Source organism: Pseudomonas resinovorans NBRC 106553, from assembly GCF_000412695.1.
Lineage (GTDB): Bacteria > Pseudomonadota > Gammaproteobacteria > Pseudomonadales > Pseudomonadaceae > Metapseudomonas > Metapseudomonas resinovorans_A.
Genome location: NC_021499.1, coordinates 5,208,403 through 5,434,162, shown reverse-complemented (window position 1 = coordinate 5,434,162; position 225,760 = coordinate 5,208,403). Strand labels below are relative to the sequence as shown.

Annotated in this window: 201 protein-coding genes, 9 tRNA genes, 6 rRNA genes, 2 pseudogenes and 1 riboswitch (2 of these 219 running past the window's edge); of the genes and pseudogenes, 124 read left to right on the top strand and 94 right to left on the bottom strand. The window is 64.9% G+C overall.

Going from position 1 to position 225,760, the window contains the following annotated elements; genetic code table 11:
• Together greA and PCA10_RS24525 are read left to right on the top strand one after the other, a co-directional pair.
• Positions 1-36: the 3' portion of a transcription elongation factor GreA gene (greA, locus tag PCA10_RS24530; RefSeq protein WP_016494781.1), read on the top strand. It extends 441 nt beyond the left edge of the window; only the last 36 of its 477 coding nucleotides appear in the window; the start codon falls outside the window, past its left edge; the stop codon is at positions 34-36.
• Positions 14-460, top strand: a complete 447-nt coding sequence (locus PCA10_RS24525) for a DUF4149 domain-containing protein (RefSeq protein ID WP_081664001.1) — start codon at positions 14-16, stop codon at positions 458-460. The genes greA and PCA10_RS24525 overlap by 23 nt, the downstream gene beginning before the upstream one ends.
• A 203-nt stretch (positions 461-663) precedes the next feature.
• On the opposite strand, the gene PCA10_RS24520 is transcribed toward PCA10_RS24525, so the two are convergent.
• Positions 664-978, bottom strand: coding sequence for a YhbY family RNA-binding protein (locus tag PCA10_RS24520; RefSeq protein WP_016494779.1), 315 nt, complete (start codon positions 976-978; stop codon positions 664-666).
• A 76-nt stretch (positions 979-1,054) separates the two neighbouring features.
• Here PCA10_RS24520 and PCA10_RS31030 point away from each other — a divergent pair.
• The 18 genes and pseudogenes from PCA10_RS31030 (at position 1,055) to PCA10_RS24435 (ending at position 18,231) form a co-directional block, all read left to right on the top strand.
• Positions 1,055-1,383, top strand: a pseudogene (locus tag PCA10_RS31030) (RlmE family RNA methyltransferase).
• Positions 1,384-1,567: 184 nt separating this feature from the next.
• On the top strand, positions 1,568-3,481 hold the full coding sequence (gene ftsH / locus PCA10_RS24515) for an ATP-dependent zinc metalloprotease FtsH (protein ID WP_070104104.1): 1,914 nt from the start codon (positions 1,568-1,570) through the stop codon (positions 3,479-3,481).
• Positions 3,482-3,490: 9 nt separating this feature from the next.
• On the top strand, positions 3,491-4,342 hold the full coding sequence (gene folP / locus PCA10_RS24510; RefSeq protein WP_016494777.1) for a dihydropteroate synthase: 852 nt from the start codon (positions 3,491-3,493) through the stop codon (positions 4,340-4,342).
• An 18-nt stretch (positions 4,343-4,360) separates the two neighbouring features.
• Positions 4,361-5,701 carry a phosphoglucosamine mutase gene (gene glmM, locus PCA10_RS24505; protein WP_016494776.1) on the top strand — a complete coding sequence of 447 codons (1,341 nt, stop codon included), beginning with the start codon at positions 4,361-4,363 and terminating at the stop codon, positions 5,699-5,701.
• A gap of 65 nt (positions 5,702-5,766) precedes the next feature.
• Complete coding sequence (gene tpiA / locus PCA10_RS24500; RefSeq protein WP_041770435.1) at positions 5,767-6,522, top strand: triose-phosphate isomerase; 756 nt, start codon at positions 5,767-5,769, stop codon at positions 6,520-6,522.
• Between the two features lie 4 nt (positions 6,523-6,526).
• Entirely contained in the window at positions 6,527-6,910 is a 384-nt protein-coding gene (secG, locus tag PCA10_RS24495) for a preprotein translocase subunit SecG (protein WP_016494774.1), read from the top strand.
• Positions 6,911-6,920: 10 nt separating this feature from the next.
• A tRNA-Leu gene (locus PCA10_RS24490) sits at positions 6,921-7,006 on the top strand.
• Between the two features lie 97 nt (positions 7,007-7,103).
• Positions 7,104-7,180: transfer RNA gene (locus tag PCA10_RS24485), tRNA-Met, on the top strand.
• A 132-nt stretch (positions 7,181-7,312) separates the two neighbouring features.
• Entirely contained in the window at positions 7,313-7,771 is a 459-nt protein-coding gene (gene rimP / locus PCA10_RS24480; protein ID WP_016494773.1) for a ribosome maturation factor RimP, read from the top strand.
• Between the two features lie 47 nt (positions 7,772-7,818).
• Positions 7,819-9,300 (top strand): transcription termination factor NusA, encoded by a 1,482-nt coding sequence (gene nusA / locus PCA10_RS24475; RefSeq protein WP_016494772.1) that lies wholly within the window; start codon positions 7,819-7,821, stop codon positions 9,298-9,300.
• A 26-nt stretch (positions 9,301-9,326) separates the two neighbouring features.
• The gene (infB, locus tag PCA10_RS24470) at positions 9,327-11,873 is read left to right on the top strand and encodes a translation initiation factor IF-2 (RefSeq protein ID WP_016494771.1); all 2,547 of its coding nucleotides are present in this window, start codon (positions 9,327-9,329) and stop codon (positions 11,871-11,873) included.
• A gap of 93 nt (positions 11,874-11,966) precedes the next feature.
• The gene (gene rbfA, locus PCA10_RS24465) at positions 11,967-12,356 is read left to right on the top strand and encodes a 30S ribosome-binding factor RbfA (RefSeq protein ID WP_016494770.1); all 390 of its coding nucleotides are present in this window, start codon (positions 11,967-11,969) and stop codon (positions 12,354-12,356) included.
• 4 nt (positions 12,357-12,360) lie between these two features.
• Positions 12,361-13,278: a tRNA pseudouridine(55) synthase TruB gene (truB, locus tag PCA10_RS24460; RefSeq protein ID WP_016494769.1), complete on the top strand. Its 918-nt coding sequence runs from the start codon at positions 12,361-12,363 to the stop codon at positions 13,276-13,278.
• A gap of 95 nt (positions 13,279-13,373) precedes the next feature.
• Positions 13,374-13,643 (top strand): 30S ribosomal protein S15, encoded by a 270-nt coding sequence (gene rpsO, locus PCA10_RS24455; protein ID WP_016494768.1) that lies wholly within the window; start codon positions 13,374-13,376, stop codon positions 13,641-13,643.
• A gap of 151 nt (positions 13,644-13,794) precedes the next feature.
• Entirely contained in the window at positions 13,795-15,903 is a 2,109-nt protein-coding gene (gene pnp / locus PCA10_RS24450; protein ID WP_016494767.1) for a polyribonucleotide nucleotidyltransferase, read from the top strand.
• 88 nt (positions 15,904-15,991) lie between these two features.
• A complete protein-coding gene (locus PCA10_RS24445) occupies positions 15,992-17,410 on the top strand; it encodes a tetratricopeptide repeat protein (protein ID WP_016494766.1) in 1,419 nt (472 codons plus the stop codon).
• A 206-nt stretch (positions 17,411-17,616) separates the two neighbouring features.
• Positions 17,617-17,976 carry a BON domain-containing protein gene (locus tag PCA10_RS24440; protein ID WP_016494765.1) on the top strand — a complete coding sequence of 120 codons (360 nt, stop codon included), beginning with the start codon at positions 17,617-17,619 and terminating at the stop codon, positions 17,974-17,976.
• Between the two features lie 57 nt (positions 17,977-18,033).
• Positions 18,034-18,231 carry a CsbD family protein gene (locus tag PCA10_RS24435; protein WP_016494764.1) on the top strand — a complete coding sequence of 66 codons (198 nt, stop codon included), beginning with the start codon at positions 18,034-18,036 and terminating at the stop codon, positions 18,229-18,231.
• Between the two features lie 545 nt (positions 18,232-18,776).
• On the opposite strand, the gene PCA10_RS24430 is transcribed toward PCA10_RS24435, so the two are convergent.
• From PCA10_RS24430 to PCA10_RS24385, 10 genes are all read right to left on the bottom strand, one after another.
• The gene (locus tag PCA10_RS24430; protein ID WP_016494763.1) at positions 18,777-20,231 is read right to left on the bottom strand and encodes a rhomboid family intramembrane serine protease; all 1,455 of its coding nucleotides are present in this window, start codon (positions 20,229-20,231) and stop codon (positions 18,777-18,779) included.
• A gap of 10 nt (positions 20,232-20,241) precedes the next feature.
• Complete coding sequence (locus tag PCA10_RS24425; RefSeq protein ID WP_016494762.1) at positions 20,242-20,532, bottom strand: DUF2845 domain-containing protein; 291 nt, start codon at positions 20,530-20,532, stop codon at positions 20,242-20,244.
• Between the two features lie 62 nt (positions 20,533-20,594).
• Positions 20,595-20,900: a DUF2845 domain-containing protein gene (locus tag PCA10_RS24420; protein WP_016494761.1), complete on the bottom strand. Its 306-nt coding sequence runs from the start codon at positions 20,898-20,900 to the stop codon at positions 20,595-20,597.
• A gap of 57 nt (positions 20,901-20,957) precedes the next feature.
• Entirely contained in the window at positions 20,958-21,260 is a 303-nt protein-coding gene (locus PCA10_RS24415) for a DUF2845 domain-containing protein (RefSeq protein WP_016494760.1), read from the bottom strand.
• An 8-nt stretch (positions 21,261-21,268) separates the two neighbouring features.
• Entirely contained in the window at positions 21,269-24,172 is a 2,904-nt protein-coding gene (locus tag PCA10_RS24410) for a DUF748 domain-containing protein (RefSeq protein ID WP_016494759.1), read from the bottom strand.
• A gap of 91 nt (positions 24,173-24,263) precedes the next feature.
• Positions 24,264-25,283 carry a class I SAM-dependent rRNA methyltransferase gene (locus tag PCA10_RS24405; RefSeq protein ID WP_041770434.1) on the bottom strand — a complete coding sequence of 340 codons (1,020 nt, stop codon included), beginning with the start codon at positions 25,281-25,283 and terminating at the stop codon, positions 24,264-24,266.
• Between the two features lie 136 nt (positions 25,284-25,419).
• Positions 25,420-26,598 carry an acetyl-CoA C-acetyltransferase gene (locus PCA10_RS24400; RefSeq protein WP_016494757.1) on the bottom strand — a complete coding sequence of 393 codons (1,179 nt, stop codon included), beginning with the start codon at positions 26,596-26,598 and terminating at the stop codon, positions 25,420-25,422.
• A gap of 87 nt (positions 26,599-26,685) precedes the next feature.
• Positions 26,686-27,561, bottom strand: a complete 876-nt coding sequence (locus tag PCA10_RS24395; protein WP_016494756.1) for an oxygenase MpaB family protein — start codon at positions 27,559-27,561, stop codon at positions 26,686-26,688.
• 61 nt (positions 27,562-27,622) lie between these two features.
• Positions 27,623-29,560: an acetate--CoA ligase gene (gene acs, locus PCA10_RS24390; protein WP_016494755.1), complete on the bottom strand. Its 1,938-nt coding sequence runs from the start codon at positions 29,558-29,560 to the stop codon at positions 27,623-27,625.
• Positions 29,561-29,658: 98 nt separating this feature from the next.
• Positions 29,659-30,708 (bottom strand): DJ-1/PfpI family protein, encoded by a 1,050-nt coding sequence (locus PCA10_RS24385; RefSeq protein WP_016494754.1) that lies wholly within the window; start codon positions 30,706-30,708, stop codon positions 29,659-29,661.
• Positions 30,709-30,811: 103 nt separating this feature from the next.
• Here PCA10_RS24385 and PCA10_RS24380 point away from each other — a divergent pair, with 103 nt between their 5' ends.
• Complete coding sequence (locus PCA10_RS24380; RefSeq protein WP_016494753.1) at positions 30,812-31,786, top strand: GlxA family transcriptional regulator; 975 nt, start codon at positions 30,812-30,814, stop codon at positions 31,784-31,786.
• 66 nt (positions 31,787-31,852) lie between these two features.
• Here PCA10_RS24380 and pgi read toward each other — a convergent pair whose 3' ends face one another.
• From pgi to dksA, 11 genes are all read right to left on the bottom strand, one after another.
• Positions 31,853-33,517 (bottom strand): glucose-6-phosphate isomerase, encoded by a 1,665-nt coding sequence (gene pgi / locus PCA10_RS24375; protein ID WP_016494752.1) that lies wholly within the window; start codon positions 33,515-33,517, stop codon positions 31,853-31,855.
• A 70-nt stretch (positions 33,518-33,587) separates the two neighbouring features.
• On the bottom strand, positions 33,588-33,968 hold the full coding sequence (gene panD, locus PCA10_RS24370; RefSeq protein ID WP_016494751.1) for an aspartate 1-decarboxylase: 381 nt from the start codon (positions 33,966-33,968) through the stop codon (positions 33,588-33,590).
• A 79-nt stretch (positions 33,969-34,047) separates the two neighbouring features.
• Complete coding sequence (gene panC / locus PCA10_RS24365; protein ID WP_016494750.1) at positions 34,048-34,908, bottom strand: pantoate--beta-alanine ligase; 861 nt, start codon at positions 34,906-34,908, stop codon at positions 34,048-34,050.
• Positions 34,905-35,705 carry a 3-methyl-2-oxobutanoate hydroxymethyltransferase gene (gene panB / locus PCA10_RS24360; RefSeq protein WP_016494749.1) on the bottom strand — a complete coding sequence of 267 codons (801 nt, stop codon included), beginning with the start codon at positions 35,703-35,705 and terminating at the stop codon, positions 34,905-34,907. The genes panC and panB overlap by 4 nt, the downstream gene beginning before the upstream one ends.
• A 102-nt stretch (positions 35,706-35,807) precedes the next feature.
• A complete protein-coding gene (gene folK / locus PCA10_RS24355) occupies positions 35,808-36,308 on the bottom strand; it encodes a 2-amino-4-hydroxy-6-hydroxymethyldihydropteridine diphosphokinase (RefSeq protein WP_016494748.1) in 501 nt (166 codons plus the stop codon).
• A gap of 2 nt (positions 36,309-36,310) precedes the next feature.
• Positions 36,311-37,714, bottom strand: coding sequence for a polynucleotide adenylyltransferase PcnB (locus tag PCA10_RS24350; RefSeq protein WP_016494747.1), 1,404 nt, complete (start codon positions 37,712-37,714; stop codon positions 36,311-36,313).
• Between the two features lie 695 nt (positions 37,715-38,409).
• A complete protein-coding gene (locus tag PCA10_RS24345) occupies positions 38,410-39,837 on the bottom strand; it encodes a sigma-54-dependent transcriptional regulator (RefSeq protein ID WP_016494746.1) in 1,428 nt (475 codons plus the stop codon).
• Between the two features lie 22 nt (positions 39,838-39,859).
• Entirely contained in the window at positions 39,860-42,814 is a 2,955-nt protein-coding gene (locus PCA10_RS24340) for a sensor histidine kinase (protein ID WP_016494745.1), read from the bottom strand.
• Positions 42,798-42,974 carry a hypothetical protein gene (locus tag PCA10_RS30500; RefSeq protein WP_016494744.1) on the bottom strand — a complete coding sequence of 59 codons (177 nt, stop codon included), beginning with the start codon at positions 42,972-42,974 and terminating at the stop codon, positions 42,798-42,800. The genes PCA10_RS24340 and PCA10_RS30500 overlap by 17 nt, the downstream gene beginning before the upstream one ends.
• Before the next feature lie 71 nt (positions 42,975-43,045).
• Positions 43,046-43,933, bottom strand: a complete 888-nt coding sequence (gene gluQRS / locus PCA10_RS24330) for a tRNA glutamyl-Q(34) synthetase GluQRS (RefSeq protein WP_041770432.1) — start codon at positions 43,931-43,933, stop codon at positions 43,046-43,048.
• 48 nt (positions 43,934-43,981) lie between these two features.
• Positions 43,982-44,425 (bottom strand): RNA polymerase-binding protein DksA, encoded by a 444-nt coding sequence (dksA, locus tag PCA10_RS24325; RefSeq protein ID WP_016494742.1) that lies wholly within the window; start codon positions 44,423-44,425, stop codon positions 43,982-43,984.
• Positions 44,426-44,619: 194 nt separating this feature from the next.
• Here dksA and PCA10_RS24320 point away from each other — a divergent pair, with 194 nt between their 5' ends.
• Together PCA10_RS24320 and sfsA are read left to right on the top strand one after the other, a co-directional pair.
• The gene (locus tag PCA10_RS24320) at positions 44,620-45,795 is read left to right on the top strand and encodes a pyridoxal phosphate-dependent aminotransferase (protein ID WP_016494741.1); all 1,176 of its coding nucleotides are present in this window, start codon (positions 44,620-44,622) and stop codon (positions 45,793-45,795) included.
• The gene (gene sfsA / locus PCA10_RS24315; protein WP_016494740.1) at positions 45,792-46,499 is read left to right on the top strand and encodes a DNA/RNA nuclease SfsA; all 708 of its coding nucleotides are present in this window, start codon (positions 45,792-45,794) and stop codon (positions 46,497-46,499) included. Before PCA10_RS24320 ends, sfsA begins: the two co-directional genes overlap by 4 nt.
• Before the next feature lie 4 nt (positions 46,500-46,503).
• Here the strand turns inward: sfsA and PCA10_RS24310 are convergent, their stop codons facing one another.
• Positions 46,504-46,827, bottom strand: a complete 324-nt coding sequence (locus PCA10_RS24310) for a Rieske (2Fe-2S) protein (RefSeq protein WP_016494739.1) — start codon at positions 46,825-46,827, stop codon at positions 46,504-46,506.
• Between the two features lie 89 nt (positions 46,828-46,916).
• A complete protein-coding gene (locus PCA10_RS24305) occupies positions 46,917-49,130 on the bottom strand; it encodes a TonB-dependent hemoglobin/transferrin/lactoferrin family receptor (protein ID WP_016494738.1) in 2,214 nt (737 codons plus the stop codon).
• 317 nt (positions 49,131-49,447) lie between these two features.
• On the opposite strand from PCA10_RS24305, the gene PCA10_RS24300 reads away from it, so the two are divergent.
• From PCA10_RS24300 to PCA10_RS24275, 6 genes are all read left to right on the top strand, one after another.
• A complete protein-coding gene (locus tag PCA10_RS24300) occupies positions 49,448-50,059 on the top strand; it encodes an energy transducer TonB (protein ID WP_158491051.1) in 612 nt (203 codons plus the stop codon).
• Between the two features lie 17 nt (positions 50,060-50,076).
• Complete coding sequence (locus PCA10_RS24295; protein ID WP_016494736.1) at positions 50,077-51,141, top strand: hemin-degrading factor; 1,065 nt, start codon at positions 50,077-50,079, stop codon at positions 51,139-51,141.
• A 110-nt stretch (positions 51,142-51,251) separates the two neighbouring features.
• Positions 51,252-52,151, top strand: a complete 900-nt coding sequence (locus PCA10_RS24290) for a heme/hemin ABC transporter substrate-binding protein (protein WP_016494735.1) — start codon at positions 51,252-51,254, stop codon at positions 52,149-52,151.
• Positions 52,148-53,185, top strand: a complete 1,038-nt coding sequence (locus PCA10_RS24285) for a FecCD family ABC transporter permease (RefSeq protein WP_016494734.1) — start codon at positions 52,148-52,150, stop codon at positions 53,183-53,185. The genes PCA10_RS24290 and PCA10_RS24285 overlap by 4 nt, the downstream gene beginning before the upstream one ends.
• Positions 53,185-53,952: a heme ABC transporter ATP-binding protein gene (locus PCA10_RS24280; RefSeq protein ID WP_016494733.1), complete on the top strand. Its 768-nt coding sequence runs from the start codon at positions 53,185-53,187 to the stop codon at positions 53,950-53,952. The genes PCA10_RS24285 and PCA10_RS24280 overlap by 1 nt, the downstream gene beginning before the upstream one ends.
• A 17-nt stretch (positions 53,953-53,969) precedes the next feature.
• Positions 53,970-54,854: a ChaN family lipoprotein gene (locus tag PCA10_RS24275; protein ID WP_016494732.1), complete on the top strand. Its 885-nt coding sequence runs from the start codon at positions 53,970-53,972 to the stop codon at positions 54,852-54,854.
• Positions 54,855-55,132: 278 nt separating this feature from the next.
• Here PCA10_RS24275 and PCA10_RS24270 read toward each other — a convergent pair whose 3' ends face one another.
• From PCA10_RS24270 to PCA10_RS24260, 3 genes are all read right to left on the bottom strand, one after another.
• A complete protein-coding gene (locus tag PCA10_RS24270) occupies positions 55,133-55,933 on the bottom strand; it encodes a cyclic nucleotide-binding domain-containing protein (RefSeq protein ID WP_016494731.1) in 801 nt (266 codons plus the stop codon).
• 105 nt (positions 55,934-56,038) lie between these two features.
• A complete protein-coding gene (locus PCA10_RS24265) occupies positions 56,039-56,311 on the bottom strand; it encodes a TfoX/Sxy family protein (RefSeq protein WP_016494730.1) in 273 nt (90 codons plus the stop codon).
• A gap of 244 nt (positions 56,312-56,555) precedes the next feature.
• The gene (locus PCA10_RS24260) at positions 56,556-58,115 is read right to left on the bottom strand and encodes a bifunctional aminoglycoside phosphotransferase/ATP-binding protein (protein WP_016494729.1); all 1,560 of its coding nucleotides are present in this window, start codon (positions 58,113-58,115) and stop codon (positions 56,556-56,558) included.
• 115 nt (positions 58,116-58,230) lie between these two features.
• Between PCA10_RS24260 and mrcB the strand changes: the two genes are divergently transcribed.
• From mrcB to PCA10_RS24245, 3 genes are read left to right on the top strand one after another with little or no spacing between them, the layout of a single operon-like run.
• Positions 58,231-60,549: a penicillin-binding protein 1B gene (mrcB, locus tag PCA10_RS24255; protein ID WP_041770431.1), complete on the top strand. Its 2,319-nt coding sequence runs from the start codon at positions 58,231-58,233 to the stop codon at positions 60,547-60,549.
• Positions 60,550-60,565: 16 nt separating this feature from the next.
• A complete protein-coding gene (locus tag PCA10_RS24250; RefSeq protein WP_016494727.1) occupies positions 60,566-61,327 on the top strand; it encodes a tetratricopeptide repeat protein in 762 nt (253 codons plus the stop codon).
• A complete protein-coding gene (locus PCA10_RS24245; RefSeq protein WP_016494726.1) occupies positions 61,327-61,656 on the top strand; it encodes a YqcC family protein in 330 nt (109 codons plus the stop codon). Before PCA10_RS24250 ends, PCA10_RS24245 begins: the two co-directional genes overlap by 1 nt.
• Before the next feature lie 9 nt (positions 61,657-61,665).
• Here PCA10_RS24245 and PCA10_RS24240 read toward each other — a convergent pair whose 3' ends face one another.
• The gene (locus tag PCA10_RS24240) at positions 61,666-62,142 is read right to left on the bottom strand and encodes a DUF4124 domain-containing protein (protein WP_016494725.1); all 477 of its coding nucleotides are present in this window, start codon (positions 62,140-62,142) and stop codon (positions 61,666-61,668) included.
• Positions 62,143-62,550: 408 nt separating this feature from the next.
• On the opposite strand from PCA10_RS24240, the gene PCA10_RS24235 reads away from it, so the two are divergent.
• On the top strand, positions 62,551-64,275 hold the full coding sequence (locus PCA10_RS24235; protein ID WP_041770430.1) for an acetolactate synthase 3 large subunit: 1,725 nt from the start codon (positions 62,551-62,553) through the stop codon (positions 64,273-64,275).
• A gap of 1 nt (position 64,276) precedes the next feature.
• Positions 64,277-64,768, top strand: coding sequence for an acetolactate synthase small subunit (gene ilvN, locus PCA10_RS24230; RefSeq protein ID WP_016494723.1), 492 nt, complete (start codon positions 64,277-64,279; stop codon positions 64,766-64,768).
• A gap of 52 nt (positions 64,769-64,820) precedes the next feature.
• On the opposite strand, the gene ilvY is transcribed toward ilvN, so the two are convergent.
• The gene (ilvY, locus tag PCA10_RS24225; RefSeq protein WP_016494722.1) at positions 64,821-65,702 is read right to left on the bottom strand and encodes an HTH-type transcriptional activator IlvY; all 882 of its coding nucleotides are present in this window, start codon (positions 65,700-65,702) and stop codon (positions 64,821-64,823) included.
• A 125-nt stretch (positions 65,703-65,827) separates the two neighbouring features.
• Here ilvY and ilvC point away from each other — a divergent pair, with 125 nt between their 5' ends.
• The 17 genes from ilvC (at position 65,828) to PCA10_RS24140 (ending at position 84,444) form a co-directional block, all read left to right on the top strand.
• Positions 65,828-66,844: a ketol-acid reductoisomerase gene (ilvC, locus tag PCA10_RS24220; protein ID WP_016494721.1), complete on the top strand. Its 1,017-nt coding sequence runs from the start codon at positions 65,828-65,830 to the stop codon at positions 66,842-66,844.
• A 132-nt stretch (positions 66,845-66,976) separates the two neighbouring features.
• Positions 66,977-67,792, top strand: a complete 816-nt coding sequence (gene pssA, locus PCA10_RS24215; RefSeq protein ID WP_016494720.1) for a CDP-diacylglycerol--serine O-phosphatidyltransferase — start codon at positions 66,977-66,979, stop codon at positions 67,790-67,792.
• 60 nt (positions 67,793-67,852) lie between these two features.
• Entirely contained in the window at positions 67,853-68,857 is a 1,005-nt protein-coding gene (gene msrP / locus PCA10_RS24210) for a protein-methionine-sulfoxide reductase catalytic subunit MsrP (protein WP_016494719.1), read from the top strand.
• Entirely contained in the window at positions 68,857-69,489 is a 633-nt protein-coding gene (gene msrQ / locus PCA10_RS24205) for a protein-methionine-sulfoxide reductase heme-binding subunit MsrQ (protein WP_016494718.1), read from the top strand. The genes msrP and msrQ overlap by 1 nt, the downstream gene beginning before the upstream one ends.
• A gap of 507 nt (positions 69,490-69,996) precedes the next feature.
• Positions 69,997-71,533: ribosomal RNA gene (locus tag PCA10_RS24200) — 16S ribosomal RNA — on the top strand.
• A 65-nt stretch (positions 71,534-71,598) separates the two neighbouring features.
• A tRNA-Ile gene (locus PCA10_RS24195) sits at positions 71,599-71,675 on the top strand.
• A 32-nt stretch (positions 71,676-71,707) separates the two neighbouring features.
• Positions 71,708-71,783: transfer RNA gene (locus PCA10_RS24190), tRNA-Ala, on the top strand.
• Positions 71,784-72,010: 227 nt separating this feature from the next.
• Positions 72,011-74,901: ribosomal RNA gene (locus PCA10_RS24185) — 23S ribosomal RNA — on the top strand.
• 141 nt (positions 74,902-75,042) lie between these two features.
• A 5S ribosomal RNA gene (rrf, locus tag PCA10_RS24180) occupies positions 75,043-75,158 on the top strand.
• 402 nt (positions 75,159-75,560) lie between these two features.
• A 16S ribosomal RNA gene (locus PCA10_RS24175) occupies positions 75,561-77,097 on the top strand.
• A gap of 65 nt (positions 77,098-77,162) precedes the next feature.
• Positions 77,163-77,239, top strand: a tRNA-Ile gene (locus tag PCA10_RS24170).
• Between the two features lie 32 nt (positions 77,240-77,271).
• A tRNA-Ala gene (locus PCA10_RS24165) sits at positions 77,272-77,347 on the top strand.
• A gap of 227 nt (positions 77,348-77,574) precedes the next feature.
• Positions 77,575-80,465, top strand: a 23S ribosomal RNA gene (locus PCA10_RS24160).
• 141 nt (positions 80,466-80,606) lie between these two features.
• Positions 80,607-80,722: ribosomal RNA gene (gene rrf / locus PCA10_RS24155) — 5S ribosomal RNA — on the top strand.
• Together the 16S, 23S and 5S rRNA genes with 4 tRNA genes alongside form the textbook arrangement of a ribosomal RNA operon.
• Before the next feature lie 165 nt (positions 80,723-80,887).
• Positions 80,888-81,550: a paraquat-inducible protein A gene (locus tag PCA10_RS24150; protein ID WP_016494717.1), complete on the top strand. Its 663-nt coding sequence runs from the start codon at positions 80,888-80,890 to the stop codon at positions 81,548-81,550.
• Positions 81,537-82,160, top strand: a complete 624-nt coding sequence (locus PCA10_RS24145) for a paraquat-inducible protein A (protein ID WP_016494716.1) — start codon at positions 81,537-81,539, stop codon at positions 82,158-82,160. The genes PCA10_RS24150 and PCA10_RS24145 overlap by 14 nt, the downstream gene beginning before the upstream one ends.
• On the top strand, positions 82,153-84,444 hold the full coding sequence (locus tag PCA10_RS24140; protein ID WP_016494715.1) for a PqiB family protein: 2,292 nt from the start codon (positions 82,153-82,155) through the stop codon (positions 84,442-84,444). Before PCA10_RS24145 ends, PCA10_RS24140 begins: the two co-directional genes overlap by 8 nt.
• Positions 84,445-84,501: 57 nt before the next feature.
• Here the strand turns inward: PCA10_RS24140 and mksF are convergent, their stop codons facing one another.
• The 3 genes from mksF to mksB are packed head-to-tail and all read right to left on the bottom strand — an operon-like array spanning position 84,502 to position 89,302.
• Positions 84,502-87,336, bottom strand: a complete 2,835-nt coding sequence (mksF, locus tag PCA10_RS24135; RefSeq protein ID WP_016494714.1) for an Mks condensin complex protein MksF — start codon at positions 87,334-87,336, stop codon at positions 84,502-84,504.
• A complete protein-coding gene (mksE, locus tag PCA10_RS24130; RefSeq protein WP_016494713.1) occupies positions 87,333-88,046 on the bottom strand; it encodes an Mks condensin complex protein MksE in 714 nt (237 codons plus the stop codon). The genes mksF and mksE overlap by 4 nt, the downstream gene beginning before the upstream one ends.
• Positions 88,046-89,302 (bottom strand): Mks condensin complex protein MksB, encoded by a 1,257-nt coding sequence (gene mksB / locus PCA10_RS24125; protein ID WP_016494712.1) that lies wholly within the window; start codon positions 89,300-89,302, stop codon positions 88,046-88,048. The genes mksE and mksB overlap by 1 nt, the downstream gene beginning before the upstream one ends.
• Positions 89,303-89,538: 236 nt before the next feature.
• On the opposite strand from mksB, the gene PCA10_RS24120 reads away from it, so the two are divergent.
• From PCA10_RS24120 to PCA10_RS24095, 6 genes are all read left to right on the top strand, one after another.
• A complete protein-coding gene (locus tag PCA10_RS24120) occupies positions 89,539-90,147 on the top strand; it encodes a hypothetical protein (protein ID WP_016494711.1) in 609 nt (202 codons plus the stop codon).
• 194 nt (positions 90,148-90,341) lie between these two features.
• The gene (locus PCA10_RS24115) at positions 90,342-91,892 is read left to right on the top strand and encodes a 2-isopropylmalate synthase (protein ID WP_016494710.1); all 1,551 of its coding nucleotides are present in this window, start codon (positions 90,342-90,344) and stop codon (positions 91,890-91,892) included.
• Positions 91,889-92,689, top strand: a complete 801-nt coding sequence (locus PCA10_RS24110) for a hypothetical protein (RefSeq protein WP_041770429.1) — start codon at positions 91,889-91,891, stop codon at positions 92,687-92,689. Before PCA10_RS24115 ends, PCA10_RS24110 begins: the two co-directional genes overlap by 4 nt.
• A complete protein-coding gene (gene rimI / locus PCA10_RS24105; protein WP_016494708.1) occupies positions 92,686-93,138 on the top strand; it encodes a ribosomal protein S18-alanine N-acetyltransferase in 453 nt (150 codons plus the stop codon). The genes PCA10_RS24110 and rimI overlap by 4 nt, the downstream gene beginning before the upstream one ends.
• Before the next feature lie 70 nt (positions 93,139-93,208).
• Positions 93,209-93,853, top strand: a complete 645-nt coding sequence (gene can, locus PCA10_RS24100; protein ID WP_016494707.1) for a carbonate dehydratase — start codon at positions 93,209-93,211, stop codon at positions 93,851-93,853.
• Positions 93,854-93,856: 3 nt separating this feature from the next.
• Positions 93,857-94,768: a DMT family transporter gene (locus PCA10_RS24095; RefSeq protein ID WP_016494706.1), complete on the top strand. Its 912-nt coding sequence runs from the start codon at positions 93,857-93,859 to the stop codon at positions 94,766-94,768.
• 125 nt (positions 94,769-94,893) lie between these two features.
• Here PCA10_RS24095 and PCA10_RS24090 read toward each other — a convergent pair whose 3' ends face one another.
• Complete coding sequence (locus PCA10_RS24090) at positions 94,894-95,121, bottom strand: hypothetical protein (protein ID WP_016494705.1); 228 nt, start codon at positions 95,119-95,121, stop codon at positions 94,894-94,896.
• A gap of 504 nt (positions 95,122-95,625) precedes the next feature.
• Between PCA10_RS24090 and PCA10_RS24085 the strand changes: the two genes are divergently transcribed.
• The gene (locus PCA10_RS24085) at positions 95,626-95,901 is read left to right on the top strand and encodes a type II toxin-antitoxin system Phd/YefM family antitoxin (protein WP_016494704.1); all 276 of its coding nucleotides are present in this window, start codon (positions 95,626-95,628) and stop codon (positions 95,899-95,901) included.
• On the top strand, positions 95,894-96,184 hold the full coding sequence (locus PCA10_RS24080) for a type II toxin-antitoxin system RelE family toxin (protein WP_016494703.1): 291 nt from the start codon (positions 95,894-95,896) through the stop codon (positions 96,182-96,184). Before PCA10_RS24085 ends, PCA10_RS24080 begins: the two co-directional genes overlap by 8 nt.
• Positions 96,185-96,272: 88 nt before the next feature.
• Here PCA10_RS24080 and PCA10_RS24075 read toward each other — a convergent pair whose 3' ends face one another.
• Entirely contained in the window at positions 96,273-96,617 is a 345-nt protein-coding gene (locus PCA10_RS24075) for a hypothetical protein (protein WP_016494702.1), read from the bottom strand.
• A gap of 148 nt (positions 96,618-96,765) precedes the next feature.
• On the opposite strand from PCA10_RS24075, the gene PCA10_RS24070 reads away from it, so the two are divergent.
• Together PCA10_RS24070 and PCA10_RS24065 are read left to right on the top strand one after the other, a co-directional pair.
• Complete coding sequence (locus PCA10_RS24070; protein ID WP_016494701.1) at positions 96,766-97,635, top strand: restriction endonuclease; 870 nt, start codon at positions 96,766-96,768, stop codon at positions 97,633-97,635.
• Positions 97,636-97,970: 335 nt separating this feature from the next.
• Positions 97,971-98,141: pseudogene (locus PCA10_RS24065) on the top strand (type II toxin-antitoxin system RelE family toxin); the annotation flags it as partial.
• Between the two features lie 51 nt (positions 98,142-98,192).
• Here the strand turns inward: PCA10_RS24065 and PCA10_RS24060 are convergent.
• Complete coding sequence (locus tag PCA10_RS24060) at positions 98,193-98,423, bottom strand: hypothetical protein (RefSeq protein WP_016494699.1); 231 nt, start codon at positions 98,421-98,423, stop codon at positions 98,193-98,195.
• 114 nt (positions 98,424-98,537) lie between these two features.
• On the opposite strand from PCA10_RS24060, the gene PCA10_RS30495 reads away from it, so the two are divergent.
• The 4 genes from PCA10_RS30495 to PCA10_RS24045 all read left to right on the top strand — a co-directional run bounded on the left by PCA10_RS30495 (position 98,538) and on the right by PCA10_RS24045 (position 100,439).
• A complete protein-coding gene (locus PCA10_RS30495; RefSeq protein ID WP_144277003.1) occupies positions 98,538-98,810 on the top strand; it encodes a MerR family transcriptional regulator in 273 nt (90 codons plus the stop codon).
• A 330-nt stretch (positions 98,811-99,140) separates the two neighbouring features.
• The gene (locus PCA10_RS24055; RefSeq protein ID WP_016494697.1) at positions 99,141-99,716 is read left to right on the top strand and encodes a phage integrase; all 576 of its coding nucleotides are present in this window, start codon (positions 99,141-99,143) and stop codon (positions 99,714-99,716) included.
• 87 nt (positions 99,717-99,803) lie between these two features.
• On the top strand, positions 99,804-100,109 hold the full coding sequence (locus PCA10_RS24050) for a HigA family addiction module antitoxin (RefSeq protein WP_016494696.1): 306 nt from the start codon (positions 99,804-99,806) through the stop codon (positions 100,107-100,109).
• 39 nt (positions 100,110-100,148) lie between these two features.
• Positions 100,149-100,439: an excalibur calcium-binding domain-containing protein gene (locus PCA10_RS24045; RefSeq protein ID WP_016494695.1), complete on the top strand. Its 291-nt coding sequence runs from the start codon at positions 100,149-100,151 to the stop codon at positions 100,437-100,439.
• Positions 100,440-100,513: 74 nt separating this feature from the next.
• Here the strand turns inward: PCA10_RS24045 and PCA10_RS24040 are convergent.
• From PCA10_RS24040 to PCA10_RS23995, 10 genes are all read right to left on the bottom strand, one after another.
• Positions 100,514-100,590: transfer RNA gene (locus tag PCA10_RS24040), tRNA-Met, on the bottom strand.
• A 224-nt stretch (positions 100,591-100,814) separates the two neighbouring features.
• Entirely contained in the window at positions 100,815-101,915 is a 1,101-nt protein-coding gene (ychF, locus tag PCA10_RS24035; RefSeq protein ID WP_016494694.1) for a redox-regulated ATPase YchF, read from the bottom strand.
• Between the two features lie 21 nt (positions 101,916-101,936).
• Complete coding sequence (gene pth, locus PCA10_RS24030) at positions 101,937-102,521, bottom strand: aminoacyl-tRNA hydrolase (protein WP_016494693.1); 585 nt, start codon at positions 102,519-102,521, stop codon at positions 101,937-101,939.
• A 60-nt stretch (positions 102,522-102,581) separates the two neighbouring features.
• Positions 102,582-103,184: a 50S ribosomal protein L25/general stress protein Ctc gene (locus PCA10_RS24025; protein WP_016494692.1), complete on the bottom strand. Its 603-nt coding sequence runs from the start codon at positions 103,182-103,184 to the stop codon at positions 102,582-102,584.
• 107 nt (positions 103,185-103,291) lie between these two features.
• The gene (locus tag PCA10_RS24020; RefSeq protein WP_028629917.1) at positions 103,292-104,233 is read right to left on the bottom strand and encodes a ribose-phosphate pyrophosphokinase; all 942 of its coding nucleotides are present in this window, start codon (positions 104,231-104,233) and stop codon (positions 103,292-103,294) included.
• 84 nt (positions 104,234-104,317) lie between these two features.
• Positions 104,318-104,392 (bottom strand) — tRNA-Gln (locus PCA10_RS24015).
• 61 nt (positions 104,393-104,453) lie between these two features.
• A tRNA-Gln gene (locus tag PCA10_RS24010) sits at positions 104,454-104,528 on the bottom strand.
• Between the two features lie 32 nt (positions 104,529-104,560).
• Positions 104,561-105,412, bottom strand: coding sequence for a 4-(cytidine 5'-diphospho)-2-C-methyl-D-erythritol kinase (gene ispE / locus PCA10_RS24005; protein WP_016494690.1), 852 nt, complete (start codon positions 105,410-105,412; stop codon positions 104,561-104,563).
• 1 nt (position 105,413) lies between these two features.
• Positions 105,414-106,031 carry a lipoprotein insertase outer membrane protein LolB gene (gene lolB / locus PCA10_RS24000; protein ID WP_016494689.1) on the bottom strand — a complete coding sequence of 206 codons (618 nt, stop codon included), beginning with the start codon at positions 106,029-106,031 and terminating at the stop codon, positions 105,414-105,416.
• Between the two features lie 3 nt (positions 106,032-106,034).
• Positions 106,035-107,765 carry a tetratricopeptide repeat protein gene (locus PCA10_RS23995; RefSeq protein WP_041770428.1) on the bottom strand — a complete coding sequence of 577 codons (1,731 nt, stop codon included), beginning with the start codon at positions 107,763-107,765 and terminating at the stop codon, positions 106,035-106,037.
• 184 nt (positions 107,766-107,949) lie between these two features.
• Here PCA10_RS23995 and hemA point away from each other — a divergent pair, with 184 nt between their 5' ends.
• The 6 genes from hemA (at position 107,950) to PCA10_RS23965 (ending at position 113,291) form a co-directional block, all read left to right on the top strand.
• A complete protein-coding gene (hemA, locus tag PCA10_RS23990; RefSeq protein ID WP_016494687.1) occupies positions 107,950-109,224 on the top strand; it encodes a glutamyl-tRNA reductase in 1,275 nt (424 codons plus the stop codon).
• The gene (gene prfA, locus PCA10_RS23985) at positions 109,221-110,303 is read left to right on the top strand and encodes a peptide chain release factor 1 (protein WP_016494686.1); all 1,083 of its coding nucleotides are present in this window, start codon (positions 109,221-109,223) and stop codon (positions 110,301-110,303) included. Before hemA ends, prfA begins: the two co-directional genes overlap by 4 nt.
• 1 nt (position 110,304) lies before the next feature.
• Entirely contained in the window at positions 110,305-111,135 is an 831-nt protein-coding gene (gene prmC / locus PCA10_RS23980; protein WP_016494685.1) for a peptide chain release factor N(5)-glutamine methyltransferase, read from the top strand.
• Entirely contained in the window at positions 111,129-111,884 is a 756-nt protein-coding gene (locus tag PCA10_RS23975; RefSeq protein WP_016494684.1) for a molybdopterin-synthase adenylyltransferase MoeB, read from the top strand. The genes prmC and PCA10_RS23975 overlap by 7 nt, the downstream gene beginning before the upstream one ends.
• Positions 111,877-112,671 carry a glutamate racemase gene (gene murI / locus PCA10_RS23970; RefSeq protein ID WP_016494683.1) on the top strand — a complete coding sequence of 265 codons (795 nt, stop codon included), beginning with the start codon at positions 111,877-111,879 and terminating at the stop codon, positions 112,669-112,671. The genes PCA10_RS23975 and murI overlap by 8 nt, the downstream gene beginning before the upstream one ends.
• A gap of 104 nt (positions 112,672-112,775) precedes the next feature.
• Positions 112,776-113,291 (top strand): acyloxyacyl hydrolase, encoded by a 516-nt coding sequence (locus PCA10_RS23965; protein WP_041770427.1) that lies wholly within the window; start codon positions 112,776-112,778, stop codon positions 113,289-113,291.
• A gap of 78 nt (positions 113,292-113,369) precedes the next feature.
• Here the strand turns inward: PCA10_RS23965 and PCA10_RS23960 are convergent, their stop codons facing one another.
• From PCA10_RS23960 to PCA10_RS23940, 5 genes are all read right to left on the bottom strand, one after another.
• Positions 113,370-113,702, bottom strand: a complete 333-nt coding sequence (locus tag PCA10_RS23960; RefSeq protein ID WP_041770426.1) for a YkgJ family cysteine cluster protein — start codon at positions 113,700-113,702, stop codon at positions 113,370-113,372.
• A 69-nt stretch (positions 113,703-113,771) separates the two neighbouring features.
• Positions 113,772-115,202 (bottom strand): deoxyribodipyrimidine photo-lyase, encoded by a 1,431-nt coding sequence (phrB, locus tag PCA10_RS23955; RefSeq protein ID WP_016494680.1) that lies wholly within the window; start codon positions 115,200-115,202, stop codon positions 113,772-113,774.
• Between the two features lie 11 nt (positions 115,203-115,213).
• Positions 115,214-116,128: a MerR family transcriptional regulator gene (locus tag PCA10_RS23950; protein ID WP_016494679.1), complete on the bottom strand. Its 915-nt coding sequence runs from the start codon at positions 116,126-116,128 to the stop codon at positions 115,214-115,216.
• A 2-nt stretch (positions 116,129-116,130) separates the two neighbouring features.
• The gene (locus PCA10_RS23945) at positions 116,131-117,099 is read right to left on the bottom strand and encodes a YbgA family protein (protein WP_016494678.1); all 969 of its coding nucleotides are present in this window, start codon (positions 117,097-117,099) and stop codon (positions 116,131-116,133) included.
• Positions 117,100-117,305: 206 nt separating this feature from the next.
• A complete protein-coding gene (locus tag PCA10_RS23940) occupies positions 117,306-118,289 on the bottom strand; it encodes an NAD(P)/FAD-dependent oxidoreductase (protein ID WP_016494677.1) in 984 nt (327 codons plus the stop codon).
• 197 nt (positions 118,290-118,486) lie between these two features.
• Between PCA10_RS23940 and PCA10_RS23935 the strand changes: the two genes are divergently transcribed.
• The 3 genes from PCA10_RS23935 to PCA10_RS23925 all read left to right on the top strand — a co-directional run bounded on the left by PCA10_RS23935 (position 118,487) and on the right by PCA10_RS23925 (position 121,929).
• Positions 118,487-119,395, top strand: coding sequence for a TIGR01777 family oxidoreductase (locus tag PCA10_RS23935; protein WP_016494676.1), 909 nt, complete (start codon positions 118,487-118,489; stop codon positions 119,393-119,395).
• A complete protein-coding gene (hemH, locus tag PCA10_RS23930; protein ID WP_016494675.1) occupies positions 119,395-120,423 on the top strand; it encodes a ferrochelatase in 1,029 nt (342 codons plus the stop codon). Before PCA10_RS23935 ends, hemH begins: the two co-directional genes overlap by 1 nt.
• Positions 120,424-120,561: 138 nt before the next feature.
• A complete protein-coding gene (locus tag PCA10_RS23925; protein ID WP_016494674.1) occupies positions 120,562-121,929 on the top strand; it encodes a spinster family MFS transporter in 1,368 nt (455 codons plus the stop codon).
• A 176-nt stretch (positions 121,930-122,105) separates the two neighbouring features.
• Here the strand turns inward: PCA10_RS23925 and PCA10_RS23920 are convergent, their stop codons facing one another.
• Entirely contained in the window at positions 122,106-123,383 is a 1,278-nt protein-coding gene (locus tag PCA10_RS23920; protein ID WP_016494673.1) for a uracil-xanthine permease family protein, read from the bottom strand.
• A 3-nt stretch (positions 123,384-123,386) separates the two neighbouring features.
• Positions 123,387-124,025 (bottom strand): uracil phosphoribosyltransferase, encoded by a 639-nt coding sequence (gene upp, locus PCA10_RS23915; protein WP_016494672.1) that lies wholly within the window; start codon positions 124,023-124,025, stop codon positions 123,387-123,389.
• A gap of 280 nt (positions 124,026-124,305) precedes the next feature.
• Between upp and PCA10_RS23910 the strand changes: the two genes are divergently transcribed.
• Positions 124,306-124,863, top strand: coding sequence for a hypoxanthine-guanine phosphoribosyltransferase (locus PCA10_RS23910; protein ID WP_016494671.1), 558 nt, complete (start codon positions 124,306-124,308; stop codon positions 124,861-124,863).
• A gap of 2 nt (positions 124,864-124,865) precedes the next feature.
• The gene (locus PCA10_RS23905) at positions 124,866-125,339 is read left to right on the top strand and encodes a WbuC family cupin fold metalloprotein (RefSeq protein WP_016494670.1); all 474 of its coding nucleotides are present in this window, start codon (positions 124,866-124,868) and stop codon (positions 125,337-125,339) included.
• On the opposite strand, the gene dauA is transcribed toward PCA10_RS23905, so the two are convergent.
• Positions 125,306-127,060 carry a C4-dicarboxylic acid transporter DauA gene (gene dauA / locus PCA10_RS23900; RefSeq protein ID WP_016494669.1) on the bottom strand — a complete coding sequence of 585 codons (1,755 nt, stop codon included), beginning with the start codon at positions 127,058-127,060 and terminating at the stop codon, positions 125,306-125,308. The two genes, PCA10_RS23905 and dauA, sit on opposite strands and share 34 nt — an antisense overlap.
• Positions 127,061-127,176: 116 nt before the next feature.
• On the opposite strand from dauA, the gene PCA10_RS23895 reads away from it, so the two are divergent.
• A complete protein-coding gene (locus tag PCA10_RS23895) occupies positions 127,177-127,665 on the top strand; it encodes a hypothetical protein (RefSeq protein ID WP_016494668.1) in 489 nt (162 codons plus the stop codon).
• A gap of 64 nt (positions 127,666-127,729) precedes the next feature.
• A complete protein-coding gene (locus tag PCA10_RS23890; protein ID WP_016494667.1) occupies positions 127,730-128,017 on the top strand; it encodes a PA4642 family protein in 288 nt (95 codons plus the stop codon).
• A gap of 191 nt (positions 128,018-128,208) precedes the next feature.
• On the opposite strand, the gene mqo is transcribed toward PCA10_RS23890, so the two are convergent.
• Entirely contained in the window at positions 128,209-129,723 is a 1,515-nt protein-coding gene (gene mqo, locus PCA10_RS23885; protein WP_016494666.1) for a malate dehydrogenase (quinone), read from the bottom strand.
• 353 nt (positions 129,724-130,076) lie between these two features.
• A complete protein-coding gene (locus PCA10_RS23880) occupies positions 130,077-130,313 on the bottom strand; it encodes a hypothetical protein (protein ID WP_231866604.1) in 237 nt (78 codons plus the stop codon).
• A 173-nt stretch (positions 130,314-130,486) separates the two neighbouring features.
• On the opposite strand from PCA10_RS23880, the gene PCA10_RS23875 reads away from it, so the two are divergent.
• Both PCA10_RS23875 and PCA10_RS23870 read left to right on the top strand, forming a co-directional pair.
• Positions 130,487-131,068 carry a YajG family lipoprotein gene (locus tag PCA10_RS23875; RefSeq protein ID WP_016494664.1) on the top strand — a complete coding sequence of 194 codons (582 nt, stop codon included), beginning with the start codon at positions 130,487-130,489 and terminating at the stop codon, positions 131,066-131,068.
• Positions 131,069-131,259: 191 nt separating this feature from the next.
• Complete coding sequence (locus PCA10_RS23870) at positions 131,260-131,538, top strand: hypothetical protein (RefSeq protein ID WP_016494663.1); 279 nt, start codon at positions 131,260-131,262, stop codon at positions 131,536-131,538.
• Between the two features lie 61 nt (positions 131,539-131,599).
• On the opposite strand, the gene PCA10_RS23865 is transcribed toward PCA10_RS23870, so the two are convergent.
• On the bottom strand, positions 131,600-132,763 hold the full coding sequence (locus PCA10_RS23865) for a 1-acyl-sn-glycerol-3-phosphate acyltransferase (protein ID WP_016494662.1): 1,164 nt from the start codon (positions 132,761-132,763) through the stop codon (positions 131,600-131,602).
• 105 nt (positions 132,764-132,868) lie between these two features.
• Here PCA10_RS23865 and PCA10_RS23860 point away from each other — a divergent pair, with 105 nt between their 5' ends.
• From PCA10_RS23860 to PCA10_RS23850, 3 genes are read left to right on the top strand one after another with little or no spacing between them, the layout of a single operon-like run.
• Positions 132,869-133,051 carry a CPXCG motif-containing cysteine-rich protein gene (locus PCA10_RS23860; protein ID WP_016494661.1) on the top strand — a complete coding sequence of 61 codons (183 nt, stop codon included), beginning with the start codon at positions 132,869-132,871 and terminating at the stop codon, positions 133,049-133,051.
• Positions 133,051-133,311, top strand: a complete 261-nt coding sequence (locus tag PCA10_RS23855; protein ID WP_016494660.1) for a putative signal transducing protein — start codon at positions 133,051-133,053, stop codon at positions 133,309-133,311. Before PCA10_RS23860 ends, PCA10_RS23855 begins: the two co-directional genes overlap by 1 nt.
• A gap of 25 nt (positions 133,312-133,336) precedes the next feature.
• Positions 133,337-133,951: an SOS response-associated peptidase gene (locus PCA10_RS23850; RefSeq protein ID WP_016494659.1), complete on the top strand. Its 615-nt coding sequence runs from the start codon at positions 133,337-133,339 to the stop codon at positions 133,949-133,951.
• 154 nt (positions 133,952-134,105) lie between these two features.
• Here PCA10_RS23850 and PCA10_RS23845 read toward each other — a convergent pair whose 3' ends face one another.
• Entirely contained in the window at positions 134,106-136,247 is a 2,142-nt protein-coding gene (locus PCA10_RS23845; RefSeq protein ID WP_016494658.1) for a methyl-accepting chemotaxis protein, read from the bottom strand.
• A gap of 173 nt (positions 136,248-136,420) precedes the next feature.
• Here PCA10_RS23845 and PCA10_RS23840 point away from each other — a divergent pair, with 173 nt between their 5' ends.
• Together PCA10_RS23840 and PCA10_RS23835 are read left to right on the top strand one after the other, a co-directional pair.
• Positions 136,421-137,242 carry a M48 family metallopeptidase gene (locus PCA10_RS23840; RefSeq protein WP_016494657.1) on the top strand — a complete coding sequence of 274 codons (822 nt, stop codon included), beginning with the start codon at positions 136,421-136,423 and terminating at the stop codon, positions 137,240-137,242.
• A gap of 140 nt (positions 137,243-137,382) precedes the next feature.
• A complete protein-coding gene (locus PCA10_RS23835) occupies positions 137,383-138,366 on the top strand; it encodes an NAD-dependent epimerase/dehydratase family protein (protein ID WP_016494656.1) in 984 nt (327 codons plus the stop codon).
• Here the strand turns inward: PCA10_RS23835 and PCA10_RS23830 are convergent, their stop codons facing one another.
• The 5 genes from PCA10_RS23830 to PCA10_RS23810 all read right to left on the bottom strand — a co-directional run bounded on the left by PCA10_RS23830 (position 138,367) and on the right by PCA10_RS23810 (position 143,355).
• Positions 138,367-138,810, bottom strand: coding sequence for a ketosteroid isomerase-related protein (locus PCA10_RS23830; RefSeq protein ID WP_016494655.1), 444 nt, complete (start codon positions 138,808-138,810; stop codon positions 138,367-138,369).
• 130 nt (positions 138,811-138,940) lie between these two features.
• Positions 138,941-139,522 carry a TMEM165/GDT1 family protein gene (locus PCA10_RS23825; protein ID WP_144277069.1) on the bottom strand — a complete coding sequence of 194 codons (582 nt, stop codon included), beginning with the start codon at positions 139,520-139,522 and terminating at the stop codon, positions 138,941-138,943.
• A 30-nt stretch (positions 139,523-139,552) separates the two neighbouring features.
• A riboswitch (yybP-ykoY riboswitch) is annotated at positions 139,553-139,736 on the bottom strand.
• Between the two features lie 48 nt (positions 139,737-139,784).
• The gene (locus PCA10_RS23820; RefSeq protein WP_016494653.1) at positions 139,785-141,257 is read right to left on the bottom strand and encodes an amino acid permease; all 1,473 of its coding nucleotides are present in this window, start codon (positions 141,255-141,257) and stop codon (positions 139,785-139,787) included.
• Between the two features lie 88 nt (positions 141,258-141,345).
• On the bottom strand, positions 141,346-142,341 hold the full coding sequence (locus tag PCA10_RS23815) for a class I SAM-dependent methyltransferase (RefSeq protein WP_016494652.1): 996 nt from the start codon (positions 142,339-142,341) through the stop codon (positions 141,346-141,348).
• 51 nt (positions 142,342-142,392) lie between these two features.
• Complete coding sequence (locus tag PCA10_RS23810) at positions 142,393-143,355, bottom strand: 2-hydroxyacid dehydrogenase (RefSeq protein WP_016494651.1); 963 nt, start codon at positions 143,353-143,355, stop codon at positions 142,393-142,395.
• Between the two features lie 82 nt (positions 143,356-143,437).
• Here PCA10_RS23810 and PCA10_RS23805 point away from each other — a divergent pair, with 82 nt between their 5' ends.
• Positions 143,438-144,067, top strand: coding sequence for a LysE family transporter (locus PCA10_RS23805; RefSeq protein WP_016494650.1), 630 nt, complete (start codon positions 143,438-143,440; stop codon positions 144,065-144,067).
• Between the two features lie 522 nt (positions 144,068-144,589).
• Here the strand turns inward: PCA10_RS23805 and PCA10_RS23800 are convergent.
• The gene (locus PCA10_RS23800; protein WP_016494649.1) at positions 144,590-145,765 is read right to left on the bottom strand and encodes a thiolase family protein; all 1,176 of its coding nucleotides are present in this window, start codon (positions 145,763-145,765) and stop codon (positions 144,590-144,592) included.
• Between the two features lie 180 nt (positions 145,766-145,945).
• Between PCA10_RS23800 and PCA10_RS23795 the strand changes: the two genes are divergently transcribed.
• The 9 genes from PCA10_RS23795 to PCA10_RS23755 all read left to right on the top strand — a co-directional run bounded on the left by PCA10_RS23795 (position 145,946) and on the right by PCA10_RS23755 (position 162,123).
• Positions 145,946-147,628, top strand: a complete 1,683-nt coding sequence (locus PCA10_RS23795; RefSeq protein WP_016494648.1) for a fatty acid--CoA ligase — start codon at positions 145,946-145,948, stop codon at positions 147,626-147,628.
• A 240-nt stretch (positions 147,629-147,868) separates the two neighbouring features.
• Positions 147,869-149,824, top strand: a complete 1,956-nt coding sequence (locus tag PCA10_RS23790; protein ID WP_016494647.1) for a DUF1302 domain-containing protein — start codon at positions 147,869-147,871, stop codon at positions 149,822-149,824.
• 31 nt (positions 149,825-149,855) lie between these two features.
• A complete protein-coding gene (locus PCA10_RS23785; RefSeq protein ID WP_016494646.1) occupies positions 149,856-151,223 on the top strand; it encodes a DUF1329 domain-containing protein in 1,368 nt (455 codons plus the stop codon).
• A 149-nt stretch (positions 151,224-151,372) separates the two neighbouring features.
• Complete coding sequence (locus tag PCA10_RS23780) at positions 151,373-154,081, top strand: LuxR C-terminal-related transcriptional regulator (RefSeq protein ID WP_016494645.1); 2,709 nt, start codon at positions 151,373-151,375, stop codon at positions 154,079-154,081.
• 122 nt (positions 154,082-154,203) lie between these two features.
• Positions 154,204-154,845: an MBL fold metallo-hydrolase gene (locus PCA10_RS23775; protein WP_016494644.1), complete on the top strand. Its 642-nt coding sequence runs from the start codon at positions 154,204-154,206 to the stop codon at positions 154,843-154,845.
• An 80-nt stretch (positions 154,846-154,925) separates the two neighbouring features.
• Positions 154,926-155,624 carry a YiaD family glycine zipper/OmpA-like lipoprotein gene (locus tag PCA10_RS23770; RefSeq protein WP_016494643.1) on the top strand — a complete coding sequence of 233 codons (699 nt, stop codon included), beginning with the start codon at positions 154,926-154,928 and terminating at the stop codon, positions 155,622-155,624.
• A 195-nt stretch (positions 155,625-155,819) separates the two neighbouring features.
• The gene (locus PCA10_RS23765) at positions 155,820-159,545 is read left to right on the top strand and encodes a response regulator (protein ID WP_016494642.1); all 3,726 of its coding nucleotides are present in this window, start codon (positions 155,820-155,822) and stop codon (positions 159,543-159,545) included.
• The gene (locus PCA10_RS23760; RefSeq protein WP_041770425.1) at positions 159,526-161,691 is read left to right on the top strand and encodes a putative bifunctional diguanylate cyclase/phosphodiesterase; all 2,166 of its coding nucleotides are present in this window, start codon (positions 159,526-159,528) and stop codon (positions 161,689-161,691) included. Before PCA10_RS23765 ends, PCA10_RS23760 begins: the two co-directional genes overlap by 20 nt.
• A gap of 117 nt (positions 161,692-161,808) precedes the next feature.
• Positions 161,809-162,123, top strand: a complete 315-nt coding sequence (locus PCA10_RS23755; protein WP_016494640.1) for an EthD family reductase — start codon at positions 161,809-161,811, stop codon at positions 162,121-162,123.
• 52 nt (positions 162,124-162,175) lie between these two features.
• Here the strand turns inward: PCA10_RS23755 and PCA10_RS23750 are convergent, their stop codons facing one another.
• The 4 genes from PCA10_RS23750 to PCA10_RS23735 all read right to left on the bottom strand — a co-directional run bounded on the left by PCA10_RS23750 (position 162,176) and on the right by PCA10_RS23735 (position 167,282).
• A complete protein-coding gene (locus tag PCA10_RS23750) occupies positions 162,176-163,081 on the bottom strand; it encodes an acyltransferase (protein ID WP_016494639.1) in 906 nt (301 codons plus the stop codon).
• A 691-nt stretch (positions 163,082-163,772) separates the two neighbouring features.
• Positions 163,773-165,818: a phosphate acetyltransferase gene (gene pta / locus PCA10_RS23745; RefSeq protein ID WP_016494638.1), complete on the bottom strand. Its 2,046-nt coding sequence runs from the start codon at positions 165,816-165,818 to the stop codon at positions 163,773-163,775.
• A gap of 22 nt (positions 165,819-165,840) precedes the next feature.
• A complete protein-coding gene (locus PCA10_RS23740; protein ID WP_016494637.1) occupies positions 165,841-167,007 on the bottom strand; it encodes an acetate/propionate family kinase in 1,167 nt (388 codons plus the stop codon).
• Positions 167,007-167,282, bottom strand: coding sequence for a DUF3565 domain-containing protein (locus tag PCA10_RS23735; RefSeq protein WP_016494636.1), 276 nt, complete (start codon positions 167,280-167,282; stop codon positions 167,007-167,009). The genes PCA10_RS23740 and PCA10_RS23735 overlap by 1 nt, the downstream gene beginning before the upstream one ends.
• Positions 167,283-167,300: 18 nt before the next feature.
• On the opposite strand from PCA10_RS23735, the gene PCA10_RS23730 reads away from it, so the two are divergent.
• The 4 genes from PCA10_RS23730 (at position 167,301) to PCA10_RS23715 (ending at position 170,316) form a co-directional block, all read left to right on the top strand.
• On the top strand, positions 167,301-167,786 hold the full coding sequence (locus tag PCA10_RS23730; protein ID WP_016494635.1) for an FKBP-type peptidyl-prolyl cis-trans isomerase: 486 nt from the start codon (positions 167,301-167,303) through the stop codon (positions 167,784-167,786).
• 126 nt (positions 167,787-167,912) lie between these two features.
• Positions 167,913-168,395, top strand: coding sequence for a glutathione peroxidase (locus PCA10_RS23725; protein ID WP_016494634.1), 483 nt, complete (start codon positions 167,913-167,915; stop codon positions 168,393-168,395).
• A gap of 163 nt (positions 168,396-168,558) precedes the next feature.
• Positions 168,559-169,149 (top strand): TetR/AcrR family transcriptional regulator, encoded by a 591-nt coding sequence (locus tag PCA10_RS23720; protein ID WP_144277001.1) that lies wholly within the window; start codon positions 168,559-168,561, stop codon positions 169,147-169,149.
• A 57-nt stretch (positions 169,150-169,206) separates the two neighbouring features.
• On the top strand, positions 169,207-170,316 hold the full coding sequence (locus tag PCA10_RS23715; protein ID WP_016494632.1) for an NADH:flavin oxidoreductase: 1,110 nt from the start codon (positions 169,207-169,209) through the stop codon (positions 170,314-170,316).
• 563 nt (positions 170,317-170,879) lie between these two features.
• On the opposite strand, the gene PCA10_RS23710 is transcribed toward PCA10_RS23715, so the two are convergent.
• Positions 170,880-172,064 carry a glycosyltransferase family 4 protein gene (locus tag PCA10_RS23710; RefSeq protein WP_081664066.1) on the bottom strand — a complete coding sequence of 395 codons (1,185 nt, stop codon included), beginning with the start codon at positions 172,062-172,064 and terminating at the stop codon, positions 170,880-170,882.
• A 366-nt stretch (positions 172,065-172,430) separates the two neighbouring features.
• Between PCA10_RS23710 and PCA10_RS23705 the strand changes: the two genes are divergently transcribed.
• Together PCA10_RS23705 and PCA10_RS23700 are read left to right on the top strand one after the other, a co-directional pair.
• Complete coding sequence (locus PCA10_RS23705) at positions 172,431-172,793, top strand: hypothetical protein (protein WP_016494630.1); 363 nt, start codon at positions 172,431-172,433, stop codon at positions 172,791-172,793.
• 473 nt (positions 172,794-173,266) lie between these two features.
• On the top strand, positions 173,267-174,574 hold the full coding sequence (locus tag PCA10_RS23700; protein ID WP_041770424.1) for a Xaa-Pro dipeptidase: 1,308 nt from the start codon (positions 173,267-173,269) through the stop codon (positions 174,572-174,574).
• Between the two features lie 90 nt (positions 174,575-174,664).
• Here the strand turns inward: PCA10_RS23700 and cysZ are convergent, their stop codons facing one another.
• Positions 174,665-175,432 carry a sulfate transporter CysZ gene (cysZ, locus tag PCA10_RS23695; protein ID WP_016494628.1) on the bottom strand — a complete coding sequence of 256 codons (768 nt, stop codon included), beginning with the start codon at positions 175,430-175,432 and terminating at the stop codon, positions 174,665-174,667.
• Between the two features lie 285 nt (positions 175,433-175,717).
• Between cysZ and trxB the strand changes: the two genes are divergently transcribed.
• Entirely contained in the window at positions 175,718-176,665 is a 948-nt protein-coding gene (gene trxB, locus PCA10_RS23690) for a thioredoxin-disulfide reductase (RefSeq protein WP_016494627.1), read from the top strand.
• Positions 176,666-176,872: 207 nt separating this feature from the next.
• On the opposite strand, the gene PCA10_RS23685 is transcribed toward trxB, so the two are convergent.
• From PCA10_RS23685 to PCA10_RS23655, 7 genes are all read right to left on the bottom strand, one after another.
• On the bottom strand, positions 176,873-177,460 hold the full coding sequence (locus PCA10_RS23685; RefSeq protein ID WP_016494626.1) for a putative glycolipid-binding domain-containing protein: 588 nt from the start codon (positions 177,458-177,460) through the stop codon (positions 176,873-176,875).
• Between the two features lie 187 nt (positions 177,461-177,647).
• Entirely contained in the window at positions 177,648-177,989 is a 342-nt protein-coding gene (locus PCA10_RS23680; RefSeq protein WP_016494625.1) for a HopJ type III effector protein, read from the bottom strand.
• On the bottom strand, positions 177,986-178,279 hold the full coding sequence (locus PCA10_RS23675; RefSeq protein ID WP_016494624.1) for a DUF1244 domain-containing protein: 294 nt from the start codon (positions 178,277-178,279) through the stop codon (positions 177,986-177,988). Before PCA10_RS23675 ends, PCA10_RS23680 begins: the two co-directional genes overlap by 4 nt.
• Before the next feature lie 47 nt (positions 178,280-178,326).
• Positions 178,327-178,698: a dihydroneopterin triphosphate 2'-epimerase gene (gene folX, locus PCA10_RS23670; protein WP_041770423.1), complete on the bottom strand. Its 372-nt coding sequence runs from the start codon at positions 178,696-178,698 to the stop codon at positions 178,327-178,329.
• 3 nt (positions 178,699-178,701) lie between these two features.
• Positions 178,702-179,262, bottom strand: a complete 561-nt coding sequence (gene folE / locus PCA10_RS23665; RefSeq protein WP_016494622.1) for a GTP cyclohydrolase I FolE — start codon at positions 179,260-179,262, stop codon at positions 178,702-178,704.
• 22 nt (positions 179,263-179,284) lie between these two features.
• Positions 179,285-179,995, bottom strand: a complete 711-nt coding sequence (folM, locus tag PCA10_RS23660) for a dihydromonapterin reductase (protein ID WP_016494621.1) — start codon at positions 179,993-179,995, stop codon at positions 179,285-179,287.
• Positions 179,996-180,144: 149 nt separating this feature from the next.
• Positions 180,145-180,714 carry an antibiotic biosynthesis monooxygenase gene (locus tag PCA10_RS23655; protein ID WP_016494620.1) on the bottom strand — a complete coding sequence of 190 codons (570 nt, stop codon included), beginning with the start codon at positions 180,712-180,714 and terminating at the stop codon, positions 180,145-180,147.
• Between the two features lie 235 nt (positions 180,715-180,949).
• Between PCA10_RS23655 and PCA10_RS23650 the strand changes: the two genes are divergently transcribed.
• Complete coding sequence (locus PCA10_RS23650; protein WP_016494619.1) at positions 180,950-181,897, top strand: MerR family transcriptional regulator; 948 nt, start codon at positions 180,950-180,952, stop codon at positions 181,895-181,897.
• Positions 181,898-181,981: 84 nt separating this feature from the next.
• Here the strand turns inward: PCA10_RS23650 and PCA10_RS23645 are convergent, their stop codons facing one another.
• The gene (locus PCA10_RS23645) at positions 181,982-182,428 is read right to left on the bottom strand and encodes a PAS sensor domain-containing protein (RefSeq protein WP_016494618.1); all 447 of its coding nucleotides are present in this window, start codon (positions 182,426-182,428) and stop codon (positions 181,982-181,984) included.
• A 102-nt stretch (positions 182,429-182,530) separates the two neighbouring features.
• On the opposite strand from PCA10_RS23645, the gene PCA10_RS23640 reads away from it, so the two are divergent.
• Entirely contained in the window at positions 182,531-182,980 is a 450-nt protein-coding gene (locus PCA10_RS23640) for a flavodoxin (RefSeq protein ID WP_016494617.1), read from the top strand.
• Positions 182,980-183,438, top strand: a complete 459-nt coding sequence (locus tag PCA10_RS23635; RefSeq protein WP_016494616.1) for a cupin domain-containing protein — start codon at positions 182,980-182,982, stop codon at positions 183,436-183,438. Before PCA10_RS23640 ends, PCA10_RS23635 begins: the two co-directional genes overlap by 1 nt.
• Before the next feature lie 128 nt (positions 183,439-183,566).
• Here PCA10_RS23635 and PCA10_RS23630 read toward each other — a convergent pair whose 3' ends face one another.
• Positions 183,567-184,457, bottom strand: coding sequence for a LysR family transcriptional regulator (locus PCA10_RS23630; RefSeq protein ID WP_016494615.1), 891 nt, complete (start codon positions 184,455-184,457; stop codon positions 183,567-183,569).
• 96 nt (positions 184,458-184,553) lie between these two features.
• Between PCA10_RS23630 and PCA10_RS23625 the strand changes: the two genes are divergently transcribed.
• The 6 genes from PCA10_RS23625 to PCA10_RS23600 all read left to right on the top strand — a co-directional run bounded on the left by PCA10_RS23625 (position 184,554) and on the right by PCA10_RS23600 (position 188,754).
• On the top strand, positions 184,554-184,940 hold the full coding sequence (locus tag PCA10_RS23625; RefSeq protein ID WP_016494614.1) for a CidA/LrgA family protein: 387 nt from the start codon (positions 184,554-184,556) through the stop codon (positions 184,938-184,940).
• The gene (locus tag PCA10_RS23620) at positions 184,930-185,616 is read left to right on the top strand and encodes an LrgB family protein (protein WP_016494613.1); all 687 of its coding nucleotides are present in this window, start codon (positions 184,930-184,932) and stop codon (positions 185,614-185,616) included. The genes PCA10_RS23625 and PCA10_RS23620 overlap by 11 nt, the downstream gene beginning before the upstream one ends.
• Before the next feature lie 94 nt (positions 185,617-185,710).
• Positions 185,711-186,493, top strand: coding sequence for a class II aldolase/adducin family protein (locus PCA10_RS23615; protein WP_016494612.1), 783 nt, complete (start codon positions 185,711-185,713; stop codon positions 186,491-186,493).
• A gap of 50 nt (positions 186,494-186,543) precedes the next feature.
• On the top strand, positions 186,544-187,368 hold the full coding sequence (locus PCA10_RS23610) for an alpha/beta fold hydrolase (RefSeq protein ID WP_051148092.1): 825 nt from the start codon (positions 186,544-186,546) through the stop codon (positions 187,366-187,368).
• Between the two features lie 117 nt (positions 187,369-187,485).
• On the top strand, positions 187,486-187,737 hold the full coding sequence (locus PCA10_RS23605; protein ID WP_016494610.1) for a hypothetical protein: 252 nt from the start codon (positions 187,486-187,488) through the stop codon (positions 187,735-187,737).
• A gap of 105 nt (positions 187,738-187,842) precedes the next feature.
• A complete protein-coding gene (locus PCA10_RS23600) occupies positions 187,843-188,754 on the top strand; it encodes an SDR family oxidoreductase (protein WP_016494609.1) in 912 nt (303 codons plus the stop codon).
• Between the two features lie 98 nt (positions 188,755-188,852).
• Here the strand turns inward: PCA10_RS23600 and PCA10_RS23595 are convergent, their stop codons facing one another.
• Positions 188,853-190,055, bottom strand: coding sequence for an ISL3 family transposase (locus PCA10_RS23595; protein WP_016493671.1), 1,203 nt, complete (start codon positions 190,053-190,055; stop codon positions 188,853-188,855).
• Between the two features lie 197 nt (positions 190,056-190,252).
• On the opposite strand from PCA10_RS23595, the gene PCA10_RS23585 reads away from it, so the two are divergent.
• Entirely contained in the window at positions 190,253-191,026 is a 774-nt protein-coding gene (locus tag PCA10_RS23585; protein WP_016494608.1) for a crotonase/enoyl-CoA hydratase family protein, read from the top strand.
• A 143-nt stretch (positions 191,027-191,169) separates the two neighbouring features.
• Here PCA10_RS23585 and PCA10_RS23580 read toward each other — a convergent pair whose 3' ends face one another.
• The 3 genes from PCA10_RS23580 to PCA10_RS23570 form a co-directional block, all read right to left on the bottom strand.
• Entirely contained in the window at positions 191,170-191,514 is a 345-nt protein-coding gene (locus tag PCA10_RS23580; protein ID WP_016494607.1) for a cupin domain-containing protein, read from the bottom strand.
• Positions 191,515-191,590: 76 nt separating this feature from the next.
• Positions 191,591-192,997 carry an NAD(P)/FAD-dependent oxidoreductase gene (locus PCA10_RS23575; RefSeq protein WP_016494606.1) on the bottom strand — a complete coding sequence of 469 codons (1,407 nt, stop codon included), beginning with the start codon at positions 192,995-192,997 and terminating at the stop codon, positions 191,591-191,593.
• Between the two features lie 210 nt (positions 192,998-193,207).
• Positions 193,208-193,990 (bottom strand): AraC family transcriptional regulator, encoded by a 783-nt coding sequence (locus PCA10_RS23570; RefSeq protein WP_016494605.1) that lies wholly within the window; start codon positions 193,988-193,990, stop codon positions 193,208-193,210.
• 248 nt (positions 193,991-194,238) lie between these two features.
• On the opposite strand from PCA10_RS23570, the gene PCA10_RS23565 reads away from it, so the two are divergent.
• The 3 genes from PCA10_RS23565 to PCA10_RS23555 all read left to right on the top strand — a co-directional run bounded on the left by PCA10_RS23565 (position 194,239) and on the right by PCA10_RS23555 (position 200,630).
• Positions 194,239-196,035: a DUF1302 domain-containing protein gene (locus PCA10_RS23565; RefSeq protein ID WP_041770421.1), complete on the top strand. Its 1,797-nt coding sequence runs from the start codon at positions 194,239-194,241 to the stop codon at positions 196,033-196,035.
• Between the two features lie 20 nt (positions 196,036-196,055).
• A complete protein-coding gene (locus PCA10_RS23560) occupies positions 196,056-197,423 on the top strand; it encodes a DUF1329 domain-containing protein (RefSeq protein WP_041770420.1) in 1,368 nt (455 codons plus the stop codon).
• Positions 197,424-198,083: 660 nt separating this feature from the next.
• A complete protein-coding gene (locus PCA10_RS23555; protein ID WP_016494602.1) occupies positions 198,084-200,630 on the top strand; it encodes a LuxR C-terminal-related transcriptional regulator in 2,547 nt (848 codons plus the stop codon).
• A gap of 7 nt (positions 200,631-200,637) precedes the next feature.
• On the opposite strand, the gene PCA10_RS23550 is transcribed toward PCA10_RS23555, so the two are convergent.
• Positions 200,638-201,441, bottom strand: coding sequence for a SirB1 family protein (locus tag PCA10_RS23550; RefSeq protein WP_016494601.1), 804 nt, complete (start codon positions 201,439-201,441; stop codon positions 200,638-200,640).
• 164 nt (positions 201,442-201,605) lie between these two features.
• Here PCA10_RS23550 and PCA10_RS23545 point away from each other — a divergent pair, with 164 nt between their 5' ends.
• The 4 genes from PCA10_RS23545 to PCA10_RS23530 all read left to right on the top strand — a co-directional run bounded on the left by PCA10_RS23545 (position 201,606) and on the right by PCA10_RS23530 (position 205,947).
• Positions 201,606-202,625 (top strand): Leu/Phe/Val dehydrogenase, encoded by a 1,020-nt coding sequence (locus tag PCA10_RS23545; RefSeq protein WP_016494600.1) that lies wholly within the window; start codon positions 201,606-201,608, stop codon positions 202,623-202,625.
• A gap of 92 nt (positions 202,626-202,717) precedes the next feature.
• Positions 202,718-203,812 (top strand): pyruvate dehydrogenase (acetyl-transferring) E1 component subunit alpha, encoded by a 1,095-nt coding sequence (pdhA, locus tag PCA10_RS23540; protein WP_016494599.1) that lies wholly within the window; start codon positions 202,718-202,720, stop codon positions 203,810-203,812.
• Positions 203,805-204,806: an alpha-ketoacid dehydrogenase subunit beta gene (locus PCA10_RS23535; RefSeq protein WP_016494598.1), complete on the top strand. Its 1,002-nt coding sequence runs from the start codon at positions 203,805-203,807 to the stop codon at positions 204,804-204,806. Before pdhA ends, PCA10_RS23535 begins: the two co-directional genes overlap by 8 nt.
• A gap of 34 nt (positions 204,807-204,840) precedes the next feature.
• The gene (locus tag PCA10_RS23530) at positions 204,841-205,947 is read left to right on the top strand and encodes a dihydrolipoamide acetyltransferase family protein (protein ID WP_016494597.1); all 1,107 of its coding nucleotides are present in this window, start codon (positions 204,841-204,843) and stop codon (positions 205,945-205,947) included.
• Between the two features lie 327 nt (positions 205,948-206,274).
• Here the strand turns inward: PCA10_RS23530 and PCA10_RS23525 are convergent, their stop codons facing one another.
• The 3 genes from PCA10_RS23525 to PCA10_RS23515 are packed head-to-tail and all read right to left on the bottom strand — an operon-like array spanning position 206,275 to position 209,860.
• Complete coding sequence (locus PCA10_RS23525; RefSeq protein WP_016494596.1) at positions 206,275-207,375, bottom strand: polyamine ABC transporter substrate-binding protein; 1,101 nt, start codon at positions 207,373-207,375, stop codon at positions 206,275-206,277.
• A gap of 44 nt (positions 207,376-207,419) precedes the next feature.
• Entirely contained in the window at positions 207,420-207,785 is a 366-nt protein-coding gene (locus PCA10_RS23520) for a cupin domain-containing protein (protein ID WP_016494595.1), read from the bottom strand.
• A gap of 14 nt (positions 207,786-207,799) precedes the next feature.
• Positions 207,800-209,860: an oxidoreductase gene (locus PCA10_RS23515; protein ID WP_016494594.1), complete on the bottom strand. Its 2,061-nt coding sequence runs from the start codon at positions 209,858-209,860 to the stop codon at positions 207,800-207,802.
• A gap of 258 nt (positions 209,861-210,118) precedes the next feature.
• On the opposite strand from PCA10_RS23515, the gene PCA10_RS23510 reads away from it, so the two are divergent.
• The 3 genes from PCA10_RS23510 to PCA10_RS23500 all read left to right on the top strand — a co-directional run bounded on the left by PCA10_RS23510 (position 210,119) and on the right by PCA10_RS23500 (position 212,763).
• A complete protein-coding gene (locus PCA10_RS23510; protein ID WP_016494593.1) occupies positions 210,119-210,658 on the top strand; it encodes a helix-turn-helix domain-containing protein in 540 nt (179 codons plus the stop codon).
• A gap of 256 nt (positions 210,659-210,914) precedes the next feature.
• A complete protein-coding gene (locus PCA10_RS23505; protein ID WP_016494592.1) occupies positions 210,915-212,009 on the top strand; it encodes an extracellular solute-binding protein in 1,095 nt (364 codons plus the stop codon).
• Between the two features lie 109 nt (positions 212,010-212,118).
• Complete coding sequence (locus PCA10_RS23500) at positions 212,119-212,763, top strand: TetR family transcriptional regulator C-terminal domain-containing protein (RefSeq protein ID WP_016494591.1); 645 nt, start codon at positions 212,119-212,121, stop codon at positions 212,761-212,763.
• 279 nt (positions 212,764-213,042) lie between these two features.
• Here the strand turns inward: PCA10_RS23500 and PCA10_RS23495 are convergent, their stop codons facing one another.
• The 8 genes from PCA10_RS23495 to PCA10_RS23460 form a co-directional block, all read right to left on the bottom strand.
• The gene (locus tag PCA10_RS23495; RefSeq protein WP_016494590.1) at positions 213,043-213,948 is read right to left on the bottom strand and encodes a DMT family transporter; all 906 of its coding nucleotides are present in this window, start codon (positions 213,946-213,948) and stop codon (positions 213,043-213,045) included.
• A 126-nt stretch (positions 213,949-214,074) separates the two neighbouring features.
• Entirely contained in the window at positions 214,075-216,135 is a 2,061-nt protein-coding gene (locus PCA10_RS23490) for an acetate--CoA ligase family protein (RefSeq protein ID WP_016494589.1), read from the bottom strand.
• Positions 216,136-216,238: 103 nt separating this feature from the next.
• Positions 216,239-217,729 carry an aldehyde dehydrogenase gene (locus PCA10_RS23485; RefSeq protein WP_016494588.1) on the bottom strand — a complete coding sequence of 497 codons (1,491 nt, stop codon included), beginning with the start codon at positions 217,727-217,729 and terminating at the stop codon, positions 216,239-216,241.
• A gap of 19 nt (positions 217,730-217,748) precedes the next feature.
• The gene (locus PCA10_RS23480) at positions 217,749-219,155 is read right to left on the bottom strand and encodes an aminotransferase (RefSeq protein ID WP_016494587.1); all 1,407 of its coding nucleotides are present in this window, start codon (positions 219,153-219,155) and stop codon (positions 217,749-217,751) included.
• Positions 219,152-220,078: an ABC transporter permease gene (locus PCA10_RS23475; RefSeq protein ID WP_016494586.1), complete on the bottom strand. Its 927-nt coding sequence runs from the start codon at positions 220,076-220,078 to the stop codon at positions 219,152-219,154. The genes PCA10_RS23480 and PCA10_RS23475 overlap by 4 nt, the downstream gene beginning before the upstream one ends.
• On the bottom strand, positions 220,075-220,992 hold the full coding sequence (locus tag PCA10_RS23470; protein ID WP_016494585.1) for an ABC transporter permease subunit: 918 nt from the start codon (positions 220,990-220,992) through the stop codon (positions 220,075-220,077). The genes PCA10_RS23475 and PCA10_RS23470 overlap by 4 nt, the downstream gene beginning before the upstream one ends.
• Positions 220,989-222,119, bottom strand: a complete 1,131-nt coding sequence (locus tag PCA10_RS23465) for an ABC transporter ATP-binding protein (RefSeq protein WP_016494584.1) — start codon at positions 222,117-222,119, stop codon at positions 220,989-220,991. The genes PCA10_RS23470 and PCA10_RS23465 overlap by 4 nt, the downstream gene beginning before the upstream one ends.
• A gap of 101 nt (positions 222,120-222,220) precedes the next feature.
• The gene (locus PCA10_RS23460) at positions 222,221-223,390 is read right to left on the bottom strand and encodes an acyl-CoA dehydrogenase family protein (protein WP_016494583.1); all 1,170 of its coding nucleotides are present in this window, start codon (positions 223,388-223,390) and stop codon (positions 222,221-222,223) included.
• A gap of 444 nt (positions 223,391-223,834) precedes the next feature.
• Here PCA10_RS23460 and PCA10_RS23455 point away from each other — a divergent pair, with 444 nt between their 5' ends.
• Positions 223,835-225,007 carry an aromatic ring-hydroxylating oxygenase subunit alpha gene (locus PCA10_RS23455; RefSeq protein WP_016494582.1) on the top strand — a complete coding sequence of 391 codons (1,173 nt, stop codon included), beginning with the start codon at positions 223,835-223,837 and terminating at the stop codon, positions 225,005-225,007.
• 55 nt (positions 225,008-225,062) lie between these two features.
• Positions 225,063-225,760 carry the 5' portion of an OprD family porin gene (locus tag PCA10_RS23450; RefSeq protein WP_016494581.1) on the top strand. 634 nt of this gene lie beyond the right edge of the window, so only the first 698 of its 1,332 coding nucleotides appear in the window; its start codon is at positions 225,063-225,065; its stop codon lies off the right edge, out of view.

Genomic DNA, 225,760 nt, shown 5'->3' with positions numbered 1-225,760 from the left:
GTCGAGTACGAGATTGTCGAAGTCCGTCACGTCTAAGCGTTCGCCCTTGCGGGCCGGTGCCATTGCCTGGCAGCTGGCCCAGACCTTCTGGGTCGGCGGCCTCTGGCTGCTGCACTTCGTCGTGCTGCCGGCGCTGGATCGCATCGGTCTGGCGTCGATGCTGGTGGAGGAGGTGGCAGCCAGTCTGCGGCCGCTACTGGTGGCGTTCGCCGGCTTCTGTGCGCTACTGCAGGCCGTGCTGCTGATCCAGTACGCAGGGCTTGCGCAGCTCTGGCGAGATACGCGCGCGCAGCTGCTGACCGCGGTGCTGGCCCTTGTGGTGGTGTTCCTGCTGGTGCGTTTCCGGATGCCGGAGGCGCTCTACTGGCTGAACTTCAGCTACTTGCTGCTGGCGTTCTGTGGCCTGCTGCTGGTGATCCAGCCCTTGCCGGCTTCGAGCGTAGAGAGCCGGGCGCGCTGAGTGCGCGCCCTCTGAAGCTTGCTCACGATCTTGCGAGCTATGGAAAAACCAGGCGGAAATGGCTGAGGACGCGGAGTTTACGAGTTGTAAATGAGCAGTACTCACTTCGCTCGCCCTCCGGGCCGTGCTGAAGCACGTTAGTCGCAAGCGGCTTTCCGAAGCCATTTTCAACGCAGTTTTTCAGACGCGCAGCAGATCGTGACTCAGAGACCGCTGAAGCGGCTGATATTGGACAGGTTGCGGTTCGGCTTGGGGTTGCGGCGGTAGACCAGCGCCATCTTGCCGATGATCTGTACCAGTTCGCAGTTGCCGGCGGAGCAGAGTTCCTCGATCAGGGCGCGACGATCATCACGCTCGATGATGCGGAACTGCACTTTGATCAGTTCGTGGTCGTTGAGCGCACGCTCGAGCTCGGCCAGCACGCCTTCGGTCAGGCCATTCTCGGCTACCGTCAATACCGGTTTCAGGTGATGACCGATAGATTTGTATTGCTTCTTGTGCTCCGGTGAGAGCGCCATAATCAGACCCCTGCTAAAAAAGGCGGCTAGTTTACCCGAGTGACTCCGGGGCGGACAGCCGAACACGAGGTATCCCGTGGCTCGTTCCAAGACTAGCCAGCGTTGGCGGAAAGAACACTTCGATGATCCATGCGACAAATCGGCGCAAAAGGACGGCGAGGCACTCGGTAATTAGCGGCTGGACCTTGTGATTTTCGATATGGCCCCCAATATGAGTGGCGTGTGGGGCCGCCGACCAGCCGCGCGCTGCGTCCATGTGGTTGTTTTTTGATCGAAAAGATCCGGTCGAAGGGTTCTACGCCGACCGTGGCAGGTCCGGCGGGCGTTCGGCAAAGTGTGCCGCTTTCGTCGCGTGACCGCTCCAGGGAGCAATACCTGCTCGCACGCGGCTTCCGTGGGGAATAGACTGGGCAGGAGCCTGACTCGCCGGTCTCCTTCGCGCAGGAGGCCGCGAGGTCTCATAAAGGGTTACAGACGGCGCCTGCCAGGGGCAGGGGTTGTGTAGTAAGTTAGGCCGGTTAATCACCAGCAGTCATGCGGGGTGCGCTCCAGGAAGGGGCCCGTTCCAGAGGGTAGCTAATTGAACGATATGGCAAAGAATCTGATCCTGTGGCTAATCATCGCCGCTGTGCTAGTCACGGTGATGAACAATTTCTCCAGCCCGAGCGAACCGCAGACCCTTAACTACTCGGAGTTCATCGAGCAGGTTAAAGAAGGCAAGGTCGAGCGCGTGACCGTCGATGGCTTCGTCATCACCGGCAAGCGCAACGATGGCGAATCCTTCAAGACCATTCGTCCTGCGATCCAGGACGGCGGCCTGATCGGCGACCTGATCGACAACAACGTGATCATCGAAGGCAAGCAGCCCGAGCAGCAGAGCATCTGGACCCAGTTGCTGGTGGCGAGCTTCCCGATCCTGGTGATCATTGCCGTCTTCATGTTCTTCATGCGCCAGATGCAGGGCGGCGGCGGTGGCCGCGGCGGCCCGATGAGCTTCGGCAAGAGCAAGGCGCGCCTGCTCTCCGAGGATCAGGTGAAGACCACCCTGGCTGACGTCGCCGGTTGCGACGAGGCCAAGGAAGAAGTCGGCGAGCTGGTGGAATTCCTCCGCGACCCGGGCAAGTTCCAGCGTCTGGGCGGCCGGATCCCGCGCGGCGTGCTGATGGTCGGCCCGCCCGGTACCGGCAAGACCCTGCTGGCGAAGGCTATCGCCGGTGAGGCCAAGGTTCCGTTCTTCACCATTTCCGGTTCGGACTTCGTCGAAATGTTCGTCGGCGTGGGCGCATCCCGTGTCCGTGACATGTTCGAGCAGGCCAAGAAGCATGCTCCCTGCATCATCTTCATCGACGAGATCGACGCTGTCGGCCGCCATCGTGGTGCCGGCCTGGGCGGCGGTCACGACGAGCGTGAGCAGACCCTCAACCAGTTGCTGGTGGAAATGGACGGCTTCGAGATGAACGACGGCATCATCGTGATCGCCGCGACCAACCGTCCTGATGTGCTCGACCCCGCGCTGCTGCGTCCGGGCCGTTTCGACCGTCAGGTGGTGGTTGGCCTGCCGGACATCCGCGGTCGCGAGCAGATCCTCAAGGTCCATATGCGCAAAGTGCCGATGGGCGACGACGTCGATGCCGCCGTGATCGCCCGTGGTACCCCTGGTTTCTCCGGTGCCGACCTGGCCAACCTGGTCAACGAGGCGTCCCTCTTCGCCGCCCGCGTCAACAAGCGCCTGGTGGAGATGAAGGAATTCGAACTGGCCAAGGACAAGATCATGATGGGCGCCGAGCGCAAATCCATGGTCATGTCCGAGAAAGAGAAGCTCAACACCGCGTTTCACGAGGCGGGCCATGCCATCGTCGGTCGCCTGGTGCCCGAGCATGATCCGGTCTACAAGGTGTCGATCATTCCGCGCGGCCGCGCCCTTGGTGTGACCATGTTCCTACCCGAGGAGGATCGCTACAGCCTGTCCAAGCGCGCGCTGACCAGTCAGATCTGCTCGCTGTTCGGCGGCCGTATCGCCGAGGAAATGACCCTGGGCTTCGATGGTGTGACCACCGGTGCCTCCAACGACATCATGCGGGCCACCCAGATTGCCCGGAACATGGTGACCAAGTGGGGCCTGTCCGAGAAGCTCGGCCCGCTGATGTATGCCGAGGAAGAGGGCGAGGTGTTCCTGGGTCGCAGCGCCGGTTCCCAGCACGCCAACGTATCCGGCGAAACCGCCAAGATGATCGATCAGGAAGTCCGTCGCATCATTGACGAGTGCTACACCACCGCGAAGACCCTGCTGACGGAAAATCGCGACAAGCTCGACATGATGGCCGAGGCCCTGATGAAGTACGAAACCATCGACTCCGAGCAGATCGATGACATCATGGCTGGCCGCGTCGCTCGTGAGCCCAAGGACTGGGAGGGCGGTTCCGGTACCTCCGGTACGCCTACACCGCGTGAAGAGGCCAAGCGCCCGGAGACCCCGATCGGCGGACCCGCTGGCGAACACTAAGGCCTGTAGATGAAGTCAGTGCAGTACCAGACCCGGTTGCCTTGCGGCAGCCGGGTTCTTGATTTGGCCCAGCCACATGTGATGGGCATCCTCAATGTCACCCCCGATTCCTTCTCCGATGGCGGTCGCTTCAATGCGATCGACGCGGCGTTGCGCCATGCCGCGGAAATGGTCGCCGCAGGCGCGACCCTGATCGACGTCGGTGGCGAGTCGACTCGACCTGGCGCCCGTCCGGTTTCCCCGACTGAAGAGTTGGAGCGCGTCGCGCCGGTGGTCGAAGCCATCGCCCGTGAACTGGATGTGGTGATTTCCCTGGATACCTCCACCCCGGCGGTGATGCGTGAAGGCGCGCGCTTGGGGGCGGGGATGATCAACGATGTGCGCGCCCTGCGCCGCGACGGCGCGCTGGATGCGGCGGCCGATAGCGGGCTCGCGGTGTGCCTGATGCACATGCTCGGCGAGCCGGGCAACATGCAGCAGGATCCACGCTATGACGACCTGGTCGGCGAGGTCACGGGTTTTCTTTCCGAGCGTATGCAGGCCTGCCTCGCCGTGGGCATTCCGGCCGAGCGCATCGTCCTCGATCCGGGCTTCGGTTTTGCCAAGACCCTCGCGCACAACCTCAGCCTGTTCAAGCATCTGGAGATGCTTCACGAGCTGGGGCGTCCCCTGCTGGTGGGCGTCTCGCGAAAAAGCATGATTGGTCAGGCGCTGGGACGGGAAGTCCATCAGCGCCTGCCCGGTGGTCTCGCCCTGGCCGCTCTCGCGGTGGCCAAGGGGGCCAGCATCCTGCGCGTACACGATGTCGCGGAAACCGTTGACGCAGTGCGCATGATCGCCGCGGTACAAGCGGCGGAATAAGACAAGACGGAGCACCTCATGAGCAGAAAATACTTTGGCACCGACGGTATTCGCGGGCGCGTCGGGCAATTCCCGATTACTCCGGATTTCATGCTCAAGCTTGGCTGGGCCGCCGGTATGGCGTTCCGCAAACAGGGCAAGTGCCGCATCCTGATCGGCAAGGACACCCGGATTTCCGGCTACATGTTCGAATCCGCCCTCGAGGCCGGCCTGCTGGCCGCCGGCGCCGACGTGATGCTCCTGGGGCCGATGCCGACTCCGGCCATCGCCTACCTGACCCGTACCTTCCTGGCGGACGCCGGTATCGTCATCAGCGCGTCGCACAATCCGCACCACGACAACGGCATCAAGTTCTTCTCCGGCAAGGGCACCAAGCTCTCCGATGAAGTCGAGCTGATGATCGAGGAACTGCTGGACCAGCCCATGACCGTGGTGGAGTCCGAGCAACTGGGCAAGGTCACCCGCATCAACGATGCGGCGGGCCGCTATATAGAGTTCTGCAAGAGCACCACGCCGATCAGCACCGACTTCGCTGGTCTCAAGGTGGTGGTGGACTGTGCCCATGGTGCCACCTACAAGGTCGCGCCGAGTGTGTTCCGTGAGTTGGGCGCCCAAGTCAGCGTGCTGGCGGCTCAACCCAACGGCCTGAACATCAATGAGCACTGTGGCTCCACGCACATGGGCAGCCTGCAGGCGGCCGTGGTGGAGCAGAGTGCCGACATCGGCATCGCCTTCGATGGCGATGGCGACCGCGTACTGATGGTGGACCACACCGGTGCGGTCGTGGATGGCGACGAGCTGATCTACCTGATCGCCCGCGACCTGCACAGCCGCGACCGGCTCAATGGCGGTGTCGTCGGCACCCTGATGAGCAATCTCGGGCTGGAGCTGGCGTTCAAGGAGCTGGATATCCCCTTCATTCGCGCCAAGGTCGGCGATCGCTACGTGATGAGCCAGCTGCAGGCCAATGGCTGGATCCTCGGTGGCGAGAATTCCGGCCACATCGTCTGCAGTCACTTCACCACCACGGGCGATGCCATCGTTTCCGCCCTGCAGGTATTGCTCGCCCTGCAGCGCAGCGGCCAGTCCCTCGCGGAAGCGCGCCAGGGTATGCACAAGTGCCCGCAGGTGCTGATCAACGTGCGTTACGCCGGTGGCGATGTGGACCCGGTCAACCATCCAGCGGTGAAGGATGCCTGCAGCCGCGTCACCGAGCAGATGGCGGGGCGTGGCCGAGTCCTGCTGCGCAAGTCCGGCACCGAGCCGCTGGTGCGGGTGATGGTCGAAGGCAACGATGAAAAGCTGGTTCGAAGCTATGCCGAAGAGCTGGCGAAAGTCGTGACAGAGGTATGTGCTTGATTTGTCTTGCTAGTTGGATTTCTCTTGGGTAACATCTGCGCCCACTTTGATCGACGAGATAAAGCATGCGCCGACCTTTGGTAGCTGGTAACTGGAAAATGCACGGTACCCGCGCCAGCGTCGCAGAGCTGATCAAAGGCTTGCGCCAATTGGCCTTGCCTTCTGGTGTTGAAGTCGCGGTAATGCCGCCCTGTCTGTACATCAATCAGGTCATTCAAGGTCTGGATGGCAAGTCGATTGCCGTTGGTGCGCAGAACTGTGCGGTAGAGCCGGTGCAGGGAGCCCTCACCGGAGAAGTCGCGGCGAGTCAGTTGGCGGACGTAGGTTGCAAGCTGGTCCTGGTCGGTCATTCGGAGCGTCGCCTGATTCTGGGCGAAAGTGACGAAGTCGTGAGTCGCAAGTTCGCTGCTGCTCAATCCTGTGGTCTGGTTCCGGTGCTCTGCGTCGGTGAGACCCGGGAACAGCGCGAAGCCGGCAAAACGCTCGAGGTAGTCGAGCGTCAGCTGGGTAGCGTGATCGAAGAGCTTGGTGTGGGCGCACTTGTGCAGGCGGTAATTGCCTATGAGCCGGTTTGGGCGATAGGTACGGGGCTGACGGCCTCGCCGCAACAGGCGCAAGAGGTTCATGCGGCGATTCGTTCGCAGCTGGCGGCGGAAAACGCCGAAGTTGCTCGCGGCGTACGAATTCTGTACGGCGGCAGTGTGAAGGCGGCCAGTGCGGCCGATTTGTTCGGCATGCCGGATATCGATGGGGGGCTCATTGGTGGCGCCTCTCTGAATGCGGATGAGTTCGGTGCGATCTGTCGCGCCGCAGGAAGCTGACAAAATGCTGGAAACTGTCGTTATTGTTGTGCACTTGCTGGTGGCCCTGGGCGTTGTAGGCCTGGTTCTGATTCAGCAGGGCAAGGGTGCGGATACTGGCGCCTCGTTTGGTGGTGGTGCTTCGGCAACTGTTTTCGGAAGCCAAGGTTCTGCTACCTTTCTGAGTCGAGTTACTGGTATACTCGCCGCGGTTTTTTTCATTACCAGCCTGGGTTTAGCGTTCTTCGCTAAAGAAAAGGCTGAGGCGCTGAGCAACGTAGGTCTGCCGGATCCGGCAGCTCTCGAAGTTCAACCCGCCAAGCCGGCAGCTGACGATGTGCCGGTGCTCGAAGAGCAGAAGCCAGCTACCCAATCGGGTGATGTGCCTCAGGCTCCAGAGCAGAAGTAAGGCAAGTTTTGCCGAGGTGGTGGAATTGGTAGACACGCTACCTTGAGGTGGTAGTGGCCATAGGCTGTAGGGGTTCGAGTCCCCTCCTCGGTACCATACAAAGAGAGGCCCGCAGTGATGCGGGCCTCTTCTTTTGCGGGATGTTCGGTTGACCATGCAAGGTGCTGGCCGTATACTCTCGCACCAGCTTTGACGCGGGGTGGAGCAGTCTGGTAGCTCGTCGGGCTCATAACCCGAAGGTCGTTGGTTCAAATCCAGCCCCCGCAACCAGTAGTCGCGAAGCCCCTTTTTAGGGGCTTTTTGCTAGCTGGACAGTTGACCACCGATCGCTGATCAGGCGGTTTTTGAAGGGATGGGCGTTTCGCCCATTTTTTATTTGCACAGCATGCGAGAGGCAATCAGGTGTCGAGCAAGCTAGAACAGTTGCAGGCCTTGTTGGCCCCGGTAGTCGAAGCGCTCGGTTATCAGTGCTGGGGCATCGAGTTCCTGTCTCAAGGGCGGCATTCCCTGCTGCGGATCTATATCGATCACGAAAACGGCATCCTGGTCGAGGACTGCGAGAAGGTCAGTCGGCAGATCAGCGGTGTGCTGGACGTCGAAGACCCGATCGCCAACGAGTACACGCTCGAAGTGTCGTCGCCTGGCATGGATCGTCCGTTGTTCACCCTTGAGCAGTTCGCGGTCCATGCCGGCGAGCTGGTCAAGATCAAACTGCGTTCGCCCTTCGAAGGCCGACGCAATTTTCAGGGGCTTCTCCGCGGGGTGGAGGAGCAGGATGTCGTGGTGCTCATCGAAGACCGCGAGTTCCTCCTGCCGATCGAACTGATCGACAAGGCCAACATTATTCCCCGTTTTGACTGAGACGCGGATCCCGCGGATCCAATGGATTGCGAAAGGCGAGGCGTACGATGAGCAAAGAAGTACTGCTGGTTGTTGAGTCGGTATCCAATGAGAAGGGCGTACCGGCCAGCGTGATTTTCGAGGCGCTGGAGCTGGCCCTGGCCACTGCTACCAAGAAGCGTTATGAGGACGAAGTTGACCTGCGCGTGGCGATCAACCGCCAGAGCGGCAACTACGACACCTACCGTCGCTGGACTGTGGTCGAGGAGTCCGATTTCGAGGATCCGGCCATCCAGCTGACCCTGGACCAGGCCCAGGAGCGTGATGAGAAAGCCAAGATCGGCGACATCATCGAAGAAAAGATCGAGTCCATCGAGTTCGGCCGCATCGCTGCCCAGACCGCCAAGCAGGTCATCGTGCAGAAAGTGCGCGAGGCCGAGCGCGCGCAGGTAGTTGAAGCCTATCGCGAGAAGTTGGGCGACATCATTTCCGGCACCGTGAAAAAGGTCACCCGTGACAACGTGATCGTCGACCTGGGCAACAACGCCGAAGCGCTGTTGGCCCGCGAAGACATCATCGCTCGCGAGACTTTCCGCGTCGGCGCTCGTGTACGTGCCTTGCTGAAAGAAATCCGCACCGAGAACCGCGGTCCGCAACTGATCCTGTCGCGCACCGCGCCGCAGATGCTGATCGAGCTGTTCCGCATCGAAGTGCCGGAAATCGCCGAAGAGCTGATTGAAGTCATGGCTGCCTCCCGTGATCCGGGTTCCCGCGCCAAGATCGCCGTCCGCTCCAAGGACAAACGTATCGACCCGCAGGGCGCCTGCATCGGCATGCGCGGCTCCCGCGTCCAGGCCGTATCCGGCGAACTGGGCGGCGAGCGTGTCGACATCGTGCTGTGGGATGACAACCCCGCGCAGTTCGTGATCAACGCCATGGCTCCGGCCGAAGTGGTGGCGATCATCGTCGACGAAGATGCCCATGCCATGGACATCGCCGTTGGCGAGGACAATCTGGCTCAGGCCATCGGTCGTGGTGGTCAGAACGTTCGCCTGGCTAGCCAGCTCACTGGCTGGACCCTGAACGTGATGACCGAAGCGGACATCCAGGCCAAGCAGCAAGCCGAAACCGGCGACATCCTGCGTGCCTTCGTCGACGAGTTGGAAGTGGACGAAGAGCTGGCACAGGTACTGGTGGAAGAAGGCTTCACCAGCCTGGAAGAAATTGCCTACGTACCCATGGAAGAAATGCTCAGCATCGACGGCTTCGACGAGGACATCGTCAATGAGCTGCGTGCCCGTGCGAAGGACCGCCTGCTGACCAAGGCTATCGCAACCGAAGAGAAGCTGGCGGATGCCCAGCCTGCCGACGACCTGCTTTCCCTGGAAGGCATGGACAAGGGGCTGGCTGTTGAACTCGCCGTACGTGGCGTTATTAACCGCGAAGATCTGGCCGAGCAGTCGATCGACGACCTGCTCGACATCGACGGCATGGACGAAGAGCGTGCCGGCAAGCTGATCATGGCCGCCCGAGCCCATTGGTTCGAGTAAGTATCGCGGCCTGAGGAGAGAAGTGCATGACGCAAGTCACGGTGAAAGAACTGGCCCAAGTGGTCGATACACCGGTGGAGCGCCTGCTGCTGCAGATGCGCGAGGCGGGATTGCCGCACACCAGCGCCGAACAGGTTGTAACCGACAACGAGAAACAGGCCCTGCTGGCGCATCTCAAGGGCAGCCACGGCGAGCGCCTGGAAGAGCCGCGCAAGATTACCCTGCAGCGCAAGACCACTACCACGCTGAAAGTTGCTGGTAGCAAGTCCATCAGCGTCGAAGTACGTAAGAAGAAAACTTACGTCAAACGCAGCCCCGACGAGATCGAGGCCGAACGCCAGCGCGAGCTCGAGGAGCAGCGCGCAGCGGAAGAAGCCGCTCGCCTGAAGGCCGAGGCGGAAGCTCGCCAGCGCGCTGAAGAAGCCGCTCGCCGCGAAGCCGAAGCCCAGGGCAAGGCGACTGCCGAAGCTGGCAAGGTCGACGGCGTAGCGCCGGCGGTCGAAGCTGTTACCGCTCCGGTTGCTGCCGCAGTTGCTGCGCCTGCCGTCGCCGCTCCGGCTGCTGCCGGTGCCGTGGACGATCGCAAGAAGGAAGAAGTGCGCCGCCCCGAGCGCGCTCGTGACGAAGATGATCGTCGCGACCGCAAGCACGTGCAGCACCGTCCTTCGGTCAAGGAAAAGGAAAAGGTTCCGGCTCCCCGTGTTGCTCCGCGCACCACCGAGGAAGAGAGCGATTCCTTTGGTCGTCGCGGTGGCCGCGGCGGCAAGTCCAAGCTGAAGAAGCGTAACCAGCACGGGTTCCAGAGCCCGACAGGACCCATTGTGCGAGAAATCAGCATTGGCGAAACCATCACCGTGGCCGAACTGGCTGCCCAGATGGCCGTCAAGGGTGCCGAAGTCGTCAAGTTCATGTTCAAGATGGGCACTCCGGCGACCATCAACCAGGTGCTCGATCAGGAAACTGCTCAGCTGCTGGCCGAAGAGTTTGGCCACAAGGTCAAGCTGGTCAACGAGAACGCCCTGGAAGATCAGCTGGCCGAGTCCCTGAAGTTCGAAGGCGAAGCCATGACCCGCGCGCCGGTAGTGACCGTGATGGGTCACGTCGACCACGGCAAGACCTCGCTGCTCGACTACATCCGCCGTACCAAGGTGGCCAGCGGTGAAGCGGGTGGTATCACCCAGCACATCGGCGCCTACCACGTGGAAACCGAGCGCGGCATGGTGACCTTCCTGGACACCCCCGGTCACGCGGCGTTCACCGCCATGCGTGCTCGCGGTGCCAAGGCCACCGACATCGTCATCCTGGTGGTGGCGGCCGACGACGGCGTGATGCCGCAGACCGAAGAAGCCGTACAGCACGCGAAAGCGGCTGGCGTGCCGATCGTGGTCGCGGTGAACAAGATCGACAAGCCCGAAGCCGATCTGGATCGCATCAAGAACGACCTCGCTGGTCGTGACGTGATCCCGGAAGAGTGGGGCGGCGACACCCAGTTCGTACCTGTGTCGGCGAAAGTCGGTACCGGCGTCGACGAGCTGCTGGAAGCCGTGCTGCTGCAGGCCGAAGTACTGGAACTCACTGCAACCCCGTCGGCCCCTGGCCGTGGCGTGGTAGTCGAGTCCCGCCTGGACAAGGGCCGTGGCCCGGTAGCCACCGTGCTGGTCCAGGACGGTACCCTGCGTCAGGGCGACATGGTCCTGTGCGGCGTCAACTATGGCCGCGTCCGCGCCATGCTCGACGAGAACGGCAAGCCGGTGAAAGAAGCCGGTCCGTCCATCCCGGTCGAGATCCTCGGCCTGGACGGCACGCCGGATGCCGGTGACGACCTGACCGTGGTCTCCGACGAGAAGAAAGCCCGCGAAGTCGCCCTGTTCCGTCAAGGCAAGTTCCGCGAAGTCAAACTGGCCCGTCAGCAGTCCGCGAAGCTGGAGAACATCTTCGAGAACATGGGTCAGGACGAGAAGAAAACCCTCAACATCGTGCTCAAGTCCGATGTGCGTGGTTCTCTCGAGGCCCTGCAGGGCGCGCTGTCGGATCTCGGCAACGACGAAGTGCAGGTGCGTGTGGTCGGTGGCGGTGTCGGTGGTATCACCGAGAGCGATGCCAACCTGGCGCTGGCGTCCAACGCCGTGCTGTTCGGCTTCAACGTGCGTGCCGATGCCGGCGCCCGCAAGATCGTCGAGCAGGAAGGTCTGGACCTGCGTTACTACAACATCATCTACGACATCATCGAAGACGTTAAGAAAGCACTGTCCGGCATGCTGGGCAGCGAAGTCCGGGAGAACATCCTGGGTATCGCCGAGGTGCGTGACGTGTTCCGCTCGCCGAAGTTCGGCGCGGTCGCCGGTTGCATGGTGCTCGAGGGCATGGTCCACCGTAACCGTCCGATCCGCGTACTGCGCGACGACGTGGTGATCTTCGAAGGCGAACTGGAATCCCTGCGCCGCTTCAAGGACGACGTGTCCGAGGTGCGTGCCGGCATGGAGTGCGGTATCGGCGTGAAGAGCTACAACGACGTCAAGGTCGGCGACAAGATCGAAGTCTTCGAGAAGGTCCAGGTGGCGCGCACCCTGTAAGTGTCGCGCTTGCCACAAGCCGGGAGCCAGGAGCTGGAAGCTATCGCTATCCATCCCTGGCTTTTGGCTTTTAGCGTTCATGAGTGAATCGAAATGGCTAAAGAATACAGCCGTACCCAACGCATCGGCGACCAGATGCAGCGCGAACTGGCGCTGCTGATCCAGCGTGAGATCAAGGACCCGCGTCTGGGTCTGGTGACCATCACCGGATGTGACGTGGCCCGTGACCTGTCCCACGCCAAGGTGTTCATCACCGTGATGGGGCAGGACGACAACGCCGAAGTCATCAAGCAGAACACCGACATCCTCAACGATGCCGCCGGTTTCCTGCGCATGCAGCTGGGCCGCGCGATGAAGCTGCGTACCGTTCCCCAGCTGCACTTCAACTACGACGCCAGTATCCGTCGCGGCGTCGAGCTGTCGGCGCTGATCGAGCGTGCCGTTGCGGAAGACCGCAAGCACCAGGGCAACGACGAGGAGTGATGGCGTGGCCCAGGTAAAACGTATCCGCCGCAATGTCAGCGGCCTGCTGATCCTCGACAAGCCGCGTGGTATGAGCTCCAACGCCGCGCTGCAGAAAGTGCGCTGGCTCCTCAATGCCGAGAAGGCCGGCCACACCGGCAGCCTCGATCCCCTGGCCACCGGCGTGCTGCCGCTGTGCTTCGGCGAAGCCACCAAGTTCTCCCAGTACCTGCTGGATGCCGACAAAGGCTACGAGACCCTGGCTCAGCTGGGTGTCACCACCACCACCGGTGATGCCGAGGGCGAGGTTCTGGAGCGTCGCGAGGCGACCGTCGGTCGCGAGGACATCGAGGCACTGCTGCCGCGTTTCCGCGGTGAAATCAAGCAGATACCCCCGATGTACTCGGCTCTGAAGAAGGACGGCCAACCCCTCTACAAGCTGGCGCGTGCCGGCGAAGTAGTGGAGCGCGAGGCGCGTTCTGTTACTATTGCGCGCCTGGATTTGCTGGCCTGTGAGAACAGCCAGGCAAGATTGGCCGTCGCTTGCAGCAAAGGCACCTACATTCGCACCCTGGTCGAGGATCTCGGCCAGGCCCTGGGATGCGGCGCCCACGTGGCGGAGTTGCGACGGACCCAGGCAGGCCCCTTCGTGCTGGCCCAGGCGATCAGCCTGGAGACACTGGAGAAGGCCCACGCCGAAGGCGGCAACGAGGCACTGGACCAGTTCCTCCTGCCGGTGGACAGCGGGCTGGAACACTGGCCGCTGATCCAGCTGACCGAGCACAGCGCCTACTACTGGCTTCACGGCCAGCCGGTGCGGGCTCCAGAGGCGCCGAAGTTCGGCATGATGCGGGTACAGGATCATACCGGTCGCTTCATCGGTATCGGTGAAGTGAGCGATGACGGGCGCATAGCGCCGCGTCGACTGATTCGGTCGGAATGACCGATCCGAGGGTGGCTGTTAATAGGCACGGTCACTCCCCCCTTTAGAACACGGAACTTGAGGTTCCGGCCTATTACTCTCAGAGGAAGCCCATCATGGCACTGAGCGTTACTGAAAAAGCCCAGATCGTTAACGAGTACAAGCAAGCTGAAGGCGATACCGGTTCTCCGGAAGTGCAGGTTGCCCTGCTGACCGCCAACATCAACAAGCTGCAGGATCACTTCAAGGCCAACGGCAAAGACCACCACTCCCGTCGTGGTCTGATCCGCATGGTTAACCAGCGCCGCAAGCTGCTGGACTACCTGAAGGGTAAGGACACCTCTCGTTACAGCGCCCTGATCGGTCGTCTGGGTCTGCGTCGCTAAGCGACACAGATGAGCTGGAAGCTGGAAACCGGAAGCTGGACTTAGTGCCAGCTTTCGGCTTTCCAGCTTCTGGTTTTTTAAGGGGCTGATTCGGGTCCGACTCCCGCCAATCCCACGATTTCCCCAAGGCAACATAGAGAAGGAAAACACCGTGAATCCGGTAATCAAGAAGTTCCAGTTCGGTCAGTCGACCGTAACCCTCGAGACTGGCCGTATCGCCCGTCAAGCTTCCGGTGCCGTTCTGGTCACCATGGACGAAGACGTCACCGTGCTGGTGACCGTGGTTGGCGCCAAGCAGGCCGATCCGGGCAAGGGTTTCTTCCCGCTGTCCGTCCACTACCAGGAAAAAACCTACGCCGCCGGCCGTATCCCGGGTGGTTTCTTCAAGCGTGAAGGCCGTCCTTCCGAGAAGGAAACCCTGACCTCGCGCCTGATCGACCGTCCGATCCGCCCGCTGTTCCCGGAAGGCTTCCTGAACGAAGTGCAGGTCATCTGCACCGTGGTTTCCACCAACAAGAAGACCGATCCGGACATCGCTGCCATGATCGGTACTTCCGCGGCCCTGGCCATCTCCGGCATCCCGTTCGCCGGCCCGATCGGTGCAGCTCGCGTGGCCTACCACGAAGACGCCGGCTACCTGCTGAACCCGACCTACGAGCAACTGAAAGCCTCCGCCCTGGACATGGTCGTCGCCGGTACCCAGGACGCCGTGCTGATGGTTGAGTCCGAGGCTCAGGAACTGACCGAAGACCAGATGCTGGGTGGCGTGCTGTTCGCCCACCAGGAATTCCAGGCCGTGATCAACGCGGTCAAGGAATTCGCTGCCGAAGCCGGCAAGCCGACCTGGAACTGGACCGCTCCGGCCGAAAACACCGCTCTGCTCGGCGCCATCAAGGCCGAGTTTGGCGAGGCCATTTCCCAGGCCTACACCATCACCATCAAGCAGGACCGCTACAACCGCCTCGGCGAGCTGCGTGACCAGGTCGTCGCCCGCTTCGCTGGCGAAGAAGAAGGTCAGTTCCCGGCTGGTGAAGTCAAGGACGCCTTCGGTCTGCTGGAATACCGCACCGTTCGCGAAAACATCGTCAACGGCAAACCGCGTATCGACGGCCGCGACACCCGCACCGTACGTCCGCTGAAAGTCGAAGTCGGCGTGCTCGACAAGACCCACGGTTCCGCGCTGTTCACCCGTGGTGAAACCCAGGCCCTGGTAGTCGCCACCCTCGGCACCGCCCGTGACGCCCAGCTGCTGGACACCCTGGAAGGCGAGCGCAAGGATGCCTTCATGCTGCACTACAACTTCCCGCCCTACTCGGTGGGTGAGTGCGGTCGTATGGGCAGCGCCGGTCGCCGCGAAATCGGCCACGGTCGCCTGGCCCGTCGTGGCGTTTCCGCCATGCTGCCGAAGGGCGACGAGTTCCCCTACACCATCCGCGTAGTGTCCGAGATCACCGAATCCAACGGTTCCAGCTCCATGGCTTCCGTTTGCGGCGCCTCCCTGGCCCTGATGGACGCCGGTGTGCCGATGAAGGCTCCGGTTGCCGGTATCGCCATGGGTCTGGTGAAGGAAGGTGACAAGTTCGCCGTCCTGACCGACATCCTCGGTGACGAAGACCACCTGGGCGACATGGACTTCAAGGTAGCCGGTACCGCCAAAGGCGTGACCGCGCTGCAGATGGACATCAAGATCAACGGCATCACCGAAGAGATCATGGAGATCGCTCTGGAGCAGGCTCTGGAAGCTCGCCTGAACATCCTCGGCCAGATGAACCAGGTGATCGCCCAGTCCCGCAGCGAGCTGTCGGCCAACGCTCCGACCATGATCGCGATGAAGATCGACACCGACAAGATTCGCGACGTCATCGGCAAGGGCGGCGCCACCATCCGTTCGATCTGCGAAGAAACCAAGGCTTCCATCGACATCGAAGACGATGGCAGCGTGAAGATCTTCGGCGAGACCAAGGAAGCTGCCGAGGCCGCGCGTCAGCGTGTACTGGGTATCACCGCTGAAGCCGAAGTGGGCAAGGTGTACGTGGGCAAGGTCGAGCGCATCGTCGACTTCGGCGCCTTCGTCAACATCCTGCCGGGCAAGGACGGTCTGGTGCACATCTCGCAGATCAGCGACAAGCGCATCGACAAGGTCACCGACGTACTGAAGGAAGGCCAGGAAGTCAAAGTCCTGGTTCTGGACGTCGACAACCGCGGTCGCATCAAGCTGTCGATGAAGGACGTGGAAGCCGCCGAGGCTTCGGGCGTCTGATAATCGCCGGTCGATGAAGAGAGGGCCCCTTGCGGGCCCTCTTTTTTTGCCTGGAAAATGGCCAACCGCCATCGTCACTGGAACAGTCATGGACAAGACGCTCTGCCAGTATCATCCCGCCCAACCCGCTACCTGGCACTGCCTGCCCTGCCAGCGCCACTATGGCGATTGCTGCATCCCCCTCAACGCCGACGCCCCTGACGACAGCCCTGCCTGCCCGCTGTGCCGGAGCTCGCTGACCTTCCTCGGCGCCGCCAACACCGCCCAGCCATTCTGGGAGCGCCTGCCGCTGTTCTTCGCCTACGGCCTGCAGGCCAGCCCCCTGGCCTTCAGCGCGTTGCTGGCCCTGGCCGGGCTGTTCATGCCGCGCGTGCTGGTGCTCTGGATCCTCCTGCTGGGCCTGGCCACCAAGTACTTCCACTCCGTTATCGAGGCCAACAGCGAGGGCCAGCGCGAGGCGCCGAGCCTGCTGAGCGCCTTCGGCGGCGAAGGCGTCTCGCTGTTCTTCAAGCAGATGATCGTGTTCCTCATCGCCCTGGGGGCGCTCTGGCTGGCGGCGGACTTCAACAGCGAGACGATCTTCTGGGTGGTGAACATAGTCGTGGTCCTGGTGCTCCCCGCGAGCATCATCCGCCTGGCGCTGAGCAAGGAACTGGGCGCGGCGCTCAGCCCCGACCAGGTCGGCGAGGTGATCAAGGCCATGGGCTGGCGCTACCTGATCCTCTGCGCCTTCCTGTTCATCCTCTGGCAGTCTCCCGGCTACGTGACCTGGATGCTCTCCAGTGGCCTGCCCAAGGTGGTGCTGATGCCCATCGCCACCTTCCTGTTCGGTTATTTCGGCGTGGTCATGTGCAGCATGATGGGCTACGCCGTGTTCCAGTATCAGGGCGCCCTGGGCTTCGCCATCGCCGAGGACGATGCCCAGCAAGGGCTGCCGGAGCACGAGTGGCACCGCCGCAAGGCCCTGGCCGAAGCCGAGATACGCCTCAAGGAAGGGCAGAGCGACGGCGCGCTGGAGGCCCTTGTGGGGGCATTGCAGCGCACCCCCGACGACCTGCGCCTGAACGAGCGTTACCACCAGCTGCTGTTCGGCCTCGGCGCCCGTGAACGTTGCCTGCATCACCTGGATCACTACCTGCCCTTGGCGGCCCGGCAGAACCCGGCCCTGGCCGCTACCGCGCTGCTCAATGCGCGCCAGCTGCGGGCCGATTACTTGCCGGCCGATGCCCTGGTCTGCGAGCAGGTCGCCGGGGCCCTGCTGGATCGACACAAGGTGCGCGAGGCCCTCAGCCTGCTGCGCAACCTGCACCAGCGTTTCCCCGACTACCCGCACATCCCCCGCGCCTACCTGCTGGCGGCCCGAGGTTTCGCCGAGGGGCTGGGCCAACTGGAGCCGGCGCAGAAGCTGCTCGGCTATATCCGCGCGCGCTATCCCGCGTCGCCGTTGCTGGACCAGGTCGGCGCCCTGGAAGTCACGCTCGCCAAGCTGGCCAACGACAGCCGTTGACCCGCTTTCGTCGTGCAGTCTGCAAGGCCGCTTTGCGGCCAACTTGCAGTCTGCACGTAAAAGGCGTCCGAGCGATTTCTGTAACTGTCTGATTGGGATGGTTTTTTTGTTTATCCGGAAGCTGGCACAGGCCTTGCGACATTCCTGGCGACCCTGCAGCTAGGAACCTGCTGCAGATGTTCTGGAGAAGAGAGGAGACCTACCTCATGAAACAGACTTTCACCAAGTGGACCTTTGCCGCTGTTACTGCCGCCGCCCTGAGCCTGCCGTTCGCCACCGGCGTCTACGCAGACAGCAGTTCCCAGACCATGCTGGCAGCCAGCGAAACCATGGATAAAGCCGAAGAGGCAGTCTCCGATACCTGGATCACCAGCAAGGTCAAATCGACCTTCCTGGCCGACAAGAACCTCAGTGGCATGGACATCAAGGTAGAAACCAACAAGGGCGTGGTGGCGCTGTCGGGCATGGTGAAAACCGATGCCGAGCGCGACCTGGCTGTCGAAACCGCCAAGAACATCAAGGGTGTCACCGCGGTTTCCGCCGATGGCCTGAAATCCGCCGAGTAATCCCGGGGCCGGACCATTCCCTTGGGCGTGGTCCGGCTGCCGTGAGAGGAGGTACGTATGAACAGCGACATCATCAAAGGCAAGTGGAAGCAGCTCACGGGCCGTATCCAGGAGAAGTGGGGCGACCTGACCGATGACGATCTCGATGTGGCCGAGGGTCATAGCGAATATCTGGTCGGCAAGCTGCAGGAGCGTTACGGCTGGAGCAAGGAGCGGGCGGAGAAGGAAGTCCGCGACTTCAGCGGCGGGCTGTGAGTCCGCTACACACACACAAAGCCCCGCAATCGCGGGGCTTTTTTCATGGTTCTTCATGGAGCTCGGTGTGTATGGCGTTCTGCGCTCAGCTCATTGTCGAGAGGGTCGTTGGCTTCTGTTTCGCCCACCCGGGCGAGTCACTTCTTTCAAACGCCAAAGAAGTAACCAAGAACGCTTGCCCCTGCATCCGGGTTTGGCTTCGCCAAACTTCCCTCCCTACATCGTCGTTCCGGAGGCCCGCCGCGAAGGGCCATCCATGGCCCTGCGCGGCTCTCGCGGCATCCATGCCGCTCGTCCTCCTCCACAACGACTCCGGTCGGCCTCCTGAAGGGGCGGAGTCCTTGCCTCACCTCTTCAGCAACCTTGCAGGCCATGAGCGGGCATCAGGACTGTCTGTCGCCTACCGGCGCGAGTCACCCCTCTACCTGTGGGAGAGGGGCGGGGGAGAGGGAAGCATCCGTTGGCAGGGAGCCAGGTAGGCACTTACGCAAAACTACCAATCCGCCGGAAGCCCGCTCCTCGGTAATCCGACGAGCTTTTTCTGCTCAGCGCGCCAGATGCTGCTGGTAGAGAGCCAACTGGCGGGTCTGCTCGGCCTCGGGGAAGGCCCGGCGCAGGAACTGCCCGAGTTCGCCCACGCCGCGCAGGTCCTGGCGCTGGCCCAATTGCTTGGCCAGCTGCAGGGTCAGGCCCGGCAGCTGTGGCGGCACAGGATTGGCCTGGCAGAGGCGGCGCCAGGGCGCCAGGGCACGACCGCTGTCGCCGGCCTTGAGCAGGCGCTGCAGCAGGTGCAGGAGCACGGCGGGATGCTGCAGCAGGCGTTGCTGCGGATCGGCGACATCCTCCGCGATCTTCTGCAGCAGCGGCAGGGCGGCGGCCTGTTCCGGCAGGCCGAACAGCTGCTTCAGCACGACGGTCAGCAGGGGCTTGTCCTGGCGGCTCTTGGCCAGCGGATAGAGGCGCTCCAGCAAGGGCAGCCGGCCGGGGTAGCGCTGCAGCAGGTCGAGCCCGCGCGGTGCGGCCTGGTCGAGGGCGAAGCGGCTGATCAACTGGTCCAGCGCCGCCAGCTCGCGCTTGAACGGCGCATCCGGGTCTTCCTTGTTCAGGTAGGCCTCGTCCACCTTGAGCACCCTGGCCTGGCGCAATAGCCAGGTTGCGAGGAAGCCGAAGCCCAGGCCGCCGAGGTGGGCGTAGTAATTGACGTGGTCATCGGCCAGGAGCACGCCATACAGCTCCTTGCCGAACCAGGCCGGGAAGATCCACAGGGCGGGGGCCTTGAAGTAGCCGATCAGGGGGCCGAGCCAGTAGAAGAAGCGGATCTTGCGCAAGCCGTAGACGGCTATGGTCATGCCCATCAGCCCCGAGACGGCGCCGGAGGCACCGATGCCGGCCACCCACACCGGGTCCAGGGCCCACCAGAGCAGGTGCGATGCCAGGCCACTGGCGAGGTAGAGGCCGAGGTAGATCCAGCGTCCCAGCGCCGCCTCCAGGGCGAAGCCGCAGATGAACAGGAAGATCATGTTGCCCAGTAGATGGTCGAAGCTGCCGTGCAGGAACATGGCGCCGAACAATCCCTGGACGCTGAACTTGTTGGGGATGAAGCCGAAGCGCTGGGCACTGATGCTGTCCCGCGCCTCCTCGGCCGGTTGCCGCGCCCGCTGCCAGGCGGGGTCGGCCTGGTAGGCGGGGGCGTGGTGCAGCCAGTCTTCGAATTCCAGGTCGCGCAGGATGAGGGCGGCCAGGTGCTGGCGGCGCAGGCCGTCGATGCTGCGGCGCTGGTCGGCGTCGTACTGCTCGCGCGCCACCAGGTGGTCGATGTACAGGGCGCGCTCACGGTTGAGCAGGCCGCCGTCGAGATAGAGCTGTTGCGCCTCGTCCGTGCGCTCCTGGTCCGAGCCCTGGTAGAGGACGTAGATCAGGACGTTGAGCAGGATCAGCAGCAGGGTGATGACCGGCGGGCGCCGCCAGTCCAGGGGCTGGTCGGCGGGCAGGATGATCATGGCGCGGGGCTCAGTTGCGCTGGCTGTCGATTTCGCTGAGGCGGCCGCCGACGAACCTCAGGTAGTGGTACATGCCGTTGTTGGGGCCGTACACCCACTCTTCCACCTGCATTTCCTGGCGCCCGCTGGTGGTTTCCGAGTAGCCGATGAAATTGCGCGATGCGGGTTCGCCGCACTTGCGCTGCACCTCGACGGTGCGGTCCCCCACGCTCACCAGCTTGCTCTCGCAGCGGAAGGTGTTGGCGTTGGCCGTGGAGGCCAGAAGCAGAGTGGCTGCGAAGAGGCAGGGGAGGGTTTTCATCGGGGCGGGCATCCTGTCCGGGGGGAATGAGCGGCAGAGCGTAGCATCTCGCCCCGGCGCCGTCAGTTGCCCCGCTTGCTGTCGATATTGCGCAGGCGATTGCCCTCGAAACGGAGGAACTGGTACATGCCGTTGCGCGGGCCGTAGACCCACTCCTCGACCCGCACTTCATTGCGCCGATAGTACTCGTCCACTACTTCCTTGAAGCCCAGGTCGGTGCGGCTGATCGGCTCGCCGCACTTGTCGAGCACTTCGTTGGTGGTGTCGTCGAGGCTGATCAGGTTGCTGTTGCAGCGCAGCGTAGAGGAGGCCTGGGCGTTGCCCAGGGCCAGGAGCAAGGGCAGGCAGAGGAGGGCGCGAAGGTTCACGGGAGGGTCCGCAGTTCGGGGCAAGTGACTACAGCCTACACCTGGCGCCCCGGAGCGTCAGCGGCTGCGCCGGGATTCGATGCGGACCAGGCGGTTGCCTTCGAAGGTGAGGATCCTGAGCATCCCGTTGGTGGGCCCGTAGACCCATTCCTCCACGTCGAACTCGCGCCGGTCGTAGGAGCCCAGGGTGTAGCCGACGCGGTCGCGGTGCACCGGCTCGCCACACCGGTCCAGGACTTCGAAGGCACGGTCGCCGAGGCTGATCAGCCGGCTGCCGCAGCGCATGGTCCTGCCACCCGCCTCGACCCCGGCCGGGATGGCCAGGGCGAGTGCCAGCAGGGCGGGCAGCAGCGCGCGCATGGGGTCTCCTATTCGCTGTCCAGATGCAGCGGGGTGATCACTTCACCGGCCTGGTTCGGCTCCACCAGGCTGACGTCGAGCAGGAAGATGCGGTCGTCGGCGAGGCCGCCACGGTCCACCAGGTAGTCCTTGATGCTGGCGGCGCGGGCCTGCCCCAATTGGCGCAGCAGCAGGTCGCTCTGGGCCCAGGAGGTGAGGACCGCTTCGCGCAGTTTCGTGGTGCGTTGCTCGCCATCCAGCTCCTTCCACTCGGCCGGGGGCTGCTGCTTCAGGCGGGTGCGGTAGATACCTTCCAGCATAGGTGGTTTCTCGTCGTCCGGGACTTCGAGCTGGCTGGCTTCGGCCGGCACCTTGTCGCCCCGACGCTGGGCGATCTTGTAGTAGGTACTCTGATACTCGCGCTCCAGGCGCTGCTCGGCCAACAGCGGGCCGTCGGCGGCCTTGGCGCTGGCGCCCTCCACTTCCAGGCGCAGGGCGGGGCGCTTCTTCAGTGCCTCGGCCAGGGTGTCCAGGGCCTTCTGTGCCTCGGGGTCCAGCTCGCTGCTGCCGGCGGGGAAGGGCACCTGGCCCAGGTCCTCGCTGCTGCCGCCGACCAGGCCGGCAACGAAGTTGAAGGGGGCCTGCACCGCGCGCAGCACCAGATTGCGCAGGGTTTGCCAGACGATGGGCGCGACGCTGAATTGCGGGTCGTTGAGGTTGCCGGCCACCGGCAGCTTGATGTCGATCTTGCCTTCGGTGTCCTTCAGCAAGGCCACCGCGAGGCGCACCGGCAGGTCGACGGCGTCGGGGCTGTCCACCTGCTCGCCCAGCTGCAGCTGTTCCAGCACCAGATGGTTCTCGGCCTTCAGCTGGCCCTTCTCGATCTGGTAGTGCAGGTCCAGGTTGAGTCGGCCCTTGCGGATGCGGTAGCCGGCGAACTTGCCGGAGTAGGGCGTCAGGGTGGTCAGCTCGACGCGCTTGAAGCTGGTGGCGATATCGAGGCTGTCCAGCGGGTCGAACGGGTTGAGGCTGCCCTTGATGGTCACCGGTGCGTAGCGATCCACCTTGCCGTTGATGGCCACGGTGGCCGGCTTCGGATTGCGACTGTCGAGGGTGCCGATCTCGCCGTTGAGCTGCTGGATGGCGGTGGCGAAGTTCGGCGTCAGGCTGAAGTCGGCGAAGTTGGCCGAGCCGTCCTTGATCAGGATACCGCCGATACGGATGCCCAGTGGCTTGCCGGCCGGAGCGGGCTTGGCGTTGGCGCTGCTGGCGCCGGCCTCGGCGGGCTGCTTGATCACCAGGTCGCTGGCGTTGGTGGTCAGGTCCTCGTTGATGATGAAGCGCACATAGGGCTGGTTCAGGCTCACCTTGTCGATGTTCAGGCTGTTGCCGTGCTGGTAGTTGAGGCCCTCCACCAGCAGCTGTTGCCATTTGACGAAGTCGCGTTCCTTGATGGTGTCCAGGGTGTGCAGCTGGTTGACCAGGGCACGGCCGGTAACGGCCAGGGCCAACGGCTCGGTGCTCTTGAGGTCGACGTTGAGGTCGCTATCCAGCAGGCCGCTGCGCAGTTCGAGGCGCACGAAGGGGCTGAGGTAGGCCTGGGCCACGCGCAGGTCGATGTCGCGGGTCTGCACTTGCAGCTTGGCCGTGGTGGGCTTGAGTTGGACCTGGCCGACCGCCTGGACCTTGCCCTGCTTGCCCAGGCCCGTGTCGAGGCTGAGGTTGAAGGGCGATTCACCGCGACTGTCGAAATCCTTCAGATCCAGGTTCAGCGGGCCCAGCTCCAGTTGCACCGGCTCCTTGGGGACCCGGTCGGCCAGGTGCACCTTGTAGCCGCGCAGTTGTGTTTCCCGCAGCTTCACCAGCCACGGCTTGGCGGGCTCGGCCGGCTCCTTGGCGGGCGCCTGCTCGGCTTTCGCCGCCGGCTTGGCTTCGCTGGCGAAGAGTTTCTGCCAGTCCAGCTGGCCGTCGGCCTCACGGGCGGCCCAGGTTTCCAGGTTCTGGCTGTGGATCTTGCCCACCAGCACTTCCTGCTTGACCAGGTCCAGGGAGGTGTCGCTGATCTCAAGCAGTTCCAGGTTGACCAGCGGGCGCTTGTCCGGGGCCTTGATGGCGAAGGGCGACACCTTGATCCAGATCTTGTCCAGGTTGAGCTGGGTGCCTTTGTCCAGGCTCAGCTTGTAGTCCGTGGACAGGCTCATCACGCCCTTCTCCAGGACCAGCGGCACGGCATCGCGCACATAGGGCCAGAAGCTCTTCATCCGGGCTTCGGTGAGTTTCAGCTGGCCGCTCGAGGTGAAGGGGATCAGGGTGATCTGGCCTTGCCAGTCGATACGCCCGCCGTAGGGGCCGGTGGCCACCAGGTTCATGTTGGTGTCGTCGTCGGGCAGGGTGCTGAGGTTCTTCAGTTCCAGGTTGAGCGAGTCGTAGACGAACTCGATGGGCTCGCTCGGGCGCAGGTCCTGGAAGTGCAGGCCGCCTTCGCTCAGCTTGATGCGGTCGATGCGCAGGGGGAAGGGCTCGCCGGCCGGCTCTTCCGGCTTGGGCTCGCTGGGCGGCAGCTTGAACAGCTGGGTCAGGTTGAGCGTGCCGTCCTTGGCGAACAGGACCTGGGTGGTCGACTTGTCCAGTTCGACGTCGGCCAGGTGCAGGGCGCCGCTCCAGAGGCTGTCCAGTTGCAGGTTGGCATAGAGCCGCTCGAAGCCCACCTGTTCGGCCTTGTCGTCGCCGATGTGCAGGCCCCAGAGGGTCAGCTCCAGGCTGAACGGGTTGAGCTGGATACGCTCCAGCCGCGCCGGAACCGTGGCGAACTGGGCCAGTTGCTGGTTGACCACCCGCAGGGCGATGCCGGGGATGATCAGGAAACCGAGCAGGCTGTAGAGGGCTACGACGATCAGCAGGGCGCAGGCGGCCCGTTTCAATCCTTTGTACATGAGGCGTCAACTATCCCGGTGAAGAGTGCCTTGGATTATGGCACGGCCTCCAGGTTCCGCCTGATGCATGGCTCCCGTTGCGATGCGGCTTTCAGAGCTGCAGGACGAGGGTTTTCAGCGGTGGGCGTCCATCGCTGGACGGGAAGTCGCCGGCAGGGGGCAATTGCAGGCAATCGCGTACCGGTCGGCCCAGTTTGCTGGCGCAGCGCAGCACCTGCTCGCGCCAGTCCTCGATGTCCACCTTGGCCAGGTTGTTGTTGCACACCAGCACGCCGCCGTCGGCGGTGGCCAGCAGGGCGGGCTTGAGCAGGCTCTGGTAGTCGCGCAGCAGGTCCACGGTGCCGAAGGCGCTCTTGGCCCAGGCCGGCGGGTCGAGGAACACCAGGTCGAACTGGCGTTGTTGCAGCCGCGGGTAGCTGGGCAGCTTCTGGCCGTGGCGGCGGGCGATGGGCAGCCCGGCGAGTTGGCGGATGGCCGGGAAGTAGTCGGACTGGATGAACTGCATGGGCGCCAGTTGCGGGTTCAGCGCGCCATTCTCGCGGCCGACCGCCAGGTTGCCTTCGGCGAAGTCCAGGTTCCACACCTCGCTGGCGCCGCCGGCGGCCGCGCAGAGGCCGATGCCGCAGGTGTAGGCGAAGAGGTTGAGCACCGACTTGCCGGCGCTGTTGTCCTTCACCCAGCCACGGGCGTTGCGCAGGTCGAGGAACAGCAGCGGGTCCTGGCCGGGATGGCGGCCGCGCACCCGGTAGTTCAGCCCCCATTCGTGGCCTGTGAGGTCTTCCAGGGCGGCCGCATCGGCCTGGTAGACCGGGTCGCTGCGGTCGATCCGCGAGTTGCCCTGGGAGCGGTCGTTGTAGACCAGCAGCAGTTTCTCGCCGAGGAACGCCTCCACTGCGCTGGCCAGGGCCAGCAGCGAATCCCGCTCCAGGACCTGGTGGAAGCTCTGCACCATCAGCTGCGGACCATAGCGGTCGACCGTCAGGCCGGGGGCGCCTTCCTGGCTGCCATGGAACAGCCGGTAGCAGTCGGTGCCCTGGGTGTGGAGTTCGGCCAACAGCGGCTTGCGGGCGTCGAGTGCGGCGCGCAGCGCCTGGAGGAGATCGGAGGACATGCGCGGCGTCTCGTAAAAAGGGGCGCGCAGTTTAACAAAGGGGCCCGGCCGTAGGTTGGTGCAGAGCGCAGCGAAGCCCAACGCTTCCTGGTCGGGCCCCTTGTTGGGTTTCGCTTCGCTCTACCCAACCTACCAACTAGCGCTCGATGGCCAGGGCCACGCCCTGGCCGCCGCCGATGCAGAGGGTCGCCAGGCCCTTCCTGGCGTCGCGCTTGATCATCTCGTGCAGCAGGGTCACCAGTACCCGGCAGCCGGAGGCGCCGATGGGGTGGCCGAGGGCGATGGCACCGCCGTTGACGTTGACCTTGGCCGCGTCCCAGCCCAGCTCCTGGCCCACGGAAAGGGCCTGGGCGGCGAAGGCTTCGTTGGCTTCGATCAGGTCCAGCTCGTCGAGGCTCCAGCCGGCCTTGTCGAGGCAGCGGCGGGTGGCGCCGACCGGGCCGATTCCCATGATCGCCGGGTCGACACCGGCGTTGGCGTAGCCAGCGATGCGTGCCAGCACCGGCAGGCCGAGGGCCTGGGCTTTCTCGGCGCTCATCAGCAGCACGGCGGCGGCACCGTCGTTAAGGCTGGAGGCGTTGCCGGCGGTGACGCTGCCGTCCTTCTTGAAGGCCGGCTTCAGCTTGGCCAGGGATTCGGCGCTGGTGCCGGCGCGGGGCTGCTCGTCGGTGGCGAAGGCAACCGGATCGCCCTTTTTCTGCGGGATCAGGATAGGTGTGATTTCAGCGCTGAAACGACCACCCTCGATGGCTGCCACGGCCTTCTGCTGGGAGGCGGCGGCGAAGGCATCCTGGGCTTCGCGGCTGATGCCGTACTTGTCCACCAGGTTCTCGGCGGTGATGCCCATGTGGTAGTCGTTGAAGGCGTCCCACAGGCCGTCCTGGATCATGCTGTCCACCAGCTTGGCGTGGCCCATGCGTAGGCCGGTGCGGGCGGCGGGCATGACGTAGGGGGCCAGGCTCATGTTTTCCTGGCCGCCGGCGATGATCACCTCGGCGTCGCCGCAGCGAATCGCCTGGGCCGCCAGGTGCAGGGCCTTGAGGCCGGAGCCGCAGACCTTGTTCAGGGTCATGGCCGGCACCGCGTGGGGCAGGCCGGCGAGGATGGCGGCCTGGCGGGCCGGGTTCTGGCCGCTGCCTGCGGTGAGCACCTGGCCGAGGATCACCTCGTCCACGTCGGCGCCGTCGAGGCCGGTCTGCGCCAGCAGCTGGCGGATCACCGCGGCGCCCAGTTCCGGAGCGGGAATGCCCGCCAGGCTGCCCTGGAAGCTGCCGATGGCGGTACGGGTGGCGGCGACGATTACGACTTCTTGCATGAATCTGTCCTCACGGCTGCGGATCGGGTCAGGCAATGACCAAACTGGTCCGCATGGTCCCACAGGGACGTTGGCCGGACCACCCTCTTATCGGGTGGGTAGGCCCATGCGCCGGCGCGCCCGGTGGACGGCGCCGTTGCGCATGGCCCAGCGCAGCAGCGGCGCCATGCGCCAGACCAGGTCGCGCACCACGCGGCGTTGCCAGGGGCGCTGGTGCAGGCCGAGCATGGCGCTGGCCCAATCGGGCAGCAGGTCGATGCCGGCCTGCATCATCAGCACGCCGAAGGGCTTGGCCAGGGCGCTGGGGGCGGGGGCGCCGAGCAGCAGGCGCACCACCTCCAGGCTGCGTTCGTCGCAGAGCAGCTGCGGCCGCATGGCCTCCAGGTAGTCGGCGATTTCCTGGCGGGACTTCGGCACGTTGCGGGCGCCCAGGCGCTCGGCCACCAGGGCGATCTCCGCGTAGTAGCGATCCTGGTCGTCAGCGGAGAGCTGCGGGTTGAGGTAACGCAGGTGGGCCTTGAGGAAGCAGCTGACCTCGGCCACGTGCACCCAGGTCAGCAGGTCCGGGTCGCTGGCGGCGTAGGGGCGGCCGTCGGGGGCGGTGCCGGTGACCTGCAGGTGGATCTCGCGCACCTTGTCGATCAGCCAGTCGGCGTCCTTGCGGGTGCCGAAGGTGGTGCCGGAAATGAACTGGCCGGTGCGACGCAGGCGGCCGAGCATGTCCTCGCGGAAATTGGAGTGGTCCCAGACGCCGGACAGCGCCAGGGGATGGAGCATCTGCAGGAGCAGGGCGCCAATGCCGCCGATCATCATCGAGGTGAAGTCGCCGTGGACCTTCCAGGTCACCGAGTCGGGGCCGAAGAGTCCGGGGTCGCCCTTGGGGTTTTCGAAATCGAGCTGACCGAGGGCGAGACCGGTGAGGCCGATGATCTGGCTTTCGATGCGCTGGCGGATGAATTCCATGGAGAGGTGCTTCCAAGCGAAAGGCGCAAGCCCCCGGTGGGGGCTGGCGCCTTGGCGGGCCTTACTGGTTGAGGCGTTTGTCGATCAGGTTCTGCACCACCGACGGGTCGGCCAGGGTGGAGGTATCACCGAGGTTGTCCAGCTCGTTGCAGGCGATCTTGCGCAGGATGCGCCGCATGATCTTGCCCGAACGGGTCTTGGGCAGGCCCGGCGCCCACTGGATCAGCTCGGGCTTGGCGAAGCTGCCGATTTCCTTGCTGACCAGGGCCAGCAGTTCCTTCTTCAGCTCGTCGCTGGGTTCCAGGCCCTTCATCGGCGTGACGAAGGCGTAGATGCCCTGGCCCTTGAGGTCGTGGGGGTAGCCGACCACTGCCGCCTCGGCCACGGCGTCGTGGAGCACCAGGGCGCTTTCCACCTCCGCGGTGCCGATGCGGTGGCCGGAGACGTTGATCACGTCGTCGACGCGGCCGGTGATCCAGTAGTAACCGTCCTCGTCGCGGCGGGCGCCGTCGCCGGTGAAGTAGTAGCCGGGGTAGGCGGCGAAGTAGGTGTCGACCATGCGCTTGTGGTCGCCGTAGATGCTACGGATCTGGCTCGGCCAACTGGCCTTGATCGCCAGCACACCCGAACCCGCGCCGTCGATTTCCTTGCCCTTGTCATCCAGCAGCACCGGCTGCACGCCGAAGAAGGGGCGGGTGGCTGAACCGGGCTTGAGGGAGGTGGCGCCGGGCAGCGGGGTGATGAGGATGCTGCCGGTCTCGGTCTGCCACCAGGTGTCGACGATGGGGCAGCGGCGGTCGCCCACCACGTTGTAGTACCACTCCCAGGCTTCCGGGTTGATCGGCTCGCCCACGCTGCCGAGCAGGCGCAGGCTGGAGCGCGAGGTTTTCTTCACCGGGTCCTCGCCTTCGCGCATCAGGGCGCGGATGGCGGTGGGCGCGGTGTAGAAGATGTTCACCTGGTGCTTGTCGATCACCTGCCAGAAGCGCGAGGCGTCCGGGTAGTTGGGCACGCCCTCGAACATCAGGGTGGTGGCGGCGTTGGCCAGGGGGCCGTAGACGATGTAGCTGTGGCCGGTGACCCAGCCCACGTCCGCGGTGCACCAGTAGACCTCGCCTTCGTGGTAGTCGAACACGTACTTGTGGGTCATCGCCGCGCCCAGCAGGTAGCCGCCGGTGGTGTGCAGCACGCCCTTGGGTTTGCCGGTGGAGCCGGAGGTGTAGAGGATGAACAGCGGGTCCTCGGCGTCCATCCACTCCGGCGGGCAGTCGTCGCTCGCGCCCTGCAGGGCCTGGTGGTACCAGAGGTCGCGCCCCTCGACCCATTCGACTTCACCTTGGGTGCGCTCGACCACCACGACTGTGGAGACGTTCGGGCAATCCTTCAGGGCCTTGTCGACGTTCTTCTTCAGCGGTACGTACTTGCCGCCGCGCACGCCCTCGTCGGCGGTGATCACGGTGCGGCAGTCCGCATCGAGGATGCGGTCACGCAGGGCGTCGGGGGAGAAACCGCCGAAGACCACCGAATGCACCGCGCCGATGCGGGAACAGGCCAGCATGGCGTAGGCCGCCTCCGGCACCATGGGCATGTAGATGCACACGCGGTCGCCTTTCTTCACGCCGCGCGCCTTGAGCACGTTGGCCAGGCGGCAGACGTGCTGGTGCAGCTTGCCGTAGGTGACCTGGGCGGATTCGGCGGGGTTGTCGCCTTCCCAGATGATCGCCACCTGCTCCCTGCGTTGTTCCAGATGCCGATCGATGCAGTTGTAGCTGACGTTCAGCTTGCCGCCTTTGAACCACTCGGCCTCGCCCTTCTTCAGGTCGCTGCGGTGGACCTGGTCCCAGGGCTTGAACCAGGTGAGGAAGCTGGTGGCCTGCTCGCCCCAGAACAGCTCCGGCTGCTCGATGGACTGCTGGTAGAGGCGCAGGTAGGCATCGTTGTCGATCAGCGCGTGCTTGCGCACGGCGTCCGACACGGGGTGAAGACTGATCTCGTACATGGCGGGTCCTTGTTGTTGTGCGGCCGAGATAACCACAAGGGTGCCCCCAAGCCGCCGTCTCGTACAAGGGTTGACCATGTAGTTTCGTAGCCGATCCCTCAGTTGCGGGGATATTCCAGCTGCGTGGCGACGAAGGCGGCGGTGCCGGCGCCATAGCGCGTGGCGATGCCGTCCAGAGCCTCGTCCAGCGCGTGGCCGGCCGCCGCCTCTGCGCCGGGCAGGGGCGCGAGGCTTGCAGGCGCGGCGTCGGGCAGCAGGGTCAGGCCATGCAGGCTGCGCACGGGGCCGCTCCCGGTGGCCAGCACGCTGGTGCGCCAGCTGCGTGCCCAGGCGTCGGCGCGCAGGGCCAGGGTGGCTTCGTCCAGGTCCGGTTGCAGTGGCAGGGCCAGGCTTTCGTGGCGCCAGAAGGCAAGGTAGTTGCCGGCTGCGGTGAGGTAGCCGTCAGCACCGAAGGCGAAGGCCTGGCTGTCGTGCCGTGGCGACCAGTCCCCGAGGCCGATCTCGCGCGCCAGGCTGGCGGCCTTGGCCGGTCCGGCGATGGCTTCCACCAGGGCCAGGGACACCGGCAGCGCGGCGCTTACCCCGGAGCTGGTCACCAGCTTGCCATCCGCCACATAGCGGCGGTCGACCTGCCAGCGGGTGTCGGGAAAGTCCGCTTCGCGCCTGGCCTGCGAGTACCAGTGCCCGGTGGCCCGGCGACCGTGGAGCAGGCCGGCGTGTCCCAGCACCAATACACCATCGCAGATGCCCACCAGGGTGGCGCCCTTGGCGGCCTGGCGGGCGACGAAGGCGGTGAGGAGCGGATCGTCGCTATGGTGCACGGCGGGGACTATCAGGTAGTCGGCGCCCTGTGGATAACGTCGCTCGAATTCGGCAGTGGTGGCCTGGGCGCGGACCTTCAGTGCCGGCATCAGCTGCACCGGGCCATCGCCGGTGGACAGGGCGAGCACCTCGGCCACGTTGGCGCGGCTGAGCAGGCCGAAGGGCACCAGGAAGTCCACCAGTTCGGTCATGCGGTTCTCGCCCACCACGGCCACCAGCGGTTGTTCGCGGCCGAAGCGCGGCTGGTAGGGCTGGATGGGGTCGGCATCCTCCCCGAAGGCGAGCAGGGGGGCCAGCAGCGTGAGGACCAGCAGGAAGGCGCGCATGGGCATTCTCCAGGGGCAGTGGAAGCCAGTCTGGCGTGCGAGCGAATGTCACGAATGACAGCTATCAGTGAATAACTGCCAATCCACTTCACGGGTGTTCCCCATGGCGCAACCCCATCGCGTGCTGCTGCTGGTGTTTCCCGATTTCCAACTGCTGGATGCCAGCGGTCCGGCGGAGGTGTTCGCCGCCGTGACCGAACACCTGCCAAGGGCAGCGGGGGCGGCCTATGTGCTGCAGGGCATCTCCGCCGAGGGCGGGCTGGTGCGTTCCAGCACCGGGCTCGAGTTGATGAGCGAGGCCCTGCCGGAACCGGCCGACCTGGCCGGCAGCACCTTGCTGGTAGCCGGTGGCTACGGCGTGCAGCGGGCGATGGGGCAGGGTCGACTGGCGCGCTGGCTCAAGGAGGCGGTGCCCCGGGTGGCGCGCTGCGGCTCGGTGTGCACGGGGGCCTTTTTGCTGGCGCAGGCGGGCTTGCTGGATGGCCGTCCCGTGGTCACCCACTGGAAGTACGCCCCGTTGCTGCAGCGGCTGTTCCCCAAGCTGCTGGTGCAGGAAGACGCGTTGTTCGTGCGCGACGGGCGCTTCTACAGCTCGGCCGGTGTTACCGCCGGCATGGACCTGTGCCTGAGCCTGGTGGAGGAGGACCATGGGAGGCCGGTGTCGTTGCAGGTGGCCAAGGGGCTGGTGATGTACCTGCGCCGGCCAGGTGGCCAGCGGCAATTCAGCGCCGAGTTGCTGGCCCAGCAGGCACCTGCCGGTGGCGTATTGGAGCAACTGGTCCACTGGTTGCGCGGCCGCCTGCACGAAACCCTGGATATCGAGACGCTGGCGCTCCAGGCGGCGATGTCACCGCGCAGCCTGCATCGGCATTGCCAGGCGGAACTGGGGGTAACACCGGCCCGGTTGCTGATGCAGTTACGTCTGGAGGAAGCGTGTCGGCTGCTGGAGGCGGGCGCGACATCGCTCAAGCGCACGGCGCAGAAGACCGGGTTCGGCAGCGAGTACAACCTGCGCCGGGCCTTCGTCCAGGCCCTGGGGGTGACGCCGAGTGAATATCGGCAGCGGTTCTGCCGCTAGGTGGAACGAATCGCGAATGAATTCGCTCCTACGGGTGCAGGAGCGAAATCACTCGCCGGGGCTGGCTCAGCCGCGATGGCGCGCGCGGAAGAAGTCGATCAGGCCCTGGGTCGAGCCGTCCTCGGCCAGGGCTTCGTCCTGGCCGGTGAGGCGCGAGTAGACGCCCTTGCCCAACTCCTTGCCTAGTTCCACTCCCCACTGGTCGAAGGCGTTGATGCCCCAGAGCACGCTTTGCACGTAGACCTTGTGTTCGTACATGGCGATCAGCGCACCCAGGCGGCGTGGGCTGATGCGTTCCATCACCAGGGTGTTGCTCGGGCGGTTGCCGGGGACCACCTTGTGCGGCGCCAGGCGCTGCACCTCGTCTTCCGGCAGGCCCTTGGCGCGCAGCTCGGCCTCGGCTTCCTCGTGGGACTTGCCGAGCATCAGCGCCTGGCTCTGGGACAGGCAGTTGGCGAACAGCCACTGATGGTGGTCGGCGACCGGGTTGTAGCTGGAAACCGGGACGATGAAGTCCGCCGGGATCAGCTGGGTGCCCTGGTGCAGCAACTGGTGGTAGGCATGCTGGCCGTTGCAGCCTACGCCGCCCCAGATCACCGGACCGGTGCCGGCGCTGACGGGGCTGCCGTCCTGGCGCACGCTCTTGCCGTTGGATTCCATGTCCAGCTGCTGCAGGTGGTCGGTGAAGTTACGCAGGTAGTAATCGTACGGCAGGATCGCGTGGCTATGGGCGCCCCAGAAGTCGCCGTACCAGACGCCCAGCAGGCCGAGGATCACCGGGATGTTGCGCTCGAAGGGCGTGGTCTGGAAGTGCTGGTCCATGCTGTAGGCGCCGGACAGCAGCTCCTTGAAGTTGGAGATGCCGATGGACATGGCGATCGGCAGGCCGATGGCGGACCACAGCGAGTAGCGCCCGCCGACCCAGTCCCACATCGGGAAGATGTTCTCTTCGCGGATGCCGAAGGCGATCGCCGCTTCCTTGTTGCTGGAAACGGCGATGAAGTGCCGGTAGAGCTCCTCTTCGCTGCCACCCTGGGCCAGGTACCAGGCGCGGGCGGCCTGGGCGTTCTTCAGGGTTTCCAGGGTGCCGAAGGACTTGCTGGAGACGATGAACAGGGTGGTCTCGGCGTTCAGGCGGCACGCCAGTTCGCGGAATTCGCTGCCGTCGATGTTCGCCAGGTAGTGGCAACGCACGCCTTTCTGGGCGAAGGGCAGCAGGGCTTCGGAGACCAGCTGCGGGCCGAGGAAGGAGCCACCGATGCCGATGTTCACCACGTCGGTGATGGGCTTCTCGGTGTAGCCGCGCCACAGGCCGTTGTGCACGTAGCCCACCAGCTCGGTCATCTGGTGCAGCACGCGGTGCACCTCGGGCATCACATCGACGCCGTCCACCCGCACCTTGTCGCCGATGGGCCGACGCAGGGCCGTGTGCAGCGCCGGGCGGCGCTCGGAGGCGTTGATCACATCGCCACGGAACATGGCCTTGATGGCGTCGCCGAGCTGGGCTTCCTCGGCCAGCTTGACCAGCAGCTCCAGGGTGTCGGTGCGCACCAGGTTCTTCGAGAAATCCAGCAGCAGGCCACAGGCGCTGTGGCTGAATTGCCTGAAGCGCTCGGGGTCGTCGCTGAACGCCTGGCGCAGGTTGAAGCCGGCCAGGTCCTGGCGATGCTGGTGGAGCGCGTTCCAGCTGGGCAGTTGGGTGACATCGAGCGGCGTCAGGTGGTGATCCATGGCGTACCTGTGTGCGACTTATGAAAAAGCCCGGAAATATCCGGGCTTCGGGTCATCCTGCGTTCCGGTGTCAGGCTACCTGGACCGGAATCGCGTTGCTGGTATGGCTGAGTTCATTGCCCGGAGCCATGTACAGCATACGCGGTTTGAAATTGGCCAGTTCCGCCTCGCTGTAGTGGGCGTAGGCGCAGATGATCACGCGATCACCGACCTTGGCCTTGTGCGCCGCGGCGCCGTTCACCGAGATCATCCGCGAGCCGTTCTCGGCGCGGATGGCGTAGGTGGTGAAACGCTCGCCGTTGTCGACGTTGTAGATCTGGATCTGTTCGTACTCGCGGATCCCGGACAGGTCGAGCCAGTCACCATCGATGGCGCAGGAACCTTCGTAGTCGAGCACGGCGTGGGTCACTTCTGCGCGGTGCAGTTTGGCCTTGAGCATGATGGCGTGCATGGCGTTTCCTCGTCAGGATGCGGGCGGCGGCAGAGTTTGCCCGAACCCCCTGGGGGGTTCAAGGCTGCGGCGGCATTGGTCAGGCTTGCGCTTGCAGATTGAAGGCAAGGTTGTCGATCAGGCGGGTGTTACCCATGAAGGCGGCGCCCAGGATTACCAGGTGCTGGTCCTGCTCCGTGGCGGGGCGCAGGCTCAGTGCTTCGCGGACTTCCAGGTAGTCGGGACGGAAACCGGCGTTGGCCAGCTCGGCCAGGCCTTCCTCCACCAGCGCGGCGAAGTCGCGGCGGCCGGCGCGGATGGCCGAGGCCATCTGTTGCAGGGTGCGATACAGGGCCGGGGCGGCGGCGCGCTGGGCGTCGTCCAGGTAACCATTGCGCGAGGACAGCGCCAGGCCGTCGCTGGCGCGGGACGTGGGCTCGCCGATGATCTGGATCGGCATGTTCATGTCGCGTACCAGCTTGCGGATCACCGCCAGTTGCTGGAAGTCCTTCTCGCCGAAAATCGCGAGGTCGGGCTGGACCATGTTGAACAGTTTGCTGACCACGGTGGCGACGCCTTCGAAGTGCCCCGGGCGGCTGCCGCCACAGAGGCCATCGGAGACTTGCGGGACATTCACGATGGTCTGGCCGCCCATGCCGTCGGGGTACATCTCTTCCACGTCCGGATGGAACAGCAAGTGGCAGCCGGCGGCGACCAGCTTCTCCTGGTCGGCCACCAGGGTGCGCGGGTACTTGGCCAGGTCTTCGCTGGGCCCGAACTGCAGCGGATTGACGAAGATACTGGCGACCACGAAATCGGCGCGCTGGCTGGCCTTCTCCACCAGGGCGACGTGCCCGGCGTGAAGGTTACCCATGGTGGGCACGAAGCCGATGCGCTTGCCTTCGCTGCGCGCACGGGCGACGGCGGCGCGCAACTCGCGGACGGTCTTGACGGTGATCATGCGGAGAATCCGTGTTCGGCGGCGGGGAAGGACAGGTCCTTGACGGCCTGGACGTAGGCCGACAGGGCGCCCTGGATGTTGCTCTGGCCTTCCATGAAGTTCTTCACGAACTTGGGGGCGCGGCCGGTGAGGGACAGGCCGAGCATGTCGTGCAGGACCAGTACCTGGCCATCGGTGGCGCTGCCGGCGCCGATGCCGATTACCGGGATCTTCACCGACTGGGTGATTTCGGCGGCCAGTTCGCTGGGCACGCACTCCAGCAGCAGCATGGCCGCGCCCGCTTGCTCCAGGGCCATGGCGTCGGCGCGCAGTTGGCGTGCCTGGGCTTCCTGGCGACCCTGGACCTTGTAGCCGCCGAGGATGTTCACGGCTTGCGGGGTCAGGCCCAGGTGGGCGCAGACCGGAACGCCGCGTTCGGCCAGCAGGCGGATCGGGTCGGCCAGCCAGGCGGCGCCTTCCAGCTTCACCATGTGGGCGCCGGCCTGCATCAGCAGGGCGCTGTTGGCGAAGGTCTGCTCGAGGCTGGCGTAGGCCATGAAGGGCAGGTCGGTGATGATCAGCGCACCCTGGTTGCCGCGTTTGACCGCGGCGGTGTGGTAGGCCATGTCGGCCACGCTGACCGGCAGGGTGCTGTCATGGCCTTGCAGAACCATGCCAAGGGAATCGCCCACCAGCAGCACATCGACGCCCGCCTGGCAGGCAGCCTGGGCGAAGGTGGCATCGTAGGCTGTCAGCATGGCGATCTTCTCGCCTTTCAGCTTGAGCTCTTGCAGGGTGGTCAGGGTCACATCAGGCATGAAAACGTCCTCATCGGCGCCGGATTGCACCGGCGCGGGGCAACGGGACGCTTATAGTCCCGATGGGGGGGCATGGTGTCAATTGCAGGTGTTACCGAGCTGTTACGGCGTTACCGACAGGTCGGAAAGGCGTTCGAGGCCTTCGAAGGGGCAGGCGTCCAGCAGGCTCTGCAGCGGGCGGCCGTCGGGCAGTTGCAGCTCGCCGGCGATCTCCGCCAGGGGATAGAGCACGAACGCGCGGGCATGCATGTGGTAATGCGGAACCTGCAGCCGGGGCTCGTCGATGCGGCGCTGGCCGAACAGCAGGATGTCCAGGTCCAGGGTGCGCGGCCCCCAGCGTTCGTCCTTGCGGACGCGACCTTGCGCCAGCTCGATGGCCTGCAGGGCATCCAGCAGTTCCAGAGGGGCGAGCTCGGTTTCCAGGGCTGCCACGGCATTGACGTAACGGGGCTGGTCCGGCGGGCCCAGGGGGTCGCTGGCGTAGAGCGAGGACACGGCGGCGAGTCGCGTGCCGGGCAGTTCACCCAGCGCCGCGAGGGCGCCGCGCAATTGGCTGACGGGCTCGGCAAGGTTGCTGCCGAGGCCGATGTAGACGCGTTCCATGATCACTCGCCCGAGGTGTCGGGGGCGCCATCGGTGCGCGGACCACGGCGGCGGCGACTGCCACCGCGACGGCGGCGCTGGCCAGCGGGCTGGTCGTCCTTGTTGCTCAGCTCGCGGATCATGTTGCGACGCTGGCTGTCACTGGCGTCCTGGTAATCGGTCCACCACTCGCCCAGGCCGTCGGTTTCCTCGCCGGCGCTTTCGCGCAGCAGCAGGAAGTCGTAGCCGGCGCGGAAGCGCGGGTTTTCCAGCAGCAGGTCGGCACGCTTGCCGCTACGCCGTGGCAGGCGTTCCTGCATGTCCCAGATCTCGCGGATCGGAATGCTGAAACGCTTGGGAATGGCGGTGCGCTGGACTTGTTCCATGATCAGCACATGGGCCGCTTCCTGCATGGCCGGGATCGGCGCCATGCCGCGCTCCTGCAGCTGCGCTGCGCGGGCGGGCAGTGCCGGCCAGAGCAGGGCGGCGAAGAGGAAGGCCGGGGTGACCGGTTTACCTTGGCGGATGCGCTCGTCGGTGTTGATCAGGGCCTGGCGGATCAGTTGGCCGGTGTACTGGGGATTGCGCTTGAGGGCAGCGGCGCTGGCCGGGAACAGCGGTGCGTAGAGGTCGTACTCGACCAGCAGCTCGAAGGTGCGCTCGGCCTTGCCGCCGAGGAACAGCTTGAGCACTTCGTCGAACAGGCGCGCCGAGGGGATCTCGCGCAGCATCGGGGCCAGTTCGCGGATCGGCGCGGCGCTGTGCTTCTCGATCTCGAAGCCGAGCTTGGCGGCGAAGCGCGCGGCCCGCAGCATGCGCACCGGATCCTCCTGGTAACGCTGCTCGGGAATGCCGATCAGCCGCACCAGGCGGTTACGGATGTCGTGTACGCCGTGGGCGTAATCGAGGATGCGCTCGCTGCTGGGATCGTAGTACAGCGCATTGATGGTGAAGTCGCGGCGCTGGGCGTCGTCTTCCAGGCTGCCATAGACGTTGTCGCGCAGGATGCGGCCGCTTTCGTTGCGCGAGGACTGGTTGCTGTTCTCCTCTTCGTCACCCTGGGGGTGGTTGGCGCGGAAGGTGGCGACCTCGATGATCTCGCGGCCGAACTGCACATGGGCCAGCTTGAAGCGGCGACCGATCACCCGGGCGTTGCGGAACTCGGCACGCACCTGCTCGGGGGTGGCATTGGTGGCCACGTCGAAATCCTTGGGGCGCAGGTCCAGCAGCAGGTCACGGACGCAACCACCGACCAGGTAGGCCTGGTAACCGGCGCGTTGCAGGCGCTCGACCACCACCACGGCGTTGCGGCTGATCTCGCCACGACGCAGCGAATGCTGATTGTTGCCCAGTACTTCGGGTGTGCTGCGCGGATGTTGCGCGCGGCGAAGGGGAGAACGGAAAGACTGGAACAGCTTCTTCAGCATGGGATGCACTGTTTTGCGGAATGGTCGGCCAGAAAGGGATATGGACGCACGATGGCCGCGGATTCTAGCACTGGGAGGGGGGATGTTGAAGAAAACGTCTGAAAGGAGGCAAAGCTGAGGGAGGTAAAGCTACTGGGGGAGCCGAAGCTCCCCCCCAAAATTGGTGCGTGCTTTGTTTTTATTGTGTTGGGCTTGATGTTTTTGTTGTTAGACCCGCTCCAGCAGGCTTTCGCCTCTGGACATGCCCTCCAATCGAGGGTTAATAGCAAACGGATTGCTTTGGACGCTGATGGTGCCTTGATCATTCCGTGACCCAACCAGTTCTGGCGCTGCTTGGAAGCAGTTTTTGTTGTTCTCTGCCTGGCTGTGGGGCTGGCCCCAAGGGCAACTCCTCTCCAAAAGAATCAGTTAGCTGCGCCTCCGCTGTCTTGTTTTTATTGTGCTGGAGTCGATACGTCTTGTTTTTATTGTGGGGTTAAGCGTTTGTTATTGTTGTTGTACCAAAGATAAAGCAGATGCCGTGCCAACTTTTGCGATTCCTTGTAAATCAAGGGTTTGCGGTGGTGCGGGGTTGGGCGGGGGGCAAAAAAAAGCCGGGTTTTCGTTACCTTTGAACCCGGCTTTGTTACGCGATGTTAGGTGGGGTAACAGCCCGGGAACCGAATTCGTTCCCGGAATGTCACCGGCGCGAGCACTCAGGACCCGGCTGCGGCCCCCGATTTGCGGCGCGGAATACCCAGGCGCTGACGGCGTTCCCACAGGCACTTGCGGCTGATACCCAGCTTGCGGGCCAGTTCGGTCTCCGTCATGTGGTCCTGGTGCTCCAGCACGAAGTGCTGGAAGTAGTCTTCCAGGGAGAGGTCCTCGGTCGGCTCGTGGGCGCTGTTGTTGGTCTGGGACGGCGCCATGGAGTCGTTGAAGTCGTCGTCTTCCAGGTCATCCAGTTCGATGTCGATGCCCAGCAGGTCGGCCGAGATGTCCGGGCTCTCGCACAGGATCACCGCGCGCTCGATGGCGTTCTCCAATTCGCGCACGTTACCCGGCCAGTTGTAGTGGCGGATGGCCTGTTCGGCGTCGCTGGCGAAGCGCAGGTTGTCGCGCCCCATTTGCGCGCACTGGCGCGCCAGGAAGGAGCGGGCGATTTCCAGCACGTCGCTGCCGCGCTCGCGCAGGGCGGGGAGCTTCAGGGAAATGACGTGCAGGCGGTAATAGAGGTCCTCGCGGAACTGGCCGGTCTTGGCCAGGGTCTTGAGGTCGCGGTGGGTGGCGGCGATCAGGCGCACATCCACCTTCTGCGATTGCACCGAACCCACGCGGCGGATCTCGCCTTCCTGGAGTACCCGCAGCAGGCGTGCCTGGGCTTCCAGGGGCAGTTCGCCGATCTCGTCGAGGAACAGGGTGCCGCCGTCGGCCGCTTCCACCAGGCCGGCGCGGCCCGCGGTCGCGCCGGTGAAGGCGCCTTTCTCGTGGCCGAAGAGTTCGGACTCGATCAGGGTTTCCGGAATCGCCGCGCAGTTCACCGAGATCAGCGGCGCCTTGGCGCGGCGGGAGAGGTTGTGCAGGGCGCGGGCCACCAGTTCCTTGCCGGTTCCGGACTCGCCCTGGATAAGGACGGTGGAGTCGGTCGGGGAGACTTTGCGGATCTTGCTGTAGAGCTCGAGCATGGCCGGGCAGGAGCCGATGATGCCGATCTCGCCGTCACTGTTGGCGCTGGCTGCCTTGTCGCCGCCACGGCTGGCGCTGGGGCGCTCGCTCGGGGCCGACTTGACCTCCTGGCGCTCCTTGAGGATGCGCGCCACGGCCTGGAGCATTTCGTCATGGTCGAAGGGCTTGGCGATGTAGTCCACCGCGCCCATCTTCATCGAGTCCACCGCCGAGCGCAGGCTGGCGTAGCTGGTCATGATCAGCACCGGGGTGCCTTGGGCCAGCTTGATCAGTTCGGTACCGGGGGCGCCGGGCAGGCGCAGGTCGCTGACGATGAGGTCGAAACCGGGAATGCTGTAACGCTCCTGGGCTTCCTGTACCGAGCCGGCCTCGCTGACTTGGTACTGATTGCGTTCCAGCAGGCGACGCAAGGCAGAGCGAATGATGGTTTCGTCTTCGACGATCAGAATATGTGGCATTAATTCGGCTCTCTAGACGGTCTCAGCTCACGGCGGATGTCGCTTCGACAAAACGAGGCAGCGTCACCCTGATTCGGGTGCCGCGCTGGTGCTCGGAGTCTGCCGGGCTTTCGATGGTTATCTGTCCATAATGCTCTTCCACGATCGAATAGACCAGTGCAAGGCCAAGGCCGGTCCCTTTCCCTGGGTCCTTGGTGGTGAAGAATGGTTCGAACAGGCGGTCCATGATCGCCTTCGGAATGCCGCTGCCTTCGTCCTCGACGACCAGGTCCACGGTGTGCTCCGAGGCTTCGCTGCGCACGCGGATGGCGCTGCCAGCAGGCGACGCGTCACGGGCATTGGAAAGCAGGTTGATCAGCACCTGGGCGAGGCGTTGCGGGTCGCCCTCGACTATGTGCTGCGGCTCGCAGAGGTTGAAGAAGTTCACGTCGACGCTGCGCCGGTTCAGTGACAGCAGGCCGATGGCGTCCTGGGTCACCTCCGCGAGGCACACCGGTTCGCTGGCCTGCTGACGGCCGCCGGCGTGGGCGAAGCTCATCAGCGACTGGACGATCCGGGTAACGCGCTTGGTCTGTTCGAGGATCTGGCTGCTGAGTTCCTTGATCTCGGAATCGCCTTCGCGCTCTTCGCGCAGGTTCTGCGCCAGGCAGGCGATACCGGTGATGGGGTTGCCGATCTCGTGGGCGACGCCGGCGGCCAGGCGGCCGATGGAGGCCAGGCGCTCGGAGTGGACCAGCTTGTCTTCCAGCAACTGGGTGTCGGTGACGTCTTCCACCAGCAGTACCAGGCCGCTGCTGCCCGGGGCCAGGGGCTCTTCGATGGCGGCCTTGTGCAGGTTGAGCGCGCGCACCTGGCCGTCGAGGGTCAGGCGCTGCTTGTGCAGGTGTTCGTCCGGCAGGTTGATGAAGCCTTCCAGCAGGCCCTTCCAGGGATCGGCGATGGTCGACAGGCGCGAGCCCACCACGCGTTGCGCCGGGATCTCGGTGAGTTCCTCCATGGCGCGGTTCCACATGAGGATCTCCTGGTCCTTGGCCAGGGAGCAGACGCCCATGGGCAGTTCCTGCAGGGTCTGGCGGTGGTAGCGGCGCAGGGCGTCCAGTTCGGCGGCGAGGCCGGTGAGGCGCGAGTGGTAGTCCTCCAGGCGGCTCTCGATGAAGTGGATGTCTTCGGTGACGTAGCCCTCGCTGCCCGACTTGTAGGGCAGGAAGGTTTCCACCATGTCCTGGGCCACGCTCGGACCCATCAGGCCGGAGAGGTTAGCCTCGATGCGGTCACGCAGGCGGCGCAGGGCGTAGGGGCGGCGTTCGTCGAAGGGCAGGTGGAGGTCGCGCAGGGCCTGCTCCACTTCCTTCTGCGCGGTCTTGGCGCCCAGGGGCTTGGCCAGCTGGGTGGCGAACTCCTGGGGCGAACCGGCCAGCAGTTCACGACGCTGGGGCCGGCGCACGTTGTCGACGGTGCAGGCTTCGGCCGCGCTGATTTCTTCCGGGCTGGCCTCGGTGAAGAGGGAGACCAGGGTGAAGATCAGGACGTTGGCCGCCAGGGAGGCGATCGCGGCGATGTGCCAACTGGTGTCGTCGAGCACATAGATGGCGTTGAACAGCGGCAGGTAGACGCCCTGCAGGTTGCCCACCAGCGGCAGGAGCATGGCGAACAGCCAGACCAGGAAGCCGGCCAGCAGGCCCGCGATGAAGCCGCGGCGGTTGGCGGCCGGCCAGTAGAGCACCGAGAGCGCGCCGGGCAGGAACTGCAGGGTGGCCACGAAGGCGACTATGCCGAGGTTCGACAGGTCCTGTTCGGCGCCCAGCATCAGGTAGAAGCCGTAGCCGGCCATGATGATGAAGACGATCAGCGCGCGGCGGGTCCACTTCAGCCAGCGGTAGATGTTGCCCTCGGCCGGCGGCTGGTACAGCGGCAGCACCAGGTGGTTGAGGGCCATGCCGGAGAGCGCCAGGGTCATCACGATGATCAGGCCGCTGGCGGCGGACAGGCCGCCGACATAGGCGAGCAGGGCGAGCGCCGGATTGTTCACGGCGATGCCCAGGCCCAGGGTGAAGTATTCCGGGTTGGTGGTGGCGCCCAGCTTGAGGCCGGCCCAGAGGATCAGCGGGATGGCCAGGCTCATCAGCAGCAGGAACAGCGGCAGGCCCCAGCTGGCGCTGACCATGGCGCGCGGATTGAGGTTCTCGGTGAAGGTCATGTGGTACATGTGCGGCATGACGATGGCCGAGGCGAAGAACACCAGCAGCAGCGTGCGCCACGGTCCTTCCTGCAGCGGGGTGTGCAGGCTGGCGAGGGATGCCTGGTTCTGCAGCAGCCACAGCTCGAGCTCGCGGGGGCCGCCGAATACCCCGTAGAGGGCATAGAGGCCGATGGCGCCCAGGGCCACCAGCTTGACCACCGACTCGAAGGCGATGGCGAACACCAGGCCGGCATGCTTCTCGCGGGTGGCGATATGGCGGGCGCCGAAGAGGATGGTGAAGAGCGTGATCAGGGCGCAGAAGCTCAGCGCCACGCGGTTGTGCACCGGCTCACGGGTGAGGATGCCGATGGAGTCGGCCACCGCCTGGATCTGCAGGGCCAGCAGCGGCAGCACGCCGATGATCATGATCACCGTGGTCAGCGCGCCGGCCCAGGTGCTGCGGAAGCGGAAGGCGAAGAGATCGGCCAGGGACGACAGCTGGTAGGTCCGGGTGATCCGCAGGATCGGGTAGAGCAGCACCGGCGCCAACAGGAAGGCCCCGGAAACGCCGAGGTAGCTGGCGAGGAAGCCGTAGCCGTACTGGTAGGCCAGGCCGACGGTGCCATAGAAGGCCCAGGCGCTGGCGTAGACACCGAGCGACAGCGTGTAGGTCAGCGGATGGCGGACGATCCAGCGCGGGACGAAGCCCCGGTCGCTGAGCCAGGCTACGCCGAAGAGGGCCAGGAGGTAGGCAGCGCTGATCAGGATCAGCTGGGTGAGGCTAAAGCTCATCAGCATCGCGTTGACTCTGCAGAATGAAGGTCACCACGATCAGGATCAGCCACAGCAGGTAGGGGCGATACCAGGCGCCATCGGGGTCGATCCACCAATCCATGATGGCGGGGGAGAACAGGTAGATCCCCACTACCAGGAGCAGGACCAGTCGGTAGATGTACATGCCACATTTCTCGTCGTGTCTGCGGCGATGGTAGCGAATGCCCCGGAGTGCCGCGAGTGCCCTGATGGGACCTAGCGCAGTTGCGCCTCGGCCAGTGTGCGGCTGCGCGGGATACGCCCGGCATCCCAGTGGGCGATACCCCAGTCCAGCACCTCGCGGGGTCGCAGCCTGGCCAGTTCGTCCGGCGGCTCCTGGCCCAGGGTGCGCAGCGCCCGGGTCAGCAGCGGCGCCGCGCTGTCGGCCGGCAGCGGCGGAGAGCGGTAGGACTTGCCCAGCTTGTGGCCATCGGGCTGGATGATCAGGGGGACATGCAGGTAACGCGGCTGGCTGAGGCCCAGCAGTTCCTGCAGGTAGAGCTGGCGCGGGGTCGAGTCCAGCAGGTCGGCGCCGCGCACCACCTGGTTGATGCCTTGCCAGGCGTCGTCCAGGACCACGGCCAGTTGATAGGCATAAAGGCCGTCGCGGCGGCGAATGACGAAGTCGCCCACTTCGCGGCCCAGGTGCTGGCGGTACTCGCCCTGCACGCGGTCGACGAAGTGGTATTCCAGCTCCGGCACGCGAATGCGGATGGCCGCGTCGTGCTGCGGATGCTGGGCGTTGCGGCAGGTCCCCGGGTAGATGCCCTGGCTGCCTTCCAGTTGCTTGCGTGAACAGGTGCAGGCGTAGGCCAGGCCCATCTCGTAGAGGCGGTCGATCACCTGGGCATAGGCTTCGTGGCGGTCGCTCTGGCGGATCATCTCGCCGTCCCACTCGAAGCCGTAGTTTTCCAGGGTATGCAAGATCGCCGCCTGGGCGCCCTCGACTTCCCGTGGGGGGTCGAGGTCTTCCATGCGCAGCAGCCAGCGTCCGCTGTTGGCGCGGGCATCGAGGTAGGAGGCGAGGGCGGCCACCAGCGAGCCGAAGTGCAGATAGCCGCTGGGCGTTGGGGCGAAGCGCCCGATATAGGTGGGGGTACTCATGTCGGGCGGGGCAAAGCAACGGGGCGCCAATGGCGCCCCGTTTCGGCATCAGGAGCCGAGTTGCTTTTCCTTGATCTCCGCCAGGGTCTTGCAGTCGATGCAGAGGGTGGCGGTGGGGCGGGCTTCCAGACGGCGGATGCCGATCTCTACGCCGCAGGAGTCGCACCAGCCGTAATCGTTGTCTTCGATCAGCTGGAGGGTCTCGTCGATCTTCTTGATCAGCTTGCGTTCGCGGTCGCGGGCACGCAGTTCCAGGCTGAACTCTTCTTCCTGGCTGGCGCGGTCGGCCGGGTCGGGGAAGTTGGCGGCCTCGTCCTGCATGTGGTGCACGGTACGATCCACCTCTTCCATCAACTCCAGTTTCCACTTGTTGAGGATGTTGGTGAAGTGAGCGCGCATGCGGTCGCTCATGTACTCCTCGCCCTTGGTCTCTTGGTAGGGCTCGAAGCCACGAACCAGCTGGCTGTTCTGTTGTTTTGCATTGGTGGGCATGGAAGGCCGCCTCTCACATTCTCTAATCCATTGCGCAGGATTATGGTCCATCGCCGGCGTTACCGGCCCTGCGGCTGCAAGCGGGCGAACTTACCAGATCGATTCAGGGTTCGCTACTCCCTGACGTCAAGCATGCTGCAGCGTCCTGGGGCCATTGGGTAGAATCCTCTCTTTGCCTTAATAAAGGAAGGCCAATGGCCCAGTCCTACAGTGCGCGCAGCCGCGCCATCGAACCTTTCCACGTCATGGCCCTGCTGGCGCGCGCCAACGAACTCCAGGCGGCGGGTCACGATGTGATCCACCTGGAAATCGGCGAGCCGGACTTCACCACCGCCGAGCCCATCATCCAGGCCGGCCAGGCTGCCCTCGCCTCCGGGCACACCCGTTACACCGCCGCCCGTGGACTGCCGCAGCTGCGCGAAGCGATCGCCGGCTTCTATGCGGAGCGCTATCGGTTGAACATAGACCCTGAGCGCATTCTCATCACCCCCGGTGGTTCCGGTGCCCTGCTGCTGGCCAGCAGCCTGCTGGTGGACCCGGGCCGTCACTGGCTGCTGGCCGACCCCGGCTACCCGTGCAATCGCCACTTCCTGCGCCTGGTGGAAGGCGGTGCGCAGCTGGTGCCGGTGGGTCCGGAAACCCGTTACCAGTTGACTCCGCAGCTGGTGGAGCGGCACTGGGACGCCGACAGCGTGGGCGCCCTGGTGGCGTCGCCGGCCAACCCTACCGGCACCGTGTTGCACGCCGATGAACTGGCCGCTCTGTCGCAGGCGCTCAAGGCCCGTGGCGGCCACCTGGTGGTGGACGAGATCTACCACGGCCTGACCTACGGCATGGACGCCAGCAGCGTGCTGGAAGTGGACGACGACGCCTTCGTGCTCAATAGCTTTTCCAAGTATTTCGGCATGACCGGCTGGCGCCTTGGCTGGCTGGTGGCTCCCCCTGAGGCGGTGCCCGAGCTGGAGAAGCTGGCGCAGAACCTCTACATCAGCGCGCCGTCCATGGCCCAGTACGCGGCCCTGGCCTGTTTCCAGCCGCAGACGCTGGAGATCCTCGAGCAACGCCGCGCCGAGTTTGCCCGCCGTCGCGACTACCTGTTGCCGGCCCTGCGCGAGTTGGGCTTCGGCATCGCCGTCGAGCCGGAAGGCGCCTTCTATCTGTATGCGGATATTTCCGCCTTTGGCGGCGATGCCTTTGCCTTCTGCCGGCACTTCCTCGAGACCGAGCACCTGGCCTTCACGCCGGGCCTGGACTTCGGCCGCCACCAGGCGGGCCACCATGTGCGCTTCGCCTACACCCAGGGCCTGCCGCGCCTGGAAGAAGCGGTGCAGCGGCTGGCCCGTGGCCTGAAGACCTGGGCGGACCGGTGAGGTTCACCCCGGCCCTGGAGGAGGGCAGGCTGCTCAAGCGCTACAAGCGCTTCCTCGCCGATATCGAGACCGCGTCGGGGGAGTTGCTGACCATCCACTGCCCCAACACCGGCTCGATGCTCAACTGCATGAGCGAGGGCTGTCGGGTCTGGTTCAGCCGCTCCAACGACCCGAAGCGCAAGCTGCCGGGTACCTGGGAGATAGTCGAGACGCCCCAGGGCCGGCTGGCCTGCGTCAACACCGCCCGCGCCAACGGACTGGTGGAGGAAGCGCTCCGGGCTGGCGTGATCACCGAACTGGCGGGTTTCGAGGGACTGAAGCGGGAAGTGGCCTACGGGCTGGAGAACAGCCGCGCCGATTTGCGCCTGGATTTCGCCGAGGGGCCGGCCTTCGTCGAGGTGAAGAGCGTCACTCTGGGCTTCGACGGCACGCCGGTGGCGGCGTTTCCCGATGCGGTGACCCAGCGCGGCAGCAAGCACCTGCGCGAGCTCGCCGCACTGGCCCGTGACGGGGTGCGGGCGGTGCAGCTGTACTGCGTGAACCTCACCGGCATCGACGCCGTTCGCCCGGCCGAGGAAATCGACCCGGCCTACGCGGCGGCCCTGCGCGAGGCGGTCGCCGCCGGTGTCGAGGTGCTGGCCTATGGCGTTGAGCTGACGCCGGAGGAAATCCGCGTCTCGCGCCGACTCGAGGTACGTCTCTGACGCGCTAGTCCCGCTCCAGCAGCCAGATGCCCTCGGCGTCTTCGCTGCATTCCAGTGCTTCCAGGAAGTCGCCGGCGCAAGGGCCGGTGACGCACTCCCCCGACTCGATCAGGAACAGCGCACCGTGGGCGGCACACTGGATCAGGCTGCCGCTCTGGTCGAGGAACTGGTCCGGCGCCCAGTCCAGCGGAATGCCCCGGTGCGGGCAGCGGTTCTCATAGGCATGCACCTGTCCGCGCCGGCGTACCAGCAGCAGTTTCAGGCCATCAACGACAAAGCCCCGGCTCTGGCCTTCGGCCAGCTCGACGGGACGGCAAAGCAGGATCATCGGCATCTCCACGGCGAACGCGCATTATCGCGCGCCGCCGTGGCTTGCCAAGAGAGGGCGCATCCTTGCGCCAAACGTGCAGAACGAGATCAGATTTCCCAGACCAGGTTGACCGCCGCATGACGGCCTGGCTGGGTGTAGCGTCGCAGGCTGGGGCTGTTTTCGGTCAGGCCGCGGGCGTCGCCCCACTGCCAGTACTCTTTGTCGGTGATGTTGAACAGGCCAGCGTTGACCGAGAGTTCCTCAGTGACCTGCCACCAGCCATTCAGGTCGAGCAGACCGTAGCCGGCAGTCTGGAACTGGCCGGGAGTCTGGGTTCGGTCGATTCGTTCCTTGGCCGCCACCACTGTCCATGTCAGGTCGCCACCAAACTTGCCACTGGGCTGCGCGTAACCGACGCCGAACACGCCCTTGAGTGGGTCCACTGAGTTGATCGGCTGGCCGGTACCTTCGTCCTTGCCGCGTGCATAGGCTACCGAGCCGATGGCGGTCCAGCCCTGGGGCGTCATGCCCAACTGGTCGAGGAAGAGTTCGCCCTTGGCCTCGAAGCCGCGAATGATCACGCGATCGCGGTTGACGTACTGGAAGTCACCGAAGGGGAAGCCCGGCACGCTGGACGGACGGGATATCTGTTCAATGAAGTCGTCGTACTGGTTGTAGAAGAAGGCGGCGCCAAAGCTGCCCACATCGTACTTGCCACGTAGACCCAGCTCGTAGCTATCGCTGGTTTCGGCCTTGAGGTTGGTGTTGGCCAGGGTGCGGTACATGCCGGGGTTGATGAACTCGCCGAAGATCTCGATCGCCTGGGGCGCGCGGAAGCCGGCGGCATATTGGCCATAGACGCTGTGCTGGTCGTCCAACTGGTAGGTCACGCCGAATTTGGGCGAGATAGCCGAGTCGGAGAAGTCGCTGGGGTTGGCGTCAGTGGCCTGGCTGTTGAGATAGCGCTGGGTGACGTGGGGCTTCATTTCGTAGTGGTCGTAGCGCACACCGGGCAGCAGCGACCAGCGGCCGATGTCGATGCGGTCCTGGGCGAACAGCGCGTATTCGGTGGTGGTCGGATCGGGGAAGTCGCTGGTCGGCAGGGTCGGCGTGGTGACGCCGGTGGCGATCACGGTTTCTCCGCCTTCGCGCAGGTCTGAGTTCTTCAGACGTTTCAGGTCCACGCCGTAGATCAGCGCGTGCTGGGTTTCACCCAGGCTAAAGGCCTTGTCCAGTTTGCTGTTGAGTACCCACATCCGCTCCTCGTAGTGAGAGTCACGAGTGCGGAACCGCGGTTGTCCGGCGACCACGCGATTTTCGAAGGTTTGCTGGCGGGTCTGACTGTCCTGGTAGCTCAGCTGTGTATGCACCTGGTCGGCAAGGAGGCTGTTCAGCTGGATGCTGTGGGCCAGTGAGTAGCGATCACGATCGACACTGTCCTGTGCGTCCTGGGTGCGGATGGTGGCGGTGTTGCTGTAGTTGCTCAGCACGCGGGTGTCTACGTCGTCCTGGTAGCTCTCGTAGGTCAGTTGCAGACGTTGGCCCTCACCGAAGTTCCAGCCGAGCTTGGTCAGCAGGTTGTCGGTGGTGTAGTCGAGCGGGTTGGCTTTCTCGCGGGTGTTGCCAATACCGCCCAGGCTGCCTTGGGTGTCCAATGCCTGGCCGGTACGGCGGCCAATGTGCAGCAGACCATCGACATTTCCCTGGCGTGCCGCGACGGTGCCACTGCGCAGCCAGCTGTCGTCGGAGCCGTCATAGCCGGTCTTCAGGCGAGCGTAAGTGTCGTCACCTTCATCCAGATAGTCGGCGGCGTCACGGGTGAGGAAGCTGACTGCACCGCCAATGGCGTCGCTGCCATACAGGGAACTGGCCGGGCCACGGATGATCTCGACCTGCTTCATGGTGTCGACGTCGACATAGTTCCGCTGGGCGCTGAGGAAGCCGCCGAAGGTGAAGGTGTCCGGCACCGAAACCCCGTCCACCTGGGTCAGTACGCGGTTGCCGCCGATGCCGCGAATGGTGAAGCCGCTCAGGCCGAAGCGGCTGCCGGTGCCACTCACCGACACCCCCGGCTCGTAACGCACGAGGTCGCGGATGTTGTTCACGTTCTTCTGATCGATCTGCCTTTCGGTAATCACCGACACCGTACTTGGCACCTGGTCGAGGCGCTGCTCGCTGCGGGTAGCGGTCACGGTCAGGGTCAGGGTATCGAACTGGGTAGCCGTTCTCTCGGCAGCCTCTTCGGCCGCCAGGGCGAGGGACGGGCAGAGCAACAGCAGGGCAAATCTGGAACGAAGGGCAAAGGGCGGACGCGGCGCCATTGGGACACTCCTAGTGGCAAGGCGTACCAGGCGACTGACTGGGGCTGCGCCGGGATTCCCTCCAGCGCGACGGCACCCGATGCCAGCGATTTTTCCGCTTTTCTCGGAGCTCGTTCGTCAGGTCTTACTGGTGATCGCAGGTTGATATCGGCGGCGACATTAATCGTGTTGACACCTAATTGTAAATAATAATCAAATAGATTTGTATTTATGTTTGGTGGGTCTCGATGCCGCGCTTCTTGCAATGCTTCTTCCTTGTCCTGGCCGCGCACGTCGGTCTGGGCTGGCTCCTGCATGACCTGCGGGAAGAGCCGGGCATGGCAGTGCAGGTACCGCAGCCGGTGATGATCCTGCTGCTCGGCCCGGAGCCGGCCGCCGCAGCGGCTCCCTCGCCTCCGAGCCCGGCAAGGCCGCCAGCCAGGCCGGCCACCAGGACCCCGCCTCCCGAGCCGAAGCCCCAACTGGTGAGCAAGCCCAGGCCGGAGCCGGCGAAACCGCTGGTGCGCACCGAGCCGGTCAGCCCCAAACCCCGCCCAGCGTCCAAGCCGCAGCAGGTGGCTGCGGCCAGTACGGCGACCAGCGACAGCAAGGCGCCCGCCGCCAGCGCTACCACGGCAGCGGCCCAGCCGGCGGTGACAGAAGTCTTCAGTCGCGAACCCTCATTCCTGACGCCGCCCAGGCCGCCGGTCTATCCGGCCCAGGCGCGGCGCCGCAATCAGCAGGGCCAGGTGCTGGTCGAGGTTCGTCTGGATGCCAAGGGCCTGCTGCGAGAGATAAGGCTGCTGCGCTCGTCGGGCGTGGAAAGCCTGGATCGATCGGCCCTGGACGCGGTCGCCGCCTGGCGCTTCCGCCCCGAAACCCATAACGGCCAACCCGTGCCTAGCCGCGTGCACATTCCCATTGAGTTCGCCCTGTCGGCGAGTCGTTGAATCACAAGGAGCTTCAAATGAGCCTGCAATCCGCAACCCCGAGTCAGGTTTCCCCCCTCTACCAGGCGTGGCAGACCCTGCGCGCCGAGAAGCCGCGCCTGCGCGCACGGGACGCCGCCCAGCACCTGTCGGTCAGTGAGGGCGAGCTGACCGCCAGCCGCCTGGGCGTCGACGCGGTGCGCCTGCGTCCGGAGTGGGCCAGCCTGCTGCCGGCCCTGGGTGACCTGGGCTACATCATGGCGCTGACCCGCAACGAGCATTGCGTGCATGAGCGCAAGGGCTACTACCGCGAGGTGTCGGTCATGGCCAACGGGCAGATGGGCCTGGTGGTTTCCGCCGATATCGACCTGCGCCTGTTCATGGGCGGCTGGGCCAGCGTGTTCGCCGTGGCCGAGGAAACCCCGCGCGGCACCCAGCGCAGCATCCAGATCTTCGACCAGCAAGGCGTTGCGGTGCACAAGGTGTTCCTCACCGACACCAGCGAACTGGCCGCCTGGGAACCCCTGGTGGCGCGCTTCCGTGACGAGGAGCAGAGCGCCGAGCTCGACCTCGAGCCGCAGCCCGAGCCGGCGGTGGCCAAGCCCGACGCGGAAATCGACGTCGAGGCCCTGCGCGAAGGCTGGGCCACCCTCAAGGACACCCACCATTTCTTCGCGCTGCTGAAGAAGCACGGCGCCGAACGCACCCAGGCCCTGCGCCTGGCGGGCAGCCAATGGGCCGAGCGCCTGGATTGCGCCGAGCTGCCGCGCCTGCTGGAAGAGGCCGGTTCTCGTGAGGTGCCGATCATGGTCTTCGTCGGCAACCGCCACTGCATCCAGATCCACAGCGGCCCGGTCCGCAACCTGAAGTGGCTGGACACCTGGTTCAATGTGCTCGACCCGGAGTTCAACCTGCACCTGCAGACCGCCGGCGTGACCGAGCTGTGGCGCGTACGCAAGCCCAGCACCGACGGTGTGATCACCAGCTGGGAAGCCTTCGATGCCGAAGGACAGCTTGTGGTGCAATTGTTCGGAGCGCGCAAACCCGGTATTCCTGAGCGGGAAGACTGGCGAGCCTTGGCCGAAACCGCGCCGGCGCTCTGACCGGCTCTATGTTGGCGCCGCCAAGGGGCGCGATGCGCCCCGATCCAGGCCAGCGCCCTGTGAGAGCAGGGCGTTGGCGTTTCCCGCATTCCGCGATGGAGTTGTTTTCGATGCGTCTAGTTGTCGGTCTGGCCAGCCTGTGCGCGGGCATTCTGTTTTCCCATTCGGCCGCCGCCGTCGAGCCCCTTCCCCAGCGTTGGGTCAGTGCCGGCGGTTCGCTCAGCGAATGGGTCGTGGTGTTGGGTGGGCAGGACAAACTGGTGGGTGTGGATACCACCAGCCAGCACCCCGAGTCGTTGAAGGCGTTGCCCAGCGTCGGCTACCAGCGTCAACTCGCGGCCGAAGGCATCCTCTCGCTGCGCCCGGACATCCTGCTGGGCACCGAGGAGATGGGGCCGCCGCCGGTGCTGGCGCAAATCAGCGCGGCCGGCGTGCGGGTCGAGCGCCTGGCGTCCACGGCCGACCTGGCCACCCTGGAGAAGAACCTCACCCTGATCGGCACCTTGCTCGGCGCCGAGGCGCGCGCCAGCAAGGCCATCGCCGACTACCGCCAGCGCCTGCAGCGCCAGGCCGACTGGGTCGCCAAGGTGCAGCGGACTCAGCAGGCGCCCAAGGTGCTGTTCCTGCTCGGCCACTCCGGCAGCAGCCCGCTGGCGGCCGGCAAGGACACCGCGGCCACCTGGCTGATCGAGCGTGCCGGTGGGCGCAACCTGACCGATCACCAAGGCTACAAGGCCATTTCCAACGAAGCCCTGGCGGCCCTGGATCCGGACGTGGTGGTGATCGCCGATCGCCGCCTGGAAGGCGACGCCGCCCGTGAGGCGCTGCTCAAGCAGAACCCCGCGCTGGCCGCGACCCGCGCCGCCCGTGAAGGCCGCTTGCTGAGTGTGGACCCGACCTTGCTGGTGGGCGGGCTTGGTCCGCGCCTGCCCGAGGGCATGGCCGCGTTGGCCCGGGGCTTCTATCCTTCGGCTCCGGCCCTGACCGAGAAAAGCCCGAGCCAGCCATGATCGCGTCCGTTCAATCCCGCCCACTGTTCATTGCATTGGGCGCCCTGCTGTTGCTGGCGCTCTGGCTGTCCCTGGCGCTTGGGCCGGTGAGCCTGCCGCTGGGTGAGACCCTGCGTGCGGCACTGCGTCTGGCCGGGCTGCCGTTCTCCGGCGAAGGCCTGGAACAGGCTGAGCTGATCCTTGGCCAGATCCGCCTGCCGCGTACCCTGCTCGGGTTGGCGGTGGGCGCGGTGCTGGCGCTGTCCGGCGTCGCCATGCAGGGGTTGTTCCGCAACCCGCTGGCCGATCCCGGTCTGGTGGGGGTTTCCAGTGGCGCCGCCTTGGGCGGTGCCGTCGCGATCGTCGGCGGCGCCTCGTTGGGCGGCCTACCGGAAGCCTTCGCGCCCTATCTGTTGTCCATCTGCGCCTTCGCCGGTGGCCTGGGGGTGACCGTGCTGGTCTACCGCCTGGGACGTCGCGACGGCCAGACCAGCGTGGCGACCATGCTGCTTGCCGGCATCGCCCTGACCGCCCTGGCGGGCGCGGTGATCGGCCTATTCACCTATCTGGCCGACGACGCCACCCTGCGCAGCCTGACCTTCTGGAACATGGGCAGCCTCAACGGTGCCAGCTACGCGCGGCTCTGGCCGTTGCTGATCGTCACCCTGGCGGTGGCCGTCTGGTTGCCGCGTCGGGCCAAGGCGCTGAATGCGTTGTTGCTGGGGGAGTCGGAGGCGCGTCACCTGGGCTTCGACATCGAGCGGTTGAAGCGCGAGCTGGTGTTCTGCACCGCCCTCGGCGTGGGGGCGGCGGTGGCGGCGGCGGGGCTGATCGGCTTCATCGGCCTGGTGGTGCCGCATCTGGTGCGCCTGGTTGCCGGTCCGGACCATCGGGTCCTGTTGCCGGCGTCGGCCTTGGCCGGTGCCAGCCTGATGCTGCTGGCCGACCTGGTCGCCCGCCTGGTGATGGCACCGGCGGAACTGCCCATCGGCATTGTCACCGCGCTGATCGGCGCCCCTTTCTTCCTTTACCTGCTGGTGCGAGGTCGCCCCTGATGCTGCGCGTGGAACAACTGGATGTGCTGCGCGGCGGCAAGCAGGTGCTCGCCGGCATCGACCTGGAGTTGCGACCCGGCGAAGTGCTCGGCGTACTAGGCCCCAATGGCGCGGGCAAGAGCACCTTGCTGGGGGCCTTGTGCGGCGAGGTGGCGGCCGCGGCAGGCCGGATCAGTCTGGATGGGCGTGCCCTGGACGACTGGAACGGCCCGCAGCGGGCACGGCGCCTGGCCGTACTGCCGCAGAGTTCGACCCTGAGCTTCGGCTTCCGCGTGGAAGAAGTCGTGGCCATGGGCCGCATGCCCCACGACACCGGCCGCGAGCGGGACGCCGAGGTAGTCGCCGCAGCGCTGGAGGCGGCGGATGCCAGCCACCTGGCCGGGCGCAGCTATCTGGCGCTGTCCGGTGGCGAGCGCCAGCGTGTCCACCTGGCGCGGGTGCTGGCGCAGCTCTGGCCCGGGGATGCCGGGCAGGCCCTGCTGCTGGACGAACCCACCTCCATGCTCGACCCCCTGCACCAGCACACCACCTTGCAGGCGGTGCGCACCTTCGCCGAACGCGGAGTGGCGGTGCTGGTGATCCTGCATGACCTGAACCTGGCTGCGCGTTACTGCGATCGCCTGTTGCTGCTCGCCGATGGCCGACCCCATGTGCTGGGCGCGCCGGAGCAAGTGCTGCAGGCCGAGCCGCTCAAGGCCGTATTCGGCCTGGAGGTGCTGGTGCAGCGCCATCCCGAGCGAGGCCATCCATTGATAGTCGCCCGTTGATCGAACAAGGATTTCCCATGCGTTTTCTTCTTCTTTCCCTCTTCGGCCTGCTGGCCGCCTGCCAGAGCCTGCCGCCACCGCCCGCCTGGCAAAGCCCGGAAGGCCATGACAACCCTGAGCTGGGCGTGATCCGCGACCTGCGCAGTGGCGAACAGCTCACCCCGGCGCAGTTGGTGGAACGACTCGCGGCCGAGCCTCGGGTGCTGGTCGGTGAACAACACGACAATCCGGACCACCATGCCCTGCAGCTCTGGCTGCTGCAGGCACTGGAGGCCCGCCGCAGCCAGGGCAGCCTGCTGCTGGAGATGCTCGAGCCGGTGCAACAGGCCAAGGTGGACGCCGCGCGCAACGGGCCGCTGCCGGCGGACCTGCCTGCGGCATTGGCCTGGCAGAAGAACTGGGACTGGGCGCTCTACGGCCCGATCGTGCGCCACGCGCTGGCCCAGCCATACCCGTTGCTGGCGGCCAACCTCGACCGCAGCGAGATCAAGCGCATCTACATGGAGCGCCCGACGCTGCAAGGCAAGCTGTCCACCACCGAAGCGGTGCGTGGCCCGTTGCTGGAGCAGATCCGCGAGTCCCATTGCGGCATGCTGCCCGAGTCGCAGATGCCGGCGATGCTGGCGGTGCAACAGCAGCGGGACCGGCGCATGGCCGAACGGCTGCTGGCCGCGCCTGCACCGGCCATGCTGTTCGCCGGCGCCTACCATGTGCGCCGCGACCTGGGCGTACCGCTGCACCTGGCGGACCTGGGCAAGGCCGAGGGGAATGTGGTGCTGATCCTGTCCGAAGTGGGCAAGCCGGTGGAGCGGGGTAGCGCTGACTATGTCTGGTACACCGCCGCGCTGGCGCCCATCGATCACTGCGCCGGTATGCGCGAGAAGATGGCGCCTGCGCGCTGAGGCACTGGCGGGCCCGGTGTCCGGGCCCGCTGAATCGCGGGCAAAAAAAGACCCGGCGATTAGCCGGGTCGAAACCGTGATTAGCCTGATGAGGAGATAATCTGAAGAGTCCGACTGCTTGGAATCTCAGCTTACCGGCTGATCTCGCGACCAGTTGTGTGAATAATAACGATTATCATTTTCGAGTCAAGCGTCGGCGCGAATTTTTCTGCGCGGGCTGATCTTTCCTCATCGCAGATACGAAAACCCCGGCCTGGCGCCGGGGTTTTTTGTTGGGTTCAGGTCCTGTCGGGTGACAGCCTGAGCTGGGTGACTTCCTTGTTCAGCAGGTCGATGCGTCGCGCCATGCTCTCGATCAGGCTGTGGGCGATGCGCGGATTGCTCTGCATGAGGCTGAGGAACTGCTCCTTGGGAATCACCATCACGGTGCAGGGCTCGCTGGCGACCACCGTGGCGCTACGGCGCTCCCGGGTGAAGACCGCCATGGCGCCGAAGATCTCGTCCTTCTGCACGTCGCCGACCTTCTGCCCATCGACGTAGGCCTCGGCGTGCCCCTCGATGATGATGAACACGTGGTCGGCCTCGTCGCCCTGATGGATCAGTTCCTCGTCGGCGGCGAAGTGCTGGAATCCGGTGGAGGGACGCACGTCCGGTTGTTTCAGGCGTGCCACGGCGTCCGAGAGCAGGGCGGTGTGGCCGACCAGGTACTGGATGAACAGCTCCTGGCGCTTCTCGTTGCCGTAGATGTGGGAGAACACTTCGCTGCGGTTGAATGGCAGCAGGCTGATGGGCTCGTCGCTGCTGTAGCGGCAGGACGGCAGGTCGATGCCCTGGCGAAGCCCCACCAGGTCGCCTTCCTGCAGGTAGAACAGCGGACGCTCGTCGACAATGGCGTGCAGCAGGCCGTTCTCGATCAGGTACAGCTGGTTGCCTGGCAACTGCGGCGCCAGGTCGTCCACCTGGTCGAGGCGCACTGCGGGGCCGCTGGGTTCCAGCCCGTCGAGCAACTGCCCGGGGATGCTTTGCAGTCTGTTGATCAGCTGATCGGCGTAGGCCGGTTGCTCCCCGAGTAGGTACATGGCAGTAATTCCTTGAACTGACTGGAATGGCGTGACGCACGAAGGTCCCTGAAACAATAGGGTCCTGCGCCTGGCTCGTAAATCTCTCTTGGTGGAGGTTGTGAGCTAGCTCTTGTTGTGGGCGACCGGAGTATCCAGCTGGTGGTTCAGCTCCGCCTTGTGGCCGGGTGTCAGGTCGTTCCAGTGCACATCGAGCAGGGCGCCCTCGATGGCGTACAGCAATACCTTCGAGGCCCTGAACCCACGGGCGCGTACGGCCTTGTAGGCGCCGACCGCACCGAACCGGCGCAGGTCCGAGGCACTGTGTATGCCGACGGCGTGCAGCCATTGGGCCGAGGTCTTGCCGAGGTTCTTCATGTGTTGCAGTTCATCGTTCATCGAGCCTCCTTGCGATGTTCGGGCGCGAGAGGGGCGGGGCTGTGGATAAGTGTAGCGGCCATACAGGTGTGTGGCCTTGTGCTATCGCTCAATCCTCGTGCGTTCCATGCACGGATAACGATCACTGCAGATGCGATAGGGCAGGGCCCTGGAAAGGGTGCCGACTCTGGCTGCACGGTTGAGCCTTGCTCAGCCGGCAGTATAGAAGCCGCGCCGGATGTTGCCCGGCGCGGAGGGGGAGGGCTCAGACGCTCGGCAGGTGTTGGCGGATGTGCTCCACCAGGCCGTCCAGGCTGGCCGCCTGGTCGGTGTCGATGCGCTTGCTCCGGGCCTGCTCGCCGGCATCCAGGGGCTCGCGGGTGGCCAGTTGCGCGCGTACCACTTCCATGGTGGCGTCGGACGGGTCGCCGCCCTGGGCCTGGCGCTGTGCCAGCCAGGCCTCGATCACCGCTTCCGGTGCATGGCAGTCGAGGATCAGGAAGGGGGTTCCGGTCTCTTCCGCCACCTTGCGCGCGGCCTTGCGCTGTTCCTGCTTGAGGAAGGTGGCGTCGATCACCACCGGGAAGCCCGCATGGAGGACCGCAGCCGCCAGCTGGTTCAGGCGTGCATAGGTGGCGGCGCTGGCGTCGGCGTTGTAGATGCCCTCCTGCAACCCTTGCGCAGCCTGTTGCTGTTCGCCGAACAGGCGCTTGCGCTCGACGTCCGAGCGCAGGCGCACACAGCCGAGGGCTTCCACCAGGCGCAGGGCCACCTGGCTCTTGCCCGAGGCGGAGACGCCATGGGTGATGACCAGGAAGGGCGAGGGGATGGCGCTGTAGCTTTCCGCGAGACCGGCATAGTTGCGGTACTGCCGCAGGGTGGCCGCCTTCTGCACCGCGTCGGATTGGTGGGCGAGGCTGAAGAGGGCGATCTTGGCACGTACCAGGGCACGGTAGGCCTTGTAGAAGTTGAGCAGTTCCAGGCCCTCGTAGTCGCCGGTGTGCTCCAGGTACTGGCTGACCAGGCGTCGGGAGAGGGACTTGAGGCCGCGGTCTTCGAGGTCCATGGCGATGAACGCGATGTCGGCGTAGACGTCGGTGAAGCGGAACGGCTCGTTGAACTCGATGCAGTCGAACAGCACCACTTCGCCGTCGATCAGGGTGGCGTTGCCGAGGTGGATGTCGCCGTGGCATTCGCGGATGAAGCCTTGCTGCTTGCGCTTGGCCAGCAGCGGTTCGAGACGCTCATGGCTGCTTTCGGCCCAGGCCTCCAGGGCCTCCAGCTGCTGCAGGTCGGCTTTCTCGCCGATCAGCGGGCGGATCTGCTCGAAGTTCTGCCGTACCGGCATCATCACCGCATCCGCGGTGCCCAGCGGGTGCTCGACGGCAACCTTGGGCGCAGCCAGGTGGAAGCTGGCGATGCGTTCGGCCAGCTCGTCGATATGGGCGGGGGTGAGCTCGCCGCGGGCCTGCACGGCACTGAGCAGGTTTTCCTGGGGGAACTGGCGCATCTTCAGCACATATTCGATGGCCGGGCCTTCTCCGCCGATCTGCGGCGCCTCGTGGCTACCGCTGATCGGGAGCACTTCCAGATAAAGGTCGCGGGTGAGGCGCTGGTTGAGGCGCAGCTCTTCCTCGCAGAAGTGCCGGCGCTGGTCGAGGTCGGTGAAGTCGAGGAAGCCGAAGTTCACTGGCTTCTTCACCTTGTAGACGTAGCTGCCGGTCAGCAGTACCCAGGAGATGTGCGTCTCGATCACCTGGAACCCCTCTACCGGGTGCGGATAGAGAGCGGGGTTCTGCAGGGCGGCTATCAGGGACTGGCTCACGGGCTTTCCTTGTTCTGTCGCAGTAAAAGGTCGGCATTATCGCCTCTGTGGGCCAGGCTGCAAACCGTCAGGGCGCGCCTGTTGGCTGTGGATAAAGTGCGTATAATGCGCCGCCATGACACGTCCCCGATCCCCCAAATCCCGCTCTAAACGCCGTCCCAGCAGCCTTCGCCCCTGGTTGGGCTGGGCCCTCAAGCTAGGCCTGGTCGGCCTGGTGGTGCTGGCCGGCTTCGCCATCTACCTCGATGCCGTGGTCCAGGAGAAGTTCTCCGGCAAGCGCTGGACGGTCCCGGCCAAGGTCTATGCCCGGCCATTGGAACTGTTCGCCGGCCTGAAGCTGTCCAAGGATGACTTCCTCAAGGAACTGGACGCCCTCGGCTACCGCCGCGAGAGCCTGTCCAACGGTCCGGGCGCCGCATCGGTTTCCGGCAACAACGTCGAACTCAACACCCGCGGCTTCCAGTTCTATGAAGGCGCGGAGCCCGCCCAGCGCGTGCGCGTGCGTTTCTCCGGCGATTACGTCGCCGGTCTGACCCAGGCCAACGGCGCCAACCTGGCGGTGGCTCGCCTCGAGCCGTTGCTGATCGGCGGCCTGTATCCCGCGCATCATGAAGACCGCGTGCTGATCAAGCTCGACCAGGTGCCGGCCTATATGGTGGAAACCCTGGTGGCCACGGAGGACCGCGAGTTCTTCAATCACCACGGCGTGTCCCTCAAGTCCATCGCCCGGGCGTTCTGGGTCAACGCGACCGCCGGTGAACTGCGCCAGGGCGGCAGTACCCTAACCCAGCAGTTGGTGAAGAACTTCTACCTGACCAGCGAGCGCAGCATTTCCCGCAAGGCCACCGAAGCCATGATGGCGGTGCTGCTGGAGCTGCACTACGACAAGCGCGAGATCCTCGAGGCTTACCTCAACGAGGTGTTCCTCGGCCAGGACGGCCAGCGCGCCATCCACGGCTTCGGCCTGGCCAGCCAGTATTTCTTCAGCCAGCCCCTGGCGGAGCTGAAGCTGCACCAGATCGCCTTGCTGGTGGGCATGGTCAAGGGACCGTCCTACTACAACCCGCGTCGTTATCCGGAGCGCGCGCTGGAGCGCCGCAACCTGGTGATCGACCTGCTGGCCGAGCAAGGCGTGGTGACGCCCGCGGAAGCCACCGCGGCGAAGCAGCGCCCGCTGGGCGTGACCCAGCGCGGCAGCCTGGCCGACAGCTCCTATCCGGCGTTCCTCGACCTGGTGAAGCGCCAGCTGCGTGAGGACTACCGCGAGGAAGACCTGACCGAAGAAGGCCTGCGCATCTTCACCAGCTTCGACCCCATCCTGCAGTCCAAGGCGGAAACTGCCCTGAACGAAACCCTCAAGCGCCTGGACGGGCGCAAGGGCGTCGACCAGGTGGAAGCGGCCATGGTCGTCAGCAACCCCGAAACCGGCGAGATCCAGGCGCTGATCGGCAGCCGCCAGCCACGCTTCGCCGGCTTCAACCGCGCGGTGGACGCCGTGCGCCCCATCGGCTCGCTGATCAAGCCGGCGATCTACCTGACCGCGCTGGAGCGCCCGAGCCAGTTCACACTGACCAGTTGGGTGGTCGACGAGCCCTTCTCGGTGAAGGGGCAGGACGGCCAGGTATGGCGCCCGCAGAACTATGATCGCCGCGCCCATGGCACCATCCCCCTGTACCAGGGGCTGGCCAACTCCTACAACTTGTCGACTGCCAAGCTGGGGCTGGAACTGGGCGTTCCCAATGTGCTCAAAACACTTGAACGGCTGGGTGTTTCCCGTGAGTGGCCGGCCTATCCCTCGATGCTCCTGGGCGCTGGCGCGCTGAGCCCGATGGAAGTGGCGACCATGTACCAGACCCTGGCCAATGGTGGTTTCAACACGCCGTTGCGGGGTATCCGCAGCGTACTGAACGCCGAGGGTGAGCCGCTCAAGCGCTATCCCTTCCAGATTCAGCAGCGTTTCGATCCGGGTTCCATCTACTTGGTGCAGAACGCCATGCAGCGGGTGATGCGCGAAGGTACCGCGCGTTCGGTGTACAGCCAGTTGCCATCGTCCCTGACCCTGGCGGGCAAGACCGGTACCACCAACGATTCGCGCGATAGCTGGTTCGCCGGCTTCAGCCAGGATCTGCTGGCGGTGGTATGGCTGGGGCGCGACGACAACGGCAAGACGCCGCTGACCGGAGCCACCGGCGCGCTGCAGGTCTGGACGAGCTTCATGCGCAAGGCCGAGCCACTGCCGCTGGACATGCCGATGCCGGACAACGTGATACAAGCCTGGATTGACCCGCACAGTGGCCAGGGATCTGACCCGAGCTGCTCCGGAGCGGTCCAGATGCCCTACATTCGTGGCAGCGAACCCGCCCCCGGCTCGCCTTGCGGCCTGGGCGCACCCGTGGACTCGGTAATGGACTGGGTTCGCGGTTGGACGCAATGAACCGAGAGGAACAAACGTGAGTAAAGCCTGGATTCCCGCCCTTGCTGCAGCCGCCCTCCTGGCCGGCTGCTCCACCCCGCAGCGTGGCGCCATTCCCGTGGTCGATTCCGGCGCGCCCCTGTCCGAACTGGAACAGGGTAACTCCGGCGGTGGCTACAATCGGGCGCCCGCCGCGCCGCGCAGTGTGCCCGCCGACTCCGGTGTGGTGGTCATGGTGCCCGGCGCCAGTTCCGGTGCGCCGATTGCCGCGCCGGCTTCCAGCGCGCCCATCAGCGGCAGCATCACCAGTGGCGGTATCACGCCCGGCCCCATTACCAGCGGCCCGGCGACCAGCGCACCCACGGCTCCTGCCTATGGTGCGCCCAGCTACGGCTCGCCGAGCTATAGCGCGCCGGCCCCCGTCGCCCCGAGCGGCATTCCCAGCACCAGTGGCGGCCTGGCTGCCGACGAGCAGCTCGATGGTCCGGTGCTGGCGCTGCTGACCACCGCCCAGCAACAGCAGGGTGGCGGCGATCTGAACGGTGCAGCGGCCAGCCTGGAGCGTGCCCAGCGCATCGCGCCGCGCGAGCCGCAGGTGCTCTATCGACTGGCCGAAGTGCGGCTGGCCCAGGGCGATGCGGCCCAGGCCGAGCAATTCGCCCGTCGCGCCATGACCTATGCCAATGGTCGTCCCGCCCTGCAGGCCAGCCTGTGGGAGCTGATCGCGCGTTCTCGCGACACCCAGGGCGATCCGTCCGGCGCCGCGCTTGCGCGTGAGAAAGCCAAGGTCAATCTCTGATGGACCCGCGTTGCATGGACGTGGCCGACCAGCTCCTGCTCATCGAGCGGGAGCTGCGGAGCCTGGGGTGGTGGGACGATGAGGCACCCAGCGCGGAGGCCCTGGCCAGCCAGACTCCCTTCTGCGTGGACACCCTGGCCTTCGAGCAATGGCTGCAGTGGATTTTCCTGCCGCGCATGAAGGTCATCATCGAGAATGACCTTGAGCTGCCGCATGCCTCCGGCATTCGTGCCATGGCTGAAGAGGTCTACCGGGAACGGCAGACCGAAGCGAGCCGGCTGCTCGACGCACTGGGCGCCTTCGACCGACTGATAGGCGGGGCGAACTGAGGCTGGGCCTCAGTTGCAGTTGTCACCGATCGCCTTCTCGGCTTCCTTGATCCGGGACTGGCGCTCTTCCTCGGTCAGGCGACGCACTTCCCCTTCCACCTCTGCGCGCAGACGCGGGTTGTTCTGCAGCTGCGCGAGATTGGTGCGGATGTTTTCGCAGTACTTGCGGCGCTCGGCTTCCTGGCTGGCAACGTCCGCCTTCACCTTCTTGTCGATCGCCTTCTGGTCGCCCACCGGCTTTTCTTCCGGCAGCGGTTCGGCGGGTTGCGCCTGCTCCTGGGGCTGAGCCAGTTCGTTGCTGAGAGACTGCAGATCCGGGCGTGACTGGGGCACCGACGTGTTCACGCTGGTGGCTTGCTGGCCGTCGGGCGGCTGCGCGCCAAAGTGGGTAACGCCCTGGGCGTCCACCCACTTGTAGACCTGGCCGGCCATGGCGGAGGCGCTCAGGGCCAGCAGCAGGCTGCCGGCGAGAATCATGCGCTGCATGCGATTTCCTTCTGATTGCGAGAATCCTGGCGTAACTATAACCAAAAGCCGCAGACCTTGATCCTGCGACGCATCACAGCAATCAACGCAATATTCCGCAACTCATTACTTGACTTGTACCGCACTAATCCGAAGAATCCAGGGTTCGCTGTTCCAGTGGGCCGGCCGCAAGTCGGAAGCTGTAGCAGTCGATGAGGTGCATACCCGCGCCGACCTGTCTCCCCCGCAACGCGTTACCTCGCGCTGGGTGGGAAAGCCCCGCAACAACTCTCAGGGGCCGACCCAATGCTTGTTCAGTCAGTAGCTGACGTAGTCGGCGACCACCAGTCGCTCACGCGCTGATTGCAGGCAAACCTATTCAGGCTGTCCGGTCGCGGGCGGTTATCTGGCGTTCTAGAGGTGAAAAACGTGGAGCTCTTATCTGGCGCTGAAATGGTCGTCCGCTCGCTGCGTGACGAAGGCGTTAAGTACATCTATGGGTACCCGGGTGGTGCCCTCCTGCACATTTACGATGCCCTGTTCAAAGAGAGCGACGTGACCCATGTCCTGGTCCGTCATGAGCAGGCCGCTACCCATATGGCTGACGGCTACGCCCGCGCCACCGGCAAGCCCGGCGTGGTCTTGGTGACCTCCGGCCCCGGTGCGACCAACGCCATCACCGGCATCGCCACCGCCTACATGGACTCCATTCCGATGGTGATCCTGTCTGGCCAGGTGCCGAGCAACATGGTCGGTACCGACGCCTTCCAGGAAACCGACATGGTCGGTATTTCCCGCCCGATCGTGAAGCACAGCTTCATCATCAAGCATCCCTCGGAAATCCCCGAGGTGATCAAGAAGGCGTTCTACATTGCCCAGTCCGGCCGTCCCGGCCCGGTTGTCGTCGACATTCCGAAGGACATGGGCGATCCGACCCAGAAGTTCGAATACAGCTACCCGAAGAAGGTCAAGCTGCGCTCCTACAGCCCCGCGGTCCGTGGCCACTCCGGCCAGATCCGCAAGGCCGCCGAGATGCTGCTGGCCGCCAAGCGCCCGATCATGTACGCCGGTGGCGGCGTGATCATGGGCAACGCTTCCGAGCAGCTCACCGAGCTGGCGAAGATGCTCAACCTGCCGGTCACCAACACCCTGATGGGGTTGGGCGCCTTCCCGGGTACCGACCGCCAGTTCGTCGGCATGCTCGGCATGCACGGCAGCTACACCGCCAACCTGGCCATGCACCACGCTGACGTGATCCTGGCCGTGGGCGCGCGTTTCGATGACCGCGTCATCAACGGTGCCGCCAAGTTCTGCCCGAACGCCAAGATCATCCATATCGACATCGACCCGGCGTCGATCTCCAAGACCATCAAGGCCGACATCCCGATCGTTGGCCCGGTGGACAGCGTGCTGACCGAGATGGTCGCCATCCTCAAGGAAATCGGCGAGACCCCGAACAAGGAAACCGTCGCCGCCTGGTGGAAGCAGATGGACGAGTGGCGTGCCGGTGGTGACCTGTTCCCCTATGACAAGGGTGACGGCAGCATCATCAAGCCGCAGACCGTGATCGAAACCCTCTGGGAAGTGACCAAGGGCGATGCCTACGTCACCTCCGACGTGGGTCAGCACCAGATGTTCGCGGCGCAGTACTACCGCTTCAACAAGCCCAATCGCTGGATCAACTCCGGTGGCCTGGGCACCATGGGCTTCGGTTTCCCGGCGGCCATGGGCATCAAGTTGAGCTTCCCGGAAACCGACGTCGCCTGCGTGACCGGTGAAGGCAGTATCCAGATGAACATCCAGGAGCTGTCCACCTGCCTGCAGTACGACCTGCCGGTGAAGATCATCAACCTGAACAACGGTGCGCTGGGCATGGTCCGCCAATGGCAGGACATGCAGTACAACAGCCGTTACTCGCACTCCTACATGGAATCGCTGCCTGACTTCGTCAAGCTGGCCGAGGCCTATGGCCACGTCGGCATTCGCGTGACCGATCCGAAGGATCTGAAGGCGAAGATGGAAGAGGCGTTCTCCCTGAAGAACCGTCTGGTGTTCCTCGACATCCAGGTGGACTCCAGCGAGCACGTCTACCCGATGCAGATTCGCGATGGCGCCATGCGCGACATGTGGCTGAGCAAGACGGAGCGTACCTGACATGCGACACATCATTTCCCTGCTGCTGGAAAACGAGCCGGGCGCGCTGTCCCGTGTGGTCGGCCTGTTCTCCCAGCGCAACTACAACATCGAAAGCCTGACCGTGGCTCCGACCGAAGACCCGACCCTGTCGCGTCTGACCCTGACCACCGTTGGCCACGATGAAGTGATCGAACAGATCACCAAGAACCTCAACAAGCTGATCGAAGTGGTCAAGCTGGTGAACCTCTCGGAGAGTGCTCACATCGAGCGCGAACTGATGCTGGTCAAGGTCAAGGCCACAGGCGCCCAGCGCGCCGAGGTCAAGCGCACCACCGACATCTTCCGCGGCCAGATCGTCGACGTGACGTCCAGCGTCTACACGATCCAGCTGGCGGGGACCAGCGACAAGCTGGACAGCTTCATCCAGGCCGTCGGCACCAGCTCGATCCTGGAAACCGTACGCAGTGGCGTCACCGGGATTTCCCGTGGCGACAAAGTACTGACCATCTGATCGTGGTCATTAAAAAACCCCGCCTGGTGCGGGGTTTTTTATTGCCCGGACTTTACTGGCGGCGATTCCAGAAGGCTGTGATCAGTGGGTCCTTGAGGCGTTTTTCCAAGGCGAACAGGCCGATGTCGTAGGCGGCCAATGGCGGCTGGATATCGTAGATGCAGATGCGCTCGGTCAGGGGGCTGTTGTCGAGCACGATCTGCGGAACCACGCCGATTCCGAATCCCAGGCTCACCATGCTGACGATGGCCTCGTTGCCGCTCACCTGGGCATATATGCGCGGCTTGATGCCGTGGCTTTTCAGCCAGCGGTCGGTCCGGGTCCGGGCCAGGCCTTCTTCCGAGAGAATCATCGGCACGTCCTTCCAGCTTTGCGCCGTGGGCTCCTTCAGTTGTTCCGCTGTCAGCAGCTGAGGTGACCGTGGGCCGATGAAGCGCAGCTCCGAGCGGGTGATCGACTGGAAGTCGACGCCGGCCGGCAGGTTGTCGGGGCGGGCGCCGATGGCGAGATCCTCCAGTCCTTGCTGCACCCGCTCGACGGCCTTTGCGGGGTCGCCGGTGTGCAGCTTCATTTCGATGCGCGGGTAGTCCTGGCGGAAGCTGCTCAGGATGTCGTAGAGGAAGCTGTAGCTCGCCGTTACCGAGCAATACAGGGAGAGCTCGCCGTGCAGGTCCAATTGGTCCTGCATGAGTCGTTGGCGGATGGCATGCCAGCCGCTCAAGACCTCGCTCGCGTATTCGCGGAACTGCTGGCCCTCGCGGGTCAACTGAACCGAGCGACTGTCACGTACGAACAAGGGTGCGCCAAGTTCGTCCTCGAGCTGCTTGATGCTGCGGCTGAGCGCCGAGGGGCTGACATGCTGCTCGCGGCTGGTCTTGCCGAAGTGCAGGTTGTCTGCCAGGGAAAGAAAGAGCCTGAGGGAATGGTTGTCCATGATCGTTTCGATTGTCGGCACGTTGCGTTGCGAATATATCATTTTACGCAATGGATCGGATCGCTTAATGTGTCCATGTCGCGGTGCTAGCACCCCATCCCATTCGCTATAAAAGAGTCAGTGACATGAAAGTTTATTACGACAAAGACTGTGACCTCTCGATCATCCAGGGCAAGAAAGTAGCCATCATCGGTTACGGCTCCCAGGGCCACGCTCACGCGTGCAACCTGAAAGATTCCGGTGTCGACGTGACTGTTGGTCTGCGTCCTGGCTCCGCCACCGTCGCCAAGGCCCAGGCCCATGGCCTGACCGTCAAGAGCGTTCCGGAAGCCGTTGCCGCCGCCGACCTGGTGATGATCCTGACTCCGGACGAGTTCCAGTCCAAGCTGTACAAGGAAGAAGTCGAGCCGAATCTGAAGAAGGGTGCCACCCTGGCCTTCGCCCACGGCTTCGCCATCCACTACAACCAGGTCGTTCCGCGCGCTGACCTCGACGTGATCATGATCGCGCCGAAGGCCCCGGGCCACACCGTTCGCTCCGAGTTCGTCAAGGGCGGCGGCATCCCTGACCTGGTCGCCATCTACCAGGACGCTTCCGGCAATGCCAAGAACGTCGCTCTGTCCTACGCCTGCGGCGTTGGCGGCGGCCGTACCGGCATCATTGAAACCACCTTCAAGGACGAGACCGAAACCGACCTGTTCGGCGAGCAGGCCGTTCTGTGCGGCGGTTGCGTCGAGCTGGTGAAAGCCGGTTTCGAAACCCTGGTCGAAGCTGGCTACGCGCCGGAAATGGCCTACTTCGAGTGCCTGCACGAACTGAAGCTGATCGTTGACCTCATGTACGAAGGCGGCATCGCCAACATGAACTACTCGATCTCCAACAACGCCGAGTACGGCGAGTACGTGACCGGCCCGGAGGTCATCAACGCCGAATCCCGCCAGGCCATGCGCAACGCTCTGAAGCGCATCCAGGACGGCGAATACGCCAAGATGTTCATCCAGGAAGGCGCATCGAACTATGCTTCGATGACTGCCTACCGCCGCAACAACGCTGCTCACCCGATCGAGCAGGTTGGCGAGCGTCTGCGCGCGATGATGCCGTGGATCTCCGCCAACAAGATCGTCGACAAGACCAAGAACTAAGGTCTTTTCGATCCAGAAAGAACGCGGCCTCGGCCGCGTTCTTTCGTTATGGCTGCAGGGTTCTGGTATAAAGCCTGTTTGCCGGGCGGTGCAGTCAGCGCTACCCACCACATCGTTGCAAGGATGTTGTTCATGAGTGAACGTCCCGAAGAGCCGAATCAGCCAGCCGACAATGACAGCCTGTTGCCGATCGACGAACACGTCGAGGAAGGCCAGGATGCGGAAGGGCGCAAGGTTCGGCATCGCGGTATCTATCTGCTCCCCAACCTGTTCACCACGGCCAACCTGTTTGCCGGTTTCTACGCCATAGTCAACGCTATGAACGGCAACTTCTCGGTGGCCGCCGCGACCATTTTCGTCGCGATGGTGCTGGACAGCCTGGATGGTCGCGTGGCCCGTCTCACCAACACCCAGAGCGCGTTCGGCGCCGAATACGACTCGCTTTCGGACATGGTCGCCTTCGGTGTGGCGCCCGCCTTGCTGGCCTTCGAGTGGGCCTTGAGCGGGCTGGGCAGCGTCGGCCTGACCGTGGCCTTCATCTATGTGGCGGGTGCGGCGCTGCGCCTGGCTCGCTTCAACACCCAGATCGGCAAGGTGGACAAACGCTACTTCATCGGTCTCGCCAGTCCGGCGGCGGCGGGTGTCGTGGCCGGTACCGTCTGGGCCTTCAGTGATTTCGGCATCAAGGGCTCGAACATGTCGTTCATCGTCGCCCTGCTGGTGGCCCTGGCCGGCATGCTGATGGTGAGCAATATCAGGTTCTACAGCTTCAAGGACCTGGACCTGAAAGGACGCGTACCCTTCGTTGCCATCCTGATCGTGGTGCTGGCCTTCGCCGTGGTCTTCAGTGATCCGCCGCGTATCCTCCTGTTGATCTTCCTGGCTTACGCCGCCTCCGGCCCGGTGCAATACTTGCTCCAGCTGCGTCGTCGCAAGCAGGTCGAGTGATGTAATTTCCTCGCGGCTCCGCAGTCTACTGGGCATCCTCGCCCGAGTTGCGGAGCCGCCATGCTGATCCAGATCCCCCCTTCTTCCGCGTGCCGTGAGCACGAAGTCACCCCCGAGTCGATCTACCTCTCCCGTCGCCGATTGCTCGCCGCAGCTGGTGGTCTTGCTGCCATGGCGGCATTGCCCGGTCATGCCCAGGATCCCTCGGCCTATCCCGATGTCGAGGCTGCCAAGTCGCCAGCCTGGTTCGACGAGAAGCTCGCAGGCACTCGTTGGCAAGCCGTTACGCCGGGGAACGAAGCGGTCACGCCCTTCCAGGATGCAACGCATTACAACAACTTCTACGAGTTCGGGACCAACAAAGGGGACCCGGCACGTAATGCCGGGCAGTTGCAGATCGAACCCTGGACGGTGCGTATAGAGGGGGAGGTGGGCAAGCCGGGTACCTACTCGATAGAGGACCTCGTGAAACCTCATGGCCTGGAAGAGCGCATCTACCGATTGCGCTGCGTCGAGGCCTGGTCCATGGTCATTCCCTGGGTGGGTTTTCCCCTGGCGGACCTGCTCAAGCGGGTCGAGCCAACCAGCAAGGCCAAGTACGTCAGCTTCGAGACCCGCCTTGCGCCGGAAGAGATGACCGGGGTGCGCTCTGGTTTTTCCCTGATCGACTGGCCCTATATAGAAGGGCTGCGGCTGGACGAAGCCATGCACCCCCTGACCATTCTCGCGGTGGGCATGTACGGTCGCATCCTGCCCAACCAGAATGGGGCGCCGCTGCGCCTGGTGGTGCCGTGGAAGTATGGCTTCAAGAGCATCAAGTCCATCGTGCGGATCAGCCTGGTCAGCGAGCAGCCGGCGACTACCTGGCAAAGCATCGCCGCTGAGGAATACGGCTTCTATTCGAACGTCAATCCAGAGGTGGACCACCCACGCTGGAGTCAGGCTCACGAGCGCCGACTGCCCAGCGGGCTATTCAGTCCGAACATCGTGCCGACGCGCATGTTCAACGGCTATGACGAAGTGGCCAGCCTGTATACCGGGCTGGATCTGAGGAAGAACTACTGATGCGATTCTGGTTCTGGAGACTTTGCGTATTCCTGGCGGCGCCGGTTCCGGTAATCCTGTGGCTGTACCAGGCCTGGATATTCGCCCTCGGGCCGGACCCGGGTAAGGTGCTGGTCGACCGCCTGGGGCTGGCAGCGCTCTGGTTATTGCTCATCACCCTGGCCATGACGCCGTTGCAGAAGCTCACTGGCTGGGGAGGGTGGATAGCGGTCCGGCGACAGTTGGGGCTTTGGGCTTTTACTTATGTGGTCATGCATATCACTGGCTATGCAGTGTTTCTGCTCGGTCTGGACATGCAGCAATTCCTGATCGACCTCGGTAAGCGTCCCTACATCTTTGTTGGGGCGCTGGGCTTCGTCGGGTTGCTGGCGCTGGCGATCACGTCGAACCACTTCAGCATTCGCCGCCTCGGCAAACGCTGGAAGCGCCTGCACAGGTTGGTGTACGCAATTCTGGGTATCGCCCTGTTGCACATGCTCTGGGTGATAAGGGCGGACATGGCCGAATGGGCCGGCTACGCCATGGCGGGTGCGCTGCTTATGTTGCTGCGCGCCCCACCTGTAGTGCGCCTGTTGCCCAGGGTTACAGCTGCATTCAGGCGAGATTCGAAGATAGTTTCAAATAAGTGTTGACGGCAGATTCTGCGCGCCTATAATGCGCACCTCTTCCAGCGACGAAGCAGCGAAAGAGCTTGAAAATCAAGCACTTAGCTAAGCTGAAATAGCGGGAAGGGGTGATCGGCGAGCGGTGGTAGAGCTGGCCGCTTCGGACTTCCGAAAGGGCGAACGAAGAAGATCACAGAGGCGTTGACAGCGAGTTTGAACGCTGTAGAATGCGCCTCCCGCTGACGAGAGGAGTGATCGGATCGAAAGCGCAAGCGGTTGAGTAGAAAGAGAAATTCTTCGAAAAACAGCTTGACAGCAAGAAAGGCTGCTGTAGAATGCGCGGCCTCGGTTGAGACGAAAGACTTGATCGAAACGCTCTTTAACAACTGAATCAAGCAATTCGTGTGGGTGCTTGTGAGGTAAGACTGGTAGTCGACTGATTATCAGCAACACAAGTAACTCTTCGTGAATTCAAAGAGTTTATTTGCGATTGCTGAGCCAAGTTTAGGGTTTTCTCAAAACCCAAGCAGTATTGAACTGAAGAGTTTGATCATGGCTCAGATTGAACGCTGGCGGCAGGCCTAACACATGCAAGTCGAGCGGCAGCGGGTCCTTCGGGATGCCGGCGAGCGGCGGACGGGTGAGTAATGCCTAGGAATCTGCCTGGTAGTGGGGGATAACGTTCGGAAACGGACGCTAATACCGCATACGTCCTACGGGAGAAAGTGGGGGATCTTCGGACCTCACGCTATCAGATGAGCCTAGGTCGGATTAGCTAGTTGGTGGGGTAAAGGCTCACCAAGGCGACGATCCGTAACTGGTCTGAGAGGATGATCAGTCACACTGGAACTGAGACACGGTCCAGACTCCTACGGGAGGCAGCAGTGGGGAATATTGGACAATGGGCGAAAGCCTGATCCAGCCATGCCGCGTGTGTGAAGAAGGTCTTCGGATTGTAAAGCACTTTAAGTTGGGAGGAAGGGCAGTAAGTTAATACCTTGCTGTTTTGACGTTACCAACAGAATAAGCACCGGCTAACTTCGTGCCAGCAGCCGCGGTAATACGAAGGGTGCAAGCGTTAATCGGAATTACTGGGCGTAAAGCGCGCGTAGGTGGTTCAGCAAGTTGGAGGTGAAATCCCCGGGCTCAACCTGGGAACTGCCTCCAAAACTACTGAGCTAGAGTACGGTAGAGGGTAGTGGAATTTCCTGTGTAGCGGTGAAATGCGTAGATATAGGAAGGAACACCAGTGGCGAAGGCGACTACCTGGACTGATACTGACACTGAGGTGCGAAAGCGTGGGGAGCAAACAGGATTAGATACCCTGGTAGTCCACGCCGTAAACGATGTCGACTAGCCGTTGGGATCCTTGAGATCTTAGTGGCGCAGCTAACGCGATAAGTCGACCGCCTGGGGAGTACGGCCGCAAGGTTAAAACTCAAATGAATTGACGGGGGCCCGCACAAGCGGTGGAGCATGTGGTTTAATTCGAAGCAACGCGAAGAACCTTACCTGGCCTTGACATGCTGAGAACTTTCCAGAGATGGATTGGTGCCTTCGGGAACTCAGACACAGGTGCTGCATGGCTGTCGTCAGCTCGTGTCGTGAGATGTTGGGTTAAGTCCCGTAACGAGCGCAACCCTTGTCCTTAGTTACCAGCACGTTATGGTGGGCACTCTAAGGAGACTGCCGGTGACAAACCGGAGGAAGGTGGGGATGACGTCAAGTCATCATGGCCCTTACGGCCAGGGCTACACACGTGCTACAATGGTCGGTACAAAGGGTTGCCAAGCCGCGAGGTGGAGCTAATCCCATAAAACCGATCGTAGTCCGGATCGCAGTCTGCAACTCGACTGCGTGAAGTCGGAATCGCTAGTAATCGTGAATCAGAATGTCACGGTGAATACGTTCCCGGGCCTTGTACACACCGCCCGTCACACCATGGGAGTGGGTTGCTCCAGAAGTAGCTAGTCTAACCGCAAGGGGGACGGTTACCACGGAGTGATTCATGACTGGGGTGAAGTCGTAACAAGGTAGCCGTAGGGGAACCTGCGGCTGGATCACCTCCTTAATCGAAGACTTCAGCTTCTTCATAAGTTCCCACACGAATTGCTTGATTCAATTGCGAAGGCGATTGGGTCTGTAGCTCAGTTGGTTAGAGCGCACCCCTGATAAGGGTGAGGTCGGCAGTTCGAATCTGCCCAGACCCACCAATTGTCGCGGGGTCGTATGACCGGTTGACATTGGGGCCATAGCTCAGCTGGGAGAGCGCCTGCTTTGCACGCAGGAGGTCAGGAGTTCGATCCTCCTTGGCTCCACCATCTCCAGGCTGACCAAGAGTCCAGAATTGAATATCTCGAGTGGGATATTGAATTCTGAACTTTGCTTCAGAATCGTTCTTTAAAAATTCGGGTATGTGATAGAAGTGACTTGTTGAGTGTTTCACTGCACTCAATGAATCAAGGTAAAATTTGCGAGTTCAAGCGCGAATTTTCGGCGAATGTCGTCTTCACCCCTATGATCACGAGCAGATTGCTTGGGGTTATATGGTCAAGTGAAGAAGCGCATACGGTGGATGCCTTGGCAGTCAGAGGCGATGAAAGACGTGGTAGCCTGCGATAAGCTTCGGGGAGTCGGCAAACAGACTTTGATCCGGAGATCTCTGAATGGGGGAACCCACCTAGGATAACCTAGGTATCTTGTACTGAATCCATAGGTGCAAGAGGCGAACCAGGGGAACTGAAACATCTAAGTACCCTGAGGAATAGAAATCAACCGAGATTCCCTTAGTAGTGGCGAGCGAACGGGGATTAGCCCTTAAGCTTCTTGGATTTTAGCGGAACGCTCTGGAAAGTGCGGCCATAGTGGGTGATAGCCCCGTACGCGAAAGGGTCCAGGAAGTGAAATCGAGTAGGACGGAGCACGAGAAACTTTGTCTGAATATGGGGGGACCATCCTCCAAGGCTAAATACTACTGACTGACCGATAGTGAACCAGTACCGTGAGGGAAAGGCGAAAAGAACCCCGGAGAGGGGAGTGAAATAGAACCTGAAACCGTATGCGTACAAGCAGTGGGAGCCTACTTTGTTAGGTGACTGCGTACCTTTTGTATAATGGGTCAGCGACTTATATTCAGTGGCGAGCTTAACCGAATAGGGGAGGCGTAGCGAAAGCGAGTCTTAATAGGGCGTTTAGTCGCTGGGTATAGACCCGAAACCGGGCGATCTATCCATGGGCAGGTTGAAGGTTAGGTAACACTGACTGGAGGACCGAACCGACTACCGTTGAAAAGTTAGCGGATGACCTGTGGATCGGAGTGAAAGGCTAATCAAGCTCGGAGATAGCTGGTTCTCCTCGAAAGCTATTTAGGTAGCGCCTCACGTATCACTCCAGGGGGTAGAGCACTGTTTCGGCTAGGGGGTCATCCCGACTTACCAAACCGATGCAAACTCCGAATACCTGGAAGTGTCAGCGTGGGAGACACACGGCGGGTGCTAACGTCCGTCGTGAAAAGGGAAACAACCCAGACCGTCAGCTAAGGTCCCAAAGTTATGGTTAAGTGGGAAACGATGTGGGAAGGCTTAGACAGCTAGGAGGTTGGCTTAGAAGCAGCCACCCTTTAAAGAAAGCGTAATAGCTCACTAGTCGAGTCGGCCTGCGCGGAAGATGTAACGGGGCTCAAACCATACACCGAAGCTACGGGTTCGTCGTAAGACGAGCGGTAGAGGAGCGTTCTGTAAGCCTGTGAAGGTGAGTTGAGAAGCTTGCTGGAGGTATCAGAAGTGCGAATGCTGACATGAGTAACGACAATGCGAGTGAAAAACTCGCACGCCGAAAGACCAAGGGTTCCTGCGCAACGTTAATCGACGCAGGGTGAGTCGGCTCCTAAGGCGAGGCAGAAATGCGTAGTCGATGGGAAACGGGTTAATATTCCCGTACTTCTAATTACTGCGATGGGGGGACGGAGAAGGCTAGGCCAGCTTGGCGTTGGTTGTCCAAGTTTAAGGTGGTAGGCCGAACACTTAGGCAAATCCGGGTGTTCAAGGCCGAGAGCTGATGACGAGCGTTCTTTTAGAACGTGAAGTGGTTGATGCCATGCTTCCAGGAAAAGCCTCTAAGCTTCAGGTAATTAGGAACCGTACCCCAAACCGACACAGGTGGTTGGGTAGAGAATACCAAGGCGCTTGAGAGAACTCGGGTGAAGGAACTAGGCAAAATGGCACCGTAACTTCGGGAGAAGGTGCGCCGGTGAGGGTGAAGGACTTGCTCCGTAAGCTCATGCCGGTCGAAGATACCAGGCCGCTGCGACTGTTTATTAAAAACACAGCACTCTGCAAACACGAAAGTGGACGTATAGGGTGTGACGCCTGCCCGGTGCCGGAAGGTTAATTGATGGGGTTAGCGCAAGCGAAGCTCTTGATCGAAGCCCCGGTAAACGGCGGCCGTAACTATAACGGTCCTAAGGTAGCGAAATTCCTTGTCGGGTAAGTTCCGACCTGCACGAATGGCGTAACGATGGCGGCGCTGTCTCCACCCGAGACTCAGTGAAATTGAAATCGCTGTGAAGATGCAGTGTATCCGCGGCTAGACGGAAAGACCCCGTGAACCTTTACTGTAGCTTTGCACTGGACTTTGAGCCTGCTTGTGTAGGATAGGTGGGAGGCTTTGAAGCGAGGACGCCAGTTCTCGTGGAGCCATCCTTGAAATACCACCCTGGCATGCTTGAGGTTCTAACTCTGGTCCGTCATCCGGATCGAGGACAGTGTATGGTGGGCAGTTTGACTGGGGCGGTCTCCTCCTAAAGAGTAACGGAGGAGTACGAAGGTGCGCTCAGACCGGTCGGAAATCGGTCGTAGAGTATAAAGGCAAAAGCGCGCTTGACTGCGAGACAGACACGTCGAGCAGGTACGAAAGTAGGTCTTAGTGATCCGGTGGTTCTGTATGGAAGGGCCATCGCTCAACGGATAAAAGGTACTCCGGGGATAACAGGCTGATACCGCCCAAGAGTTCATATCGACGGCGGTGTTTGGCACCTCGATGTCGGCTCATCACATCCTGGGGCTGAAGCCGGTCCCAAGGGTATGGCTGTTCGCCATTTAAAGTGGTACGCGAGCTGGGTTTAGAACGTCGTGAGACAGTTCGGTCCCTATCTGCCGTGGACGTTTGAGATTTGAGAGGGGCTGCTCCTAGTACGAGAGGACCGGAGTGGACGAACCTCTGGTGTTCCGGTTGTCACGCCAGTGGCATCGCCGGGTAGCTATGTTCGGAAGAGATAACCGCTGAAAGCATCTAAGCGGGAAACTCGCCTCAAGATGAGATCTCACTGGGATCTTGAATCCCCTAAAGGGCCGTCGAAGACTACGACGTTGATAGGTTGGGTGTGTAAGCGCTGTGAGGCGTTGAGCTAACCAATACTAATTGCCCGTGAGGCTTGACCATATAACACCCAAACAATCTGGTGATTGTGGGTGCGACTGGTTGAAGTCGATAGAAACCGAAAGTTCGCAAGAACCGCAAATACCTAGACTGTCACATACCTGATTCGGGGTCGCGCCTTACCGCGAGATCCCAACCGAATTGCTTGACGACCATAGAGCGTTGGAACCACCTGATCCCATCCCGAACTCAGTAGTGAAACGACGCATCGCCGATGGTAGTGTGGAGCTTCTCCATGTGAGAGTAGGTCATCGTCAAGCTTCTATCCCAAGGCCCCGATATGCCCAGCGCATATCGGGGTTTTGCCTTTAAGTGAGAGCCCTGTATTTCAAGGCTCTCGCAGTAACCACCAGGTGGTACTGCAGGTTGATTTGATGAGTCGAATCAGCCAGCTGTAGAAGTCGTTGAGTAGAAAGAGAAATTCTTCGAAAAACAGCTTGACAGTAAGAAAGGCTGCTGTAGAATGCGCGGCCTCGGTTGAGACGAAAGACTTGATCGAAACGCTCTTTAACAACTGAATCAAGCAATTCGTGTGGGTGCTTGTGAGGTAAGACTGGTAGTCGACTGATTATCAGCAACACAAGTAACTCTTCGTGAATTCAAAGAGTTTATTTGCGATTGCTGAGCCAAGTTTAGGGTTTTCTCAAAACCCAAGCAGTATTGAACTGAAGAGTTTGATCATGGCTCAGATTGAACGCTGGCGGCAGGCCTAACACATGCAAGTCGAGCGGCAGCGGGTCCTTCGGGATGCCGGCGAGCGGCGGACGGGTGAGTAATGCCTAGGAATCTGCCTGGTAGTGGGGGATAACGTTCGGAAACGGACGCTAATACCGCATACGTCCTACGGGAGAAAGTGGGGGATCTTCGGACCTCACGCTATCAGATGAGCCTAGGTCGGATTAGCTAGTTGGTGGGGTAAAGGCTCACCAAGGCGACGATCCGTAACTGGTCTGAGAGGATGATCAGTCACACTGGAACTGAGACACGGTCCAGACTCCTACGGGAGGCAGCAGTGGGGAATATTGGACAATGGGCGAAAGCCTGATCCAGCCATGCCGCGTGTGTGAAGAAGGTCTTCGGATTGTAAAGCACTTTAAGTTGGGAGGAAGGGCAGTAAGTTAATACCTTGCTGTTTTGACGTTACCAACAGAATAAGCACCGGCTAACTTCGTGCCAGCAGCCGCGGTAATACGAAGGGTGCAAGCGTTAATCGGAATTACTGGGCGTAAAGCGCGCGTAGGTGGTTCAGCAAGTTGGAGGTGAAATCCCCGGGCTCAACCTGGGAACTGCCTCCAAAACTACTGAGCTAGAGTACGGTAGAGGGTAGTGGAATTTCCTGTGTAGCGGTGAAATGCGTAGATATAGGAAGGAACACCAGTGGCGAAGGCGACTACCTGGACTGATACTGACACTGAGGTGCGAAAGCGTGGGGAGCAAACAGGATTAGATACCCTGGTAGTCCACGCCGTAAACGATGTCGACTAGCCGTTGGGATCCTTGAGATCTTAGTGGCGCAGCTAACGCGATAAGTCGACCGCCTGGGGAGTACGGCCGCAAGGTTAAAACTCAAATGAATTGACGGGGGCCCGCACAAGCGGTGGAGCATGTGGTTTAATTCGAAGCAACGCGAAGAACCTTACCTGGCCTTGACATGCTGAGAACTTTCCAGAGATGGATTGGTGCCTTCGGGAACTCAGACACAGGTGCTGCATGGCTGTCGTCAGCTCGTGTCGTGAGATGTTGGGTTAAGTCCCGTAACGAGCGCAACCCTTGTCCTTAGTTACCAGCACGTTATGGTGGGCACTCTAAGGAGACTGCCGGTGACAAACCGGAGGAAGGTGGGGATGACGTCAAGTCATCATGGCCCTTACGGCCAGGGCTACACACGTGCTACAATGGTCGGTACAAAGGGTTGCCAAGCCGCGAGGTGGAGCTAATCCCATAAAACCGATCGTAGTCCGGATCGCAGTCTGCAACTCGACTGCGTGAAGTCGGAATCGCTAGTAATCGTGAATCAGAATGTCACGGTGAATACGTTCCCGGGCCTTGTACACACCGCCCGTCACACCATGGGAGTGGGTTGCTCCAGAAGTAGCTAGTCTAACCGCAAGGGGGACGGTTACCACGGAGTGATTCATGACTGGGGTGAAGTCGTAACAAGGTAGCCGTAGGGGAACCTGCGGCTGGATCACCTCCTTAATCGAAGACTTCAGCTTCTTCATAAGTTCCCACACGAATTGCTTGATTCAATTGCGAAGGCGATTGGGTCTGTAGCTCAGTTGGTTAGAGCGCACCCCTGATAAGGGTGAGGTCGGCAGTTCGAATCTGCCCAGACCCACCAATTGTCGCGGGGTCGTATGACCGGTTGACATTGGGGCCATAGCTCAGCTGGGAGAGCGCCTGCTTTGCACGCAGGAGGTCAGGAGTTCGATCCTCCTTGGCTCCACCATCTCCAGGCTGACCAAGAGTCCAGAATTGAATATCTCGAGTGGGATATTGAATTCTGAACTTTGCTTCAGAATCGTTCTTTAAAAATTCGGGTATGTGATAGAAGTGACTTGTTGAGTGTTTCACTGCACTCAATGAATCAAGGTAAAATTTGCGAGTTCAAGCGCGAATTTTCGGCGAATGTCGTCTTCACCCCTATGATCACGAGCAGATTGCTTGGGGTTATATGGTCAAGTGAAGAAGCGCATACGGTGGATGCCTTGGCAGTCAGAGGCGATGAAAGACGTGGTAGCCTGCGATAAGCTTCGGGGAGTCGGCAAACAGACTTTGATCCGGAGATCTCTGAATGGGGGAACCCACCTAGGATAACCTAGGTATCTTGTACTGAATCCATAGGTGCAAGAGGCGAACCAGGGGAACTGAAACATCTAAGTACCCTGAGGAATAGAAATCAACCGAGATTCCCTTAGTAGTGGCGAGCGAACGGGGATTAGCCCTTAAGCTTCTTGGATTTTAGCGGAACGCTCTGGAAAGTGCGGCCATAGTGGGTGATAGCCCCGTACGCGAAAGGGTCCAGGAAGTGAAATCGAGTAGGACGGAGCACGAGAAACTTTGTCTGAATATGGGGGGACCATCCTCCAAGGCTAAATACTACTGACTGACCGATAGTGAACCAGTACCGTGAGGGAAAGGCGAAAAGAACCCCGGAGAGGGGAGTGAAATAGAACCTGAAACCGTATGCGTACAAGCAGTGGGAGCCTACTTTGTTAGGTGACTGCGTACCTTTTGTATAATGGGTCAGCGACTTATATTCAGTGGCGAGCTTAACCGAATAGGGGAGGCGTAGCGAAAGCGAGTCTTAATAGGGCGTTTAGTCGCTGGGTATAGACCCGAAACCGGGCGATCTATCCATGGGCAGGTTGAAGGTTAGGTAACACTGACTGGAGGACCGAACCGACTACCGTTGAAAAGTTAGCGGATGACCTGTGGATCGGAGTGAAAGGCTAATCAAGCTCGGAGATAGCTGGTTCTCCTCGAAAGCTATTTAGGTAGCGCCTCACGTATCACTCCAGGGGGTAGAGCACTGTTTCGGCTAGGGGGTCATCCCGACTTACCAAACCGATGCAAACTCCGAATACCTGGAAGTGTCAGCGTGGGAGACACACGGCGGGTGCTAACGTCCGTCGTGAAAAGGGAAACAACCCAGACCGTCAGCTAAGGTCCCAAAGTTATGGTTAAGTGGGAAACGATGTGGGAAGGCTTAGACAGCTAGGAGGTTGGCTTAGAAGCAGCCACCCTTTAAAGAAAGCGTAATAGCTCACTAGTCGAGTCGGCCTGCGCGGAAGATGTAACGGGGCTCAAACCATACACCGAAGCTACGGGTTCGTCGTAAGACGAGCGGTAGAGGAGCGTTCTGTAAGCCTGTGAAGGTGAGTTGAGAAGCTTGCTGGAGGTATCAGAAGTGCGAATGCTGACATGAGTAACGACAATGCGAGTGAAAAACTCGCACGCCGAAAGACCAAGGGTTCCTGCGCAACGTTAATCGACGCAGGGTGAGTCGGCTCCTAAGGCGAGGCAGAAATGCGTAGTCGATGGGAAACGGGTTAATATTCCCGTACTTCTAATTACTGCGATGGGGGGACGGAGAAGGCTAGGCCAGCTTGGCGTTGGTTGTCCAAGTTTAAGGTGGTAGGCCGAACACTTAGGCAAATCCGGGTGTTCAAGGCCGAGAGCTGATGACGAGTGTTCTTTTAGAACATGAAGTGGTTGATGCCATGCTTCCAGGAAAAGCCTCTAAGCTTCAGGTAATTAGGAACCGTACCCCAAACCGACACAGGTGGTTGGGTAGAGAATACCAAGGCGCTTGAGAGAACTCGGGTGAAGGAACTAGGCAAAATGGCACCGTAACTTCGGGAGAAGGTGCGCCGGTGAGGGTGAAGCATTTACTGCGTAAGCTCATGCCGGTCGAAGATACCAGGCCGCTGCGACTGTTTATTAAAAACACAGCACTCTGCAAACACGAAAGTGGACGTATAGGGTGTGACGCCTGCCCGGTGCCGGAAGGTTAATTGATGGGGTTAGCGCAAGCGAAGCTCTTGATCGAAGCCCCGGTAAACGGCGGCCGTAACTATAACGGTCCTAAGGTAGCGAAATTCCTTGTCGGGTAAGTTCCGACCTGCACGAATGGCGTAACGATGGCGGCGCTGTCTCCACCCGAGACTCAGTGAAATTGAAATCGCTGTGAAGATGCAGTGTATCCGCGGCTAGACGGAAAGACCCCGTGAACCTTTACTGTAGCTTTGCACTGGACTTTGAGCCTGCTTGTGTAGGATAGGTGGGAGGCTTTGAAGCGAGGACGCCAGTTCTCGTGGAGCCATCCTTGAAATACCACCCTGGCATGCTTGAGGTTCTAACTCTGGTCCGTCATCCGGATCGAGGACAGTGTATGGTGGGCAGTTTGACTGGGGCGGTCTCCTCCTAAAGAGTAACGGAGGAGTACGAAGGTGCGCTCAGACCGGTCGGAAATCGGTCGTAGAGTATAAAGGCAAAAGCGCGCTTGACTGCGAGACAGACACGTCGAGCAGGTACGAAAGTAGGTCTTAGTGATCCGGTGGTTCTGTATGGAAGGGCCATCGCTCAACGGATAAAAGGTACTCCGGGGATAACAGGCTGATACCGCCCAAGAGTTCATATCGACGGCGGTGTTTGGCACCTCGATGTCGGCTCATCACATCCTGGGGCTGAAGCCGGTCCCAAGGGTATGGCTGTTCGCCATTTAAAGTGGTACGCGAGCTGGGTTTAGAACGTCGTGAGACAGTTCGGTCCCTATCTGCCGTGGACGTTTGAGATTTGAGAGGGGCTGCTCCTAGTACGAGAGGACCGGAGTGGACGAACCTCTGGTGTTCCGGTTGTCACGCCAGTGGCATCGCCGGGTAGCTATGTTCGGAAGAGATAACCGCTGAAAGCATCTAAGCGGGAAACTCGCCTCAAGATGAGATCTCACTGGGATCTTGAATCCCCTAAAGGGCCGTCGAAGACTACGACGTTGATAGGTTGGGTGTGTAAGCGCTGTGAGGCGTTGAGCTAACCAATACTAATTGCCCGTGAGGCTTGACCATATAACACCCAAACAATCTGGTGATTGTGGGTGCGACTGGTTGAAGTCGATAGAAACCGAAAGTTCGCAAGAACCGCAAATACCTAGACTGTCACATACCTGATTCGGGATCGCGCCTCACCGCGAGATCCCAACCGAATTGCTTGACGACCATAGAGCGTTGGAACCACCTGATCCCATCCCGAACTCAGTAGTGAAACGACGCATCGCCGATGGTAGTGTGGAGCTTCTCCATGTGAGAGTAGGTCATCGTCAAGCTTCTATCTCAAACCCCCGATACGCCTCGCGTATCGGGGGTTTGTCTTTGTGCGCGAAAAGAATGCCAAGCATGCTTGCGCCTGAAGTGTCCGGATACCTCTGAGATACGACCGCACGAGCATTGCTCGTCTAGAATACCTGCGATATCCAGAGAGCCTTGCCGCCATGCCTGAACAGGCTGAACAACGCCCGCTAGCCGATCTACCCCTGCACGATCTGATCGCCTGCCACGAGTGCGATCTGCTGATGCATCACCCCCAACTTGGTGAGGAGCAGAAGGCCTGCTGTCCCCGCTGCGGCTATGAGCTGGTGGTGCACCGCTCCCACATGGAGCGTCGTGCCCTTGCCCTGGTACTGACCGCCTTGCTGCTGTTCGTGCCTGCCAACTTCCTGCCCATCATGTCGCTCAACCTGCTAGGCCAGAATGCCCATGACACCGTCTGGACCGGCGTTGTCGGCCTCTATAACAGCGGCATGGAAGGCGTCGCCTTCCTGGTGTTCCTGTGCAGCATGGTGATCCCCCTGGTGAAGCTGCTCTGCCAGCTGGTGGTGCTGCTGTGCATCCGCACCCGTCGTGCCCGCGGCATGGGAGTCATGCTCTACCGCCTTTACCACCACCTGCGGGAGTGGGGGATGCTCGAGGTCTACCTCATGGGCATCCTGGTATCCATCGTCAAGTTGATCGAGCTGGCCGAACTGCACCTGGGCGTCGGCCTGGCCTGTTTCATCGCCCTGCTGCTGGCCCAGATATGGCTGGAGGTGACCATGTCCCCGCACCAGGTCTGGGATGCCCTGGACGCAGAAGGAAGTGCCCATGCGAGCCATTGATGCCGGCATCATCGTCTGCGACGAATGCCACCTGTTGAACCGCGCCGACCCCGACGACGATCACGGTGAGTGCCGTCGCTGCGGCGCCACGCTCTATCCGCGTCGTCCCAACAGCATCGTGCGTACCTGGGCCTTGCTGCTCACCGCCACGATCCTCTATGTGCCGGCCAACCTGCTGCCGATCATGACGGTGAACTTCCTTGGTAACGGTGCGCCCTCCACCATCATGGGCGGCGTACTGGAGCTGATCCACGCCGAGATGGTGCCCGTGGCGCTGGTGGTATTCGTCGCCAGCATCCTGGTACCCACTTTCAAGCTTGTAGGTATCGCATTGCTGCTTTACTCAGTGCAGCGGCGCCTGCCCATGTCGCCGCGGCAACGCATTCTGATGTACCGCTTCATCGAGTGGATCGGCCGCTGGTCAATGCTGGATATCTTCGTTATCGCCATCCTCGTGGCGCTGGTGAACTTCGGCAACCTGGCCAGCATCGAAGCGAACCTGGGGGCCGCCGCCTTCGCCAGCGTGGTGGTACTCACCATGATCGCAGCGGTAACTTTCGACCCCAGGCTTATCTGGGACAACACCGAGACGGACGACGAGAATGCCTGAGTTGCCATCGCCCAAAACCAAGAAAACCACGAACTGGTCCGCCATCTGGGTACTGCCGCTGATAGCGCTGCTCATCGGCCTCTGGCTGGCCTGGAAGGCGATGAGCGAGGCCGGCATCGACATCCAGATCCGCTTCGAGAACGGCGAGGGTATCCAGGTCGGCAAGACCCAGCTGATGTACAAGGGCATCCAGGTCGGCAAGGTGGTCGACCTGCATGTCAGCGACGACATCAAAGGGGTGGTCGCGACCGTCGAGGTCATGAAGGAAGCCGAGCCCTACCTCAGCAAGGACACCCGCTTCTGGCTGGTGCGTCCGCGTGTTTCCCTGGCAGGTGTCACCGGCCTGGAAACCCTGGTATCCGGCATCTACATCGCCATCGACCCGGTCAAGGGCGAGCCCGCTCGCCATTACACCGCCCTGGCCGAGCCGCCACCGCTATCGGACACCCTGCCGGGCCTGCACCTGATGCTCAAGGCCGAGCGCCTGGGCTCCCTGGAGCAGGGCAGCCCGGTCTATTACCGGCAGATCCAGGTCGGCCAGGTGAAGAGCTACCAGCTCGCCGAAGACCAGCGCACCGTCGAGATCAAGGTGCACATCGAGCAGCCCTACGCGCATCTGGTGCGCAAACACACGCGCTTCTGGAACGCCAGCGGCCTGAATGTCACCGCCGGCCTGTCGGGAGTGAAGATACGGACAGAGTCGGTGCTCAGCATCATGGCCGGCGGCATCGCGTTCGCCACGCCGGAGCACCGCCAGGACAGCCCGCCCACCGACCCGAGCATTCCGTTCCGGCTTTACGACGGCTTCGAATCCGCCGAGGCGGGGCTGAGAGTGCTCCTGCGCATGGACGACGTCAGCGGTCTCAACCCGGGTAATACGCCGGTGATGTACAACGGCGTGCAGGTGGGGACCCTGAAGAAACTCGACATGGACAAGGACTTCACCGGCGCCACCGCCGAGCTGACCATGGAGCCGCGCACCGAAGACTTCCTGGTGGAAGGCACGGAGTTCTGGACGGTGAAACCCTCCATCTCCCTGGCCGGTATCACCGGCATCGAGGCACTGGTGAAGGGCAACTACATCGCCGTGCGCTTCGCCAGGGAAGGAACGCCGACCCGCGAGTTCAAGGTCCGGCCCAAGGCTCCGCCGCTGAACACCGACGCCCCCGGTCTGCATCTGGTGCTCACCACCGACCATCTCGGTTCCCTGGAAGTCGGCAGCCCGGTGCTGTTCCGTCAGATGCGCGTGGGCAGTGTGCAGAGCTACCAGCTGTCCCGTGACCAGCAACGCGTGGTGATCGGTATTCATATCGAGCCCGAGTTCACCAAGCTGGTGAACGAGTCCACCCGCTTCTGGAACTCCAGCGGCATCACCATCAAAGGGGGGCTGTCCGGTGTCGAAGTGAAGAGCGAATCGCTGCAGACCCTGCTGGCCGGCGGCATCACCTTCACCACCCCGGACCCGAAGGCCAAGCCGGTCACCCGACCGCGCCGCTTCACCCTGCACACCGACGAAGCGGAAGCCATCGTCAAAGGCACCCTGATCGAGATCGCCGTGTCCCAGGCTGAAGGCCTCAAGGAAGGCACCCCGATCCGCTTCAAGGGCATCGATGTCGGTGAGGTGGAGTCGGTGACCCTGAACAACGACCTTTCCGGCGTTGTCCTCAAGGCGCGCCTGACCCAGGCCGCGGACCGCATCGCCCGCGCCGGCACCCGCTTCTGGGTCGTTGGGCCGGAGCTCGGCCTGCTGCGCACCGCCAACCTGGACACCCTGGTCGGCGGCCAGTACCTGGCCGTACAGCCCGCCGACAAACCCGGCGCCGCCCAGACCCGCTTCACCGCGCAGGCCCAGGCTCCCGACCCGGCCGTCCGCGAACAAGGCCTGCGGATCACCCTCAGTGCCCCCAGCCGGGGTGCCATCAAGCCCGGCGTGCTGGTCAGCTACCGCGACGTGCCGGTGGGCAAGGTGCTCTCCTACGAACTGGGCAAGACCGCCGACCGGGTCTTCATCCAGGTGCTCATCGAGCCGCGCTATGCGCCGCTGGTGCACAGCGGCAGCCGCTTCTGGATCACCAGCGGGGTCGGCGTGAACGCCAGCCTGTTCAAGGGGGTGAAGGTGCGCACCGGCTCCCTGGAGTCGCTGGTGGAGGGCGGCATCGCCTTTGCCACTCCCAACGAAGGGCAGATGGGCAACGCCGCGTTGAATGGCCAGACCTTCGCCCTTCACGAGGATGTGGAGGAAGAGTGGTTGACCTGGGCGCCGAAGATTCCCCTGGCGCGATAACCCGCGCAATAAACAAAAGGGCCGCGATTGCGGCCCTTTTGCATGTCAGCGGTTGGCTCAGGCGGGTTCGACCGCCTCGTCCTGCTGCTCGCTAGCGGCCTTGGCCACTTCACGACGCTTGATGAACTTCCAGTCCGCCTCGTCGATGTAGATGCCGTTCGGGCCGCTGCCGCCTTCCAGGTCGATGGCGACGTTGGCCGACACCTGCGGCTTCACCGAGGCGAGGATGGGCGTGAAGCCCAGTTGCTGGCTGGTCTCGATCAGCGCCTGCTGGTTGCGCTCGTCGATGTCCGCCGCCTCGTCCAGGTAATAGGGCAGGCGGATGCGCCCGGCCTGCTCGCGGTCCATCAGGTGCAGCAGCAGGTACATGTTGGTCAGCGCCTTGATGGTCATGGTGGTGCCGTTGGAGGCGGCGCCATCGATGTCCGTGTGGATGACCGGCTGGCCGTTGACCTTGGTGATCTCGAAGGCCAGCTCGAACAGGTCCTTCAGGCCCAGCTGGTTGCCGTTGGCCGCCACCAGGCGGGCCAGGTACTCCTTGGCTTCCTCGTTCTTCGCATCCTGGTCGCTGGAGTTGGTCAGGTCGAATACCGAAAGGGTCTCGCCTTCCTCGTACTGGCCAGCGCTGTGGATGATCTGGTCGATGTGGCGCAGGGCTTCCTTGTTCGGCGCGAGGACGATGCGGAAGCTCGCCAGGTTGGATACCTGGCGCTTGTTGATCTCGCGGTTGAACAGCGCCAGCTGGTGTTCCAGGTTGTCGTAGTCGCTGCGGATGTTGCGCAGGGTCCGGGCGATGTCGGTGACCGCTGCGCGGCGCGCCTTGGCCAGGGTCAGGGCTTCGTCCTGGCGGTGGGCGTAGGCGTTGATCAGCAGCTGCAGGCGGCGCTCGGCGTCGTCCTCGCTGTCGAACTTGGCCACGCCCTTCAGGCGCACCTGGGCGTACAGGGCTTCGATCTGGCCATCGATGCGCTGCAGCGCCTGCCAGGTGTCCTGGTAGTCGTTGAGCAGCGGCAGCAGGTTGTCCAGGCTGTCGTCCACCGGGTCCATGAAGGGCTTGCCGAAGGGCAGGTCGGCGGGCAGCAGCTGGCGGCGACGCAGGGCGTCTTCCAGGGTGCGTTCCTTGGCTTCCAGGTCGGCGAGCTGGCGGCCCACCAGTTGCAGCTTGGCGGACAGCTGCTGGACGCGCTCGGTGAAGGCATCGGCGGAACGCTTCAGTTCATCCTGGGTGGCTTCCAGCTGCGCCAGCTGTTCGAGCTTGGCCGGTTCCTCGGCGGACAGGGTCTGGGCTTTGCGGAAGTCTTCGAGGGCTTTCTGCGCATCGAGCACGTCCTGGTAGAGCTTCTCCGCCTGGGCCTTGCTCGCGGCGCGGTCGGCGGCCACCGATTGCTGGGTCTTGAGCTGCTTGAACTCGCGTTCCAGGCGATCCTTCTGATCGCGCAGGGCGGCACGGTCGGCCAGGGCCTGGAGGGCCGGCGGCTCGATGCTGGACAGGTCGACGGACAGGCCGGGCACCTCGAACTGGCTGCCCTTGAACTGGTCGAGCACGGATTCCAGGGTTTTCACCCAGGCCTCGCCGTCGTCCAGCTGGATGCCTTTCTCGCCCAGCGGCAGGCTGAACAGCTGGCCGTTGAACAAGCGCATCAGGCGATCCACATCGGCCTGGGAGAACTCTTCGCGCAGGCGCGAGTAGCTGTTGTTGTCGGCATGGTCGAGTTGCTGCTTGACCGCCTTCAGGCGTTTTTCCAGGTCACGCAGGCGCTCGTCCAGGTCCTCGGCGGAGAACTGGCGGGACTGTGCCAGGGCGCCGGCCAGTTCGTCGTGGGCGTCCTTGGCGGCCAGCAGCTGTTGCTCCAGCACCTTGGCGTCGTCCACCAGGGCGAAGCGGTTCTTCAGCACCGCCAGCTCGCCGAGCCAGCGCTGGTTTTCGGTGATGGCGCGCTCGAGGCGCATCATTTCCTGGGTGCCGCCGCGCTGATCGTTCTGCAGGCCATCCTGTTCATTGCGGTAGTGCTCGGCCTGGATCACCAGCTCCTCGCGGCGGGCGCCGGAGTAGTCCTGCCAGGTGCCGAGCAGCGAATCCAGCAGCGGCGAGATGCGGTGCAGCTTGCCGCGCAGGATCTCGCGCTGGCTCACGCCATTGGCCAGGGCTTCCACCAGCGGGCCGGCGGATACCAGCGCCTGGTAGTCCTGTTCCATGCGGCGCACGTCGCGGAAGGCTTCTTCGCAGGCGGCGATGTAGTCCACGCTGCCCGAGCGCAGGCTGTGCTCGAACGCGTCGAGGAACAGCTGCTTGAGCTTGGCCGCGGTGATCTCGCGCATGTGCAGCAGGTTGATGAACAACGAGCGGAAGGTCTTCAGGCTCTGCTCGCTGGTGGAGCGCAGCGGGATCAGCGTCAGGTCCAGAGGGATGGAGGTGTGACCACCCACCAGCAGGCGGCGCAGCTCATCGGGTTTGAGCTCGTAGGCCTTGATGCCCTCGCGCTCGAGGTTGTTGAACAGCTCGCGCTGGCGCAGGCAGGTACCGTCGCGCTGGTAGTGGTCCAGGTCCAGCTCGCCGCGGTAGGCGAAGAACTGGTGGCCGAAGCCGCCGCCCGGGCCGCGACCGGCTACGCCGATCACATGGGGGCCGTGGGGCAGGGACACTTCGACGAGGATGTAGCTGGTGTCGGTGGCGAAGTAGAACTTGCGCGACTGCTCCAGGCTGTATTTGCCGAAGCTCATGTCGGACATGCGCGCCAGGATCGGGAACTGCAGCGCGTTGATCGACGCCGACTTGCCGAGGTTGTTGGCGCCGTAGATCGACAGCGGGGTTTCCAGCGGGAACAGGCCCAGGCTGTAGCCGGCGGTGTTCAGCAGGGCGAAGCGGCGGATGCCGTAGCGTTCCTGGCTCATGCGTCTTCCTCCTGGGCGGCGCGTTCTTCGGCCATGGCGCGGGCCAGGGCGTCTTCTTCGGACTCGTTGGCAGGCTCGGCTTCAGGCTCGGCGCTGTCGATGGGGATGATGGCGTCGCCGCTGTCGTCGTCCATCAGCACCGGTGCGCGCAGCTCCAGGTCGGTGGTGTGCAGGCTGGCGGCCAGGTCGCGGTCGTGCTGCACCGCCAGGCACACGTCGAGGAAACGGTGCATGGGCGGCAGGAAGCGGTACACGCCGTTGCTGTCCTCGGCAAAGCCCAGCTGGGTGAGGCGGCGGATGACCTTCTCTTCCAGCTCTTCATGGGTGGTCACCTCGGCCTGCATGAACAGGTCGCGGTACTTCTCCAGCAGCGCCGGCAGCTCGTCGCGGCCGATGCTGCCGCCATCCAGTACCGAGAGCGGGTCGCGGCCCTGGTCGGCCAGGTGCTCCACCAGGATGAAGGTGAACAGTGCCAGGCGCTGGGCGGTCTTGTTCACCTGGGCGCCCATCTGCTCGGGCACGAAGTAGTAGAAGCCGCGCGGGTCGCAGACCAGCTCGAAGCCGAGCGCCTTGAACAGGGCACGGTACTGGTCCTGCATGGTGGACAGCTGGGCGTAGCACTCCGGCTCGCTGCGCGAGAGGTGGTAGCCCTTGAACAGCTCGCGGAAGATCGGCGCGAGCTGGGTCATTTCTTTCAGGTCGATGTTCATCAGGAAGTCTTCTCGGCCGCTGCGGGGCTCTTGATCAGGGCATAGGAGCTCAGGCTCACCTGGTGCTCGGCGGTCAGGTAGTCACGGCGCTCCAGGCGGTCGCGCGAGAAACGGGCATCGCGGGACAGGCGCGAGAACCAGTAGAGCAGCTCGTCGGTGGCGCCTTCGGGCTCCTGTTCCAGCAGCCAGACCATCAGGTCCGGCAGCGGCAGGGCCTGCTCGCAACGGTCGAGCATTTCCCGCGCGGTCTTCGGCGAGCGCGGTGCGACGGTCTTGCGCGGGCCACTGGATTTGGGGAAGTGCGCCGGCTTGGGCTGGAAGCGCGCCAGGGCGTAGACGTAGGCCTCCACCTGGGAGCCGCTGCCGAGGAAGGTGGTCTGTGGCCGGGTGAACAGCGGCATGGCCGCGTGCGGCACAGCGTCCAAACCCTTCTTGCGGATCACCGACAGGGCCAGGGCGGCGCCACGGGTCACGGCGTTGTGCCGGCGCGCTTCCTCGCGCAGCGGCAACAGCAGTTCGCGGGCCTTGCGCAGGGTCAGCTGGGCGCTGGTCTGCATTTCCAGGATGCGCGCATGGGTGCGCAGCACCAGGTCGTCGTCCACCAGCTGGCCCAGGCGTTGCTGTTCGCCCAACAGGCGCAGCAGCACCTGCTCGACGCGGCGTACACCCTGCTCGAAGGCGCCGTCGGCGGCCACCAGCTGGATCATCGGCTCGACATACTCGTCCCAGGTGGCCAGTACTTCGGCATAGCGCTGGCGCAGGGGAATCTGTCGATCGCTGGTCTTGGCCCGGTCGGCCACGGCCACCAGGGCCTGCTCATCGTTGTCGAGCTTCTTCAGTACGTCGCGCACGCGCATGTCGAGCAGGCGCAGCTGGCGCGCCAGGTCGTTGCCGTCGCGGATCTCGAAGGCTTCCTGGATATAGCCGGCGAGGCGTTCCAGGTGGCGCAGGTAGGCCTCGATCTCCAGGCACAGGCCGAGGCGGTGCTCGCGCCGCAGGTAAGCGAGGAAGTCGTGGATCTGCGCGTTCAGCTCGAAACGGTTCGGGCTTTTCGCCACGGGAACCAGGATGTCCAGGCGCACCCAGAGGTCGAGCAGGGCGGTCACGTCGGTGGGCGTGCCCTCCGGCAACTGGGCGGCGAGCTGCACACGCAACTCCACCAGGCTCAGGGTGCCGGCATCGAAGCGCTCGCAGAGCGGCTCGAGCAACGTCCAGTGTTCGGCTAGGGCGCGCAATACGCGCTTGGGATCGATCATCGATTGGCCGGGTTCGCTGAAAAAAGAGGCGATTGTACTTCAGGTTGCCGGTGGCGATTGAGCTTCAACCGATCAGAGGAGCGACAGCCGTCCGGGACTGACGTTTTTCGGCAGTTTGCGACTGGCATCGTGCTATCAAATGCCCCGGAACAGGGCTGCAACCCCTTTCCAAGTACTTGAATTGCCTGGCATGTTTTCTGCGTTATGGAACTGTCCACAGCCCGATCGCTGGAACCATGAGCCCCGAATCCGCACTCACCGCCGAAGCCCGCTGGGCCGAACTGGAACACCTGACCGACCTGGACTGGGAGCTCGACGCCATCACCAATCGCCAGGAAGCCATCGACTTCCTGCTGCATTTTGAAAATCGCCTGTGCGTCTATTCGGGGTACGTGGAAAAACTCTACAGCCGCTACAGCTTCGTGGTGCCGGAGGAAGAACACGGCAGCATCACCATCCTCCCCGACGAAATGGCCTGGTACGACACCTTCCACGAGATCCCCGCCGATGCGGTGCTGCCCACCGGCATCCACATCCTCCCCGGCGAGGTGCTGGGTGCCACCGGCCTGTACCTGAAGATTCCCGGGGAGCACCGCCTCAGCCCCTCCGCCGAGCTGCCCTTCCAGGACGGCCTCAAGCTGCTGATCCAGCGTTACCAGGCCCGTGGCGAACAATTCCTGCCGGTGCTGGTCAAGGGCGACCTGCGCGAGTACGAGGCACGCATGCCCTCGCTGCACCTGCACCGCATCGACCCGGCGCGGCTCGGCCGCCATTCGCGGCTGGAAGTGGCGAACATCCGTGGCGCCATCGCCGACCACCTGATCGGCCTCTATCGCCAGCGCTGAACGCGGCACTGTGAGGCGGATGGCGATAGCTCGCCGCAGGTCGCCGCCCCGGACGAATCACCACCTGCCCGCCGACCTTTCCGCCCACGGCTTTTCACGCCACAATTCCCTGATCTGGCGCCGTTGCCACAAGCAGTACGGCGCTATCAGCCCGAGCCCCCGCGCACGTACGCCGGGGCCGTGAGGAGCGAGCCATGAGCAGCCAAGATCGCGTCATCATCTTCGACACCACCCTGCGCGATGGCGAACAGAGCCCCGGCGCTTCCATGACCAAGGAAGAGAAGCTGCGCATCGCCAAGGCCCTGGAGCGGATGCGGGTGGACGTGATCGAGGCCGGCTTCGCCATCGCCAGCCCCGGCGACTTCGAGGCGGTCAAGGCCATCGCCGACAGCATCAGGGACAGCACCGTGTGCAGCCTGTCCCGCGCCGTGGATGCCGACATCGACCGCGCCGCCGAAGCCCTGGCCGGCGCCAACTCCGGGCGTATCCATACCTTCATCGCCACCAGCCCCATCCACATGCAGTACAAGCTGCGCATGCAGCCGGACCAGGTGGTGGAGCAGGCCATCCGCGCGGTGCAGCGCGCGCGCAATCTCTGTGCCGACGTGGAGTTCTCCTGCGAGGATGCCGGGCGTTCCGAGATCGATTTCCTCTGCCGCATCATCGAGGCGGCCATCGACGCCGGTGCCCGCACCATCAACATCCCCGACACCGTGGGCTACGCCATCCCGCACCAGTACGCCGACACCCTGCGCCAGTTGCTGGAGCGCATTCCCAATGCCGACAAGGCGGTGTTCTCGGTGCACTGCCACAACGACCTGGGACTGGCCGTGGCCAACTCCCTGGCCGCCGTGGCGGTCGGTGCGCGGCAGGTGGAATGCACCATCAACGGCCTGGGCGAGCGCGCCGGCAACGCCGCCCTGGAAGAGATCGTCATGGCCATCAAGACCCGCCAGGACGTGCTCGGCGTGTACACCAACATCGACACCCCGCACATCCTCAGTACCTCGCGCATGGTGTCGGGCATCACCGGTTTCCCGGTGCAGCCGAACAAGGCGATAGTCGGCGCCAACGCCTTCGCCCACGAGTCGGGCATCCACCAGGACGGCGTGCTCAAGCACCGCGAGACCTACGAGATCATGTCCGCGCAGTCGGTGGGCTGGCACACCAACAAGATGGTGCTGGGCAAGCACTCCGGGCGGAACGCCTTCCGCACCCGCCTGGACGAGCTGGGTATCCAGCTGGCCAGCGAGGCCGACCTGAACGCCGCCTTCGCCCGCTTCAAGGAACTGGCAGACAAGAAGCACGAGATATTCGACGAAGACCTGCAGGCCCTGGTCTCCGACACCCTGGGCGAGGAAGCCCCGGAACACTTCAAGCTGGTCTACCTGGAGGTGGCCTCCAAGACCGGCGAAGTGCCCCACGCCAGGCTGGTGCTATCCATCGACGGCGTGGAGCAGGGCGCCAACGCCGAGGGCTCGGGCCCGGTGGACGCCACCTTCAAGGCCATCGAAAGCCTGGCCTCGTCCGCCTCCAACCTGCAGCTCTACTCGGTCAATGCCATCACCCAGGGCACCGATTCCCAGGGCGAAGTCACCGTCCGCCTGGAAAATGCCGGACGAATCGTCAACGGTAATGGCGCCGATACCGATATAGTTGTCGCCTCCGCCAAGGCCTACCTCAATGCGTTGAACCTGATGCAGGCAGGCGTACGCAAGGCTCACCCACAGGTTGCTGACGTTTGATCACTGAACACCGTCGTCGCGCGTATCTCGATGCCATGCAGGTAGCCACCTGGCTACCCCGCGTGGCATTGCCCTTTGCCGCGCCCTCCCGCCCCGAACTGCTCGCCCCGGCCCCACAAGTGCCCCTCGAGGACACCCCGGTGCCGGCGGCCGAAACCGCCCCGCAAACCACGGTTGCCGACGCTCGTCCGGCCACCTCGGTGCGCCCACGGATCGAGATTCCCCGCCCCGGCAGCGCACCGCGTGCGGCCGTGGAAGCCGAACCCGAGGCCGCCGCCGAGCCGGAAGCCGCGCCGGCCAAGGCCGAAGCGCTGCCGCCGCCACGTTTTTCCCTGCAGCTGCTGCGGGCCGGCAATTGCCTGCTGCTGGTGGAACTGCCCACCGGCGAGCCCTTCCAGAGCCGCGACCCGGCCTACCTGCTGCTGAAAGACCTGCTGCGCGCCGCCGGCCTGCCCGACAGCCCGCAGATCCTCGGTGAGCCGGTGCGCTGGCCGTTGCTGGCGCGCGGCAACATGGACCAGGGCCCGGATGCCGCCCGCGACTTCGTCCAGGGTTTCGTCGGCGTGCGCCAGGAAGAGCAGGGCGACTGCGCCTGCATCTGGCTGATAGGCCTGCCCGCCGTGCGCTTCGCCGGCGAGGCTGACGCGACCGCCTTCAACCGCGAGCTGCAGGTCGAAGGCCTGGGCGCCGCCTGGGCCCTGCCGGGCCTGGAGCTGTTGATGGACGAGCCCGAACGCAAGGGTGAACTCTGGCAAGCCATGCGCCGTGTGATGCGCCGCTGGAAGACTACTGAATGACCGATGCCGTTTCCTTCCGCCCGATGACCGAGGCGGACCTCGATTCCGTTCTGAAAATCGAATACGCCGCCTTCAGCCATCCCTGGACCCGCGGCATCTTCACCGACAGCCTGAAGTCCTACGACTGCTGGCTGATGTTCGAAGGCGAACAGCAGGTCGGCCATGGCGTGATCAACGTCATCATCGACGAGGCCCACCTGCTGAACATCACCGTAAAACCGGAGAGCCAGGGACGCGGCCTCGGCCTGCGCCTGCTGGAGCGTCTCATGGAGCGCGCCCGCGAGCTCCAGGCCGGCGAATGCTTCCTCGAAGTGCGTGCCAGCAACCAGTCCGCCTACCGCCTGTACGAGCGCTACGGTTTCAACGAAATCGGCCGGCGCCGCGACTACTACCCTGCCGTAGGGGGCCGCGAAGACGCCCTGGTGATGGCCTGCACGCTGCTCGACTGAGTCCCGCTCCGGCCATTGCCAAAGCGCCCGGCGCTCCGTAAGGTGCGCCGGCCAGAAGAGGAGAAGAGCCATGAGTGACCTGCAACAGCTGATCGACAACAACGCGCGCTGGGCCGAAAGAATCAAGCAGCGCGAGCCGGACTTCTTCGAAAAACTGGCCAAGCAGCAGGTGCCGGAATACCTCTGGATCGGCTGCTCCGACGCCCGGGTGCCGGCGAACGAAATCGTCGGCATGCTGCCGGGCGACCTCTTCGTCCACCGCAACGTGGCCAACGTGGTGCTGCACACCGACCTCAACTGCCTGTCGGTCATCCAGTACGCCGTGGACGTGCTCAAGGTGCGCCACATCCTGGTCACCGGCCACTATGGCTGCGGCGGCGTGCGTGCCGCCATGCGCGACACCCAGTACGGTCTGATCGACGGCTGGCTGCGCACCATCCGCGACCTCTACTACGACCAGCGCGAGCACCTGGCCACCTTCGCCACCGACGAAGAGCGGGTCGACCGCCTCTGCGAGCTCAACGTCATCCAGCAGGTGGCCAACGTCAGCCACACCACCATCGTCCAGAACGCCTGGCACCGCGGCCAGGAGCTCTCCGTCCACGGCTGCATCTACGGCATCAAGGACGGTATCTGGAAGAACCTCAACGTCACCGTCAGCGGCATGGAACAACTGCCGCCGCAATACCGCCTGCGCCCCATCGGACAGAACTGAACCATGCAACAACACGATAGCCGGGCTGTCGGCCTGGCCTGGCTCGGCCTGCTCGTTGCCAGCCTCTTCTGGGCCGGCAACGCCCTGGTGGCTCGTGCCTTCCACGACGCCATCCCGCCCTTCAGCCTGGCCTTCTGGCGCTGGACCCTGGCCCTGGCCATCCTCCTGCCCTTCGTCGCCCGGCCCATGTGGGAACACCGCGCCGCCCTGCGCCACGCCGGCTGGCGCCTGGTGCTGGTGGCTGCCTTGGGCATCAGCACCTACAGCGTGCTGCTGTACTTCGCCGCGCGCACCACGGTGGCCATCAACCTCACCCTGCTCAACACCTGCCTGCCGCTGGCCACCTTCATCGGCGCCGGTCTGCTGCTCAACGAATGGCCGCCCCGACGCGCCTGGCTGGGCATGCTGGTGGCCACGTTTGGCCTGCTGGTGCTGATCGCCCAGGGACGACTGGCGCAACTGGCCGCGCTGAGCTTCAACCCAGGGGACCTGATCATGCTGCTGGCGGTGGTGGACTGGGCGCTCTACACCCTGCTGCTGCGCCGCTGGGCCCCCTACTTCCAGCTGCCGCCCCTGGTGCTGCTGGGCGCGCTGGTGAGCTGCGGCGTGCCCATTCTGCTGCCGTTCTACCTGATGGAACTGGCCAGCGGGCAACGCTTCGAGCTCTCTGTGGATAACCTCGCCGCCATCGGTTACACGGGCGTGGCCGCCTCGCTGCTGGCCTACCTGCTGTGGAACCAGGGCATCCGCGTGCTGGGCGTGGCCAAGGCCGTGCTCACCAACTACCTGATGCCGGTGTTCACCGCGCTGCTGGCGTACTTCCTCCTGGGTGAAGGCCTGCAGGCCTACCACTGGGCGGGTGGCGCGCTGATCTTCAGCGGGCTGATCCTGGCGACCCGGCCATCGTTCAGGTAGGCCTTCAACACCGTCCCGCCCGCAGGTTGCCTTTGTAGGATGGGGCGGGTGGCGTTCCGCTTGAGCGAAGCGAAGCCCAACACCTTCCCCAAAAAGAAAGCCCCGCCGAAGCGGGGCCAATCAACCTAACCGGAATCAACCTGCGGTGGTCCGGTCTGCGCCTTTTCCACCAGTACCATCATCCGCTTCGGTGCCCGAAGCTCGAGCCGCGCGGTGCCATCGACCACCGGCCCCACCACGATCTCGATACCCTCGGCCTTCAACATCTCCATCAACACCGCCTCGCTGACTCCTTCCAGAACCCGCAATGTCAGTACGTCACCTTCCCTGCGCTCGCCGACATGAATCTGCATGGGGAAAACCTCGCCTGGATGACCGCGACAGATCATCACGAAGCATGAACGGCTTCCAGAGGGAAAAACGGGTTCAGACCTTTCCTATCAAGTGTTCGGACAGGCCCACAGGCGACGAATGGGAACATTCCGAGCGGTGTCAGCGAGGGGCAATGTGCAGAGGTGAGTAGGGGGAGCTTCAGTCGATGTTGGCCATTGATTGTGGGCTGACGCTTCTCTGCCTGCTGGCGCTGGGAAGGAAGGGGGAAGGACAAAGGGTTAGCTTTCGCTGGCCCTTTGTTTTGTATGTTGGCTGCACCAGGACTTGAACCTGGGACATCAGCATTATGAATCACCCGAGCTGCAACCTGCTGACCCTCAAAGCCCCATAAATTGGGCCTTCCAGACACCTGCCTCCCTCACAGAACCGCAGCTTTCCAGAAAAAGCCCTTCATGTAGTCACCCCTTGCAGCTATCCTTTAAGTGCTGTAATTGGTGCTTTTAATGATGCTCTAGGAGGCTCACATGCCTTTCCAAATTTTGGCGGATGTAGCCGCCTCCGTGACTGACCTCAAGCGTGACCCGATGGGCACCATCCGTGAAGGTCATGGCGAAACCGTCGTTATCCTCAACCGCAATGAGCCGGCCTTCTATGCCGTTCCGCCTGCGCGTTACGAGGCGATGCTTGAGCTGATCGAGGATCTGCGTCTGGCCGAACTGGTCCGCGCTCGCCAGGGAGAACCGACCGTAGCTGTGGACATTGACGATCTGATCGCTCAGGCGACCGATACCAGTGCCTAGGTTCAACCTGGAGTTCAACGTTAAGGCGCTCAAGGAGTGGAACAAGCTGGACTCCACTATCCGGCTCCAGTTCGCCAAGAAGCTGAAGGAGCGCCTCGACTTGCCCCGAGTCGAATCCGACCGGCTCAAAGGCTTGCCGGACTGCTACAAGATCAAGCTGCGTTCGGTGGGCTACCGCCTCGTCTATGAGGTGGTGGACCAGCGCCTAGTTGTCACCGTGATTGCAGTGGGCAAGCGTGAGCGTTCAGAGGTCTATGACAGCGCCAAGAAACGGGTTGATTAGCTCTGCTTTTAACCCGTGGATGAAGCCATCGGGAAGGCCGAACGCTTCTTCAATTGCTGCAATATCCTTTGTACCTAGTTTTACCTTCTCACCACGATTTTTCCCTTAGACCTTCCATACACTCCTTCACGTCATCGTCGATGACGTTCCCCGGCTTGATGCACTCCTTCATAGGCTTACGTGTCCCGCGATTGGCCTCCCGCTCGGCTTGCTGTCGACTCTGGAGATTGCTTCGTGCGGCATCGCCCAGAGGGCCATCAGTGCCTGCAAAGAACCCGTGCACGGTTTGGTCAACGGCTTCGCCAAACTTCTTGGCGTATGGCTGAATGGCTTCGGCCGCTTGGGTGGCAAGAGGCTTGGACTCCGATGCGAAGGATTGCTGAGCGGTGGCCGTCAGCCCTGCAAGTAGGAAGAGGGTGTTTAAGGCTTTCACCTAGACCGCTCCTTGGTTTAGTGGAGGCATGCTGGCGCTGGTCCAGTTAGCCCAAAGTCGTTGCTGGTGGCTATTTACGAAGGGCAGCATACCGCGTAGCTTCGACTGTGGCCTTGTGCCATATATGGATATCACGAGAGCCCACGGAATGGCACGTCGTCGCAAGACCTCTCCCTTTGAAGACCTCATTTCCCTTGCCGCGCTGCTGCCCTGGTGGGCCAGCCTGATAGTCACCCTAGTGTCCTGGTTCTTCCTGCATGGAGTCGCGATCAGTACACCTCCTGCCATGACCCATCCCGGCCAATTCTCCGAGGCTATGACGGGGACTGTCCTCCGCAGTTTGGCCATGGTCGGCCAGTACCTCATCCCGCTCGCGTTCGTATTCGGTGCCATCGGCTCAATCGCTGGCAGGGCCAAGCGCAAGAAGCTCATCAAGGACGTAGCTACCGCTACTCAGCCAGGCAAAACCGTTGATGGCATCAGCTGGCGCGAGTTTGAACAGCTTGTTAGCGAAGCATTCCGACGCAAGGGTTTCACCGTTACCGAGAGTGGTGGTGGCGGCCCGGATGGTGGCATCGATCTCATCCTGCAAATGGGGACCGACAAGTATCTGGTCCAGTGCAAACAATGGAAGGCCATCAAGGTTGGCGTCACCGTGATACGCGAGCTCTTCGGCGTAATGGCGGCTGAAGGCGCAGCGGGTGGTTTTGTTGTGACCTCAGGAACCTATACCGAAGAAGCCAAGGCATTTGCCCTGGGGCGCAATATTCAGTTGGTCGACGGAACGCTGCTAAAGCGCTGGATAGCCAACCGATCCGGGGCCGCGCAGCCCATGGCAGCCACTCCCGTAGAGCCTAAACCAACGGTTCAACCTGCCAATCCGCTCTGCCCGGTCTGTAGTTCTTCAATGATCCTACGCACGGCCAAGCGCGGACTGAACCTGGGCAATCAGTTCTGGGGCTGTGCCAAGTACCCGGCCTGCCGAGGTATACGTCAGCTGGGGGAAGCCTCCGTATGAACGAACTCAAGTCCTATAAATGGGCATACAGGCGTCGCACCTGGTCCTTTAGCTTGAGCTGCATTGCTGTAGTGCTTCTGGGCGGAGTCTTTACGGCAAACCATCGAAGTTGGGGAACTCAGATCAACGATGCCCCGCTCTTGGTAGTTGGAGTCGGAGCCGTACTGATTTACCTGCTTAAGCGACTTATCTGGCGTTGCCCGGCATGTGGTCATGGTTTTGAGATGGGGACCACGTAGTATCAGGGAGCTAAGAGCTCCAGCAAGGATAACTGCCCGAGTTGTAAGGTGTCGTTTCGGTAAAGGGGGAAAAATAAATCTGTCCCCTTTGTTGCAGAGGCCGACCGGCTCAAGGGCATGCAGGACTGCTACAAGATCAAGCTGCGCTCGGTGGGCTATCGCCTTGTCTACGAGGTGGTGGATCAGCGCTTGGTGGTAACCGTGATTGCGGTAGGCAAGCGTGAGCGCTTAGAGGTCTATGAAGCCGCCAAAAAGCGGCTTGACTAGGATTCAGATCATGTGGGCATGGCCATGAGGAACCACAGAACTCGCCTAGTCCTATTCGGGACTGGTCTGGCCGATTTCAGGTGCAATCTCACCGCTGATTAGCCACCAGCGATAAGCGGGGAACAAGCGCGCTAATTCCTCAAGCTCCTGGGTGCTAATGCGTACATCCTTGTTGTAGAGCACCGTTCTCCAGCGATTGGAGCCGATTGGCGTTTCGCGCACTAACCGATCCATGCCCGCCAGAGATGCGATGGCCCTGATACGCTCGTCTAATGTGCTCATTTCCTACAAGTCTTGCTCAACATATTTGAATTTGCGGAGATCTTTTCCTATAGATTGATCAAATAATTTGAATCAAGCTATTTGAGGAGCGTCGCGAATTATAGGGCAAAGAACATGGAACAGTCTGGCGTACTGAGGTTTTCACTCGGTAAACAAGCAGAGCATTTCTCTGATTTTCGTGAGGCCCCTTTCTGCTCGCAGCTGGCCTTGGCACACATGCTGGGCATCGAGCAGATCACCGAAGACGTGGTACGTGGCTGGGTGGAGTCGTCCACGCTGCCTTCGGTGAAGATCGGCCGCCGTCGCGTGATCAACTTGCATCGCATCCGCAAGGACCTGGACCAGGGCAAGACGGTGTTCAGTGCGGGGGACTATGTCGATGGCTGAGATCATCTCCTTTCCCTTGGCCACACCGGCCCTGTGGCGTGGCTTGCGCTTGCTGTGCCTGATGTACCGCCTGCCTCGGGGCAGGAGCCGTTCCCTGCCGGTGCTGACGCTGCACCGGGGGGCGCCCTGGGCCAGGTTGCGGGGTGTTTATCCACAGGCCAATCGCAAAGGCTCGGTGGCGTTGGACCTGCGCAGCTGGCCGGCTGGGCCGGGGCTCTACTTGCGCGAAGTACCTTGCCGTCGCCCGGGTCCATCGGTGCTGGAGCGCTGCCGGCCTGCTGAGGGCAGCGGGTTTTGTCGCTCGCGCCCGGTCTGCCGCTGAGGTCGGCCATGGCGGTACGCAGGGAGGGCAGGGGCTGGACGGCGGAGTTCCATGAGGATGGCCGCACAGGGCGACGCATCTGCCAGCGGGGTTTCCCTACCCGGGAGGCGGCTCGGCGTTATGAGGCGGACTTTATCGCGCTACGCCAATTCACTGGCCGGCCCCTGGATGAACGCCTCTCCCATCTGGTGCTGATCTGGTACGAGCAGCATGGCCGCTCACTCAAAGCGCATCGCAGGGTGCTGCTGCTTATCTTGGCAGTGGTCGAGCGCTTGGGCGATCCAGTGTTGGCTGAGTTCGATGCGCAGGCCTGGGAGCGCTATCGGGCGGAGCGGATAACGGTGGTTTCTGCGCGGCGAATGCTATGCGAGCGGGCACGTCTTGCGAGGATGTTTACGGATCTGCTGAGCTCGGGAACCTGGGTGGGGATAAATCCGTTTGCGGCAGGTGATGTGCCGAGGGGGAAAGGGGGAGGACTGGGGACGCGGATACACCGGCGTTTCAGCGAGATGGGCGGTGTGGACCTGGAACTGGACAACCTGCGGACGGGGTTGCATCGCCTGCGGCGTCAGCTGAAGGGCTGATGGGTATCGCAAGCTCAACCCATCCTACGTACTGCAGCAGGCCCTGAAAGCGTTGAGATAGTCGATTACCACTCAGGCGGGGGCATCATGGCAATCAACGGCATGCGGCCCATTCATCCAGGAGAGATCCTGCGAGAGGAGTACCTGGAGCCGCTGGGCATCGCTCCGGCCGCGCTCGCTCGTGCGCTACATGTATCCGCACCGACCATGAACGACATCGTCCGTGAGCGTCGTGGGATCACTGCTGACATGGCCTTGCGACTGGGCCGCTACTTCGATACTTTCGCGCAGTTCTGGATGAACCTGCAGACTGAGTACGCCTTGGCGACTACCTACGCAGAGGCCGGCGAAGAAATCGAGCATGAGATTGAACCGCTGCGGGCGGTTGGATAGGTTTAGCCCACATATCACACGGAAGTTGTAAGGCCAGACATGAAGAAGCTGATCCTCATACTCGCTGTTGGCTTCGCCGCGTGGCAGTTCTACTTCAAGCACCAGGATCGCCAGACGATTGTCAGCTTCGGTAATGATTCCGCGCCCTTCAGCTTCTCCAGCAAGCCGTCTTCACCCAGTCTTGCCCGCACTTACTCATGCGATGGACGGACCTATTGCTCGCAGATGACTTCATGCGAAGAGGCGACCTACTTCCTGGAGCACTGCCCTGGCGTGAAGATGGACGGGAACCGCGATGGAGTTCCCTGTGAGCAGCAGTGGTGTAACTGAAGGGAGGTAGACAGGGTGTAGTCACTACCCCAGAAAGCACAAAGGGCTAGCTTTCGCTAACCCTTTGTTTTGTATGGTGGCTACACCGGGACTTGAACCTGGGACATCAGCATTATGAATGCTGCGCTCTAACCGACTGAGCTATGTAGCCGAGTGGCGCGCATTTTCCGCATGTCGAGGTGGGCTGTCAACCCCTTCGCTTAGATAATTTTGTGATCTTTCAATCGTTTAGCTGGGCGGCGGGGTTTTGTGCGAGTTCGGGCGCGGGAGGTGGGGGAGGGGAGGCGAGCTTGTTGGGTTTCGCTGCGCTCTACGCCAACCTACGTATGCGGACCAGAATGAAAAAGCCCCGGGAGACCGGGGCTTTTCCGTGGATCAGACGTTGAAGCGGAAGTGCATCACGTCGCCGTCTTTCACGATGTATTCCTTGCCTTCCAGGCGCCATTTGCCGGCTTCCTTGGCACCGTTTTCACCCTTGTACTGGATGAAGTCGTCGTAAGCGACCACTTCGGCGCGGATGAAGCCCTTTTCGAAGTCGGTGTGGATAACCGCGGCGGCCTGCGGGGCGGTGGCGCCGATGCGGACGGTCCAGGCGCGGACTTCCTTCACGCCAGCGGTGAAGTAGGTCTGCAGGTTCAGCAGCTGGTAGCCGGCGCGGATCACGCGGTTCAGGCCGGGCTCTTCGAGGCCGAGGGATTCCAGGAACATGTCCTTCTCCTCGCCGTCGTCCAGTTCGGCGATCTCGGCTTCGATCTTGTTGCAGACCGGTACCACGATGGCGCCTTCTTCCTCGGCGATGGCTTTCACCACGTCCAGGTGCGGGTTGTTGTCGAAGCCGTCTTCGGCCACGTTGGCGATGTACATCACCGGCTTGCTGGTGAGCAGGTGGAAGCCGCGCACCAGGCGCTTCTCCTCGTCACCCAGGTTCTTCAGCAGGGAGCGCGCGGGCTTGCCTTCGCTGAAGTGGGGGATGAGTTTTTCCAGCAGGGCTTTCTGCGCCAGGGCGTCCTTGTCGCCGCCCTTGGCGTTGCGCGCGACTTTCTGCAGTTGCTTCTCGCAGCTGTCGAGGTCGGCGAAGATCAGTTCGAGGTCGATGATCTCGATGTCGCGCTTGGGGTCGACGCTGTTGGAGACGTGGATGACGTTCTCGTCTTCGAAGCAGCGCACCACGTGGGCGATGGCGTCGGTCTCGCGGATGTTGGCGAGGAACTTGTTGCCCAGGCCTTCACCCTTGGACGCACCCGCTACCAGGCCGGCGATGTCGACGAATTCCATGGTGGTGGGGATCACACGCTCGGGCTTGACGATCTCGGCCAGGGCGTTGAGGCGGGAATCGGGCATGGCCACGATGCCGCTGTTCGGCTCGATGGTGCAGAAGGGGAAGTTTTCCGCCGCGATGCCGGACTTGGTCAGGGCGTTGAACAGGGTGGACTTGCCGACGTTGGGCAGGCCGACGATGCCGCAATTGAATCCCATGGTGTAAGCCTCTGCTTGGGGTCAGGCCTTGCGACTGTGAAGTTTCTGCATGGCGCGGGTGAGGTCACCGGCGAGCAGTTCGGGCATCACGTCGAGGGCGAAATCGATGCTGGTGTCGAGCAGTTCCTGTTCGCTGCGCGGGGCGCGGCTGAGTACGAAACCGGAAACCAGGCTGCTGTGCCCCGGATGGCCGATGCCAAGCCGCAGGCGATGGAACGAATTCTGGTTGCCGAGCTGGGCGATGATGTCGCGCAACCCGTTGTGGCCACCGTGGCCGCCGCCGGTCTTGAGCTTGGCGACGCCGGGGGGCATGTCGAGTTCGTCGTGGGCCACCAGGATGGCCTCGGGGGGAATGCGGAAGAACCCGGCCAACGCCGCCACGGACTGGCCGCTGCGGTTCATGTAGGTGGTGGGGATCAGCAGACGAACGTCGCGGCCTTGATGGGAAAACTTCCCGACCAGGCCGAAGTACTTCTTGTCGAGGCCGAGGTTGACCCTTTCGCGGTCGGCCAGGCGCTCAACGAAAAGAGCCCCTGCGTTATGCCGGGTCTGGTCGTATTCGGGGCCGGGATTACCCAGGCCGACGATCAGTTGAATGGCAGTCACTACAGGGGCCCTTCTTCAGCTTCCGAGCAAGTACCCGCCTCTGGGAGGCGGGTGCAGGCATTACTCGGCGGCGCCTTCTTCCTTCGCTACGCGAGCAGCGTGGATGTTGGCGACAGCCAGGTCGTTGCCGTGGGCCAGGGCCACCAGCTCAACGCCTTTCGGCAGCTTGATGTCGGACAGGTGAACGGTCTGGCCAACTTCGACCTGGGCCAGGTCGACTTCGATGAACTCCGGCAGGTCTTTCGGCAGGCAGGAGACTTCGACTTCAGCGATGGTGTGGGAAACTTCGCCGCCGCCTTGCTTCACGCCAACGGAGGTAGCTTCGTTGATGAAGTGCAGGGGTACGTGGGCGGACAGTTTCTGGCCGGCGACTACGCGCTGGAAGTCAGCGTGCAGAACGAAGCCTTTGGCCGGGTGACGCTGCAGGGCCTTGATCAGAACGGTTTCGGTAGCGCCGGAAACGTTCAGGGCGATCACGTGGCTGAAGGCAGCTTCGTTTTCCAGCAGCTTGGCCAGGTCTTTGGCCAGCAGGCTTACGGAAACCGGGGCAGTCTCGCCGCCGTAGATCACAGCGGGAACCAGGTTGGCGTTACGACGCAGGCGGCGGCTCGCACCTTTCCCCAGGTCGGAACGCGCTTCGGCATTCAGGGCAAAATCAGTCATTTCACTTCTCCAAAATAGCCAAAACGCCCGTAATGCTTGCGACCAGCATTCGAGCGGTTGGGCAAAAAGCCCCGCCGGAGCGGGGCACTTTCATCAGGGATGTCCGCTTAGCGGAACATCGCGCTGATCGATTCCTCATTGCTGATGCGGCGGACCGCTTCAGCCACAACCGGCGCGATATCCAGTTGACGGATACGCGAGCAGGCTTGTGCCGCGGCGGACAGGGGGATGGTGTTGGTCACCACCAGCTCGTCCAGCACGGAGTTTTCGATGTTCTCGATGGCACGGCCGGACAGCACCGGGTGGGTGCAGTAGGCGTAGACCTTGGCGGCGCCATGGTCCTTCAGGGCCTTGGCGGCATGGCCGAGGGTGCCGGCGGTGTCGACCATGTCGTCAACCAGCACGCAGGTGCGGCCTTCGACATCGCCGATGATGTGCATGACTTCGGACTGGTTGGCCTTGGGACGACGCTTGTCGATGATGGCAAGGTCAACGCCCAGGGACTTGGCCACGGCACGGGCGCGAACCACGCCGCCGATGTCCGGGGAAACGATCATCAGGTTCTCGAAGCGCTGGTCTTCGATGTCATCGACCAGGACCGGGGAGCCGTAGATGTTGTCCACCGGAATGTCGAAGAAGCCCTGGATCTGGTCGGCGTGCAGGTCGACGGTGAGCACGCGGTCGATACCGACCACGGTCAGCATGTCGGCCACGACCTTGGCGCTGATTGCCACGCGGGCGGAACGCGGACGGCGATCCTGGCGGGCATAGCCGAAGTAGGGGATGACCGCGGTGATGCGGGACGCCGAGGAACGGCGGAAGGCGTCAGCCATCACCACCAGTTCCATCAGGTTGTCGTTGGTCGGTGCGCAAGTCGGCTGGATCAGGAAGACGTCCTTGCCGCGGACATTTTCATTGATTTCAGCACTGATTTCGCCGTCGGAGAACTTGCCTACGGAGGCGTCGCCGAGGGGGATATGCAGTTGACGTACGACGCGACGCGCCAGATCGGGGTTGGCGTTCCCCGTGAAGACCATCATCTTGGACACGCGCAGTACCTGCCGGCTGAGGGTAACCTGATGAATCAAAAAGCCGTTCAAAGGCCTTGGCTTTTGAACAGCTTTTTAAGTGTATGGCAGGGGCGGCTGGATTCGAACCAACGCATGGCAGGATCAAAACCTGCTGCCTTACCGCTTGGCGACGCCCCTAAAAATTTAACTTGCTGTGCAGTGCTTTCGTTGTGCTGTACGCATGAACCCGTTGGGTAAATGGCAGGGGCGGCTGGATTCGAACCAACGCATGGCAGGATCAAAACCTGCTGCCTTACCGCTTGGCGACGCCCCTGTATCGTACAACCGAATGCCTTGCATTCCTTCTCAAGCCAGACCTTGAAGCTTGCGGTGCAACATGGAGATGTTGCGGCCCTGGGCTACGAAGCTCGGCAGAGAGGCCGGAAGTTGGCGCGAGACTTTATCAGCATCGCTCTTGCTTGGGAAGCTCCCAAACACACAAGCTCCAGTGCCGGTCAATTTAGCTGATGTGAATTTACTCAACAAGATCAGCGCGTTACGTACATCTGGGTAACGCTTCTCGACCACCGGCTGACAGTCGTTTCGACCGCCCCCCTCAAGAAGGCTGCGAACTTTAATGGGCGGAGTATCCCGTGTCAACTCGGGATCGGAGAAAACTTCTGCTGTGCTGACAAAGACTTGCGGCACGGCGACGAGGAACCAGGGCTCCGGCAGCTGCACCGGCGTCAGTTGCTCGCCGACACCTTCCGCGAAGGCTGCGCGGCCGCGCACGAAGACCGGCACGTCTGCGCCCAGAGTGAGGCCCAGTTCGGCCAGGCGGTCTTCGCTCCAGCCGAGGTTCCACAGCCGATCCAGGGCGAGGAGGGTGGTTGCGGCGTCGGAACTGCCGCCACCGATGCCGCCGCCCATGGGCAGTCGCTTGTCCAGCCAGATATCGGCGCCCAGCCGACAGCCGGACTCGGCTTGCAGGCGGCGGGCGGCGCGGACGATCAGGTTGCTGTCGTGGGGGACGCCGGGGACTTCGGTGCGCAGGTGGATTTCTCCGTCCTGGCGCAGGGAAAAGCCCAGTTCGTCGCCATGGTCGAGGAACTGGAAGAGCGTCTGCAGCTGGTGATAGCCATCGGCGCGGCGGCCGAGGATATGCAGCATCAGGTTGAGCTTGGCCGGCGCCGGCAGGATGAGTTGCGCATCCTGCATGTCACTGGCCGAGCTGGCGCGGCTGCCAGTCCTTGATCACCAGGGTGATGTCGAGGTTTTCGCCGCTGAGCTTGATGCGCTCGGGCAGGGTGAAGCCGTTCTGTTCCACGTAGCTGAGGAACTGCACCTTCCAGCCATCCTGCTCGAGGTCGGCCAGGCGGCTGTGGCTGTCGAGGGTGAGGCGGCTGCGGCTGTCGGGCGCCGGCAGGCCACGTACCCACCAGAGCAGATGGGACACCGGGAGGCGCCAGCCAAGCTGTTCTTCCAGCAGGGCCTCGGGGGATTCGGCCTGGTAACGGCCCTGGTTGGCCACTTCCAGCTCGATCTTGCCGGGGCGGCCGGTCAGGCGCGCCGCGCCGCGCCCCAGGGGGCCGGACAGGCGGATGTCGTAGTAATCCTGGCGTTGCAGCCAGAACAGGGTGCCGCTACCGGAATCCTTGGGGGCGCGAATGCCCACCTTGCCGCTGATCTGCCAGCCATCGAGGGTGCTGACCTGGGTCTTGTGGGCCTTCCAGGCGGTTTGGTCGCCCTGGCCTTCGAGGGTTTCCTGGGGGCCGAGGGCGGCGCAGCCGGTGAGCAGCAGGAGCAAACCTGCGGCCATTAGATTACGTAAACGCATGGATCAGAGGTTTCCGGAGCCGGTCAGGCGTTGCAGGGTGTCACGGAGGATGGCGCTGTCGGGCTGCTTCTGCAGGGCTTCGGCCCAGACCTTGCGGGCCTCGACCTGCTTGCCCTGGGCCCAGAGTACCTCGCCCAGGTGGGCAGCCACTTCGTGGTCGGGGAACTCCTGCAGGGCCTGGCGCAGCAGGCGCTCGGCCTCGGCCAGGTTGCCCTTGCGGTAATTCACCCAGCCGAGGCTGTCGAGGATGGCGGGGTCGTCCGGGTTGAGCTTGTGGGCCTGTTCCACCAGTTTCAGTGCTTCGTCGTAGCGCGTGGTGCGGTCGGCCAGGGTGTAGCCGAGGGCGTTCAGCGCCATGGCGTTTTCCGGCTCGCGCTCGATGATGAAGCGCAGGTCTTTTTCCAGCTGGGCCAGGTCGTCGCGTTTCTCGGCCAGCATGGCGCGGGTGTAGAGCAGGTTGAGGTCGTCGGGGAACTGCTGCAGGCCCTGCTGGATGACCTTCCAGGCGCGCTCCGGCTGGTCGCGCTCGGCCAGGTTCTCGGCCTCGAGCAGGTAGAGCTGGATGGCGTAGTCCGGCTGGGCTTCGCGGGCCTTGGCCAGGCGGGCCTCGGCTTCATCGGCGCGGCCGCTTTCCAGGAGGATTTCCACCTGGCGTATCTGCGCCGGCAGGTAGTCGTTGCCGGGGCCGACCAGGGCGTACTCGATGAGCGCGCTTTCCTTGTCGCCGCGTTTTTCGTAGATCTGGCCAAGGTTGAAGTGGGCCGCGTCGACGTGGCTGCCACGGTCAACCAACTCTTCCAGGTAGACCTGGGCTTCGTCCCAGGCTTCGCCTTCCAGGCTCACCAGGGCCAGTGAGTAGCGCAGGTCGTCGTCATCGGGGAATTGCTGCACCAGCCCGGCGAACTCGGACTTGGCTTCATCCAGCTTGCCCTGCTCGACCAGCATACGCGCATAGGTCAGGCGCAGGCGCTTGTCGTCCGGGTGCTGCTTGATGGCGTTCTGCAGCAGCGGCAGGGCTTCGTCGCCGCGCTCCAGGCTTTGCAGCAGGCGGGCGCGCAGCAGGACCGGGGCGATTTCCTTGTCGTCGGCCGGCAGGCCTTCGAGCAGCGCCAGGGCTTCGTCCGTGCGGCCGTCCTGTTGCAGCAGGACCGACTTGCCGAACACCAGCTGGCTGTTGTCCGGGTGCTTGGCCAGCAGGCGGTCGAAGCTCTGCAGCAGGCCGGCGCGGGTATCGGCGTCGGTTTCCGCAGCGGACAGGGCGAGGAAGTCGAAATGGGTGTCGCCCTGGCCCTGGAGCACCTTCTCCATATAGGTCATGGCTTCGTCGTAGCGGCCCGCGCGGGCCAATTGCACGGCGGAGGCGCGCTGGGCGTCGAGGTTGTCCGGAGCGCTCCGCGCCCAGATCAGCGAGGTATCCAGGGCGGCCTGGTCGGCGCCCAGGTATTCGGCGATGCGGAAGGCGCGCTCGGCTACCGCCGGGTCCTGGGTCGCATTGGCCTGCTGGACGTAGTTGCCGAGGGCGATGTCGAAGCGGTTGCGCTGGCCGGCCAGTTCGGCGGCGAGCAGGGCATAGAGGGTTTCGCGGTTGAACGAGGCGTAGACCTCGGGCTTGGCGGGCGTTGAGGCCTGGTTGCCTTCCTCGACCGGCGGCGTGCCGTCCGGGGACTTGTTGGTCAAGCTCTGACAGCCGCCTAGAAACAGCAGGGCGGTCAGCAACGCAAGGGATCTATTCATAAGAAGGAAGGCGACTAACCAGCGAGTGACCCATCATGACATAAGCCGTCAGGCTAGCACATGGGGCAAGGCCCAACCCGCGGCGGGCGAATCCTGTTCGGCCAGACAATTATCGGCGGTGGTTGTCGTCGTTCGGGTGAAGTAGGACAATTGCGCGCCCTCCTGTTTCAGTTAGCGACCCTGCATGGCCTTCATTGCTCTTGGTATCAACCACAAGACCGCCTCGGTGGACGTCCGCGAACGCGTGGCTTTCACTCCCGAGCAGATGGTGGAAGCCCTGCAGCAGCTGTGTCGCATCACGCCCAGCCGTGAGGCGGCGATCCTCTCCACCTGCAACCGCAGCGAGCTGTACCTGGAGCAGGACCATCCCAACGCCGATGAGGTGCTCGCCTGGCTGGCCGGTTATCACAACCTGAGCCTGGAAGAGCTGCGTGCCTGTGCCTACGTGCACCAGGACAACGATGCGGTGCGCCACATGATGCGCGTTGCCTCCGGGCTGGACTCCATGGTGCTCGGCGAGCCGCAGATCCTCGGCCAGATGAAGTCCGCCTACGCCGTAGCGCGCGAGGCCGGCACGGTCGGCCCGCTGCTCGGCCGCCTGTTCCAGGCCACCTTCAGCACCGCCAAGACCGTGCGCACCGACACCGCCATCGGCGAGAACCCGGTATCCGTGGCGTTCGCCGCCGTCAGCCTGGCCAAGCAGATCTTCTCCGACCTGCACCGCAGCCAGGCGCTGCTGATCGGCGCCGGCGAGACCATCACCCTGGTGGCCCGCCACCTGCACGAGCAGGGCGTGAAACGCATAGTGGTGGCCAACCGCACCCTGGAGCGCGCCAGCATCCTCGCCGAGGAATTCGGCGCCCATGCCGTGCTGCTGGCCGATATGCCCCAGGAGCTGGTCAACAGCGACATCGTCATCAGCTCCACCGCCAGCCAGTTGCCGATCCTGGGCAAGGGCGCCGTCGAGCGTGCCCTGAAGCAGCGCCGGCACAAGCCGATCTTCATGGTGGACATCGCCGTCCCGCGGGATATCGAGCCGGAAGTGGGCGAGCTGGACGACGTCTACCTCTATACCGTGGACGACTTGCATGAAGTGGTCGCGGAAAACCTCAAGAGTCGCCAGGGCGCGGCCCAGGCCGCCGAGGAACTGGTGGGTGCCGGGGTCGACGACTTCATGCAGCGCCTGCGCGAACTGGCGGCCGTGGACGTGCTGCGCGCCTACCGCCAGCAGGCCGAGCGCCAGCGTGACGACGAGGTGGCCAAGGCCCTGCGTCTGCTGCAGAACGGCACCTCCGCGGAGGAGGCAATGGCCCAGCTGGCCCGTAGCCTGACCAACAAGCTGCTGCACGCACCCAGCGTGCAGCTGAAAAAACTTTCCGCCGATGGCCGTTTCGACGCGCTGGCCGTGGCCCAGGAACTCTTCGCCCTCGACGAGGGCTCGGATAAACGTTCGCAATGAAAGCTTCCCTGCTGAACAAGCTCGATCTCCTCCAGGACCGCTACGAGGAACTCACCGCCCTGCTCGGCGATGCCGAGGTCATCAGTGACCAGAGCAAGTTCCGCGCTTACTCCAAGGAGTTCGCCGAGGTCGAGCCGGTGATCCTGGCGTTCCGCGAGTTCCGCAAGGTCCAGAGCGACCTCGAGGGCGCCCAGGCGCTGCTCAAGGACAGCGACCCGGACCTGCGCGAGATGGCCGAGGAAGAGGTGGCGCACGCTCGCGAGCAGCTGACCGGCCTGGAAGCGCAACTGCAGCGCATGCTGCTGCCCAAGGACCCCAACGACGGTCGCAACGTGTTCCTCGAAATCCGCGCCGGTACCGGTGGCGACGAGGCGGCGATCTTCTCCGGCGACCTGTTCCGGATGTACTCGCGCTATGCCGAGCGGCAGGGTTGGCGGGTGGAGATCCTCTCCGAGAACGAGGGTGAGCATGGCGGCTATAAAGAGGTGATCGCCCGCGTCGAGGGCGACAACGTCTACGCCAAGCTCAAGTTCGAGTCCGGCGCCCATCGCGTCCAGCGTGTGCCGGAAACCGAATCCCAGGGCCGTATCCATACCTCCGCCTGCACCGTTGCCGTGCTCCCCGAGCCGGACGAGCAGGCCGCCATCGAGATCAACCCGGCCGACCTGCGGGTGGACACCTACCGCTCCTCGGGTGCCGGTGGCCAGCACGTGAACAAGACCGACTCCGCCGTGCGCATTACCCACATTCCCTCCGGAATCGTGGTCGAGTGCCAGGAGGAACGTTCCCAGCACAAGAACCGCGCCAAGGCCATGGCTTGGCTCGCGGCCAAGCTGAACGACCAGCAGGAAGCCGCCGCGCACAAGGAAATCTCCGAGACGCGCAAGCTGCTGGTGGGTTCCGGCGACCGTTCCGAGCGCATCCGTACCTACAACTATCCCCAGGGGCGGGTCACCGACCACCGCATCAACCTCACGCTCTATGCCCTGGACGATGTGCTCGCCGGCAGCGTGGAAGCGGTGATCGAACCCCTGCTTGCCGAATACCAGGCCGATCAGCTCGCGGCCCTGGGGGACTGACATGACCATCATCGCCAGCCTCCTCAGCGAAGCCCGCCTGCCGGATTCGCCTTCCCCGCGCCTGGACGCCGAACTGCTGCTGTCCGCGGCCCTCGGCAAGCCGCGCAGCTTCCTGCATACCTGGCCCGAGCGGGTGGTCTCCAGCGAAGTCGCCGAGCGTTACGCCGACTACCTGCAGCGTCGCCGCCAGGGCGAACCGGTGGCCTATATCCTGGGCCACCAGGGTTTCTGGAGCCTGGACCTGGAAGTGGCGCCGGACACCCTGATCCCGCGTGCCGACACCGAATTGCTGGTGGAGACCGCCCTGGCCCTGCTGCCGGCGGCCCCGGCCGAGGTACTCGACCTCGGCACCGGCACCGGTGCCATCGCCCTGGCCCTGGCCTGCGAGCGCCTGAGCTGGAAGGTCACCGGCGTCGACCGCATCAGTGCCGCCGTGGCCCTGGCCGAGCGCAACCGCGCGCGGCTGAAGCTGAACAACGCACGCTTCGTCGAGAGCCACTGGTTCTCCGCCCTGGTTGAGCAACGCTTCGCCCTGATCGTCAGCAACCCTCCGTACATTCCCGCGTCCGACCCGCACCTGGCCCAGGGCGATGTGCGCTTCGAGCCCAGCAGCGCGCTGGTGGCCGGCGCCGATGGCCTGGACGACATCCGCCAGATCATCCAGGACGCGCCTACGCACCTGCTGCCCGGCGGCTGGCTGCTGCTGGAGCACGGCTACGACCAGGCGCCTGCGGTACGCGACCTGCTGGCTCGCCGGGGCTTCGCGCTGGTGGAAAGCCGCCGCGACCTGGGCGGCCATGAACGCATCTCCCTGGGGCAGTGGCCATGCTGAGCGACGAGGAGCTACTGCGCTACAGCCGGCAGATCCTCTTGCCGCAGATCGACGTCGACGGCCAGTTGCGCCTGAAGCAGGGCCGTGCCCTGATCGTCGGCCTCGGCGGCCTGGGCTCGCCCGTGGCCCTCTACCTGGCCGCCGCCGGTGTCGGCGAGCTGCACCTGGCGGACTTCGACAGCGTCGACCTGACCAACCTGCAGCGGCAGATCATCCATGACAGCGCCAGTGTCGGCGTCGCCAAGGTGGATTCCGCCATGGCCCGCCTGGCCGCGCTGAACCCCGACATCCGCCTGGTGCCCCACAGCCGCGCGCTGGATGAGGACTCCCTGGCCGCCGCCGTGGCGGCCGTGGACCTGGTGCTGGACTGCACCGACAACTTCGGCACTCGCGAAGCGGTCAACGCCGCCTGCGTGGCCGCCGGCAAGCCGCTGGTATCCGGCGCCGCCATCCGTCTCGAAGGCCAGCTCTCGGTCTTCGACCCGCGCCGCGACGACAGCCCCTGCTACCACTGCCTCTACGGCCATGGCAGCGAAGCCGAGCTGACCTGCAGCGAAGCCGGCGTGGTCGGCCCGCTGGTGGGCCTGGTGGGCAGCCTGCAGGCACTGGAAGCCCTGAAACTGCTGGCCGGCTTCGGCGAGCCCATGGTGGGGCGCCTGCTGCTGGTGGATGCCCTCGGCAGTCGCTTCCGCGAGCTGCGGGTCAAGCGCGACCCGGCCTGCGAAGTCTGCGGGGCGCGGCATGGCTGAAGCCGCGCCGGTCGGGGTTTTCGACTCGGGCGTCGGCGGCCTTTCGGTGCTGCGGGAAATCCGCAGCCTGTTGCCCCGCGAGTCGTTGCTCTACGTCGCCGACAGCGGCCATGTCCCCTACGGCGAAAAGAGCGCCGACTTCATCCGCGCGCGCAGCCAGTGCATTGCCGAGTTCCTTCTCGAGCGCGGCGCCAAGGCGCTGGTGCTGGCCTGCAACACCGCCACAGTGGCCGCCGTGGCCGATCTGCGGGAGCGTTATCCACAGCTGCCCATCGTCGGCATGGAACCGGCGGTAAAGCCGGCAGCCGCCGCCACCCGCAGCGGCGTGGTGGGCGTGCTGGCGACTACCGGCACCTTGAAGAGTGCCCGGTTCGCCGCCTTGCTGGACCGCTTCGCCGGCGATGTGCGGGTGATCACCCAGCCCTGTCCGGGCCTGGTGGAGCGCATCGAGGCCGGCGACCTGATGGGGCCGCAGACCCGCGACCTGCTGGCGGGCTTCGTCGAGCCGCTGCTGGCCGAAGGCTGTGACACCCTGATCCTCGGCTGCACCCATTACCCCTTCCTGCGCCCCTTGCTGCAGCAGCTGGTGCCCGATTCGGTCAGCCTGATCGACACCGGCGCGGCGGTAGCCCGCCAGCTCCAGCGTCTGATGGAAGCCCGCGACCTGCTGGCGGGGGGAAGCGCCTCGCCCTGTCGTTTCTGGTCGAGTGGCGAGCCACAGGCGATGCAGGAAATCCTGCCGATTCTCTGGGGCGAACTCGCAGCTGTGGACAAGTTCCCCGGATAAGGGAGAAGTTGTCCTGCAAGTACTTTCCCCGATTAAAAAGCTATCTATAATCGCCACAAGGTATGAGCGATTTTTGTCCGCACTTCAGAAAAAGGATTGGTTTCATGAAGAAGCTTTTCTGCTGGGCTGCCGCCGCAGCTTTCTCCCTTGGTCAGGCAGTTTCGGCTCAGGCAGCAGATGTCTCCCTGGACATTGGGCAGAGCGGCGATTCCACCATGGTCTACCGCCTGGGTACCCAGTTCGACTTCTCCAGCAGCTGGTTCCAGACCAGCGTCGGTCGCCTGACGGGTTACTGGGACGCCGGTTACACCTACTGGGTGGGCGATGAGACGGCGAGCAACCACAGCCTGTCCTTCACCCCGGTATTCGTCTACGAGTTCGCAGGCCAGAGCGTGCGCCCCTTTGTCGAAGCCGGCATTGGTGTGGCGCTGTTCTCCAGCACCGAGATGGAAGACAACGACCTGGGATCGTCCTTCCAGTTCGAAGACCGCGTGGGCCTGGGGCTACGCTTCGCCAACCAGGAAGTCGGCGTTCGTGCGCTGCACTATTCCAACGCTGGCCTGCAGACGCCGAACGACGGCGTGGAGGCCTACACGCTGCACTATCGCCTGTCCTTCTGAGGCGCAGCCGCGAGATAAAAAAACCGGGCTTGATGCCCGGTTTTTTTGTGCCCTGATCGGAGCTGTCGCGCCTGGCCCTCAGGCCATTCCCCGCTCGTAGGCGCCGGCGATGCCTCGGCGTTCTTCCAGGCAGTCCGCTTCGCCCATCTCGAACTCCCGGCAGATCAGCGGACGGTTCTCGTAGATGGTGCACAGCATGGTGTCGCGGTCGAGGGCGGCGCACCAGCCGTCGTCCAGTCGCGCCATCACGCTGCCGCCCCAGTCATCGGTCTCGATGAAGCGTTCGGGCACGCCGGTATCGGTGATCAGCATCACTTCCAGTTGGCAGCAGCAGGCTGCGCACGTCGAGCAGGTGACGGCGGCGTTGTCCGGCAGTTGCGTGACGGGAATCTGTCGAGGGGTATCGGTCATGGGCGCGAAGTCTAAGGCAAGCCCGGGCGCAGGTGTTGTTCGGCTGACCGAGGGTGGCGGATGCCCGGGTCACGGGACGCGATCCGCGAGGTTCCTGAAGGCCGCCAGGGCCCGTTCGCGGCTGGCGGAAAGATCCACCAGCGGGGCTGGATAACCCGGCACGCCGAACAGGCCGGCGAAGGCGCCGGGGTTGTGGATATCTCCGTTCTCCAGATGCGCCAGTTCCGGCAGCCAGCGGCGCAGGAAACGGCCGTCCGGGTCGAAGCGGCGGGACTGGCTGACCGGGTTGAACAGGCGGAAGTAGGGCACCGCATCGGTGCCGGTGGATGCGCTCCACTGCCAGCCGCCGTTGTTGGCCGCCAGGTCGCCGTCGATCAGGTGGCGCATGAACCAGCGCTCGCCCTCGCGCCAGTCGATCAGCAGGTTCTTGGTGAGGAACATGGCCACCACCATCCGCAGGCGGTTGTGCATCCAGCCGGTGGCCAGCAGTTGGCGCATGGCGGCGTCGACTATGGGGATGCCGGTGCGGCCCTGTTGCCAGGCGTGCAGTTCCTCCGGTTCATGACGCCAGGCCAGCCGCTCGGTTTCACGGCGGAACGGACGGTGCTGGGAGACCCTCGGGAAGCCCACCAGGATGTGCTTGTAGAACTCGCGCCAGAGCAGTTCGTTGATCCAGCACACGGCACCGGGATCACCGCTGTCGAACTCGCCCTGGTTGTTGCGCAGCGCCGCGTGCAGGCATTGGCGGGGCGACAGCACGCCGGCGGCGAGGTAGGGCGACAGCTGGCTGGTGCCGGGTTGGGCGGGGAAGTCGCGACGCTTCTCGTAGCACCAGAGCTCTTCCAGGGTGAAGGTATCCAGGCGCTCACGGGCCGCTTGCTCGCCGGCGGGCCATAACTGGCGCAGGCTGCTCGGCGGCGTGGGAAAGGCCTCCAGCTCGATGGGGGGCGTATCGCTGGGAATGCCCAGGTCGGCCTGGGCCCTGGGAGGCGGCAGGCAGCTGGGCATGGCGGTGTGCAGACGCTGGTAGCACTGCTTGCGGAACTGGCTGTAGACCTGGAAATACCCGCCGGACTGGGTCAGCAGGCTGCCGGGGCGGAAGAACAGCTGGTCGAGGTGGCTGTGCAGGTGGATGCCGTCCTGCGCCAGGCGCTCGCGTACGTGCTGGTCGCGGCGGGTTTCGTTGAAGCCGTACTCCTCGTTCACCTGGACCAAGCCGATATCGAACTCGTGGCAGAGATCGCGCACCACCTGTGGCGCCTCGGCCCAGGTGTCGGCGTGGCGGATCAGCAGTGGCACGTTCAGCTGGCGCAGGGCGTGGGACAGCTCCACCAGGTTGCGCAGCCAGAAGTCCACCTTGGACGGCGCGTCGTCGTGGGCCAGCCATTGGCCGGGGCTGACCAGGTACAGCGCGAGGGTCGGGCCGGCCGTGAGGGCGGCATTCAGGGCGCTGTTGTCCAGCACCCGCAGGTCGGTGCGGAACCACATGAGTTGGCGCATGGCGCATTCCTTCAACGGTTGTGCAGCAAGCCCAGGTCGGCAAGGGCTTGCAGGGCATCCAGCGGGCCTTCGGCCACGAGGGTGCCGGGTGGGAGTTCGGCCTGGTGGATGGCCACGGCGGGACCGGCCAGCAGGCAAGGGCAGGGATGGCCGCCGAGCAGCCGGGGCAGTTGGCCCTGGCCGAGGGGCTGGCTGGAATACAGCAGCAGGGCGCGGGGCTGGATCCGCTCCAGCGCCAGGCCCAGCTCGGCAGCGGGCACTGGCCAATCGAAGACTTCCACCGCGCAGTCGGCGCTGCTGGCCAGCCAGGCGGTGAGCCAGAGACCCGGCTCCATGGGCAGCTCGGAGGCGTTGACCAGCAGGATCGGCGCGCCATGGCACTGGCGGTTGTTGTGGTAGAGGCGCGCGCCCAGCTTGGTGCGCAGCCAGGCATGGAGGAACACCCGCTCCACCTGGCCGCCGAAGCGGCCGCGCCAGCGCTGTTCCAGATCATCCAGCAAGGGTTGCAGCAGCTGGCGGTACAAGGTCTGCGGCGGATAGAGCGCCATGGCGGCGTTGAACCGCTCGTCCAGCTGGCGTTCGGCAAGGTTGGCGATGGCTTCCAGCAGATGCTGGCGCTGTTCCGCCCAGGGGGAGCTGGGCACGGTATCGGGCGGCGCTGGCGCCTTCAGCAGGCCCTTGACCTGGCCCACCGCCACTCCGCGATCCAGCCAGGTGAGAATCAGGTGGATGCGCGCCACGTCGTCCTCGCTGTAGAGGCGGTGGCCCTTGCTGGTGCGTAGCGGCACGATCAGCCCGTAGCGTCGCTCCCAGGCGCGCAGGGTCACCGGATTGACGCCGGTCTGGCGCGCCACCTCGCGGATCGCCAGCAGTCCACCTGCCAGGGTGGGGTCGTTGTCCGCTGGGCTGTCGGTCGTCTTGTCCATGGCTAGAGGGCGTTGCGCAGGCCGAGCGCTTCCGGGTGCGGCTGCAGATAGGCCTGCTGGGCGATGTAGTGGTCCGGATGGCCGCTGAAGTGATGCTTGAGCAAGGTCATCGGCACCACCAGCGGTACCACGCCGCAGCGGTACTGTTCGATCAGGCGCTGCAACTCGACTTTCTCGGGCGGACTCAGGTGCGCCTTGAGGTAGCCGCTGAGGTGCTGCAGCACGTTGCTGTGGGTGCCACGGGTGGCGCACTTCTTCAGGGCCGCCATCAAGGCGGAGAAGTAGCGCGGGCCGATTTCCTCCGGCGCGTGCTCGCCGATGCTTCCCAGCAGGCGGCCGAGGGCCCGGTATTGCACCGGGTCGTTGGCCATCAGCTGGTATTTGTAACGTGAGTGGAAGGCAATGATCGCCCTGCGGCTCAACCCTTCGCGGCACAGCGCCTGCCACTGGGCGTAGGCGTAGACGCGGGTGAGGAAGTTTTCCCGCAGGACCGGGTCGCTGAGGCGGCCGTCTTCCTCCACCGGCAAGTCGGGGCGGCGGGCGCAGAAGGCACTGGCGAATATGCCGCGGCCACTGCCTTCGGCGGGATGGCCGTCGGCCTGGTAGACCTTGACCCGATGCAGCCCGCAGGAGGGGGATTTCTGCATGAAGATGTAGCCGCTGATGTCAGCAAGCTGCTCCGCCATGATTTCGCCGAACTCGGCCAGGGGCTCCGTGTGGTCGTGTCGCTGTGGGTGGCGGCCCAATGCCCGAGGAGCGGCTGGATCGCCCACCAGGCGGATGGGCTCACGGGGGATGCCGAGCCCGATGGCCACCTCCGGGCACAGCGCCACGAAGTCGACGTGCTCCGTCAGGGTGCGGCTGCACAACCGCGACTCCTTGTGCCCACCGTTGAAGCGCACGGGGTCGCCGAGCAGGCACGCGCTGATCCCCAGTTTGGGGCGTTGTGGCAAATCGAAGGGCATGAACATGGGCAGCTACCTGGACATGAGTTGTACAACTCTTGTTTCGTGTATAGCTTTTTGAGAATCATAGATATGAACTTGTACAAGTCAATTGGCTTGTACAGGTTCTGGACGGGTGGGGAGACGGGACACCGACCTCATCGCGGAGGAGTCGGTCGGTTGGTGAGGGGAAAATCGCGCGGTTGGACGACCGGGGGTCGTCCATTGGTCGCTTACAGGTGTTCGAGCAAGCGCCGGGCGGCTTCCTGGCCGCTGAGCCAGGCACCTTCCACTCGACCGGAGAGGCACCAGTCGCCGCAGGCGTAGAGGCCGAGGTCGGCATCGGCCAGGGCGCCCCACTGGTGCGCCTGGATCGGTCGGGCGTAGAGCCAGCGATGGGCCAGGCTGAAGTTCGGCGCCGGCACGGCGCAGCCGATCATTTCGGCGAAGGCGCCGTACAAGTGCTCGATCACCGCTTCCTTGGGCAGGTCGAGGTGCTGCCGGCTCCAGGCGCTGGTGGCGTGCAGGACCCAGGTGTCGAGGCTGGTTTCGCGGCCGGGTTTGGAGCGATTGCGGGCCATCCATTCCAGCGGACTGTCCTGCAGGAAACAGCCCTCGACGCGGGTGTCCAGCGGCTCGCTGAAACCGAATGCCACGGCCCAGGTCGGCTCCATGGCGACGCTCGCGGCGGTGCCGGCCAACTTGGGCGCGGCGGCCAGCAGGGCGGCGGCCTGAGGGGGCGGGGTGGCGACGATTACATGGCTGAAGGGGCCATGGCTGAGCCCTTCGGCGTCCTGCAGGCCCCAATGGCGTTCGCCACGGAAGACCTCGGTGATGCGGCAGCCGAAGTTCACGGGCAAGGCACCGAGCAAGGCGCGCGTGATCGCGCTCATGCGCGGCGTGCCGACCCAGCGGATCTGCTCGTCGGGGGAGGGGAGCAGGCGGCCTTCGCTGAAGTTGTAGAGGCTTGGCGACCACTCGGCGACCCAACCGCGGTCGCGCCATTGCTGGACCACTTCGGCGAAGCGGCGGTCGCGGGCGGTGAAGTACTGCGCGCCTAGGTCGACGGCGCCGGCATCACTGCGTTTGCTGGCCATGCGTCCGCCACTGCCGCGGCTCTTGTCGAAGAGCTCCACGTTCTGCCCAGCCGCATGCAGCGCCTGGGCGGCGGAGAGGCCGGCCATGCCGGTCCCGATGATGGCGATAGGTGCACTCATGGTCTACCTCGTTACCTATGGCTACAGGCTACGCTCTAGACAATACCTGTACAAAAATCAAGCGCTGTACAGGTTGGTTGGTTCCAATCGCGGTGGTCTGAATATCTGACGGTGCGTGGCTCAATGCGGGGCACGTCTGACCGTCATAAACCAGACTAGGGCGATATGCGCACTTAGCGCCATGCGAGGAGGATGCCATGCACATATTGCTGACCGGCGGTACTGGTCTGATCGGGCGCGCGCTCTGCCAGCGCTGGCTGAGCGATGGGCACCAGCTGACCGTGCTGAGCCGCCGGCCGTCCGCCGTCGCCAGCCTGTGCGGCCGGGCGGTACGCGGCATCGAGCAGTTCTCCGAGTATGGCGACGAGCCGCTGGACGCCATCGTCAACCTGGCCGGCGAACCCATCGCCGATCGGCCCTGGAGCAACAAACGCAAGGCACAGCTTTGGGGCAGCCGGATCACCCTCACCGAACAACTGGTCGAGTGGCTGGAAAGGCGCGACCAGTTGCCGCGGGTACTGCTCAGCGGCTCGGCCGTAGGCTGGTACGGCGACGGTGGGGAACGGGAGCTGACGGAGGAGGTTCCGCCGGTCACCGACGACTTTGCCAGCCAGCTCTGCGTGGCCTGGGAGGAAACCGCGCAACGCGCCGAAGCACTGGGCATCCGGGTGGTGCTGGTGCGCACCGGTCTGGTGCTGGCGCGGGACGGCGGTTTCCTCAAGCGTCTGTTGCCGCCGTTTCGCCTCGGCCTGGGTGGCCCCCTGGGCAACGGGCGGCAATGGATGCCCTGGGTGCACCTGGAGGATCAAATCGCGCTGATGGATTTTCTCTTGCGGCAGGAAGACGCGCGCGGTCCCTATAATGCGTGCTCGCCGCAGCCGGTACGCAACCGCGACTTCGCCCGCAGCCTCGGGCGAACGCTGGGAAGGCCAGCCGTCATGCCGGCGCCGGCCTTCGTCCTGCGCCTGCTGCTGGGCGAATTGGCCGGCCTGTTGCTGGGCGGCCAGCGAGCCGTACCCTCGCGCTTGCGGGCGGCCGGTTTCACCTTTGCATTCACCGATCTGGACACGGCGCTCGGCGACCTGCTGAAGCCTAAGGATGTTTGATGACCGATCACGCTCTGCTGCTGGTCAACCTGGGTTCCCCGGCTTCCACCAAGGTGGAGGATGTACGCAGTTACCTCGACCAGTTCCTCATGGACCCCTATGTCGTCGATCTGCCCTGGCCCCTGCGGCGCCTGCTGGTTTCACTGATCCTCATCAAGCGCCCTGCACAGTCGGCCCATGCCTACTCGTCCATCTGGTGGCCGGATGGTTCGCCGCTGATCGTGCTCAGCCGCGAGCTCCAGCAAGCCGTCACTCCCCATTGGCCCCATGGCCCGGTGGAACTGGCGATGCGCTATGGCGAGCCATCCATCGAACGCGCGCTGCGCAAGCTGGCCGACCAGGGCGTCAAGCGCGTGACCCTGGCGCCGCTCTATCCGCAGTTCGCCGACAGCACCACCACCACCGCCATCGAAGAAGCGCGCCGGGTCATCCGCGAGCACGGGCTGAAACTCCAGGTGTCGGTGCTGCCGCCTTTCTTCGCCGAGGCCGATTACCTCGATGCCCTGGTCGCCAGCGCCAAGCCCTATCTGGAGCAGGGTTTCGATCACCTGCTGCTGAGCTTCCACGGGCTGCCTGAGCGGCACATCCGCAAGCTGGTAAAGGGCATCGATCCGCAGCACGACCTGCGTGCGCCGGACAGCCGTGGCGTCAGCGACGAGGTCCTCGCGGTCTGCTACCGAAGCCAGTGCCAGCGTACCGCCGAGGCCTTCGCCGAGCGCGCCGGCCTGGCGCCCGGGCAGTGGTCGGTGTCGTTCCAGTCGCGCCTGGGGCGGGACAAGTGGATCGAGCCCTACACCGAAACCCGCTTCGACGAACTGGGCAAGCAGGGGGTGAAGAAACTCCTGGTGATGTGCCCGGCCTTCGTTGCCGACTGCATCGAGACCCTGGAGGAAATCGGCCAGCGCGGCAGCGAGCAGTTCCAGGAAGCCGGTGGCCAGGAGCTGGTGCTGGTGCCCTGCCTGAACAGCCATCCGCAGTGGGTTTCGGCGCTGGCGCGCCTGTGCGAGACGGCGGTGCGTCCGCTCTAGGTCATTCGCCGCAGGGCACGGGCCGCATTCAGCCGGCCTATATCAGCCGTTTCGTTGTATTCAGGTCGTCCATGGCCGCCTAAGCTGGGTTTTCCTTCAACCGTCGTGCGCCGCACTGGCGGCGCCGAGGAGAGCCCAGTGCAGAACAACAATAACGGCTATCCCTCGCGTCTGCGTGCCTGGACCACAGTCGCCATCCTGATGGTGGCGTACGTGTTGTCCTTCATCGATAGGCAGATTCTCAACCTGCTGGTGGAGCCCATCCGCCGCGACCTGGTCATCAGCGACACGCAGATGAGCTTGCTGATGGGGCTGTCGTTCGCACTCTTCTACACCGTCTGCGGCATCCCCCTCGGGCGCCTGGCCGACAGCCGCAGCCGACGCGGGCTGATCGCCGTCGGCGTGCTGTTCTGGAGCGCCGCCACCGCCGCCTGCGGCCTGGCCAAGCTCTACTGGCAGTTCCTGCTCTGCCGCATAGGCGTCGGGGTGGGGGAGGCGGCCCTGTCGCCGGCAGCCTATTCGCTGATCGCCGACAGCTTCCCCAAGGAGCAGCGCGCCACCGCCATCAGTGTCTACTCCATGGGGGTCTACCTCGGCTCGGGCCTGGCCTTCCTGCTCGGTGGCCTGGTGATCAAGTTCGCCTCGGCCCAGGGCGACCTGCACCTGCCGCTGCTGGGCGAGGTGCGCCCCTGGCAGCTGATATTCCTGATCCTCGGCGCCGCCGGGGTGCTCTTCACCCTGCTCATGCTGGCGGTGCGTGAACCCCAGCGACGCGGCATCGGCGCCGGCGTGGTCGTGCCCCTGGCGGAAGTCGGCCGTTACCTGCGCAGCAACCGACGCACCGTGCTCTGCCACAACTTCGGCTTCGCCGGCCTGGCCTTCGCTGGTTACGGCAGCGCCGCCTGGATTCCCACCTTCTACATCCGCACCCATGGCTGGGACGCCGGCCAGGTGGGGGTGATCTACGGCAGCCTGGTGGCGGTGTTCGGCTGCCTGGGCATCGTTTTCGGCGGGCGCCTGGCGGACTGGATGGCCAAGCGCGGTCGCAGCGACGCCAACATGCGCGTCGGCCTGTTCGCGGCCATCGGCGCGCTGCCGCTGGTGGTGCTGTTCCCGCTGTTGGACGACGCCTTCTGGGTGACGGTGGTGATGGCGCCCACGGTGTTCTGCCTGAGCATGCCCTTCGGCGTGGCGCCGGCGGCGATCCAGGAAATCATGCCCAACTCCATGCGCGGCCAGGCCTCGGCCATCTACCTCTTCGTCATCACCCTGATCGGCCTGGGCCTCGGCCCCACCGCCGTGGCACTGGTGACCGACTTCGTCTTCGCCGACGACCAGGCCCTGCGCTATTCGCTGCTGATCGTCACCACCTTGGCGGTGGCCAGTTCCGTGGTGCTGCTGAGCCTGGGCCTGAAACCTTATCGCGAGAGCCTGAACCGGTTGCAGCAGTGGGGTACGGCGGCTCGCCAGGACGACGTACCCCATGAGGCGCAGCTCTCTTCGTAGGTTGGCGCCAAGCGTAGCGCGGCCCAACGTCGACGCCTGACCAGGGCCACGCTGCGTTGGGCTTCGCAGAGCTCAGCCACAACCTACGGTTGTCAGCTGTCGCAGGATGGTGTTGGGCGCAGCGAAACCCATCAATGAAAAAGCCCCGCAATCGCGGGGCTTATTGTGTCATCAGGCTAGATATGCGGCGCGTCGTCCGGGCTCTGCTGCTTCCAGGTCTGGTGGCCCGGGAGGATCAGGTTGAGGGCGATGGCGACGATGGCGCACAGGGCGATGCCCTTCAGGCCGAAATCGTCCTGGCCGGTACCGGTGCCCACCAGCATGCCGCCGATGCCGAACACCAGGGTCACGGACACGATCACCAGGTTGCGCGCCTCCGCCAGGTCCACCTGGTGGCGGATCATGGTGTTCATGCCCACCGCGGCGATGGAGCCGAACAGCAGGCAGAGGATGCCGCCCATCACGGGCACCGGAATGCTCTGCAGGATGGCGCCGAACTTGCCGATGAAGGCCAGGCCGATGGCGAAGAACGCCGCCCAGGTCATGATCTTCGGGTTGTAGTTCTTGGTCAGCATCACCGCGCCGGTCACTTCGGCGTAGGTGGTATTTGGCGGGCCGCCGAACAGGCCGGCGGCCGAGGTGGCCAGGCCATCGCCCAGCAGGGTGCGGTGCAGGCCTGGGGTCTTCAGGTAGTTCTTGCCGGTCACGCTGCCCACGGCGATCACGCCGCCGATGTGTTCGATGGCCGGGGCCAGGGCCACGGGCACGATGAACAGGATGGCCTGCCAGTTGAACTCCGGCGCGGTGAAGGCGGGGATCTCCAGCCATGGCGCGGCGGCGATCCTGGCGGTGTCGACCACGCCGAACCAGAACGCCAGGGCGAAGCCCACCAGCACGCCGGAGATGATCGGCACCAGGCGGAAGATGCCCTTGCCGAACACGGCGACGACCAGGGTGGTCAGCAGCGCCGGCATGGAGATCCACATGGCGGTGGCGTAGGGGATCAGCTCGGCGCCGTCACCGCCCTTGCCCATGGCCATGTTGGCGGCGATGGGCGCCATGGCCAGGCCGATGGAAATGATCACCGGGCCGATCACCACGGGGGGCAGCAGGCGGTCGATGAAACCGGTACCCTTGATCTTCACCGCCAGGCCCAGGAAGGTGTAGACGAAGCCCGCCGCCACCACGCCGCCCATGGTCGCGGCCAGGCCGAACTGGCCCTTGGCGAGGATGATGGGGGTGATGAAAGCGAAGCTGGATGCCAGGAATACCGGCACCTGGCGCCCGGTCACCAGCTGGAACAGCAGGGTGCCGATGCCGGCGGTGAACAGCGCCACGTTCGGGTCGAGCCCGGTGATCAGTGGCATCAGCACCAGGGCGCCGAAGGCCACGAAGAGCATCTGCGCGCCGGAAATCACCTGGCGCCAGAGCGGGTCCTTGAATTCGTCGGACATCGATCAGTTTTCCTTCTGCTTGGTGCCGAAGATCTTGTCGCCGGCATCCCCGAGCCCCGGGATGATGTAGCCATGCTCGTTGAGCTTCTGATCGATGGAGGCGGTGAAGATCATCACGTCCGGGTGGGCGTCGTTGACCACCTTGATGCCTTCCGGCGCCGCCACCAGCACCATGGCGCGGATTTCCTTGCAGCCGGCGCGCTTGAGCAGGTCGATGGTGGCGACCATGGAACCGCCGGTGGCCAGCATCGGGTCGATGATCAGCGCCAGGCGCTCGTCGATCTCCGGCGCCAGCTTCTCCAGGTAGGTGTGGGCTTCCAGGGTTTCTTCGTTGCGGGCGACGCCCACGGCGCTGACCTTGGCGCCCGGAATCAGGCTGAGCACGCCGTCGAGCATGCCGATGCCGGCGCGCAGGATGGGCACCACGGTGATCTTCTTGCCGGCGATCTTCTCGACCTGCACGGTGCCGGCCCAGCCCTGGATGTCGTAGTTCTCCAGGGGCAGGTCGTTGGTCGCTTCGTAAGTCAGCAGGGCGCCGACTTCCTGTGCCAGTTCGCGGAAGTTCTTGGTGCTGATGTCGGCGCGGCGCATCAGGCCGAGCTTGTGGCGGATCAGCGGATGGCGGATCTCACGGATGGGCATGGGAAGGTTCTCCGGCGGGCTGGCAAAAAAAACGGGTTAGCTTAATCCATTGAGCACATTCTGTGCTGCACTGACTGGCGGATCCGGGCCGCGATGTCGCCGCCAGGCAAGGATCTGTCCATGGTCTGCGACAACCTGCTGCAGTATGGTCGACACTCGTCCGTCGGGACTTGCTCCGGGGCAGGCGGATGAGTACCTTTGCCGACTTTTATCTTGACGCCCCGTTCAGGATTTCCCATGGAAACCCTGCTCGTACCCCGTCGAACCCAGAGGAATTGCCATGTCCGCCGATCTCGCACACATCCGCCAGGTGATGGCCGAAGCCGATTGCCTGTACACCGACGCCCAGGTCGAAGCGGCCATCGCCCAGGTCGCCGAGGCCATCAACGGCGAGTTGGCCGAGCGCAACCCGGTGGTGTTCTGCGTGATGAACGGTGGCCTGATCTTCGCCGGCAAGCTGCTGCCCAAGCTCGACTTCCCGCTGGAGCTGTCCTACCTGCACGCCACCCGCTACCGCAACGAAACCAGCGGTGGTGAGCTGTTCTGGAAGGCCAAGCCGGAGATCTCCTTCATCGACCGCGATGTGCTGATCATCGACGACATCCTCGACGAGGGGCACACCCTGGCCGCGATCATGGACTTCTGCAATCACGCCGGCGCGGCCAAGGTGCATACCGCCGTGCTGATCGACAAGACCCACGACCGCAAGGCCCGTCCGGACCTCAAGGCCGACTACGTGGGCCTGCCCTGCGTGGATCGTTACATCTTCGGCTACGGCATGGACTACAAGGGCTACTGGCGCAACGCCGCCGGCATCTTCGCGGTCAAGGGGCTCTGAGCATGGGCACGCCGCGCTTCCTCGATCAGGCCCTGTTCGCCGATCTGGCCGAGAAGGCCGCGGCTAACCCCCGGCAGCGCCAGCACCACAACTTCCACGCCATGGAAGAGCCCTGCCACCGCATGGCGGTTGGGCTGCAGCCGACCACCTACATTCCTCCGCACCGCCACCTCTCCGCCGACAAGGCCGAAAGCCTGCTGGTGCTCAAGGGGCGCCTGGGCCTGCTGATCTTCGACGAGGACGGCAAGGTCTGCGACAAGCGTGAGCTGGTGGCCGGCGGCGACTGCATCGGCGTCGACCTGCCGCCGGGTGTATTCCATGCCCTGGTGGTGCTGGAGCCCGACAGCCTGCTGTTCGAATGCAAGGCCGGCCCCTACCGTCCGGTGGGTGAAGGCGAACAACCGGCCTGGGCGCCGCGCGAGGGCGACCCGGCGGCGGCGGACTACCTGGCCTGGATGCGCTCGCTGTTCGGCTGAGCGTCGGCCGCTTCCAGCCATTGCGCGGCCTTGAGCCGCGCCTGTTCCAGGGATTGCACATAGGCCAGCCGGCCGCTTTCGCGATGCACGCCGGCGCGGCGCAGCTTCAAGCGCACACGGGGCGAGGTGCCCACCAGCACCAGTCCCATGCCCTGGCGGCCATAGTCGTGCAACAGGTTCTCCAGGGCGGCCAGGGCCGTCATGTCGAGCATCGGCACGGCGCTCATCTCGACTATCACCACCTTCACCTCGGGGTTGAACCGACGCAGCACGCTCAGGGCCTTCTCCGCGGCGCCGAAGAACAGCGGCCCGCGAATGGCGTAGGCGAGCACCTCTTCGGGCAGTTCGCGCAGGGCTTCGTGGAAGTGGTTGGGCAGGGGCGCGGTGTCGGTGAGGTCGCTCATGCGCTTGATGAACAGGCCGGCGGCCAGCAGCAGGCCGACACCCACCGCCAGCACCATGTCGAACAGTACGGTCAGCACCAGGCAGGTCAGCAGCACCAGCACATCGTTGCGTGGGGCGATCTTCAGGGTGTGCATCACATGGCGCGCCTCGCTCATGTTCCAGGCCACCATCAGCAACAGCGCCGCGAGGGCGGCCATGGGCAGGTAGCTGAACAGCGGTGCGAGCAGCAGCATGGCCAGCAGCACCACGCCGGCATGGATGATCGCGGCGATGGGCGAACGGCCCCCGGCACGTACGTTGGCGGCACTGCGGGCGATGGCGGCCGTGGCGGTGATGCCGCCGAACAGGGGCGCCAGCAGATTGCCCAGGCCCTGGCCGAGCAGCTCGGCGTTGGGATCGTGGCGGGTGCCGGCCATGCCGTCGGCCACCACCGCGCAGAGCAGCGACTCGATGGCACCCAGCATGGCGATGGCGAAGGCCGGCGCCAGCAACTGGCGGATCAGCTCGAAGGACAGGCCCAGGGGCTGGCCATCCGGCCCGGGCAACTGCCAAGGCCAGGCGAAGCTGGGCAGGAAGGGCGGGATGCCCGGATGGCTGATGCCGTCCACCACATAGCTGAAGCGTTCGCCCAGGGTCGCCACCGGCAGGCCGAGTACTTCCAGCAGCAGGCCGAGCAGGGCGCCCAGGGCCAGGGCCACCAGGTGCCCCGGCACCTTGGGCACCAGACGTGGCCAGATCAGCAGCACCGCAAGGCAGGCGGCCGCTACCAGGGCATCACCCAGGTGCGCGCCGGGCAGCGCGGCGGCCAGCAGGCGCAGCTGGTCCAGGTAGTGCTGTGGCGTCTCGGCCAGCTGCAGGCCCAGCAGGTCCTTGATCTGCAGGGTGGCGATGACGATACCGATGCCGGCGGTGAAACCCAGGGTGACCGGATAGGGAATGAACTGGATCAGCCGGCCCAGGCGCGCCAGGCCCATAGCGATGAGGATCAGCCCGGCCATCAGTGTGCAGAGCAGCAGCCCGCCAAGGCCGAACTGCTGGGTGATGGGCAGGAGGATCACCACGAAGGCGGCGGTGGGGCCGGAAATGTTGAAGCGCGAGCCGCCGGTGAGGGCGATCAGCGGCGCCGCCAGCAACACCGTGTAGAGACCGTGCTGCGGGGCTACGCCAACGGCGATGGCCAGTGCCATGGCGAGCGGAATGGCGATGATGCCCACCGTGACGCCGGCGGCCAGGTCGCCCCGCAGGTCCGACACGGAATAGCCTTCGCGAAAGGTCTGACGCATGGCGGCGAACAGCGGGGGACGGTAGGCGGACATGGCGGCTCCTTGGCTGGAACCCGCCGATTATAGGACCTGCGAGGGACGGCGGCGCTTTGACCTGAGCGCCGAGGCCCGTGCTAGAGTGCTGCGCTCCCTTGCTGTCGGAGCCACCGATGTACTCGTCCCTGCGCCTCGGCGCCGCTCTCCTGCTGATCCTCAGTCTGCCCACTGTCGCCGCCGAAACCGCTCCCCTACATGCCCAGTTCCTGCCGCCGGACGATCTTTCCCTGCGCCAGGAACAGCCCGAGCTGCAGCAACTCATCCAGATCACCGAGTTTTCGGTGGTGCTGGGTAGCCAGCGCCAGTCCAACCAGCAACCGATTCCCATCACCTCGCCAGCCCTGGTGCGCCTGAAGGGCAAGCCCCTGAGCAAGGGCGCCGACGTGCGCCAGGTGGTGATCCTGTTCGACGCCGAGGGCAAGAGCCTGAAAAAGCCGAGCTACGACCCCCAGAGCCGCATCCTCAGCCTCAACTACCCCATGGCGCAGTACGCCGCGGTGCTCGACCTGCTGCGCAACGGTCCGGTCTATTGCCAGTTCCTCAGCTACGCCAACGGCCATGTCTGGGCCGACCTGCACAGCGGCGCGGTACGCCTGCGTTGAGCGCGGGGGGCGGGCGGAGGTAAACTGCCCGCCCCTACGTGATACCCGGCCAGAGATGTGAGCGATGCGTAAAGACAAGAAGCAGGTGATTGGCGAAGAAATTTCCGAAGACTCGATCAAGCTGTTCCTCGCGGTCGAGCCGGCCGACGCGACCCCGCCCTCTCTGCACAAGCTGATCAAGGCCTACCGTGGCTTGCGTATCGATGACTTCGAGCGCTTCGTCGGCTTCTTCGTCGAGGCCGGTTACGACCTCAACGCCAAGGATGCGCAGGGTAACGACTTCATCGCCCTGATCCAGGATCAGCGCCAGGCTGAGCCCTACATCGAGGTGATCAAGGCCGCTCGCGGCTGATCCCTGTTGTGCTGAAAGAGCCCGCCATTGTGCGGGCTTTTTTGTGGCTGGGGCCTGGGCGTCGGCTTTCGTAGGATGGGTTGAGCGCAGCGATACCCATGCGGACAGGGCATGAATCCTTCAATTTCGTGGGCTCCAAAAACAAAAAACCGCCCCGAAGGGCGGTTTTTCATTCAGCTCGGCGCTGCGACTCAGGCGATGCTGGTCGCGGTGTCGACCTGGGTCAGGCCCAGCGCCGCATCGGAGCGGGCGCTGACTTCGCGGTACAGAACCGCGTCGGTTTCCAGGGCTTTTTCCCGGGCCGGGAAGATTTCCTTCAGCTTGGCGCTCCACTGCTCGGAACGGGCCTGCTCGGCGAAGCAGCGCTCGATCAGGTTGAGCATGATGGACACGGTCACCGAAGCGCCCGGCGAGGCGCCCAGCAGGGCCGCGATGCTGCCGTCCTCTGCCGAAACCAGCTCGGTGCCGAACTGCAGGATGCCGCCTTTCTTGCCGTCCTTCTTGATGATCTGCACCCGTTGGCCAGCCACTTCCAGGCGCCAGTCGGCCGGATTCAGCTCGGGGTAGAACTTGCGCAGGGCATCCAGGCGCTGTTCCTGGGACTGCATGACTTCCTTGACCAGGTAGCGGGTCAGGTCGAAGTTGTCACGGGCCACGGCCAGCATCGGGCCGAGGTTGCTCGGGCGTACCGAGAGCGGCAGGTCGAGGAACGAACCGTGCTTGAGGAACTTGGTGGTGAAGCCGGCGTAGGGCCCGAACAGCAGAGACTTCTTGCCGTCGACCACGCGGGTGTCCAGGTGCGGCACGGACATCGGCGGAGCGCCGACGTCGGCCTGGCTGTAGACCTTGGCCTGGTGGTGCTTGACCACTTCGGGGTTGTCGCAACGCAGCCATTGGCCGCTCACCGGGAAGCCGCCGAAGCCTTTGCCTTCGGGGATGCCGGAAAGCTGCAGCAGCGGCAGCGCGCCGCCACCTGCGCCGAGGAACACGAAGCGCGCGGACACTTCGCGGCTGGTGCCGGTCTGGGTGTTCTTGATGTTGACCTTCCAGCCCTTGTCGGTGCGGGTGAGGTCGGTGACCTTCTGGAAGTAGCTGACGCGGGTCGAATCCAGGCTGCTGAGGTACTGCAGCAGCTGGTTGGTGACCGCACCGAAGTTGACGTCGGTGCCGTTCATGGCGCGGGTCACGGCGATCTTCTCGGATGCGTCGCGGCCCTTCATCATCAGCGGCGCCCATTTGGCGACGGTGCCTCGGTCTTCGGTGTATTCCATCTCGCTGAAGGCGTGGTGCTGACGGAGCAGCTCGAAGCGCTTCTTGAGGAAGGCGGTGTCCTTGTCGCCGCGCACGAAGGACAGGTGCGGGACGGCATTGATGAAGGACTTGGGCGAGCCGAACGCGCTCTTGCCGCTCATGTAGGCCCAGAACTGCTTGGAAACCTCGAACTGGGCGTTGATGTTGACGGCTTTCTTGATGTCGATGGAACCATCGGCCGCCTGGGGCGTGTAGTTGAGCTCGCAGAGGCCGGCATGGCCGGTACCCGCGTTGTTCCAGGGGTTGGAGCTCTCGATTGCTCCCGATTCCCTGAGTTCAGCGATCTCCAGCTTGAGGCCAGGATCGAGCTCTTTAAGCAGTACCGCCAGCGTCGCGCTCATGATGCCGGCCCCGACCAGCAACACGTCCACTGCTTCGTAATCGTCTTGCGCCATTTGCTCGCCACTCTCTCGTGAAGTAGTGAAAAACCGTCATCTCACGCTCTTTTGGAGACGTGAACCTCATAAGGATCGGCTACCTCACGGCCGGCCGCTTCCCTCTACGCGCGCGATGCCAAGCGTGCGTCCCTGCAACAAAACGTATGCAATTCGGGCGGAAGGATGCGGCTGACCAACGAGTGGCAGCGCGAAAAGTGGACGGCTCTCTGTGGGGCTGTGCGGATGCCCAAGCTGGCGCGAGGTGCGGTGTTGCGAGGCCCGATCAGGAGACGACCTTATAATCGGGGCGCGATTATAACTGTGAAATGGGGGAAGTAGGGCGCTTGGTGTGACTTTTCTTCATCCACCGGTCAGGCTGCCAACGCGCGGCGCCGTGCAGGTTGTCTGACGACCGGTGCGGTCCGGGCAATGGCGGGCAGGGGCTTGTCGAGCCAGGCGAGGCTGGTTTCGCCTACGGGGACCCAATTGCCGTTGGCCGGCGGCTCGATGCCCTGGTGCAGGCCGCGGCAGATGCCCTTGTCGTCCAGCAGGGCGAAGCTGCGGCGTTGCGGGCGTGGGGCGAACAGGGACAAGAGGAAGAACATCATGACTACTCCAACAGTTCGGTGCCCTTTATCCCATGCCGGCGTGACGGGCGCGTGACAGGAACCGGGTTGGTGCGCCGCGGTCTGAAATCCCATGAGTACTGGCGCTCTGTCAGTACCTTGACCGGCTGGGTATACTGCCGGCCGTTTTGCTTTCATTCCTGGAGAGATAAAGCATGCTGAAACGCCCGTTGCTTGGCCTGCTGGCCGCCCTCAGCCTGACCCTGGTCGGCTGTGCCCTCAGCCCGCAGCAGCTCAGCCCGCAACCCAAACTCACCGGCCCGCTGACCCCGGTTGGCCAAGGCCAGCCCGTGGTGGTGCGTGTCGCCGACGGTCGTCCGTCGCCGGTGCTTGGCACCCGTGGTGGCATCTATTCCGAAACCAGCGCCATCACCGTTCAGGGCAAGGACATCCTGCCGCGCCTGCAAGCCGAGGCCGAAGCCGCGGTGCGCCTGCTGGGCTTCACCCCGTCGCCGAACGCCTACAACGCCCCGCAGCTGACCCTGACCCTGGCCGAACTGAAGTACCAGTCGCCCAAGGAAACCTACGTCACCGAGGCCAACATCAGCGCCAGCTTCCGCGTCGATGTGCAGAACGCCACCCGTCGCTACAGCGGCAAGTACGGTGCTTCGCTGAACCAGCGTTTCGGCACCGCGCCCAACGAGCAGACCAACACCAAGTTGATCTCCGATGTGCTGAGCGATGCCCTGACCCGCGCCTTCAAGGACCCGACCATCGGTCAGGCCCTGTCGCAGTAAGGCTCCGCTCCTGAAGAAGCCCGGCCCAGCGCCGGGCTTTTTCGTTTCCGGCGGCATTCGTCGGAACGCCCCCGGAGCAGACGGCGGTTTCGGTAAACTGGGCGCCGTTGAATAGACCGTCCGGATCAGGACGGCAGATCCTTGTCTTGCAGGTTGAGTGCACGGTAGCGCCACCTGGAGCGGAGTTCGAGATGTCGCTGCAGGCGCTTTGGGCCATGTTCCTGGCCCACCCCGCACAGGTCGTGAATGGCCTGGCCCTGTTCTTTGCTTTTGCCGGCGCCTGGGTGCTGCTGGCCACCCGTCTGCGCGAGCAGCGCTCCATCGCCCGCCTGGCCGCCGAAAGCGAGCTGGACGAACCCGCCTCCCTGCAGGACGAAGCGGCCCTGCGCCTCAATCGCTTCTTCTACGCCTTCGGCTATTTCAGCCTGGCGGTGGCGCTCGGGATCTCCTGGGCCAGCACCCAGCTCTGATTCATACGGCCAGATGCAAAACGGCGACCCCAGGGTCGCCGTTTTGTTTTCCGGACGTGGCTTACAACGGCAAGCCCGCCTTGACCCGGTACTGGTTGCGCACCGGCATGGCGTACTGCTGGACCAGGTAGGGGCGCTGTTCCTCGGTGCAGGCGTCCAGGCGCTTCTGCCATTCGGCCTGGGCGCGGGCCAGTTCCTCGCCGCGGAACAGGTCGGCCGCCGCCGGCACGCGCAGTTCGGGGTCTTGCTTGCCCCACATGGCGTAGGCCAGGTAGTGCACGGGGAACAGGCGATAGCCGCCGAGGATTTGCTGGTCGATCTCCTGGGCCAGTTGCTTGGCATCTTCGCTGGCGCCGCCGATCTCGCTGCCGAAGGCGATGTGCACCCGGCCCTTGTAGCCGGTGATGCCCAGGGCAATGCTGGCGTCGTCCTCGCCCGGCGCCTTGGCGTAGCTGCCGGTGCTGGCGCGGATCTGCAGCTCGCGGGCCTTGGCCTGGTCGCAGGGGTCGTACTCGTAGCTGATGGACACCGGGATCAGGTGCAGGTTGCGGATCACCTCGGCGAAGGGCTCGTCCTTGCGGCTCATGTGGAACATCTTGAGGATCGCCGAATCGGTGCGGTCGTCACCGTCCTTGGCGCGGCCCTCGGCCTGGGCGATCCAGATCGACTGGCCGTCTTCGCGGATGGAGTGGTTGATGTAGGCCGACAGCAGCTGGAAGGCCGCCAGCTTCTCGCGGCGACCGGCCAGGTTGCGGTGCACGATGAAGCTCTTGTTCAGGCGCATCAGGTCGCTGACGAAGGGCTTCTGCAGCAGGTTGTCGCCGATGGCGATGCGCGGGGTCGGCAGGCCGGCGTGGTACACCGCGTAGTTGACGAAGGCCGGGTCCATCACGATGTCGCGGTGGTTGGCCAGGAACAGGTAGGCGGTGCCCGGCTTCAGGCGCTCCACGCCCGAATAGGTCACGCCGTCGGTGGCGCGCTCGATGGTGTTGTCCACATAGGGCTCGATGCGGTCCTGCAGTGCCGCCACCGAATCGATGCTGGCGAACTCCCTGCGCAACCGATGAGCTATAACAGGCTTTAGGAGCCAGCCCAGTGGGCCCGCCAGTTTCGGGAAACGGTAGCGGGTGAGGGTGCCGAGGAAGGCGTCGTCGGCGAACAGGCGCGCAAGCACCGTCGAGACCTCGGCATCGTCATAGGGTCGGATGGCTTCGAATTCGCCCATTGGTCACTCTTGTTGTGGAATCGGCTGGGTAAAAGGGTGTAGGCCCCGTAAACCGGGGCTCCAAATAGACCGGCGATTATACAGGCAAGTCACACGGGAGGCGGGATGCTGGAGACAGAGGACTACCAATGCCCCTATTGCGGCGAACCGGCCGAGGCCGTGCTTGACCTCTCCGGTGGCGATCAGCAGTACATCGAGGACTGTCCGGTGTGCTGCCGGCCGATCCTGTTCCTGCTGCAGACCGACGGCGAGGACTTCCGCCTGGAGGTTCGCCGGGAGGACGACTGATGCGGCGCATCTATGAGCCCCACGACCTGATCGAGGCCGAGCTGCTGCTGGGCATGCTGGCCAGCGAAGGTGTCGAGGCCCATCTCGCCGGGGGCCACCTGCTGGGCGGCGTGGGCGAACTGCCGATGTTCGGCCTGCTGGGCCTGCTGGTGGAGGACGAAGACGCCGAACGCGCAAGCAAACTGATCGCCGCGTACAATGCCGCGCAACCGCTGCCGGGCGAGGAGCCCGACAGCTACCCGGGCACTCTGCTCTGCTGATCCCCGCTCCGAACTGGCAGCCCCAATGTCTGGACGTTTAGCCCTGTTCCGCTGGTCGCCCGCACTGGCGTCCCTTCCCGGTTTTCCCGCCGGCCAACAGCCGCACTGGAACCTCGCTCCTGGCGGCCGGGTGTTGATGCTGCGGGAGCTGGACGGCCAGCGCCGTGTCGACGAGGCCCGCTGGGGCCTCACCCCCGCCTGGCTCACCGACCTGTCGAAGACGCCCGCCCACGCCCGGGTGGAAACCCTGGCCGACCAGCCGATGTTCCGCGAGCCCTTCCGCTCCCGGCGTTGCCTGATCCTGGCCAACGGTTTCTACGAGTGGCGCGGCGTGCGCAAACGCCCCTACTGGGTCAGCGCCGAGGGCGGAACCCTGTATCTGGCCGCGCTCTGGGAGGCCTACCCGGTGGGCGATGTGGAGTACCTCAGCCTGGCCATGGTCACCCAGCCGGTGGCCGACCTGCGTCGCCCGCTGGTGCTGGATGAGCAGGCCCAGGACCTCTGGCTGGCCGCCGACTCGACGCCCTTGCAGTTGCTCGAATTGCTGGGTCGACCGGGGCCGCAGCTGCGCGAGCGGGCGCTGGCTACGCTGGTGAACGATCCCAAGCTCGATGGGCCGGAGTGCCTGACGCCGGCGTGATATGCGGCATTCGTAGGTTGGTGCAGAGCGAAGCGAAGCCCAACGCCCCCACCCGGCATGCAGCGTTGTTGGGCTTCGTGCCTCAGCCCAACCTACGACTTGGCGATTGAACTCGCCTCCATGAAAAAGCCCCTCCTGCGAGGGGCTTTTCGTCTTACACCTTGAACTGATTGATCAGCCGTCGTTGCTGCTCCGCCAGCTTGGTCAGCTCCGCGCTGGCCTGGGAGGCTTCGTCGGCGCCGCCGGCCACCTCGTTGGCGACCTGGCCGATGTTGGTCACGTTGCGGTTGATGTCCTCGGCCACCGCGCTCTGCTCCTCGGCGGCGCTGGCGATCTGGGTGTTCATGTCGTTGATCACCGACACCGCCTGGGTGATGGACTCCAGCGCATGGGCCGCCTCGTTGGCGTGTTGCACGCTGGTGTCGGTCTTCTCCTGGCTGTCCTGCATCACCTTCACCACTTCACGGGTGCCGTGCTGCAGCTGCTGGATCATGGTCTGGATCTCTTCGGTGGCCTGCTGGGTCTTCTGCGCCAGGTTGCGCACCTCGTCGGCCACCACGGCGAAACCGCGGCCCTGTTCGCCGGCACGCGCGGCCTCGATGGCGGCGTTGAGCGCGAGCAGGTTGGTCTGCTCGGCGATGCCACGGATCGCCACCAGGATGGCGTTGATGTTCTCGCTGTCCTTGGCCAGGGTCTGCACCACGCCAACCGCGCGGCCGATCTCGGTGGCCAGGGCGGTGATGGCTTCGGCGGTGCTATGGACGATGCGCTTGCCGTGGTTGGCCGCCTGGTCGGCGTGGCTGGCGGCTTCCGCCGCGTGGGTGGCGTTGCGCGCCACGTCCTGGGCGGTGGCGGTCATCTCGTGGACGGCGGTGGCCACCAGTTCGATCTCCGCCAGCTGCTTCTGCACGCCCTGGTTGGTGCGGATGGCGATATCGGCGGTGTGCTCGGAGGAGTCACTGACCTTCTGCACCGAGGTCACCACCTGGCTGATCATCGACTGCAGCTTGCCGAGGAAGGTGTTGAAGCCACCGGCGATCGCGCCCATCTCGTCGGCGCGGTTGTTGTGCAGGCGCTGGGTCAGGTCGCCGTCGCCCTTGGCGATGTCGTCGAGCATGCCGACCATCTGGCGCAGCGGGCGGGCGATGCCGTAGCCGACGAACCAGATCACCAGCAGGCCGAGGCCGGCGATCAGCAGGCCCACCAGGGTCATGCCGAAGATATCGGCGTCGCGCTGGGCGCTGAGCTCGCCCTGCAGCGCTTTCAGGTCCTTCAGCACAACGGCCTGGGGCAGTTGCAGCACCAGGGTCCAGCGGGCGCCGCTGTCGGCGATGCCGAAGGGCAGCAACAGTTCGATCATGTCCTGTTGCGGGTCGACGCTGAAGTGCGGCTCGCCCAGGGGCTGGTTCTTGAGTTGCTCGACCGTGGCGGCGCCGAGCACGCTGGCGCTGGGTTCGCCCAGCTTCGCGGGGTCGCGGGTGTAGGCCACCAGGCGGCCGTTGCTGGCCACCAGGGCCATTTCCCCGGCGCCATCGTAGAGCTGGGTGTCGGCCTTGTTCAGCAGCTCCTGGATGAAGTCCAGGGAGAGGTCGGTACCCACCGAGCCGAGGAACTTGCCGCCCACCATGATCGGGGCGTTGAACGACGACATCATCACCATCTTGCCGGCCATCTCGTAGGGGGCCGGGTCAATCACGCAAGGCTTGCCGGTCTCCTTCGGGCACAGGTAGTACTCGCCCTCGCGCACGCCGGTGGGCAGCAGCTTGCTGCTTTCCATGGTCGGCCCCAGGGCTTCCAGCTTGTAGCCGCCGTCGGGGGTCCGGTACCACCAGGGCATGAAGCGACCGCTGTCGTCGTAGCCCTGCTCGGTCTGCCCGGCGTAGAGGCCGTCGCTGCCATCGAAGGCGTTGGCTTCCCAGCCGATGAAGGCGTCGAGCAACTTGGGGTTCTGCACGAGGGTCTGGTGCACCAGGTTGCTCAGGTGCTCGCGACTGATGGTCAGCTGCGGATTGCCGGAGGCGTCCTTTTCAGCCAGCAGCGCGTTGAGGTTGGCGATGTTCCTGGAGACCCCCAGGGGCATTTCCAGCTCGCGCTGGATCTGGCTGACCTGGGAACGCGCCAGCGCCACCAGGCGTTCCTTGATGCCCTGCTCGAGCAGTGCCTGGGTGCGTTGTTGCACCAGCTCCTGGGTGCGGGCACCGGAAAACAGTGCATAGAGCACCAGGGCTGCGACCACGGCCAGCACGCTGGCTCCCGCCAGGGCGGCAATGGAGAACTGGATGGACTTGAACTTCATGGGGGCTCCGGAAAGAGGAAAACGCCGTATTTCTCTATATCGGCCGCACTGTGCAATTTCCTAAATCGTCGTTGGGGATAAATGCGCTGCCGGCTTGTCTACATGCGACGCGGTTGCCGGGGTTCCAGGCCCGCCGTAGCATTACCGACCTCGCAAAGAGATGGAGAGCCAACATGGCCAAGCTGTTTTACCTGTCCGGGCTGACCGCGGCCCTGATCCTGGCAGGATGCCAGGCCGTCAACACCACCAGCGGCGGCGCGGTAGGCGTCGAACGCAAGCAATACATGTTCAGCATGCTGTCGAGCGCCGAGCTGAACCAGAAGTACGCCCAGTCCTATCAGCAGACCCTGAGCGAGGCCTCGCAGAAGGGCGAGCTGGACAAGAACAGCACCAACGCCAAGCGTGTCGATGCCATCGCCAAGCGCCTCATCGCGCAGACCCCGGTGTTCCGCCCCGACGCCGCGCAATGGGACTGGGACGCCAACCTGATCGACAGCGACGAGCTCAACGCCAACTGCGGTCCGGGCGGCAAGATCATCGTCTACAGCGGCCTGATCGAGAAACTCCAGCTTACCGACGACGAACTGGCGGCGGTAATGGGCCACGAAGTCGCCCACGCCCTGCGTGAGCACAGCCGTGAAGCCATGTCCAAGGCCTATGGCGTGCAGATGGCCAGCCAGATCGGTTCGGTACTGGGCGTCGGCCAGGTCGGCCTGGGTGTGGCCAACACCGGGGTCGAGTACCTGATGACCCTGCCCAACAGCCGCTCCAACGAGAACGAAGCCGACCTGATCGGCCTGGAGCTGGCCGCCCGTGCGGGCTACGACCCGAACGCCGCGATCACCCTGTGGAAGAAGATGGAGCAGGCCGGTGGCGGCGCACCGCCGGAGTTCATGAGTACCCACCCCTCGTCCGGCTCGCGCATCGCGTCGTTGCAGGCGGCCATTCCAAAGGTGATGCCGCTCTACGAGCAAGCCAAGGGAAAACGTGGCTGATCCCCAGGGCAGGTGACGTTTCGCCGGCCCCTAAGGCGCCAGGGGAAATCCTCCTGGCATCCCGGCAACCCGCGTTCTAGACTGCTTGCCGCCACCTCGCGAACAGCGGATGGCGAATCTCCAGCGGATGAGGAGTTGCAGTGAAAATCGCCGTCATCGGAGCAACCGGCCTGCTCGGCCACCACGCGGCGCGGGCGGTGAAGGCCGCGGGGCACCAGCTGGTCCTGGTTCATCGGCCGGCGTCGCGTATCCAGCGGCTGGCCTACCTGGAGGCCGAGTGTCGCAGCGCCGAACTGCTCGACCATGCCGGCCTTGCCCGAGCCCTGTCCGGCCTGGATGGCGTGATCTTCTGCGCCGCCGGCTACCCGAAGCGGCCACGCCGCTGGCAAGAGGAAGTCGCCAGCGCCCTGGACCAGAACAACCATTTCTACGCCGCCTGCCTGGCCGCCCATGTGCCACGCATCCTCTACACCGGCGCGGCCATCGCCCTGCCGCAGCACCCTGAAGGCCTGCCCGGCCACGAGGGGCTGTTCTACGAGGGCATGCCCCGCTGGAAGAACCCCTACCTGCTGAGCAAGTGGGCCCTGGACGAACAGGCCCGCGAGCAGGCCCGCAACGGCTTGCCGGTGATCATCGGGATTCCGGGCATGTGCCTGGGCGAGTTCGACTCGGTGCCCAGCACCGGGCGTCTGGTGTTGGCCATGGCGCAAGGCTGGATGACCCACTACGTGCCCGGTCGACGCAACCTGGTGGATGCCGCCGATGCCGGACGCGGACTGCTGCTGGCGCTGGAGAAGGGGCGGGTGGGCGAACGCTACCTGCTGACCGGGCGGAACATCGAGATGGCCGAGCTGACCGAACGCATCGCCACCCTGCTCCAGGTACCGCCACCGCAGCCCATGCCGCTGGCGCTGGCCAAGGGCATGGCGGTGCTGGGACGGCTGCGTTATCGGCTGTCGGGCGAATTGCCGAAGCTGGATGACACCGCCATCGCCGTCATGGCGGGCGGGCAGTTCCTCGACGGCAGCAAGGCGCGCCACGAACTGGGCTTCGTCGCCGAGACGCCGCTGGAGGTCACCCTGGAACGCACCATCGGCTGGTTCCGCGCCAACGGCTATCTCTGATCAGGGCTGGGTCTTTTCCGCCAGGGGCTGGGTCGCGAGGCCGAGTTGGGCGCGGAAGCTTTCCATGTCGAACATGGTGCAGATCTCCTGCACCTCGCCCACGCTGTTGAAGGTCCAGAAGGCCATGGCCGAGATGCTGAGGATCTTGTCGCTGGGCGGGTAGCCCAGGGCGGGCTTCTGGATGCTGCCGATCAGGGTGGACCAGGTCACCACCTTGTTGCCTTCGGCGATGCACTCCTCGATCACCACCTCCAGGTCGGGCATGGCGTCGCGGATGTTCGCCACCATCTGGCTGTAGGCGGCGCTGCCCAGGGGGCGGCCGATGAAGGAGCTCTTGTAGAGGAAGTCCTTGCTCTGCAGCTGCTCGGTCAGGGCCAGGCGGCCCTTGTTCCAGGACAGCTCGATGTGCTGGCGTACCAGCCGCTTCATATCGTCCAGTGACATGCTGCGCTCCCTGCGCCTTGATCCAGCGCGCCACTTTACCGGTTCGGCCGGCGCCGCCATTGGCCGAAACGCCATATCGCCGCCGGCCGGGCGATACCCATCGGTGCTCCGATGGGTATCGCGCCGGGGGTCAGAGCAGGCCGCTCAGCTTCAGCGCCTGGTACACGGCGTAGAGGGCCAGGGCGGCGAAGGCGGAGGAAGCCAGGCGGCGGATCAGCGTCAGCGGCAGGCGGTCGGCGGCGAAGTTGCCGGCCAGCACCACCGGGACGTTGGCGATCAGCATGCCGAGCGTGGTGCCCAGCACGACCATGATGAAGTGCGGGTACTGCGCGGCCAGCATCACGGTGGCGACCTGGGTCTTGTCACCCATCTCGGCGAGGAAGAAGGCCACCAGCGTGGTGACGAAGGGGCCATATTTCTTCAGGCCGGACTCTTCGTCGTCGTCCAGTTTGTCCGGCACCAGGGTCCAGAGCGCAACGGCGGCGAAGGACGCGGCGAGGATCCAGCTCAGGGTGGCGGCGGAGAAGAAACTGGCGACCCAGGAACCCACGGCGCCGGCGGCGAAGTGGTTGGCCAGGGTGGCGGCGACTATGCCCCAGATGATCGGCCAGGGCTTGCGGAAGCGGGCGGCCAGCAGCAATGCGAGCAATTGCGTCTTGTCGCCGATTTCAGCGAGGGCGACGATCAGGGTCGGGACGAAGAGGGATTCCAGCATCAGGGTTCCTACGGGGGCGGGTCGACTAATCACCATGACACACGCAATCTGCCCACCCCGGGTCAGGTTGTGTGTGTCATAGGTCTTGTCAAACCGCGGGCCTGTCTATGCAGGCTCTGGGTCGCATGCGCCATGGTCTGTGGACCAAGTATGTTGACGCACGCCGGGCGAGCAGGGCGCTCGCGGGAGACTACTCCCCTAGGACGGGGCGCATTGTGCACAAGCCGGGTCGTCCCGGCAAGTGCGATGCGTCATGCGGTCAGTCGCTGGGGCGCACATCCATTTCGCTGTAGGACACCAGGCGGCTGCCCTTCTTGAAGCGGTAGCCCAGCCAGATGGCGAGGAACAGCGGCAGGCTGATGTAGGTGGCGGTGAGGCCGGCCCAGTCGATCCGCTCGCCGAAGAACGCCTGGTAGTTCTGCCCCAGGGTGATCAGCAGGCACAGGCTGAAGGCGAACAGTGGGCCGAAGGGGAACAGCCGGGCGCGGTAGGGCAGGTCCTCGAGACGGCCACCCTGGGCCAGGTAGCCCTTGCGGAAGCGGTAGTGGGAGATGGCGATGCCCAGCCAGGCGATGAAACCGCACATGCCCGAGGTGTTCAGCAGCCAGGTGTAGAGGGTGGCGTCGCCGACGATGGAGGCGAAGAAGCACAGCGCGCCCACCAGGGTGGTGGCGTAGAGCGCGTTGCGCGGCACGCCGCTGGCGGAGAGGCGGGCGAACAGCTTCGGTGCCTTACCCTGCAGGGCCAGGTTGTAGAGCATGCGGGTGGAGGCATACATGCCCGAGTTGCCGGCCGAGAGGATGGCGGTGAGGATCACCGCGTTCATCACGCTGGCGGCGGCGGCGAAACCGGCGCGCTCGAAGAGCAGGGTGAAGGGCGACACGCTGATGTCGCTGGCGTCGTTCTTCAAGAGGTTCGGATCGGTGTAGGGAATCAGCATGCCGATCACGAAGATCGCCAGGATGTAGAACATCAGGATGCGCCAGAACACCTGGCGGATGGCGATGGGGATGTTCTTCCTGGGGTTTTCCGACTCGCCCGCGGCGATGCCGATCAGCTCGGTGCCCTGGAAGGAGAAGCCGGCGATCATCGCCACCCCGACCATGGCTTGCAGGCCGCCGACGAAGGGCGCGTCGCCCATGGTGAAGTTGCTGAAGCCGGGCGCCTCGATACCGCCCATGATGCCGAAGATGGTCGCCAGGCCGATGCCGATGAACACCAGTACCGCCACCACCTTGATCAGCGCGAACCAGAACTCGCTCTCGCCGAAACCCTTCACCGAGATCACGTTGAGCAGGAACATGATGCCGAGGAACAGCGCGCTCCAGTAGAGGCCGGGCACGTCCGGCAGCCAGAAGCTCATGATCAGCTGGGCCGCCACCAGCTCGGCGGCGATGGTCACCGCCCAGTTGTACCAGTAGTTCCAACCCAGGGCGAAACCGAAGCCATCGTCGACGAACCGGCTGCCATAGGTGCTGAACGAGCCGGAAACCGGAATGTGCGCGGCCATCTCCCCGAGGCTGGTCATGAGGAAGTAGACCATTATCCCGATCAGCGCGTAGGCGAGCAGCGCACCGCCCGGCCCGGCGGTGGCGACCGTCGCGCCGGAGGCGACGAACAGCCCGGTGCCGATGGAGCCACCGATGGCGATCATGTTCAGGTGGCGCGGCTTGAGGGAACGGTGCAGCCCGCCCTGCGTGGGCGCGGAGCTGGCAGTGTTGAGATCGGTCAAGAAAAACTCCAGGTCTCCCGGTTCATGCCGGGCAAGGGCGGCTATTGGTTGCCGCTTGAGTATGCAGAGAGTGTGGGGGTACGCCAGGTCAGCGGCGGGCGCTGTATATACGGAAGCCGTCGCCTTCGGCAAGCAGGCGGCAGGGACCCAGGTGCTGCTCGATCAGCGGCGGGTACTTGAGGAAACTGTTGGCCACCAGGCGCAACTCGCCCCCTGCGACCAGGTGCCGGCGAGCGGCGCGCAGCAGGTCTTCGCTGGCCTGGTAGTGGGTATGCACACCCTGGTGGAAGGGCGGATTGCTGACGATCGCGGCCAGGCCCTCGGGCGCGCCATGGATGCCGTCGGCGGCGATCACCTCCGCCTCCAGGCCATTGGCGGCCAGGGTCAGGCGGCTGCTGGCCACCGCGAAGGCGTCCACATCCAGCAGGGTCAGGCGGCTCTGTGGATAACGTCGCTTGAGCGCCGCGCCGAGCACGCCGGCGCCGCAGCCGAAGTCCAGCAGGTGGCCACTGGGCAGGCCGTCCAGTTGTTCCAGCAGCAGTGAAGTGCCGCGATCCAGGCGGCCATGGCTGAACACGCCGGGCAGGGTGACGACGTCCAGCGGGCCGTCGGCCAGGTCCAGCCGATAGCGTTGGGCCAGGGCCTCCAGGTCAGGGACTGCGGGGGCCTCGCCTATATCGACCTTCCACAGCTGGCAATGGCGCGCACTGTCCAGCTTGCGCGGCGTGCCGAACGCGGCCAGTTGTTTGGCGGCGCCTTCGATACCGCCACGCTTCTCGCCCACCAGGAACAACTCGCCACCGGGCAGCCGCGCGGCCAGGGCCTTCAGCAGGTAGTCGGCCAGTTCGCGGGACTTGGGCAGGAAGAGCACGGCTGCGCCGAACGCCACCTCGGGCGGCGTGGTGCCGAAGTGGCTGCGGCCGGCGAAGCGGCTCTCGAGAGCCGCCTGGTCACCGGCATGCCAGGTCCAGCCGCTGGCCTGGGGCAGGCTGCCGAGCAGATCGTCGGCCGGCAGTCCGGCCAGCAGCAGTGGGCGCTGGAACAGGTCGGCTTGTCGAAGCAGGACTTCGCTGCGTGGGTCCATCTGAAGAAGATCCTGATAAAAGCAGCGAATTTTATCAGGGTCTGGTGTGAATTATCCGACAACTCTGACGGGCGATTCCCTTCTCCAGGCTTCGGTGTTCTCCACAAGCTGGAGGACAATCCTCTGACGGGCCTCGCGACTGCCCCAGGCGTTGTGCGGCGTGACGATCAGGCGCGGGATGTCGGCGGCCAGCAAGGGGTTGCCGTCGCGCGGCGGTTCCTGGGTCAACACGTCGGTGGCGGCACCGCCCAGGTGACCGCTGCGCAGCGCGGCGGCCAGGGCTTCTTCGTTCACCAGGCCGCCACGGGCGGTGTTCACCAGCAGGGCGCCAGGCTTCATCAGCGCCAGCTCGGCGGCGCCGATCATGTCGCGGGTCTGCTCGTTGAGCGGGCAGTGCAGGGTCAGGGCATCCACCTGCGGCAGCAGTTCGGCCAGCGGCAGGCGGTCGGCGCGGGGCGGACGGCCCGGCAGCTGGCCGAGCAGCACGCGCATGCCGAAGGCTTCGGCCAGGCGCGCCACCGCGCCGCCCAGTTCGCCATGGCCGAGCAGGCCGAGGGTCTTGCCTTCCAGCTCGAAGATCGGGAAATCCAGCAGGCAGAACTGGCTGGCCTGCTGCCAGCGCCCGGCGCGCACGGCGGCCTGGTAGTCGGGCAGGCTGGTGGCCAGGGCCAGCAGCAGCGCCAGGGTGTGCTGGGCCACCGAGGGTGTGCCGTAGGCCTGGCAGTTGCACACGGTGATGCCCTGGGCGCGGGCGGCTGCAAGATCGATGTTGTTGGTGCCGGTGGCGGTCACCAGGATCAGCTTGAGCTCGGGGTTGGCGGCCATGGCGGCGGCGTCGATGCGCACCTTGTTGCTGATGGCCACCTGGGCCCCGCGCAGGCGCTCGGCCACTTCGTCGGGGGCGGTCTGCGGGTGCAGCTGCAGTTCGTCGAAGGACTGGTGCAACGGCGACAGGTCGAGGTCGCCGAGGTCGAGGGAGGCATGGTCGAGAAAGACGGCGCGGCTGCTGTTCATGCGGGGCTGTACCTTTTTCTGGTTCTTTCGAAGGCGTAAGGTTGCCAGCCTACCAAAGCTCGTCGTTGTTATCGGAGGTCCCATGTACTGGACGGAATTCCTGACCGTCGCCCTGATCCACCTGCTGGCCGTGGCCAGCCCCGGCCCGGATTTCGCCATCGTGGTACGCGAGAGCGTCGCCCATGGCCGTCGTGCCGGCACCTGGACGGCCCTGGGGGTGGGCTGCGGAATTTTCGTCCACGTGGGCTATTCGCTGCTGGGCATCGGTCTGATCGTGTCCCAGTCGATCATGCTGTTCAACGCGCTCAAGTGGGCCGCCGCCGCCTACCTGCTGTACATCGGCATCAAGGCGCTGCGCGCCAAGCCGGCCGACCCGATCGCCGCCGAGGCCGCGCTCATGGCGGGTGAGCGCAGCCCGCGCGGGGCCTTCGTGACCGGCTTCGTCACCAATGGCCTGAACCCCAAGGCGACGCTGTTCTTCCTTTCCCTGTTCACCGTGGTGATCAACCCGCACACCCCGCTGGCGATCCAGGCCGGCTATGGCGTCTACCTGGCCTTCGCCACCGCCCTCTGGTTCAGCCTGGTGGCCTTGCTGTTCAGCCAACGCCGGGTGCGCGCCGGCTTTGCCCGCATGGGGCACTGGTTTGATCGGTTGATGGGGGCGGTGCTGGTGGGGTTGGGGATAAAGCTGGCGTTTTCCGAGCTGAAGTAGGTTTGCGATCGGGCGGAAGGGCGCTTCGCGGTGGCCGACCGGATCGTCAATTTTGTGTGGTGCTCTGGCTGGCTTCCCGCGCTTTGAAACCTCCCTCTCCCCCGCCCCTCTCTCGGTGGGCGAGGGGTGACTCGCGCGGGCAGGCGCGATGCAGTTCTGTTGCCCATACCGGCCTGGAATGAAACAGAGGAGATGACGCCGCGCAAAGCGCCCCTTCAGGAGGCTGAGTGGAATCCTTGTGGAGGGGGACGAGCGGCATGGATGCCGCGAGAGCCGCGCAGGGCCATGGATGGCCCTTCGCGGCGGGCCCCCGGAGCAAGGATGGAGCGAGGGGAGTTTGGCGAAGCCAAACCCGGATGTCGGGGCAAGTTTTTTGGTTCCTTTTCAACGATTGGAAAAGGAACTCGCCCGGGAAGGCGAAACAGAAACCCGCAGCCCATGCGGAAATGATCCGAGCGACATCCCCCGTTCACCCACAAAAAAGCGCGGCCAAGGCCGCGCTTTTTCATTTCCACATCAACCTCAGAGCAGCTCGATCGCCACCGCGGTCGCCTCGCCACCACCGATGCACAGCGAAGCCACGCCGCGCTTGCCGCCCTTGTTACGCAGGGCGTTGATCAGGGTGATGATGATCCGCGAGCCGGTAGAACCCACCGGGTGGCCCTGGGCGCAGGCGCCGCCGTAGACGTTGACCTTGGCGTGGTCCAGGCCGTGTTCGCGCATGGCCAGCATGGTGACCATGGCGAAGGCTTCGTTGATCTCGAACAGGTCGACGTCGTCCTTGTTCCAGCCGGTCTTCTTGAACAGGTTGGTCATGGCGCCGATGGGGGCCAGGGTGAACTCGCTCGGGTCCTGGCTCTGGGTGGCGTGGCCGACGATCTTCGCCAGGGGCTTGAGGCCACGGCGGGCGGCTTCATCGGCGGTCATCAGGACCAGCGCGCTGGCGCCGTCGGAGATGGAGCTGGCGTTCGCGGCGGTGATGGTGCCGTCCTTGCGGAAGGCCGGGCGCAGACCGGGGATCTTGTCCAGGTTGGCGGTCAGCGGCTGCTCGTCGTCCTTGACCACCACTTCACCCTTGCGGGTGGTCACGGTCACCGGGACGATCTCGGCGGCCAGGGAGCCGTCGGCGATGGCGGCCTGGGCGCGCTTCAGCGACTCGATGGCGTAGGCGTCCATGTCTTCACGGGTCACGCCGTGCTGGTCGGCGGTTTCCTGGGCGAAGGAGCCCATCAGGCGGCCGCTGCGGGCATCTTCCAGGCCGTCGAGGAACATGTGGTCCTTGATCTCGCCATGACCCATGCGCAGGCCAGTGCGGGCCTTTTCCAGTACGTAGGGGGCGTTGGACATGCTTTCCATGCCGCCGGCCACCATCACCGAGTTGCTGCCGGCCTTGAGCAGGTCGTGGGCCAGCATCACGGCCTTCATGCCGGAGCCGCACAGCTTGTTGATGGTGGTGCAGCCGGTGGCGGCGGGCAGGCCGGCGTTCAGTGCGGCCTGGCGGGCCGGGCCCTGCTTGAGGCCGGCGGGCAGTACGTTGCCCATGATCACTTCCTGCACATCGGCCGGCGCGATGCCGGCACGGCTGACGGCCTCGCGTATGGCCAGCGCTCCAAGGTCCACGGCGGAAACGCCGGACAGGCTGCCCTGGAAGCCGCCCATGGGAGTACGGGCGCCACTGACGATCACGATATCGGACATCTCGAACCTACCTCTGTGGATTACTGGCCGCGACCGGCCGAAGCCCCGGATTCTATCTCGTGACCGGAACGCTAAAAAGAGTCACCCGACAAATCACTCTTTTGACTGATTTGCGCCTGGGCGCCGCGACCTAAAGTCGGGACCAATGCCAAATCTCTTCCACCTCATCAGGTAAGCCCAATGCTCAAGACCCGCATCATCAAGCCGGCCGACAACGCCTACGTCTATCCGCTGCTGATCAAGCGCCTGCTGATGTCCGGCAGCCGCTACGAGAAAACCCGCGAAATCGTCTATCGCGACCGTATCCGCTACAGCTACGCCACCTTCAACGAGCGCGTGGCGCGCCTGGCCAACGTGCTGACCCAGGCCGGGGTGAAGGCCGGCGACACGGTGGCGGTGATGGATTGGGACAGCCACCGTTACCTGGAGTGCATGTTCGCCATCCCGATGATCGGCGCGGTGCTGCACACCATCAACATCCGCCTCTCGCCGGAACAGATCCTCTACACCATGAACCACGCCGAGGACCGCTTCGTGCTGGTCAACAGCGAGTTCGTGCCGATCTACAAGTCCATCGGCAGCCAGCTGACCACGGTGGAGAAGACCCTGCTGCTCACCGATGGCGACGACCATGCTGCCGACCTGCCGAACCTGGTGGGCGAGTACGAGACCCTGCTGGCCGCGGCCAGCCCGAAGTACGACTTCCCCGACTTCGACGAGAACTCGGTGGCCACCACCTTCTATACCACCGGCACCACCGGCAATCCCAAGGGCGTCTACTTCACCCACCGGCAACTGGTGCTGCATACCCTGTCCATGGCCTCCACCATCGGCGCGCTGGACAGCATCCGCCTGATGGGCACCGACGACGTGTACATGCCCATCACCCCGATGTTCCACGTCCACGCCTGGGGCGTGCCCTACGTGGCCACCATGCTGGGGGTCAAGCAGGTCTATCCGGGCCGCTACGAGCCCGACATGCTCTGCCGCCTGATCCGCGAGGAAAAGGTCACCTTCTCCCATTGCGTGCCGACCATCCTGCAGATGGTGATGAACGCGCCGAACGCCCAGGGCCATGACTTCGGCGGCCTGAAGATGATCATCGGCGGCAGCGCGCTGAACCGCACCCTCTACGAGGCCGCCAAGGCGCGGGGCATCCAGCTCACCGCCGCCTACGGCATGTCCGAGACCTGCCCGCTGATTTCCGTGGCCCATCTGAACGAAGAACTGCTGGCCGGCAGCGAGGACGAGCGCATCACCTACCGCATCAAGGCCGGCGTGCCGGTGCCGCTGGTGGAAGCGGCGGTGATGGACAGCGACGGCCAGTTCCAGCCGGTGGACGGCGAGTCCCAGGGCGAACTGGTACTGCGCGCCCCCTGGCTGACCTACGGCTATTTCAACGAGGCGCAGAAGAGCGAGGAGCTCTGGGAACATGGCTGGCTGCACACCGGCGACGTGGCGACCCTGGACGGCATGGGCTTCATCGATATCCGCGACCGCATCAAGGATGTGATCAAGACCGGCGGCGAGTGGATCTCCTCCCTGGAGCTGGAAGACCTGATCAGCCGTCACCCGGCCGTGCGTGAAGTAGCGGTGGTGGGCGTGCCCGATCCGCAGTGGGGGGAACGTCCGTTCGCCCTGGTGGTGGCGCGTGACGGGCAGGTGCTGGATGCCAAGGTGCTGAAGGAACACCTCAAGCCCTTTGTCGAGCAAGGTCTCATCAATAAGTGGGCCATTCCCAGCCAGATCGCGCTTGTTACTGAAATTCCCAAGACCAGCGTCGGCAAGCTGGACAAGAAACGCATTCGTGTCGACATCGCCCAATGGCAGGCCGCCGGCAGCACCTTCCTCTCCGCGCTCTGATCAGCGCTGGCCGTGCCTTTGGGGGGCACGGCCAATCAACCAAGCAAGCGCTTGGCTTACTAATTGCTGCTTTCTGAAAATAACTGGCTATCTTTCCTACCGAAGGATCGGACTAATCCGTCGAAGGGGCGAGCCAGAGTGTCTGGGGGCCGCAAATCACACTTTCGAGGGATCAAGCGCTAATACCTGCTGGCTATAGTCCGTCACCATCAATAACAAAAAACACATGGAGTAGCGTCGATGACAAAAACTACAACGTTCTGGCGCCTGGCGAAGTTGCCACTGGCCGTCAGCCTCGCTTCCACGCTCGCCGCTCCGGCATTCGGCGTGACCTTCAACATCGGTGAAATCGAAGGCCAGTTCGACTCCTCGCTGTCGGTCGGCGCAAGCTGGTCGATGCGCTCCGCCGATCCGGACCTCATCGGTGTCAACAACGGCGGGGATGGTCTGTCCCAGACCTCCGACGATGGCCGCCTGAACTTCAAGAAGGGTGAAACCTTCTCGAAGATCTTCAAGGGTATCCATGACCTTGAACTCAAGTACGGTGACACCGGCATCTTCGTCCGTGGCAAGTACTGGTACGACTTCGAACTCAAAGACGAGAACCGCCCGTTCAAGCCGATCGACGACAGCGGCCGCAAGGAAGGCGCCAAGTCCCGTGGCGCGGAATTCCTCGACGCCTTCGTCTACCACAACTACAACATCGACGACCTGCCGGGCAGCGTGCGCCTGGGCAAGCAGGTGGTGAGCTGGGGTGAAAGCACCTTCATCGGCAACAGCATCAACTCGATCAACCCGATCGACGTGTCCGCGTTCCGCCGTCCCGGCGCCGAGATCAAGGAAGGCCTGATCCCGGTCAACATGTTCTATGTGTCCCAGAGCCTGACCGACAACCTGTCGGCCGAAGCCTTCTACCAGATCGAGTGGGACCAGACCGTCATCGACAACTGCGGCACCTTCTTCTCCCAGCCGGACGTGGTCGCCGACGGTTGCGACAACAACCTGGCGGTACTGCGCACGCAATCCGCGCTGGCCGGCGCCCTCGGCCCGATCTCCCCTGTGGTGCAGGGCGTACTGGCCAACAACGGCGTGACCTGGGGCAACCCCGACGAAGGCGTGCTTGTCCGTCGCGGCCCGGACCGCGATGCCAAGGACGACGGCCAGTTCGGCCTGGCCATGCGTTACTTCGCTGACCAGCTGGACACCGAGTTCGGCGCCTACTTCATGAACTACCACAGCCGCGCGCCGTTCTTCAGCGGTGCCGCCGCCGATGCCGCTACCTTCGCCGACTTCAGCCCGCTGAACCCGAACGGCTTCGGTCCGCAACTGGCCCAGGCACTGATCGCCGCCGGTGTGCCGCCGGCACAAGCCGCCGCCCTGGCCGGCCAGCTGACGCCTACCCTGGCGCCGCTGGTGATCGCGGGTAACTCCCAGTACTTCATCGAGTACCCGGAAGACATCCGCCTGTATGGCCTGAGCTTCTCCACCACCCTGCCCACCGGCACCGCCTGGAGCGGCGAGGTCAGCTACCGCCCGAACGCGCCGGTGCAGCTGAACACCACCGACATCCTGTTCGCCGGCCTGACCCCGCTGAACCCCAACGTGTCGCCGCTGCAGGGCAGCCCGGGTTCCGACCTGCACGGTTATCGCCGCAAGGAGATCACCCAGTTCCAGACCACCTTCACGCACTTCTTCGACCAGGTCATGGGCGCCAGCCGCTTGACCATGGTGGGCGAAGTGGGCGTTACCCGCGTGGGCGGCCTGGAGAGCTCCAGCAAGGCGCGTTACGGTCGTGACCCGTCCTTCGGTCCCGGCCCGCTGCCGAACAACACCTGCCAGACCCTCAACGCCGGCACCCTGGGCAACCCCAACGGCGAGAACGTCAGCAAGTACTGCGAAGACGACGGCTTCGTCACCAGCACTTCCTGGGGCTACCGCGTTCGTGCGGTGTGGGACTACAACGACGTGTTCGCCGGTATCAACCTCAAGCCGAGCGTGGCCTGGTCCCATGACGTCGACGGTTACGGTCCGAACGGCCTGTTCACCGAAGGCGCCAAGGCCGTGAGCCTGGGCCTGGATGCCGAGTACCAGAACACCTACACCGCCAACGTGTCCTACACCGATTTCTTCGGCGGCCGGTACAACACCCTGATCGATCGCGATTTCCTCGCGCTCAGCGTTGGCGTGAACTTCTAAGCGGACTGCAATCTTGAGGAAGACAACAGAAATGAAAATAACAAAGAGTCTGCTGCAAACCGGCGTCCTCGCGCTTTCCCTGCTGGCCACCAGCGTCATGGCGGCGGTGTCCGCCGAAGAGGCGGCCAAGCTCGGCACCACCCTGACTCCGCTGGGCGCGGAAATGGCCGGCAACGCCGATGGCACCATCCCCGCGTGGACCGGCGGCCTGCCGAAGAACGCCGGCACCGTCGATGCCAGGGGCTTCCTGTCGAACCCCTTCGCCAACGAAAAGCCGCTGTTCACCATCACCGCGCAGAACGTCGACCAGTACAAGGACAAGCTGACCCCCGGCCAGGTGGCGATGTTCAAGCGCTACCCCGATAGCTACAAGATGCCGGTGTACACCACCCACCGTTCGGCCACCGTGCCGGACAAGGTGATCGAGGCCACCAAGTTCAACGCCACCAACACCAAGCTGGTGGAAGGCGGCAACGGCCTGGAGAACTTCCGCACCGCCAACCCCTTCCCGATTCCGAAGGACGGCCTGGAAGCCATCTGGAACCACATCACCCGCTACCGTGGCGGCAGCGTGCGCCGCCTGGTGACCCAGGCCACCCCGCAGCCGAACGGCTCCTTCAGCCTGGTGTACTTCCAGGACGAGTTCACCTTCCGTGACCAACTGAAGGGCTACGACCCGAGCAAGGAGAGCAACGTGCTCTTCTACTTCAAGCAGCGCGTGACCGCTCCGTCGCGCCTGGCCGGTAACGTGCTGCTGGTGCACGAAACCCTCAACCAGGTGAAGGAGCCGCGCCTGGCCTGGCTCTACAACGCCGGTCAGCGCCGCGTGCGCCGTGCGCCGCAGGTGTCCTACGACGGTCCGGGTACCGCCGCCGACGGCCTGCGTACTTCCGACAACTTCGACATGTACAACGGTGCTCCGGACCGTTACGACTGGAAGCTGGAAGGCAAGAAAGAGATCTACATCCCCTACAACAGCTACGCGCTGGATGATCCGAGCCTGAAGTACAAGGACATCATCAAGGCCGGCCACATCAACCAGGACCTGACCCGCTACGAGCTGCACCGCGTATGGCACGTGGTCGCCACCCTGAAACCGGGCGAGCGCCACATCTACGCCAAGCGTGACTTCTACATCGACGAGGACACCTGGCAAGCCGCAGCCATCGACCATTACGACGGTCGTGGCACCCTGTGGCGCGTGGCCGAGGCCCACTCCCAGTACTACTACAACCACCAGGTGCCCTGGTACACCCTGGAAAGCCTCCACGACCTGCTCTCCGGTCGCTACCTGGCCCTGGGCATGAAGAACGAGGAGAAACAGTCCTACGACTTCAGCTTCACCGCTTCGGAAAGCGACTTCACCCCGGCGGCCCTGCGCCAGGCGGGCGTTCGCTAAGTCCCGTAGTACCTTGTATGAAAGAGCCGGCCTGCGGGCCGGCTTTTTCTTGTCCGTACGCTCCCCTGGGGCTTCTATTGGGCCAGTCGAAAGGCTAGGCTCGTTGAGGTTCGCGCCCCCGCAAGCACACTATTCCAAGAAGCTGGGTAATGACCGTCCTGACCAGTTCGCGATCCCTCACACCCGCCGCACCGATGGCGGATCCACGCTTCTTCCGCCCGCCGCGGCCCGCCGGCCATGTCCCGCGCCCGCGTCTCTGCGAGCGGCTTGCCGCCGGCCTGGATGGCCGCCTGCTGATGCTCAGCGCACCGGCCGGTTTCGGCAAAAGCTCCCTGGCCATCGAATTCTGCGAAAGCCTGCCGGACGGCTGGCAGAGCCTGTGGCTCAGCCTGAGCCGCCGCGATAGCGACCCTGGACGCTTCCTCGAACGCCTGCTGGACGGCCTGCGGCAGTTCTACCCGGGCCTGGGCGACGAGGCCATGGGGCACCTGAAGATGCGCCAACGCCACCAACCGTTCGCGTTCGAGCAATGGCTGGACGGCCTGCTCGACGAAATCATCGATCGAACCGACGCCGGCCAGCCGCTGCTGCTGGTGCTGGACGACTACCACCTGGCGCAGAACGCGGTGCTCGACCGCTGCCTGCAGTTCCTCCTCAATCACCTGCCCGATGGCTGGGTGCTGCTGCTCACCAGCCGCCAGCGGCCCGACTGGCACCTGGCACGGCTGCGCCTGTCGCGGCACCTGCTGGAACTCAACGAGCAGGACCTGCGCCTGACCGAAGACGAATGCCAGGCGCTGCTCAGCAGCCAGGGCGCCAAGCTCGAGGGCGACGACCTGGAAGGCCTGTTGCAGCGCAGCGAGGGCTGGGTAGCCGGCCTGCGCCTGTGGCTGTTGGCCGGGCAGGACGGCAGCGGCGTCGAGTCGGCCCATGGCGACGAAAGCCTGATCCGCGAATACCTGCTGGAGGAAGTGATCGAGCGCCAGCCGCCCGAGGTCCAGGCCTTCCTCTACGAGACCGCCCGCTTCGAGCGCTTCTGCGCCGAGCTGTGCGATGCCGTGCGCGAGAGCCACGACAGCGCCGCCATCCTGCGTCACCTGCAGGCCCACCAGGTGTTCCTGGTACCCCTCGACGAACAGGGCCAGTGGTTCCGCTATCACCACCTGTTCTCCGACCTGCTGCGTGCCCGTGGCGCCCCCAGCCTGGCGCCATCGGGCATGCACCTGCGTGCCTGCCGTTGGTTCACCGCGCGCGGCTTGCTGGACGAGGCGGTGGAGCAGGCCCTGCGCGCCGGCCAGCCCGATGTGGCGGCCTCGCTGGTGCAGAACCTCTCCGAGGAGCAACTGCTGGCCAACCAGAACATCGCCATGCTGCTGCGCTGGAAGATGGACCTGCCCGACAGCCTGCTGTCCAGCACGCCACGCCTGATCGTGCTCTACAGCCTGGCCCTGGGCCTGGCCTGCCAGCTGGACGCGGCGGAAGAACTGGCCGGCAACCTGGCGCGCTTCCTGCCCGCTCCCGATGCCGCGCAGCAACGCAGCCTGCTGGTGCAGTGGCAGGCCATCAGCGGCCTGATCGCCCGAGGTCGCGGCGATATCCGCCGCGCCGAACATTTCTGTAGCGAGGCCCTGGACGCCCTGGCGCCGGAAAACTACGGCCAGCGCCACCTGTGCCTGTCCCTGCTGGGAAACATCGCCCTGGTGCGCGGCGATTTCTGGCGTGTCCGCAACTTCAACCGCGAGGCCCTGGAAATGGCCCAGCGCGGGGCCAATCCGCTGTTCGAGGCGCTGGTCCACTACGACCGCGCGCGGGTCTTGCAAGCTCGCGGCGAGCTGCTGCGCTCCCAGGCGGAAGTGCAGCAGGGCCTGGAGCGCCTGCGGGGCGTGGAGATACCCCGCGCCTGCGTCGCGCGGGCACGGCTGATGCTCTACCAGGGCTACCTGCAGAGCGTGCGCATGCAGCCCCAGGCGGCGCGCGTCAGCCTCCAGGCGGGGATCGCCGAGGCGCGTGCCTGCCGGGATATCAGCCTGCTCATCGGCCATTGCGTCCTGGCCGGGCTGGAAGGCCGGGAAGGGCGCTTCGCAGCCGCCTTCGCGCAACTGGCCGAGGCCGAGCGCCTGATGCATATCTGGGACGTGCCGCCGATCTACTACCTGGCCATGATCACCCTGGCCAAGTGCGACCTGTGGCTGGCCCAGGGGCAAATCGAACTGGCCGATGCCTGGCTGCCGCGCCTGGCGGAAACCTACGCCGGCGAAGGCGCCGCCGCCGCCCCCGAGTTCCATCCGCAGCTGCCGCTCTACATCGAGCTGCAACTGGCCGCCCTGGCCCGCGCCCAGGGCCAGCAGGCGGAAGCCGAGCGCTGCCTGCGCGCGCTGCTGCAGAAAACCGAGGAACAAGGCTCCCTGCATGTGGCGCTGATGGCGCGGCTGCAGCTGGTGCAACTGCTGCGCGGCACACGCGAGCGCGAGGCCATCGCCCTGCTGGACCAGGCGCTGGAGTCCCTGCCGGGTGGCGCGTTGCTGCCCTACCGCGAGCTGCTGCAAGCGCAGCCGCAGTGGCTGCGCGAACAACTGGCGACCCGTGCGCCGGAGTCGGTGAGCGGGCTGCTCGAGCTGCTGCCCGGGGCCGAAGCGGTGTTGCCACCGGATACCGGCAGCGCCGAGGCCCTGAGCTCGCGGGAACTGGCGGTGTTGCAACTGATCGCCCAGGGCTGCTCCAACCAGGAGATCAGCGAGCGGCTGTTCATCTCCCTGCACACCGTGAAGAGCCACGCCCGCCACATCAACAGCAAGCTCGGCGTGGAGCGGCGCACCCAGGCGGTGGCCCGGGCCAAGGCCCTCGGCCTGCTGCGCTGAGGCGGCGGGCAGGGGGCTCCCCTGCCAGCCAAATGGACGGGCAGGCGGCCGAGCGATTATCGTGCCGGGCCGTGAAGCCCATTCCCCGAGCGCCGCAGAGCGCACCGCACCGGAGATGCCCGATGAACCCGCCCAGCACCTTGATCCGCGAGACTTTCCCCGTCGGCCCCTTGCAGTGCAATTGCACCCTGATCGGCGATCCGATCAGCAAGAAGGCCATCGTAGTGGACCCGGGCGGCAACCATGAGCAGATCCTCGCGCGCCTGGAGGCCCATGGGCTGAAGCTGGTCAGCATCATCCATACCCATGCCCACCTGGACCACTTCCTCGCCTCGGGCGAACTGAAGAAGGCCACCGGCGCGACCCTGCACCTGCACAAGGAAGACCAGTTCCTCTGGGACAACCTGGAAATGCAGTGCCGCATGTTCGGCGTGCCCTACAAGCCGGTGCCGGCCCCCGACCAATGGCTGGCCGACGATGAGGAGCTGGCCTGCGGCTGCGGCGTGGCCCTGCACACCCCGGGGCATACGCCGGGCTCCATGAGCTTCTGGTTCCCCGAGGCCAAGCTGTTGATCGCCGGCGACACCCTGTTCCGTCGCGGTATTGGCCGTACCGACCTCTGGGGCGGCGACTATCCCACCATCGAGCGCTCGATCAAACAGCGTCTGTACAGCCTCGACGAGGAGGCCACCGTGGTCACCGGCCATGGTCCGGATACCCGGCTTGGCGACGAGATGCGGGAAAATCCCTTCGTCCGCGCGTGAATAACGGAATTTCTACAGGCGGTGATGCTCTAATAGCCCGCAGCCATATCGGCTGAAAGAATTCTCAGGAGTAAATGTCCATGTTCACCCCGCGTCGCCTGATCATCGCCGCTACCGCCTTCGCCATGCTGTCGGGCTGTGCCGCGCAGAACCCCTATCAGAACCAGGGCCAGGCTCCGAGCCAGGGCGGCATGAGCAACACCACCAAGTACGGCGCCCTGGGCGCGCTGGCGGGTGCGGTCGCGGGTGCCGCGATCAACCACGACAACCGTGGCAAGGGTGCGCTGATCGGTGCCGCCGTGGCGGGCGCGGCCAGTGCCGGCTACGGCTACTACGTCGACAAGCAGGAAGCGGAACTGCGTCGCAGCATGGAAGGCACTGGCGTCGAGGTTCAGCGCCAGGGCGACAACATCAACCTGATCATGCCCGGCAACATCACCTTCGCCACCAACTCGGCCGATATCGCCAGCAACTTCTTCACTCCGCTGAACAACCTGGCCAACTCCTTCAAGCAGTACGACCAGAACAACATCGAGATCGTTGGCCACACCGACAGCACCGGTAGCCACCAATACAACATGAACCTGTCGCAACTGCGTGCCCAGAGCGTGGCCAACTACCTGGTGGCCCAGGGCGTCAACGGCGCCCGTGTGACCTCCCGTGGCATGGGCCCGGACCAGCCGATCGCCAGCAACGCCACCGAGGCGGGCCGTTCGCAGAACCGCCGCGTGGAAATCAAGCTGACCCCCATCCCCGGCGCCCAGGCACCGCAGCAGTAAGATCTCCGCTCTCCCCGGAAAGGCCCGCGCTAGCGGGCCTTTTCGTTTCTGCCGCTCGTCGCTCGACTACTGGCGCAACGCCAGGTCCCGCATTCGTGTCTAGACTGCGATGCAGGGCTCTCCGGAGCCCTGCCTGTACCGTCGGCCAGCGCCCCGAGAGGCGCGGCCACGGCCATGGAGAGGACTGGAGAGCGCATGGACGATCGATCCCCCGAACTTCGCACCTATCTGCTGCCCCTGCTGGTGTCCCTGGCCCTGATGCTGGTGCTGGGTGGCCTGGTGTTCTGGCAGTGGTTCGCCCTTGAGGCGCGCAACAGCGCCGAATACCAGCAGCGCTTCCAGATCGAGGCCGAGGAAATCACCCAACGGGTCAACACCCGGATGCGTGCCTACGAGATGGTGCTGCGCGGCATGACCGGCCTGATGGTCGGCAGCGCCTCGGTGTCCGCCGAGGAGTGGGCGCGAGCCGCCGACCAGCTGCAGTTGCAGGACCGCTATCCGGGCATCCAGGCGCTGGCCTGGGCGCGTTACCTCAGGCATGCCGAGGTCAACGAGTTCCTCGGGGAAATCTGGGACCAGGGTCGTCGCGATTTCCGGATCTTCCCGCCGGGGCCTCGGGAGGAATACCTGATCGTGCAGTTCAGCAGCCCGCTGGACTGGCGCAATCGCCGGGTGCTGGGCTACGACATGCTCAGCGAGGCCGTGCGCCGGGACGCCGTGGACCGCGCTAGGGACAGTGGCGAGGCCAGCCTTACCGGCCCGTTGAAGCTGAAGCAGGAAACCGAACAGCAAGCGCAGAACGGCGTGCTGCTGTACATGCCGGTGTACCGCCCCGACGCGCCCATCACCACCGCTGAGGAGCGCCGCGCGGCGCTGCTCGGCATGGTCTGCGGCGCCTTCCGTGTCGAGGACCTGATGGGCGGCATCCTCGGCGCGCAGAGTTCCCTCTACCGCATCGACCTCAAGGACCTCGGCGACGGCGGCGTCGCCCTGCTGGAGAAGCCCGGCAATGGCCGGGTGCCGCGTTTCCACCAGGTCCAGGAGCTGAAGCTCTTCGGCCGCACCTGGGCCCTGGGCGTGGGCAGTACCGCCGAGTACGAGTCGTTGCTGGGCAACAACCGCATCGCGTTCAGCCTCTGGACCGGTCTGTCCGCCGCCCTGCTGCTGTCGTTGCTGGTGGGCGGCTACCTCTACCAGCGTGAGCGGCAACTGCTGCTCAGCCAGTCCGCGACCCTCGAGGCCGCCGAGCGGGAGGAGCGCTTCCGCCTGCTGTTGCAGCACCTGCCGGTGGCGACCCTGACCTGTGATCGCGACGGTCGCATCGATATGGCCAACGCCAGCGCCGGCGAGCTGCTCGGCTGTGCCGCGGCGGACCTGGTGGGCCAGCGCCTGCGGCGGTTCCTGCCGGGCCTGGACGACCTGCAGGCGGTGGGCGCCGGCCATACCCAGAGCGAGCTGACCGAACTGGAGGCCCTGCGGGACGATGGTGAACGCATCTCCGTGGCCTACAACCTGAGCACCTTCAACCACGGCAACCAACTGCGCTTCCTGTTCAACCTGGTGGACCTGCAGGCGCGCAAGAGCGCCGAGGAACGCTTCCGCCTGGTGGTGGAGGCCTCACCCAACGCCATCCTGCTGGTGGACAGCCAGGGGCGGATCGCCATGGTCAACCGCCAGACCGAGCAGATGTTCGGCTACAGCCGCCAGCAACTCCTCGAATCGCCAGTGGAGATGCTGCTGCCCGAGGCCCTGCGCGAGGCCCACGTGGGCATGCGCGAGGGCTTCCAGCGCAAGCCCGAGCAACGGCGCATGGGCAGCAACCGCGAGCTGTTCGGCGCGCACCGCGACGGTCATCTGATTCCCCTGGAGGTCGGCCTGTCGCCCATCCGCGTCGGCCGCGAGCTGCTGGTCCAGGCGGTGGTCATCGACATCACCGAACGCCGGGCCGCGGAACAGCGCCTGCGCGACCAGGCCGAGCAACTGATGCTGGCCAACCGCTACAAGTCCGAGTTCCTCGCCAACATGTCCCATGAGCTGCGCACGCCGCTGAACAGCATCCTGATCCTCAGCGACCAGCTGCGGCAGAACATGGCCGGCAACCTCACCGACAAACAGACCCGCCACGCCGACATCATCCACCGCGCCGGTGGCGACCTGCTGCAGCTGATCAACGACGTGCTCGACCTGGCCAAGGTCGAGGCCGGGCGCATGCAGCTCAAGCTCGAGCCGCTCAACGTGCAGGACATGCTCGCCGAGCTGGACGGCAGCCTGCGGCCCATGGCCGAGATCAAGGGCCTGCGCCTGACCACCCATGTCCAGGCCGGCGTGCCGCGCGTGGTCCACAGCGACCGGGTGCGCCTGCACCAGATCCTGCGCAACCTGCTCTCCAACGCCCTCAAGTTCACCGAACAGGGCGAAGTGGAACTCTCCGTGGAGCTCGACCCGGCGGCGGCCACCGACGAGCGTGAAGTGCTGAGCTTCGCGGTCCGCGATACCGGCATCGGCATTCCCGAAGACCAGCACGATCGGATCTTCCAGGCCTTCCAGCAGATCGATGGCTCCACCAGCCGGCGCTTTGGCGGCACCGGCCTGGGCCTGGCCATTACCCGCCAGCTGGTACTCGCGCTGGATGGCGACATCCGCCTGGAGAGCGTGCCCGGCCGGGGCTCGCGCTTCACCGTGCGGCTGCCGATGGCGGTGGCCGCCAACCAGCCCAAGGGCGAGGAGGTCGCCGAGCAGCCGGTGCGCGGCGGCCAGGGGCCGGCCGTGCTGATAGTCGAGGACGACGTCAACTTCGCCTCGGTGATCGCCGACGAAGCCCAGGCCCATGGCTTCTCCACCATCCATTGCCGCAGCGGCAAGCAGGCCATCGGCCTGCTGCAGAACGAACGCTTCGCCGCGGTCATCCTCGACATCCTGCTGCCGGACATCAGCGGCTGGCAGATCTACCGGCGCCTGCGCGGCCACGCCAACCACCGCGCCACCCCGGTGAACATCCTCTCCTGCGTGCCCCAGCCCCAGGACTGGAACGAGGACGACACCCGCTACCTGGTCAAACCCATCGCCCGCGAGGACCTGGAGCAGGTGTTCCAGGACCTGGAGGGCGGCCGGCAGCCGGAGGAGCGCAAGTTGCTGTTGGTGGAGGACGTGGACGTAGAGCGCGAGCACTACCGCGAGCACCTGGAGCAGCTGGGCTTCGCCGTGGTGGCCAGCGCCAGTGGCGAGGATGCCCGGCAGGCCTACGCGGCGAACGACTTCTCGGCCCTGGTGATCGATCTCGACCTGCCTGACCAGGACGGCTTCGAGCTGCTCGACAGCCTCGACCGCGAGCGTTCCCTGGATGGCTCGCGGGTCGTCATCAATACCGGGGTGGACGTCAACCAGCAGAACCTGCAGCGGCTGCGCCGCTATTCGGCGGTGGTGGTGCGCAAGGCCGGCGAAGACCTGGATAACCTCAGCTCGGCGGTGCAGGGCTTCCTCTCCGGTCTGCGCCAACCGCAGGTGGGCTCGGTGGTCGACCCGCTGGAAGGCAGCCGCGTGCTGCTGGTGGACGACGACGTGCGCAACATCTATGCGCTCAGCGCGCTGCTAGACGAGACCGGCATGAAGGTCACCGCCGCGAAGGACGGGCTGGAAGCCATCGCCTGCTACCAGCGCGAACCCTTCGACCTGATCCTCATGGACATGGCCATGCCCAACATGGACGGCTATACCGCCACCCGCGTGCTCAAGCAGGAGCACGGCTGCAACATCCCGATCATCGCCCTGACCGCCCATGCGATGAAGGGCGACCGGGAGAAATGCATCACCGCCGGCGCCGACGATTACCTGGCCAAACCGGTGACGCGCCAGGAGCTGCTGGACATGCTCTACCGCTGGCTGGAACTTCCGGGAGGTCGCCATGGCGCACCTGCAGCTTAAGGCGGCCCCGATGGCCGGCAATATCCTCCTGGTGGTGGACGACCGCCAGGAAAACCTCGCCGCGATGGAAGCCCTGCTGGACGACGGCGAATGGCAGGTGCGTACCGTGGATTCCGGCGAGGCGGCGCTCAAGTGCCTGCTGGAGGAAGAGGTCGGCCTGGTCCTGCTCGATGTGCAGATGCCGCGCATGGACGGCTTCGAGGTGGCCCGGCTGATGCGCAGCAGCCCGCTGACCCGCTACACGCCGATCATCTTCATCTCCGCCATCGCCCATACTCAGGATGCGGTTCTGCGCGGCTATTCCTCCGGCGCGGTGGACTTCATCCTCAAGCCCTTCGACCCCCAGGTCCTGCGCCACAAGATCCAGTCGTTGCTGGCCCATGAGCGCAACCGGCGCGACCTGTTGCAGCTCAGCCAGCAACTGGACAGCGCCCGCGCCTTCAACGCCTCGGTGCTGGAGAACGCTGCCGAGGGCATCCTGGTGGTGGGCGAGGACGGCCTCATCAGCTTCGCCAACCCGGCCATGGCGCAGATGCTCCAGGGCACGGTGGAAGACCTGGAAGGCCAGCCGCTGCTGAGCCTGATCGCCCGTCCGGAGATGGACGGCGAATGGAAGCAATCGGAGTTCTACCGGCATTGGCGGCACAACGAGACCTACCGCCTGCATGACGCCAGCCTCAAGACCCTGGGCGGCGGCAGCCTGCCGGTGGCCTTGTCGTCCTCGCCGCTGCCGCGCCTGCAGCGTTCGATGGTGGTGATCGCCCTGGACATGTCGGTGGTGCGCCAGCTGCACGCGCAGCTGGAGTCCCAGGCCATCACCGACGCCCTCACCGGGTTGCTCAACCGCCGGGGCTTCCACCAGGCGCTGGAGTCCTCCCTGGCGCGCATCGAACGCAACGGCAAGCGCATGGCGGTGCTCTACCTGGACCTGGATGGCTTCAAGCTGATCAACGATTCCCTCGGCCACGATGCCGGCGACCGCGTGCTGCGGCGGGTGGCGGAGCAGCTGAAGAACTGCCTGCGGCCCTACGATGTCCTGGCGCGCATGGGCGGCGACGAGTTCACCGCGCTGCTCGATACCCTGGACCACCCCGAGGATGCCGCGCGGGTCGCCGAGAAACTGATCGAGCTGGTCTCGGTACGGCACAACATCGAGGGCATCGACGTCACCCTCGGCGCCAGCGTCGGCATCGCCTGCTTCCCCGAATGCGGGCAGAGCGTCGACGGCCTGTTGCGGGCGGCGGACATCGCCATGTACGAGGCCAAGCGTTCCGGGCGCCAGCAGTACCGCTTCTACTCGCCGGAAATGAACGGCCGCGCGCGCTCCCGGCTGATGCTGGAGGAAAGCCTGCGCAATGCCATCGAGCAGAAGGATTTCCACCTGGTCTACCAGCCGCAGATCCACCTGGAGACCGGTCGCCTGCGTGGCTTCGAGGCCCTGCTGCGTTGGGAGCACCGGGTCGCCGGCACCGTGGCACCCAACGTGTTCATCCCGCTGCTGGAGGAAACCCGCCTGATCAACCGCCTGGGCGACTGGGTGCTGCGCGAGGGCGCGCGGCAGTGCAACGCCTGGGTGCCGGCTTTCGGCGAAGACCTGGTGATCAGCCTCAACGTCAGCCCGGTGCAGTTCGGCATGCCGCAACTGGTGGACGACCTGCGGCGGGTGCTGGGGGATTTCCGGCTGCGTCCGGAGCAGCTGGAGGTGGAGGTCACCGAAAGCGCGCTGATGCAGGACCTGGAGCTGACCCGCGAGCAACTGCGGCAGCTGCGCGCCCTGGGCGTGCGCATCGCCATCGACGACTTCGGCACCGGCTATTCGTCCCTGGCCTACCTGCGCCATTTCGAGCTGGATACCCTGAAGATCGACCGCCTGTTCATCGCCAACATGCTCGAATCGCGGCGCGATGCGGCGGTGGTCAGCACCATCATCGACCTCAGCCGCCACCTGGGCCTGGAAGTGATAGCCGAAGGGGTGGAAACCATGGCCCAGCGCGACTGGTTGCTGGAGCACGGCTGTGCCTTCATGCAGGGCTTCCTGGTGGCGCCGGGGTTGCCCGTGGCCAAGGCCGAGGCCTTCCCACGGGTGGTGGACTGGCGCGCGCTGCACGAAGGGATCGACAGCCCGAGCCCCAGCACTGCGCCCTGATCCGGGCGGCAGGGGAATCTGCCCCGGCGGGCACGCAGGGCGGAACCTTGAGGCCTACACTTGAGCTGTCGGGGCCGGTGGGATCGGGCCCGCGGCATACCGCGATAAGGAGGCTCCATGTACTGCTTTGTTGTGGCGTACCCCAACGTGCCGGGCGCCAAGTTCGATTTCACCTACTACTGCGAGGAACACATCCCGCTCCTGACCCGCCTGATCGGCGAAAACCTGGTGAAGGTCGAAGTGCGCAAGGGGCTGGCAGCAGCGGATGGCGCCGTGGCGCCGTTCATCTGCATGGCCAATATCTGGGTACTGTCGGTGGAGGAGTTGCGCAGCACGCTGGACCTGAACGGCGACGAGATCAGCGCCGATATCCCCAACTACACCAACCTGGCGCCGTTGCTCCAGGTGGACGAGGTGCTACAGACCACCTAGCAAGCAAAAGCCCGCCGATCGGCGGGCTTTTCGTTTCAGCTCGAGCTACGGCTCAGGCTGGCGGAAACTGCCGGTGCAGTTCGATCAACTGGGCGTCCTTGGCTTCCCAGAGAGCGTTGACCCACTGCTGGAAGGCCAGGCGGTAGTCGGCGTCCTGGTCGTAGTTGCGACCGATGAACTCGCGGGGAATCTCCAGCTCCTCGACGCGCACCACCACCTGGCGCAGCTGGCCGGAGAGCAGGGTCCAGAAGCTCGGGTTGCCATCGGGGTAGTGGATGGTGACGTTGACCAGCGACTCCATCTGTTCGCCCATGGCGTCCAGCACGAAGGCGATACCGCCGGCCTTGGGCTTGAGCAGGTGCTTGAAGGGCGAGCCCTGTTCATCGTGCTTGGCCCGGGTGAAGCGGGTGCCTTCGAGGAAATTGAAGATACCCACCGGGTTGTTGCGGAACTTGGCGCAGGTGCGGCGGGTGGTCTCGAGGTCCTTGCCTTTCTTCTCCGGGTGCTTGGCCAGGTAGGCCTTGGAGTAGCGCTTCATGAAGGGGAAATCCAGCGCCCACCAGCACAGGCCGATCACCGGGACCCAGATCAGCTCCTGCTTGAGGAAGAAACGCAGCAGGCGGATGCGGCGGTTGAGCTGGTATTGCAGCACCAGAATGTCCACCCAGCTCTGGTGGTTACTGGTCACCAGGTAGCTGTGCTGGTAGTCCAGCCCTTCCAGGCCCTGCACGTCCCACTGGGTGTCGCGCACCAGGCGCATCCACAGCTTGTTGCCGCTGATCCAGCCCTCGGCGATGGACGTGGTGACCCAGTTCAGCGGACGGCGGGCGAACGAGAAGGGCAACAGCAGCTTGAGCAGCGTCGCGGCGAACAGCGGGATGCAGCACAGCAGTGTGTTCAGGGTCAGCAGCAGCGCCGCCAGGGCGCCGCGCAGGGGGGAGGGGATAAAGCTGAGCATGGAAGGGTGGAGCCTCACCGTGGGTGGTCTTGGCCACCGCGTTATGGACGGGCCCGCGGACTTCCATGACTGCGGGCAGAATGGTGGCAAAGGTTAACGGTTGTTCACTGGACTGCAAGCGCGAAGGGTGACTGGTGGGTCTCGGATGAGGCTGCCGGCGGCTCTCTGTAGGGGCGAATTCATTCGCCAAGCAGGCCGCAGGTCTGCCGTTCGAGGTTTCGGGGCAGCTGCGCTGCCCTTGGCGAATGAATTCGCCCCTACCTGGAAAGCTAGGCTCCTTGGTCCGTGTCGGCGCAGGCCGTAGCCCGGATGCAATCCGGGAACCGTGGCGGGCCTTCCCTGGATTTCATCCAGGCTACCTGCTGCCGGCGGCTCTCTGTAGGGGCGAATTCATTCGCCAAGCAGGCCGAAGGTCTGCCGTTCGAGGTTTCGGGGCAGCTGCGCTGCCCTTGGCGAATGAATTCGCCCCTACCTGGAAAGCTAGGCTCCTTGGTCCGTGTCGGCGCAGGCCGTAGCCCGGATGCAATCCGGGAACCGTGGCGGGCCTTCCCTGGATTTCATCCAGGCTACCTGCTGCCGGCGGCTCTCTGTAGGGGCGAATTCATTCGCCAAGCAGGCCGAAGGTCTGCCGTTCGAGGTTTCGGGGCAGCTGCGCTGCCCTTGGCGAATGAATTCGCCCCTACCTGGAAGGCTAGGCTCCTTGGTCCGTGTCGGCACAAGCCGCCTGGATCGCCGTCAGGGCGATGGTGTGGATGATGTCGTCCACCGCCACGTTGCGCGGCAGGTCGTTCACCGGCTTGCGCAGGCCCTGCAGCATCAGGCCGCCGCTGGCCGCCTGGGTGCCTTGCTGAACCGCCTTGTAGGCCGAATCCCCTGCGGCCAGGTCAGGGAAGACGAATACCGTGGTGCGGCCATCCCGGGCGGCGTCGGCATGGCTGAGCGGGCCTTCGATGGGCAGGTCGGGGCGCGCCGCGCGGACCAGGTCGGTGGCGGCGCGGACCTTGGCCTGCTCCGCCGCCGTGCCGGAATCGCTGATCAGCGCCACCTGCGGGACTATCCCCAGGGCCTGGGCCGAGTCGGCGCTCTGCAGGGCGATTTCCGCCAGGTCGCTGGCATCGGGATCGGGGTTCACCGCGCAGTCGCCATAGACCACCACCTGCTCGGGCAGCAGCATCAGGTAGACCGATGAGGCGATGCGGTAGCCCGGCGCCGACTTGATCAGCTGCAGTGCCGGGCGAATGGTGTTGGCGGTGGGGTGGATGGCGCCGGAAACCAGGCCGTCCACTTCGTCCAGGGCCAGCATCATGGTGCCGAGCAGGACGTTGTCCTCCAACTGCGCGGCGGCCATGGGGGCGTTGAGGCTCTTGTTCTGGCGCAGTTCCACCATGGGCTGCACATAGCGTTCGCGGACCCGGTCCGGGTCGAGGATTTCCAGGCCGCTGGGCAGCTCGATGCCCTGGGCGCGGGCCACCGCATGCACCTCCTCGGGCTTGGCCAGCAACACGCACTGGGCGATGCCCCGCGCCTGGCAGGCGGCCGCCGCCTGCACGGTGCGCGGCTCGCTGCCCTCAGGCAGGACGATGCGCTTGCCGGCGCGCTGGGCCTGCTGGATCAGTCGGTGGCGGAAGGCCGGTGGCGACAGGCGCCGCGCGGCGCTGGGGGCCCCGCTACGGGCGCGCAGCCAGTCCAGGTCGAGGTTGCGGGCGACGAACTCGGTGACCTTCTCCGCGCGTTCGCGGTCGTCCACCGGGATCTCGTTGTTCATCCGGTTCAGGTTGGTGGCGGTGTCGTAGGTGCCGGTGGCCACGCTCAGCACCGGCAGGCCACCCTGCAGGGCGCCACGGCAGAGTTCCAGGGTGCGCGGGTCGGGCTGGATATCGCTGGATAGCAGCAGGCCGGCCAGCGGTACGCCGTTCATGGAGGCCAGGCTGGCGGCGAGGATGATGTCGTCCCGGTCGCCCGGGGTCACCACCAGCACGCCGGGGCCCAGCTGCTGCACGGTGTTGGGCACTGTGCGCGCGCACACCACGATCTTCTGGACCCGGCGCTGGTCGTAGTCGCCGGCGTTGATCACCTGGGCGTCCAGCAGGTCGGCGACGTCGCGGGTGCGTGGCGCGTTCAGCTCGTCCAGCCAGGGCACACTGCCGAGCAGGCGGAAATCGTCGCCACGCAGCAGCGGCGATTGCTCCTTGAGGCGGCGCACGAAGTCAGGGTCGCGCACCTTGTTGAGGATCACCCCGAGCACCTTCGGGTCGCGCGGGCCGCCGAACTGCTGGGCCTGGATCTCCAGGCGGTCGGACAGCTCGGAAAGGCTCTCGTCCTCCGGCGCCGACACCAGGATCACGTCGGCATCCAGGCTCTTGGACAGGTGGAAGTTGATGCGCGCGGCGTAGCTGGCGTGACGGGTCGGCACCATGCCTTCGACTATCACCACGTCCTTGCCCTGGGCGGCCTGGCGGAACAGGCCGGTGATCTCCTCCAGCAGCTCGTCCAGTTGGCCATCGGCGAGCATCCGCTCCACCTGGGACTGGGCCAGGGGCGCCGGTGGCCGCAGGCCGTGGGTCCGGGCCACCAGTTCGGTGGAGCGCTCCGGGCCGAGGTCACCGGGGTGCGGTTGGGCCACGGGCTTGAGGAAACCGACCTGCAGGCCGGCCAGTTCCAGGGCGCGCACCAGACCGAGGCTGGTGGACGTGAGGCCGACACCGAAGCCGGTCGGGGCGATGAAAAAACAGTGCATGGGGCTCCTTGGCGAGGGCGGTTCAGGCGAGCAGGGCCAGGGTGTCGAAGGCGATCTGGCGTTCTTCGTTGGTCGGCACCACCAGCACACGCGGATGGCCGCGCTGGTGGATGGCGCCGGCGATGCCGCGCACGCAGCGGGCGTTGGCCTCGCGGTCGATGGCCAGGTTGAGCAGCTTGAGGTGGTCCACCGTGCGGCTGCGCACCAGGGGCGAATTCTCGCCGATCTCGCCGGTGAAGATCAGCCCGTCCAGCTGCGGCAGGGCGCAGCCCACGGCGGCCAGGGTCTTGGCCAGGCGGTAGCAGAACACCTCGATGGCCAGGGTGGCGCCGGCGTGGCCCTGGTCGCGGGCCTGCTCCAGGGAGCGCAGGTCGCCGGCCAGTTCCGAGAGGCCGAGCAGGCCGCTTTCCTGGCGCAGCACCTGGTCGATCTTTTCCAGGCTCCAGCCGAGGCTGCGGTGCAGCTGGGTATAGAGGTGCGGGTCGATGTCGCCGCAGCGGGTGGCCATCACCAGGTTCATGCTGGCGTCGCGGCTCTGGCCGTTGACGATGGCACAGCCCGAGCTGTGCTCGCCGACGTGGGCCGAGAGCCAGCAACTGTCGCCAAGGGCGAGCCCGGCGAGTTCGGCGGCGCGGCGGCTGACGTAGCGGTGGCTGTTGCCGTGGAAGGCGTAGCGGCGCAGGCCGTGGTCGCGATAGACGGAATCCGGCAGGGCGAGGCGGTACACGTGCTCGGGCATGCTCTGGTGGAAGGCGGTGTCGAACACCGCCACATGGGGCAGGCCGGGCAAGAGGTGCATGGCGGCGTCGATGCCCACCAGGCTGGCGGGCATCTGCTGCGGCGCCAGCGGCACCAAGGCCTGCAGGCGACGGATCACCTGGGCGTCCAGGCGGCAGGCGGAGTTGAACAGCTCGCCGCCGTGCAGCACATGGTGGCCCACGCCGTGGAGCTTGCCGCCGGCGGCGCCCTGGACGATGGGCAGCAACTGGGACAGCGCGGAACGGTGGTCGGCGTTGGGGATCATCAGGCTGTCCTTGTCGCCGCCGCGCTGCCAGCGCAGCTCGGCGTTGCGGCTGCCGAGGCCGTCGGCCATGCCCTGGAGGATGAACTGGCTATGGGCCTCGTTGACCAGGGCGAAGCGCAGGGAGTGCCTGCGTGCGTGGATCACCAGGATGTTGCGTGCGGGCATCAGCTTTCCTCGGGCGGTTCGGGGGCCAGGCCCTGGGCGCACCAGCCGCAGGGGAAGAGGCGGCCCAGCTGGGCGGCGCGCTGCTCCGGGTCGAGCACCCAGGGGCGCGATTGCCACGGCGGCTGGTGGCGCAGGTGCTGAGTATGGCCGCAGGAGAGCACGGCCACCCAGTAACCGTCCTCGTCCTGCCTGTAGCCGACCAGGCGAATCCGCCCGTCAGCCTTCGGGTCGCAATCGATTGGCCGCGCGGTTAAACTTGCGTTTTCATCATTCATTCCAGAAGGTCTCGCACCATGCTGATCGCCGCCAACAAGGCTGTGTCCATCGACTATACCCTTACCAACGACGCCGGTGAGGTGATCGACAGTTCCGCCGGTGGCGCGCCGCTGGTGTACCTGCACGGCGCCGGCAACATCATCGCCGGCCTGGAACGCGCCCTTGAAGGCAAGCAGGCCGGTGACGAGCTGAACGTCGCCGTCGAGCCGGAAGACGCCTACGGCGAGTACAGCGCCGAGCTGGTCGCCACCCTGGACCGCGCCATGTTCGAAGGCGTCGACCAACTGGAAGTCGGCATGCAGTTCCACGCCTCCGGCCCGGACGGCAGCATGCAGATCGTCACCATCCGCGACGTCGATGGCGACGACGTGACCGTTGACGGCAACCACCCCCTGGCCGGCCAGCGCCTGAACTTCAAGGTCAAGGTCATCACCGTGCGTGACGCCAGCGACGAAGAAGTCGCCCACGGCCACATCCACGGCGAAGGCGGTCACCACCACTGACCGATCGTCCGCGACTGCCGACCCGGCAGATCGCCAATCGGCTGCTAAGCTGAAAAAACCGAAAAGGCGCCCCGGGGCGCCTTTTTTGTCCGCTGTGATTTCCCTGAGATTTGCGAGGAGTCAGTCATGAGTGCCTTTCACGACCTCAATCTGCGTGCGCTCGACGGTCAGGACCTGCCGTTGGCGCCGTACAAGGGCCAGGTGGTGCTGGTGGTGAATGTCGCCTCCAAGTGCGGCCTGACCCCGCAGTACGCCGGGCTGGAAAACCTGTTCCAGCAGTATCGCGACAAGGGCTTCACCGTGTTGGGCCTGCCGTGCAACCAGTTCGCCGGGCAGGAGCCGGGCAGCGAGGAAGATATCCGCGAGTTCTGCAGCCTGAACTACGGCGTGACCTTCCCCCTGGGCAGCAAGATCGAGGTCAACGGCTCGGCGCGCCACCCGTTGTACCGCCTGCTGGCGGGCGAGGGCGCGGAGTTCCCCGGCGACATCACCTGGAACTTCGAGAAGTTCCTGGTGGGCAAGGACGGCCGCGTGCTGGCGCGTTTCTCGCCGCGTACCGCGCCGGACGACCCCGCGTTGATCCAGGCGGTGGAAAAGGCCCTGGCCTGATATTCCCTCACTCATGATGACCGGGGCGGAAGGAACCGCCCCGCGTTCGTTCTCCGCATTCCGCACCACACTCCCCACTCCCCACTTCCCTTGCTTGTGACGGCCAATCACCCGGATCAATAGTGCTGGGCAGAGCGAGACGACCGGTCATATGCTCGCCGCCATGACCAGTATCCGACTCGACAAACGCGACCTCATCCTCGCCAAGGGCTCCCAGGTGATGACCCGCCGTGGCTACCACGGCACCGGCGTGCAGGAAATCGTCCAGGCCGCGGGCATCCCCAAGGGCTCCTTCTATCACTACTTCGCCAGCAAGGAAGACTTCGCCGTGCAGGCGCTGGAGCACCTGTACCTGCCGCGTCTGGAACGTTACGCACAGGCCCTGGGCAACCCGGCGCTGAGCCCGCGCCAGCGCATCCTCGGCTACTACCGCGAGCTGCTGACGCATTTCGCCAGTCGTGAGAAACCCGAATACCACTGCTTCATCGGCAGCCTCGGCTTCGAGATGGCCGAACTCTCGCCGGCCATCGGCGAGCAGGTGGAAAGCATCCTGCAGGGCTCCGTGGAGATCCTCCAGGCCTGCCTGGAACAGGCCGTGGCCGCTGGCGAGCTGCCCGCCGACGAAGACTGCGCCAACCTCGCCGCCTTTATCGCCAACGCCTGGCAGGGCGTGCTCACGCGGCTGAAAGTGAGCGGTGGCACCGCGCCCATGACCTCATTCGTAGACCGCCTTGAGCTGTTGCTCCGGGCCTGACTTTTCATTGCCTTGAAACCGAGACGACCGGTCATATGGCCGGCCACAGGAGAAACCATGACCGCTCCCGTAAAAGCCCTCTTCGAACCCTTCCGCCTCGGCGGCCTGGAACTGCCCACCCGCGTGGTGATGGCGCCCATGACCCGTTCCTTCTCCCCGGGCGGCGTGCCCAACGCCAAGGTGGTGGAGTATTACCGCCGCCGCGCCGCCGCCGGCGTCGGCCTGATCATCACCGAGGGCACCACCATCGGCCACAAGGCCTCCAACGGCTATCCCCATGTGCCGCGCTTCTTCGGCGAAGACGCCCTGGCCGGCTGGAAGGACGTGGTGGACGCGGTGCACGCCGAGGGCGGCCGTATCGTTCCGCAGCTCTGGCACGTGGGTAACGTGCGCCGCCTGGGTACCGAGCCGGACGCCAGCGTTCCCGGCTTTGGGCCGAGCGAGAAGGTCAAGGACGGCCAGGTGGTGATCCATGGCATGACCCAGGATGACATCCGCGAGGTGGTCGCCGCCTACGCCCAGGCCGCCCGCGACGCCCAGGCCATCGGCATGGACGGCGTTGAGATCCACGGTGCCCACGGCTACCTGATCGACCAGTTCTTCTGGGACGGCAGCAACCAGCGCACCGACGAATACGGTGGCAGCCTGGCCAACCGTTCGCGCTTCGCCATCGAAGTGATCCAGGCCATCCGTGCCGCCGTCGGCCCGGATTTCCCGATCATCTTCCGCTTCTCCCAGTGGAAGCAGCAGGACTACACCGCGCGCCTGGTGACCACCGCCGAAGCCCTGGGTGATTTTCTCAAGCCGCTGGCTGACGCCGGTGTGGATATCTTCCACTGCTCCACCCGCCGCTTCTGGGAGCCGGAGTTCGAAGGTTCCGACCTCAACCTGGCCGGCTGGACCCGCCAGCTCACCGGCAAGCCGACCATCACCGTGGGCAGCGTGGGCCTGGATGGCGAGTTCCTGCAATTCATGGTCAAGACCGACAAGGTTGCCCAGCCGGCCAATATCGAAGGCCTGCTGGAGCGCCTGAACAAGGAAGAGTTCGACCTGGTGGCCGTAGGGCGTGCCCTGCTGGTGGACCCGGATTGGGCGGTGAAGGTGCGTGAAGGGCGGATGCAGGACATTCTGCCGTTCAGTCGGGATGCGCTGGGTAGCCTGGTGTAAGGCTGCAGCCTGTGAACTAGAAGAAGCCCCGCTTATGCGGGGCTTTCTTTTTGGTTCTTTGTGTCCAGCTCGTTGCCGAGTGGGCTGTGGGTTTCTGTTTCGCCCTCCCGGGCGACTCCCTTTGGCAGTCGTCGGAATGCCGCACCACCCAAAGGAAGCAAAGGGCTTGCCCCGACATCCGGGTTCGGCTTCGCCGAACTTCCCTCCTTCCATCCTTGCTCCGGGGGCCGCCGCGAAGGGCCATCCATGGCCCTGCGCGGCTCTCGCGGCATCCATGCCGCTCGTCCCCCTGACTCGCTGCGCTCGCCCTTCGGGCCAGCCTGCGGCTGTTACTTCGCTGCGCTCCGTTTCGCAAGGATTCCACTCGGCCTCCTGACGGGGCGCTTTGCGTGGCGTCATCTTCGCTGTTTCGTTTCAGCCAGGTATGGGCAACAGGCGTGAGTCACCCCTCTCCCTCCGGGAGAGGGGAGGGGGAGAGGGAAGGGGATGCTAGTGCGGAGTCGTCTACGTGTTGGACCTGACCGCAGCCGTAGGATGGGTTGAGCGGAGCGATACCCATGCGGTCAGGGCCTATGGGTGTCGCAAGCTCGCGGCACACTACCGTCCAACTCCGGACGCCGGGCATGGGCCAGGTACTGCTCGAACTGCTGGACGATGGCCTCCCAACCCTGTCGGCCGGCATGGGTACGGGCGTTGAGGCGCACACGGCGCAGGCGTTCCGGGTCTTCCAGCAGCCAACTGGCGGCCTCGACGAAGCTGGAGGGCTCGTCGGGCAGGGCCAGGGCGCCGTTGTGGCCGTGGCGGATGTGCTGGGCCGCGGCGGCCTGGTCGAAGGCCACCACCGCCAACCCCGAGGCCAGGGCCTCGAGAACCACGTTGCCGAAGGTTTCCGACAGGCTGGGGAAGAGGAACAGGTCGCCCGAGGCGTAGTGCCTGGCCAGTTCCTCGCCGCGCTGCACGCCGCAGAAGATCGCATCCGGAAGCGCGCGCTGGAGGGGCTGGCGCAGAGGGCCATCGCCCACTACCAGCAGCTTCAGCCGCTGCTGTGGATAACTCTGTTGCAGGCGCTGGAAAGTCTCGCCGAGCAGGCCGAGGTTCTTCTCCGCAGCCAGGCGGCCGACATGGATCACTGCCACGTCTTCTTCGCCGAGCCCCCATTGCGCGCGCAGTTCCGGGCAGCGCCGGGCGGGGTTGAACAGTTGGCCGTCGACTCCCCGGGAGAGCAGCTGCAGGCGCTCGAAGCCGCGCCGGGTCAGGTCCTGCAACTGGCTGACACTGGGCACCAGGGTCAGTCGCGTGGCGTTGTGGAACCAGCGCAGGTAGTTGGTCAGCAGCCGGGTCAGCAGGCCCGCGCCATAGTGCCCGGTGTACTGCTGGAAGTTGGTGTGGAAGCCACTCACCACCGGAATTCCCAGGCGGCGCGCGGCGCGCAGGGCGGAAAAGCCCAATGGGCCTTCGGTGGCGATGTAGAGCACGTCCGGCTTGCGCTGGCGCCAGCGGCGCAACAGTTTGTGCAGGCAGGACTGGCCCCACTGCAGGCCCGGGTAGCCCGGCAGCGGCCAGCCGCGGATCAGCAACAGCTCCTCGTCGCTGCCACGGCCCTGGTCGCAGGACTGGCGCGGGCGCACCAGTTGCAACCTGTGGCCGGCGGCGCGCAGGCCGTCGCAGAGGCGGCCGAGGGTGTTGGCCACGCCGTTGACTTCGGGCAGGAAGGTTTCGCTGATCAGCGAGATGTACAGGGGTGTCATGGTCATGAAGGCAGTGTCGGGACCAGCGATGTAGCGCGCATGATCGTTCGATGACAGCTAGGTGACACCGCCTCGTGAGGGCGGGGAGGTACGGCTGTCGCCCGGACCGGCACGCCTCCGTACGACTCCCTAGAATTGACGGGGCATGTTGCTCATGCCGGCAGGGCGGAGTGATTCATCGCGACAACGTACAGGCCAGCGGATGACCCGGTAGTTACCCCACCCTTCCCGGCCTGATGGGCAAGGCATCCGCACCGGCTCCAGTCCGGACGCGGATCGATCCAGCCACCAGGGGTTGCCCTGTGCGGCTAGCGGCCCGCCTCTGCGCGACGCAGAGGTCCACTCTGAATCTCCTGGAGGTTCGAGATGAATAACCTGCTCCTGGTCGGCGGCATCGCGCTGTGCCTGCCGCTGACTACCCTCGCCGACCCAAGCATGGAGACCGACCTGAACGGCCTCGCCATCGATGTGGCACTGAGCTTACCGCCCATTCACGCACTCGACGCTTCGGCCGTCAGCCGGGGCGCCAGCCAGATCCTGAAACTCACCAATCGCAGCGGGCAGGCCGTCCAGTGCCGGGTCGAACCGGGCGTGGCCGACGCCATGCGCCCACTGGGCCGGACGCTGCGGCTCGGGCCCGGCAGCAGTGCGCTGATGCTGGTCGACAGCCGGCCCATCGGGCGGAGCACTGATGCCCGGCTGTCCTGCACGCCGGAACGCGATTCCTGAGGGCAATGTGCAGGCGCATGACCCCCGGAAGGGTGTCATGCGCCGAGGGCGTGATTCCGTGAAATACGAATTAAAGGTGGATGGGGATTATATTAATCGTGCACCTTTCAAGTCTCATGTTGGCTGTAAGCTTGTGGGAATTTTCAGTATTTAAACTTGAATATTCCCTCTGCGTTTTGTTGTTCTTGGTAGATTTAAATTGTTCCCTGGTTGTTACTTATTTGAATAACTCTCTACATCTTTCTGGTGTTCTTTCCATTCTCCTTCTGTTACTGGTTATCTAGCTGCATCCTTGGTGTTGAAGGGCCTGAGGTAGCTACTTGCAGCACATCCTGATGCGCTTCGTGGTTTCTCTGAATGTCTGTCCTGACTGTCCCGGCTGCATTGTGCGGCTGGTAGTTATGGATGCTCGAAGCGCGGTTGGTTGAATAACAAAAACATCAGTTCAATCCATGGACGTGAAGAGGTACACCATGAAGCCAGTTCCAATCTTGCACATTGTCCTCCTTGTCGTACTTTCCACCGGGCCGCTTGTCGCCTTCGCCGACGTGCTCTATGTGCATGCAGGCCGCTTGCTGGATGTGGAGCGCGGCAGGGTGCTGGAAAACCAGCGCATACAGGTGGACGGCCAGCGCATCGTCGCCGTCGAGCCCTGGAGCGCGCCGCCGGTTGGTAGCGAGGTGATCGACTGGTCGGACAAGACGGTACTGCCCGGCCTGATCGACATGCATACCCACATCGCCGACCTGGAGCAGACCAACAACGTCGCCGAGCCGCTGCTGCATTCCCCGCAGGCGGTGGCACTCGTGGGGGCGCACAACGCCTATCGCACCCTGCGCGCTGGCTTCACCTCGGTGCACGACCTGGGCACCTTCCGTGCATTTACCGACGTCGCGCTGCGGGATGCGATCAACGCCGGCCAGGTACTGGGACCGCGCATCAATGCGGTGGGGGCCTTCATCACCGTGGCCGGTGGCGGCGGCGAGGTCACCGGCTTTGCACCGGGCTTCCAGGTCCCCGAGGACATGCGGGTCGGCGTCTACCGGGACGCCGTCGATGCCAAGCTGAAGACGCGCTACCTGTTCCAGAACGGCGTGGACAGCATCAAGATCATGGCCACCGGGGCGGTGTTGACGCTGGGTACCGAGCCGGGACAGCTGGAAATGACCGAGGAGGAAATCCGCGCCGTGGTCGAGGAGGCCAAGCTGCACGGCAGCTACGTGACGGCCCACGCCCATGGCGCCGAAGGTTCCAAGGTGGCGATTCGCGGGGGCGTCCGCTCCATCGAGCACGCTTCCCTGCTGGACGACGAGGGCATCCGCCTGGCGAAGGAACAGGGCACCTACCTGGTGATGGATATCTACCACGGCGACTACATCGACGAGATCGGCCGCAAGGAGAACTGGCCGGCCGACTACCTGCGCAAGAACCTTGAAACCACCGAGGCCCAGCGCGTGGCCTTCCGCAAGGCGGTGAAGGCCGGGGTGAAGCTGGCCTTCGGCACGGATGCGGGCGTCCATCCCCATGGCGGCCAGGCCCGGCAGTTCGCCTACATGGTGCGTTACGGCATGACCCCCATGCAGGCGATCCAGTCGGCCACCAGCGTTGCCGCCGAACTCATGGGGTGGGAGCGGGACGTCGGCGCCATCGCGCCGGGCCGCTACGCCGACATGATCGCTGTCGATGGCGATCCGCTTGCCGACATCAGCCTGCTGGAGAAACGGCCCGTTGTCATGAAGGGCGGCATGCTGGTGCCGCAGCAGCTCGCCACCCGTGATTGAGCGGCTGCATCAGGACGTTTCAGTGACGCACGCCCAGGCTTGATCCAGGCCCTGGACGCGACAGGCCCCGGCATGACCGGGGCCTGTCGATCAACGCACGGCTTGACCGGCCTGCTTCTGCAGGGCCAGTTCGCCCTGCTCGCGCACCCAGAACAGCGTCGCGCCGGCCACGGCGGCGGGCATCATCACGATGTTCACGAAGGGAATCATCAGCGCGAGGTAAGTGGTGCCACCAAAGCCCAGGCTCTGCCAGCGCTTCTCCCGCAGCCAGGCGAGCATCTCGTTCCAGCCCAGCTTGTGGTTGTCCGCCGGGTAGTCGATGTACTGCACCGCCATCATCCAGATGCCGAAGAGGATCCACAGCGGCGCGGCCACCAGGTTGACCACGGGAATGAAGGAGAGGATCAGCAGGATCGCCGCGCGCGGCAGGAAGTAGGCCAGCTTGCGCAGCTCGCGGCCGACGGTGCGCGGGATCATCGCCATCAGCTCGGCCCAGCTGAAGGCCGGGAAGTCGTCCTGGCCGCGCACCACCACTTCCACCTTCTCGGCGAGGAAGCCGTTGAAGGGCGCGGCGATGATGTTGGCCAGCATGGTGAAGCTGAAGAACACCAGCACCAGCACCAGCACCACGAAGAGCGGCCAGAGCAGGTATTCGAGGAAGCTCAGCCAGGTGGGAAGACTGGGCATGAAGGTGTCGACCCAACCACTGAATTCCTGCACCGCGAAGCCGATCAGGGCGGCGAACAGCAGCAGGTTGACGGTCAGTGGCAGCAGGACGAACAGGCGCAGTCCGGGGCTCAGGATGAGTTTCAGTCCTTCGCCGAGGTATTGCGGCCCGGATAGCGTAGGTGCAGGCATGGTGGTCCCCAAGGTTGAAAACGTGCCGACCTTATCGGCTTTGCCGACAAAGTGGAAAGCCTGGAAAAGGCTAGGAACAAATTCGATTCCCGTCCTGGCGATAGGTGCCTTCTATGGGCGGGATTGAGAGGGGGTATTTCCGCTATGACCAGGCGCTCAGTAGTCTTGCGAGCATTCCTGGCCAGTCGGCATCGGCCAGACCCGATTCAACGGGGCCACTGCATCCAAGCCTTCCCCAAGTGCCGCAGTGGCCCCTTTTTATTGCCCAGTGGGCAGGAGTCAGCCATGTCCGAAGCACGTCATTCGCGGGTCATCATCCTCGGCTCCGGCCCCGCCGGTTACTCCGCGGCGGTCTACGCCGCCCGCGCCAACCTCAAGCCGCTGCTGATCACCGGCATGCAGGCGGGCGGGCAACTGACCACCACCACCGAAGTCGACAACTGGCCCGGCGACCCCCACGGCCTTACCGGCCCGGCGCTGATGCAGCGCATGCAGGAGCATGCCGAGCGCTTCGAAACCGAGATCGTCTTCGACCACATCAACGCGGTCGACCTGGCCGGCAAGCCCTTCACCCTGGTGGGCGATAGCGGCACTTACAGCTGCGACGCACTGATCATCGCCACCGGCGCCAGTGCCCGTTACCTGGGGCTGCCGTCCGAGGAAGCGTTCATGGGCAAGGGCGTGTCCGCCTGCGCCACCTGCGACGGCTTCTTCTACCGCAACCGCGAAGTGGCGGTGGTGGGCGGCGGCAATACCGCCGTGGAAGAGGCGCTGTACCTGGCCAATATCGCCAGCAAGGTGACCCTGGTGCACCGTCGCGAGACCTTCCGCGCCGAGAAGATTCTCCAGGACAAGCTGAAGGCACGAATCGCCGAAGGCAAGATCGAGCTGCGCTTGAATGCCGAGGTGGATGAAGTCCTGGGTGACCAGATGGGCGTGACCGGCGTGCGTCTGAAACGCAACGACGGCACCAGCGACGAGCTGAAGGTGGACGGCCTGTTCGTCGCCATCGGCCACACGCCGAATACCTCGCTCTTCGAGGGTCAGCTGGCGCTCAAGGACGGCTACCTGGTGGTCAATGGCAGCCGTGACGGCAATGCCACCGCCACCAACATCCCCGGCGTGTTCGCCGCTGGCGACGTGGCCGACCATGTCTACCGCCAGGCCATCACCTCCGCCGGCGCCGGCTGCATGGCGGCCCTGGATGTCGAGCGTTACCTCGACGCGCAATGAGAACAGCCTGATGAGGAGAAGCCCCGCTGATGCGGGGCTTTTTCTTGTGGGGTTCAGCAAGCTTTACCTCTGGCGGTTCAACTCTTTGCCGAGCAACGTAGGATGGGTTGAGCGGAGCGATACCCATGCGGCCAGGGATTATGGCTATCGCCAGCTCACGAAAGGTCGCGCGCCGTCGCTTCGGGCATGTCGTAGGGGGCGCTGGCCTCAGACCCAGGTATTCAGCGACAGGGTCCGTGCACTCATGCGCTGGTACAGGCCCCTGGCTTCGAGCAGCAGCGATTGCCGATCCACCGTCAGTTCGATGGGCTTGCGGCCCTCGACCTCCAGGCGGTACAGGCTCTGCTGCGGCTGCTGGCGCAGGCACTGGTAGCGCAACTGGCGGGCTTCCACCCGCAGGCTCGGCAGGTCGATATGGGCGACCTGCAGCAGGGCGCTCTGCCCGGTTTCCAGGCCGCAGCGCTGCAGCGCCGGGGTATGGGTGAAGGGGGTGGCTTCGAGCATCACCAACTGGCACTGGTCGAGGTCGCGGCGGTGTTCGCCGTTCAGCAACCAGCGGCCACGGATATCGCGGTCCAGGCGCAGGCTGCGCGGGCCCTGCTGTTCCACCTTCAGCCAGAGGTGGCGAAAGCGCCAGCGCGGGTCGCTGTCCAGCACATAGGTGGCGGCGATGCTCTGGCCATTGCGATTCTGGATCAGGTGGCTGCTGGCCTGGATACCTTGTTCATCCATCGACAGGCGCAGGCTTTCCACGCCGGGTGTGGTCAATGGCTTCCACACGAGTGTCTGCTGCATCCATGCGCTCCGGTGGGGGGAATGTGGGCGGGCGCCACACGCGATCAGAACCGGCGTCATCCACGGCCGGTCAGGCCGCAAATGAGAAGATTACGCGTTTGTGTGTGAAATTTCTGTCAGTCATTGCTGACAGAATGCGGCAGCCAAAACCTCGGAAAACCGCCCCGGATGGGGCGGTGGGGCGGGATCAGGCCTTGCGTTGCAGCGACTGGCGCTCGAAACGCACGCCGGCCAGGCCGGTGTTCATCAGGGCGCGGATGTTGCCGTGGTCGCTGCCCTGCGGCGTGGCCAGTACGGCGCGGTAGTGCTCGCCGAAGGCCAGCAGGGTGTCTTCCAGGCTGAAGCCTTCCAGCAGGGCAAGGCCGAGGGTCTTGCAGGAACCTTCGTTCTGCCCGGCGGCGTTTTCCACCGGGCCGTTGCTGAAGGCGCTCTGCTGGTAGTCATAGCCATCGGCGATGAAGGCCAGGGTGTCGGCGAAAAGGTGCTGGCCGCTGTGCAGGCGGGCGAGGAAGTCGTTCAGGTTGCTCATTCTTTGTTCGCTTTGTTGAAGGCCGCTTGTTGATCGGCGCTGGCTTCTTTCTGGTACTTGGCTTTCCAGTCGGCATAAGGCATGCCGTAGACCTCTTCGCGGGCCTGGTCCGGGGTCACGTCCACGCCCAGGTCATCGGCGGCGGCCTTGTACCACTTGGACAGGCAATTGCGGCAGAAACCGGCGAGGTTCATCAGGTCGATGTTCTGCACATCGGGTCGGCTGCGCAGGTGTTGCACCAGACGGCGGAAGGCGGCGGCCTCGAGTTCGAGGCGTTCTTGCTCGGTCATGGCAGGATTCTCCTGGGGCTTGCGGGAGGAATTGTTCGTGAGCCGTTTCAGCGATGGCCGGCCAGGGTGATGGACACCGACTCGGCAAAACGCAACGCATGGGGTTTGTCCACCTCCACCTCGGCATAGCGCACGCTGGGGTTGGCCATGACCAGGTCGAGGATTTCCTGGGTCAGGCGCTCCAGCAGGGCAAAGCGGTTCTCTTCGACGTGGCGGATGATCGCCTTGGTGATGGTGCGATAGTTCAGCGCCTGATCGATATCGTTGCCCTGCACCGCCTCGGCGGCCGGGTAGAGGATGGTGAGGTTGATCAACACATCCTGCTTGTTGAGGATTTCCTCCTCCTTGATACCGATGAAAGTGCGCAGGCGCAGGTCCTTGACGCGGATTCGCGCCATTCCGGGCTCCAGTCGCGGCATTCTCTAGTTGCTCCGCTTGATCAGTTTCAGGAATTCGTGGCGGGTGTTCTGGGACTCCCTGAAGGCCCCGAGCATCACCGAGGTGTTCATCACCGAGTTCTGCTTTTCCACGCCGCGCATCATCATGCACATGTGCTGGGCTTCGATCACCACCGCCACGCCAGCGGCATCGGTCACCCGTTGCACCGCCTCGGCGATCTGGCGGGTGAGGGTCTCCTGGATCTGCAGCCGCCGCGCGAACATGTCGACAATCCGGGCGACCTTCGACAGCCCCAGCACCTTGCCGGTGGGAATGTACGCCACATGGGCCTTGCCGATGAAGGGCAAGAGGTGATGCTCGCACAGGGAATACAGCTCGATGTCCTTGACCGTCACCATCTCGTCGTTGTCGGAGGCGAACAGGGCGCCGTTGATGATCTCCTCCAGGCTCTGCTCGTAGCCGTGGCAGAGGTAGCGCATGGCCTTGGCGGCACGCAGGGGCGTATCGCGCAGGCCCTCGCGCTCCGGGTCTTCGCCGAGGCCGAGGAGGATATCCCGATAGTGCCGCTGCAGGTCGTCGCTCATGCTGGCAGTCCTTGTGGTCGCATCACTTGAGGTGGCGGCCGCCGTTCAGGGTGAGGGTCGTTCCGGTGACGTAGGGGTTGTCCAACAGGTAGCGCAGGCCCTGGTAGATCACCTGCGGACCGGGCTCGATGCCCAGTGCCGATTTGGCCAGGGTCTTCTTGCGGTAGCTCTCATCGTCGTCGGCATTGAACATCACCAGCGCCGGGGCGATGCCGTTGACCTTGATGTGCGGGGCGAAACGCGCGGCGAAGGACAGGGTCAGGTTGTCCAGGCCGGCCTTGCTGGCGCAGTAGGCGATGCGCTTCTCGCTGCCCTTGCGTGCCACGTCGTCGCTGAGGTGGACGATGTCCGCCGGGCTGCTCTCGCGCAGCAGTGCCTCGCAATGCAGGTTGATCAGGTAGGGCGCCAGCATGTGCACGCTGAACATGCGCTGGAAGGCATCGGCCTCCTGGCCGGGGGCTTCGGTCAGCCAGTCCGAGGCGTTGTGCACGATGGCGCGCAGGCAATCGGTATGGCCCTTGAGGGCTTCGATGAAGGCGAGGATGCCGGCTTCGTTTGAAAAGTCCGCCTGCAGCGCCAGGGCGCCGCGCTCGCGAAGCCGGTGCACGCCGTCGCGCTCGGTGCGGTAGCTGATGATCACCGGCTGGCCTTCGTCCAGCAGGCGTTCGGCGCAGTAGAGGCCGATGCGCTGGCTGGCGCCGGTGATCAGGATGGGGGCGGCGGAACGACTCATTGACGCCTCATGCAGGAGAACACGACCGGCTGGCAGTGGCCGGGACGAATCTGATGCACGTTACCCCAGGGGCTGGTTCTGCACAAACGCAGGGAGCCGCCCGGCCGATGGGCGTTCGGCCGGGCGCGTCGCGGTCGAACGCCGTGGCGCTAGCGCGAGTGCGCCACCGTGCCGGTACGCGCCGTGGTCGCCGGATTGCGCTGCAACCAGGGGGCCAGGAGGTGGGTGGAGAGGGGGATGAACCAGTAGGTCATCAACGGCGTCAGGGCCAGGGTGCTGAGGAAGATCCGCAAGGCCAGCGGCAGGTCGCCCAGCCAGCCGCCGAACAGCAGGTTGAAGGCCAGGGACACCGGGAAGAAGGCCAGCCAGATGGCCACGCTCTGCTTCCAGCGCGGCGGCCGTTGCTCGGCCTTGCCGAACCAGGCGTCCAGACCCAGGGCGCGATGCTCGTGGGGCTGCTCGAACAATCCGGCGCCGCGCTCCAGCCAGGCACGGCGCGAGGCGGAGTGCTCCCAGGCGGCCATGGTCGGCTCGTCGGCGAAACGGAAGATCATCTGGAATTCGTCGTCGTCCGGCGGCGGCGCCAGCACCCCGGAACCCAGGTAGCCGGGAAAGTCGGCGGCCAGTTGCTCGCCTTCGCGCAGCCAGGCCATGAAGTCGTGGTAGCGCTCGCGGGGAACGCGGCGGGCCACCATCAGGGTGACGGGATCGGCAGACATCGTGTATCTCCTCGCAACCAGGCCCCCGGCCGGGTAGGCGGGGGCCACAAGACGCAGCGCCGGGGTGGTGGGCTACGTTGAAAAAGAGGCAAGGATTATTCCGTTTATTCCACAAAGCGCCAGCGCCAAGGATGACCGGTTGGTCGGCCCGCGCCTGCTCTGGCCTGCAGCCGGATTGGCAAGCCCGCCACAAGGGTTAGACTGCGTGAATCCGTCCCCTGATGATTGTCCCTCCATGACCGATCCCGGTGCATCCCTCGCCTCGACCGCCCTGAAACAGGAAGAAGTCTTCCCCATTCGGGAGGTTTCACGCCTGACCGGCGTCAACCCAGTCACCCTGCGGGCCTGGGAACGGCGCTACGGGCTGATCCAGCCGACGCGGACCGAAAGCGGTCATCGGCTCTATTCCCTCGCCGATGTCGACGCGGTGCGCAGCATCCTCGCCTGGATCGAGCGCGGCGTGTCGGTGAGCAAGGTGGGCAAGCTGCTGGCCCGAAGCAGTGCGGTCAAGGCACCCCTGGCGTCGGTCCGCGAAGACCTGGCGGCGGGGGAGTGGGGGGAATGGCGTGCCCAGGTGCGCGCGGCCGTGGCCACGCTGGATGAGGCCGAGCTGGAGCGCGTCTACGGCCAGGTGTTTTCCACCTATCCCTTGCCCGTGGTGTTCGCCGATGTGCTGATGCCGGTCTGGCAGACGCTGCTGCTGCGCCAGGACGAATTCGGTCGCGGCAGCGAATGGGTGTTCTTCGACAGCTTCCTGCGCGCCCGCGCCCTGCAGCGCCTGCAACTGGCCCGCAGCGGCCGGCAGGAGCGGGTGCTGCTGGCACCGCTGCCGGGGCCGGGGCGCGAACTGGAACTGCTGGTGGCGGGCTTGCTGCTGGGGGGCGGCGAACTGAGCGTCAGCGTCCTCGGCCTGGGCCAGCCACTGGCGGAGCTGGCGATGGTCTGCGGCAAACTGCGGCCCCAGGCTCTGGTGCTGTTCTCCAACCAGCCGCCGGCCGATGACCTGGGCCAGCAGCTCGCACGCCTGGCCCTTGGGCTGGACTGCCCGCTGGCCCTGGCCGGCGAGGTCGCCGACCTGATGGACGAGGAACTCGAGGGTACGCCCGTGGCTTGCCTGGGCAGCGAGGGGCGGCTGATGCAGCGGCGCTTGCGGCAGTTCCTCGCCGGGCACCTGGATACCTGAACCCAGTGGTAGGAGCGAGCTCTGCTCGCGAAGCACACCAGGCGCGAGACCCCTGGTGCGCGCGGCGCACCCTACAGCTTTCTGTCAGTGCTTCAGAGCGGCCAGCTCGGCCTTGAGCGCGGCCACTTCCGCTTCCAGTTCACGCACCCGCTGGCGGGCCTCCACCTGTTCGGTGACGTCCTTCTGGATCCCGATGAAGTAGGTGAGCTGGTCGGCCTCGTTGTGCACCGGGGTAATGGAAAGCTCGTTCCAGAAGGCACTGCCATCCTTGCGGTAGTTGCGTAGCACCTGGCGGCACGGCTGGCCGTTGCGGATCGCCTGGCGGATGGCGGCCAGGCCCAGCTGGTTGCGGTCCTGGCCCTGGAGGAAGCGGCAGTCCTGGTAGAGGATCTCGTCGCGCGGGTAGCCGGTGAGCTGCTCGAAGGCGGCGTTGGCATAGATCAGGATGTTGTCGTCGCCTTCCTGTTCGGCAACCACGATGCCGTCGTTGGACGCGTCTATTACCAGTTGTAGCAACGTGGCGTTGATCATGTTCGAGGCTCTCGGATCCGGACGGGCAGAGTCTACGGCATCCTGCAGGCCCCGCCAGTTACGGCATAATGCACGGCTTTGGTCCCTGATTCGGAGTCTGAAATGAAAGTCGCCATCCTGTCCGGTTCGGTCTACGGCACCGCCGAAGAAGTCGCCCGCCATGCGGAAAAACTGCTCAAGGCCGCCGGCCTGGACGCCCACTACCTGCCGCGCGTGAGCCTGGACGAACTGCTCGCCTTCGACCCCGAGGCCCTGCTCACCGTGACCGCCACCACCGGCATGGGCGAGCTGCCGGACAACCTGCTGCCGATTTACTCCGAGCTGCGCGACCGCCTGCCGAACTGGCGCGGCCGCCCTGGCGCGGTGCTGGCGCTGGGTGATTCCAGCTACGACGTCTATTGCGGTGGTGGCGAGCTGATCCGCGAGCTCTATGCCGAACTCGGCCTGCGCGAAGTGGTTGAGATGCAGCGCCTGGATGCCAGCGAAACGGTCACCCCGGAAGTGGATGCCGAGCCCTGGCTGCAGAGTCTCATCGCGGCGCTGAAAGCCTGATGCACCCGCGCGCCGAGTACCTGATCCGCGAGCTGCAGCTGGCACCGCACCCGGAAGGCGGCTTCTACCGCCGGGTGTTTCAGTCCAACTGCAGCCTGCCGGGCGGCCGCGCGGCGTCCTCGGCGATCTTCTTCCTGCTGCCGGAGGGCGGCGTGAGCCGTTGGCACCAGGTGGACGCCGACGAGATCTGGCACTTCTACGAAGGTGATCCGCTGGAACTGCTGGTGGCCGAATCCCCCACGGCGCTGCGCCGGGAAACCCTCGGCCCGGTGGGCGAGGGCAGCCTGCCCCAGCGGGTCGTGCCGGCCCGCGCCTGGCAGGCCGCCCGTGCTCTCGGCGCCTACAGCCTGGTGGGCTGCAGCGTGGCGCCGGGGTTCGAGTTCAACGGATTCCGCCTGCTGGCCGACGATCCTGAGACCCAGCGGGACTGGCCGTTGCTGGACCTGGCGTTGCTATAGGGGATCTGTTTGTTGTGGGGGCGAATTCATTCGCCAAGGGCAGCGCAGCTGCCCCCTTCGGCGCCGATGGGCAGACCTTCGGCCTGCTTGGCGAATGAATTCGCCCCTACGGGAACCCCCCGATCCATTCAGCTCTGTTCCAGCGGCGAATACTCCCGCAACAGCTCCAGCCAGGCCTGGGCCGCCCGCGACAGGTAGGCGTCGCGTCGCCAGACGAAGGCGATGTCCCAGCGCAGGTCGGGCTCACGCAGGGGCACCAGGCGCAGGCCGGGGCGCTGCAGGGGCCGGGCGACTATCCGTGGCAGCAGCACCACCCCCTGGCCGGCGGCCACCAGCGCGGCGAGGAAGTCCGCCTGGCCGCTGCGGCCTACTTCGCGCGGGGTGAAACCGGCCTGGCGGCAAGCCAGCAGCAGGCGGTCGTTGAGGGTGAAACTCTGCTGGTAGAGCAGGAAGGGCGAGTCGGCCAACTGGGCCAGCGCCAGGCACTCTTCTTCGGACAGCGGGTGCGATTCAGGCAACAGCACATCCAGCGGCTCGTTGCAGAACGGCTGGTACTCCAGCGCCGGGTCGTTGGGGGTGAGGCTGCCGGCCAGCTCCAGCTCGCCGTGCAGCAGCGCTTCTTCCATCAGCTTGCTGCCACCCTCGAACAGATGCACCACGATGTTCGGGTAGCGCCGCCGGTACTCGGCGAACAGCTCGGCGAAGAGCACCTCGCCGCCCAGCAGGGGCAGCCCCAGGCGCAGTTCGCCACGGCGCAGCTGGCTGAGGTCGTCCAGTTCGCTGTGCAGGTCCTGGCGTTGGCGCAACAGGTCCTCGGCATGGCGCAACACCACGCTGCCGGCATCGGTCAGGCGCAAGTGCGGGCCGCTGCGTTCCAGCAGTTGCACGCCGAGGCGTTGCTCGAGCTGGGCCACCTGCTTGCTGATGGTCGATTGCGTGGCGTGCAGGGTCTTGCCGGCCTGGGTGAAGCCGCCCTGGCGGACCACCTCGACGAAGCTGCGTAACTGGCGGAATTCCATGGCTATTCCAATCTCGAATGGGGATTAGTCTAACAATTCGCTTTTGGGATGATAGGTGCGGACCTAAGCTGGCGGCCAGTACCGAGGGTCACCACCATGCACCGTTCCCGCCTGCTCCACTTCAGCCGTCTCGCCGTCGAGCTCGTCGTACTCCTGGGCCTCTATGTCCTGGGGTGCAAGCTCGCGGTGGTGTTCGGCGTGCCGATTCCGGGCGGTGTGATCGGTCTGGGCCTGCTGTTGGCGGCTTTCGCCACCGGCTGGGTGAAACCGGCGGCGTTGCAACTGGGCGCCGGCCTGCTGATGGCCGAGATGCTGCTGTTCTTCATCCCGGCGCTGATGAGCCTGCTGGACTACGGTGCCCTGCTGCGCCAGGACGGCTGGCGCATCCTGCTGGTGATAGGCGCGAGCACCCTGCTGGTGATGTTGGCCACGGCGCTGACGGTGGAAGCCGTTTGCCGCTGGAGGATGCGCCATGAACATTGAACCCATGTCCTGGTTCTGGCTGGCGCTGACGCTGGCCGGTTACCTGTTCAGCCGCTGGATGTACCAGCGCACCGGGCGCTATCTGCTGTCGCCGCTGATCTTCGTGCCGGTGCTGTTGCTGGCCGTGGCCGTGCCGCTGCACACCGCCTATGCCGAGTACGCCGGCGCCACCCACTGGCTGATGCTGTTGCTGGGCCCGGCCACTGTGGCCTTCGCCGTGCCCATCTGGCAGCAGCGCGCGCTGCTTGCCCGGCACTGGCCGGCACTGCTGCTGGGCATGCTGGCGGGCAGCGCGGTGGCCATCGCCAGTTCCTGGCAACTGGCCAATGCCCTGGCGCTGGAGTCGCAGGTGAGCCTGTCCCTGGTGCCGCGTTCCATCACCACGCCCTTCGCCATGCCGCTGGCCCGGGACCTCGGCGGCGTGCCCGAGCTGACGGCGGTGTTCGTCATGCTCACCGGCGTGTTCGGCGCGCTTTCCGGCAGCCTGCTGATCCGCTGGCTGCCGCTGAAAACCGCCCTGGCCCGTGGCGCGCTGTTCGGCGTCGGCGCCCATGGCGCGGGCGTCAGCCGGGCGCGGGAAGTGGGCGGGGACGAGGGCACCGTGGCCGGACTGGTCATGGTGCTGATGGGGTTGCTCAACCTCTTCGCCGCGCCCCTGGTGTCCGCCCTGATCTGACCCGAAAGGTCATCAAGCTGGCTGCCAAGGCGACTCTCGTCGAGGCGGCTCATAGCTAGACTCCCTGCGACTACAACAACAACGAGGTTTCGCCATGACAGCCGCCCACACCCTTACGTCCCTCGATATCAAGGGCCAGGTATCCGCCGCCGAATGGCAGGCCCGCGTCGACCTCGCCGCCTGCTATCGCCTCGTCGCCATGCACGGCTGGGACGACCTGATCTTCACCCACATCTCCGCCAAGGTGCCCGGCACCGAAGACTTCCTGATCAACCCCTTCGGCCTGATGTTCCACGAGATCACCGCCTCCAGCCTGGTGAAGATCGACCTGGCCGGCAACAAGCTGATGGACAGCCCCTACGACATCAACCCGGCCGGCTACACCATCCACAGCGCGGTGCACGAAGCGCGTCCGGACGTCGGCTGCGTGCTGCACCTGCACACCGCCGCCGGCATCGCCGTCTCTGCGCAGAAGCAGGGCCTGCTGCCGTTGTCCCAGCAGTCGCTGTTCGTGCTCGCCAGCCTGGCCTACCACGGCTACGAGGGCGTGGCGCTGCACCACGAGGAGAAGGCCCGCCTGCAGGCCGACCTCGGTGAAGCGAACTTCATGATCCTGCCCAACCATGGCCTGCTCACCGCGTTCAGCAGCATCGCCGACGCCTTCCTCGGCATGTTCACCCTGCAGCGCGCCTGCGAGATCCAGGTGATGGCCCAGGCCGGTGGCGGCGAACTTATCCACATCCCGCAGCAGATCCTCGACGGCGCCCGGGCCATGATCGCCGGGGTGATGAAAACCTCCCAGGGCATGGGCGGCTCGCTGCCCTGGCCGGCCCTGCTGCGCAAGCTCGACCAGCAGAACCCCGGTTACGCGCAGTGACGCCCCTGGCCGGCATCCCCCTGGGCGACTGGCGCGCCCAGGGCCGCGGCATGGATTTCCAGGGCCGGCGCATCCGCTACTGGACGGCGGGGGAGGGTGAGCCCCTGCTGCTGATCCACGGCTTCCCGACGGCTTCCTGGGATTGGCACTACCTCTGGGAACCCCTGTCCCGGCGTTATCGGGTCATCGCCTGCGACATGCTCGGCTTCGGCTATTCCGACAAGCCCCGTGGCCATGACTACCGGCTGCTGGAACAGGCCGACCTGCAGCAGGCGCTGCTTGCCACGCTGGGGGTGGAGGGGCCGGTGCACGTGCTGGCCCATGACTACGGCGACAGCGTCGCCCAGGAACTCCTGGCGCGGCACCACGAAGGGCGCTTCAAACTGGCCAGCTGCGTGTTCCTCAACGGTGGCCTGTTCCCGGAGACCCACAGGCCGGTACTGGTGCAGAAGCTGTTGCTGAGCCCCGTTGGCGGCCTGGTGGGGCGGCTGTTCTCGCGGCGCAAGCTGGCCGCCAGCTTCGCCCAGGTGTTCGGCCCTGACACCCAGCCCGGCGATTTGGAGCTGGACGACTTCTGGCGGCTGATCGCCGAGCAGAATGGCCCGGCGGTGATGCACCGGTTGATCCACTACATCCCCGAACGCCGCCAGCAACGCGACCGCTGGGTGGCCGCCATGCAGAAGGGCGGGGTGCCGCTGGGGGTGATCGATGGCGCGGTGGACCCGATCTCCGGCGCGCACATGGTGGAGCGCTACCGGGAGCTGGTCCCGGATGCCGACACCGTGCTGCTCGAAGGCATCGGTCACTACCCGCAGACCGAGGCGCCGGAGCAAGTGCTGGAGCACTACCTGGCATTTCGTGGCCGACAGAAGTAAGAGACTTTTCCAGGCAGGAATCAGACTTATCCTAATGAGGTGGTCGGAGGTGGGGCGTTAGCATCCCGGGTTTCATTTTCCGCCGGGCGTTCTGCCCGGCGCCTCCGAGGTCTGCTCATGCTGTTCCGCCTTCTGGTATTCCTCTATCCCGTCATCCGCCCGGTTGGGCCGGCCATTGCCGCGTTGCTGTTCATCGCCGGCCTGAGCCTGATCGGCTACGCGGTCATGAACGACCACCAGCCCTGGATCTGGCTATCGGCATTGGGCTGCCTGCTGGTCTCGGCGCTGCTGGCGCTGCTCTGCCACAGCTACCTCTGGTGGCTGTTCAAGCTGCGCCCGCGCGGCTGCCTGTTCATTCCCATCAAGTAGCGTCGCCCTTATCGGGCACCATTCATGGCGGCTCCGATTCTTGTGGGGCCGGGGTGAGCTGCCGGAGACTCGGCCGATACCCAGGCCTGCCAAGGAGTCCAGCCCATGAGCGATGCGATCCGCTTCGAAGACAAAGTCGTGATAGTCACCGGTGCCGGTGGCGGTATTGGCCGCGCCCACGCGCTGCAGTTCGCCCGCCATGGCGCCCGGGTGGTGGTCAACGACCTGGGTGGCAGCACCCACGGCGAAGGCGCCAACGCCTCGGCGGCCGACCGCGTGGTGGCGGAGATTCGCGAAGCCGGCGGCACCGCCGTGGCCAGCCATGACTCGGTGACCGACGGCGAGAAGATCGTGCAGGCCGCCCTGGACCACTTCGGCCGCGTCGACGTGGTGGTGAACAACGCCGGCATCCTGCGCGACAAGACCTTCCACAAGATGGAAGACGCCGACTGGGACCTGGTCTACAAGGTCCACGTCGAGGGCGCCTACAAGGTCACCCGCGCCGCCTGGCCGCACATGCGCGAGCAGAACTACGGCCGGGTGGTGTTCACCTCGTCCACCTCGGGCATCTACGGCAACTTCGGCCAGTCCAACTACGGCATGGCCAAGCTTGGCCTGTACGGCCTGACCCGCAACCTGGCCATCGAAGGCCGCAAGAACAACATCCTGGTCAACGCCATCGCCCCTACCGGCGGTACCCGCATGACCGAGGGCCTGATTCCGCCGCAGGTGTTCGAGCAGCTCAAGCCCGAGCTGGTCAGCCCGCTGGTGGTCTACCTCGGCAGCCAGGCCTGCCAGGACACCTCCGGCCTCTTCGAAGTGGGCGGCGGCTGGATCGGCAAGGTGCGTTGGGAGCGCAGCCTGGGCGTCGGTTTCGACCCCAAGGCCGGCTTCGAGGCCGAGGATGTGGCCGCCAACTGGCAGCGCATCTGCGACTTCGAGAACGCCGCGCACCCGGCGGACAACGTCGAGGCCCTGCGCGAGATGATGGCCAACCTGCAGAAGTACGCCCTCTGATCGCGCCGTTCCGCCGGGCGGTTCGGCCAGGGGGCTGAACAATCCCCGGATTAGGTTCTATGGTGAAGGCCGGCCTCGACGCCGGCCTTTTTCATGGTTCATCGCGCTTTCCCGGGGAAGGCGGCCTTGATTTTCAGGAAGAAGTAGGCCGAGTCGCGGAAGCCATAGGCCATGCGCTTGATCACTTTGATGCGGTTGTTCACCCCTTCCAGCTGGCTGGTGTGCAAGGGGAAACGGGCGCTGGCGAGGATGCCGCGCGCGTAACGCTTGAGGTTCCTGGCAAAGCGTTGGAGCGGCGCCAAGCCGCTGTCCCGGGCGTGCCGCAGCCAGGTTCGCCAGCGCCGCCAGCCGTCCTGCACACTGGGGGCGTACCAGATTTCCTTTAATGCATCCTTGAGCACGTAGGCCGTGGCCAGTGGCTGGTTGGCCGCGAGCAATTCCTGCAACTGCACGGCCTGTCCGCCCTTGAGGTTTTCGCGATTGCGCAGCAGCAGCCAGCGGCTCTGCTTGACCACCTTGCGCGCCGGTTTGTCTTCGCGCAGGCGGTTGGCCTGGTCGACCCGGATCCGGTCGATCACGTCCCGGCCGTAGCGCGCCACCACGTGGAACAGGTCGTACACCACCTCGGCCTGCGGGCAATGCCGTTTCACCTCGAGGTCGAAGGCGGTGTTCATGTCCATGGCCACCGCCTCGATCTGCCGGCAGTGCTCGCCGAGCAATTCGAAGAACGGACGGATCGCCTCACGGCTGTTGCCATGCCCGACCCACAGCACCCGCGTGCGCTCGGCATCCATGATCACCGTGGCGTAACGATGCCCCTTGTGCAGGGCAAACTCGTCCATCACCAGCCGACGCACCTCGCCTGGCTCAAACGCGCCAACCGAGGCGTCCAGGCGGCGCTTGTCGAGCGTCTTGAGCGTGTGCCAATGCAGGCCAGTGAGGCGGCTGACGTGACTGATCGGCAGCAATTGCAGCAAACCCTCGAGCCAGACGCGCAAACGCTGAGTCAGGCGTGACGCCGGCTCCAGCCAGTCGATCCGCTCGGTCACCCGCCCACAATCCAGGCAATCGACGCGACGCACCGGCAGTTGGAGCAGCACGCGCTGATCCAGCAGGTCACGGTCACGCACCTGGCGGATTCGCCGCTCGTGGATCAGCGGGCAGTCTTGGTGACAGCGGCCACATTTGGGGAGGGAGCCGGCTTGAGGTTCGAGCTCAATCAGCAGGGTGTCGTGAGTGGCTTGGCGACAGGCGACGACCTCGTAGCCTGGCCAGAACTGGGCAAGATCAATAGGATTCACGGCGGCAGCAGGGAGTGGGGGTTGGTTCGTTTGGCGACTGCCAATCTACCCACTTCCCTGACTGTCAACTCGCTCTTCCCCCTGAATCCGCGAAGAACCTTTTTCATGGGCCGTGCGCGGTCGATGAATGCATCTGTAGGGGCGAATTCATTCGCCCCTACGGAGTGACCCGCCCGAGTAATCCAGCAGGAGCTGCCATGAACATCAGAGTCGAGAAGAACGGCCCGGTCACCACCCTGATCATCGACCGCCCCGAGGTGCGCAATGCCGTCGATCGTCCCACCGCCGAGGCGCTGGCGGCGGCGCTGCAGGCCTTCGAGGTCGACGAGGAAGCGCGGGTGGCGGTGCTCACGGGGAGCGGTGGCACCTTCTGCGCCGGGGCCGACCTGGGCGCGGTGGCCGAGAATGGGGCCCGGCGCAATCGCCTGGAGCCCGAGGGCGATGGCCCCATGGGACCGAGCCGGATGCAGCTGGAGAAGCCGCTGATCGCCGCCATCGAAGGCCACGCGGTGGCCGGCGGGCTGGAGCTGGCGTTGCTGGCGGATCTGCGGGTGATGGCGGAGGACGCGGTGTTCGGCGTGTTCTGCCGGCGTTTCGGCGTACCGCTGATCGACGGCGGCACCGTGCGCCTGCCGCGCATCGTTGGTCAGGGGCGGGCGCTGGACCTGATCCTCACCGGTCGCCCGGTGAAGTCCCAGGAGGCCCTGGCCATCGGCCTGGCCAACCGGGTGGTGCCCAGCGGTACGGCGCGCGCCGCGGCCGAGGAACTGGCCCACGCCATCGCCGCCTTCCCGCAGCGCTGCATGCTCGCCGACCGCGCCAGTGCCTATGCCCAGTGGGAGCTGCCGTTCGAGGCGGCGCTGGCCAATGAGTTCGCCGGGGGGATGAAGGTTATCCACAGCGGCGAAACCCTGGCCGGTGCCCAGTCCTTCAAGGATGGGCAAGGGCGCCACGGCAGCTTCGACGACTGATGCGTCGTCGGTAGGGCCGTGCGCACCAAGTCGCTAGGCGCAGTTCGTTGGATGGGTTGAGCGATATCCATGGTATTGGCCGATGGGTATCGCGGGCTCAACCCATCCTACGGTTCTCAAGACCCCTGACCTAATCGGTTCAATCAGCGGGAGATGATCACGTAGGTCTTGCGCAGGGTTTCCTTCACATCCCAGATGCCCAGGCTGTTGGCCGGCAGCAGCAGGGCGTCGCCCGCCTTGATCTCGATGGGCTCACCGCCATCCGGGGTGAAGGTGCAGCTGCCGTGGGTGAAGTGGCAGAACTCCTGCTCGACGATCTGCCGGCGGAAGCGGCCGGGGCTGCATTCCCAGACACCGGTTTCCACGCCGTCGGTGCGTTCCACCGAGTGCACGCGGGTGTGCGGCACCGGCTCGCCGACGGGCACCGCTACCGGGCTCGGCTCGGACAGCGGCAGTTCGTGGGTGTTCTTCAGCAGGGTGGCTTTCATCTGTTGTTCGTTCCCAGGTTGCTTGGTGTGTAGGAGCGAGCTCTGCTCGCGAACCCGCGTAAGAATCCCGTGCGCCTCAACGCATCAGGCTTTCCATCAGCCCCGCCAGCTTCAGCGCCATGGAGCGGCGCCAGGGCGCGCTATGGGGATTGGCCAGCACCCGGTCCTCGTGGACGAAGCTGCGGATGATGGCGTTGTAGCCCAGCCAGCGACAGGGTTCCGGTTCCCAGCCCGCGAGGCGTTCCAGGGGGCCGTCGCCGAGGACCCAGGGCTGGCGGGTGAGCAGGGTTTCCTTGCCGAGGATCAGGTCGGCCAGGGTGCGACCGCCGAGGTTGCTGGCGCCGACACCTTCGCCGCCATAGCCGCCGGAGAGGGCGAGGCCGTTCCTGCGGTCCACCAACATGTGCGGGCGGAAGCGCCGGGCCATGCCCAGGTTGCCGCCCCAGCTGTGGGTGACCCGGACGTTGCGCAGCTGAGGGAAGAGTTCGCCGAGCAGGTAGCGGCGCAGCTCGATTTCCTCGTCATTGAGCTGGAAGTCTTCCCGCAGCCGGCCGCCGAAGCGGTAGCCGCCACGGGCGCCGAAGGCCAGGCGGTTGTCGGCGGTGCGTTGGGCGTAGGTGACCTGGCGGCTGCTTTCGCTGAAGGCCTGGCCGTGTTCCAGGCCGATCTCCGCCCATTGCGCGTCGGAAAGCGGTTCGGTGGCGATCAGCAGGCTCTGCACCGGCAACTGGTACTTGCCCAGCGGCGGCAGGCTGGCGGCGTAGCCTTCGACGGCCGGCACCACCCAGTGGGCCTTGATCTCGCCCTGGGCGGTGCGCACCAGGCCCGGTTGCCAATGGGTGGCCGGGCTCTGCTCGAACAGCTGCACGCCCAGGTTTTCCACCGCCCGCGCCAGGCCACGAACCAGCTTGGCCGGCTGGATGGTGGCGCAGTGCGGTGTGTGGATACCGCCGTAGGGGTTGGCCACGCGCAGCTGGCCGTTCAGCTCGCTGGGACTGAGCCAGCGGTAGTCGGCGTCGGTCAGGCCTTCGGCATGCAGGTCGGCCAGTTGGTCGCGCAGGCGTTTTTCCTGCTCCGGGTAGCGCGCGGCGCAGTAGAGAATGCCCGCCTTGCGGTAGTGGCAGTCGATACCCTCGCGGGCCAGAACTTCGGCCACTTCGTCGGGAATGCCATGGAGCAGGTCGAAGGAAGCCTTGCGCACGTCGGCGGGCAGCGGCGCCAGGGCGCGGTCCTCGCCCAGCAGGTTGCCCATCAGCCAGCCGCCGTTGCGGCCGCTGGCGCCGAAGCCGGCGAACTGCGCCTCGACGATGGCGATCTTCAGCTCCGGGGCCTGGCGCTTCAGGTAATAAGCCGTCCACAGCCCGGTGTAGCCGGCGCCGATGATCGCCACATCCACCTCCAGCGTGCCGGCAAGCGCCGGTCGCGGCGTGATGTCTTCATCGAGCAGGTCCATCCACAGGCTGATAGAGCGCCAGTTCTGCATAGGCGAGTCCCCGGTAAAAAGGTTGTTATGGCCGGCAAGGCTAGTGGTTGGCGGAACGCTTGTCGTGTGCGCGGGCACGCTGGGAATGCGGGGCAGCGTTCGTAGGATGGGTCGGGCGGCGTTCCGTTGAGCGGAGCGATACCCATGCGGTCCGGATCGATGGGTATCGCAAGCTCAACCCATCCTACGGTCCTCAACCCATCCTACGGTCTACCCCTGCCGTTGCGTGAGGTACGCCTTGGGCGAGAGCCCGGTGTGCTGGCGGAAGCAGCGGTAGAAGGCCGAGAGGGAATTGAAGCCGGCGGTGAACGCCAGTTCGTCGATGCGTACCGGCGCCTGGGCGACGTCCAGCAGCTTGAGCAGGTGCTGCAGGCGAGCCTGGTTGACGTACTGGTAGAAGCTCTGCCCGAGCATCTGGTTCAGCAGGTAGGAAATCTGGTTGCGGGTGTAACCGGTGGCGCTGGCCACCTGGTGCAGGTCCAGGGCCGGATCGAGGTAGGGCTGGGAGCGCTGGAAGTATTCCTCGATGTCGCGGGCCAGCAGGCCCATCTGCCGCGCGGAAAGACCCAGCCGGCTCGCCGCCGGTCGTCGGGTCTGGCCGTCGCGGGCGGGGCTGTCCCGGGTCAGCAGCGCGTACTCGTTGATGCGCCAGATCAGGCCGTCGCGCACCGTGATCGCCTCGCTGGTACGAAAGGTACCGCCCTGGCCCACGCGCAGGCTGTACTGGATGAACGCGGTATCGCCGTCCACCCGGATACGGTCGTTGTGCACGAGGAAATCATCGGGGCCGGTGGGCATGGTCGCCCGCACGTAGTCCCCGAGTTCCGCAAGGTGCAGGCAGCGGCTCTGGAAGAAATCGTTGTATTCCACCTCGGGGTGATAGAGCGCCAGCACCGCGTCGATGTCGCGGTGTTTCCAGCTCAGGTGGTAACGCATCACCACCTCGCGGGTGGCTGCGGTTTGCGGGTCGGGGAGGAAATCGGCTGTCGTCATGGTCGATCAGGGTCGTGATAGGCGCTCAGGATGCCTCAGCCCGTGCCCGGGAGGTAGTCACGGGCGAAGGCTCCATCCACGGTTTCGATAATGCGGCATGCAGGGCGCCGATGGTGGGGTGCAAGTGATCATTCTAGAGCGTCGATTCACTCTTTCGAGCTACAGAATGAATCCCTCCTTGGTGCGCTTATCGCCTTCAGGTGTGACTGGTTAGGGTGTGGTCCTCCTTCACCAACCAGGAAAGCCGCATGACAAAAACAACAATGCGCGCAGTTTTCCGGCCGCACGCGCTGGCCATCGCAGTCGCCATGGGGTTTGCCGCCCAGGCACATGCCGTCAATTTCAACATCGGCGAGATCGAGGGGCAGTTCGACTCCTCGCTGTCGGTCGGCGCGAGCTGGTCGATGCGCTCCGCCGATCCGGACCTGATCAGCGTCAACAACGGCGGCCGGGGACAGTCGTCGACCGGTGACGATGGCCGCCTGAACTTCAAGAAGGGCGAAACCTTCTCGAAGATCTTCAAGGGTATCCACGACCTCGAACTCAAGTACGGCGACACCGGCGTGTTCGTCCGTGGCAAGTACTGGTACGACTTCGAGCTCAAGGACGAGAACCGCCCGTTCAAGCCCATCGACGACAGCGGCCGCAAGGAAGGCGCCAAGTCCCGTGGCGCGCAATTCCTCGACGCCTTCGTCTACCACAACTACGACATCGCCGACCTGCCGGGCAACGTGCGCCTGGGCAAGCAGGTGGTGAGCTGGGGTGAGAGCACCTTCATCGGCAACAGCATCAACTCGATCAACCCGGTCGACGTGGCCGCGTTCCGCCGTCCGGGCTCCGAGATCAAGGAAGGCCTGATCCCGGTCAACATGTTCTATGTGTCCCAGAGCCTGACCGACAACCTGTCGGCCGAAGCCTTCTACCAGATCGAGTGGGACCAGACGGTACTGGATAACTGCGGCACCTTCTTCGCCACCTCCGACGTCGCCGCCGACGGCTGCGATACCGGCTACACCGTGGGCTCCCCGGCCATCGCGCCGCTGGAGCCGATCGCCGCCGCCTTCGGCCAGGGCTTCGACGTGACCTCCGAGGGGGTGATCGTGCACCGCGCCAGCGACCGTGATGCCCGCGACTCCGGGCAGTGGGGCGCGGCGCTGCGTTGGCTCGGCGACGAGACCGAGTACGCCGCCTACTTCATGAACTACCACAGCCGCACGCCAATCGTGGGCACCATCACCGCCAGCCAGGCCACCTTCGCGGCCATGCCAGGCATCATTGGCGCCGCCAACGGCATCGTCCCCGGCTCCGGTGCCGGCCTGGCGCAGAGCGTGGCGCTCGGCAACGGCCAGTACTTCCTGGAATACCCCGAGAACATCCAGCTCTACGGCCTGAGCTTCTCCACCACCCTGCCCACCGGCACGGCCTGGAGCGGCGAGGTCAGCTACCGGCCGAACGCGCCGGTGCAGATCAACACCACCGACCTGACCCTGGCCCTGGTCAACCCGCTGGTGGGCGGCGCGGCTTCCCCGATCGCCACCCGTCCGGGTGCCGACAACACCGGCTACAACCGCAAGGAAATCACCCAGGCCCAGACCACCCTGACGCACTTCTTCGACCAGGTACTGGGCGCCGACCGCCTGACCCTGGTGGGCGAGGTGGGTGTGACCCGCGTGGGCGGCCTGGAGTCCACCAGCAAGCTGCGCTACGGCCGCGACTCGGTGTTCGGCGCCTACGGCTTCAACGGCGATACCCACGGCTTCGTCACCAGCACCTCCTGGGGCTACCGCACCCGCGCCATTCTCGACTACAGCAACGCCATCGCAGGCATCAACCTGCGGCCGAACCTCGCCTGGTCCCACGACGTCGACGGCTACGGTCCCAACGGCCTGTTCAACGAAGGCGCCAAGGCGCTCAGCGTCGGCGTCGATGCCGATTACCAGAACACCTACACCGCGAGTCTCAGTTACACCGACTTCTTCGGTGGCAAATACAACACCCTGGTCGATCGCGATTTCCTCGCGCTCAGCTTCGGCGTGAACTTCTGAGTAGCAGGGGGAACATGATGATGCGCAAGACGATTCTGCAATGCGGCGCCCTGGCCCTGAGCCTGCTGGCCGCCAACGTGATGGCTGCGGTAACCGCCGTGGACGCGGCCAAGCTGGGCACCAGCCTGACCCCGTTGGGCGCGGAGATGGCCGGTAACGCCGACGGCAGCATTCCCGCCTGGACCGGTGGCTTGGCCAGGAACGCCGGGGCGGTGGATGCCAAGGGCTTCCTCGCCGACCCCTTCGCCAACGAGAAGCCGCTGTTCACCATCACCGCGGCCAACGTCGAGCAATACAAGGACAAGCTCTCCGACGGCCAGGTGGCGATGTTCAAACGCTACCCCGACACCTACAAGATCCCGGTCTACCCGACCCACCGCACCGTGGCGGTGCCCGAGGCGGTGAACGAGGCGGCGAAGAAAAGCGCGCTCAACGTCCAGCCGATCAACGACGGCAACGGCCTGGCCAACTTCGCCGACAGCCGCTACTACGCCTTCCCGATCCCGAAGAATGGCGTCGAAGTGATCTGGAACCACGTCACCCGCTATCGCGGCGGCAACCTGCGCCGGATCATCACCCAGGCCACGCCCCAGGTGAACGGTTCCTTCACCCCGATCCGCTTCGAGGAAGAAGTGGCCGTGCCCCAGGAGATGCCGGACCTGGCGTCCGACAAGGGCGCGAACGTGCTGCTCTTCTTCAAGCAGCAGGTCACCGCGCCGTCGCGCCTGGCGGGTAACGTACTGCTGGTCCACGAGACCCTGGACCAGGTCAAGGAGCCGCGCCTGGCGTGGATCTACAATGCCGGCCAGCGCCGCGTGCGTCGCGCCCCGCAGGTGGCCTACGACGGCCCCGGCACCGCCGCCGACGGCCTGCGTACCTCCGACAACTTCGACATGTTCTCCGGCGCCCCGGATCGCTACGACTGGAAGCTGGTGGGCAAGAAGGAGATGTACATCCCCTACAACAGCTACAAGCTGGACTCGCCGTCGCTCAAGTACGACGACGTGATCAAGGCCGGCCACATCAACCAGGACCTGACCCGCTATGAGCTGCACCGCGTCTGGGAAGTGGTGGCCACGGTCAAGCCCGGCGAGCGTCACATCTACGCCAAGCGCCACATGTACATCGACGAAGACAGCTGGCAGGTGGCGCTGGTGGACCACTACGACGGCCGTGGCCAGCTCTGGCGCGTCGCCGAGGGTCACCAGCAGTACTACTACAACAACCAGGTACCGGCCTACACCCTCGAAGCCCTGTACGACATCATCGCCGGTCGCTACCTGGCCCTGGGCATGAAGAACGAAGAGAAACACAGCTTCGAGTTCGGCTTCGTCGGCAAGGCTCCGGACTACACCCCGGCGGCGCTGCGGAACGCGGGCGTACGTTGAGTCCTGCGCACCGGCAGGTGCGCGTGCTGCTCCCATGGTTGCAACACCCTGATTCAGGCGGCCCTACGGGGCCGCGTTTTTTTTGCTGGGGATCGGTTGCTCAGCTCTTTTCTGAGTGTGCTTAGGGTTTCTGTTTCGCCCACCCGGGCGACTTCCTTTGGCAGTCGTCGGAATGCCGCACCACCCAAAGGAAGCAAAGGGCTTGCCCCGACATCCGGGTTTGGCTTCGCCAAACTCCCCTCGCTGCATCGTCGCTCCGGGGGCACGGCGCGAAGGGCCATCCATGGCCCTGCGCGCCTCTCGCGGCATCCATGCCGCTCGTCCCCCTCTGCAACGATTACGCTCGGCCTCCTGAAGGGGCGGTTGGCGCGGCGTGATCCTCTCAGTTTCATTTCAGGCCGGTATGGGCATCAGAGTTGTCTGCCCCTCGCCGGCGCGAGTCACCCCTCGCCCTCTGGGCGGGCCGCGATCGGAGAGGGGCGGGGGAGAGGGAAGTGTCCACAGGCTGGGAGCCAAAACGCTATCACCTAGAATCGCCCATCCGCGAAGCCCATATTTTATGGCAACGAATCAGGCTTCTGAATGATCCTTCATAAAGACCGGCGTAGAGGCCTAGGGTGTGGCCCCACGCTGCTCGAACAAGAAAGAAGGCATGCCGCAATGTCTGTCATGACCCGCTTCGAAACCCCCGCCCACCTGCCACGCCTGCCGTCGTTGCACGTTTCCCGCCCCCGCCTCAGCGACCGCCTGGTCGAGTCCACGGCGCGCCTGCGCCTGCTCTGCGCCCCGGCCGGCAGCGGCAAGAGCGTGCTGCTGACCGAGTGCGTGCGGCGTTGCCCGGACGGTACCCAGGTGCGCTGGCTGCCGCTGGGTGGCGGCAACCCGGCGGTGGTCGGCTTCTGCGCCTTGCTGGCGGACGTCCTGGGTATCGCAGAGCGGAACGAGGAGGGCCTGCTCCAGGCGCTGGCGCTCTGGGACCAGCCGGTCTGGCTGGTGCTGGACGATTACTGCCGCCAGGCCAGCGCCGAGCTGGATGCCTGCCTGGATCGCCTGCTCAGTGCCGGCAGCCCGGCGCTGAGCTGGTGGATCAGCGGCCGGCGGCGTCCCGCCTGTAACCTGCCGCGCCTGCTGATAGACGGCGAACTGCTGGAGCTGGACGCCGAATCCCTGGCGTTCGACCACGGCGAACTGGAACAACTGCTCCAGCAGTCGTACCTGGATGGCGCCGGCGATGTCGCCTGTCGCCTGTTCAAGAGCACCGGCGGCTGGTGCGCGGGCCTGCGCATGGCCTTGCTGGAACCGGCCGACTGGGGCATTGCCGAACCCGGCGATGGCTTTGGCCCGTCGGCCACCCTGGCCGCCTACCTCGAACACGAACTGTTCGCCCTCCTCAGTGCCGACCAGGCGGCAGCCTGGCGCGCGCTGGTCCATCTGCCGCGCTTCAATGCGCCCCTTTGCGAGCACCTGTTCGGCGTTGGCGAGGGCGCGCCGTTGCTGCGCAACCTGCAGACGCTGGGCTGCTTCATCGAACCCCTGGCCGAGCACCCCGGCTGGTTCCGCATCTTCGTTCCGCTGGCCCGGCAGATTCGCACCCGCGATATCCAGGCCGGGCGTGGCTGGCACCTGCGCGCCTGCCAATGGTTCGCGGCCGAGGGGGACTGGCAGGCCGCCATCGAGCACGCCCTGGAGGCCAGGCAACCGGAGGCCGCGGTCAGCCTGCTGCAGCATATGGGCGTCGAGCATCTGTTCCAGGGGCGCAACGTCGCCTTGCTGCTGCGCCTGAACCGAGAGGTCGACCGCGACCTGTTGCAGGTGTCGCCCCACTGCCTGCGGCTGCTGGCCGGCGCCTTGATGTTCGCTGGGCAGTTGGACGAGGCGGCCACCTGCATCGCCGGGCAATCACGCTTCCTGCCCCAGCCGGATGCCGAACGGCAGCGCGAGCTGGTGGCCTACTGGCAGGCCCAGTACGGCATGCTGGCGCACCTGCAGGGCGATGCTCCTGGTGCCCAGCTGCACTTGCGCGAGTCGCTCGATGCGCTGCCCGATGCAGCCTGGGAACAGAACCTGGTCTGCTATTCGGGCCTGACCCAGCAGGCGCTGCTGGGGGGCCAGCTGGACATCGCCCAGAGCCTCAACCGCGAAGCGCTGCTGCTGGCGCGCAGCCGGGGCAGCCTGCTGCTGGAGGCGTTCCTGGAGCTGGATCATGCGCAGATACTCGAACACCGTGGCGCCTTGCTGCGCGCCGACGCCCTGCTCGAACGCGTCCAGGAGTTCCTCGCCAGCCAGTCGCGCCTGGCCGGCCCCTTGCTCGGCCGCCTGGCCCTGCGGCGCGGGCGCCTGGCGTTGCGCCGGGGTCGCGACGACGAGGCCCGCGAGCATTATCACTACGGGCTGCAGGAGGCCCGCAGCTGTGGCGACTACCGCGCCCTCTACGGCTACCTCGGCCTGGCGGTGCTGGACGCCAACCAGCGGGCCTTCGACTCGGCCTTCGATCGCCTGCGTGAAGCCGAGCGCCTGATGCAGATCCGCCATATCCCCGAGCGGGTCTACCGCGCGGTGTTGTTGCAGGTCAGCAGCAGCCTGCTGCTGATGCAGGGGCGCGCCGGCCAGGCCCGCCAGGCCCTGCTGCGGGTGCTCAAGCACTTCCGTGGCGAGCACGCGGTGCAGGCGCCCCCGGCCACCCTCGACCTGATCCCGCGTATCGAGTGGCAGCTGGCGCTGGCCGAGGTCTATGAGGGCGAAGTGTTCAATGCCCGGCAGCGCCTGCTCGGGCAACTGCACAAGGCCCGAGAGGCCGGCATGCCGGCGCTGGAGGTGGAGATCCACCTGGCACTGGCCGAATGCGAGTTCCTCGCCGGCGATCTGCCCAGGGCCGGGGCCTTGATGCGCGATGGCCTGGTCCTGGCGGCGCAATCCAGTCTGCAGCAGCCGCTGCGCGAGCTGCGGTTGCGCCAGCCGGCGATGCTCCGGGCGCTCGGCATGGAGGAAGAGGACGAGCCGACGGAAGGCGGCGCCGGTCCGCTCAGCCAGCGCGAACTGGAAGTGCTCGGCCTGATCGCCCTGGGCTGTTCCAACCACGAGATCGCCGAGCGCCTGTTCATCTCCTTGCACACGGTGAAGACCCATGCCCGCCGGATCAACGGCAAGCTGGGGGTCAAGCGGCGCACCCAGGCGGTTGCCCATGCTAAATCCCTGGGGCTGATGTAACGCGTCGTTAGTGCAGCGGTTGCACATGTCCCAGCCGGCGCAGCCGCTGGGCCAAATGCAGGTGCTGGGCCGGGTCGTCGCAGAGCAGCAGGGCGCGCTCCAGGTCGTAGCGCTCCGCCTGCGGGCAGTCCAGGCGCTGGTAGATATCGGCGCGGGCGAGGTGGTCGTGCATGCCTGGCGTGCCGAGCACCAGCACGCGCTCGGCATCCTTCAGCGCCGCCAGGTACTCGCCGGCTTCCTGGTGCAGCACGCGCAGGTTGCGCGACAGCCGCTGGATCATCTCCTGGGGGCTGGCGGTTTGCAGATGCACGGCCTGCAGCTCCGTCTGCGGCCCCAGCGAGCGCATCACCATGTCGCGGCAGTCCCGGGTGTACAGCCGCCGGCCACTGCAGGGGTCGAGCAGGTGGTCGGCCCCCGGTACGCGCAGCAGGAAGTGGCCGGGAAAGTTCACCCCGACCAGGGGAATGCCCAGCCGCGCGGCCAGTTCCAGGGCCAGCAGCGCCAGGGACAACGGCTGACCACGGCGGCGTTCCAGTACCTGGGGCAGCAGCGCCGCACGCGGGCGCAGGGGCGTGTCGTCGTCTTCGTGGAAGTCCAGCTCGTTCATGCGCCGCAGCAGGGGCTGGGCCAGTTCGACCGGCGGCAGGTTCGGCAGGCCGGCGGCCACCAGTTGCAGCAGGCCGCCGAAATCCCGCAACACCCGTTCCGGGTCCAGCCGTGGGTCATGCTCGGCGGCGACCCACAGGGCCGCCTCCAGCATCGCCGGTGGGTCGCGTTCGAGGCAGGCTAGACAGCGTTGGCGCGGGTCCATGACGTCTCTCCGGAGGGTTGATTCCTTGTAGCCAACTGGTTGATTTTCGTCCAGTAGTGGCACGCAAGGCGGTTATCTCGCCGGACCGGCTTATGTCGCCATCGGAGGGGGCGGAAGGCGCAGCTCGGCCTATACTGGCCCTAACGTCAGGAAGGGAGCCCGCCATGTTCGCCATGATGGAAACCGCCCGGCTGGAGGCGTTGCACCTTGCCAACGATCCCGCCACCGGACTCAAGGCCATCATCGCCATCCACAACACTCGCCTCGGCCCAGCCCTTGGCGGGTGCCGATACCTCGCCTACCCCGATGATGAAAGCGCCATCCGCGACGCCATCCGCCTCGCCCAGGGCATGAGCTACAAGGCGGCCCTGGCCGGCCTGGAGCAGGGCGGCGGCAAGGCGGTGATCATCCGGCCGGCCCATGTGGATAACCGCGCCGCCTTGTTCGAAGCCTTCGGGCGCATGATCGAATCCCTCAACGGCCGCTACATCACCGCGGTCGACAGCGGCACCTCCAGCGCCGACATGGACTGCATCGCCCAGCAGACCGGCCACGTCACCAGCACCACGGCCGCGGGCGATCCCTCGTCGCATACCGCCCTCGGTGTGTTCGCCGGCATCCGTGCCACCGCCCACGCGCGCCTCGGCAGCGATGACCTGGAAGGCCTGCGCGTGGCCGTGCAGGGCCTCGGCCATGTGGGCTACGCCCTGGCCGAGCAGCTCCATGCGGTGGGTGCCGAACTGCTGGTCAGCGACCTCGACGCCGGGCGCGTGCAACTGGCGGTGGAGCAACTGGGCGCACAGCCGGTGGCCAGCGGCGCCTTGCTCACCACCCCCTGCGACATCCTCGCGCCCTGCGGCCTGGGCGGCATCCTCAATGCCCAGACCGTGGGCCAGTTGCGCTGCGCGGCGGTAGCCGGCGCCACCAACAACCAGCTCGCCAGCGCCGAGATCGCCGACGAAATGGAAGCGCGCGGGATCCTCTATGCGCCGGACTACGTGATCAACTCCGGCGGGCTCATCTACGTCGCCCTCAAGCACAAGGGCGAAACACTGCCGGCGATCACCGCGCACCTGTCGCAGATCCGCCAGCGACTCACCGAGATCTACGCGCACGCCCAGGCCGACAAGCGATCCCCAGCGCGGGTCGCCGACGCCCTGGCCGAGCGCATTCTGTTCGGCTGAACGGCCGCCAACCAGCGGCCCGGCCCGTTAGCTCCTGGGGCCACAAGCCCCGGGCCCTGCGCAAGCACCCAAAAGGTGTAAGGAGTACTGCCATGTCCAACCGGATCGAACTGCCCTATACGCGCTTCCTCGACCCAGAGGGACGCCTGGTCGGCGAGCTGCCGGCCTGGGGCGACGACTTCAACCTCCTCACTGATCTCTATCGCCGCATGGTGCTGACCCGCCTCTTCGACCAGAAGGCGGTGGCCCTGCAGCGCACCGGCCGCATCGGCACCTACGCCCCGACCCTGGGCCAGGAGGCCATAGGCGTCGCCATCGGCAGCCTGCTGCGCGACGACGACGTGCTGGTGCCTTACTACCGCGACACCGCCGTGCAACTGATGCGCGGCGTGCGCATGGAGGAAATCCTCCTGTACTGGGGCGGCGACGAACGCGGCAGCGACTTCCAGGACCCGCGCTCGAAAGAGGACTTTCCCATCTGCGTGCCCATCGCCACCCAGTCCCTGCATGCCTGCGGCGTGGCCACGGCCATCAAGATCCGTGGCCAGCACCGCGCGGTGGTCACCACCTGCGGCGACGGCGCCACCAGCAAGGGCGACTTCCTCGAAGCCCTCAACGTGGCCGGCGCCTGGCAACTGCCGGTGGTCTTCGTGGTGAACAACAACCAGTGGGCCATCTCGGTACCCCGGCGCATCCAGAGCGGCGCGCCGACCCTGGCGCAGAAGGCCATAGGTGCCGGCTTCCACGGCGAGCAGGTGGACGGCAACGACGTGCTGGCCGTCTACGACCGCGTGCAATGGGCGCTGGATCGCGCCCGCCATGGCAAGGGCCCGGTGCTGCTGGAGTGCATCAGCTACCGCCTGGGCGACCACACCACCGCCGACGACGCCACCCGCTACCGCGATGCCGACGAGGTCAAGGCGGCCTGGCAGGAAGAGCCCATCAAGCGCCTGCAGGCATTCCTCGCCGCCAGCGAGGCCTGGGATGAAGGCCGCGAACAGGCGCTCATCGCCGACTGCCAGCGCCAGGTCCAGGCGGCTGTGGATAACTTCGAGAACGCCGGCACCCAGCCAGTGGAAGCGGTGCTCGACCACGTCTACGCACGTTGGCCGGCGGCACTCGGGGATCAGCGCGAAATGCTGATGGAGCGGGTCGCACGTCGCGAGGAGGGCCGCGGTCATGAGTAACCTCAACGACACCCTTGAGAAACGCGCCCTGCTCGAAGCCGTCAACCTGGCCCTGCACCGCGCCATGCAGGAAGACGAGAACGTCGTGGTGCTGGGCGAAGACGTTGGCGTCAATGGCGGCGTGTTCCGCGCCACCCTCGGCCTGCGCGACCGCTTCGGCTTCAAGCGGGTGATCGACACCCCGCTGGCGGAAACAATGATCGCCGGCCTCGCCGTGGGCATGGCCGCCCAGGGCTTGAAACCGGTGATGGAAATCCAGTTCCTCGGCTTCATCTACGCCGCCATGGAGCACCTGGTGTCCCACGCCAGCCGCATCCGCTGCCGCACCCGTGGCCGGCTCAGCTGCCCCATGGTTCTGCGCAGCCCCATGGGTGCCGGTATCCGCGCGCCGGAGCACCACAGCGAAAGCACCGAGGCACTGTTCGCCCACATCCCCGGCCTGCGGGTGGTGATCCCGTCGTCGCCGGCGCGGGCCTACGGGCTGCTGCTGTCGGCCATCGACGACCCGGACCCGGTGATCTTCCTCGAACCCACGAGGCTCTACCGGATGAACCCGCAACCGATCATCGACGACGGCAGGCGCCTGCCGCTGGATACCTGTTTCACCCTGCGCGAGGGCTCGGACATCACCCTCATCAGTTGGGGCGCCAGCGTCCACGAGACCCTGCAGGCCGCCCGGATGCTGGAGGAGCGGGGCGTGTCCGCCGAGGTGATAGACGTCGCCAGTATCAAGCCGCTGGACCTCGACACCCTCGAAGCCTCGGTGCGCAAGACCGGTCGCTGCGTGATCGTCCACGAGGCGCCGCGCAGCTGCGGGGTGGGCGCGGAAATCGCCGCCAGTCTCTACGAGCGCGCGCTGCTCGACCTGCAGGCGCCCATCCAGCGGGTCACCGCGCCGGATATCCCGCCGCCGCTGTACCGCCTGGAGCAGCTCTACATCCCGAGCCCCGAGGACGTACTCGCCGCTTGCGAGCTGGTGCTGAACTACGCCTAGACAAGCAGAACCATGCCTAGACAAGGAGCGCACGATGAAATACTTCAAACTGCCCGACCTGGGTGAAGGCCTGCAGGAAGCCGAGATCGTCCAGTGGCACGTGACAGTGGGGGACAGCGTCAAGGCCGACCAACTGCTGGTCTCGGTGGAAACCGCCAAGGCCCTGGTGGACATCCCGGCCCCCTACGACGGCGTGGTGGCCAAGACCTTCGGCAAGGAGGGCGACCTGCTCCACGTGGGCGAGCCGCTGCTGGGCTATGAAGGCGAGGACGCCGACGCCGGCACCGTGGTCGGTCGCCTGGAAGGCGGCGGCAACGCCCAGGCCGACAGCTTCTTCGTCGGTGCCGCGCCGTCCACCCGCGAACACCTGGCGCCACGCGCCACCCCGGCGGTGCGCCAACTGGCACGGCAGATGGGCGTGGAACTGGCCGCCCTGGCCGGCTCCGGCCCCGACGGCCTGGTGACCCGTTCGGATGTGGAGCAGGCAGCCCAGAGTGCCCGCGACAGCTTCGGTGGCGAGCGCCTGCGGGGTGTGCGCCGCAGCATGGCGATCAACATGGCGCGCTCCCATGCCGAAGTGGTGCCGGTGACCCTGTTCGGCGACGCCGACCTGCACCGCTGGCCGGAAGCCCGCGACCCGCTGATCCGCCTGGGCAAGGCCATCGCCGCTGCCTGCGAGGTGGAACCCATCCTCAACAGCTGGTTCGACGGTCGCGCCCTGTCCATCCGCCAGCACCACAAGCTCGACCTCGGCATCGCCGTCGACACGCCGGACGGCCTCTTCGTACCGGTGCTGCGGGATGTTGGCGGACGCAGCGCGGAGGACCTCAAGGAAGGCATGGCACGGCTGCGGGCGGATGTGAAGGCGCGCTCCATCCCGCCCCAGGAAATGATGGGCGCTACCCTCACCCTGTCCAACTTCGGCACCCTGTTCGGCCGCTACGCCAACCCCGTGGTGGTACCACCCCAGGTGGCGATCATCGGCGCCGGTGGCATCCGCGACGAGGTGGTGGCCTGGCAGGGCAAGGTGGAAATCCACCCGGTGCTGCCGCTGTCCCTGACCTTCGACCACCGGGCGGTGACCGGTGGCGAGGCGGCGCGCTTCTTCAAGGCGTTGGTACAGGCGTTGGAGCAGCCGTAGGGAGCCGGGCTACGGGATCACCCATTGGGCTCGCGACTCACCGCCCACCTTTCAGCTCGTAGGATGGGTTGAGCGGAGCGATACCCATCACATCAGCCGATGGGTATCGCAGGCTCAACCCATCCTACTTCGACCACCGCGCGGTGACCGGCGGCGAGGCGGTGCGCTTGCTCAAGGCGCTGGAGCAGACGTAGATATCCGGGGAAATACCTGTGGGGGCGAATTCATTCGCCAAGGGCAACGCAGTTTCCCCGAGCCTCTGGGGCAGGCCTTCGGCCTGCTTGGCGATTGAAATCGCCCCCACAAGATCGCCCCCACAAGGGGGCCTCACTTCCCACCCTTCAACTGGTTCCAGAGGCGTGTTTGCAGGCGCATCAGCTTCTGCTCCGGTGGTTTGATCACCACCAGCTTGCCCAGCGCCTCGGGGGCGGGGTGGATGATCGGGTCGCTGGCGGCTTCGGCCGACATGAACTGCCGCGACGCCGGCACCGCGTTGGGGTAGCGCACATAGTCGGTGATACGCGCCATGACCTTGGGCGCGAGCACGTAGTCGATGAAGGCCTCGGCGTTTTCCGGGTGCTTGGCGTCGGCGGGAATGGCCATCATGTCGAAGGCGATCTTGCTGCCTTCCCGGGGTTGCAGGTAGCCGATGCGTGCCGGCTTACCCGCTTCGCGGGCGCGTTCGTTGGCCTGGCCGGCGTCGCCGGAGTAGGCCAGGGCGATGCAGATGTCGCCGTTGGCCAGGTCCGCCGTGTACTTCACCGAGTTGAAGTAGGTGATGTAGGGACGCACCTTGCGCAGCTGCGCCTCGGCCTTGCGGTAGTCCTCGGCGGTTGCCTGGTTGGGGTCGACGCCGAGGTAGAGCAGCACCGAGTTCAGCACCTCGTCCGCCGAGTCGAGGAAGGCCACGCCACAGCGGGCCAGCTTCTCCATGTTTCCTGGCTCGAACAGCAGCGCCCAGGAGGTCGGCACCTCGCCGCCCAGGGCTGCGGCCACCTTGTCGTGGTTGTAGACGATCCCGGTGGAGGCCCAGAGGTAGGGCGCGCCGTGGCGATTGTCGGGGTCGACGGCTTGCAGCTGCTGCACCAGCTGCGGGTCGAGCCCGGCCAGATTGGGAATGCGCGACTTGTCCAGCGGACGGAAGACGCCGGCGCGAACCTGGTAGCCGAGGAAGTTGTTGGAGGGTACCACCAGGTCGTAGCCGGTGTTGCCGGCGAGCAGCTTGCCCTCCAGGGTCTCGTTGGAGTCGTAGACGTCGTACACCGGGCGGATGCCGGTGTCGCGCTCGAAGTCCTTGAGCACCTGCGGGTCGATGTAGTTGGCCCAGTTGTAGATGTTCACCAGCTTCTCCGCCTCGGCGGCCCGGGCGGTGCCCAGGCAGAGCGCGACGGAGCAGGCGAGGGCGAGCAAGGTCTTGCCAAGTGGCATGTTCGACTCCCGATCTGCTTATTGTTGTGGGGATTCGTTGAGGGTCATGGGGCGGCCCAGGTGACGTAGGCCTTGCGGACCGTGCCGAGGTTCTCCCAGAGCCCGCGGAACCCCGCGGCAATGGTGAACTGGCTGCCCGGGCCGAACTCCTTGGCCTCGCCCTGTTCGTCCGTCAGGCGCACGGTGCCCTGCAGAATCTGGCAGAACTCCTCATGCTCGGCCACGAATTTCTCGACGCAGGAACCGGCCTCCCAGACGCCCGCGACGAAGGCGCCGCTGGGGTCCTGGTAATGGACCCAGGTGCGCGCCTGGTAGGGCGGCGAGAGCAGGTCCCCGTGGTCGATGGTTTCCACCAGCGGCTGGGCCGGGCTGGCGGCGAAATCGATGACGCTGTCGATACCGAGGCTCATGTGGTTCTCCCGAATCAGCCTATGACGATGATGCGTTCGCGGCGAAAGCCGATGGCGTCTTCCGGCTCTTCCAGCTCGCGGGCGGCCTGGTGGCCGTGGTACACGGCGCTGGCGATGATGCCGGGGGCGAAACAGTCGCCGATCGGCCGCAGGGTCTTGATCCCGGCGTCGTGCAACGCGGCGGGGTTGGCCTGCAGTTGCAGGAGGAGTTCCTCGTTCGGGCTGCGTTCGGTCACCAGCACCACGGCGTCGGTGTGCAGGCGGCTTTCGCGGTCGGTGAAGCTGCAGGCAAGCACCGCGCTTTCTGCGTCCAGGGCGCTGAGCCGCTGGTTGGCGAGGATCTTCACCCCCAGCTCCAGCAGATGACCCTGGATGCGTCCCTGTTCCATGGTGTTGTCGGCCCAGGGCGAGACCACCGGGAAGGGCGTCACCAGGGTCACCTGGCAACCGTTCTTCACCAGCAGCTCGGCGAGCACGCCGCCCATGTAGAAGCTCTCGTCGTCGAAGATCAGCACCTCGCCACGGGGCAGGCGGCCGGCCATCAGGTCGTCCGGGGTGAACAGCGGGCGGTGCTCGAGACCGGGGATGGCGCGGTGGTGGGTACGGCCCACGCCGTCGTCGCGCCAGGTCGAGCCAGTGGCCAGCAGCACATGGGCGAAGCCGAAACCGAGCACGTCCTCGGCGCTGAGGCGGCTGTCGCGGTAGACGTCGACGCGGGTGGATTTCTGCAGCTGGAGGATGCGGTAGTCGGCCACCCGTCGCCATTCCGCAAGGCCGGGCAGGGCGCCTTCGAGCATCACCCGGCCGCCGAGGGTTTCGCCGGCTTCGGCCAGGGCCACGTTGTAGCCACGCTCGCCCAGGGCGCGGGCGGCTTCCAGGCCGGCGGGGCCGGCGCCGACCACCAGTACCGAATCGTCGGAGCGCTTCGGGTTCATCCGCTCCGGGTGCCAGCCGCGCCGCCATTCCTCGCCCATGGTGGGGTTCTGGGTGCAGCGCAGGGGGACGATGTTGTAGTCGGCCGAGACGCAGATGTTGCAACCGATGCACTCGCGGATATCGTCCAGGCGGTCCTCGCGGATCTTGTTCGGCAGGAAGGGGTCGGCGATGGACGGCCTGGCCGCGCCCACCAGGTCCATCATCCCGGACTTGATCAGGCGCACCATGGTGTCCGGCGAGGTGTAGCGGCCGACGCCCACCACCGGCTTGCTGGTGACCCGTTTGACGAAGGCGATGTAGGGCTCCTGGAAGCCCTCCTGGGTGAAGCGCGAGGTGCCCGAGTCATTGGGCCAGCCGCTGATGTTCACGTCCCAGAGGTCGGGGATCTCGGCGAGCATTTCCACCACCTCGCGGCCTTCTTCCTCGCAGCGCAGGCCGTCCGCGCCCATCAGCTCGTCCACGGCGAAGCGCAGGGCCACGGCGCAGCGGTCGCCCACCGCCTCCTTGGTGTCTTCCAGCACTTCGCGCAGCAGGCGCACGCGGTTGGTGAGCGAGCCACCGTACTGGTCGCTGCGGCTGTTGTAACGCGGGAGGAGGAACTGCTGGAGGATCGACAGGTTGTGCGCGGCGTAGCAGTAGATGATGTCGAAGCCGGCGCGCTTGGCGCGCAGGGCGGCGTCGCGGTGCCATTTGCGCAGGTCGCGGATATCGCTCAAGGACATGGCGCGGGCCTGGATTGGCTCGTCCAGCACGATGGACCGGTGCGAGGGGGCCAGCGGCGCCATGCGCGAGTCCTGGTTGCCGAAGGCCAGCCCCAGGTGCGCCAGCTCGATACCGGCCAGGGCTCCGTGGGCATGCACGGCACGGGTCATGGCTTCCACCGCCGGGATATCGCCGTCGTCCCACAACTTGCCCTCGGCGTAGGGGCTCTGGTCGGAGGTGGGGTGGATGTCGGTGACCTCGGTGCACACCGAACCCCAGCCGCCCTCGGCCTTGATGCCACGCATGGCCGCCAGCATGTTCGGCCGCAGGTGGCCCATGCCGTTGCAGTGGGGCACCTGGAAGAAGCGGTTGGGAGCGGTCACCGGGCCGATCCGGACCGGCTCGAAGAGGATGGAATAGCGCGGATCTGTAGGCATCGTGGCTTCCTCGGCTGCGGTACGCCTTCGGGCGGGCACCTGTTGTTGTTCTTCGTCAGCGTTCCGCTGTCGTGAAAAAGGTACTTTTATTTTCATGAAAAAGTACAGATATTTTTCACTTTCTCCAGGGCTACCCAATCCATGGGGTAGTGGCTAGAGTCTAATGACTCTATTGAATGTTTGTTCAGTTTTTTCTGGAATTCTTTCCGAGGCGACGGCTGGCATACAATGCGGAACCTTCAGATGCGGAATGACCACATGACGGATTCAGGCCTGGGCCTGCGCATTCGCGACCTGCGCAAGCGCCGCGGCGTGCGGCTGCAGCAGGTGGCGGACAAGATCGGCCGCTCGGTGGGCTTCGTCTCGCAGATCGAGCGCGGGCTCTCCAACCCCAGCGTCGAGGATGTCTCGGCCATCGCTGAACTGCTCGGCGTCGACTACCGCTTCTTCTTCACGCCCACCGCCGAAGCCGTGCATGGGCTCATGGTGCGCCCCGACGAGCGGCGCTCCCTGAGCTACCGGGGCGGCATCAGCGACCAGTTGCTCTCGCCGCTGATGTCCGGGCGCTTCCACATGCTCCTCACCGAGCTGGCGCCGGGGGCGCGCTCCAGCGAGGAGGGCAGCTCCCACGAGGGCGAGCAGGGCGGCTACGTGCTCGAGGGCCAGCTGCGCCTCTGGGTCGGCGACGAGTGCCTGGAGCTGAAAAGCGGCGACAGTTTCCAGTTCCAGTCCTCCATTCCCCATCACTACCTGAACCCCGGCGACAGCGTCACGCGGATCGTCTGGGTCTACTCCTGAGTCTTGCGGGCCTGCTTGCAGTAGGTCCGTAAAGCCCATTCCAGAGCCTTTACGCCAAGGCGGGCAAGCTCCGCCGGGCATACCTTTGGCCATTTTTCGAGGTTCCGCTTGCGCAATTGATTGAACGTATATTTAGTAGTAGTGTGATTTTCACCCGCCGACGCCAGGCCACCCCGCTGGCGGATCGCGGACTGCATGGCAGCCCGGCGAGCCGGCCGGATGCCCTGACTCACCTGAAAGCGCGAGGACAAGAACAATGAAATATCGCCGTCTGAACCTGCTGCTCGCCGGCGCCCTGCTCTCGGCCTGTGCCGGCGTGGCGCTGGCCTCCAACGAACTGAACATCGTCAACTGGTCCGGCTACGTGTCGCCGGATGCCCTGAAGAGCTTCCAGGAGGCCAACGGGGTCAAGGTGAAGTACGACGTGCTGGACAGCGACGACAGCCTCCAGGCCAAGCTGTTCGGCGGCAACACGGGGTACGACGTGGTCTACCCGTCCTCCACCTTCATGGCCAAGCAGATCGAGGCCGGCGTCTACGAGAAGATCGACTGGTCGAAGATCCCCAACCGCACCAACCTCGACCCCGAGCTGATGAACAAGCTCGCCCTGCAGGACCCGGGCAACCAGTACGGCGTGCCCTACGTCTGGGGCACCGACGGGCTTATCGTCAACCTGACCAAGGTGCGCAAGATCCTCGGGCCGGACTTCAAGCTCGACGACTGGAACCTCATCTTCGACCCTGCCGTGGCCAGCAAGCTCAGCGCCTGCGGCATTTCCATGATGGATTCGGCCAGCGACATCTTCCCCATCCTCCTCGCCCACATGGGCCGCGACCCCAACAGCAAGGACGTGGACGACTACCTGGCGGCCTACGCCGAACTGCAGAAGGTGCGCCCCTACATCACCCAGTTCAGCACCTCCTACCTCAACGACGTGGTCAGCGGCGACATCTGCGTGGCCGCCGGCTGGTCGGGCGACGCCACGGTGATCCAGCAGCGCATGGCCGAGGCCAAGCTGCCGGACGAGATCATCTACATCACCCCCAAGGGCGCCACCGGCCTCTGGTTCACCCTGATGGGCATCCCCAAGGACGCGCCCAACAAGGACAACGCCTACAAGTGGATCAACCACCTGCTGAGCAAGGAGATGGCCGCCAGCACCACCAACCACATCACCTACACCACCGCCGTGCTGATCGCCAAACCCCTGGTGGACCCGACGTTGCAGGCCAGCAACACGGTGTTCCCGCGCGACGAGGACATCGCCTCGGCCTTCACCTTCATGCCCATCGAGCCGAAGGTGCAGAAGGTGATGAACAAGTACTGGCTGCGCTTCAAGTCCAACGGCTGAGAGCGCAGGCCGCGCCCAGGTGTTTTATGATGGATGCGGACCGGCCATGGCCGGTCCGTCTCTTTCTTGCGCAAGCCTGCCGTGCCCGGCCGGCATTCGGAACCGACATATGACCAGCATGGAATCGACCCGCCCCAAGCGTAAAAGGACTGCCGCCGCCGAACCGCGTGCTCGCGAAGCCGCGGACGTGCGCCGCAAATCCCTGATCCAGGCGGCCATGCGCTCCATCGCCAAGTACGGCTACGCCGGCGCCACCATCGAGAAAATCTGCGGCGAGGCGCAGGTGTCGCGGGGCCTGATCAACCATCACTTCCAGAGCAAGGACGAGCTGATCCGCCAGGCCTATCGCGAGCTGTGCGAGGAGTGGACCTTCCAGACCCGCGACATGATCCTCGGCGCCGACCGCGACCCCGAGGACAAGCTGCAATCGATCATCCGCGCCTCCTTCGGCCCGGCGTTGTTCAAGCACGACTACATCGGCATCTGGGTCGGCTTCGGCAGCGTGATCGCCAAGTCGCCCACCTTGAAGCGGCTCAACCGCGAACTCATCGCCGAAGACATCGCCACCTACCAGAAGATCTTCGAAGCCATCGCCCACAAGCGCGGCAAGACCATCAACGCCCGCCAGGCCACCCTGACCCTGCTGGCGATGATCGACGGCTTCTGGAACCAGTGGTACCTCGACCCTTCTGCCTTCACCGGCGAAGAAGCCGCCCAGGCCTGCTTCGACTTCGTCGAGCGGCTTTACGCCTGACCTTCGGGGCTCTCCCCGTAGGATGGGTTGAGCCTGCGATACCCATCGGCCGATGTGATGGGTATCGCTTCGCTCAACCCATCCTACGATCCACCAGCGGAGCCCGGTCGGACCTCGAACGGTGGACCGGTGAAGCGTGGTCCACCCTACGATCTACAGGGGTTCAATTCGGCGCTTTGGCAAAGCGCCCATCCGTAGGTTGTGGCTGAGCTACGCGAAGCCCAACGTAGCCGGCCCCAACCTACGGGTGCGGCGTGGCCCGACCTTGTAGGCGCGAATTCATTCGCGATTGAAATCGCTCCCACGGGACAGGCCATTCCCGGTTGGTCGGAGCGCCCGTTCAGGCAGCAACGGCAGGGCGGCGGCGGTCAGTACCAGGGCCGCGCCGAGCCAGAGGTTCCAGGTGGGCCAGCTGTCCCACAGCAGGTAGCCCAGCAGCACCGACCAGATCAGCGAGCTGAAGGACATGGGCGCCGCCACGGCCAGGGGCAGGCGGCGGATGGCCTTGATGTAGAGCAGGTGCGCCAGGGTGGCGAGGACGCCCACCAGCAGCAGGATGCCCCAGTCGGCGGCCTGCAGCGGCCGCCACAGCCAGGGCAGCAGCAGGGCGCAGGCCAGGGCCATCACCAGGTTGTTGCTGGCCACCAGGTCGGCGTCGCTGTGGCCCTGCACATGGCGCCGGTAGAGCACAGCGGTGACGGCCCAGAACAAGGGGGTCAGCAGCCCCGGAACCAGGGCGTCCAGCTGCGGTTGCGCGCCCACCGGTGGATTGGCCAGCAGCACGCCCGCAAGCCCCAGGCCGCAGCTGATCCAGGCCCGCGTCGATGCCCGCTCGCCCAGCACCGGTCCGGCCAGCAGGGTGCTGAGCAGCGGCGTCAGGTAGTAGAGGCTGTACAGCTGCGGCAGGTCGAGGCCCGCCGCGGCGCGGTAGAAGCAGGCCCAGCCGGCGAGGTTGGCCAGGTTCATCGGCAGCAGCCGCCACTGGCTGCGGTGATCGGCCATGCGCCGCAGGGTAGGGCGGCGCCCCAGGACGGCGGCGCAGCCGAGGCCGAACAGGCTGCGCACCGCCAGTATCTGCCAGAGGCTGACGCTTACCACCAGCCACTTGGCCGCCGCGTCGCCACAGGCGTAGAGGAAGTAGGACAGGGCCATCAGCAGCAGGCCCTGGCGGTGATCGAGGGGCATGGAGACTCCATGGGGGCGTAGGGTGGATCGCGCTTCATCGATCCACCATCGGGGTTGGTCATGGCGCCGATGGTGGAAGTGAACAGCGACTTCCACCCTACGGGTCGTTACCCGCAAATAGGGTGCTCAATCCTCCACCAGGCGCACCAGCGCGTCCACCGCCAGCGCGCCGCGCTCCAGGGCCAGCAGCGGGTTCACGTCCAGCTCCAGCAGGCGGTCGGCCTGGCTCTCGGCATAGCGGGCGATGGCTTCCACCGCGTCCACCAGGGCGCCGATATCGGCCTTGGGCTTGCCGCGATAGCCGTCCAGCAGAGTGAAGCAGCGCAGGCCGCGCAGGGCCTGTTCGATCTCCGTGCGCGAGGTGGGCAGCAGCAGGGTGCGGGCGTCCGCCAGCAGTTCGACGAGGATGCCGCCGGCCCCCAGGGTCAGTGCCAGGCCGAACTGCGGATCGCGGGTCACGCCCACCAGCAGTTCGGCCACGACACCATCGGCCATCTTCTCCACCAGGAACCGCTCGAAGCCGGGCAGCTCGCCGAATGCCTTCGCCAGCTGCGCGGCGTCTTTCAGGTTGAGCTTCACCGCGCCCAGTTCGGTCTTGTGCGCCAGCTCGGCGGACACAGCTTTCAACACCACTGGGTAGCCGATGGCGCTGGCGGCGGCCAGGGCCTGGTCCAGGCTGGTCACCAGCTGCCCGGCGGGGATCGGCAGGCCGCAGGCGGCGAGCTGGCGCTTGGCGTTGAACTCGTCCAGCTGTGCGATTGGTCCGTCGCGCAACGGCACGGGGCTGGCCAACGGGTCCAGGCCGATCAGTTCGGTACTGCGGCGGCCGATATCGGCGGCGGCGCCGATGGCCAGGATGGCTTCGCGGATGCCCTGCATCGGCGCGATGCCGGCGGCCAGCAGACGCTTCGCGGCGGGGCCGTTCATCAGCTCGGCCATGGTGCTGAGGAAGACCGCCGGCTTGCCCTGCTGGCGGTGGGCCTCGATGAAGCCGGTGACCGATTCGTCCCAGCCTTCGATGCTTTCTTTCTCGCTGTCGGGGAAGTCCATGGTCAGCAGGCTGAGGTCGGTGTCGGCGCGCATCATCGCGGCAAAGCAGTCGGTCAGCGCCGGCACGTTGCCCCAGATGTAGGTCTGGTAGTCCAGCGGGTTGTGCAGCGGCACCAGTGGGCCAAGTACTTCCCCCAGCTCGCGGTGCACGGCGGCGGGCAGCTCGGGGTAGTCCAGGCCGCAAGCCTGGCCGAGGTCGGCCAGCAGCGAGGCGTCGCCGCCGGAGCAGCTCAGCGCGCCGACCCGGCGCCCGCCCAGGGGGCCGCAGACGTGCAGCAGCTTGAGGGTTTCCAGGAAGCCCGCCAGGTCTTCCACCCGGGCCACGCCGAAGCGGCGGAACAGGGCGTTGTAGAGCTCGTCGGCGCCGGCCAGGGAACTGGTGTGGCTGGCGGTGAGCTTGGCGCCGATGCTGGAGGAACCGGCTTTCAGGGCGATGATCGGCACGCCCCGCTGCAGGGCCTTGTGGGAGGCGCGGGAGAAGGCGGCGATATCGCCCAATCCTTCGATGTGCAGACCGATGGCGGTGACGCGCGGGTCTTCCAGCAGGGCCTCGATGGCGTGGTGGAAGTCGGTCACCGCCTTGTTGCCCAGCGCCATGATGTAGGCGATGGGCAGGTGGTGTTTCTGCAGCGACAGGTTCAGCGCCAGGTTGCCGCTCTGGGTGATGATCGCCACGCCGCGCTCGACCCGTTGGCCGCCCTGGTGGTCCGGCCACAGCGCGCAGCCGTCCAGGTAGTTGAGCAGGCCGTAGCAGTTGGGCCCCACCAGGGCCAGGTCGCCGGCGGCGGCCAGCAGCTCCCGTTGCAGATCGATACCGTCTCCGCCCACCTCGGCGAAACCGGAGGCGTAGCACACCGCGCCACCGGCGCCGCGCCCGGCGAGGGCGGCCACCAGTGCCAGGGTCTCCTCACGGGGCACGGCAAGGAAGGCGGCGTCGGGCACGCCCGGCAGGCTCGCCACATCGGGGAAGCAGGGCAGGCCTTCGAGCTGCTCGCGGCGCGGGTTGATCGGCCAGATCTCGCCAGCAAAGCCGATCAGGCGGCACTGGCGGATCACTTCGGCGGCCACGCTGCCGCCGGCCACGGCGATGCTTTTCGGGTGCAGCAGGCGTTCCAGGTTGGTGGTATGGCGGGGCATGTCGGGGCTCCAGAGTGTGCATGGTTCGAGGCATGTCGTAGGAGCGAGCTCCGCTCGCGATTCGCCAGCAGAGCTGGCTCCTACGGAAGCCGCTCTCGGCGTTTCAGCGCAGGCGGACGATGGTGGATTTGAGTTCGCTGTATTTCTCCAGCGCGTGCAGCGAGTTGTCGCGGCCGTTGCCGGACTGCTTGTAGCCGCCGAACGGGAAGTTCAGGTCGGCCAGTTCGTCGTAGCAGTTGACCCAGACGGTGCCGGCGCGCAGTTGCCGCGACAGCTCCAGGGCCTTGGCGAAGTCCGCGCTCCACACGGCGGCGGCCAGACCGTAGGGACTGTCGTTGGCGAGGGCCACGGCATCCATCGGGTTGTCGAAGGGGATCACCGACAGCACCGGGCCGAAGATTTCTTCGCGGGCGATGGCGGGGCGCTGGTCGGCGCAGGCGAACAGGGTGGGCTCGACGTAGTAGCCACCGCTGGTTTCCCGCGCGCGCAGGCCGCCGCCCAGCAGCTCGGCCTCGAGGCGGCCCCCGGCGATGGCGTCGAGCACGCGGCCCAGGTGGCCTTCGTCGATCAGCGCGCCCATGCGCGTGGCCGGGTCCATCGGGTCGCCGGGCTGGTAGCCGGCCAGCTCGGCCTGGATCAGCTCGCACAATTCGGCCTGGATGCTGCGCTGCACCAGCAGGCGCGAGCCGGCGCTGCACACCTCGCCCATGTTGCTGTAGATGGCGGCTGCGGCGGCGCTGGCCGCGCGGGGCAGGTCGGGGCAGTCGGCGAGCACGATGTTCGGCGACTTGCCGCCCAGTTCCAGCCAGACCCGCTTGAGGTTGGAGTCGGCGGCGGCATGCAGGATGCGCCGCCCGGTGGCGCCCGAGCCGGTGAAGGCCAGGCAGTCCACGTCCGGGTGCTCGGCAAGCAGTTGGCCGATATCGCCGAAGCCCGGCAGCACGTTGAACACGCCGTCCGGCACGCCGGCCTGGCGTGCCAGCTCGGCCACCCGCAGGGCGGTGAGCGGGGATTTTTCCGAGGGTTTGAGCACCAGGCTGTTGCCCATGGCGAGCGCGGGGGCGAACTTCCAGGCGGCCATCAGCAGCGGGTAGTTCCAGGGCACGATGGCGGCGACCACGCCGATCGGCTCGCGGCCGACCATGCCGAGGAAGTCGCGCTCGCTGGGGATGAGTTCGTCGGCCTGCTTGTCGATGGCCTCGGCGAACCATTGCAGGCACTGGGCGACGGCGGGGATGTCGCCGCCCAGGGTGTCGCCGATGGGTTTGCCGCAGTCGAGGGACTCCAACAGCGCCAGTTCGTCGTTGTGCGCCTCGATCAGGGCGGCCCAGCGCAGCAGCACGGCCTTGCGCTCGCGCGGGCTGCATCCGGCCCAGTCGCCTTGATCGAAGCTGCGCCGCGCGGCAACCACGGCGGCCTGCACCTCGGCGCCGGCGCAGCGTGTTACCTGCGCCAGCAGGCGGCTGTCGATGGGGCTGTGGCAGGGGAAGGTCGCGCCGCCCTCGGCTGCGCGGTAGGCGCCGCCGATGAAGGCACGGGTTTCGATGTCGAGGGCCGCCGCGCGGGCGGCCCAGTGGTCGCGGGTCTGGTTCATGTGCGGGCTTCCGGGGTGGTCAGCTCAGCTTCAGGCCGAGTTCCAGTTCCAGTTCGCGCTGGGTGCGCAGGATGGCTTCGTGGAGGATGTCGAGCATCTGGTCCACTTCGTCGCGCTGGATCACCAGGGGCGGGGAGAACACGCACAGGTTGGTCAGCGGCCGCACCATCAGGCCCAGCTCGTGGCAGTGGCGGTCGATGCGCATGCCGAGCTCGGTTTCGAAGGCGTACAGCTCGCTCCCGTCCATGCCGGATTCCACCAGCGGCCGCACCCGGCATTCCACGCAGCCCACCAGGCCCATGCCACGGGTGTCGAACACCAGGGGGATTTCCCGCAGGGCGTGCAGGCGTTCGAGGAAGTGCGGGCTGAGTGCGCGCACGTGTTGCAGCAGCTGTTCGCGCTCGATGATCTCGATGCTTTTCAGCGCCGCCGCGCAGCACACCGGGTGTCCGGAATAGGTGAAGCCGTGGCCGAAGCTGGCGCCGTTGGCGTTGCTCCCCGAGACCTCCTGGAACAGCCGCTCGGACAGCAGCATCGCGCCGAGGGGCAGGTAGCCGGAGGTGAGGCCCTTGGCGCAGGTGATCAGGTCCGGCTGGATGCCGAACACGGCTTCGGAGGCGAACCAGTGGCCGAGGCGGCCGAAGCCGGTGACCACCTCGTCGGCGATGAACAGCACGTCATGGCGCCGGCAGATTTCCCAGCAGCGCTTCAGGTAGCCCTCGGGCGGCACGATGACGCCGCCGGATGCCTGGATCGGCTCGGCGATGAAGGCGCCGACCTTATCCGCGCCGAGCTCCAGGATCTTGTTTTCCAGGTCCGCCACCCGTGCATCGCAGAAGGCTTGCAGGCTCATGCCGGCGGGCCGCCCGGCGGGGTTCACCGAGGGCAGGAAGTGGCTGAGGCCGGTGTTGATGTCGAACCAGTTGCGGTCGCGGTCCTTGCCGGTGACGGTGGCGCCCAGGTAGGTGCTGCCGTGGTAGGCGTGCTCCCGCGAGATGATGTGCTTCTTGCCCGGCCGGCCCTTGAGGTTGTTGTAGAAGTGCACGAAGCGCAGGGCGGTATCCACGGCGGTGGAGCCGCCGGTGGTGAGGAACACCCGCTTGAGGTCGCCCGGCGCCAGTTCGGCGAGCTTGGCGGCGAGCCGCGTCGGCGCCTCGCTGGTGAGAGAGAAGGGGTTCATGTAGGGCATGCGCAGGGCCTGCTCGGCGATGGCCTCGGCCATCTCCTTGCGGCCGTAGCCGATCTGCATGCACCACATGCCGCCGGGGCCGTCGATCAGGCGCTGGCCGTGCTCGTCGAAGACATGGATGCCTTCGGCGCGCTGGATGATGCTGCGCTGGTTGTGGCCGACGTCCGGCAGGTACTCCCAGGGGTGGAACCAGGCCTGGTTGTCGTGCTCGTGGATCTGTCCGATGGGGTCGCTCATGCCAACTCCTTGATGGGCCGGGTGCTGGTGCTGGACGGTTGGGCGCTGGGGGCGGCAGGCGCGCTGTAGTCCGCACCGCCCAGGCTGGCGTTGCCGGCCAGGGCCTGGCGGATTTCCTGCTCGCGACGGCGCTCGCGCTTGAGCATGTAGTGGTTGTTGACCAGGACCATGACGGTCACCGCGGCGATGAACAGGGTGCCCAGGGCGTTGATCTCGGGGTTGAGGCCGAGGCGCACGCGGGACAGCACCACCAGTGGCAGCGGGTTGGAGCCGGGGCCGGAGAGGAAGGCCGACATGATCACGTCGTCCAGGGAGATGGTGAACGCCAGCAGCCAGCTGGCGATCAGCGCCTGGGAGATCTGCGGCAGGGTGATGTCGAAGAACACCCGCAGCGGCGTGGCGCCGAGGTTCTGCGCGGCCTCGGCGAGGGACTGGTCCATGCTCACCAGGCGCGACTGGATGGTGATGGCGACATAGGACAGGCAGACCATGATGTGGCCGATCCAGATGGTCAGCATGCCGCGCCCGCTGGGCCAGCCGATCAGCTGCTGCATGGCGAGGAACAGCAGCATGGACAGCCCGGCGATCACTTCCGGCAGCACCATGGGGGCGCTGACCATGGCGGTGAACAGGGTGGAGCCCCTGAACTTGCGGTAGCGCGCCAGGACGAAGCCGATCCAGGTGCCGACGAACACCGCGGCGAAGGCGGTGGCGGTGGCCAGCTTGAGGCTGAGCCAGGCGGCGTCCATCAGCTCGCGGTCATGCAGCAGCTCGCCGTACCACTTGAGGGAGAAACCGGTCCAGAGGGTGACCATCTTCGACTCGTTGAACGAGTAGGCCACCACGCTGAGGATCGGCACGTAGAGGAACAACAGCACCAGGCCGAGGAAGGCGGCGCCGAGCAGCTTGCCGGGGCGTTTCATGCGCGCTTGAGCTCCTTGTTCTGGACGGTCTGGAACCAGGCCATGGGCAGCAGCAGGAGCAGCACCATGACGCAGGTGGCGGCGGAGGCCACCGGCCAGTCGGTGTTGTTGAAGAAGTCGTCCCACATCACCCGGCCGATCATCATCGAGTCGGAGCTGCCGAGGATTTCCGGGATCACGTACTCGCCGACGCTGGGGATGAACACCAGCAGCGAGCCGGCGACTATCCCGCGGGTGGACAGCGGCAGGGTGATGGTCAGGAAGCTCTCCCAGGCCTTGGCGCCCAGGTCGTGGGCGGCTTCCAAGAGGCGCGTGTCCATCTTCACCAGGTGCGCGTAGAGCGGCAGGATCAGGTAGGGCAGGTAGGAGTAGGCCAGGCCCACGTGCAGGCCGATGTCGTTGCGGTAGAGGCGCAGCGGCGTGTCCACCAGGCCGGTCCAGAGCAGCACCTGGTTGATCAGGCCCTGGTCCTTGAGCAGGCCGATCCAGGCGTAGACGCGGATCAGGTAGCTGGTCCAGAACGGCAGGATGATCGCCATCAGCAGCAGGTTGCGGTTGCGCGGGCTGGCGCGGGCGATCAGGTAGGCGGTGGGGTAGCCGATCAGCAGGCAGATCAGGGTATTGAGCGCTGCCACTTTCAGCGAGCTGAGGTAGGACAGCAGGTAGAGGTTGTCGGTGAAGATGGTCCGGTAGTGCTCGAAGTTGAGCCGGATGCTCAGGGTGAAGTCTTCCACCGAGGTCAGGTCGGAGTAGGGCGGGATGGAGAACTCCTGGTCCGACAGGCTGATCTTCAGCACCACCAGGAAGGGCACCAGGAAGAACAGGGTGAGGAAGCCGAAGGGAATGCCGATCACCAGTGACCGGCCCGACGGCAGGAACCTGCCGAGGCGCTGGACGAGGGCTGCCTGGTTCATTGGGTCACCATCACCAGGCTGTCCGGCTGCCAGGCCAGGTGCAGCCGGTCGCCGTAGGTGGGACGTTGCTCCAGGTCGTGCAGCGCATGGTGGGACACGTGCACGCCCATCAGTCGACCGCTGTCCAGGCGCAGGTAGAACAGGGTGTAGCTGCCCATGTAGGCGATCTGTTCCAGGCGGCCTTCGCAGGTGTTGCTGCGCTGGCTGAAGGGGGAGGCGGATACGGCGATGCGCTCGGGGCGCAGGGACAGGCTCAGCGGCATGCCGACGTAGCCGTTGAGACGGCTCGGCAGCTCCAGCGGCGCGGCCATGTCCTGGCAGTCCACCTGCAGGCAGTCATCGTCCAGCAGGCTGCCCTGGAGCATGTTGGTGGAACCGATGAAGCCGGCGCAGAAGCTGGAGTTGGGGTACTCGTAGACTTCCTCCGGCGAACCCAGCTGGACGATGCGCCCGGCGTCCATCACCGCCAGGCGGTCGGCCATGGTCATGGCCTCTTCCTGGTCGTGGGTGACCATCACGCAGGTCACGCCCACCTTGTAGAGGATGTTGCCGAGCTCGAACTGGGTCTGCTGGCGGATCTTCTTGTCCAGCGCCGACATCGGCTCGTCGAGCAGCAGCAGCTTGGGCCGCTTGATCAGGGTGCGCGCCAGGGCCACCCGTTGCTGCTGGCCGCCGGAGAGCTGGTGCGGCTTGCGCTTGGCGTAGTCCTGCATCTGCACCAGTTGCAGGGCGTCGCTGACGCGGTCGCGGATTTCCGCCTTGTCCACGCCTTCGCGCTTTAGGCCGTAGGCGACGTTGTCGGCCACGGTCATGTGCGGGAACAGGGCGTAGGACTGGAACATCATGTTCACCGGGCGGCGGTGTGGCGGCAGGTCGGTGATGTCTTCGCCGTCCAGCAGGATGCGTCCGGAGGTGGGTGTCTCCAGCCCGGCCATCATCCGCAGCAGGGTGGATTTGCCGCAGCCGGAGCTGCCCAGCAGGGCGAACATTTCGTTCCGCGCCACCGACAGGTTGAGGCTCTTGACCACGGTGTTGCCCTCGAACTCCTTGACCACATCGACCACTTGCAGGAAGTCGGGGCGGCCGATGTCACTGGGCGATTTCTGCACGCAGGTTGTGTTGTTCATGGCGTTTTTCTTGTTCTGTCAGGCTGTCGGGAATGGCCTGCGCCGCGTGGGCGGGGCAGGTCGCCAGACGGGGCCAACGGCGCCCCGCCGTCGCTGCGGGGTCAGCCGATCAGGCGCTCGGCGCCGCGCTTGAGCAGGCTGCGGGCGATGATCAGGCGCTGGATTTCGCTGGTGCCTTCCCAGATGCGGTCGACCCGCACTTCGCGGTAGAAGCGCTGCGCGGCGTTGCTGCGCATGTAGCCGCGGCCGCCGAAGATCTGCACCACGCGGTCGGCCACGCGGTTGACCATTTCCGAGGCCACCAGCTTGGCCATGGAACAGTGGGCGTGGATCACGGAGAGGTCCTCGCCGCGGTCCTGCATCTTCGCCGCCTCGTAGGTCATCAGGCGGGCGCCCCAGAGGTCGGTGAGGCTGTCGGCGAGCATGGTCTGGATCATCTGGTGTTCGCAGATCGGCTGGCCGCCGACCACGCGTTCCTTCGACCAGTCGGTGGCCATTTCCAGCATGCGCTGGGCGGCGCCCAGGGAGCGCGCGGCGATCATCAGGCGCTCGCGGCGGAACCAGCTTTTCGTGTAGGCCATGCCGTCGCCTTCGGCGCCGATGCGGTTGGCCACCGGCACCCGCACCCGGTCGAAGCGGTAGGTGGGGTGGTGGGAGGCGAAGTTATGGCCGAACAGCGGGTTGTCGATGATCTCGATGCCGGGGCTGTCGACGTCGACGAAGAACAGGGCGTCCTCGCCGCCGCCCTGGCCGTCCGGCACCCGCGCCTGGACGAACATGAACTGGGCCTTGTTGGCGCTGGTGACGAACCACTTCTCGCCGCTGATCAGGTAGTGCTCACCCTGGCGCACGGCGCTGGTCTCGATATGGGTGTCGGAGCCGGCCTCGCGCTCGGTGATGGCGTAGCACTCGGTCTTCTCGCCGGTCCAGATGGGCTTGATATAGGCCTCGATCTGGGCGGCATCGCAGGCTTCATACATCCACGAGTGGGCCTCGGAGATGCACCAGCTCAGCGCGTTGGTGACACGCCCCAGCTGCTCCCAGACCACCACCTGGTCGAGCATCGGCAGTTGCAGTCCGCCGTGCTCGCGCGGCACGTCCATGCGGCTGAAGCCCAGCTCGATACCCGTAGCCCGGTGCCCGGCGGTGATCTCCTTGGGCAGCAGCCCTTCGTTGAATTCGGCGGCTTCCTCATGGGGAATCAACTGTTCGGCGAAGTCACGGGCCTTGCGTTGCCATTCCAGGGTTTCCGGGGAAAGGGCATAGGTCATTGCTGATCTCCTGTCTTGTTGTATTTGTCAGGTGCTATTGAACGCTAATACAGCAAAATTTCATGGTCAACAGCGCGCCAGGCGTCTGATCGGTAATTTTTGCAGTATTGCGTTGGTAAGTGTCTGATTATTCAGGAAGTGTTTTCGTGAAATTTTTATTTTGTTTTTCATGGGTGGCGAAGCGAGGCGACCAGCGGCAAGGTCGGGGAGGGCGGCTCCCGGTATGGCCAGGTTGCTGCGCTGGAGCGCTCAAGGGCGGCTGGATGCTGCTGTCGGGTTGGGGTGTGGCGGGCGATAAAGGGCGTATCCGCTGGGTTTCATCCAGGCTTGACGCTTATTGAATGATCGTTCTATTTTCTATTGAACGATCATATAGCAGTTTGATCAGCGCGCCCTCTTCGCCATGGGCGCCATGTGCAGTCGATAACAAGAAGGAAACCTCACATGTACGAGCCCATCTCTTCCCGCCCGCAGGCCGATGACCGTGACAACCACACCCTGCCCAGCTGGATCTACAACGACGAACGCTTCTTCCAGCTGGAGAAGGAGGAAATCTTCTCGCGCTCCTGGCACATCGCCTGCCATGTCAGCGAGATCGCCAATCCGGGCGACTACATCACCCTCAAGTTCCTCGGCGAACGGGTGGCCGTGGCGCGCCTTGCCGACGGCAGCATCAGCGCCTTCCACAACACCTGCCGGCACCGCGCGCACCAGGTCATCACCGGCGAGCGCGGCACCTGCAAGCGCGTGCATGTCTGCCCCTACCACGGCTGGACCTACAACCAGGACGGCGGCATCCGCGCGATCCCCGGCGGCAGCGAGGAGGACGTAAAACAGGTGGGCCACGGCCTGCTGCCGGTGGACCATGAAGTGTTCATGGGCTTCGTCTGGATTCGCCTGAAGTCCGAGGGGCCGTCGGTGGCCGAGCGCCTGGCCGGCTACGCCGAGCTGCTGGCGGCCTACCGCATCGACGAGATGGTCCCCAACGACGATCTCAGCGTCGAAGAGCACCCGGTGGACTGGAAGAACATGATGGACAACTACCTGGAGGGCTATCACGTCGCCGTGGGCCATCCGGGGCTGAACAAGATGGTGGAAGGCGGCTACGACGTGGAGGCCGATGGCGCGAACGGCGTGAGCTTCGCCACCCACCTGCTGAAGGACCATCCCGCCGGCGGCCCGGACGAGTTCGCCTACCTCAGCATCCGCGCCTCGGCCGAGCACCTGCCGGGCGACCATGGCCGGCGCTGGAGCTACCTGTCGCTGTTCCCCAACGTGAACATCGGCCTGCAGCCGGACAGCATCGACTACTTCATCTTCTACCCCCTGGGCCCGGGCCGCGCGGTGTTCCGCACCGCCAGCTTCTCCCTGCCCAGCGCCAGCCCCGAGGTGCAGGCCGCGCGGGTGGCCGCCGGGCGCGTGTGGAGCCAGGTGCAGGAAGAGGACAACGAACTCACCGAGTCGGTGCAGCGCGGGTTCGAGGGCTCGGCCTATCCCTTCGGCTACCTCTCGCCCCGGGAGACCGGCGTGCGCGCCTTCCGCGACTGGATCCGCCAGCGCCTGCCCATCGCCCGCGAAGAGCAGCGCCCCTCCCATCACCTGGTTCGCCTGGGCTGAGCCCCGGCAGGTTGCAGTGCTTTCAGCCAACAACAACAAGAAGGAAAGACGCGCTATGCCTGTAGACAAGTGGAGCGCCCTGGCGCTGGCGGTGGTATCCGTGGCCACCGCGCAATCGGCCCTGGCCGGCCAGCAGGAGGAGGCCCAGGGCTTCGTCGAAGACGCCAGCCTGGTGTTGCTCAACCGCAACTTCTACATGAACCACGACCTGCGCGATTCGGGGCCGGACGAGCAGAGTTACCAGGAGGAATGGGCCCAGGGTTTCATCGGTACCTTCGAGTCCGGCTTTACCCAAGGCACGGTCGGTTTCGGCGTGGATGCCTACGGCATGCTCGGCCTCAAGCTGGACAGCGGACGCGGTCGCAGCGGTACCGGGCTGCTGCCGGTGGACAGCGAGGGTCGCGCCCAGGACGACTACTCCGAGGCCGGTGGCGTGGTGAAGATGCGCCTGTCGAGCACGGTGCTGAAATACGGCGAGATGCAGGTGGAAACCCCGGTATTCGATACCGGCGACCTGCGCCTGCTGCCGGAAACCGCGACGGGCTTCCTGCTCAGCAGCGATGAACTGGAGGGCCTGTCGCTGACCGCCGGCCACTTCACCGCCTTCAACAACCGCGACTCCACCAATAGCCGCGACGAGTTCTTCGGCTATGCCGTGGACACCTCGGCCGGCGGCATCGATTTCGTCGGCGGCAGCTACGCCATCAGCGACGCCCTGAGCGTCACCCTCTACGGCTCGGAGCTTTCGGAAAC

Excerpts from the sequence above, each read along its gene's own strand:
- PCA10_RS24520 (WP_016494779.1), bottom strand. The coding sequence starts at position 978 with ATGGCGCTCTCACCGGAGCACAAGAAGCAATACAAATCTATCGGTCAT.
- ftsH (WP_070104104.1), top strand. The coding sequence starts at position 1,568 with ATGGCAAAGAATCTGATCCTGTGGCTAATCATCGCCGCTGTGCTAGTC.
- folP (WP_016494777.1), top strand. The coding sequence starts at position 3,491 with ATGAAGTCAGTGCAGTACCAGACCCGGTTGCCTTGCGGCAGCCGGGTT.
- glmM (WP_016494776.1), top strand. The coding sequence starts at position 4,361 with ATGAGCAGAAAATACTTTGGCACCGACGGTATTCGCGGGCGCGTCGGG.
- tpiA (WP_041770435.1), top strand. The coding sequence starts at position 5,767 with ATGCGCCGACCTTTGGTAGCTGGTAACTGGAAAATGCACGGTACCCGC.
- secG (WP_016494774.1), top strand. The coding sequence starts at position 6,527 with ATGCTGGAAACTGTCGTTATTGTTGTGCACTTGCTGGTGGCCCTGGGC.
- nusA (WP_016494772.1), top strand. The coding sequence starts at position 7,819 with ATGAGCAAAGAAGTACTGCTGGTTGTTGAGTCGGTATCCAATGAGAAG.
- infB (WP_016494771.1), top strand. The coding sequence starts at position 9,327 with ATGACGCAAGTCACGGTGAAAGAACTGGCCCAAGTGGTCGATACACCG.
- rbfA (WP_016494770.1), top strand. The coding sequence starts at position 11,967 with ATGGCTAAAGAATACAGCCGTACCCAACGCATCGGCGACCAGATGCAG.
- rpsO (WP_016494768.1), top strand. The coding sequence starts at position 13,374 with ATGGCACTGAGCGTTACTGAAAAAGCCCAGATCGTTAACGAGTACAAG.
- PCA10_RS24445 (WP_016494766.1), top strand. The coding sequence starts at position 15,992 with ATGGACAAGACGCTCTGCCAGTATCATCCCGCCCAACCCGCTACCTGG.
- PCA10_RS24440 (WP_016494765.1), top strand. The coding sequence starts at position 17,617 with ATGAAACAGACTTTCACCAAGTGGACCTTTGCCGCTGTTACTGCCGCC.
- PCA10_RS24435 (WP_016494764.1), top strand. The coding sequence starts at position 18,034 with ATGAACAGCGACATCATCAAAGGCAAGTGGAAGCAGCTCACGGGCCGT.
- PCA10_RS24430 (WP_016494763.1), bottom strand. The coding sequence starts at position 20,231 with ATGATCATCCTGCCCGCCGACCAGCCCCTGGACTGGCGGCGCCCGCCG.
- PCA10_RS24425 (WP_016494762.1), bottom strand. The coding sequence starts at position 20,532 with ATGAAAACCCTCCCCTGCCTCTTCGCAGCCACTCTGCTTCTGGCCTCC.
- PCA10_RS24415 (WP_016494760.1), bottom strand. The coding sequence starts at position 21,260 with ATGCGCGCGCTGCTGCCCGCCCTGCTGGCACTCGCCCTGGCCATCCCG.
- PCA10_RS24410 (WP_016494759.1), bottom strand. The coding sequence starts at position 24,172 with ATGTACAAAGGATTGAAACGGGCCGCCTGCGCCCTGCTGATCGTCGTA.
- PCA10_RS24405 (WP_041770434.1), bottom strand. The coding sequence starts at position 25,283 with ATGTCCTCCGATCTCCTCCAGGCGCTGCGCGCCGCACTCGACGCCCGC.
- PCA10_RS24400 (WP_016494757.1), bottom strand. The coding sequence starts at position 26,598 with ATGCAAGAAGTCGTAATCGTCGCCGCCACCCGTACCGCCATCGGCAGC.
- PCA10_RS24395 (WP_016494756.1), bottom strand. The coding sequence starts at position 27,561 with ATGGAATTCATCCGCCAGCGCATCGAAAGCCAGATCATCGGCCTCACC.
- acs (WP_016494755.1), bottom strand. The coding sequence starts at position 29,560 with ATGTACGAGATCAGTCTTCACCCCGTGTCGGACGCCGTGCGCAAGCAC.
- PCA10_RS24385 (WP_016494754.1), bottom strand. The coding sequence starts at position 30,708 with ATGCGCGCCTTCCTGCTGGTCCTCACGCTGCTGGCCCCCCTGCTCGCC.
- PCA10_RS24380 (WP_016494753.1), top strand. The coding sequence starts at position 30,812 with ATGGCGCAACCCCATCGCGTGCTGCTGCTGGTGTTTCCCGATTTCCAA.
- pgi (WP_016494752.1), bottom strand. The coding sequence starts at position 33,517 with ATGGATCACCACCTGACGCCGCTCGATGTCACCCAACTGCCCAGCTGG.
- panD (WP_016494751.1), bottom strand. The coding sequence starts at position 33,968 with ATGCACGCCATCATGCTCAAGGCCAAACTGCACCGCGCAGAAGTGACC.
- panC (WP_016494750.1), bottom strand. The coding sequence starts at position 34,908 with ATGATCACCGTCAAGACCGTCCGCGAGTTGCGCGCCGCCGTCGCCCGT.
- panB (WP_016494749.1), bottom strand. The coding sequence starts at position 35,705 with ATGCCTGATGTGACCCTGACCACCCTGCAAGAGCTCAAGCTGAAAGGC.
- folK (WP_016494748.1), bottom strand. The coding sequence starts at position 36,308 with ATGGAACGCGTCTACATCGGCCTCGGCAGCAACCTTGCCGAGCCCGTC.
- PCA10_RS24350 (WP_016494747.1), bottom strand. The coding sequence starts at position 37,714 with ATGCTGAAGAAGCTGTTCCAGTCTTTCCGTTCTCCCCTTCGCCGCGCG.
- PCA10_RS24345 (WP_016494746.1), bottom strand. The coding sequence starts at position 39,837 with ATGCCACATATTCTGATCGTCGAAGACGAAACCATCATTCGCTCTGCC.
- PCA10_RS24340 (WP_016494745.1), bottom strand. The coding sequence starts at position 42,814 with ATGCTGATGAGCTTTAGCCTCACCCAGCTGATCCTGATCAGCGCTGCC.
- PCA10_RS30500 (WP_016494744.1), bottom strand. The coding sequence starts at position 42,974 with ATGTACATCTACCGACTGGTCCTGCTCCTGGTAGTGGGGATCTACCTG.
- gluQRS (WP_041770432.1), bottom strand. The coding sequence starts at position 43,933 with ATGAGTACCCCCACCTATATCGGGCGCTTCGCCCCAACGCCCAGCGGC.
- dksA (WP_016494742.1), bottom strand. The coding sequence starts at position 44,425 with ATGCCCACCAATGCAAAACAACAGAACAGCCAGCTGGTTCGTGGCTTC.
- PCA10_RS24320 (WP_016494741.1), top strand. The coding sequence starts at position 44,620 with ATGGCCCAGTCCTACAGTGCGCGCAGCCGCGCCATCGAACCTTTCCAC.
- PCA10_RS24310 (WP_016494739.1), bottom strand. The coding sequence starts at position 46,827 with ATGATCCTGCTTTGCCGTCCCGTCGAGCTGGCCGAAGGCCAGAGCCGG.
- PCA10_RS24305 (WP_016494738.1), bottom strand. The coding sequence starts at position 49,130 with ATGGCGCCGCGTCCGCCCTTTGCCCTTCGTTCCAGATTTGCCCTGCTG.
- PCA10_RS24300 (WP_158491051.1), top strand. The coding sequence starts at position 49,448 with ATGGCAGTGCAGGTACCGCAGCCGGTGATGATCCTGCTGCTCGGCCCG.
- PCA10_RS24295 (WP_016494736.1), top strand. The coding sequence starts at position 50,077 with ATGAGCCTGCAATCCGCAACCCCGAGTCAGGTTTCCCCCCTCTACCAG.
- PCA10_RS24290 (WP_016494735.1), top strand. The coding sequence starts at position 51,252 with ATGCGTCTAGTTGTCGGTCTGGCCAGCCTGTGCGCGGGCATTCTGTTT.
- PCA10_RS24285 (WP_016494734.1), top strand. The coding sequence starts at position 52,148 with ATGATCGCGTCCGTTCAATCCCGCCCACTGTTCATTGCATTGGGCGCC.
- PCA10_RS24280 (WP_016494733.1), top strand. The coding sequence starts at position 53,185 with ATGCTGCGCGTGGAACAACTGGATGTGCTGCGCGGCGGCAAGCAGGTG.
- PCA10_RS24275 (WP_016494732.1), top strand. The coding sequence starts at position 53,970 with ATGCGTTTTCTTCTTCTTTCCCTCTTCGGCCTGCTGGCCGCCTGCCAG.
- PCA10_RS24270 (WP_016494731.1), bottom strand. The coding sequence starts at position 55,933 with ATGTACCTACTCGGGGAGCAACCGGCCTACGCCGATCAGCTGATCAAC.
- PCA10_RS24265 (WP_016494730.1), bottom strand. The coding sequence starts at position 56,311 with ATGAACGATGAACTGCAACACATGAAGAACCTCGGCAAGACCTCGGCC.
- mrcB (WP_041770431.1), top strand. The coding sequence starts at position 58,231 with ATGACACGTCCCCGATCCCCCAAATCCCGCTCTAAACGCCGTCCCAGC.
- PCA10_RS24245 (WP_016494726.1), top strand. The coding sequence starts at position 61,327 with ATGGACCCGCGTTGCATGGACGTGGCCGACCAGCTCCTGCTCATCGAG.
- PCA10_RS24240 (WP_016494725.1), bottom strand. The coding sequence starts at position 62,142 with ATGCAGCGCATGATTCTCGCCGGCAGCCTGCTGCTGGCCCTGAGCGCC.
- ilvN (WP_016494723.1), top strand. The coding sequence starts at position 64,277 with ATGCGACACATCATTTCCCTGCTGCTGGAAAACGAGCCGGGCGCGCTG.
- ilvY (WP_016494722.1), bottom strand. The coding sequence starts at position 65,702 with ATGGACAACCATTCCCTCAGGCTCTTTCTTTCCCTGGCAGACAACCTG.
- ilvC (WP_016494721.1), top strand. The coding sequence starts at position 65,828 with ATGAAAGTTTATTACGACAAAGACTGTGACCTCTCGATCATCCAGGGC.
- pssA (WP_016494720.1), top strand. The coding sequence starts at position 66,977 with ATGAGTGAACGTCCCGAAGAGCCGAATCAGCCAGCCGACAATGACAGC.
- msrP (WP_016494719.1), top strand. The coding sequence starts at position 67,853 with ATGCTGATCCAGATCCCCCCTTCTTCCGCGTGCCGTGAGCACGAAGTC.
- msrQ (WP_016494718.1), top strand. The coding sequence starts at position 68,857 with ATGCGATTCTGGTTCTGGAGACTTTGCGTATTCCTGGCGGCGCCGGTT.
- PCA10_RS24150 (WP_016494717.1), top strand. The coding sequence starts at position 80,888 with ATGCCTGAACAGGCTGAACAACGCCCGCTAGCCGATCTACCCCTGCAC.
- PCA10_RS24145 (WP_016494716.1), top strand. The coding sequence starts at position 81,537 with ATGCGAGCCATTGATGCCGGCATCATCGTCTGCGACGAATGCCACCTG.
- PCA10_RS24140 (WP_016494715.1), top strand. The coding sequence starts at position 82,153 with ATGCCTGAGTTGCCATCGCCCAAAACCAAGAAAACCACGAACTGGTCC.
- mksF (WP_016494714.1), bottom strand. The coding sequence starts at position 87,336 with ATGAGCCAGGAACGCTACGGCATCCGCCGCTTCGCCCTGCTGAACACC.
- mksE (WP_016494713.1), bottom strand. The coding sequence starts at position 88,046 with ATGAACATCGACCTGAAAGAAATGACCCAGCTCGCGCCGATCTTCCGC.
- mksB (WP_016494712.1), bottom strand. The coding sequence starts at position 89,302 with ATGATCGATCCCAAGCGCGTATTGCGCGCCCTAGCCGAACACTGGACG.
- PCA10_RS24120 (WP_016494711.1), top strand. The coding sequence starts at position 89,539 with ATGAGCCCCGAATCCGCACTCACCGCCGAAGCCCGCTGGGCCGAACTG.
- PCA10_RS24115 (WP_016494710.1), top strand. The coding sequence starts at position 90,342 with ATGAGCAGCCAAGATCGCGTCATCATCTTCGACACCACCCTGCGCGAT.
- rimI (WP_016494708.1), top strand. The coding sequence starts at position 92,686 with ATGACCGATGCCGTTTCCTTCCGCCCGATGACCGAGGCGGACCTCGAT.
- can (WP_016494707.1), top strand. The coding sequence starts at position 93,209 with ATGAGTGACCTGCAACAGCTGATCGACAACAACGCGCGCTGGGCCGAA.
- PCA10_RS24095 (WP_016494706.1), top strand. The coding sequence starts at position 93,857 with ATGCAACAACACGATAGCCGGGCTGTCGGCCTGGCCTGGCTCGGCCTG.
- PCA10_RS24090 (WP_016494705.1), bottom strand. The coding sequence starts at position 95,121 with ATGCAGATTCATGTCGGCGAGCGCAGGGAAGGTGACGTACTGACATTG.
- PCA10_RS24085 (WP_016494704.1), top strand. The coding sequence starts at position 95,626 with ATGCCTTTCCAAATTTTGGCGGATGTAGCCGCCTCCGTGACTGACCTC.
- PCA10_RS24070 (WP_016494701.1), top strand. The coding sequence starts at position 96,766 with ATGGCACGTCGTCGCAAGACCTCTCCCTTTGAAGACCTCATTTCCCTT.
- PCA10_RS24060 (WP_016494699.1), bottom strand. The coding sequence starts at position 98,423 with ATGAGCACATTAGACGAGCGTATCAGGGCCATCGCATCTCTGGCGGGC.
- PCA10_RS30495 (WP_144277003.1), top strand. The coding sequence starts at position 98,538 with ATGGAACAGTCTGGCGTACTGAGGTTTTCACTCGGTAAACAAGCAGAG.
- PCA10_RS24055 (WP_016494697.1), top strand. The coding sequence starts at position 99,141 with ATGGCGGTACGCAGGGAGGGCAGGGGCTGGACGGCGGAGTTCCATGAG.
- PCA10_RS24050 (WP_016494696.1), top strand. The coding sequence starts at position 99,804 with ATGGCAATCAACGGCATGCGGCCCATTCATCCAGGAGAGATCCTGCGA.
- PCA10_RS24045 (WP_016494695.1), top strand. The coding sequence starts at position 100,149 with ATGAAGAAGCTGATCCTCATACTCGCTGTTGGCTTCGCCGCGTGGCAG.
- ychF (WP_016494694.1), bottom strand. The coding sequence starts at position 101,915 with ATGGGATTCAATTGCGGCATCGTCGGCCTGCCCAACGTCGGCAAGTCC.
- PCA10_RS24025 (WP_016494692.1), bottom strand. The coding sequence starts at position 103,184 with ATGACTGATTTTGCCCTGAATGCCGAAGCGCGTTCCGACCTGGGGAAA.
- ispE (WP_016494690.1), bottom strand. The coding sequence starts at position 105,412 with ATGCAGGATGCGCAACTCATCCTGCCGGCGCCGGCCAAGCTCAACCTG.
- lolB (WP_016494689.1), bottom strand. The coding sequence starts at position 106,031 with ATGCGTTTACGTAATCTAATGGCCGCAGGTTTGCTCCTGCTGCTCACC.
- PCA10_RS23995 (WP_041770428.1), bottom strand. The coding sequence starts at position 107,765 with ATGAATAGATCCCTTGCGTTGCTGACCGCCCTGCTGTTTCTAGGCGGC.
- hemA (WP_016494687.1), top strand. The coding sequence starts at position 107,950 with ATGGCCTTCATTGCTCTTGGTATCAACCACAAGACCGCCTCGGTGGAC.
- prfA (WP_016494686.1), top strand. The coding sequence starts at position 109,221 with ATGAAAGCTTCCCTGCTGAACAAGCTCGATCTCCTCCAGGACCGCTAC.
- prmC (WP_016494685.1), top strand. The coding sequence starts at position 110,305 with ATGACCATCATCGCCAGCCTCCTCAGCGAAGCCCGCCTGCCGGATTCG.
- PCA10_RS23975 (WP_016494684.1), top strand. The coding sequence starts at position 111,129 with ATGCTGAGCGACGAGGAGCTACTGCGCTACAGCCGGCAGATCCTCTTG.
- murI (WP_016494683.1), top strand. The coding sequence starts at position 111,877 with ATGGCTGAAGCCGCGCCGGTCGGGGTTTTCGACTCGGGCGTCGGCGGC.
- PCA10_RS23965 (WP_041770427.1), top strand. The coding sequence starts at position 112,776 with ATGAAGAAGCTTTTCTGCTGGGCTGCCGCCGCAGCTTTCTCCCTTGGT.
- PCA10_RS23960 (WP_041770426.1), bottom strand. The coding sequence starts at position 113,702 with ATGACCGATACCCCTCGACAGATTCCCGTCACGCAACTGCCGGACAAC.
- phrB (WP_016494680.1), bottom strand. The coding sequence starts at position 115,202 with ATGCGCCAACTCATGTGGTTCCGCACCGACCTGCGGGTGCTGGACAAC.
- PCA10_RS23950 (WP_016494679.1), bottom strand. The coding sequence starts at position 116,128 with ATGGACAAGACGACCGACAGCCCAGCGGACAACGACCCCACCCTGGCA.
- PCA10_RS23945 (WP_016494678.1), bottom strand. The coding sequence starts at position 117,099 with ATGTTCATGCCCTTCGATTTGCCACAACGCCCCAAACTGGGGATCAGC.
- PCA10_RS23940 (WP_016494677.1), bottom strand. The coding sequence starts at position 118,289 with ATGAGTGCACCTATCGCCATCATCGGGACCGGCATGGCCGGCCTCTCC.
- PCA10_RS23935 (WP_016494676.1), top strand. The coding sequence starts at position 118,487 with ATGCACATATTGCTGACCGGCGGTACTGGTCTGATCGGGCGCGCGCTC.
- hemH (WP_016494675.1), top strand. The coding sequence starts at position 119,395 with ATGACCGATCACGCTCTGCTGCTGGTCAACCTGGGTTCCCCGGCTTCC.
- PCA10_RS23920 (WP_016494673.1), bottom strand. The coding sequence starts at position 123,383 with ATGTCCGACGAATTCAAGGACCCGCTCTGGCGCCAGGTGATTTCCGGC.
- upp (WP_016494672.1), bottom strand. The coding sequence starts at position 124,025 with ATGCCCATCCGTGAGATCCGCCATCCGCTGATCCGCCACAAGCTCGGC.
- PCA10_RS23910 (WP_016494671.1), top strand. The coding sequence starts at position 124,306 with ATGTCCGCCGATCTCGCACACATCCGCCAGGTGATGGCCGAAGCCGAT.
- PCA10_RS23905 (WP_016494670.1), top strand. The coding sequence starts at position 124,866 with ATGGGCACGCCGCGCTTCCTCGATCAGGCCCTGTTCGCCGATCTGGCC.
- dauA (WP_016494669.1), bottom strand. The coding sequence starts at position 127,060 with ATGTCCGCCTACCGTCCCCCGCTGTTCGCCGCCATGCGTCAGACCTTT.
- PCA10_RS23895 (WP_016494668.1), top strand. The coding sequence starts at position 127,177 with ATGTACTCGTCCCTGCGCCTCGGCGCCGCTCTCCTGCTGATCCTCAGT.
- PCA10_RS23890 (WP_016494667.1), top strand. The coding sequence starts at position 127,730 with ATGCGTAAAGACAAGAAGCAGGTGATTGGCGAAGAAATTTCCGAAGAC.
- mqo (WP_016494666.1), bottom strand. The coding sequence starts at position 129,723 with ATGGCGCAAGACGATTACGAAGCAGTGGACGTGTTGCTGGTCGGGGCC.
- PCA10_RS23880 (WP_231866604.1), bottom strand. The coding sequence starts at position 130,313 with ATGATGTTCTTCCTCTTGTCCCTGTTCGCCCCACGCCCGCAACGCCGC.
- PCA10_RS23875 (WP_016494664.1), top strand. The coding sequence starts at position 130,487 with ATGCTGAAACGCCCGTTGCTTGGCCTGCTGGCCGCCCTCAGCCTGACC.
- PCA10_RS23870 (WP_016494663.1), top strand. The coding sequence starts at position 131,260 with ATGTCGCTGCAGGCGCTTTGGGCCATGTTCCTGGCCCACCCCGCACAG.
- PCA10_RS23865 (WP_016494662.1), bottom strand. The coding sequence starts at position 132,763 with ATGGGCGAATTCGAAGCCATCCGACCCTATGACGATGCCGAGGTCTCG.
- PCA10_RS23860 (WP_016494661.1), top strand. The coding sequence starts at position 132,869 with ATGCTGGAGACAGAGGACTACCAATGCCCCTATTGCGGCGAACCGGCC.
- PCA10_RS23855 (WP_016494660.1), top strand. The coding sequence starts at position 133,051 with ATGCGGCGCATCTATGAGCCCCACGACCTGATCGAGGCCGAGCTGCTG.
- PCA10_RS23850 (WP_016494659.1), top strand. The coding sequence starts at position 133,337 with ATGTCTGGACGTTTAGCCCTGTTCCGCTGGTCGCCCGCACTGGCGTCC.
- PCA10_RS23845 (WP_016494658.1), bottom strand. The coding sequence starts at position 136,247 with ATGAAGTTCAAGTCCATCCAGTTCTCCATTGCCGCCCTGGCGGGAGCC.
- PCA10_RS23840 (WP_016494657.1), top strand. The coding sequence starts at position 136,421 with ATGGCCAAGCTGTTTTACCTGTCCGGGCTGACCGCGGCCCTGATCCTG.
- PCA10_RS23830 (WP_016494655.1), bottom strand. The coding sequence starts at position 138,810 with ATGTCACTGGACGATATGAAGCGGCTGGTACGCCAGCACATCGAGCTG.
- PCA10_RS23815 (WP_016494652.1), bottom strand. The coding sequence starts at position 142,341 with ATGGACCCACGCAGCGAAGTCCTGCTTCGACAAGCCGACCTGTTCCAG.
- PCA10_RS23810 (WP_016494651.1), bottom strand. The coding sequence starts at position 143,355 with ATGAACAGCAGCCGCGCCGTCTTTCTCGACCATGCCTCCCTCGACCTC.
- PCA10_RS23805 (WP_016494650.1), top strand. The coding sequence starts at position 143,438 with ATGTACTGGACGGAATTCCTGACCGTCGCCCTGATCCACCTGCTGGCC.
- PCA10_RS23800 (WP_016494649.1), bottom strand. The coding sequence starts at position 145,765 with ATGTCCGATATCGTGATCGTCAGTGGCGCCCGTACTCCCATGGGCGGC.
- PCA10_RS23795 (WP_016494648.1), top strand. The coding sequence starts at position 145,946 with ATGCTCAAGACCCGCATCATCAAGCCGGCCGACAACGCCTACGTCTAT.
- PCA10_RS23790 (WP_016494647.1), top strand. The coding sequence starts at position 147,869 with ATGACAAAAACTACAACGTTCTGGCGCCTGGCGAAGTTGCCACTGGCC.
- PCA10_RS23785 (WP_016494646.1), top strand. The coding sequence starts at position 149,856 with ATGAAAATAACAAAGAGTCTGCTGCAAACCGGCGTCCTCGCGCTTTCC.
- PCA10_RS23780 (WP_016494645.1), top strand. The coding sequence starts at position 151,373 with ATGACCGTCCTGACCAGTTCGCGATCCCTCACACCCGCCGCACCGATG.
- PCA10_RS23775 (WP_016494644.1), top strand. The coding sequence starts at position 154,204 with ATGAACCCGCCCAGCACCTTGATCCGCGAGACTTTCCCCGTCGGCCCC.
- PCA10_RS23770 (WP_016494643.1), top strand. The coding sequence starts at position 154,926 with ATGTTCACCCCGCGTCGCCTGATCATCGCCGCTACCGCCTTCGCCATG.
- PCA10_RS23765 (WP_016494642.1), top strand. The coding sequence starts at position 155,820 with ATGGACGATCGATCCCCCGAACTTCGCACCTATCTGCTGCCCCTGCTG.
- PCA10_RS23760 (WP_041770425.1), top strand. The coding sequence starts at position 159,526 with ATGGCGCACCTGCAGCTTAAGGCGGCCCCGATGGCCGGCAATATCCTC.
- PCA10_RS23755 (WP_016494640.1), top strand. The coding sequence starts at position 161,809 with ATGTACTGCTTTGTTGTGGCGTACCCCAACGTGCCGGGCGCCAAGTTC.
- PCA10_RS23750 (WP_016494639.1), bottom strand. The coding sequence starts at position 163,081 with ATGCTCAGCTTTATCCCCTCCCCCCTGCGCGGCGCCCTGGCGGCGCTG.
- pta (WP_016494638.1), bottom strand. The coding sequence starts at position 165,818 with ATGCACTGTTTTTTCATCGCCCCGACCGGCTTCGGTGTCGGCCTCACG.
- PCA10_RS23740 (WP_016494637.1), bottom strand. The coding sequence starts at position 167,007 with ATGCCCGCACGCAACATCCTGGTGATCCACGCACGCAGGCACTCCCTG.
- PCA10_RS23735 (WP_016494636.1), bottom strand. The coding sequence starts at position 167,282 with ATGAATGATGAAAACGCAAGTTTAACCGCGCGGCCAATCGATTGCGAC.
- PCA10_RS23730 (WP_016494635.1), top strand. The coding sequence starts at position 167,301 with ATGCTGATCGCCGCCAACAAGGCTGTGTCCATCGACTATACCCTTACC.
- PCA10_RS23725 (WP_016494634.1), top strand. The coding sequence starts at position 167,913 with ATGAGTGCCTTTCACGACCTCAATCTGCGTGCGCTCGACGGTCAGGAC.
- PCA10_RS23720 (WP_144277001.1), top strand. The coding sequence starts at position 168,559 with ATGACCAGTATCCGACTCGACAAACGCGACCTCATCCTCGCCAAGGGC.
- PCA10_RS23715 (WP_016494632.1), top strand. The coding sequence starts at position 169,207 with ATGACCGCTCCCGTAAAAGCCCTCTTCGAACCCTTCCGCCTCGGCGGC.
- PCA10_RS23710 (WP_081664066.1), bottom strand. The coding sequence starts at position 172,064 with ATGACACCCCTGTACATCTCGCTGATCAGCGAAACCTTCCTGCCCGAA.
- PCA10_RS23705 (WP_016494630.1), top strand. The coding sequence starts at position 172,431 with ATGAATAACCTGCTCCTGGTCGGCGGCATCGCGCTGTGCCTGCCGCTG.
- PCA10_RS23700 (WP_041770424.1), top strand. The coding sequence starts at position 173,267 with ATGAAGCCAGTTCCAATCTTGCACATTGTCCTCCTTGTCGTACTTTCC.
- cysZ (WP_016494628.1), bottom strand. The coding sequence starts at position 175,432 with ATGCCTGCACCTACGCTATCCGGGCCGCAATACCTCGGCGAAGGACTG.
- trxB (WP_016494627.1), top strand. The coding sequence starts at position 175,718 with ATGTCCGAAGCACGTCATTCGCGGGTCATCATCCTCGGCTCCGGCCCC.
- PCA10_RS23685 (WP_016494626.1), bottom strand. The coding sequence starts at position 177,460 with ATGCAGCAGACACTCGTGTGGAAGCCATTGACCACACCCGGCGTGGAA.
- PCA10_RS23680 (WP_016494625.1), bottom strand. The coding sequence starts at position 177,989 with ATGAGCAACCTGAACGACTTCCTCGCCCGCCTGCACAGCGGCCAGCAC.
- PCA10_RS23675 (WP_016494624.1), bottom strand. The coding sequence starts at position 178,279 with ATGACCGAGCAAGAACGCCTCGAACTCGAGGCCGCCGCCTTCCGCCGT.
- folX (WP_041770423.1), bottom strand. The coding sequence starts at position 178,698 with ATGCCGCGACTGGAGCCCGGAATGGCGCGAATCCGCGTCAAGGACCTG.
- folE (WP_016494622.1), bottom strand. The coding sequence starts at position 179,262 with ATGAGCGACGACCTGCAGCGGCACTATCGGGATATCCTCCTCGGCCTC.
- folM (WP_016494621.1), bottom strand. The coding sequence starts at position 179,995 with ATGAGTCGTTCCGCCGCCCCCATCCTGATCACCGGCGCCAGCCAGCGC.
- PCA10_RS23655 (WP_016494620.1), bottom strand. The coding sequence starts at position 180,714 with ATGTCTGCCGATCCCGTCACCCTGATGGTGGCCCGCCGCGTTCCCCGC.
- PCA10_RS23650 (WP_016494619.1), top strand. The coding sequence starts at position 180,950 with ATGACCGATCCCGGTGCATCCCTCGCCTCGACCGCCCTGAAACAGGAA.
- PCA10_RS23645 (WP_016494618.1), bottom strand. The coding sequence starts at position 182,428 with ATGATCAACGCCACGTTGCTACAACTGGTAATAGACGCGTCCAACGAC.
- PCA10_RS23640 (WP_016494617.1), top strand. The coding sequence starts at position 182,531 with ATGAAAGTCGCCATCCTGTCCGGTTCGGTCTACGGCACCGCCGAAGAA.
- PCA10_RS23635 (WP_016494616.1), top strand. The coding sequence starts at position 182,980 with ATGCACCCGCGCGCCGAGTACCTGATCCGCGAGCTGCAGCTGGCACCG.
- PCA10_RS23630 (WP_016494615.1), bottom strand. The coding sequence starts at position 184,457 with ATGGAATTCCGCCAGTTACGCAGCTTCGTCGAGGTGGTCCGCCAGGGC.
- PCA10_RS23625 (WP_016494614.1), top strand. The coding sequence starts at position 184,554 with ATGCACCGTTCCCGCCTGCTCCACTTCAGCCGTCTCGCCGTCGAGCTC.
- PCA10_RS23620 (WP_016494613.1), top strand. The coding sequence starts at position 184,930 with ATGAACATTGAACCCATGTCCTGGTTCTGGCTGGCGCTGACGCTGGCC.
- PCA10_RS23615 (WP_016494612.1), top strand. The coding sequence starts at position 185,711 with ATGACAGCCGCCCACACCCTTACGTCCCTCGATATCAAGGGCCAGGTA.
- PCA10_RS23610 (WP_051148092.1), top strand. The coding sequence starts at position 186,544 with ATGGATTTCCAGGGCCGGCGCATCCGCTACTGGACGGCGGGGGAGGGT.
- PCA10_RS23605 (WP_016494610.1), top strand. The coding sequence starts at position 187,486 with ATGCTGTTCCGCCTTCTGGTATTCCTCTATCCCGTCATCCGCCCGGTT.
- PCA10_RS23600 (WP_016494609.1), top strand. The coding sequence starts at position 187,843 with ATGAGCGATGCGATCCGCTTCGAAGACAAAGTCGTGATAGTCACCGGT.
- PCA10_RS23585 (WP_016494608.1), top strand. The coding sequence starts at position 190,253 with ATGAACATCAGAGTCGAGAAGAACGGCCCGGTCACCACCCTGATCATC.
- PCA10_RS23580 (WP_016494607.1), bottom strand. The coding sequence starts at position 191,514 with ATGAAAGCCACCCTGCTGAAGAACACCCACGAACTGCCGCTGTCCGAG.
- PCA10_RS23575 (WP_016494606.1), bottom strand. The coding sequence starts at position 192,997 with ATGCAGAACTGGCGCTCTATCAGCCTGTGGATGGACCTGCTCGATGAA.
- PCA10_RS23570 (WP_016494605.1), bottom strand. The coding sequence starts at position 193,990 with ATGACGACAGCCGATTTCCTCCCCGACCCGCAAACCGCAGCCACCCGC.
- PCA10_RS23565 (WP_041770421.1), top strand. The coding sequence starts at position 194,239 with ATGACAAAAACAACAATGCGCGCAGTTTTCCGGCCGCACGCGCTGGCC.
- PCA10_RS23560 (WP_041770420.1), top strand. The coding sequence starts at position 196,056 with ATGCGCAAGACGATTCTGCAATGCGGCGCCCTGGCCCTGAGCCTGCTG.
- PCA10_RS23555 (WP_016494602.1), top strand. The coding sequence starts at position 198,084 with ATGTCTGTCATGACCCGCTTCGAAACCCCCGCCCACCTGCCACGCCTG.
- PCA10_RS23550 (WP_016494601.1), bottom strand. The coding sequence starts at position 201,441 with ATGGACCCGCGCCAACGCTGTCTAGCCTGCCTCGAACGCGACCCACCG.
- PCA10_RS23545 (WP_016494600.1), top strand. The coding sequence starts at position 201,606 with ATGTTCGCCATGATGGAAACCGCCCGGCTGGAGGCGTTGCACCTTGCC.
- pdhA (WP_016494599.1), top strand. The coding sequence starts at position 202,718 with ATGTCCAACCGGATCGAACTGCCCTATACGCGCTTCCTCGACCCAGAG.
- PCA10_RS23535 (WP_016494598.1), top strand. The coding sequence starts at position 203,805 with ATGAGTAACCTCAACGACACCCTTGAGAAACGCGCCCTGCTCGAAGCC.
- PCA10_RS23530 (WP_016494597.1), top strand. The coding sequence starts at position 204,841 with ATGAAATACTTCAAACTGCCCGACCTGGGTGAAGGCCTGCAGGAAGCC.
- PCA10_RS23525 (WP_016494596.1), bottom strand. The coding sequence starts at position 207,375 with ATGCCACTTGGCAAGACCTTGCTCGCCCTCGCCTGCTCCGTCGCGCTC.
- PCA10_RS23520 (WP_016494595.1), bottom strand. The coding sequence starts at position 207,785 with ATGAGCCTCGGTATCGACAGCGTCATCGATTTCGCCGCCAGCCCGGCC.
- PCA10_RS23515 (WP_016494594.1), bottom strand. The coding sequence starts at position 209,860 with ATGCCTACAGATCCGCGCTATTCCATCCTCTTCGAGCCGGTCCGGATC.
- PCA10_RS23510 (WP_016494593.1), top strand. The coding sequence starts at position 210,119 with ATGACGGATTCAGGCCTGGGCCTGCGCATTCGCGACCTGCGCAAGCGC.
- PCA10_RS23505 (WP_016494592.1), top strand. The coding sequence starts at position 210,915 with ATGAAATATCGCCGTCTGAACCTGCTGCTCGCCGGCGCCCTGCTCTCG.
- PCA10_RS23500 (WP_016494591.1), top strand. The coding sequence starts at position 212,119 with ATGACCAGCATGGAATCGACCCGCCCCAAGCGTAAAAGGACTGCCGCC.
- PCA10_RS23495 (WP_016494590.1), bottom strand. The coding sequence starts at position 213,948 with ATGCCCCTCGATCACCGCCAGGGCCTGCTGCTGATGGCCCTGTCCTAC.
- PCA10_RS23490 (WP_016494589.1), bottom strand. The coding sequence starts at position 216,135 with ATGCCCCGCCATACCACCAACCTGGAACGCCTGCTGCACCCGAAAAGC.
- PCA10_RS23485 (WP_016494588.1), bottom strand. The coding sequence starts at position 217,729 with ATGAACCAGACCCGCGACCACTGGGCCGCCCGCGCGGCGGCCCTCGAC.
- PCA10_RS23480 (WP_016494587.1), bottom strand. The coding sequence starts at position 219,155 with ATGAGCGACCCCATCGGACAGATCCACGAGCACGACAACCAGGCCTGG.
- PCA10_RS23475 (WP_016494586.1), bottom strand. The coding sequence starts at position 220,078 with ATGAAACGCCCCGGCAAGCTGCTCGGCGCCGCCTTCCTCGGCCTGGTG.
- PCA10_RS23470 (WP_016494585.1), bottom strand. The coding sequence starts at position 220,992 with ATGAACCAGGCAGCCCTCGTCCAGCGCCTCGGCAGGTTCCTGCCGTCG.
- PCA10_RS23465 (WP_016494584.1), bottom strand. The coding sequence starts at position 222,119 with ATGAACAACACAACCTGCGTGCAGAAATCGCCCAGTGACATCGGCCGC.
- PCA10_RS23460 (WP_016494583.1), bottom strand. The coding sequence starts at position 223,390 with ATGACCTATGCCCTTTCCCCGGAAACCCTGGAATGGCAACGCAAGGCC.
- PCA10_RS23455 (WP_016494582.1), top strand. The coding sequence starts at position 223,835 with ATGTACGAGCCCATCTCTTCCCGCCCGCAGGCCGATGACCGTGACAAC.